This is a genomic window from Marinomonas sp. (genome assembly GCF_965225885.1).
GTDB lineage: Bacteria > Pseudomonadota > Gammaproteobacteria > Pseudomonadales > Marinomonadaceae > Marinomonas.
In genome coordinates, this window is the sequence record NZ_OZ245329.1 from 634,384 (window position 1) to 865,069 (window position 230,686).

The 230,686-nt window shown below is 43.7% G+C and carries 198 protein-coding genes, 3 CRISPR repeat arrays and 1 riboswitch (2 of these 202 running past the window's edge); of the genes, 91 read left to right on the top strand and 107 right to left on the bottom strand.

Going from position 1 to position 230,686, the window contains the following annotated elements:
- Positions 1 to 233 carry the 3' portion of a LysR family transcriptional regulator gene (locus ACO05V_RS02885; protein WP_421847314.1) on the top strand. Its footprint begins 703 nt before the window's first position, so 233 of the gene's 936 nt are visible here — the last part of the coding sequence; the start codon falls outside the window, past its left edge; its stop codon occupies positions 231 to 233.
- A 3-nt stretch (positions 234 to 236) separates the two neighbouring features.
- Here the strand turns inward: ACO05V_RS02885 and ACO05V_RS02890 are convergent, their stop codons facing one another.
- Positions 237 to 1,004 (bottom strand): FCD domain-containing protein, encoded by a 768-nt coding sequence (locus ACO05V_RS02890; protein ID WP_421847316.1) that lies wholly within the window; start codon positions 1,002 to 1,004, stop codon positions 237 to 239.
- Positions 1,005 to 1,176: 172 nt separating this feature from the next.
- On the opposite strand from ACO05V_RS02890, the gene manD reads away from it, so the two are divergent.
- From manD to ACO05V_RS02925, 7 genes are all read left to right on the top strand, one after another.
- A complete protein-coding gene (gene manD, locus ACO05V_RS02895; protein WP_421847318.1) occupies positions 1,177 to 2,388 on the top strand; it encodes a D-mannonate dehydratase ManD in 1,212 nt (403 codons plus the stop codon).
- Positions 2,389 to 2,394: 6 nt separating this feature from the next.
- Positions 2,395 to 3,417 carry a Zn-dependent oxidoreductase gene (locus ACO05V_RS02900; protein ID WP_421847320.1) on the top strand — a complete coding sequence of 341 codons (1,023 nt, stop codon included), beginning with the start codon at positions 2,395 to 2,397 and terminating at the stop codon, positions 3,415 to 3,417.
- Positions 3,418 to 3,514: 97 nt separating this feature from the next.
- Positions 3,515 to 4,504 carry a C4-dicarboxylate TRAP transporter substrate-binding protein gene (locus ACO05V_RS02905; RefSeq protein WP_421847322.1) on the top strand — a complete coding sequence of 330 codons (990 nt, stop codon included), beginning with the start codon at positions 3,515 to 3,517 and terminating at the stop codon, positions 4,502 to 4,504.
- A gap of 50 nt (positions 4,505 to 4,554) precedes the next feature.
- The gene (locus ACO05V_RS02910) at positions 4,555 to 5,055 is read left to right on the top strand and encodes a TRAP transporter small permease (protein ID WP_421847324.1); all 501 of its coding nucleotides are present in this window, start codon (positions 4,555 to 4,557) and stop codon (positions 5,053 to 5,055) included.
- Position 5,056: 1 nt separating this feature from the next.
- The gene (locus ACO05V_RS02915; protein ID WP_421847326.1) at positions 5,057 to 6,337 is read left to right on the top strand and encodes a TRAP transporter large permease; all 1,281 of its coding nucleotides are present in this window, start codon (positions 5,057 to 5,059) and stop codon (positions 6,335 to 6,337) included.
- Positions 6,338 to 6,340: 3 nt separating this feature from the next.
- Positions 6,341 to 7,390 (top strand): Ldh family oxidoreductase, encoded by a 1,050-nt coding sequence (locus ACO05V_RS02920; RefSeq protein WP_421847328.1) that lies wholly within the window; start codon positions 6,341 to 6,343, stop codon positions 7,388 to 7,390.
- Positions 7,391 to 7,533: 143 nt separating this feature from the next.
- The gene (locus ACO05V_RS02925; protein ID WP_421847330.1) at positions 7,534 to 8,982 is read left to right on the top strand and encodes a mannitol dehydrogenase family protein; all 1,449 of its coding nucleotides are present in this window, start codon (positions 7,534 to 7,536) and stop codon (positions 8,980 to 8,982) included.
- Between the two features lie 52 nt (positions 8,983 to 9,034).
- Here the strand turns inward: ACO05V_RS02925 and ACO05V_RS02930 are convergent, their stop codons facing one another.
- Positions 9,035 to 9,985 carry a LysR substrate-binding domain-containing protein gene (locus ACO05V_RS02930; protein WP_421847332.1) on the bottom strand — a complete coding sequence of 317 codons (951 nt, stop codon included), beginning with the start codon at positions 9,983 to 9,985 and terminating at the stop codon, positions 9,035 to 9,037.
- A 106-nt stretch (positions 9,986 to 10,091) separates the two neighbouring features.
- Here ACO05V_RS02930 and ACO05V_RS02935 point away from each other — a divergent pair, with 106 nt between their 5' ends.
- On the top strand, positions 10,092 to 10,295 hold the full coding sequence (locus ACO05V_RS02935; protein WP_212917111.1) for a hypothetical protein: 204 nt from the start codon (positions 10,092 to 10,094) through the stop codon (positions 10,293 to 10,295).
- Positions 10,296 to 10,474: 179 nt separating this feature from the next.
- Here the strand turns inward: ACO05V_RS02935 and gabT are convergent, their stop codons facing one another.
- Positions 10,475 to 11,752, bottom strand: a complete 1,278-nt coding sequence (gene gabT / locus ACO05V_RS02940) for a 4-aminobutyrate--2-oxoglutarate transaminase (RefSeq protein WP_421847334.1) — start codon at positions 11,750 to 11,752, stop codon at positions 10,475 to 10,477.
- A gap of 95 nt (positions 11,753 to 11,847) precedes the next feature.
- The gene (locus ACO05V_RS02945; protein WP_421847336.1) at positions 11,848 to 13,314 is read right to left on the bottom strand and encodes an NAD-dependent succinate-semialdehyde dehydrogenase; all 1,467 of its coding nucleotides are present in this window, start codon (positions 13,312 to 13,314) and stop codon (positions 11,848 to 11,850) included.
- Positions 13,315 to 13,600: 286 nt separating this feature from the next.
- On the opposite strand from ACO05V_RS02945, the gene ACO05V_RS02950 reads away from it, so the two are divergent.
- From ACO05V_RS02950 to ACO05V_RS02975, 6 genes are all read left to right on the top strand, one after another.
- Positions 13,601 to 14,497, top strand: a complete 897-nt coding sequence (locus ACO05V_RS02950; RefSeq protein WP_421847338.1) for a Fe(3+) dicitrate ABC transporter substrate-binding protein — start codon at positions 13,601 to 13,603, stop codon at positions 14,495 to 14,497.
- Between the two features lie 255 nt (positions 14,498 to 14,752).
- Positions 14,753 to 16,012, top strand: coding sequence for a TonB-dependent receptor (locus ACO05V_RS02955; RefSeq protein WP_421847340.1), 1,260 nt, complete (start codon positions 14,753 to 14,755; stop codon positions 16,010 to 16,012).
- A complete protein-coding gene (locus ACO05V_RS02960) occupies positions 16,000 to 16,797 on the top strand; it encodes a TonB-dependent receptor (RefSeq protein WP_421856852.1) in 798 nt (265 codons plus the stop codon). The genes ACO05V_RS02955 and ACO05V_RS02960 overlap by 13 nt, the downstream gene beginning before the upstream one ends.
- A 43-nt stretch (positions 16,798 to 16,840) precedes the next feature.
- A complete protein-coding gene (locus tag ACO05V_RS02965; RefSeq protein ID WP_421847342.1) occupies positions 16,841 to 17,545 on the top strand; it encodes a TonB-dependent receptor plug domain-containing protein in 705 nt (234 codons plus the stop codon).
- Between the two features lie 24 nt (positions 17,546 to 17,569).
- Positions 17,570 to 18,964: a TonB-dependent receptor family protein gene (locus ACO05V_RS02970; protein WP_421847344.1), complete on the top strand. Its 1,395-nt coding sequence runs from the start codon at positions 17,570 to 17,572 to the stop codon at positions 18,962 to 18,964.
- 157 nt (positions 18,965 to 19,121) lie between these two features.
- On the top strand, positions 19,122 to 19,790 hold the full coding sequence (locus tag ACO05V_RS02975; RefSeq protein ID WP_421847346.1) for a GntR family transcriptional regulator: 669 nt from the start codon (positions 19,122 to 19,124) through the stop codon (positions 19,788 to 19,790).
- A gap of 137 nt (positions 19,791 to 19,927) precedes the next feature.
- Here the strand turns inward: ACO05V_RS02975 and ACO05V_RS02980 are convergent, their stop codons facing one another.
- Genes ACO05V_RS02980 through ACO05V_RS02990 form a run of 3 tightly spaced genes read right to left on the bottom strand, consistent with a single transcriptional unit; the run spans position 19,928 to position 23,126 of the window.
- Positions 19,928 to 21,223, bottom strand: a complete 1,296-nt coding sequence (locus ACO05V_RS02980; protein WP_421847348.1) for an NAD(P)/FAD-dependent oxidoreductase — start codon at positions 21,221 to 21,223, stop codon at positions 19,928 to 19,930.
- A 2-nt stretch (positions 21,224 to 21,225) separates the two neighbouring features.
- On the bottom strand, positions 21,226 to 22,161 hold the full coding sequence (locus ACO05V_RS02985) for a proline racemase family protein (RefSeq protein WP_421847350.1): 936 nt from the start codon (positions 22,159 to 22,161) through the stop codon (positions 21,226 to 21,228).
- A complete protein-coding gene (locus ACO05V_RS02990; RefSeq protein ID WP_421847352.1) occupies positions 22,149 to 23,126 on the bottom strand; it encodes a dihydrodipicolinate synthase family protein in 978 nt (325 codons plus the stop codon). The genes ACO05V_RS02985 and ACO05V_RS02990 overlap by 13 nt, the downstream gene beginning before the upstream one ends.
- 216 nt (positions 23,127 to 23,342) lie before the next feature.
- On the opposite strand from ACO05V_RS02990, the gene ACO05V_RS02995 reads away from it, so the two are divergent.
- On the top strand, positions 23,343 to 23,696 hold the full coding sequence (locus tag ACO05V_RS02995) for a hypothetical protein (protein WP_421847354.1): 354 nt from the start codon (positions 23,343 to 23,345) through the stop codon (positions 23,694 to 23,696).
- A 59-nt stretch (positions 23,697 to 23,755) separates the two neighbouring features.
- Here ACO05V_RS02995 and ACO05V_RS03000 read toward each other — a convergent pair whose 3' ends face one another.
- The 3 genes from ACO05V_RS03000 to lpdA form a co-directional block, all read right to left on the bottom strand.
- Complete coding sequence (locus tag ACO05V_RS03000) at positions 23,756 to 24,136, bottom strand: helix-turn-helix domain-containing protein (RefSeq protein WP_421847356.1); 381 nt, start codon at positions 24,134 to 24,136, stop codon at positions 23,756 to 23,758.
- Between the two features lie 11 nt (positions 24,137 to 24,147).
- A complete protein-coding gene (locus tag ACO05V_RS03005) occupies positions 24,148 to 24,447 on the bottom strand; it encodes a type II toxin-antitoxin system HigB family toxin (protein WP_421847358.1) in 300 nt (99 codons plus the stop codon).
- A 130-nt stretch (positions 24,448 to 24,577) separates the two neighbouring features.
- Positions 24,578 to 25,987 carry a dihydrolipoyl dehydrogenase gene (gene lpdA / locus ACO05V_RS03010; protein WP_421847360.1) on the bottom strand — a complete coding sequence of 470 codons (1,410 nt, stop codon included), beginning with the start codon at positions 25,985 to 25,987 and terminating at the stop codon, positions 24,578 to 24,580.
- Positions 25,988 to 26,125: 138 nt separating this feature from the next.
- Between lpdA and ACO05V_RS03015 the strand changes: the two genes are divergently transcribed.
- From ACO05V_RS03015 to ACO05V_RS03035, 5 genes are all read left to right on the top strand, one after another.
- Entirely contained in the window at positions 26,126 to 26,689 is a 564-nt protein-coding gene (locus ACO05V_RS03015) for a TetR/AcrR family transcriptional regulator (protein WP_421847362.1), read from the top strand.
- Positions 26,690 to 26,791: 102 nt separating this feature from the next.
- The gene (gene lpxM / locus ACO05V_RS03020; protein WP_421847364.1) at positions 26,792 to 27,730 is read left to right on the top strand and encodes a lauroyl-Kdo(2)-lipid IV(A) myristoyltransferase; all 939 of its coding nucleotides are present in this window, start codon (positions 26,792 to 26,794) and stop codon (positions 27,728 to 27,730) included.
- A 127-nt stretch (positions 27,731 to 27,857) separates the two neighbouring features.
- Complete coding sequence (gene hemF, locus ACO05V_RS03025) at positions 27,858 to 28,802, top strand: oxygen-dependent coproporphyrinogen oxidase (RefSeq protein WP_421847366.1); 945 nt, start codon at positions 27,858 to 27,860, stop codon at positions 28,800 to 28,802.
- A 27-nt stretch (positions 28,803 to 28,829) separates the two neighbouring features.
- Positions 28,830 to 29,639: a shikimate dehydrogenase gene (gene aroE / locus ACO05V_RS03030; protein ID WP_421847368.1), complete on the top strand. Its 810-nt coding sequence runs from the start codon at positions 28,830 to 28,832 to the stop codon at positions 29,637 to 29,639.
- A 14-nt stretch (positions 29,640 to 29,653) separates the two neighbouring features.
- Positions 29,654 to 30,814 (top strand): GNAT family N-acetyltransferase, encoded by a 1,161-nt coding sequence (locus ACO05V_RS03035; protein WP_421847370.1) that lies wholly within the window; start codon positions 29,654 to 29,656, stop codon positions 30,812 to 30,814.
- Positions 30,815 to 30,839: 25 nt separating this feature from the next.
- Here ACO05V_RS03035 and tenpIN read toward each other — a convergent pair whose 3' ends face one another.
- Both tenpIN and ACO05V_RS03045 read right to left on the bottom strand, forming a co-directional pair.
- The gene (tenpIN, locus tag ACO05V_RS03040) at positions 30,840 to 31,313 is read right to left on the bottom strand and encodes a type III toxin-antitoxin system TenpIN family toxin (RefSeq protein ID WP_421847372.1); all 474 of its coding nucleotides are present in this window, start codon (positions 31,311 to 31,313) and stop codon (positions 30,840 to 30,842) included.
- A gap of 313 nt (positions 31,314 to 31,626) precedes the next feature.
- A complete protein-coding gene (locus ACO05V_RS03045) occupies positions 31,627 to 32,586 on the bottom strand; it encodes a helix-turn-helix transcriptional regulator (RefSeq protein WP_421847374.1) in 960 nt (319 codons plus the stop codon).
- 180 nt (positions 32,587 to 32,766) lie between these two features.
- On the opposite strand from ACO05V_RS03045, the gene ACO05V_RS03050 reads away from it, so the two are divergent.
- On the top strand, positions 32,767 to 33,408 hold the full coding sequence (locus ACO05V_RS03050) for a glutathione S-transferase family protein (RefSeq protein WP_421847376.1): 642 nt from the start codon (positions 32,767 to 32,769) through the stop codon (positions 33,406 to 33,408).
- 79 nt (positions 33,409 to 33,487) lie between these two features.
- Here ACO05V_RS03050 and hmpA read toward each other — a convergent pair whose 3' ends face one another.
- A complete protein-coding gene (gene hmpA, locus ACO05V_RS03055) occupies positions 33,488 to 34,678 on the bottom strand; it encodes an NO-inducible flavohemoprotein (RefSeq protein WP_421847378.1) in 1,191 nt (396 codons plus the stop codon).
- 151 nt (positions 34,679 to 34,829) lie between these two features.
- Between hmpA and norR the strand changes: the two genes are divergently transcribed.
- Positions 34,830 to 36,452, top strand: a complete 1,623-nt coding sequence (norR, locus tag ACO05V_RS03060) for a nitric oxide reductase transcriptional regulator NorR (protein ID WP_421847380.1) — start codon at positions 34,830 to 34,832, stop codon at positions 36,450 to 36,452.
- Between the two features lie 108 nt (positions 36,453 to 36,560).
- Here norR and ACO05V_RS03065 read toward each other — a convergent pair whose 3' ends face one another.
- Together ACO05V_RS03065 and ACO05V_RS03070 are read right to left on the bottom strand one after the other, a co-directional pair.
- Positions 36,561 to 36,986 carry a group II truncated hemoglobin gene (locus ACO05V_RS03065; protein WP_421847382.1) on the bottom strand — a complete coding sequence of 142 codons (426 nt, stop codon included), beginning with the start codon at positions 36,984 to 36,986 and terminating at the stop codon, positions 36,561 to 36,563.
- 1 nt (position 36,987) lies between these two features.
- Entirely contained in the window at positions 36,988 to 37,191 is a 204-nt protein-coding gene (locus ACO05V_RS03070) for a hypothetical protein (RefSeq protein WP_421847384.1), read from the bottom strand.
- 406 nt (positions 37,192 to 37,597) lie between these two features.
- Between ACO05V_RS03070 and ACO05V_RS03075 the strand changes: the two genes are divergently transcribed.
- Together ACO05V_RS03075 and aroE (ACO05V_RS03080) are read left to right on the top strand one after the other, a co-directional pair.
- Positions 37,598 to 38,887, top strand: a complete 1,290-nt coding sequence (locus tag ACO05V_RS03075; RefSeq protein ID WP_421856855.1) for an MATE family efflux transporter — start codon at positions 37,598 to 37,600, stop codon at positions 38,885 to 38,887.
- Between the two features lie 128 nt (positions 38,888 to 39,015).
- A complete protein-coding gene (gene aroE, locus ACO05V_RS03080) occupies positions 39,016 to 39,876 on the top strand; it encodes a shikimate dehydrogenase (RefSeq protein ID WP_421847386.1) in 861 nt (286 codons plus the stop codon).
- A gap of 26 nt (positions 39,877 to 39,902) precedes the next feature.
- On the opposite strand, the gene ACO05V_RS03085 is transcribed toward aroE (ACO05V_RS03080), so the two are convergent.
- Positions 39,903 to 40,679, bottom strand: a complete 777-nt coding sequence (locus tag ACO05V_RS03085) for an FCD domain-containing protein (protein ID WP_421847388.1) — start codon at positions 40,677 to 40,679, stop codon at positions 39,903 to 39,905.
- A 254-nt stretch (positions 40,680 to 40,933) separates the two neighbouring features.
- Between ACO05V_RS03085 and ACO05V_RS03090 the strand changes: the two genes are divergently transcribed.
- Positions 40,934 to 43,798: an FAD-binding and (Fe-S)-binding domain-containing protein gene (locus ACO05V_RS03090; protein WP_421847390.1), complete on the top strand. Its 2,865-nt coding sequence runs from the start codon at positions 40,934 to 40,936 to the stop codon at positions 43,796 to 43,798.
- A 111-nt stretch (positions 43,799 to 43,909) separates the two neighbouring features.
- On the opposite strand, the gene ACO05V_RS03095 is transcribed toward ACO05V_RS03090, so the two are convergent.
- The 3 genes from ACO05V_RS03095 to ACO05V_RS03105 all read right to left on the bottom strand — a co-directional run bounded on the left by ACO05V_RS03095 (position 43,910) and on the right by ACO05V_RS03105 (position 47,323).
- Positions 43,910 to 45,364 (bottom strand): KAP family P-loop NTPase fold protein, encoded by a 1,455-nt coding sequence (locus ACO05V_RS03095; RefSeq protein ID WP_421847392.1) that lies wholly within the window; start codon positions 45,362 to 45,364, stop codon positions 43,910 to 43,912.
- Between the two features lie 177 nt (positions 45,365 to 45,541).
- Positions 45,542 to 46,348: a TSUP family transporter gene (locus ACO05V_RS03100; RefSeq protein WP_421856858.1), complete on the bottom strand. Its 807-nt coding sequence runs from the start codon at positions 46,346 to 46,348 to the stop codon at positions 45,542 to 45,544.
- Between the two features lie 78 nt (positions 46,349 to 46,426).
- Entirely contained in the window at positions 46,427 to 47,323 is an 897-nt protein-coding gene (locus tag ACO05V_RS03105) for a LysR family transcriptional regulator (protein ID WP_421847394.1), read from the bottom strand.
- A gap of 149 nt (positions 47,324 to 47,472) precedes the next feature.
- Here ACO05V_RS03105 and ACO05V_RS03110 point away from each other — a divergent pair, with 149 nt between their 5' ends.
- On the top strand, positions 47,473 to 47,688 hold the full coding sequence (locus tag ACO05V_RS03110; RefSeq protein WP_421847395.1) for a DUF2798 domain-containing protein: 216 nt from the start codon (positions 47,473 to 47,475) through the stop codon (positions 47,686 to 47,688).
- Positions 47,689 to 47,815: 127 nt separating this feature from the next.
- Here ACO05V_RS03110 and ACO05V_RS03115 read toward each other — a convergent pair whose 3' ends face one another.
- The 3 genes from ACO05V_RS03115 to ACO05V_RS03125 all read right to left on the bottom strand — a co-directional run bounded on the left by ACO05V_RS03115 (position 47,816) and on the right by ACO05V_RS03125 (position 51,464).
- Positions 47,816 to 49,222, bottom strand: a complete 1,407-nt coding sequence (locus ACO05V_RS03115) for an alanine/glycine:cation symporter family protein (protein ID WP_421847397.1) — start codon at positions 49,220 to 49,222, stop codon at positions 47,816 to 47,818.
- Positions 49,223 to 49,445: 223 nt separating this feature from the next.
- Positions 49,446 to 50,567 carry a hypothetical protein gene (locus tag ACO05V_RS03120; protein WP_421847399.1) on the bottom strand — a complete coding sequence of 374 codons (1,122 nt, stop codon included), beginning with the start codon at positions 50,565 to 50,567 and terminating at the stop codon, positions 49,446 to 49,448.
- 246 nt (positions 50,568 to 50,813) lie between these two features.
- Positions 50,814 to 51,464: a pyridoxamine 5'-phosphate oxidase family protein gene (locus ACO05V_RS03125; RefSeq protein ID WP_421847401.1), complete on the bottom strand. Its 651-nt coding sequence runs from the start codon at positions 51,462 to 51,464 to the stop codon at positions 50,814 to 50,816.
- 106 nt (positions 51,465 to 51,570) lie between these two features.
- Here ACO05V_RS03125 and ACO05V_RS03130 point away from each other — a divergent pair, with 106 nt between their 5' ends.
- From ACO05V_RS03130 to ACO05V_RS03160, 7 genes are all read left to right on the top strand, one after another.
- Positions 51,571 to 53,067, top strand: coding sequence for a PLP-dependent aminotransferase family protein (locus tag ACO05V_RS03130; RefSeq protein ID WP_421847403.1), 1,497 nt, complete (start codon positions 51,571 to 51,573; stop codon positions 53,065 to 53,067).
- 767 nt (positions 53,068 to 53,834) lie between these two features.
- The gene (gene cyoA, locus ACO05V_RS03135; protein WP_421847405.1) at positions 53,835 to 54,896 is read left to right on the top strand and encodes a ubiquinol oxidase subunit II; all 1,062 of its coding nucleotides are present in this window, start codon (positions 53,835 to 53,837) and stop codon (positions 54,894 to 54,896) included.
- Complete coding sequence (gene cyoB, locus ACO05V_RS03140) at positions 54,896 to 56,875, top strand: cytochrome o ubiquinol oxidase subunit I (protein WP_421847407.1); 1,980 nt, start codon at positions 54,896 to 54,898, stop codon at positions 56,873 to 56,875. Before cyoA ends, cyoB begins: the two co-directional genes overlap by 1 nt.
- 2 nt (positions 56,876 to 56,877) lie before the next feature.
- The gene (gene cyoC, locus ACO05V_RS03145; protein ID WP_421847409.1) at positions 56,878 to 57,498 is read left to right on the top strand and encodes a cytochrome o ubiquinol oxidase subunit III; all 621 of its coding nucleotides are present in this window, start codon (positions 56,878 to 56,880) and stop codon (positions 57,496 to 57,498) included.
- Positions 57,498 to 57,821: a cytochrome o ubiquinol oxidase subunit IV gene (gene cyoD / locus ACO05V_RS03150; protein WP_421847411.1), complete on the top strand. Its 324-nt coding sequence runs from the start codon at positions 57,498 to 57,500 to the stop codon at positions 57,819 to 57,821. Before cyoC ends, cyoD begins: the two co-directional genes overlap by 1 nt.
- A gap of 86 nt (positions 57,822 to 57,907) precedes the next feature.
- A complete protein-coding gene (gene cyoE / locus ACO05V_RS03155; RefSeq protein ID WP_100636171.1) occupies positions 57,908 to 58,798 on the top strand; it encodes a heme o synthase in 891 nt (296 codons plus the stop codon).
- A 161-nt stretch (positions 58,799 to 58,959) separates the two neighbouring features.
- Complete coding sequence (locus ACO05V_RS03160) at positions 58,960 to 60,624, top strand: tannase/feruloyl esterase family alpha/beta hydrolase (protein ID WP_421847414.1); 1,665 nt, start codon at positions 58,960 to 58,962, stop codon at positions 60,622 to 60,624.
- Between the two features lie 12 nt (positions 60,625 to 60,636).
- On the opposite strand, the gene ACO05V_RS03165 is transcribed toward ACO05V_RS03160, so the two are convergent.
- Positions 60,637 to 61,386 (bottom strand): SDR family oxidoreductase, encoded by a 750-nt coding sequence (locus ACO05V_RS03165; RefSeq protein WP_421847416.1) that lies wholly within the window; start codon positions 61,384 to 61,386, stop codon positions 60,637 to 60,639.
- 196 nt (positions 61,387 to 61,582) lie between these two features.
- On the opposite strand from ACO05V_RS03165, the gene ACO05V_RS03170 reads away from it, so the two are divergent.
- From ACO05V_RS03170 to ACO05V_RS03190, 5 genes are all read left to right on the top strand, one after another.
- Entirely contained in the window at positions 61,583 to 62,008 is a 426-nt protein-coding gene (locus tag ACO05V_RS03170) for a MarR family winged helix-turn-helix transcriptional regulator (RefSeq protein ID WP_421847418.1), read from the top strand.
- Positions 62,009 to 62,032: 24 nt separating this feature from the next.
- Complete coding sequence (locus tag ACO05V_RS03175) at positions 62,033 to 63,097, top strand: HlyD family secretion protein (RefSeq protein ID WP_421847421.1); 1,065 nt, start codon at positions 62,033 to 62,035, stop codon at positions 63,095 to 63,097.
- 10 nt (positions 63,098 to 63,107) lie between these two features.
- Complete coding sequence (locus ACO05V_RS03180; protein ID WP_421847423.1) at positions 63,108 to 64,634, top strand: DHA2 family efflux MFS transporter permease subunit; 1,527 nt, start codon at positions 63,108 to 63,110, stop codon at positions 64,632 to 64,634.
- A 189-nt stretch (positions 64,635 to 64,823) separates the two neighbouring features.
- On the top strand, positions 64,824 to 65,432 hold the full coding sequence (locus tag ACO05V_RS03185; protein WP_421847425.1) for a gamma-glutamylcyclotransferase family protein: 609 nt from the start codon (positions 64,824 to 64,826) through the stop codon (positions 65,430 to 65,432).
- The gene (locus tag ACO05V_RS03190) at positions 65,422 to 66,483 is read left to right on the top strand and encodes a methyltransferase (RefSeq protein ID WP_421847427.1); all 1,062 of its coding nucleotides are present in this window, start codon (positions 65,422 to 65,424) and stop codon (positions 66,481 to 66,483) included. The genes ACO05V_RS03185 and ACO05V_RS03190 overlap by 11 nt, the downstream gene beginning before the upstream one ends.
- Positions 66,484 to 66,577: 94 nt before the next feature.
- Here ACO05V_RS03190 and ACO05V_RS03195 read toward each other — a convergent pair whose 3' ends face one another.
- Together ACO05V_RS03195 and ACO05V_RS03200 are read right to left on the bottom strand one after the other, a co-directional pair.
- On the bottom strand, positions 66,578 to 67,603 hold the full coding sequence (locus ACO05V_RS03195; protein WP_421847429.1) for an AraC family transcriptional regulator ligand-binding domain-containing protein: 1,026 nt from the start codon (positions 67,601 to 67,603) through the stop codon (positions 66,578 to 66,580).
- Between the two features lie 9 nt (positions 67,604 to 67,612).
- The gene (locus ACO05V_RS03200) at positions 67,613 to 68,572 is read right to left on the bottom strand and encodes a GGDEF domain-containing protein (RefSeq protein WP_421847431.1); all 960 of its coding nucleotides are present in this window, start codon (positions 68,570 to 68,572) and stop codon (positions 67,613 to 67,615) included.
- Positions 68,573 to 68,920: 348 nt separating this feature from the next.
- Between ACO05V_RS03200 and ACO05V_RS03205 the strand changes: the two genes are divergently transcribed.
- Positions 68,921 to 70,966 (top strand): phytase, encoded by a 2,046-nt coding sequence (locus tag ACO05V_RS03205; protein ID WP_421847433.1) that lies wholly within the window; start codon positions 68,921 to 68,923, stop codon positions 70,964 to 70,966.
- Between the two features lie 82 nt (positions 70,967 to 71,048).
- On the opposite strand, the gene ACO05V_RS03210 is transcribed toward ACO05V_RS03205, so the two are convergent.
- The 3 genes from ACO05V_RS03210 to ACO05V_RS03220 all read right to left on the bottom strand — a co-directional run bounded on the left by ACO05V_RS03210 (position 71,049) and on the right by ACO05V_RS03220 (position 74,838).
- Positions 71,049 to 72,632, bottom strand: coding sequence for a methyl-accepting chemotaxis protein (locus ACO05V_RS03210; RefSeq protein WP_421847435.1), 1,584 nt, complete (start codon positions 72,630 to 72,632; stop codon positions 71,049 to 71,051).
- A gap of 340 nt (positions 72,633 to 72,972) precedes the next feature.
- A complete protein-coding gene (locus tag ACO05V_RS03215; RefSeq protein WP_421847437.1) occupies positions 72,973 to 73,590 on the bottom strand; it encodes a LysE family translocator in 618 nt (205 codons plus the stop codon).
- Positions 73,591 to 73,704: 114 nt separating this feature from the next.
- A complete protein-coding gene (locus ACO05V_RS03220) occupies positions 73,705 to 74,838 on the bottom strand; it encodes an acyltransferase family protein (RefSeq protein WP_421847439.1) in 1,134 nt (377 codons plus the stop codon).
- 215 nt (positions 74,839 to 75,053) lie between these two features.
- Here ACO05V_RS03220 and ACO05V_RS03225 point away from each other — a divergent pair, with 215 nt between their 5' ends.
- Both ACO05V_RS03225 and ACO05V_RS03230 read left to right on the top strand, forming a co-directional pair.
- Positions 75,054 to 75,512 carry a DUF1456 family protein gene (locus tag ACO05V_RS03225; RefSeq protein WP_421847441.1) on the top strand — a complete coding sequence of 153 codons (459 nt, stop codon included), beginning with the start codon at positions 75,054 to 75,056 and terminating at the stop codon, positions 75,510 to 75,512.
- A gap of 49 nt (positions 75,513 to 75,561) precedes the next feature.
- Positions 75,562 to 75,876 carry an antibiotic biosynthesis monooxygenase gene (locus ACO05V_RS03230; RefSeq protein ID WP_072838653.1) on the top strand — a complete coding sequence of 105 codons (315 nt, stop codon included), beginning with the start codon at positions 75,562 to 75,564 and terminating at the stop codon, positions 75,874 to 75,876.
- 46 nt (positions 75,877 to 75,922) lie between these two features.
- Here the strand turns inward: ACO05V_RS03230 and pbpC are convergent, their stop codons facing one another.
- From pbpC to hmgA, 5 genes are all read right to left on the bottom strand, one after another.
- Positions 75,923 to 78,211: a penicillin-binding protein 1C gene (pbpC, locus tag ACO05V_RS03235; RefSeq protein ID WP_421847443.1), complete on the bottom strand. Its 2,289-nt coding sequence runs from the start codon at positions 78,209 to 78,211 to the stop codon at positions 75,923 to 75,925.
- On the bottom strand, positions 78,211 to 83,115 hold the full coding sequence (locus ACO05V_RS03240) for an alpha-2-macroglobulin family protein (RefSeq protein ID WP_421847445.1): 4,905 nt from the start codon (positions 83,113 to 83,115) through the stop codon (positions 78,211 to 78,213). Before ACO05V_RS03240 ends, pbpC begins: the two co-directional genes overlap by 1 nt.
- A 160-nt stretch (positions 83,116 to 83,275) precedes the next feature.
- On the bottom strand, positions 83,276 to 83,914 hold the full coding sequence (gene maiA, locus ACO05V_RS03245) for a maleylacetoacetate isomerase (protein WP_421847447.1): 639 nt from the start codon (positions 83,912 to 83,914) through the stop codon (positions 83,276 to 83,278).
- Complete coding sequence (locus tag ACO05V_RS03250) at positions 83,907 to 84,920, bottom strand: fumarylacetoacetate hydrolase family protein (protein WP_421847449.1); 1,014 nt, start codon at positions 84,918 to 84,920, stop codon at positions 83,907 to 83,909. The genes maiA and ACO05V_RS03250 overlap by 8 nt, the downstream gene beginning before the upstream one ends.
- Positions 84,921 to 84,957: 37 nt before the next feature.
- Positions 84,958 to 86,277: a homogentisate 1,2-dioxygenase gene (gene hmgA / locus ACO05V_RS03255; protein ID WP_421847451.1), complete on the bottom strand. Its 1,320-nt coding sequence runs from the start codon at positions 86,275 to 86,277 to the stop codon at positions 84,958 to 84,960.
- Between the two features lie 379 nt (positions 86,278 to 86,656).
- On the opposite strand from hmgA, the gene ACO05V_RS03260 reads away from it, so the two are divergent.
- From ACO05V_RS03260 to ACO05V_RS03270, 3 genes are read left to right on the top strand one after another with little or no spacing between them, the layout of a single operon-like run.
- Positions 86,657 to 87,667, top strand: coding sequence for a TRAP transporter substrate-binding protein (locus ACO05V_RS03260; protein ID WP_421847453.1), 1,011 nt, complete (start codon positions 86,657 to 86,659; stop codon positions 87,665 to 87,667).
- Positions 87,668 to 87,721: 54 nt separating this feature from the next.
- Entirely contained in the window at positions 87,722 to 88,213 is a 492-nt protein-coding gene (locus tag ACO05V_RS03265) for a TRAP transporter small permease (protein ID WP_421847455.1), read from the top strand.
- Positions 88,206 to 89,516: a TRAP transporter large permease gene (locus ACO05V_RS03270; RefSeq protein ID WP_421847457.1), complete on the top strand. Its 1,311-nt coding sequence runs from the start codon at positions 88,206 to 88,208 to the stop codon at positions 89,514 to 89,516. Before ACO05V_RS03265 ends, ACO05V_RS03270 begins: the two co-directional genes overlap by 8 nt.
- A gap of 78 nt (positions 89,517 to 89,594) precedes the next feature.
- Here ACO05V_RS03270 and ACO05V_RS03275 read toward each other — a convergent pair whose 3' ends face one another.
- The 8 genes from ACO05V_RS03275 to ACO05V_RS03310 all read right to left on the bottom strand — a co-directional run bounded on the left by ACO05V_RS03275 (position 89,595) and on the right by ACO05V_RS03310 (position 98,889).
- Entirely contained in the window at positions 89,595 to 90,374 is a 780-nt protein-coding gene (locus tag ACO05V_RS03275) for an IclR family transcriptional regulator (protein ID WP_421847459.1), read from the bottom strand.
- A gap of 388 nt (positions 90,375 to 90,762) precedes the next feature.
- Positions 90,763 to 91,803 (bottom strand): peptide ABC transporter ATP-binding protein, encoded by a 1,041-nt coding sequence (locus tag ACO05V_RS03280; RefSeq protein ID WP_421847461.1) that lies wholly within the window; start codon positions 91,801 to 91,803, stop codon positions 90,763 to 90,765.
- Positions 91,800 to 92,768: a dipeptide ABC transporter ATP-binding protein gene (gene dppD, locus ACO05V_RS03285; protein WP_421847463.1), complete on the bottom strand. Its 969-nt coding sequence runs from the start codon at positions 92,766 to 92,768 to the stop codon at positions 91,800 to 91,802. Before dppD ends, ACO05V_RS03280 begins: the two co-directional genes overlap by 4 nt.
- 11 nt (positions 92,769 to 92,779) lie before the next feature.
- Entirely contained in the window at positions 92,780 to 93,694 is a 915-nt protein-coding gene (dppC, locus tag ACO05V_RS03290) for a dipeptide ABC transporter permease DppC (RefSeq protein ID WP_421847465.1), read from the bottom strand.
- A gap of 10 nt (positions 93,695 to 93,704) precedes the next feature.
- Positions 93,705 to 94,715: an ABC transporter permease subunit gene (locus tag ACO05V_RS03295; RefSeq protein WP_421847467.1), complete on the bottom strand. Its 1,011-nt coding sequence runs from the start codon at positions 94,713 to 94,715 to the stop codon at positions 93,705 to 93,707.
- Positions 94,716 to 94,830: 115 nt separating this feature from the next.
- Positions 94,831 to 96,423: an ABC transporter substrate-binding protein gene (locus tag ACO05V_RS03300; RefSeq protein ID WP_421847469.1), complete on the bottom strand. Its 1,593-nt coding sequence runs from the start codon at positions 96,421 to 96,423 to the stop codon at positions 94,831 to 94,833.
- Positions 96,424 to 96,943: 520 nt separating this feature from the next.
- Complete coding sequence (locus tag ACO05V_RS03305; RefSeq protein ID WP_421847471.1) at positions 96,944 to 97,813, bottom strand: NAD(P)-dependent oxidoreductase; 870 nt, start codon at positions 97,811 to 97,813, stop codon at positions 96,944 to 96,946.
- A 455-nt stretch (positions 97,814 to 98,268) separates the two neighbouring features.
- Positions 98,269 to 98,889: an SGNH/GDSL hydrolase family protein gene (locus ACO05V_RS03310; protein ID WP_421847473.1), complete on the bottom strand. Its 621-nt coding sequence runs from the start codon at positions 98,887 to 98,889 to the stop codon at positions 98,269 to 98,271.
- A 95-nt stretch (positions 98,890 to 98,984) separates the two neighbouring features.
- On the opposite strand from ACO05V_RS03310, the gene ACO05V_RS03315 reads away from it, so the two are divergent.
- Together ACO05V_RS03315 and ACO05V_RS03320 are read left to right on the top strand one after the other, a co-directional pair.
- Complete coding sequence (locus ACO05V_RS03315) at positions 98,985 to 99,797, top strand: aldehyde dehydrogenase family protein (protein ID WP_421847475.1); 813 nt, start codon at positions 98,985 to 98,987, stop codon at positions 99,795 to 99,797.
- Entirely contained in the window at positions 99,746 to 100,414 is a 669-nt protein-coding gene (locus ACO05V_RS03320) for an aldehyde dehydrogenase family protein (protein ID WP_421847477.1), read from the top strand. The genes ACO05V_RS03315 and ACO05V_RS03320 overlap by 52 nt, the downstream gene beginning before the upstream one ends.
- A gap of 65 nt (positions 100,415 to 100,479) precedes the next feature.
- On the opposite strand, the gene ACO05V_RS03325 is transcribed toward ACO05V_RS03320, so the two are convergent.
- The gene (locus tag ACO05V_RS03325; RefSeq protein WP_421847479.1) at positions 100,480 to 102,465 is read right to left on the bottom strand and encodes a methyl-accepting chemotaxis protein; all 1,986 of its coding nucleotides are present in this window, start codon (positions 102,463 to 102,465) and stop codon (positions 100,480 to 100,482) included.
- A gap of 159 nt (positions 102,466 to 102,624) precedes the next feature.
- Complete coding sequence (locus ACO05V_RS03330) at positions 102,625 to 103,374, bottom strand: DeoR/GlpR family DNA-binding transcription regulator (protein WP_421847481.1); 750 nt, start codon at positions 103,372 to 103,374, stop codon at positions 102,625 to 102,627.
- 141 nt (positions 103,375 to 103,515) lie between these two features.
- Between ACO05V_RS03330 and ACO05V_RS03335 the strand changes: the two genes are divergently transcribed.
- From ACO05V_RS03335 to ACO05V_RS03370, 8 genes are all read left to right on the top strand, one after another.
- A complete protein-coding gene (locus ACO05V_RS03335) occupies positions 103,516 to 104,493 on the top strand; it encodes an ABC transporter substrate-binding protein (protein ID WP_421847483.1) in 978 nt (325 codons plus the stop codon).
- Positions 104,494 to 104,543: 50 nt separating this feature from the next.
- Positions 104,544 to 106,226, top strand: a complete 1,683-nt coding sequence (locus tag ACO05V_RS03340) for an ABC transporter permease (protein ID WP_421847485.1) — start codon at positions 104,544 to 104,546, stop codon at positions 106,224 to 106,226.
- Positions 106,214 to 107,257, top strand: coding sequence for an ABC transporter ATP-binding protein (locus tag ACO05V_RS03345; protein WP_421847487.1), 1,044 nt, complete (start codon positions 106,214 to 106,216; stop codon positions 107,255 to 107,257). The genes ACO05V_RS03340 and ACO05V_RS03345 overlap by 13 nt, the downstream gene beginning before the upstream one ends.
- Positions 107,254 to 108,369, top strand: a complete 1,116-nt coding sequence (locus ACO05V_RS03350) for an MBL fold metallo-hydrolase (RefSeq protein ID WP_421847489.1) — start codon at positions 107,254 to 107,256, stop codon at positions 108,367 to 108,369. Before ACO05V_RS03345 ends, ACO05V_RS03350 begins: the two co-directional genes overlap by 4 nt.
- Complete coding sequence (locus ACO05V_RS03355; protein ID WP_421847491.1) at positions 108,353 to 108,907, top strand: histidine phosphatase family protein; 555 nt, start codon at positions 108,353 to 108,355, stop codon at positions 108,905 to 108,907. Before ACO05V_RS03350 ends, ACO05V_RS03355 begins: the two co-directional genes overlap by 17 nt.
- Positions 108,904 to 109,356, top strand: coding sequence for an HAD family acid phosphatase (locus tag ACO05V_RS03360; RefSeq protein ID WP_421847493.1), 453 nt, complete (start codon positions 108,904 to 108,906; stop codon positions 109,354 to 109,356). The genes ACO05V_RS03355 and ACO05V_RS03360 overlap by 4 nt, the downstream gene beginning before the upstream one ends.
- Positions 109,357 to 109,429: 73 nt before the next feature.
- Positions 109,430 to 109,627: a hypothetical protein gene (locus ACO05V_RS03365; RefSeq protein ID WP_421847495.1), complete on the top strand. Its 198-nt coding sequence runs from the start codon at positions 109,430 to 109,432 to the stop codon at positions 109,625 to 109,627.
- 75 nt (positions 109,628 to 109,702) lie between these two features.
- Entirely contained in the window at positions 109,703 to 110,878 is a 1,176-nt protein-coding gene (locus ACO05V_RS03370; protein ID WP_421847497.1) for an aldose 1-epimerase family protein, read from the top strand.
- On the opposite strand, the gene ACO05V_RS03375 is transcribed toward ACO05V_RS03370, so the two are convergent.
- The 4 genes from ACO05V_RS03375 to ACO05V_RS03390 form a co-directional block, all read right to left on the bottom strand.
- Complete coding sequence (locus tag ACO05V_RS03375; RefSeq protein ID WP_421847499.1) at positions 110,847 to 111,257, bottom strand: gamma-glutamylcyclotransferase family protein; 411 nt, start codon at positions 111,255 to 111,257, stop codon at positions 110,847 to 110,849. The genes ACO05V_RS03370 and ACO05V_RS03375 overlap by 32 nt on opposite strands.
- Before the next feature lie 134 nt (positions 111,258 to 111,391).
- Complete coding sequence (locus ACO05V_RS03380) at positions 111,392 to 112,501, bottom strand: bifunctional transcriptional activator/DNA repair enzyme AdaA (protein ID WP_421847501.1); 1,110 nt, start codon at positions 112,499 to 112,501, stop codon at positions 111,392 to 111,394.
- A 195-nt stretch (positions 112,502 to 112,696) separates the two neighbouring features.
- Positions 112,697 to 113,806 (bottom strand): methyl-accepting chemotaxis protein, encoded by a 1,110-nt coding sequence (locus ACO05V_RS03385; protein WP_421856861.1) that lies wholly within the window; start codon positions 113,804 to 113,806, stop codon positions 112,697 to 112,699.
- 15 nt (positions 113,807 to 113,821) lie between these two features.
- Positions 113,822 to 114,649: a cache domain-containing protein gene (locus ACO05V_RS03390; RefSeq protein ID WP_421847503.1), complete on the bottom strand. Its 828-nt coding sequence runs from the start codon at positions 114,647 to 114,649 to the stop codon at positions 113,822 to 113,824.
- 440 nt (positions 114,650 to 115,089) lie between these two features.
- On the opposite strand from ACO05V_RS03390, the gene ACO05V_RS03395 reads away from it, so the two are divergent.
- From ACO05V_RS03395 to ACO05V_RS03410, 4 genes are all read left to right on the top strand, one after another.
- Positions 115,090 to 115,851 (top strand): sulfite exporter TauE/SafE family protein, encoded by a 762-nt coding sequence (locus ACO05V_RS03395; RefSeq protein WP_421847505.1) that lies wholly within the window; start codon positions 115,090 to 115,092, stop codon positions 115,849 to 115,851.
- A 246-nt stretch (positions 115,852 to 116,097) separates the two neighbouring features.
- Entirely contained in the window at positions 116,098 to 117,591 is a 1,494-nt protein-coding gene (locus ACO05V_RS03400; RefSeq protein WP_421847507.1) for a pectate lyase family protein, read from the top strand.
- Between the two features lie 298 nt (positions 117,592 to 117,889).
- Positions 117,890 to 118,924: a GGDEF domain-containing protein gene (locus tag ACO05V_RS03405; protein ID WP_421847509.1), complete on the top strand. Its 1,035-nt coding sequence runs from the start codon at positions 117,890 to 117,892 to the stop codon at positions 118,922 to 118,924.
- 22 nt (positions 118,925 to 118,946) lie between these two features.
- A complete protein-coding gene (locus tag ACO05V_RS03410) occupies positions 118,947 to 119,564 on the top strand; it encodes an FMN-binding negative transcriptional regulator (RefSeq protein ID WP_421847511.1) in 618 nt (205 codons plus the stop codon).
- Between the two features lie 81 nt (positions 119,565 to 119,645).
- Here ACO05V_RS03410 and ACO05V_RS03415 read toward each other — a convergent pair whose 3' ends face one another.
- Together ACO05V_RS03415 and ACO05V_RS03420 are read right to left on the bottom strand one after the other, a co-directional pair.
- Complete coding sequence (locus ACO05V_RS03415) at positions 119,646 to 121,811, bottom strand: methyl-accepting chemotaxis protein (RefSeq protein ID WP_421847513.1); 2,166 nt, start codon at positions 121,809 to 121,811, stop codon at positions 119,646 to 119,648.
- Between the two features lie 596 nt (positions 121,812 to 122,407).
- Positions 122,408 to 123,583 (bottom strand): MFS transporter, encoded by a 1,176-nt coding sequence (locus ACO05V_RS03420; RefSeq protein WP_421847515.1) that lies wholly within the window; start codon positions 123,581 to 123,583, stop codon positions 122,408 to 122,410.
- Positions 123,584 to 123,683: 100 nt separating this feature from the next.
- On the opposite strand from ACO05V_RS03420, the gene ACO05V_RS03425 reads away from it, so the two are divergent.
- Positions 123,684 to 124,592, top strand: coding sequence for a LysR family transcriptional regulator (locus ACO05V_RS03425; protein ID WP_421847517.1), 909 nt, complete (start codon positions 123,684 to 123,686; stop codon positions 124,590 to 124,592).
- Between the two features lie 145 nt (positions 124,593 to 124,737).
- The gene (locus ACO05V_RS03430) at positions 124,738 to 126,111 is read left to right on the top strand and encodes a DNA cytosine methyltransferase (protein WP_421847519.1); all 1,374 of its coding nucleotides are present in this window, start codon (positions 124,738 to 124,740) and stop codon (positions 126,109 to 126,111) included.
- Positions 126,112 to 126,268: 157 nt separating this feature from the next.
- Here ACO05V_RS03430 and ACO05V_RS03435 read toward each other — a convergent pair whose 3' ends face one another.
- Positions 126,269 to 127,231 (bottom strand): IS5 family transposase, encoded by a 963-nt coding sequence (locus tag ACO05V_RS03435; RefSeq protein WP_421847521.1) that lies wholly within the window; start codon positions 127,229 to 127,231, stop codon positions 126,269 to 126,271.
- A gap of 85 nt (positions 127,232 to 127,316) precedes the next feature.
- Between ACO05V_RS03435 and ACO05V_RS03440 the strand changes: the two genes are divergently transcribed.
- Positions 127,317 to 128,075 carry a hypothetical protein gene (locus ACO05V_RS03440; protein WP_421847523.1) on the top strand — a complete coding sequence of 253 codons (759 nt, stop codon included), beginning with the start codon at positions 127,317 to 127,319 and terminating at the stop codon, positions 128,073 to 128,075.
- Positions 128,076 to 128,400: 325 nt separating this feature from the next.
- Here the strand turns inward: ACO05V_RS03440 and ACO05V_RS03445 are convergent, their stop codons facing one another.
- The 6 genes from ACO05V_RS03445 to ACO05V_RS03470 form a co-directional block, all read right to left on the bottom strand.
- The gene (locus ACO05V_RS03445) at positions 128,401 to 129,519 is read right to left on the bottom strand and encodes an ABC transporter ATP-binding protein (protein ID WP_421847525.1); all 1,119 of its coding nucleotides are present in this window, start codon (positions 129,517 to 129,519) and stop codon (positions 128,401 to 128,403) included.
- An 11-nt stretch (positions 129,520 to 129,530) separates the two neighbouring features.
- Positions 129,531 to 130,493 (bottom strand): carbohydrate ABC transporter permease, encoded by a 963-nt coding sequence (locus ACO05V_RS03450; protein WP_421847527.1) that lies wholly within the window; start codon positions 130,491 to 130,493, stop codon positions 129,531 to 129,533.
- Positions 130,494 to 130,502: 9 nt separating this feature from the next.
- Complete coding sequence (locus ACO05V_RS03455; protein ID WP_421847529.1) at positions 130,503 to 131,369, bottom strand: carbohydrate ABC transporter permease; 867 nt, start codon at positions 131,367 to 131,369, stop codon at positions 130,503 to 130,505.
- 32 nt (positions 131,370 to 131,401) lie between these two features.
- Positions 131,402 to 132,757 carry an ABC transporter substrate-binding protein gene (locus tag ACO05V_RS03460; RefSeq protein WP_421847531.1) on the bottom strand — a complete coding sequence of 452 codons (1,356 nt, stop codon included), beginning with the start codon at positions 132,755 to 132,757 and terminating at the stop codon, positions 131,402 to 131,404.
- 67 nt (positions 132,758 to 132,824) lie between these two features.
- Entirely contained in the window at positions 132,825 to 133,835 is a 1,011-nt protein-coding gene (locus ACO05V_RS03465) for a LacI family DNA-binding transcriptional regulator (protein ID WP_421847533.1), read from the bottom strand.
- 130 nt (positions 133,836 to 133,965) lie between these two features.
- Positions 133,966 to 134,166: a hypothetical protein gene (locus ACO05V_RS03470; RefSeq protein WP_421847535.1), complete on the bottom strand. Its 201-nt coding sequence runs from the start codon at positions 134,164 to 134,166 to the stop codon at positions 133,966 to 133,968.
- 76 nt (positions 134,167 to 134,242) lie between these two features.
- Between ACO05V_RS03470 and ACO05V_RS03475 the strand changes: the two genes are divergently transcribed.
- Both ACO05V_RS03475 and ACO05V_RS03480 read left to right on the top strand, forming a co-directional pair.
- Positions 134,243 to 134,758 (top strand): hypothetical protein, encoded by a 516-nt coding sequence (locus ACO05V_RS03475; protein WP_421847537.1) that lies wholly within the window; start codon positions 134,243 to 134,245, stop codon positions 134,756 to 134,758.
- A gap of 198 nt (positions 134,759 to 134,956) precedes the next feature.
- A complete protein-coding gene (locus ACO05V_RS03480) occupies positions 134,957 to 135,943 on the top strand; it encodes a type IV toxin-antitoxin system AbiEi family antitoxin (RefSeq protein ID WP_421847539.1) in 987 nt (328 codons plus the stop codon).
- 64 nt (positions 135,944 to 136,007) lie between these two features.
- On the opposite strand, the gene ACO05V_RS03485 is transcribed toward ACO05V_RS03480, so the two are convergent.
- Positions 136,008 to 140,438: a hypothetical protein gene (locus ACO05V_RS03485; protein ID WP_421847541.1), complete on the bottom strand. Its 4,431-nt coding sequence runs from the start codon at positions 140,436 to 140,438 to the stop codon at positions 136,008 to 136,010.
- 409 nt (positions 140,439 to 140,847) lie between these two features.
- Here ACO05V_RS03485 and ACO05V_RS03490 point away from each other — a divergent pair, with 409 nt between their 5' ends.
- A complete protein-coding gene (locus ACO05V_RS03490; protein ID WP_421847543.1) occupies positions 140,848 to 141,147 on the top strand; it encodes an addiction module antidote protein in 300 nt (99 codons plus the stop codon).
- 166 nt (positions 141,148 to 141,313) lie between these two features.
- On the opposite strand, the gene ACO05V_RS03495 is transcribed toward ACO05V_RS03490, so the two are convergent.
- The 4 genes from ACO05V_RS03495 to ACO05V_RS03510 all read right to left on the bottom strand — a co-directional run bounded on the left by ACO05V_RS03495 (position 141,314) and on the right by ACO05V_RS03510 (position 145,938).
- A complete protein-coding gene (locus ACO05V_RS03495) occupies positions 141,314 to 143,038 on the bottom strand; it encodes a hypothetical protein (protein ID WP_421847545.1) in 1,725 nt (574 codons plus the stop codon).
- Between the two features lie 170 nt (positions 143,039 to 143,208).
- Positions 143,209 to 143,802 (bottom strand): DNA-3-methyladenine glycosylase I, encoded by a 594-nt coding sequence (locus ACO05V_RS03500; protein WP_421847547.1) that lies wholly within the window; start codon positions 143,800 to 143,802, stop codon positions 143,209 to 143,211.
- The gene (locus tag ACO05V_RS03505) at positions 143,795 to 144,718 is read right to left on the bottom strand and encodes a LysR family transcriptional regulator (RefSeq protein WP_421847549.1); all 924 of its coding nucleotides are present in this window, start codon (positions 144,716 to 144,718) and stop codon (positions 143,795 to 143,797) included. The genes ACO05V_RS03500 and ACO05V_RS03505 overlap by 8 nt, the downstream gene beginning before the upstream one ends.
- Before the next feature lie 242 nt (positions 144,719 to 144,960).
- Positions 144,961 to 145,938 carry an IS110 family transposase gene (locus ACO05V_RS03510; protein ID WP_421847551.1) on the bottom strand — a complete coding sequence of 326 codons (978 nt, stop codon included), beginning with the start codon at positions 145,936 to 145,938 and terminating at the stop codon, positions 144,961 to 144,963.
- A 245-nt stretch (positions 145,939 to 146,183) separates the two neighbouring features.
- On the opposite strand from ACO05V_RS03510, the gene ACO05V_RS03515 reads away from it, so the two are divergent.
- From ACO05V_RS03515 to ACO05V_RS03535, 5 genes are all read left to right on the top strand, one after another.
- A complete protein-coding gene (locus ACO05V_RS03515) occupies positions 146,184 to 147,215 on the top strand; it encodes an amino acid ABC transporter substrate-binding protein (protein ID WP_421847553.1) in 1,032 nt (343 codons plus the stop codon).
- Between the two features lie 96 nt (positions 147,216 to 147,311).
- The gene (locus ACO05V_RS03520) at positions 147,312 to 148,499 is read left to right on the top strand and encodes an amino acid ABC transporter permease (RefSeq protein WP_421847555.1); all 1,188 of its coding nucleotides are present in this window, start codon (positions 147,312 to 147,314) and stop codon (positions 148,497 to 148,499) included.
- A complete protein-coding gene (locus ACO05V_RS03525) occupies positions 148,500 to 149,870 on the top strand; it encodes an amino acid ABC transporter permease (protein WP_421847557.1) in 1,371 nt (456 codons plus the stop codon). It abuts the gene before it with no gap.
- Positions 149,870 to 150,640, top strand: a complete 771-nt coding sequence (locus ACO05V_RS03530; RefSeq protein ID WP_421847559.1) for an amino acid ABC transporter ATP-binding protein — start codon at positions 149,870 to 149,872, stop codon at positions 150,638 to 150,640. The genes ACO05V_RS03525 and ACO05V_RS03530 overlap by 1 nt, the downstream gene beginning before the upstream one ends.
- Positions 150,641 to 150,785: 145 nt before the next feature.
- A complete protein-coding gene (locus tag ACO05V_RS03535) occupies positions 150,786 to 152,096 on the top strand; it encodes an NAD(P)/FAD-dependent oxidoreductase (RefSeq protein WP_421847561.1) in 1,311 nt (436 codons plus the stop codon).
- A gap of 45 nt (positions 152,097 to 152,141) precedes the next feature.
- Here the strand turns inward: ACO05V_RS03535 and ACO05V_RS03540 are convergent, their stop codons facing one another.
- The 4 genes from ACO05V_RS03540 to dgt are packed head-to-tail and all read right to left on the bottom strand — an operon-like array spanning position 152,142 to position 155,200.
- The gene (locus ACO05V_RS03540) at positions 152,142 to 152,543 is read right to left on the bottom strand and encodes a GFA family protein (protein WP_421847563.1); all 402 of its coding nucleotides are present in this window, start codon (positions 152,541 to 152,543) and stop codon (positions 152,142 to 152,144) included.
- A gap of 5 nt (positions 152,544 to 152,548) precedes the next feature.
- Complete coding sequence (locus ACO05V_RS03545) at positions 152,549 to 153,004, bottom strand: GNAT family N-acetyltransferase (RefSeq protein ID WP_421847565.1); 456 nt, start codon at positions 153,002 to 153,004, stop codon at positions 152,549 to 152,551.
- A gap of 29 nt (positions 153,005 to 153,033) precedes the next feature.
- Positions 153,034 to 153,672: a Vat family streptogramin A O-acetyltransferase gene (locus tag ACO05V_RS03550; RefSeq protein WP_421847567.1), complete on the bottom strand. Its 639-nt coding sequence runs from the start codon at positions 153,670 to 153,672 to the stop codon at positions 153,034 to 153,036.
- Positions 153,673 to 153,685: 13 nt separating this feature from the next.
- Positions 153,686 to 155,200 (bottom strand): dGTPase, encoded by a 1,515-nt coding sequence (gene dgt / locus ACO05V_RS03555; protein ID WP_421847569.1) that lies wholly within the window; start codon positions 155,198 to 155,200, stop codon positions 153,686 to 153,688.
- 205 nt (positions 155,201 to 155,405) lie between these two features.
- Between dgt and ACO05V_RS03560 the strand changes: the two genes are divergently transcribed.
- The 6 genes from ACO05V_RS03560 to ACO05V_RS03585 all read left to right on the top strand — a co-directional run bounded on the left by ACO05V_RS03560 (position 155,406) and on the right by ACO05V_RS03585 (position 161,684).
- Complete coding sequence (locus ACO05V_RS03560; protein ID WP_421847571.1) at positions 155,406 to 157,109, top strand: phosphotransferase; 1,704 nt, start codon at positions 155,406 to 155,408, stop codon at positions 157,107 to 157,109.
- A complete protein-coding gene (locus ACO05V_RS03565; RefSeq protein WP_421847573.1) occupies positions 157,102 to 158,037 on the top strand; it encodes a GAK system ATP-grasp enzyme in 936 nt (311 codons plus the stop codon). The genes ACO05V_RS03560 and ACO05V_RS03565 overlap by 8 nt, the downstream gene beginning before the upstream one ends.
- Complete coding sequence (locus ACO05V_RS03570) at positions 158,034 to 159,155, top strand: HprK-related kinase B (RefSeq protein WP_421847575.1); 1,122 nt, start codon at positions 158,034 to 158,036, stop codon at positions 159,153 to 159,155. The genes ACO05V_RS03565 and ACO05V_RS03570 overlap by 4 nt, the downstream gene beginning before the upstream one ends.
- Positions 159,156 to 159,325: 170 nt before the next feature.
- Positions 159,326 to 160,651, top strand: coding sequence for a metallophosphoesterase family protein (locus ACO05V_RS03575; protein ID WP_421847577.1), 1,326 nt, complete (start codon positions 159,326 to 159,328; stop codon positions 160,649 to 160,651).
- A gap of 5 nt (positions 160,652 to 160,656) precedes the next feature.
- Positions 160,657 to 160,926, top strand: coding sequence for an amphi-Trp domain-containing protein (locus tag ACO05V_RS03580; RefSeq protein WP_421847579.1), 270 nt, complete (start codon positions 160,657 to 160,659; stop codon positions 160,924 to 160,926).
- Positions 160,927 to 161,213: 287 nt separating this feature from the next.
- Positions 161,214 to 161,684 carry a hypothetical protein gene (locus ACO05V_RS03585; RefSeq protein ID WP_421847581.1) on the top strand — a complete coding sequence of 157 codons (471 nt, stop codon included), beginning with the start codon at positions 161,214 to 161,216 and terminating at the stop codon, positions 161,682 to 161,684.
- Positions 161,685 to 161,779: 95 nt separating this feature from the next.
- On the opposite strand, the gene ACO05V_RS03590 is transcribed toward ACO05V_RS03585, so the two are convergent.
- The 4 genes from ACO05V_RS03590 to rarD all read right to left on the bottom strand — a co-directional run bounded on the left by ACO05V_RS03590 (position 161,780) and on the right by rarD (position 167,312).
- A complete protein-coding gene (locus tag ACO05V_RS03590) occupies positions 161,780 to 163,159 on the bottom strand; it encodes a histidine-type phosphatase (RefSeq protein ID WP_421847583.1) in 1,380 nt (459 codons plus the stop codon).
- A 158-nt stretch (positions 163,160 to 163,317) separates the two neighbouring features.
- On the bottom strand, positions 163,318 to 164,124 hold the full coding sequence (locus ACO05V_RS03595) for an ATP-grasp domain-containing protein (RefSeq protein ID WP_421847585.1): 807 nt from the start codon (positions 164,122 to 164,124) through the stop codon (positions 163,318 to 163,320).
- Between the two features lie 130 nt (positions 164,125 to 164,254).
- A complete protein-coding gene (locus tag ACO05V_RS03600) occupies positions 164,255 to 166,276 on the bottom strand; it encodes a phosphatase PAP2 family protein (RefSeq protein WP_421847587.1) in 2,022 nt (673 codons plus the stop codon).
- 112 nt (positions 166,277 to 166,388) lie between these two features.
- Positions 166,389 to 167,312: an EamA family transporter RarD gene (gene rarD / locus ACO05V_RS03605; protein WP_421847589.1), complete on the bottom strand. Its 924-nt coding sequence runs from the start codon at positions 167,310 to 167,312 to the stop codon at positions 166,389 to 166,391.
- Positions 167,313 to 167,484: 172 nt separating this feature from the next.
- Positions 167,485 to 167,683: riboswitch (FMN riboswitch) on the top strand.
- 117 nt (positions 167,684 to 167,800) lie between these two features.
- Here rarD and ACO05V_RS03610 point away from each other — a divergent pair.
- Entirely contained in the window at positions 167,801 to 168,730 is a 930-nt protein-coding gene (locus ACO05V_RS03610; protein ID WP_421847591.1) for a DMT family transporter, read from the top strand.
- A 116-nt stretch (positions 168,731 to 168,846) separates the two neighbouring features.
- Positions 168,847 to 169,443: direct repeats of the CRISPR family, unit length 35 nt; unit sequence GTCTCAACGGCCTAAGCGGCCAGTAACTCTGAGGG.
- Positions 169,444 to 169,836: 393 nt separating this feature from the next.
- A CRISPR array of direct repeats spans positions 169,837 to 170,997; the repeat unit is 35 nt; unit sequence GTCTCAACGGCCTAAGCGGCCAGTAACTCTGAGGG.
- Positions 170,998 to 171,225: 228 nt separating this feature from the next.
- On the opposite strand, the gene cas2 is transcribed toward ACO05V_RS03610, so the two are convergent.
- The 15 genes from cas2 to ACO05V_RS03685 all read right to left on the bottom strand — a co-directional run bounded on the left by cas2 (position 171,226) and on the right by ACO05V_RS03685 (position 188,594).
- Positions 171,226 to 171,504 (bottom strand): CRISPR-associated endonuclease Cas2, encoded by a 279-nt coding sequence (gene cas2 / locus ACO05V_RS03615; RefSeq protein WP_421847594.1) that lies wholly within the window; start codon positions 171,502 to 171,504, stop codon positions 171,226 to 171,228.
- Positions 171,501 to 174,380, bottom strand: a complete 2,880-nt coding sequence (gene cas1, locus ACO05V_RS03620) for a CRISPR-associated endonuclease Cas1 (protein ID WP_421847596.1) — start codon at positions 174,378 to 174,380, stop codon at positions 171,501 to 171,503. Before cas1 ends, cas2 begins: the two co-directional genes overlap by 4 nt.
- 6 nt (positions 174,381 to 174,386) lie before the next feature.
- Positions 174,387 to 176,696, bottom strand: coding sequence for a TIGR03986 family type III CRISPR-associated RAMP protein (locus ACO05V_RS03625; protein ID WP_421847598.1), 2,310 nt, complete (start codon positions 176,694 to 176,696; stop codon positions 174,387 to 174,389).
- Positions 176,693 to 177,205: a hypothetical protein gene (locus tag ACO05V_RS03630; protein WP_421847600.1), complete on the bottom strand. Its 513-nt coding sequence runs from the start codon at positions 177,203 to 177,205 to the stop codon at positions 176,693 to 176,695. The genes ACO05V_RS03625 and ACO05V_RS03630 overlap by 4 nt, the downstream gene beginning before the upstream one ends.
- Positions 177,205 to 178,629: an RAMP superfamily CRISPR-associated protein gene (locus ACO05V_RS03635; RefSeq protein ID WP_421847602.1), complete on the bottom strand. Its 1,425-nt coding sequence runs from the start codon at positions 178,627 to 178,629 to the stop codon at positions 177,205 to 177,207. Before ACO05V_RS03635 ends, ACO05V_RS03630 begins: the two co-directional genes overlap by 1 nt.
- 1 nt (position 178,630) lies before the next feature.
- A complete protein-coding gene (locus ACO05V_RS03640; protein WP_421847604.1) occupies positions 178,631 to 180,271 on the bottom strand; it encodes a hypothetical protein in 1,641 nt (546 codons plus the stop codon).
- Positions 180,271 to 180,912: an RAMP superfamily CRISPR-associated protein gene (locus tag ACO05V_RS03645; protein WP_421847606.1), complete on the bottom strand. Its 642-nt coding sequence runs from the start codon at positions 180,910 to 180,912 to the stop codon at positions 180,271 to 180,273. Before ACO05V_RS03645 ends, ACO05V_RS03640 begins: the two co-directional genes overlap by 1 nt.
- Positions 180,913 to 182,547: a Cas10/Cmr2 second palm domain-containing protein gene (locus ACO05V_RS03650; RefSeq protein ID WP_421847608.1), complete on the bottom strand. Its 1,635-nt coding sequence runs from the start codon at positions 182,545 to 182,547 to the stop codon at positions 180,913 to 180,915.
- A gap of 69 nt (positions 182,548 to 182,616) precedes the next feature.
- The gene (locus tag ACO05V_RS03655) at positions 182,617 to 183,522 is read right to left on the bottom strand and encodes a hypothetical protein (RefSeq protein ID WP_421847610.1); all 906 of its coding nucleotides are present in this window, start codon (positions 183,520 to 183,522) and stop codon (positions 182,617 to 182,619) included.
- On the bottom strand, positions 183,519 to 183,839 hold the full coding sequence (gene csx16, locus ACO05V_RS03660; protein WP_421847612.1) for a CRISPR-associated protein Csx16: 321 nt from the start codon (positions 183,837 to 183,839) through the stop codon (positions 183,519 to 183,521). The genes ACO05V_RS03655 and csx16 overlap by 4 nt, the downstream gene beginning before the upstream one ends.
- Positions 183,836 to 184,960 (bottom strand): Card1-like endonuclease domain-containing protein, encoded by a 1,125-nt coding sequence (locus ACO05V_RS03665; protein WP_421847614.1) that lies wholly within the window; start codon positions 184,958 to 184,960, stop codon positions 183,836 to 183,838. The genes csx16 and ACO05V_RS03665 overlap by 4 nt, the downstream gene beginning before the upstream one ends.
- 106 nt (positions 184,961 to 185,066) lie before the next feature.
- Positions 185,067 to 185,855, bottom strand: a complete 789-nt coding sequence (locus ACO05V_RS03670) for a hypothetical protein (RefSeq protein ID WP_421847616.1) — start codon at positions 185,853 to 185,855, stop codon at positions 185,067 to 185,069.
- 27 nt (positions 185,856 to 185,882) lie between these two features.
- Positions 185,883 to 186,755 carry a hypothetical protein gene (locus ACO05V_RS03675; RefSeq protein ID WP_421847618.1) on the bottom strand — a complete coding sequence of 291 codons (873 nt, stop codon included), beginning with the start codon at positions 186,753 to 186,755 and terminating at the stop codon, positions 185,883 to 185,885.
- Between the two features lie 78 nt (positions 186,756 to 186,833).
- A complete protein-coding gene (locus ACO05V_RS03680; protein ID WP_421847620.1) occupies positions 186,834 to 187,964 on the bottom strand; it encodes a helix-turn-helix transcriptional regulator in 1,131 nt (376 codons plus the stop codon).
- 48 nt (positions 187,965 to 188,012) lie between these two features.
- Positions 188,013 to 188,594, bottom strand: coding sequence for a GNAT family N-acetyltransferase (locus ACO05V_RS03685; RefSeq protein WP_421847622.1), 582 nt, complete (start codon positions 188,592 to 188,594; stop codon positions 188,013 to 188,015).
- A gap of 210 nt (positions 188,595 to 188,804) precedes the next feature.
- Here ACO05V_RS03685 and ACO05V_RS03690 point away from each other — a divergent pair, with 210 nt between their 5' ends.
- Complete coding sequence (locus ACO05V_RS03690) at positions 188,805 to 189,839, top strand: hypothetical protein (RefSeq protein WP_421847624.1); 1,035 nt, start codon at positions 188,805 to 188,807, stop codon at positions 189,837 to 189,839.
- A 305-nt stretch (positions 189,840 to 190,144) separates the two neighbouring features.
- Here the strand turns inward: ACO05V_RS03690 and ACO05V_RS03695 are convergent, their stop codons facing one another.
- On the bottom strand, positions 190,145 to 191,056 hold the full coding sequence (locus ACO05V_RS03695; RefSeq protein ID WP_421847626.1) for a hypothetical protein: 912 nt from the start codon (positions 191,054 to 191,056) through the stop codon (positions 190,145 to 190,147).
- 155 nt (positions 191,057 to 191,211) lie between these two features.
- Positions 191,212 to 192,441: a CRISPR direct-repeat array (repeat unit 35 nt; unit sequence GTCTCAACGGCCTAAGCGGCCAGTAACTCTGAGGG).
- Between the two features lie 616 nt (positions 192,442 to 193,057).
- On the opposite strand from ACO05V_RS03695, the gene ACO05V_RS03700 reads away from it, so the two are divergent.
- From ACO05V_RS03700 to ACO05V_RS03715, 4 genes are all read left to right on the top strand, one after another.
- Positions 193,058 to 193,960: an EamA family transporter gene (locus tag ACO05V_RS03700; protein ID WP_421847628.1), complete on the top strand. Its 903-nt coding sequence runs from the start codon at positions 193,058 to 193,060 to the stop codon at positions 193,958 to 193,960.
- 3 nt (positions 193,961 to 193,963) lie between these two features.
- Positions 193,964 to 194,947, top strand: coding sequence for a GlxA family transcriptional regulator (locus ACO05V_RS03705; protein WP_421847630.1), 984 nt, complete (start codon positions 193,964 to 193,966; stop codon positions 194,945 to 194,947).
- Positions 194,948 to 195,089: 142 nt separating this feature from the next.
- Positions 195,090 to 196,304 carry an MFS transporter gene (locus tag ACO05V_RS03710; protein WP_421847632.1) on the top strand — a complete coding sequence of 405 codons (1,215 nt, stop codon included), beginning with the start codon at positions 195,090 to 195,092 and terminating at the stop codon, positions 196,302 to 196,304.
- Positions 196,305 to 196,491: 187 nt separating this feature from the next.
- Positions 196,492 to 198,642, top strand: a complete 2,151-nt coding sequence (locus ACO05V_RS03715; RefSeq protein WP_421847634.1) for an FAD-dependent oxidoreductase — start codon at positions 196,492 to 196,494, stop codon at positions 198,640 to 198,642.
- Here the strand turns inward: ACO05V_RS03715 and ACO05V_RS03720 are convergent.
- Positions 198,639 to 199,553, bottom strand: a complete 915-nt coding sequence (locus ACO05V_RS03720; protein WP_421847636.1) for a LysR family transcriptional regulator — start codon at positions 199,551 to 199,553, stop codon at positions 198,639 to 198,641. The two genes, ACO05V_RS03715 and ACO05V_RS03720, sit on opposite strands and share 4 nt — an antisense overlap.
- A 172-nt stretch (positions 199,554 to 199,725) precedes the next feature.
- On the opposite strand from ACO05V_RS03720, the gene ACO05V_RS03725 reads away from it, so the two are divergent.
- Positions 199,726 to 200,448, top strand: coding sequence for a sulfite exporter TauE/SafE family protein (locus tag ACO05V_RS03725; protein WP_421847638.1), 723 nt, complete (start codon positions 199,726 to 199,728; stop codon positions 200,446 to 200,448).
- A 5-nt stretch (positions 200,449 to 200,453) separates the two neighbouring features.
- Here the strand turns inward: ACO05V_RS03725 and ACO05V_RS03730 are convergent, their stop codons facing one another.
- The 4 genes from ACO05V_RS03730 to ACO05V_RS03745 all read right to left on the bottom strand — a co-directional run bounded on the left by ACO05V_RS03730 (position 200,454) and on the right by ACO05V_RS03745 (position 204,501).
- Entirely contained in the window at positions 200,454 to 201,305 is an 852-nt protein-coding gene (locus tag ACO05V_RS03730; RefSeq protein ID WP_421847640.1) for an ABC transporter permease, read from the bottom strand.
- Positions 201,305 to 202,153 carry an ABC transporter permease gene (locus ACO05V_RS03735; RefSeq protein WP_421847642.1) on the bottom strand — a complete coding sequence of 283 codons (849 nt, stop codon included), beginning with the start codon at positions 202,151 to 202,153 and terminating at the stop codon, positions 201,305 to 201,307. Before ACO05V_RS03735 ends, ACO05V_RS03730 begins: the two co-directional genes overlap by 1 nt.
- 112 nt (positions 202,154 to 202,265) lie before the next feature.
- A complete protein-coding gene (locus tag ACO05V_RS03740; protein WP_421847644.1) occupies positions 202,266 to 203,414 on the bottom strand; it encodes an extracellular solute-binding protein in 1,149 nt (382 codons plus the stop codon).
- A gap of 16 nt (positions 203,415 to 203,430) precedes the next feature.
- The gene (locus ACO05V_RS03745) at positions 203,431 to 204,501 is read right to left on the bottom strand and encodes an ABC transporter ATP-binding protein (protein WP_421847646.1); all 1,071 of its coding nucleotides are present in this window, start codon (positions 204,499 to 204,501) and stop codon (positions 203,431 to 203,433) included.
- A gap of 197 nt (positions 204,502 to 204,698) precedes the next feature.
- Between ACO05V_RS03745 and ACO05V_RS03750 the strand changes: the two genes are divergently transcribed.
- The 4 genes from ACO05V_RS03750 (at position 204,699) to ACO05V_RS03765 (ending at position 208,889) form a co-directional block, all read left to right on the top strand.
- On the top strand, positions 204,699 to 205,496 hold the full coding sequence (locus tag ACO05V_RS03750) for an MBL fold metallo-hydrolase (RefSeq protein WP_421847648.1): 798 nt from the start codon (positions 204,699 to 204,701) through the stop codon (positions 205,494 to 205,496).
- On the top strand, positions 205,493 to 206,542 hold the full coding sequence (locus ACO05V_RS03755) for a LacI family DNA-binding transcriptional regulator (RefSeq protein WP_421847650.1): 1,050 nt from the start codon (positions 205,493 to 205,495) through the stop codon (positions 206,540 to 206,542). The genes ACO05V_RS03750 and ACO05V_RS03755 overlap by 4 nt, the downstream gene beginning before the upstream one ends.
- A 1-nt stretch (position 206,543) precedes the next feature.
- Positions 206,544 to 207,317 carry an inositol monophosphatase family protein gene (locus ACO05V_RS03760; protein ID WP_421847652.1) on the top strand — a complete coding sequence of 258 codons (774 nt, stop codon included), beginning with the start codon at positions 206,544 to 206,546 and terminating at the stop codon, positions 207,315 to 207,317.
- Positions 207,318 to 207,476: 159 nt separating this feature from the next.
- The gene (locus ACO05V_RS03765; RefSeq protein WP_421847654.1) at positions 207,477 to 208,889 is read left to right on the top strand and encodes a bifunctional diguanylate cyclase/phosphodiesterase; all 1,413 of its coding nucleotides are present in this window, start codon (positions 207,477 to 207,479) and stop codon (positions 208,887 to 208,889) included.
- A 29-nt stretch (positions 208,890 to 208,918) separates the two neighbouring features.
- Here the strand turns inward: ACO05V_RS03765 and ACO05V_RS03770 are convergent, their stop codons facing one another.
- The 8 genes from ACO05V_RS03770 to dctP all read right to left on the bottom strand — a co-directional run bounded on the left by ACO05V_RS03770 (position 208,919) and on the right by dctP (position 215,856).
- Positions 208,919 to 209,842, bottom strand: a complete 924-nt coding sequence (locus tag ACO05V_RS03770; protein WP_421847656.1) for a LysR family transcriptional regulator — start codon at positions 209,840 to 209,842, stop codon at positions 208,919 to 208,921.
- 127 nt (positions 209,843 to 209,969) lie between these two features.
- Positions 209,970 to 210,770: an SDR family NAD(P)-dependent oxidoreductase gene (locus tag ACO05V_RS03775; RefSeq protein WP_421847658.1), complete on the bottom strand. Its 801-nt coding sequence runs from the start codon at positions 210,768 to 210,770 to the stop codon at positions 209,970 to 209,972.
- 17 nt (positions 210,771 to 210,787) lie between these two features.
- Positions 210,788 to 211,657, bottom strand: a complete 870-nt coding sequence (locus ACO05V_RS03780; protein WP_421847660.1) for an amidohydrolase family protein — start codon at positions 211,655 to 211,657, stop codon at positions 210,788 to 210,790.
- Positions 211,658 to 211,689: 32 nt separating this feature from the next.
- Entirely contained in the window at positions 211,690 to 212,238 is a 549-nt protein-coding gene (locus tag ACO05V_RS03785) for a carboxymuconolactone decarboxylase family protein (RefSeq protein WP_421847662.1), read from the bottom strand.
- Positions 212,239 to 212,241: 3 nt separating this feature from the next.
- Positions 212,242 to 212,874 (bottom strand): glutathione S-transferase N-terminal domain-containing protein, encoded by a 633-nt coding sequence (locus tag ACO05V_RS03790; protein WP_421847664.1) that lies wholly within the window; start codon positions 212,872 to 212,874, stop codon positions 212,242 to 212,244.
- A gap of 9 nt (positions 212,875 to 212,883) precedes the next feature.
- On the bottom strand, positions 212,884 to 214,194 hold the full coding sequence (locus ACO05V_RS03795) for a TRAP transporter large permease (RefSeq protein ID WP_421847666.1): 1,311 nt from the start codon (positions 214,192 to 214,194) through the stop codon (positions 212,884 to 212,886).
- Positions 214,191 to 214,733: a TRAP transporter small permease subunit gene (locus ACO05V_RS03800; protein WP_421847668.1), complete on the bottom strand. Its 543-nt coding sequence runs from the start codon at positions 214,731 to 214,733 to the stop codon at positions 214,191 to 214,193. The genes ACO05V_RS03795 and ACO05V_RS03800 overlap by 4 nt, the downstream gene beginning before the upstream one ends.
- A 91-nt stretch (positions 214,734 to 214,824) precedes the next feature.
- Positions 214,825 to 215,856 (bottom strand): TRAP transporter substrate-binding protein DctP, encoded by a 1,032-nt coding sequence (gene dctP, locus ACO05V_RS03805; RefSeq protein WP_421847670.1) that lies wholly within the window; start codon positions 215,854 to 215,856, stop codon positions 214,825 to 214,827.
- Between the two features lie 208 nt (positions 215,857 to 216,064).
- On the opposite strand from dctP, the gene ACO05V_RS03810 reads away from it, so the two are divergent.
- Positions 216,065 to 216,592 (top strand): YgjP-like metallopeptidase domain-containing protein, encoded by a 528-nt coding sequence (locus tag ACO05V_RS03810; RefSeq protein WP_421847672.1) that lies wholly within the window; start codon positions 216,065 to 216,067, stop codon positions 216,590 to 216,592.
- Between the two features lie 336 nt (positions 216,593 to 216,928).
- Positions 216,929 to 217,666: an oligogalacturonate-specific porin KdgM family protein gene (locus ACO05V_RS03815; protein ID WP_421847674.1), complete on the top strand. Its 738-nt coding sequence runs from the start codon at positions 216,929 to 216,931 to the stop codon at positions 217,664 to 217,666.
- A 149-nt stretch (positions 217,667 to 217,815) separates the two neighbouring features.
- On the opposite strand, the gene ACO05V_RS03820 is transcribed toward ACO05V_RS03815, so the two are convergent.
- The 3 genes from ACO05V_RS03820 to ACO05V_RS03830 form a co-directional block, all read right to left on the bottom strand.
- Positions 217,816 to 218,739, bottom strand: coding sequence for a SphA family protein (locus ACO05V_RS03820; protein ID WP_421847676.1), 924 nt, complete (start codon positions 218,737 to 218,739; stop codon positions 217,816 to 217,818).
- A 265-nt stretch (positions 218,740 to 219,004) separates the two neighbouring features.
- Positions 219,005 to 219,688, bottom strand: coding sequence for a 7-cyano-7-deazaguanine/7-aminomethyl-7-deazaguanine transporter (locus ACO05V_RS03825; protein ID WP_421847678.1), 684 nt, complete (start codon positions 219,686 to 219,688; stop codon positions 219,005 to 219,007).
- A gap of 194 nt (positions 219,689 to 219,882) precedes the next feature.
- Positions 219,883 to 220,380 (bottom strand): HPP family protein, encoded by a 498-nt coding sequence (locus tag ACO05V_RS03830; protein WP_421847680.1) that lies wholly within the window; start codon positions 220,378 to 220,380, stop codon positions 219,883 to 219,885.
- 122 nt (positions 220,381 to 220,502) lie between these two features.
- Between ACO05V_RS03830 and ACO05V_RS03835 the strand changes: the two genes are divergently transcribed.
- Positions 220,503 to 221,057, top strand: a complete 555-nt coding sequence (locus ACO05V_RS03835; protein ID WP_421847682.1) for a TetR/AcrR family transcriptional regulator — start codon at positions 220,503 to 220,505, stop codon at positions 221,055 to 221,057.
- A 44-nt stretch (positions 221,058 to 221,101) separates the two neighbouring features.
- Here ACO05V_RS03835 and ACO05V_RS03840 read toward each other — a convergent pair whose 3' ends face one another.
- From ACO05V_RS03840 to nhaC, 6 genes are all read right to left on the bottom strand, one after another.
- Entirely contained in the window at positions 221,102 to 221,959 is an 858-nt protein-coding gene (locus ACO05V_RS03840) for a PA4780 family RIO1-like protein kinase (RefSeq protein ID WP_421847684.1), read from the bottom strand.
- Positions 221,960 to 222,064: 105 nt separating this feature from the next.
- A complete protein-coding gene (locus tag ACO05V_RS03845) occupies positions 222,065 to 222,973 on the bottom strand; it encodes a hypothetical protein (protein ID WP_421847686.1) in 909 nt (302 codons plus the stop codon).
- Between the two features lie 469 nt (positions 222,974 to 223,442).
- Complete coding sequence (locus tag ACO05V_RS03850) at positions 223,443 to 224,513, bottom strand: GGDEF domain-containing protein (protein WP_421847688.1); 1,071 nt, start codon at positions 224,511 to 224,513, stop codon at positions 223,443 to 223,445.
- 106 nt (positions 224,514 to 224,619) lie between these two features.
- The gene (locus tag ACO05V_RS03855) at positions 224,620 to 226,248 is read right to left on the bottom strand and encodes a methyl-accepting chemotaxis protein (protein WP_421847690.1); all 1,629 of its coding nucleotides are present in this window, start codon (positions 226,246 to 226,248) and stop codon (positions 224,620 to 224,622) included.
- A gap of 109 nt (positions 226,249 to 226,357) precedes the next feature.
- On the bottom strand, positions 226,358 to 227,611 hold the full coding sequence (locus ACO05V_RS03860; protein WP_421847692.1) for a DEAD/DEAH box helicase: 1,254 nt from the start codon (positions 227,609 to 227,611) through the stop codon (positions 226,358 to 226,360).
- Between the two features lie 174 nt (positions 227,612 to 227,785).
- Positions 227,786 to 229,273 carry a Na+/H+ antiporter NhaC gene (gene nhaC / locus ACO05V_RS03865; RefSeq protein WP_421847694.1) on the bottom strand — a complete coding sequence of 496 codons (1,488 nt, stop codon included), beginning with the start codon at positions 229,271 to 229,273 and terminating at the stop codon, positions 227,786 to 227,788.
- 777 nt (positions 229,274 to 230,050) lie between these two features.
- Here nhaC and ACO05V_RS03870 point away from each other — a divergent pair.
- On the top strand, positions 230,051 to 230,686 hold the 5' portion of the coding sequence (locus tag ACO05V_RS03870; RefSeq protein ID WP_421847696.1) for a response regulator. It continues 105 nt past the right edge of the window; 636 of the gene's 741 nt are visible here — the first part of the coding sequence; it begins with the start codon at positions 230,051 to 230,053; its stop codon lies beyond the right edge, outside the window.

Here is a 230,686-nt window from a genome sequence, read left to right on the forward strand (position 1 = left end):
ATGACAGTCGCTTAGCGCTGATTCTTTCTGGTCGCTATATCGGCTTCTTGCCAGAATTGTACGCGGCTCCCTATGTCGAATCAGGAAAAATAGTGGCTGTTGCGCCAGAGAACCGTTCTTACACATTAGGTGTTGCGGTGATCTGCAAGAAGACGACTCAACCAAATAAGCCACGTGATTTGTTTCTTAAAGTGTTGCATCAAACCTCGGAAGAAATGACGACGCCTTATTGATGTCTAGCTGTTTGGCTGGGCAAATAGGTAACCATCAAAATCGGGTGCATCGGTATCGGAAAGCTTAAACAAGGTTTGTTTGACGTTTTCCAAATGCTGCCACATTGCTTGGCGAGCGCCTTCTGCATTCCGCTTACGCAGCTGAACCAATACCTTTTTATGATCGTCTAACCATTGATCATGATAAGACGTGTCTTGTATGCGGGCATGAAGCTTTTTCCACATCGGATTGCCATCACGCATATCCCATAAGCGCGTCGCAGTATCAAGCAGCACGGTGTTTTGCGTTGCTTGCGCAATGGACAGATGGAAGTCTCGGTCTGCGTCATTGGCTTTTTCAACCGTTTCTAATTCGGCGCTTTCAATGTCGAGAATGTCCTGCAGCTTTTGCAAATCTTGCTTGGTGATGACGGGAGCCGCACAAGCCGCGATAGAGCTTTCTATCTCTTGTCGTGCTTGTAATAGTTCAAATGGGCCCACATCCGACACTTTTTGCTTTGAATGCAACGCAGAATTGTTCTTCAAATAACTTCCAGAGCCCTTTCTTACTTCAATAAGCTCTTCTATTTCAAGCATGATAAAGGCTTCCCTGACCAATGTTCTGCTGACGCCAAATAGCTCGGCATAAACGCGTTCCGTTGGCAATTTATCACCAATTTTTAGAGATGATTTTGCTATTTCTTGTTTAATGCTTTCGCCAATTTCTCTGTAGAGTCGTTCTGCCATAGGAATGTTCTTAGTCGTTATATTGCCGATAATTTGGTATGCCATTTTCACGTAAAGCCCTTAAGAAGTCGATATTTTAATCAAAAGAAAGGCAAATATTTGAATATTGGTATGCCAATATGATGATTTATACTTGTTTATGACGATTTTTTCCGCTACTTTTGTCGGAAGCATAGATATTTGGCATACCAAAAAAAATAATTAGGTATCGTAGTTTATGAAAATTCGATCAGCGAAAGTAATAGTAACCTGTCCTGGGCGTAATTTGGTTACGCTAAAAATAGAAACAGACGAAGGCGTTTACGGTATTGGCGATGCGACGCTCAATGGCCGAGAAAAGTCTGTTGTCTCCTACCTTGAAGACCATGTTATCCCTGCCCTTATTGGCAAAGACCCTCAGAGAATAGAAGACATTTGGCAGTATTTGTACCGCGGTGCTTATTGGCGCCGAGGTCCTGTTGGTATGACGGCGATTGCCGCTGTTGATGTCGCTTTGTGGGATATCAAGGCAAAATTAGCTGGAATGCCTTTGTACCAATTGCTTGGTGGTAAAAGCCGTGAAAAAGTGATGGTTTATGGCCATGCAACGGGACTGGACATTGAGTCTTGTCTTGCTGAAGTTCGTAAACATGTTGAATTAGGCTATAAAGCGGTTCGAGTTCAATGTGGCATACCCGGTATTCCAACAACTTACGGTGTTTCCAAAGAAGCCGGTAAACCTTATGAACCTGCGGATTCTGCCTTACCTGCAGAGCATGTTTGGTCTACGGAAAAATACCTTAATCATGTACCTGAACTCTTTGCCGCGGTTCGCAAAGAGTTTGGTGAAGATTTGCATATCTTGCATGATGCTCATCACCGTCTAACGCCCATTCAAGCCGCGCGATTAGGCAAAGAAGTCGAGAAGTTTCACTTATTCTGGTTAGAAGATTGTACGCCTGTTGAAAACCAGTCTTCCTATGAATTAATTCGCAAACATACGACGACGCCGCTAGCGATTGGCGAAGTCTTTAATAGCTTATCTGATTGCCAAGAGTTGATTCAAAATCAGCTAATTGATTACATCCGTGCAACAATCACCCACGCTGGTGGCATTACCAATGTACGCCGCATCGCTGATTTTGCCGCTATCTTTCATGTCAAAACAGGCTTCCACGGTGCGACGGATCTTTCCCCTATTTGTATGGGCGCTGCACTGCATTTTGATACGTGGGTGCCTAACTTTGGCATTCAAGAACATATGCCGCATACCAAGGAAACCGATCTTGTCTTTCCTCATGCTTATGAATTCAACGATGGCTTCTTTACACCTGGTGATGTACCTGGTCATGGTGTGGATATCGATGAAGAACTTGCTGCGAAATATCCCTATAAACCTGCTTATCTTCCGGTTAACCGCTTAGAAGATGGCACCTTGTGGAATTGGTAGAAAATTATGAAAGCGTTTCAAGTAGCAAATGTAAATGACTATGCCTTGATCGATACCAAGCAGCCGGTTGCTGAAGCCGGTGAAGTATTGATTAAAACCGCCTTTGCGGGAATCTGTGGTTCAGATCTACATATTATTCACGGACAAAATCCGTTTGTTCAATTTCCTCGAATCACAGGTCATGAGTTTTCAGGGGTTGTCGCGGCGGTTGGCGAAGGCGTTACGCATGTTAATGTAGGTGATAAAGTTTGCGTCGATCCTGTTATTAGCTGTGGCAAATGTTATGCCTGCCGAGCTGGCCGCTTTAACGTCTGTGCGAATTTACAAGTTTTCGGCGTACATCGTAACGGCGGCTTTGGTGAGTATACGAGCGCACCTGCGAGCAATGTCTTGGTGCTTCCTGACAATGTCACGCTTGAGCAAGCGGCATTAGTTGAGCCTTATTCTATTGCCACCAATGTTTTGTCTCGAATGGAGCCAATTCCAGGCGATAGCTTGTTGGTTTACGGTGCCGGTGTCATTGGTTTGACCATAGTGCAAGTGGCTAAAGCCATGGGCATCGAGCGCATTATTGTCACTGACATTGTTGATGAGCGCCTTGAAACGGCCAAATCTCTTGGTGCGACGGACGTGATCAATAGTCGGGTAAACAAAGTAGAAGACTGTATCCAAGAATGGACAAATGGAGAAGGTGTACCTTTGATTGCTGATGCGGCATGTATTCCGGCGCTTTTACCCGAAATTCTACGAATCGCCTGCCCTGCTGGCCGTATTGGATTGCTTGGTTTCACCACGACACCAAGTGATTTAGCGCAAATTGAAGTAATTAAGAAAGAGCTGACATTAGTGGGTTCTCGCCTTAATAACCGCCGTTTTCCTCAAGTACTTGAAATGATTGCATCGGGTCGTTTGGATCCTTTGGCATTAATTAGCCATCGAATCGCTTTAAACGAGATTGGCGACGGTATTCAACTAATGGAAAATCACCCAGAACTGACTCGTAAAGTGCTTGTTGAGATGAGTGAGTGAAATTGTCATTAATATGATAAATAACGTTATAAGATAAGTTCTTATCAGGACCAATTGTCTTAATCAAATACAAAAATAAAAAATAATGGAGACGACTATGAACATCAAAAAAATATTATTAATTGCATCCGTATCATTTGTCAGCTTGTCAGCTTGTCAGCTTGTCAGCTTGTCGGCTAATGCTGAGTCGTACAAGTTAAATATGAGCACAGTACTTGCTCCAAATAACCCACTGACAAAAGGCCTATTTCATTTTAAAAAGGAAGTAGAATCTGCCACTGACGGCGATATTAAAGTCAACGTTTTCGCAAGTGGTTCACTTGGCGGAACGGGCGACCTGATTGAACAAGCGAGAGCTGGTTCTAATGTGAGTATGATGGCTGATCCATCACGTTTGCAAAACTATGTGAATGATTTCGGTGTTCTAGCTAGCCCCTATGTTTTTAACTCTTTAGAGCAGGCGCAGAAATACTATAAATCAGATGCATTCAAGGAATTAGAGGCTGAACTACAACAAAAAGGTGGTTTAGTTATTCTCTCTGCAAATTGGTTCCAAGGAACTAGAATGCTGATTACCAAAAAACCTGTATCGACACCAGCTGACGTAAAAGGCATGCGCATTAGGGCTGCTGGTTCAACTATCGGCGTGAAAACTGTTGAGATTTTAGGTGGTACAGCAACTCCAATGCCTTGGAATGAAGCCTATACAGCTTTACAGCAACAAGTTATTGATGGTGTAGAAGTTCACCCAGCTGCATTTTATGATTCAAAGCTCTATGAAGTAGCAAATTATATCCAACCGACAAATCATGCTTTTTTAATGACTTATCTTGTAGTGGGAGAGCAGTGGCTTAAATCTCTACCAGAAGGTTATCAAGCATTGTTAAAAGAAAAAGCCTCCAATTCAGGAGATTTTGTAACCAAGACTATTCTTGAAAATGAACAAAAGTATATCGATGAATCTATAAAGCATGGCATGAAGCTTAATAAAGTTGATATTAAAAAGTTTCAAGAAAATAGCAAAGGCTTATTCGACTCTATAGGTCTATCGAGTGAATATAAAAAAGTAGAAGCAAGTTTAAAATAACATACCAAAATAAGGTAGCCCATTGTTAAATTTAGCTTTAAGGACTTTTTATGTTTAATAAAATCAGTCGCTCTATATATCATATAGAAGTGATTTTATCTCAAATTATTTTGTCATTAATCGTTATACTCGTGTTTTCCGCTGCGGTAGCACGAAGCATGGGTTACCCGATAATTTGGTCTGTTGAAATTGCTAAAATACTTTTTATGGTTGTTTGTTTTGTGTGTGTTGATATAACACTAAAGAAACACAAACATATAGGCATCACATACTTTGTTGAAAAATTAAATGAAAAGACTAAAAACATATTTCAGTTATTTGTTCTGATACTTATGTTGGGTTTTACCATTTTTTCTATCACCAAAGGCGTAGAATTAATTCATGTTTATAAATTTAGAATGTTCAATGCGACCGGTATTCCATATCGATATATTATGCCGGTCATTCCTCTATCTATGTTCCTAATGTCTATTACAATTATCGCTCACATGGAAACCTGTATAATAAAATTAGGATACTATAAATCAAAAAAAGAAAAGGTAGAGGTATAGAATGTTAACATTAACTATAGTGTTCTTTATCTTGATTTTTATAGGCATGCCTGTATCTTTTTCAATTTTAATATCGTCAGCAATATATTTTCATTTTATTGGTGAGTTACCATTTACTATTTTTTATCAAAAAATAGCATCGCCAACACAGAATTTTGCCTTACTTGCTGTGCCTTTATTTATTCTCGTTGGGAACATTATGAATGAAACAGGTATTGCTGCTCGCTTGTTTCATTTCACTAAATATATTGTTGGTTGGATGGCTGGTGGCTTAGCGCAGATATCTATTTTTATGAGCGCAATTCTTGGTGGTGTTTCTGGTTCCGCTGTGGCTGATGCATCCATGCAAAGTCGATTGATTGGCCCCGAGATGGAGCGTAAAGGCTACCCGGTTCCTTATTCTGCCAATGTGATTGCATACAGCTCTTTGATAACTGGGTTATTTCCCCCCAGCATCAGTTTGATATTGTTTGGGTTTGTAGGAAACGTATCAATAGGCAAGTTATTTTTAGCCGGTATCGTGCCCGGTTTACTGCTCACTGTTATGCAGATGCTATTAAGTTGGTGGATAGCAAAACACTATAAAATACAGCCTGAACTACCTGGATTACCTAAGTTTAAAGAAGTATCTCACAGTGCAAGGATAAATATTTGGGCGCTTCTGTTTCCTGTTTTTTTGCTATTTGTTATTCGACTTGGCCTCTTCACACCTAGTGAAGCGGGCGCTTTTGTTGTCGTTTATGCATTAATTGTAGGACGATGGATTTACAAAGAATTATCTTTTAATGGCTTGAAGAAAGCGTTAAAAAACTCTGCTGTAGACTTAGGTATGGTGATGTTTTTGATAATGGCTGCTGGAGCACTAGGGTACGCCATAATATTAGAGCAGCTACCTGTAGAGGCTGGTGATTTCATCTCAAGTGTTACGGATAATCAATATTTGATTCTCATTCTTTGTTTACTGCTTGTATTGATTTTCGGAATGATCTTAGATGGATCTGTATGTATTCTGCTATTAACTCCGATCATTTTACCTGTATTAACCTCAATTGGTTATGATCCGGTACACATTGGAATAGTGATGACGACAACCATTCTAATTGGGGCAAATACGCCGCCAGTTGGAATTTGTATGTTTACCGTTTGTAGTCTACTGAACTGTAAAACAGAAGATTTTTTTAAGTCATCAATACCATTTATTTTAACCTTCGTATTATTTTTAATCTTATTAATTATATTTCCAGATATTTCTCTGATACTACCTTCTACTTTAATGGAGTAAAAAATGAAATTTACTTATTATAACCGTGACGAATTAAAATCATTAGGAACCAAATTATTAAGTCAATATGGAATGCCTGATGATAGGGCAAGTATCACTGCAGAGTTATTAATTCAAAGTGATGAGTTAGGTTTTACTACGCATGGTTTGTCTTTAATTCCGTACTATATTCCGGAGTTACAAGCAGGAAAAATGCAAGAGGCAGATGATGTTGTAATCGTTAATGATACCGGGTCGACATTTGTATGGAATGCACAGTATCTTCCAGGAATCTGGATGATGAATAAGGCTATGGATGAGGCGTTTTCACGAGTAAAAGAACATGGCGTCGTCACAGCATCCATTAATCGAGCACATCATATAGGCTGCCTATCTACTTACGTTAAATTAGCCACTGATAAGAACTTAATTTGTATTGTTTCTACATCTGATCCAGCAGGTAAACTTGTCGCTCCGTTTGGGGGGATTGATCCAGTTTTGACCCCTAACCCTTGGGCCATTGGTTATCCAACCAATGGCGACCCTGTGATCATTGATACTGTCACTTCTATTTGTACCTTCTCGAAAGTCAGAGAGCATTTAAATACTGGCTTACCGATGCCATACCCAATGCTGCAAGATAAGAATGGGAATGAAACAACGGATGCCACAGTCATTAATGATGGTGGCGCAATCCTTCCTATTGGTGGCACTGATTATGGTCATAGAGGTTACTGCTTTAGCATGATGGTCGAAATGCTCACGCAAGGACTGTCTGGCCATGGCCGAGCAGATGATGTTTCGAGATGGGGCGGTAATGTTTATATTCAATTGATTGATCCAGAAGCTTTTGCAGGCTTAGAAGCCTTTAAAGAGCAAATGGATAAATTGACTGAGCTATGTTTAGCTTCTCGTCCAAAAGAAGAAGGCAAACCTGTTCGAGTACCAGGAGAATTTGGGCTTTCTTGTGCTAAGCAGTCAAAAACTCAAGGCATCCGATTAAATGATGAAACGTTAGACCGTCTCAAGCAATCAGCCGAAGCTGCAGGAATTGAGTTCCCTAAATCGATCTAAAAATCCCCTGCGATATTAATTTAGCAACACCCTTGATGACGCCTGTTTGCTTTATGCTGCAGGCCGTTGTGAATTACCAGTAACAAAAAAAGCAGTAACGGCAATATAGCTTTTATATCAATAGGCTAGTTTGGGATGGAATTATGATAAAAATTCAACGTATAGATAGCCAAATTGAATCAAGTCAGCATGATGTAGGCATAGTTCACATTGGTCTAGGTGCTTTTCATCGAGCTCATCAAGCAGTGTATTTAGAGCAGACTCTTGCAAAGCATGGCGGTGATTGGATGATTGCCAGTGCGAATATCCGTTCTAATTACAAACTGGTTGAACAGATGCAAGCTGCAAAGCATCGTTATCATGTGGTGGAATATGCGGATACGAGCAACGCTAATCTAAGAGAAATTAAAGCGATTAAGAATACGTTTTTCTGTGGCTCCGATGCAGGAAGAGCTGCGCTACTCAAGCAAATGAGCGCTCCAGCGACCAAGATAGTCACTCTAACAATTACGGAAAAAGGCTATTACTTAGCGCCGTCTTCCGGAGAGCTATTACTGGAAGCTCCTGAAATTGGGCATGATATAGCGCATCCATCTCAACCTAAAACAGCGTTAGGTCTGATTGTTGAAGCACTGAAACACCGACGTGCGACAGGCATAGCTGCCTTCACTGTTTTGTCTTGTGACAATATGCCTCATAACGGTATTCGAGCGAAAGGCGCGGTTGTAGCGTTAGCCAAATCACAGGATGATGAGTTCGCCCAATGGATTGAGCAAAACGTTGCGTTTCCTAATTCCATGGTAGATCGCATCGTTCCTGCTGTGTCTGAGCAAGACCTTGCTATGATCAAAATGGACACTGGTATCAGTGAGCCTACCGTGGTGAAGTGCGAGCAATTTAGCCAATGGGTAGTAGAAGATAATTTCCCTGCAGGGCGCCCGCAGTGGGAGTCTTCTGGTGTTCAGATGGTGGATGACGTATCCAGTTACGAAATGATGAAGCTGCGAATGCTCAATGGTAGTCATTCACTATTGGCTTACTTGGGACCCATTGCTGGCTTTAAAACAGTCGCAGACGCCATGCAAGACAAGGATATTCGTGCTTTTCTTGAGTGCTATATGATGCGAGAAGTGGCTCCGACATTACCGAGTTTTAGCCAAACAGAATTAGCCACATATTGCCAAAAGCTGTTAGCGCGCTTTGAAAACGACAGCTTACAACATCAGCTTAAACAAATTGCGATGGATGGCAGTCAAAAATTACCACAACGTTGGTTGAGTGTTTTGACTGAGTTGCAGGAAAAGTCTCTTGCCGCTCCCGCTATCGAACTTGGTATTGCTGGCTGGATAGCCTTTCTTTGTGATGCTGAGCAGAATCAACAAAGTATCAATGATCCACTTGAAGCTGTGTTATTTGCATTAGTTTGCCGTTATCGAGATAACACTAGGAACTTAATTGTTGCCCTACTTCAAAGGGACGATATTTTTCCTGCCTCACTTTGTGATAACGAAGGATTAATTGCTCGGATTGTGGCTATAGTCGATCATTTATTTGCAGGCCAAAAGGTACAGAATTTTATGGATGTTCAATAAAAGACATAGTTTAACTTTATAAGGCGTTTCTGGTCCTCTGGAAACGCCTTTTTTAAGGCCAAGGCAGTGGCTGATGAGGCTCTATTTTCGTTAGTTGGTTATTCTGTCCGAGACTTTCTTCTTTCATCCAATCCACAAAGGCTTCAATCCGAGCCCTTCTTGGGGAGTTTTTGGCGTAATAAGCGTAAAATTCGATCTTTTCATTTAATGCTTTTGAGTAGGCTTGGACGAGTGTTCCCTTATCAAGTTCTTCTTGAACCATGAATTTTGGACATAAAAAGACGCCATGTCCGGCCTTTACCGCGCTGATTCCCATATACCAAGAGTTTACTTCTGCCCACAGAATACTTTTGCTGCGAATGGGGCAAATCGCCTGCTCTTCAAACCACTTTTTCCATTGATAGGAAGAATCGTCTATCTGAATCATCCAACATTTTAATAAATCAGTCGGTTGAAATAAGCCAATTCTTGAGGCTAATGATGGCGAGCAAACGGGAATGATGTCAGATGATATGAGTGTTCGTTTAACCGTATCTGCTCTATCTACCGTTAGATGCTGATTATCATCGATACCGACATCTATTTTGCCTGCATGTATGTCTCTGCTCTCGTCTGATGAGAAGAGTTTTACGGTGATGTCCTTTTGACGGTCTGAGAAACGCCATAAGCGTGGCATTAGCCATAAAGACACAAAGCTTTGTAAGCCAGAGACGAGCAGCGTTCCGCCAACGGGTTCGAGTTTGACACTTTCTAAGCCTTTTCCTATCTGCTCAAACGCTTGTTCCAGGTGTTCCGCGAGGACTTGCCCTTGGCTAGTTAGGCGCATATCGCGACCAGAACGATAAAACAGCGGCACACCTAGGTATTCTTCTAATAAACGAATCTGCTGGCTCACCGCCGCCTGTGATACATGCAGTTGCTTTGCGGCTTTGGTGTAACTCAAGGTTTGGCTCGCCACCGAAAAGTAATGGGCGGCTTTGAGGTGAGTAACGCGATTGCTCATAAAACATCATCCATAAGATTTTCTAATCTAACCTGTAAGAATATAGCATTCGTTTTTACCTCTTTTTGACGACACAATAAAGCTCTTATCAACAGGAGGTGTGAGTATGTGGACGTTATTGTTGTGGTTGAATCAGAAAATAGTCGCAAGCTATGAGATGCTAAAGAATAGGTATCAAATACAAAAAGCCAGACGTGTCGTCAGAAAGCAAATGGCAATTACTCGTCATTTACCTGCTTACTTACGCCGTGATATGGGGCTTCCACCTTACACGGAACGCGAAGAGACACGATCCAAAGATTCTCAGTAACTTCTCAGATTATCTAATGAATACTGTTGTTTTCAACTGCAGCATTCAGCGCTGCAAATAAAAATGTCCGCATAAAAAAGCCACTGTGTCACCACAGTGGCTTGCAGCAAGATCATTCTTGCAAGCGGAAGCTTTGTTTACCAAAAAAGCGACTCAACAAAGCCGCTCAAATAAGAAGCTTATACAAGCTCTTTAAAGCAGCGTTTGAAGATTTCCATGCCTTCGTCAATGATGTCCATTTCGATGGTCAAAGCAGGTAGGAAACGAATAACGTTGCCGCGGATACCGCAAGAAAGTAGCACTAGGCCGTTTTCGCCAGCTTTGGCAGACAGTTTTTTCGCAAGCTCTGGGTAAGGCTTATTCACATCGCCGTCGTGGACGAATTCTACTGCGATCATCGCGCCAGCATTACGAATATCGCCGATGATTTGTGGATACTGCGCTTCCATCTCTTTAAGGTGTTTAACAAAGTGAGCACCCACTTCGACCGCTCGGTCGCATAGTTTCTCTTCTTCAATGGCTTCGAAAACCGCAAGCCCTGCTGCACAGCCAACAGGAGAGCCACCATAAGTGCCGCCTAGGCCGCCAGGAATTGGCGCGTCCATGATGTCCGCTTTACCGACAACCGCCGCAAGTGGCAAGCCACCGGCAATGCCTTTCGCTGCTGTCATCAAATCGGCTTCAATGCCTGCTTGTTCGTGGCAAAACATCGTGCCTGTACGAGCAAAACCAGATTGAATTTCATCAAGAATCAAGAGCATGCCGTGATCGTCACAAAGTTTACGAAGCTTTTGTAGGAAGCTTGCTGATGCTTGGTAGAAACCACCCTCACCTTGTACTGGTTCAATGATGATAGCTGCGACACGAGATGGCTCAATGTCACAAGTGAAGCGCATTTGAAGGTCAGCAAGTGCTTGCTCCTCAGTAATGCCTAAATATTCATTTGGAAAAGGCACGTGGAAAATATCGCTTGGAAAAGGACCAAAGCCAATTTTGTAAGGGTTTACTTTGCCTGTTAGACCCATGGTCATATTTGTACGGCCGTGGAAACCACCATTGAAGGCGATAATGCCCGGACGGCCCGTGTATGCACGAGCGATTTTTACGCAGTTTTCTACGGCTTCGGCACCAGTTGTGACGAAGATAGATTTTTTCGGCGTATTACCTGGTGCCGCAGCGTTTAGCTTTTCTGCCAAGGCAACCGCAGATTCGTATGGGCTTACCATCACACAAGTGTGAGTGAAGCGTTCTACTTGTGCTAAAACGGCGGCTTTTACTTTCGGGTGATTGTGACCCGTGTTTACCACAGCGATGCCCGCACCGAAGTCGATATGACGCTTTCCTTCAACGTCCCAGATCTCAGCGTTTATAGCTCGGTCGACATACAATGGCGCCATGTTGCCTTGGCCACGAGCGATAGCACTTTCTTTGCGTTTTTGTAGATCAGCGTTTTTCATTTTGTCTTTCACCTTTAGAGCATGCTCTATGTACATGAAGCGGCGCGTTGCTCCGCTTGTTAATTTAGCTAAGAGAGGTTGAGTAAGGCGAAACCTTACGCCAAGCCGCCCATGCACAAGTATTTGATTTCAACGTATTCGTCGATGCCGTACTGAGAACCTTCACGGCCGCTGCCGGATTCCTTCACACCACCGAATGGCGCCACTTCACTGGAAATAATACCTTCGTTAATGCCCACCATGCCGTATTCCAAAGCTTCAGAAACACGCCAGATACGTGCAATATTTTGGGAATAGAAATAAGATGCCAAACCAAATGGGGTATTGTTTGCCATGGCTACGGCTTCTTCTTCCGTTTTAAATTTGAACAATGGCGCAACAGGGCCAAAGATCTCGTTAGAGAAAATATCCATGTCTTCGGTGACGCCAGTTAAAATCGTTGGCTCGAAGAATTGCGCGCCAGCAGCAGACGCTTTTGATCCACCGATGAGGGCTTTCGCGCCTTTTGCCATAGCGTCGCCAACAAGTTGTTCCACTTTGCTGATCGCCGCTGGATTGATTAGCGGTCCAATGTTGACGCCTTCTGAAAAGCCATCGCCTGTTTTAAAGGTCGAAACGCGCTTAGCCAGTTTCTCTGCAAATTCATCGTACACGCCTTCTTGCACTAAAATTCGGTTTGCACAAACACAAGTTTGACCCGCATTGCGGTATTTAGACGCAATTGCACCTTCTACAGCGGCATCTAGGTCGGCGTCGTCAAACACGATAAAAGGCGCATTGCCGCCCAATTCCATTGAAGTCCGTTTAACTGTTTGTGCACACTGGGAAAGCAATAATTTGCCTACTGGCGTAGAACCGGTAAAAGACAATTTACGTACTGTTGGATGACCGGTTAATACGCCACCAATCGCTTTCGCGTCTTTACCTACAACCACGTTCAATACGCCAGCTGGAATGCCTGCTTGATGCGCAAGTTCAGCCAAAGCCAAAGCACACAAAGGCGTTTCGTCAGAAGGCTTGATCACAATCGCACAACCTGCGGCCAATGCAGGGCCTGCTTTACGGGTGATCATAGCAATCGGGAAGTTCCAAGGCGTAATGGCTGCCACGACGCCAATTGGCTGTTTAATAGTTAATACGCGCTTGTCTTTGGCGAAAGTAGGAATCACATCGCCGTTCAAACGACGCGCTTCATCGGCAAACCAATCAATAAAAGACGCGCCATAAGCCACTTCGCCTTTTGCCTCAGCAAACGGTTTGCCTTGCTCCAAGGTCATCAATGTCGCTAAGTCATCTTGGCTGTCTAGAATAAGCTGATTCCAACGACGCAATAAGATGGCGCGCTCTTTCGCCGTGCGGCCTTGCCATTCTTTCTGTGCTTTTTCAGCCACTTCAACGGCAAGCGTTGTTTCTTCTGCGCCTAAATCCGCAACATCGATAATGTGCTCGCCATTTGCCGGATTAGTAATAGCGAAAGTCTTGCCAGATTTGGCTTCTACCCATTCGCCACCAATGTATGAGTGGCTTTTAAGTAGAGAAGGCTGAGATAGTATTGCTGTCATAAAACACTCCAGACTAGATTGCGGAGAACGGTTGGTAAGTGCGATTCAAGGCGTTGCACTTTCAATATCAATCGATAGTAGGCAATGGCCACAGTTTGAAAAATGAGAAGCTATCAATCCAATGTTTGATGAGATTCAAACATTCGTGATTGACCGGCAGTAAACGACCAAGAGAAAAGAGAGAAGATGCTTTTAAGGCATTAGATTAAAGAACAGTTTAGAAATGAAATTGATAGTTATTCTCTTTTAAAATATGATGCACGCATTCGTAAAAAGAGTGGTTATTATGTTGTTTCGTAGTTTGTTGATCTGCGCCTTCTCCCTTTTATTGTCAGTGTCAGCCTGGGCTTACCCAAGCATTCAAGATGAGCGGGGTATTTTCACCCTATCTGCAGAGCCTAAACGCATTGTCGTTTTAGAGCTGTCCTTTGTCGATGCGCTGGCGGTGGTCGGTATTTCACCTGTTGGGATCGCTGATGATAATGATCCCAATATTTTGCTCCCTGACGTGAAGGCACGATTAAACCCTTGGACCTCTTTGGGAATGCGCTCGCAGCCAAGTATGGAAAATATTGCCGATTTACACCCAGATTTGATTATTGCGGATTTTGAACGCCACGCTGCGGCGTACGACAGTCTGGCTCGAATTGCGCCAACGCTTTTATTAAAAAGTCGTGGCGAAACCTATAAAGAAAATCTAGAAGCCGCTGCCAAAATCGGCGTAATTGTAAATAAAAACGCTGAAATGCAGCAAAGGATTAAGCAACATAGAGCCATCATGGCGGCTTATCGTCAGTCGTTCGCTGAAAAGAAAGACCTTGGCAGCGTCCAGTTCGCGATTGCCAGCGCGCGTGGCATGTGGCTGCATGGGCCGAATTCTTACGCAGGAAGTGTCTTAACGGAACTGGGTTTTATCAGCCCGATTAAAGAACAATTAGACACGCCGTATATTCCAGCGAGCTTAGAGCTTTTATTGCAGGTTAATCCTGACTGGCTTTTGATGGGCGTTTATGGTGATAAGACGGTATTAGATGATTGGCGAAGTGTGCCTTTGTTTCAGTTGCTAACGGCGGTGAGAAAGCAGCAAGAGATTAAAGTATCGCCGGAGTTATGGTCGTTAAATCGAGGCATGATGGCGGCAGAAGGGATTGCTCAAGACCTTGATAGGATTCTGTCCCCCTAAATTTAATTTGTCATTAATCTATTACCTTATAGACGAGCCTTGCCAACGAACCTTATCAAGAATATAGAACCTACCAAACACACGCCTGAAGTGGCGTCTATCGTGATCGTCTTTACTTATTAGCTGTTTTATTTTGGCTTGTTGCATAATTTGCAACGAGCCATTTTTGTTTGTAAATATAAATGATATGTGTTCTCATTATCATAAATAACATTTCAACATCTTTACTCCAACGCAGTTAGTGGAATTTTAAGCATGATAAGCAAATCCTTCATCCTGACACCTTTGGCGCTTGCCGTGTCTTTGGCGTCTTTTTCTTCTTTTGCCGAAGTGGCAGCAACGAATAACGTGTCAAATCCTGACAAAGTGATCTCTTTAACCGTTCAAGGCTACAAGGGCTATGCCCAAGAGCTACCAACCTCTGGTAGTAAATCTGATGCTGAATGGTTAGATGTTCCGCAATCTGTATCTGTTGTGACAGACACGGAGATCAAAGACCGTGGTGCGGTGAAGCTGGTGGATGCGCTGGATGGCGTCGCAGGTGTCAACAATACCTTGGGCGAAGGCAGCCGAGATCAATTCGTTATTCGTGGCTTTGATTCCCTACAAGATATTTACCGCGACGGTTTACGTGACGATGGTAATTTGCAGTCTTACCGCAGTCTGGCAAACCTAGAGCGTGTTGAAGTGGTTAAAGGCCCTGCTGGCGCACTTTATGGTCGAGGTTCTTCTGGCGGTATTATCAATATGGTGACCAAACGTGCCGATGGTGATGAGTTCACACGCTTCAATATTGGTTATGGAAGCCATGACAAAATGGTGGGTTCGGTGGACAGCTCTGCCCAGTTAACCGATAAAATCAACGGCCGTATTAACTTGGAAGTTCGCCGTTCAGACTCGTTCGTAGATCGTGTGGATATGGAGGATTACTTCATTGCTCCTACCATTCAATTTAATCCTTCTGATGATCACAAACTTAATGTCGACCTAGAAATCGCCCATCAAAATTTAGTGCCTTACCGTGGTGTGCCGTCACGAAATGGTAAGCCAGTTGATGTGCCACGCAGCACTTTTTTCGGTAGCGCCAATGATTACCAAAAATCAGACAGCGTAAGAATTGCCATAGACGATGAACTGAAGCTTGGTTCTGATGTGACATGGAACAATCGAGCTTCCTATAACCGCGTTACCCTAAAGCAACAAGGAACGAGACAAAAAACCACACCCGTTACCTCGACGGTTCAGCAAACCTTGAATAACTTTGGCTACGATCCGCGCACCACAACAACGCTTCAATCTGAATTGAAATGGCATGTTGGCAATCAAGAGTTCTTGTTCGGTGCGGATTACAATCAAATCGATATGAACTACAACGCACCACAATCGGCTGGGACGTTGCCAGATAAATCTATTAACAATCCAATCGCCGCAAACGTTTCCGACTTAGGCTTTCCTAAAATCGCGAAAATACCACAAAATCATTCGGCGTATACGTTCAGGATATTGTCACGCTAGGCGATTGGTCGTTTACTGGTAATGTTCGTCAAGATCATATGGACTTAGATCAGACCAAAATTGTTAACGGTCAAACGGCCAGTAATAGCGATGATAAAACCAGCTATCGCTTTGGCGCGGTGTATCGAATCAACGATAACGTTTCGACTTACGCAACCTTAGCCAAGTCTTGGCAGCTGCCGTACGGCGGTATTTTTATTAATCCAAAACTTTCTGAATTCTATTCCACAAAACTTAAAGAAGTTGGTGCGAAAGCTTACTTGCTTGATGATGCTCTAATGCTAAATGCGTCGATTTTCCAAATTGATCAAGAGCAACCTCAAACCAATAACAGTGGCTTCATTACGAGCAAAATTGAAGCTCGTCATAAGGGCTTAGAGCTAGAAATGCGCGGTCAGATCACTAAGCAACTAAGCGCTACGGCAAGCTACACCTACCTTGATGCGAAAGACCGTAAAACGGGCAAGAAGCCAAATGACGTTTCGGATCAGCTTGTTTCCCTTGGCACGACTTATCAATTTAGCGATGCATGGCGCTTTGGCGGCAGCGTGAAATATGTGGGAGATCGTTACGCCGGTAATAACGAAGCGGTTGATCTAGGTGACTACACCACAGTTAACGCCATGGCGTCTTATCAAACCGGTAAGCATAAAGTGCAATTTAATCTCTACAACCTCTTCGATGAAAAGTACTACCTCGGTTCTACCGATGGCGCGACAGGCATTAACTCCATTGGTTACGGCGCACCAGCAGAATTCATGGTCAGTTACAGCTACGAACTTTGATCACTCAGTCTTATTATTTTGTTGTTAAGGAAGAATTTGTTCTATGTCTATTCAAGAAAATCGTTCAATAAGCACTACAGTATTTCGTTATTCTTTACTGGCTTACTCCATGGCTTTTGGCGTCTCTGTGCAAGCCGCCAACGATGCCAATCAATTGAAAGCGCTAACCGTAAATGCCAGTGTTATCGGCGAATCAAAAGAATCGGATGTTAAAGAATATGGCGGTAGTCGGACTGTTATTTCTGCTGAGCAGATGACCAAAACCGCTGCTAAATCCATTGATGATGCGCTACAACAAGTTCCAGGGGTGAAAGTTCAAGACGAAACCGGAACTGGTGTCCTTCCTAACGTCTCTGTTCGTGGTTTAAGTGCTAGTCGCAGTGGGCAAGCGCAATATCTAATGGATGGCGTGCCATTAACGCTAGCGCCTTATGGCCACACAGGACAATCTGTTTTTCCTGCGACCTTGTCATCATTAGAACGTATCGATGTGGTTCGTGGTGGTGCTGCTGTGCAATATGGTCCAAATAACGTCGGCGGCGTAATTAACCTTGTGACTAAACCCATCCCTAAGGATTGGGAATCACAAATCAGTAACCGGATAACTGGCTTTGAGCACAGCAGTAATACATTGAATAACTTGTATTTACGCACGGGTGGCTGGGTCAACGATGATTTTGCCATACAGCTTGAAGCGAATACTCAAAATGGTGACAGTGCCCGAGACCACTCAGATACCGATATCTAGAACTTCCAAATCAAAACCGATTGGTTGATCAGTGATACTCAAGAGTTGCAAACTTTTATACAAAGATATGAAGCCGATACTCAAATGCCGGGAGCATTAACAACACAAGGATACAGAGAAGATCGTACACAATCTCAACGTTTACTGGATAATTATGAAGCCACGGCATCACGCTGGCATTTAAAGTACATGCAGGATTTGGATTGGGGGAATGCTGCTCAGTTTGAAGTGCTGACCTTTGGTCATCACGATACCCGTAACTTTATTTGGGGTTATTTTAACGATGGTCAAAATCCAAATGTTATTCACTGGGCTGATCCTCGTTTTACCTCGACGGATATTAGGAACTCACCTCGTGAGTTTACCGTTTATGGCGTGGAACCTAAATTGTCTGTGGCGCTAGGATCACCAGAAAGCGTGACGCAAAACCTGATCGTTGGCATGCGTTACGTGAACGAAGACATGAGCTATAAATTATACCAACGAAACATTGCGTCGGGTGCCGTAAAACTGCCTCGCGACTGGCATTTAGAAACCAATGCTGTTGCTGGTTATGTGAGCGATGAAATTGGCTTTATGGATAATCGTCTGAAAATTACGCCGGGAATGCGTTTTGAGTCGGTTCATATGAACTACAAAGACATAGGAAAAAAGGTTCAACAAAGTAATCAGATTAACGAAGCTTTGCCGGGTTTAACGATTGCATACAGCTTAACGGATGACTGGGTCTCTTATGTTAATGCGCAAAAATCCTTGCGCGCTCCGCAAATTGATAAATTGCGCAATGCCGGTAAAAAGGAAGGCGAATTATCCTGGAATTATGAGCTAGGTGCGCGCTATTCATACGGACGAAATACCTTTAATGCGGCGCTGTATCGTATTGACTACAAGGATCAGTTGCAGTGGAACAGTGGACAACAAATCTTCGAAAACGTGGGTAAAACCCTTCACCAAGGCGTTGAGTTATCCGGTCGTTATGGGCCAGAATCTTTACCCGATTTAAGTTTGGGTCTGGCTTACACTTACCTGGATGCAACTTATGAAGAAGACGGGGCTAACAAAGGTAATGAGCTTGTTGATGCTTCTAAACACCAGATTTCTTGGGATGCGAGCTATAACCTTGCGGGTTACCAATCTACGGTATCTGGGTACTACTACAGTGATGCTTTCTCGGATTCGGCTAATACCACAGAGGAAAACGTGAGTGGTTCAAAAGGAAAAAATCCGTCTTATACCGTGTGGAATCTAAACGTCAGCAAAGAGCTGTATCAATCCGGTAAAACGACATTGACGGTTGATGCCGCGATTAATAACTTGTTCGACAAGGAATACTACTTCCGTGGTGTGGATACCAGCCCTGTTGGTCGTTACCCTGCCTTGGGCCGTACTTATAGCTTGACGGGTAACCTAACTTTTTAAGCGGTTGATCTGCCAAGTATCACTTGATAAGCGAGCGACAAAAAAAGCGCCGTTAACCTCACGTTAACGGCGCTTTTGCGTATAATAGGCCAATCTTTCACACTTAAGGTTGTGAAGGTTTAGATCTCGAAAACTTAGCTCATGAAGGAGTAATAGATTGGCGCAGAAAAGAGCAGTGGTTCGTCAGAGTTTACCCGATGTTATTGCAGCGGATTTACGTCAGCGCATTTTGTGCGGTGATCTCGCTGAAGGTGAGCTTATTCGCCAAGAATTATTGGCGGAAGAATACGATGTCTCGCGCATGCCAATCCGTGAAGCGCTAAAACGCCTTGATGCCGAAGGGCTGGTGGTGTTCACCAATAATCGTGGCGCGACGGTTACCAAACATACCTTAGAAGAAATCGCCGAAATCTTTGACGTGCGAATGATGTTGGAGGTGGATCTTTTCACCCGAGCGATTCCACTCATGCAAGAAGCACATTTTGAGCAATGCGAACGCATTTTAAAAGAAATGGAATTGTCCTATCAGAGTGGCGATGTTGCAGCGTGGGGACCATTAAACGCTGAGTTTCATGGTGCGTTGTATGCCGCAGCCGATAGAAAGCTAACAACGAATTTATTGGAGCGCGCTAGCTTACAATCCAATCGTTATGTCAGCATACACATCGACCAACTGAAAAACTCTACCAGAGCACAACAAGACCACAGCGAATTATTAGCTCTTGCCCGCCAGCGCAACGTAACTGCCGCTGCCGACAAGCTCCGCTCCCATATTGAAAACACCAAGTTCCAAGTGCTGGAATGGATCGCCGCTGCTCGCCGCTAATTTTCATTCAGATTCGCTTCCTCTAAAGTCGCCAGCATTGTCGTTCGTAGATTAAATAGAGTGGCGTTTTTATGAGGTAGGCGGCAGTTTCGAAGAAAAATGCCACTCATTTAATCTATTATGACTTTAGGTAAAGATTAAAATCTATCCGATGAAAACGGTGTAAGATCAATGTCCGGAGTGCCGTTATTGATCAGCGCCGCGACAAGCTCAGCGGTTCCTGCGGATTGAGTCAGCCCTAAATGGCCATGCCCAAACGCGTAAATCACTCGTTTAGAACGGCTGGCATAGCTTATTACGGGCAAGCTGTCAGGCATGGAAGGACGAAACCCCATCCATTGCTTTCCGCCTTCGATTTTCAGACCGGGTAAGAAGTCGGCTGCTTTATTGAGCAACACATCTGCTCGCTTGTAATTGGGTTTTAGGTGTAATCCGCCTAGCTCAACGGCACCTCCAACACGAACACCCTCGCCTATTTTGGTTACCACAAAACCATGATTACTAAACGTCAGGTGAGTCTTCAAATCGAATGCACCCGCTTGTAAGGTTGTGTTGTACCCTCGTTCTGTATCTAATGGCAAATTGTCACCAATAGATTGCGCTAAAGTTTTTGACCAAGCACCAGCTGCAATTATCACTTGGTTGGTTTCATAATCGGCCGAATCACTTTTTAAGTTTACAGAATTGTCTTTTAAATCAATGGAATGAATCGACGCGATGGCTATTTTACCGCCACGTTTTTCAAACTCGTTGGCCAAGTGCTGAGTCCATTCAGCAGGATCACAGACGTTTTTCCATTCTGGCGTATAAGCCGCATGGGTAAACCTAGGGTCAATGCCAGGCTGAATTTCAGCAATTGCCTCTGGCGTGATTAAAAACTCATAGACTACGCCATGCTCTTGGCGAGTTTGCCAGCCAGCAAGGCTGGCATTGAATTCGGCTTGGCCTTCGTAAAGCTGCAACTGTCCTTCTCGACGAATCATGGCTTCGCCATTCACCGCATCGATTTGGCGCTCAAGAGCGGCTTTCGACAAATCCATCAAACTGGCTTGTGCGGCCAAGGCGGCTTGATATTTGTCTTGCCAGCTGGCGCGCCAGAAACGCAACATCCAAGGAATAATCTTCAACACATAAGCAGGGCGTAACGACAAAGGGCCGAGGGGATCGACCAACCATTTTGGCGCTTTTCGCATAATGCCTGGAGTGGCGAGAGGAATGACATCAGCAAAGGCAAAGGCGCCAGCATTGCCGGACGAGGTTTCTGCCGCGACCCCTTTGCTGTCCAGCACCAATACTTGTCGGCCTTCCGATTGCAGTTTTAACGCAATGCTGATGCCGATAATGCCAGCACCAATAACAATCACATCGTGTTTTATCATGTCCATTTTGGGTTCACCAATCATTTCTAACCAATAGTTTGAGTTTGATTCCATCGCTAAGACAATGTAATGCCATTTCTCAACGGGTCGTTGGGGTTAATCATTAAAGTGGCCTCTTTAGTGACAAACGCCTGCCCAGTTATATTGGGAATAATGGTATCGGCAGTCGAAGGCTGATAGCTCAAATGATAACTGCTGCCAATAGTGCTTTCTTGAATGATTTCTTCACCCGGAGCAAGACGCTTATCCGCCGCGAGACAAGCCAAGCGAGCTGAGCTGCCTGTGCCGCAAGGTGAGCGGTCGTAGGCATTGTCAGGACACAGAACAAAATTACGGCTGTGGCCATTTTCGCTTAGCGCTGGCCCATAAAGAACAACATGATCAATGATGCCGCCATCTGTACCTGTTAACTGCTTCGCTTCAATGGCGTCACGAATTTTGATCGATACTTCGGTCAGATTACGAATGTTGTTTGGAACCACAGGTACAGGGCTTTTATCGACAATAAAGAACCAATTTCCGCCATAAGCAATATCGCCAGAGACTGTACCTACTCCTTCGATTTCTAAGCTTACATCTTTGTGCAAACGATGGCTGGCCACGTTTTTCACCGTCACTGTATTGGCATCAGACAAGGTCACCTCAACCACACCAACGGGCGTTTCGATTTTATGAGTACCGATACCAATTTTACCCATGTGAGCCAAGGTTGCAGCCACGCCAATGGTGCCGTGACCACACATGCCGATGACTGCCGCGGCATCGAAATAAATCACCCCTGCCATGCATTCAGGATCAACCGGTTCAACCAGCATCACGCCGACCATGGCTTCTTGTCCGTAGGGTTCTGATACTACAGATCGATAAAAATCCTTATGTTCCGTGGCTAAAATCTTGGCGCGTTCAGCCAACGAGCCAGAACCTAAATCCGGTCCACCAGACACAATAACTCGGGTTGGCTCACCTTCCGTATGACTGTCTATGACTTGCATGTATTTATTACTCCACCTTGTTTCGCCCAATCTGCAAACCAGTCTTTGAAGAGCGCATATTGATCTTCACAGTAACGACGTTGCGCAGCGTTCAGCTCGTCCGTTTCGTTGAAGTGTAATCGATACTCTTCTTCACCGTTTAAAACAAGCAAATATTTGAAGAACAACACCAACTCAGGGCCTTCGTCGAAACTGGCTAAGACAGAAAACGCTTCTTCTAATTCTTGGGCGCGAACGCGGGCTTCCGCGTTACCTTTTGCTGCTAACTTACATAAGTTGGCGAGTAACAGCACTTCATTCGGTAGCGCCGTACCAATACCAGTAATCGCACCAACCGCGCCACATTTGACAAAGCCATGATAGACCGCCGTATCCACACCGACCATCAGCAAAACGTCATCGTCTTGGGAGGTGATGTTTTCCGCCGCATAACGCAAGGCTTCTTTGCTGCCAAATTCTTTGAAGCCAACCAGATTCTTATGCTCAGCACGTAGCGCGAAAAACAAATCCGCACGGGTTTCAAAGCCATACACAGGGCTGTTGTAGATAATCGCTGGAATGGACGGCGCCGCGTCTAAAATCGCCTTAAAATGATGCTTCTGTGCAGCAATTACCGAGCCACGAGATAGCACACGAGGAATTACCATCAACCCTGCCGCACCGACTTTCTCTGCATGTGCAGCCAAAGCCACAGCGGATTTGGTATTAATCGCCCCAGTTCCAACCACCACAGGAATGCCAGCGTTAACCAAACGCTCCACGCCTTCCATGCGCTCCGCATCCGTCAACAAAGGCCAATCGCCCATGGAACCGCAATACACCACGGCAGACATACCTGCCGCGATCATTTCCTTACCCTTCTTCACCAAATTATCAAAATCCGGCGTGCGATCCGCCTTACAAGGCGTCATCAACGCCGGCATGATGCCGTTGAAAACACTAACGTCTAAAATTGCATTGCTCATAATTTGATACCTGTTCTAAGAAATTGGAGGAATTTGCTAACCATTTTTTAAAATGGATTTTGTATCCAAAATATACCTGGAGCAAAAAGTAGTCAACAAATTATCTTTTGAGATGCGATTTCTAAATAGGTTTATTGCAGATGTGCTTGCTGGCTTTTGATGAAATGTGTTCTATATGTCTTTTCGAAACGTTTAATTAAGTTAAAAGGGTTTTGTTTGTCTTATTTTGATCAGTTTATGCAGCAGTGGAAAACGTATTTAAAACAACAGTTTTCCCATTGTGGACTTAGCTATGTAGCCACAGATGCTGGCGATAGTGTTGATATCAAAGCGAATTCATTGGCTTATTTCAGTTGGCTAAGGACAGCTTCTAGAGCGGGTAATAATTTCGATGAATCAAGGGATGGTATTGCTTGGGTAATGCTGGAAAAGCAATTAAAAGCGCTTTCGGAAAAAGCCGAAAAAGGCACATGTGATCTGGTTTCTAAGCTGCATCTCGAAGAAAGCCAAATTCAGATTGTTCTCAATTTTAGTTATGATGACGAGCAACATATCGTTTATGTGAGTTGATAAGTATTTCGCACTAGCCCCTATATTCCATGACAAATACAAGTCGAAAAGCCGTTTGATCAAACGGCTTTTTCATTGTCTAAGCTATAGTCTTTAATCAAGCATTCTAAAGGAATATGTAGGCCTTTATTCAAGCTGCGGATCATGGTTAGACTTAAGCGCCTTTTCTTGTTTAGCACTTCACTGACTCGGCTGCGTTGACCTAGATACTCGATTAAATCGGTATCTTTTAAGTTCATTTGTTCCATGCGAAATTTGATGGCTTCTATTGGGTCGGGTGGATCGATAGCGTGATGCTTTTCTTCGTAGGCTTCAGCTAGCGCCGCTAGAATTTCCATTTCATCGCCTTCTGGCGTATTGGGCTTAGCTCCACGAAGGCTACGCATGCGTAAAACAGCTGCGTCTAGATCATCATCATTTTTAATAGGTTTAATGTTCATCTTGTTACCTCTTAAAGTGAATCAATATCCACTTTGTCATATTGCTTGTGAGTGCCTACGAACAGTACATAACAGTGAGAGCACTCATAATCTATCTCAATAACTAAGCGGTATTTATTACCGTGGATATTGAAGATTACCTTGTTGTTTTTTACTACACTCGCATTACGATATTGTTTTTTTATGTCGTGTGGCGTCTTCCACACTGCATGTTTTGCTTCATCGTGCCATGCTTTTAGTGGCTGTTCAGAATCCTGAAATTCTTTTTGCTCCCAAAATTCTCTTAGTGTTTTTTTGGTGAATATTCTCATTTGACTACTCTTCCATGTAAGTCTATTTCCCATTATGGGAAATGGACTTGCATATGGCAAGACTTTTCCCGTTTTGGGAAGAATGAAATAAAGTAATTTATGGAGATAGACTAGATAAAGTCTGAAAGTATTATTTAACCATCTTCGCTTTCTTGTTTGGCAAGTCTGTAATCGTCCCGGCGCCAAGTTCTGCTGCCAAGCCGACGGTTTCGTGTAGGCTTGGGTGGGCGTGGATGGTTAAGGCTATGTCTTCCAGTGTCGCGCCAAATTCGATGGCGAGTGTTAGTTCACCGAGTAATTCCCCTGCATGAGAACCAACGATACCAGCGCCTAAGACGCGTTCTGTTGCTTCGTCATAAATGAGTTTGGTTTTGCCTTGGGTGACGCCGGAGGCAATGGCGCGTCCGCTGGCTGTCCATGGAAAAACGGCGGTTTTAACATTGATGTTTTGCTTCTTCGCTTCGGTTTCGGTTAAGCCAACCCAAGCCACTTCTGGAAAAGTGTAAGCGATGGATGGAATAGCGAGCGGTTGGAAATCTACCTTGTGGCCAGCAATGACTTCGGCGGCGGTGTGGCCTTGATGTGATGCCTTGTGCGCCAGCATTGGGCCATGGGTTACATCGCCAATAGCATAAATATTGGGTACAGATGTTTGGCACTTTTCATTGGTCAATACAAAACCACGTTCGTCTAGTTTTACGCCAATGTCTGAAATACCCGCGGTTTTGCCATTCGGCGAGCGACCCACAGCAACCAGTACCGCGTCTACGGTGAGCTGGCGTTCACCGTCTTTGTCTTGCAAGGTGACGTTCAAGGCTTCTGGCGTCGCTTCTATGTTAGTCACTTGTGTTTTGGTTAAGAAGCTCATGCGGTCTTTGTTTACTTGTTCGAAAACCTTCACCAAATCTTTATCTGCGCCGGTCATGATTTGCTCGCCAAGTTCCGCGACGGTTATTTTTGCGCCAAGGGATTGATAAACCGTGGCCATCTCTAAGCCGATGATGCCGCCGCCGAGAACCAATAAGTGTTCTGGAATACGTTCGAGTTGCAGCGCGCTGGTGGAGTCTAAAATTCTAGGATCGTCGTAAGGCACAAAAGATAATTTTATCGCACGAGAGCCGACGGCGATGACGGCGTTTTTAAAATCGACTTGTTGTGTCTGTCCGTCTTTGGTGACGGTGATTGAGCTGGTTGAATCAATCGTCCCTTCCCCATGAATGACAGTAACCTTTCTGCCTTTGGCCATCATTGTAAGACCGCCAGTTAAAGTGTCGACGGTAGATTGTCTGTGGTGGCGAATGTCCTCCAAGTTGATGGTTGGTTTAGCAAATTGCACGCCATGGGCGGGGGCTTCAGCCATGAGAATTTTTCCCGCCACATGCAATAAGGCTTTGGAGGGAATGCAGCCCACGTTTAGGCAAACGCCGCCTAATGCATCATGGCGTTCTATCATAGCCACGTTCAAGCCCAAATCCGCTGCTCGAAACGCCGCCGCATAACCGCCAGGACCGCTTCCCAAAACCACTAAATCGTATGTCATATCTCTCTCCAGAATATTTTCTTGCAAAGCGAATAGTTTTCTACCTATCACTAGATAGATGCAATATAGCTTGAGTATTTAGGTTTGGTCAATAAAATACCTATCACTAGATAGATAATATTACGATGAGACAGATTCATGACCGTTGAGAGAAACGATACTAAGACCAAAATTCTGGACGCCGCCGAAGGCTTCATTGTGCAAGGCGGTTACAACGCGTTCAGTTTTCGCGACATCGCCGAAGCGGTAGGAATTAAGAGTGCAAGCGTTCACTATCACTATCCGACTAAGGCTGACTTGGTTTCTTCGGTCATGGTTCGTTATACCGCTGATTTTTCGTCACAGCTGCCAAACCCTAATAGTGAAAAGATTGCGGCTAACGTTTTGTTAAATGGCTTTATCAATGGCTTCAAAACAAAGATTGTTGAACAGCGCAATATGAGCTTGTGTACCATGCTGACATCGAATAAATCCGTCTTGCCAGAATCCGTTTGTGTCGAATTAGCCGCCTTTTATCAGCTTATTTTAGACTGGCTTACTCAAGTGTTTGTACGTTTGGATAAGATCGATAAGGAAGAAGCGTTTATGCAAGCCAGTCAGTTATTAGCCTGTTTACATGGCGCTTCGATTTTAGTGCAAGGCACGAATCAGCCTGATTTTTTTGACCGAGCTTTGTCCGGTTGGAAGGCTCGTGCCGTTTAATGTGGCGTGTTTTTTCTAATATAAGAAGGGGATATAACAATTTAAGGGACAGATTGATTAATGTATCATTGCATCTTCACACATTATGCGAACACTTTCTGAATGAGCAATGGCGATAAGCATCTTTACAGTCCTACTTTTGAGTGGCGCTTTCTTCATCCCCGCTTTTGGCTGACTTGGTTTGGCGTTTTAATTACTTTGTTGATTGCTTTTTTGCCTTTTCGATTGCGTGATAAAGTAGCAAGTTGGATTGCTGACAGGCTGATTAATACCAAAAGTGCTGCCTTAAAAAGAGCTCGAATTAATTTAGAACAATGCTTCCCTGACAAATCGTTAGAAGAACGTGAAGATATCCTGAAAAGTAGCTTCCGAACGGCTGCCCAGTATTTTCTAGCGTATGGCGAATTGATTGCTCGTAGTCAGCGTCATTGTGAAAAGCGCACGGTGATTTTTGGCGAGGAACATTTATTTCCTTTGCTCGAAAGTGATCAAAATGTCATTGCCTTGGTTCCGCATTGTTGGGCAATCGATTACGCCGGTGTGATGTTGACGGCAAAAGGTCACAATACAGCGGCTATTATCAGAGCGCAGAGAAATCCTATTTTTAATTGGTTAATTCATCTTCAGCGTGTGCGCTACGGCGCTCGTGTTTATCTTCGTAGTGCAGGTATAAAGCCTTTCCTCAAGTCGATTAAAGAAGGTTATTTGGGGTATTACTTACCGGATGAAGATTTGGGTGCTCAGCATTCTGTGTTTACGCCTTTCTTTGCGGCGAATAAAGCGACGATGAAAGGTCTGGGTAAATTAGCCAAATTATCCAATGCGACAGTGGTTCCCATGTTGCCGGCGTACAATGCGGAGTCAGGAAAATATGAGCTTTTTATCTCGCCTCCCTTAGAAAATTTCCCCAGCGGTGATGAGGCAACGGATGCTCTTATTATGAATCAAGCTCTTGAAGCGATGATATCTAAGCATTCTGAGCAATATATGTGGATTCTAAACTTGTTACGAACCCGTCCTGATGGTTCGGATCTTTATTAATGGCTCCCTTCTATTAATAAGTTCCTTCGCGACAAATGTTCTTTCAGTGTTATAAACTACGGCCTTAATGATTAGGCCGTTTTTATTTATTTTATTTTTTTAAAGCCATGACCAGATGGAGCATTTCATGTCAGCAAGCTCACCCGCTACGGTTACCAAGCTCGATGTTCAAGCCGTTAAAGACTATCTCCTGTCTCTTCAAGACCATATTTGCTCTACATTAGAAAGCGTCGAACCGACAGCGCGTTTTAAAGAAGACGCTTGGAATCGCCCAAATGGTGGTGGCGGACGTACTCGTGTTATCGCCGGTGGCGATGTGATTGAAAAGGGCGGCGTGAACTTCTCTCATGTCATGGGTGACAACTTACCGCCTTCTGCGACGGTAGATCGTCCCGAGTTGGCTGGTGGCCGTTTTGAAGCCATGGGGGTCTCTTTGGTTATTCATCCGAATAATCCAATGGCGCCGACGTCCCATGCTAATGTGCGTTTGTTTATCGTTTATAAAGACGATATGGCGCCCGTTTGGTGGTTTGGTGGCGGTTTTGATCTGACACCTTATTATGGTTTTGATGAAGATTGTATCCATTGGCACCAAGCGTCTTATGATGCAGTCGAACCCTTTGGCGAAGGTTATTATTTGCGCTTTAAAAAATGGTGTGATGAATATTTCTACTTGAAACACCGTGGCGAGCCGCGAGGTGTCGGCGGTTTGTTTTATGATGATTTTAACGAAGGCAGCTTTGAACATTGCTTTGGCATGATGCAATCGGTAGGAAATACCTTTACTAAAGCCTATTTGCCGATACTCGAACGCCGTAAAGATTTGCCATTCACTGAACAACAGCGAGATTTCCAACTGCATCGTCGTGGACGTTATGTTGAGTTTAACTTGGTGTTTGACCGTGGTACGCATTTTGGTCTGCAAAGCGGATTGGGGCGTACCGAATCCATTCTGATGTCATTGCCGCCAGAAGTTCGCTGGACCTACGAGTATCAAATCGAACCAAACAGTGAAGAAGCGAAATTAACCGATTATTACTTAACCTCAAAAGATTGGCTGGTTGCTCGCTAATTTAAAGCATAAATAAGAGGATACATTTTGGATAATTATGCAGTTGTTGGAAATCCGATTGCTCACAGTAAATCACCGAGTATTCATGCGTACTTTGCGACGCTTACGAATCAAGAATTAGTGTATTCGACCTTGCTTGGTGACGAAGTGGAATTTGAAAACCAAGTCAGAGAGTTTTTTGAGAAAGACGGCAAAGGCTTAAATGTTACTGTGCCGTTTAAAGAGCGCGCTTATGCTATGTGCGATATTTTAAGCCAAAGAGCAAAACTCGCCGGAGCGGTGAATACTTTACTAATGGGTAAAAATGGCGACCTGTTCGGCGACAATACCGACGGGATTGGCATGGTTCGTGACATTATTAAAAATCACGGACAGAGCTTAACCGACAAGCGTATTCTTATTTTAGGCGCAGGTGGCGCGGTTCGTGGTGTGCTTGAACCTCTTTTGGCTGAGAATCCAGAATCTGTCACCATTGCCAACCGTACACTTGAGAAAGCGCAATTATTGGCTGATCAATTTGATTGTCTGGCGTCGTCTTTCGAAGCGCTAGAAGGCCCCTTTGATATCATTATCAATGGTACTTCGGCGAGTTTGTCTGGCAGTTTACCACCATTAAAAGATGAGTTAATAAACGCTGAGACATGGTGTTACGACATGATGTACGGCAAAGCGCGTACGGTGTTTTTACAATGGGCGCACGAGCGTGGTGCCGAGGGTGCCGATGGTCTAGGTATGCTGGTGGGTCAAGCCGCTGAAGCGTTTTATCTGTGGCGACAAGTCCGACCTGAAACCGCCAGCTTGGTTGATTCGATGCGTAAGCAGATGGAAGCCAGCTAAATAAGGAAAGTAGTATGAAAGCGCAGTGGTTCAATTCGGTCGACCAAATAGGTGAAGCCAAATGGCAAGAGGCTATTGGAGAAACTCGTTATCCCTTTGCGCAATTCGCCTTTCATCAAGCATTAGAGCAAAGCAAAAGCATAGGCGACGGAACCGGCTGGTATCCTGAATATTTGCTAGTGATGGATGATGACGACAGTCCACTTGCTATTGCCCCAACTTATTTGAAAACCCACTCCCAAGGTGAATTTGTCTTCGATTGGTCTTGGGCGGATGCCTACCAGCGTCACGGCATGCGTTACTTTCCTAAACGTATCTGGGCGATTCCTTTTTCCCCTGTGACTGGCTTGCGGATCTTCTCTCACCTTGATCCAAAAGGCGATGATGTACAGTTTTCTCATCTGTATCCAGCGCTCGCCAAACTAATGACACAAGCCAACCAAGAACGAGAGTTTTCAAGTTGGCATCTGTTATTTACCAAGCCAGAACACGCGGCTCAATTCGCACCAAATAAAGACCTATTGCACCGAATTTCCTGTCAGTTCCATTGGTTCAATCGTGACTATAAAGACATGGAAGATTACTTGTCACACTTTTCCAGTCGTAAACGCAAAACGGCACGTAAAGAGCGAGAAAAAGTCGCTAAAGAAGGCATCACGCTGACTCGCACCATCGGCAAAGATTTAACCACAGCAGACATCGATTTCTTTTACCTGTGCTATCAATCCACTTACGCTAAGCGTGGGCAACAAGGCTATTTAACTCGAGAGTTCTTTGGTCAACTAGCTGGTGATATGGGCGATCAAATCCTCTTGGTACAAGCTTTCAGAGGCGACGAAGCCATTGCCGCGTCTTGGTGTTTCTTCGACGATCATTCGTTATATGGCCGTTACTGGGGCTGTATGGAAGAAGTAGATTGCCTGCATTTTGAAGCCTGTTACTACCAAGGCATTGAGTTTTGTCTGGAAAAAGGGTTACAGCATTTTGATCCTGGCACTCAAGGGGAACACAAAATCGCCCGAGGTTTTGAACCTGTCTTCAGCCACAGTATTCACTACATTGCCCACGAAGGCTTTCGCGAAGCGATCGGCAACTTCTGTGAGGAAGAAGCCCAAGCCGTGCGTGAGTACCATCAAGATACCCACGGATTGTTGCCGTTTAAGCAGGAACCCTAGTGATTCCTTTCAATCTAATTCGTAGTTAGACTTCAATACCAAGTTCGATGTGATAATTTTGCAAGGCGGTGTAGCGATACTCGTTTGAAGTCAGCACATTGCTATCAGCCTTTCGAATTGCTTGAACGTATTTTGTGACGTACTTTTCAAACGATTTGGAGACAAAGATAGCCTTATCTTTTAAAAGCTCATGCTGTCGAGTGTCGATTTTGAAAGGCATTGAGCTAATGTAATCTGGTTTCGTAAGAAGCAAGGCTTTGGAGTAATCTAATCCTTTACCAAGTATGCCAGGCTGGCTACTTCGCTCTGTAATATAAGACGCTTTGTGCCTAATATGCGACCGAACAGGAACCCCAAAGGTAAGCTCGTTTAACTCTATCAAAACGATGCCATATCCCCGTGTTTTACCTTTAATCCAAACTCCATCCTTAAGGTCTAACGCTTCTTTTAGATGAGTATTTTCATCATAAAAAGATTGATCAAGCTTCTTTAGCAGCACAAAATATCCTTAATTTGTGTATACGAAAAAAGCCCCATAAAGGGGCTTTTAAAGGCAGTAAATTCTGTTTGGATGCTTCTGTTTTTAACGTGGAGTGATCCTACTGCCACAACATTCTGTTTGAGTGCTTCTGTTTTTAACGTGGGGTGACTCTACCGCCACAACTGCCAAATAAATATAGGTTAAGTTTGCTTAATTGTCAAACAGCGTAACCTGTAGAGGTATGAACAGAAATCCCGATTTTTCGACTAGAAATGAGGGACGTAGGAATATAAGAATGCTAATTTCAATGCTAGGTGTTCTTTGCTAAATTTCAGTGGTAAAGCATCGCCAAGGACGATACCAACTTCTCCATTTCTGCGCGCAGTTGTGGTGGGCCAATCACTTCCAGTTCGGCCCCAAAGCGCAATAGTTCGGTACAACCGTATGATGATTCGCCCACTGGAAACTTGGCTCGATGCCAACCTGAGTCATCTATTGGTTCAATCTTTGCCTGATTTAGCGCGTAGGAAGAGCAAACGTGTTGCATGATCTTCACGCCTAATGGCGTTAAACGCACCTCGGCGATAATCGGAAATTGAATCGTTTCCATACGGCGTAAACTGTCTTGCCAAAATGCGGCTAAATTGAAGTCTTTAGGGCGCTCAAATGTCTCATCCAGTAACGTTAGGGACTCAATACGGGAAACGCGATATGTCCGAACATCATTATCTACCTTGGCCAGCAAATACCACTGCCCTCCTTTTAAAACGATGCCCAGTGGTTGGGTCTGGCGCTTTATTTGGCCTTTCCAGCTTTGATATTGCATGACGATACATTGTTGTTCCAACACAGCCGTCATTAAATCTGGTAAGTAGGTGACTTTTTCATCGTCGGAAAACCAATTCGGCGCATCCAGCAAAAAACGGCTCTGTAAACGGTCCGCCTCTAGTCTCATGTTTTCTGGTAAGGCTGCTTTTAATTTCAATTGCGCGTCAGCTAGGGTCGCTTGCAATCCCATCTTTTGAGCTGGGCCAGATAAACCAGTCAGAAACAAGGTTTCTGCTTCCTTAGCGGAAAGCCCGTTCAGACGGGTACGATATCCTTGCAACAACCGATAGCCACCTTGCACGCCTTGCTCACTGTAAACGGGCACTCCAATGGCACTAAGTGTGTCTATATCCCGATAAACCGTACGAATAGAGGTTTCACAGGCATCAGCTAACGCACCAGCGGTGACCTTGTCATAGGTCTGCAGCATCATCAGCACTTTGAGTATGCGACCTGCTCGCATGAGGTTCTCCTTTCGTTATACTAAGTCGCCGCGCTACGTCATTTTGCTAAGAGATAGCACCAAGCGAATGTTATTTTCGCCAGTATAAAGCAAATACCTGACATTAGATGTCAGGTTTAATCTCTAACATAGCTCATGTAACAACCAATATTTACTCAACAAATTATTGAGGTAATGAATATGAGCAACATCCAACGCAATAACGACACCATCACCCTATACCACGCCCCACAAACCCGAGGCACTGGTATTTGGGTATTGCTGGAAGAGTTGGGGATTCCCTATGACATGAAAGTGCTGAATCTCAAAGCCGGTGAAAACCAACAGCCAGAATTTCTCGCTATCAATCCTTTGGGGAAATTTCCAACCATTGTTCATAACGGCACCGTGGTGACAGAGCAAGTTGCCTGTTATACGTATTTAGCTGATCTGTTTCCTGAAAAGGTTTTGGCGCCTGCCTTTAACGACCCAAAACGTGGTGAGTATTTGCGCTGGATGGCTTATCAAGGCAGCAGTTTTGAGCCCGCTGTGATCGACCAAGCTTTTCATCGAACTGCCGTTGATGCGCTCCATTTATCCTATGGTAATTTTGATAAAATGCTGGAAACCTTATTTGACCAAATAGCCAAAGGCCCTTATTTATTAGGAGAGGAATTTTACGCTCTAGACATTCTTTGGGGCATGAGTTTGAAATGGTGTCGTATGTTTGGGCTAATTACGACGAACCCTGTGGTCGATGCCTACATTGACCGTGTCACCTCACGTCCTTCCTTCACAAGAGTGGAGGAAAAAGAGCAAGCGTTGTTGCTTGCCCAGTCCTAATCAAATCTCTAAAAAAACAAAGCATGAGTATCATCGGTTACTCATGCTTTGTTTTTCAACTTAGTGTATTACTTGTAGATCACACCTCTTGATGCGGGCCGAACAATTCGTAATGAATGCGGTCTGCTTCTACCCCAAGTGTTAACAATTGCTGTTTGACAATCATCATGAAGCCCACTGGCCCGCACAAATAAAACTCGCCATTTGTCAGCGGTAAGCTGTCTTTGATGGCACCAAGTTGCATCATGCCGTTTAACACGCCTTCTTCTTCATTGTCAGCTTGCTCGTACCAAGTATGAACAGACAGATTTAAGTGGCCTTTCAGGCTGTTTACATGCTCTTTGAAGGAATGCTGGCCTTTGTGAGCACAAGCATGCAAATAGCTCACAGGATGGCCGTATTGCTGTTTGGCAAGCGTATTTAGCATGGCTTGCATTGGTGTTAAGCCAACACCACCAGAAATCAGCACTACGGGCGTTTGCTTGTCTTTGAATACGAAATCGCCAGCAGGTGGCATGGCTTCGATTTCATCTCCTACGTTTAAATGATCATGAAGGTAATTCGACATAACTCCCTTGATATCGCCAGTCCCTTCGCGTTTTACGCTGATGCGATAGTTTTTGCCATTTGGTGTGGTGGATAGAGAGTATTGACGTATCTCATCGAACTCATTGCCTTTTGGATGTAACTTAACGCCCAAGTATTGTCCTGGCTGATAGTCTATTACTGCGCCGCCATCGACAGGTTCAAATACAAAGCTGGTTACTAGATCAGATTCTGGCGTTTTAGACGCCACGCGAAAACGGCGGAAATCTTTCCAGCCACCACGTTGCGCAGCTCGCTCTTTATAAAGATCGCCTTCGACTTGGATAAAGATTCCAGCTAATTGCATGTAAGCCGCTACCCATGCTTCTTCCACGTCTTGGGTAAAAGCGTCTGGAGCAAGCTCTCGTAAAGTTTCAATAAGGTGATGGCCGACGATCTCGTATTGATTCGGCTGGATATTAAAACTGGTGTGCTTATGAGCTATACGCATCACTGTGCTGGTCAGCACTTCGAGATTATCGATATGCGTCGCGTACGCGGCGATGGCATTGAACAAAGCCGCAGGTTGACCACCAGTTCTTTGATGGGTCATGTTGAACACATCCTTTAGTTCTGGGTTATGAGAAAACATGCGTTGATAGAAATGCTCAGTAATCGCGGTTCCTGCAGAAGCAAGAAGTGGGATAGTGGCTTTCACAGTGTCGATATGATGTTGAGTTAACATGTTATTTCCTTTTCTAAGAGTACGAAGAAATGCTGTCTTAACTCTTCTATAGCGAAGCTCGTGCCAACTTAAAATGGTAAATAAAATCAACGGTTTATATTTTTTTAAAATTTATAATGAGTCAATTTGACTCGCAAAATGAAAAGTCTTTATGATACCTTTGAGTCAAAATGACATAGTCGCTAATTCGCCTTTTGAGCCGATAATTATGAATCAGGTTTCTAATAACGCCTTACTTAGCTTTGCCCTCGATCTTGCTAGTGCGGTGACGCAGCCTAATCGCTTCGAGCAATTGGTTTATGCAGTGCGGGCAACGATTAATTGTGATGCCGTCGTTTTATTGGCGAACAACAATGGTGTGCTGACGCCGCTTGCCCAGAGAGGCTTATCGGATGATCTGATGGGACGTCGATTTATTATTGAAGAGCACCCTCGTTTGAAAGCGATCTGTAGCGGTCATTATCCAGTACGTTTTCCCACAGACTCGCCGCTTCCCGATCCCTACGATGGCATGGTGTTAGGCCACGATGAGAATTTACCTGTGCACTCTTGTATGGGCGTTCCGCTTTATTTAGAGGGTAAATTAATTGGTGTGGTGACCCTAGACAGCATCATGCCGGGTGTTTTTGATGATATTGATGCTCGTGCGTTGGAGATTATCGGCACCATGGCGGCCATGACGCTGAATACCGCGATCTTGATGGAGCAATTAGAGAACCAATCACAACATGCTCAGAACGTATTGAAAGTAATGGGCGAGCAAAGCCATGAAATGATCGGCCAAAGCAAGGCGATGCAAGATCTCAAACAGTCAATTAATCTGGTCGCACCGTCTGATTTTTCCATCTTGATCGAAGGCGAAACGGGTGTAGGCAAAGAGTTGGTTGCCAGAGCATTACATGAGCAATCTGCTCGCTCTGAAGCGCCAATGGTTTATGTGAACTGCGCTGCGATTCCTCATCATCTTATCGAAAGTGAGTTGTTTGGGCATGTAAAAGGGGCGTTTACCGGCGCGGATCGAGATCGAGACGGTAAATTTCTATTGGCGGACGGCGGAACCTTGTTGCTTGATGAAATCGGTGAATTACCGTTGGAAGTGCAAGGTACTTTGTTGCGAGCCATTCAAAATCAAGAAATCCAAGCGGTTGGCAAAGATCAAATCCGCAAAGTAAACGTGCGTATTATTGCTGCGACTAACCGACATTTAGAAACAGAAGTAGCAGAACATCGCTTTCGAGCGGATTTATTCCATCGTCTTAGCGTTTTCCCTATTCATGTCCCAGCATTACGCGACAGGCAAGGCGATATTGCTTTATTGGCCGGCTTCTTTGCCGAGCGCTTCCGCCGTAAATTGGGTCTGCAACAACTCACTTTGTCTGCGTCGGCAATCGATTTATTAGACGCTTATTATTGGCCTGGAAATGTGCGTGAGCTAGAGCATGTCATCTCCCGCGCTGCGCTTTTCGCCAAAGCGGATAATCCAACGGGCATTACCGTTATCACTTCTGCTCATTTAACTGGGTTACAAATCGATAATAGTGTTCGAGAAAAGATACAGAATGAAGGAACATCACAGCCAAGCTTAGATAAGCAAAAACCTATCGATTTGCGTTTAGAAACAGAAGCTTATCAACGTGACCTGATCCGTAGAGCATTGGAAACCAATGAAGGGAACTGGACTAAAGCCGCTCAACAGCTGTCCATGGATCGCGCCAACCTAGCCCGCTTGGCGAAACGCTTGGGAATCGTCGTTGCCAAAGAAGTACGCATTTAAAAACACCTAAAGGAAAGTATTCCAAGCAAAATGACATTCAAACGAGGTAGGCGATAGTTTCGAGGAAGAATGTCATTTGCTTTGATTACAAGTAGCGCTGAGAATAATTTACTGGTGTCTTGCTGCATTTACCTGTCGAATCCGTTCCGCAGGAAATTCGAGTTTGGGCAGTAAGTAAGCCTTTAATTCTTCTGAATAACCTAGTTCGTCCAGCGCAGCCGCCATGCAGTTTAACCACATGGCTTTTTCTTTCTCGGTGACGATTAAGTGCGCGTGGGCTTGAGGCAAGCTGATTGGGCCATATTTTTGCGAGAACAACTTCTCGCCCCCCATCCAACCGGATAAAAAAGACACTAATTTATCGATGGTTAACTCAATATTACTAGGATGCATATCAAACAGTGGTCGAAACTCTGGTGTGTTTTCCATGATGCGATAGAAGGTTTCGACTAATTTTTGCAAGCCAGTTAATCCCCCCACGGCTTGTAACGTTGCATCGCCTTCACCATAAACAGGTGGGTTAGACGCTGTCATGTTATTCGGTGTCTTTTGGCTGGTTTTGTGTTTTTTTCGCTTCTTTCTCTTTGTCCATTTTGATTGAGTTGCGGTAACCACCCAAGGCTGCCAAAGCCCCGATAATGAAACTCATATAAAGTGGAATTTGAAACAACATAGTGATACTGATGAAGACACACCCGACGGCTAAACCTTCGATAAAGGGCTTGAGTTTCTTGGGCATAACAGTTCTCCGAACGATAAAAAATAAACGCGAGTCTAGCAAATTTCCGCGACGATGTGAGCAGGATTGTGGAAAAAAGCATCACTTATCCAATATTAGAAAAATTGAATTTTAGTGAAAGTATCCGGCTTCTTTTTGTGGGTAAGTAAGTTATAAACGAGAACCATACCTGATAACCGCCCATTCTTGACCAATTATTGCACAAAGTTATTAAAAACTGCCCCGGATTGTGAATAACTGCTATTATTTTCCACAGATCAGCATGATCCTGTTTTCCGTTTTTGATTGATTTTTATCCACAGAATTTGAAATACCCACAAGTGAGACCCGTGTGTCAAAGTTATCCCCTAATTCTATTTTTTGCTCGTATCGTGCAAATGCTGTATTGAATCAAAAAATTTGGCGCATGGCGTGGCCACCGATGGTTTCGAACATCACTACTCCCTTGCTTGGTTTAGTCGATACGGCTGTAGTTGGACACTTGGGAACGGCGACACATCTTGCTGCTGTAGCAATTGGCGCGAGCATTTTTAGCTTTCTGTTTTGGGCGTTTGGTTTTTTGCGCATGGGTTCAACCGGATTGACAGCGCAAGCCCTTGGACAAGGTGACGAAAGACGGGTTCGTGAACTGCTTTTGCAATCGATTTTGATGGGCGTGTTTATTGGCTTAATGCTGATTCTGTTTCGAGCGCCCTTGATTGATTTGGCGCTTTCCTTGATGGAACCCAGTGCTGAAGTAGAACCCTGGGCGCGTTTGTATTGTGAAGCGCGGATTTTCAGTGCGCCAGCTGTGTTAGCGGGTTATGCCTTAATGGGTTGGTTCTTCGGCGTGCAATATTCCAAAGGGCCGTTGTGGATGCTGTTGGTGATCAATGTCGCCAATATGATTCTCGATTATTTCGCCGTTTATGGATTGGGCATGGCGAGTGACGGCGTAGCCTGGGCGACCGTGTTCGCGCATTATATTGGTGTGACTGTCGCGGGTGTTTTGGCTTGGCATAAGCTGAAAGGCTTTTCCGGTCATGTGCCGTTAAGCATCTTGGCAAAATGGCATGAATACATGGCTTTGGTGAAAGTGAATCGTTATCTGTTTGTACGCACGATTCTCTTACTGCTGGTGATGTTGTTTTTTACTGCTCAAGGCGCGCGCCAAGGGGATTCGATTCTAGCCGCGAACGCTGTCTTGCTGACTTTCTTGATGATTATTTCCAATGCTTTGGATGGTTTTGCGTTTTCGGTAGAAGCCTTGTGTGGCGAATACTATGGCCGCAAAGACAAAGCCAATTTTAAAAAGGTGATTCAGCTTTCGACTTATTGGGCGCTGTTTGCCGCGGTAATTTTGATGCTGATATTTTGGCTTTTTGGCAATCAAATCATAGCGTTACTGACCAGTGTGCAAAGTGTTCGAGACGATGCTGCTCTGTACCTACCTTGGCTCATCTTCTTCCCTCTGTTGGGTATTTGGTCTTTTATGTTGGATGGTGTTTTCATTGGTACAACCAGTGTAAAACAAATGCAAAACACCATGATCATTTGCGTGGTCGGCGTGTTCTTCCCTGTTTGGTTCATGACTCAAGATCTTGGCAACCATGGTTTATGGTTTAGCCAAGCCATGCTGTTTATCGCCAGAGCCATTACCCTTTATTGGTGTTATCTGCAAAACATGAAAAAAGGTATTTGGTTTGCAAATCCTTAAAGCCTATTACTTCCTGTAAAGGACTCTGTTAATAATTGAAATTGTTCTGGCGGCTGCGCTTGTTACCATCAAATAGAGCGTGAATTTCAACTGCCTATTTTAAGTAGCTAGAAGGGAGATATTTCAGCATGTCGAAGAATTTCTTAAGCGAGTTAACCGGTTCTTTCGCCACACCAGCGTTAGAAAATCCTACTGGCGTGATGATGGAAGCGGCCTATCGAGATTTAGGTCTGGATTGGCGTTACATCAATTGCGAAATCCAGCCAAATGATCTTAAAGACGCCGTATTGGGTGCGAAAGTCATGAACTGGCGCGGGTTTAACTGCTCAATTCCTCATAAAGTGTCCGTTATTTCTCACCTTGATGACTTAGGTGAGTCGGCTCGCATCATTGGCGCGGTCAATACCGTGGTGAATCGTGATGGCAAGTTGATTGGTGAAAATACCGATGGTCGTGGTTTTGTCGAATCCGTTAAATCCAGTTTAGAGCTGACTAATAAACGTGTCGTGTTGTTTGGTGCGGGTGGCGCAGCAAGAGCCGTTGCGGTTGAACTGGCCTTGGCTGGCGTGTCGCACATAATTATTGTGAACCGTAATCAAGAGCGTGGCGAAGAGCTTGCCCAACTGGTTGCCGATAATACGTCGGCTGGCGCGGAATACTATGCTTGGACAAAGCAATATCAGATTCCTGCCGAGACAGATTTAGTGATCAACGTAACGTCGATTGGCTTATATCCCAATGTGGATGCAGAGCTAGATATAGACACAGATTCAATAAAATCTAATATGGTAGTTGCAGATGGAATTTTCAATCCACCTGAAACGCGATTGATTCAAACCGCGAAATCCAAGGGCTGCACGACAGTAAATGGCTTGGGCATGCTCGTTCAGCAAGGCGCGATTGCCTTCGAATACTGGACAGGAAAAGCCCCTTCTGTTTCTGTAATGAAAGCGGCATTGAGTGATGCTTTAGACATTACAGAAAAATAATAATCACTGGAATACCCAAAAATTGTTCAAAGCGGATTCTGGTGCTCGTTTCTACGTAGCGAGCGCTGTATCCGTGTTTCCTCTTGGCGCATTTTCAATAAGTTGTCTTCCACAAAAACCAAGTGTGTATGCGCCGCCGTGCGAGCGTCTTCGGCATTGCCATCCATTATCGCTTGATAAAGATTCGTGTGTTGCTCCATTACGCGCTGTCGGGCGGCTTGTTTCTCAAATAGATTTCTAAGATTGCTCGAAATGCTTTTTGCCAACATGGCGTGCAGGCTGCGAAGTGTGTGCAGCAGCACCACATTGTGCGCGGCTTCCGCGATGATCATATGAAATTCCACATCGAGCTTGGCTTCGAAGGCGAAGGCTTTGTTTTGATTGGCTTCAACTAATTGATTAAAGCATTGCGTAAGTTTGGTTTTATCGGCGTCGGTACTGCGCAACGCGGCGTAATAAGCGGCAAGACTTTCTAACGCATCGCGAAATTCCAATTGGTCGTATAAGAACTCATCGTGAGAGCTAAGTAGATCTTGTAGCGGATCTGCAAAGGAGCTGCCGAGTTGCTCCGATACATAGGTGCCGCCGCCATGACGACTGAATAACACACCACGGGCGATTAGCTTTTGAATGGCTTCCCGCAACGATGGTCGAGACACCTCAAAACGCGCTGCCAATTCCCTTTCTGGGGGTAATTTTTGCCCTGCGGTGAAGCTGCCTTCTAAAATCATGCTTTCGAGTTCTTTCATGATGATGTCGGAGATTTTCGGTTGTTTAACTCGACCAAAGTGATTGGATTCCATGACTTTTCCTAAAAAATGTATTCTTTAAAGATAGCTATCGACGTTGCTGTGTATAAGTTAAAAAGTGGTAAAACCAATTAATATTGCTGATAAAATTCACGAAATATCGACTAAACTATCAGTTGACAAAGTTTCTTTGAATTCTTACTGTGCCTTATATTTAAAAGGTAAATTGGTATTACCAATTTGTCTATCATTAATTTTCAATACTTATACTCTTTAACAATAAAAAGGCTACCGCCGTGGAAGCTTCTATGAACACTGACTCAATTGCTCATAAAACCGCCCAATATCGCGATCTATATTTTGCTTTGAAAGACGCGAAAACTGGCGCGATTGATGAGACTCGATTAATCCGTGATCCATTACGTACCTTGGCATATGGCACGGATGCGAGTTTTTATCGGCTGATTCCGCAATTGGTGGTACGAGTCGATAACGAAGCAGAAGTGCAATTGGTGCTTAAAGAAGCTCGAAAGCGCAATTTATCGGTGACATTTCGCGCGGCGGGTACGAGTTTGTCTGGGCAGGCAGTAACCGATTCCATCTTGATGCAATTGTCTGATAACTGGAAAGGCCATCGGATCCACGAACACGGCCATCACATTTCACTTCAACCAGGTATTATCGGTGCGCGCGCGAACCAACTACTGGCGCCTTTTCAGCGTAAAATTGGTCCAGATCCCGCGTCTATTAATGCTTGTATGATTGGCGGTATTGCTGCGAACAACGCCAGCGGTATGTGCTGCGGCACGGCACAAAACAGCTATCACACCATTCAAAGTGCACGTCTGATTTTTGCCGATGGTTCTTTATTGGATACCGCTGATGAAGCCAGCCGATTGGCGTTTGGTAATCGTCATGCTGACTTGCTCGATACACTTGTTCGTTTATCGAAAAGCGTGCAAGCCAATAGCGAATTAGCCGAAAGAATTAGACACAAATATCGCTTAAAAAATACCACAGGGTACAGTTTAAATAGCCTAACGGATTACCAAGATCCATTTGATATCTTGTTGCATTTGATGATTGGCTCCGAAGGAACTTTGGGTTTTATCAGCGAAGTTACCTACGAAACCGTGGTTGATCACCCCATTAAAGCCGCAGCGATGATCTTCTTTGATGATATGGAAGTCACCTGTCGAGCGGTTACCTCCCTAAAAAGCTCGCCTGTTTCTGCAGTGGAATTGATTGATCGAGCTGGCTTGCGTGCGGTGGAAGGCAAACCGGGCATGCCGGAAATATTGTCGTCCCTTGGCTCACAAGCGGCGGGTTTATTGGTGGATGTACGCGCTGCCAATGCTGAAGAATTAGAAGCCAATTTAGCTTTGGTGAAACAAGCGTTAAGCGGCCAAGCCACACTGAACCCGATTGAATTTACTCAAGACAAAATCATCTACGATTCCTATTGGAAAATTCGCAAGGGCTTGTTCCCCGCTGTTGGTGCGGTTCGTCCTGTTGGCACCACGGTCATCATCGAAGACGTTGCCTTCCCTGTCGAACAACTCGCGGAAGGTGTTTTAGAACTGCAAAGCGTGTTTCAAAAACATGGCTACCGCGAAGCGATTTTGTTTGGTCACGCTTTAGAAGGCAATTTGCATTTTGTCTTTACGCAAGGCTTTGACGACCCGAAAGAAGTGAAACGCTACGAGCAACTGATGGACGAAGTGGCGCAATTAGTGGCGGTGAAATACAAAGGCTCGTTGAAAGCGGAACACGGCACAGGCCGTAACATGGCGCCTTATGTGGAATTGGAATGGGGCAAAGAAGCTTACGACATTATGTGGCAAATCAAACGCGCGTTTGACCCGCAAAGCTTGCTGAATCCAGATGTGATCTTGTCGCACAATGCCAACTTGCATGTGCAGAATCTCAAGCCTTTGCCAAAAGCCAATGACAAGGTCGATACCTGTATCGAATGCGGTTTTTGTGAATCCTCTTGCCCGTCAAAATCCATTACATTAACGCCTCGCCAACGCATAGTGATTTGGCGCGAGATTCAGCGGTTGACCGCAATGGGTACAGATCCGCTGCGTCTTACTGAACTGAAAAAAGATTATGACTATCAAGGCGTTGATACGTGCGCTGGTTGTGGCTTGTGCTCGATGCAATGTCCAGTCGGCATCAATACGGGCGATTTAACCCGCGAAATTCGCCATGATCGTCACCCAAACAGTAAAGTCGGATATTGGATTGCTGATCATTTTGAAGGTGTTACCAAAACGGCGAAAGTCGGACTCAGCCTTGCCAGCGGCGCGCGTCGTATTATTGGTGATTCAGGCATGACAACGGTCACTTCTGTTATGAACAAAGTCTCCCATGGCGCAGTGCCAAAATGGCATAAACACATGCCTAGCGCAGCGTCCTCTTTGAAGTCTATTCCTGTCATTCAATGTAATGAGATGCAAGCGGATGACAGGCAGAAAGAAGTGATTTACTTCCCCAGCTGCGCGACTCGTGTCATGGGCGCGGGGCCAAATGTAGAAGATAAACGCTCCGTCATGGAAGTGATGTTCTCTGTATTGCAAAAAGCAGGCTATAAAGTCACTGTACCCAAAAACATCGATAGCCAATGTTGTGGCATGGCGTTCCAATCCAAAGGTCAGTTCGAAGCCGCCAACCAAAAATCTAACGATCTCAATAGTTTACTACTCGAAGCCAGCGATAATGGCCGCATCCCCATTGTCTGCGATGTCAGTCCTTGCCTGTTACGAATGCAAGAAAGCCTTGATCCTTGTTTACAGCTTCATGAGCAAGTGGGCTTTGTCTCCACCCACGTGATGCCAAATCTAACAGTGAAAGAAAAGCTCGGCAAAATAGCGCTGCATGTGACTTGCAGTACAACCCGTATGGGACTCGCCGACAGCTTTGTGCAACTGGCTCATCAACTCGCCGATGAAGTGGTGATTCCGCCAGATATTACCTGCTGTGGCTTTGCTGGCGACAAAGGCTTCTCCACACCCGAACTCAACGCCAGCGCCTTGAAAACCCTCGCCAAAGCCGTAGAAGGCTGCGAAGCGGGCTACTCCAACAGCCGCACCTGCGAGATAGGCTTATCGGAATACAGCGGCATCGAATATCAATCCATCGTCTATCTGGTTGATCAATTATCGCAATAGCGACATGGTAAACGTCGAGTTGAATTGGCAGCACCGCAAAAAAGACCAACGCCTCGTTACGGCGCTAAAGCGAGAACATCCACTCGGCGTTGGTCTTTGTTGCTTGCTGGATTAGAGTTCAATATCTATTCGAATGCTATTAATGATATTCAGAATTTCTTGGGGGTTAACTATGTAAGCGCAAGTAGTGCTTTTTTTCTCTAAAGCCCTTAGTTCTGAATTTAATGAGTAATTTTTCAAATCAAAAAAATTCATTGAGTCGTCGCTAAATATTTGAGTATTGAATTTGTATGGTTCTGATTTTGCGATTTTTGCTAAACCACCAGAAAGTTGTTTTATTGTTTCTATTACTTTTTCCTTTCCAATCACAAAATCAATTACTTTCGATTTTTCCCCATTGTCTTTATAAGCCATCATTGCTCTTGATATAGGAGTTTTAGGTTCTATGAGCCCTCCATACAAAGTGTCACCAAATACAATTCCAACCAAATCAAATATCGGAAAAATAGCCTCTTTAAAGTCGGCTGAGGTGAGTACAACTTCAAGTTGGATGCAAATTTGTTTTAGACGTCTAAGTGATAGATGATCTTTATTAAGTCTACCGATTACATTCACAACTTCACGAAACTCCTCCACACCATGGATAGACGGAAAGGTGTTTAACTCATTTATTCTGACGGTGCTAAACATATTATTTGCAGTAAGAAATTCAAGGAAGTTTGGTTCAGGAAGCGTTAAGCGTTGTTCAAAAAATCGACTGAGATACTCATGAGAGTCAAAGTCATGGCCGTAGACGGCTTTGATGGAATGTTGTAATTGATTAGTGTCGGTGGATAATACAAAGATGAAGTCTGGAATATCAAATAAGTGTTTTACCGTTTCTAGCATTTCAATGGCGTAGGTTGGGCGGCAACGATCCAGCTCATCAATGAAAATGAAGACTTGTTTGTTAGGGTTGCCTTCAAGTGCAAAATCAACAAGCTCACGTGCTTGTTCTTTGAAGTCTTGGGTGAATTGCTTATGTCGTTTGTGTTGACTGGCAACTTCCAATCCTAAGTTGCCTATATTCAGGTCGTCTTTTACCGCTTTATGATTGGTAACGGAACCTGTGGCGGCTGCAATTAGGTCGAGTATTTCGTTTGTTGCCGCTTCCCCGAAAAGGTGCTTACCTACAATTTTTGACCCAATTGGAAGAATGCTTTTGCCCATATTAAATATGGCGCTGGCGACGTTTCTTTCTGCATTACGAAATCTTGCATCGTGGTTCTTGATGTTTGATTTGATCTGTTCAAGTAGCTCGGCAATGATAATGGCAAGAGGATCATTTAGATAATCTGATTCCCAAGCATCTATCTTGATGGCGATGTGACCTTGCTTTTCGACAAGTTTTTTCCACTCGGTAACAAAGTAAGTTTTCCCTGTTCCCCACGCACCGTTTAGGTTTACGACATAAGCATTGTCTTTTGTGTCGCGGCTTTTTAGGTATTGAGTAAAACGCTCTGCGAGTTCTTTTCGCTTATTCCCTGTCGCACACTTGGTAAAGGCTTCTGTATCAGTATCACTCATAGGGCATTCCTTTGTTAAATCAATCTAACAGTAGTCTATATCACAAAACCAACACTTAGCTGTTTCCAGATCAACATCTCGCGGATGTTTGCGCTTTAGCGCCGGAGCGAGAGTTGATCTGGTAACAGCGTTACTGCGGACTACTGCTGCACGAGGGTCGAGCGCAAGTCATGCGGACTAAAGCATGAACGTCGAGTACAAGCCAAATCCGCAGACGATGAGTAGCGCCCAGCCGACGAATTGGAAGAAGACGGGTGTTTCAGCTTTTTGAATGCGGTTGTGGAGTTTTTGTCCAAAGACGTGTCCCAGCAAAGCGCAAGGCAGTAACCAAAGTTGGTGAATAAGCTGTAGGTCGATGCCAGCGATGAGGAATGACGTCATTTTGATCATCACCAGAATGAACCAGAGTACGAACAAGGTATCGCGCAGTTGATGACGCGGCACTTTGGTAGCGAAGACGGAGACGATGAGTGGTGCGCCGATTAAGGATGTGCCGCTGACGTAGCCGCCAAGCATAAGAAAGATGGTATCAAGGAATTTGTTGTTGGTGTAAAACGGTTTATTCAGGATGTAAGACACCGCGAAGACGGCGACGATGACGAAAATAACGCCAGTGACTATGTTGCCCGGTAAGGTTAATAAGCCAAATACGCCGATCAGTTTTGGCACTATCATGATGCCGAGTGCTTTTTTTAAATAACCCCAGGCAATATTGCCCTGGGCTTCTTGTGGTGCTTCGCCCCGCTCTGCTGCGAGTATGGCTTGTTGTTTGGTGGCTCTCGATCCTTGCCATGCAATCCAGCTGGAAAACACCAAAAGATGAATGGAAATAATCGGCAAAAATAACAACGGATCGTTTTTTACTAATAATAGGAAAGGTAAAGCCAGTACCGCGCCGCCAAAGCCTAGTCCACTGCGGACAAAGCCGCTCCATATAAAAATGGCGCCGATTAAGGCGTATTGCCACCAGAGTAAGTGTTCCATGGTTGTCCTTGTATTTAAAAAGCGATTATTGAGCGCTAGTGTAACCAAAGTTTCCCTTTTAGACTCTTGCTTTTGAGGTTAAGGGCTTGGGTGAAACCAGTGTTGTTGGTGAAGGAATGTAGTCAGTTCCTCTTTGAATAGTTTGGCTCTGGCCGATAAGCTACGGCGGTAAGGCCAGACTAAGAATATCTCTCTATTTTGACCGCGCCATTCGGGTAATACTTGAATTAGCTCGCCAGTCTCAAGGGCGCCATGCACCAGACTCATGGGCATTAGCGCCAGGCCTGCACCGGCTTTTACCAGATTAAGAGTGATGGTCATATCGTTACTAAGGTGTTGGTGCTCTTTGTTTAGTGGATGAAGGTCACTTCCGTTATTAGTCAGCAACCATTCAGAATAAATATGCGATGAAATGCTTGGCGCTTGCGGCAAGTCTTCTATCGTTTTAGGCAATATGAAGGAGGCCTTTGGTGAAGCGACTAAAATTGGAACAATGTGACCGAGTTTCTTCTGAATCAATGACGAGCTGGGTTGATTCCCCGAGCTCAAGCGCAAGGCGATGTCGGCCCTTGTGTCTCTGATGTCTTGAAGGTAATTGCTAAGCTCGATATTTAATTCGATATCTGGATGTCGCTGAACAAATTCTTGCCAAAATGCATCCAAAGGCCCACTGCCCAAATTTACCGGTGCCAATACCTTTAAGTCGCCTTTTAGACTGTTGAGTGTTTGATCTAAATTAGAAATACGCTGGTCTAATGCATCGATAAGCTCTACGCATTCCTCATAGTAACTTTCTCCCACCGGCGTGAGCTTGAGCCCTTTGGTAGAACGATGTAGTAACTCGCAGTCAAGTTTTTGCTCAAGGGCGCTGATACGGCGAGATACGGTGGCTATGGTCATATTCAAGTGCTGAGCAGCGGCGGTCAGACTGTTCTTATTCGCTGCAGTAATAAAGATCTTCAGGTCATCAAGCATTTTGCATTTCCGTAAATTTGTTTTTAACAAATGAGTATATTTACAGTTTAAGGTGTTTGCTAGTATGTGCTGGCACGTTTGAGTCGTTTACTTACTTTCGTCTGGGACACTCTATTTAGAGAAGGCGATAAGTTAATCAGGAGAGAAAAATGAAACACAGAATTATTTTTGCCATATTAATGTCGTTTACCTTGTCGTTGTTTATGTCCGCGTGGATTACGTATCTGAATATTGGGTTACATCCAAATTTCGTCTCTTTCTGGATGGGCGCTTGGGTGTTAGCTTGGCCTGCTGCGGGGGTTATCTCTTTTATCGCTGGGCCATTTTTACACGGCTTGGCGCATAAATTGGCGGCGAAAATTTAGTGTTGTAAAAAATACTCTTTGGAATATACATACCAGAAACGAAAAACCCGCTTTGCAGCGGGTTTTTGTTTTTAAAAGAAGGCTAAACCAATTTTAAAACAGTAAGAACGAAATCTGTAAGAGCGACTTATTTGCTTGGTTTTTCGTCCCAAACACTTAGGTCAATGTCGTCACGAACTTCTGGGTAATCGTCTGAATTGAACACTGGCGTGTGGGTTTTCAATTGAGTGAAATAGTCTGTGGTTAATTTCACTACCAAGCCAGATAACATCATGATCGCAATCAGGTTAATGGTTGCCATTAGACCCATTGCGGCATCCGCTGCATTGAATACCATTTGCACACTTTCGTAAGCACCCCAAGGGATCATGCCAAGCGCCAAGATGCGTAGAATGAAAATCCCTGGCTTGTTCGCCCATTTTAGGTAAGTCAGCGCGTTCTCTGCGTAGCTGTAGTTACCAATGATAGAAGTGAATGCGAAGAAGAAAATGGCGATAGCAACAAAGTAATGTCCCGCACTACCGATGTGAGTCGTAAGTGCTGTTTGGGTTAAGACAATGTCTGTTTGACCATTTCCCAAGGCACCAGATAATAGAATCATCAAGGCGGTAGCGGTACAAATCAGCAGCGTATCAATGAACACACCGAGTGATTGAACCATGCCTTGGGATGCTGGGTGATGAGGATTTGGTGTGGCAACCGCTGCAATGTTTGGCGCAGAACCCATACCCGCTTCGTTGGAAAACAAGCCACGTTTTACACCGTTTAGCATGGCGCCCAAAACGCCGCCTGCTGCTTGCTCGATACCAAATGCGCTCTTAAAGATTAATGCGAATGCGGCTGGTACTTCAGAAATATTAGTAAAGATCACATACAAGGCTAACAGTAGATATAAAACCGCCATGAATGGCACAACGATTTCAGCAAAACGTGCGATTTTCTTGATGCCGCCGAAGATAACAATCGCCGCTAGTAGCATTATCACGATGCCAGTTACGCTGGTGTCTATACCAAATGCGCCTTCCATTGCACCAGCGATAGAATTTGCTTGAACCGCGTTGAACACCAAACCAAAGGCCAAGATAAGCGCCAGCGAAAATATTGCGCCAGCCCAAGGTGCTTTCAAGCCTTTGCTGATATAAAACGCTGGGCCGCCGCGTAATTGACCATTTTGATCGCGCATTTTGTAAAGCTGAGCCAAGGTGCTTTCCGCGTAGGCGGTTGCCATCCCAATAACGGCCACCACCCACATCCAAAAAATGGCCCCTGGGCCACCTGCATACAATGCGACAGCAACACCTGTCATGTTGCCAGTTCCGACGCGAGAAGCGAGGCTAGTACACAGAGCTTGAAAAGGAGAGATACCGCCACGGTCGGATTGTGGTGCTTTAAGAACAGTACGAATGAATTCAGGAAAACGACGGACCTGAATGAATCCTAAGCGTAAGGTGAAATAAACACCCACTGCCAGCAGTCCATAAATGAGGATATAACCCCAGAAAATATTGTTTAAAAAGTCGATGATAGCGGCCATGTAGGGCACTCCCTTTGTTCGATAGAATTATCGTTTTATTGTTCGTGGGTTGAATACTAGAAAGGCTTTTTTGGGTAAAAAAAGCTCCCTAAGAAACGCGCAGAGTCGTAAAAAAGTGTGCAAGGGTAGCGATTTTATGGAAAACCGCAAGAAAAAAACCACCTAGATGCACATAAAAAGTGCATCTAGGTGGTTTGGTTTTAAGATGATCTTGTCAGCCAGATTAACTAGCCAAGTAGTTATGTCCTTGATTCAACGACAAATAAATCTTGTTTCTCAGTTCGTTGGCAAGGCTGGTTGGGACGCTTTTGGTTGGATGCCGTAAACTTATTCGTAACAGTAAATTAACCTGCGATGAGGTCATTCCTAGTCTTTCAACGGCGGATTTTGGTAATTGCTGGTACTCCGTTCGAGACAGTAATTGCAGTTCTTCGAGCCAATGGGCTTGTTCTCCCAAAGTGACACGAACTTGATCGCCGATAATGTCCATATCGGTGTCTTGGTCCACCACAATTGAAATATCACGCTCGGCTTTGGGTTGTCGCGAGACGGGGCGCCAAGGGGATAAATCGAGCATTTGTTGTTGGATCCGGGGATCTGGGTCCCGAAGCAGTCGAATATCAGGAAGGCCTTTGCGCAGCATCAGCACTCTGTCTAAACCTAATCCGATGGCGACGCCTGTGTAGTCATTGCTTGACCAACCGTTCCTGTCTAATAAGTCTGGATCGATATTGCCGCACTCACCTACTTCAATAAGAGCTTGGCCTTCAATAGCATCCAATTGCACACCATTTATCGTATAAGGATGCGGCGATTTGGATTGTTGTACGACATGATGAGGTAATAGGGTCTTCATTAACGCCGCAATGGACTCGCTTAATATCTGTTTGTCTTCGGCTTGCGCTTTTGGCATGACGATCCAGATATCCAATTGATGTGGCTCCGCACAGTGCCAGCGATCAATGCAATCGCGACGATAAACCAAGCCATGAGTTATTAAACCAAGCGACGCCGGGCGCATACTTTGCCAGCTACTTAACCAAGTTGGCACCGCGCTGGACGTTTGCGTTCGGAGCATCAAGCTATCTGAAACATAGCGACTGTAACGAATGTCTCTTGATGCACCATCGGTAGGATAGCCAAGCGCGTCGTAGTTTTCATAGACAGGTACAATAGGATTAGCGTTGATGCGCTGTAGGTAACAGGGCCAAAGCGATGCGACAGCGGTTTCCGCGTCACTAATGAGTTGCTGCATTGCATGAATGCCGTGTTTTGGATTGGTTAGATCACGCAGGGAAAGTGCGCTAAGTAATTGTTCGTGGGTAAGATAATTGTGTTTAGACATTATAAAGCTCCATAAATCCAAGATAAAAAATCAGTGCCATCTGTTTGGATTCCTCCGAGTCAGGACTCGGAGAGAGCTTGTCTTTGAAAGGTTATTTCAGAAAGAACAAAGCCGCCGTGTCCAGTTTAGGGACTCGGAGGCTGATAAATCGATGTGATCGTGCGAGTAAGATGTTCATGATTTAGATCCTAGCAGGCTATCTCTTACGGAACAAGATCCGATTTACTTGACCTTGTTCCAACGTTATTACACTGCGTTCGGCGCCTTGGGTTCTGGATAGTCTTGACTCTGAATGGGGTCTTTTTGCAGTTCTCCCCAATGTCTTTCTAACGGCATGACGCCAGCCCACACTGGCCAGTCGTTATCGGCTGGGTCATCGACTGGAGGCTCGGCGCGCATTTTGACTGAGGCTTCGTCGATTTTGATCCGCACAACGCCAGTGGCTTTGATTTCTTGCTCATTGACTGGGCGTAACGTTTCCCAACGACCTGGGCTAACTTTTTCTAAGAAAAGTTTGAATTGACGAACTTTTTCTTCTTTGTCCTCAATGAGTTCTGGCACACCAAATAAGGTGACAGAACGATAGTTCACAGAATGATGCATGGCGGAACGCGCCAAAACTAAGCCATCCAATAGACTGATGTTAATGCAGACTTTTTCCGGTTCGTCGATTGGCCCTTTGACATTGCGGGCTTTCGAATGAGCGTGCCAATAGAAATAATCCCCTTCGCGCCAATGGCTGGTGGGGGTGACAAATACTTGGCCACCTTTGGTTTGCCCGACATGACACATTAGCGCCGCATCAATAATGTTTAACGCTAGGTCTTTGTCATAAGAAGCACGGTTTGGCCCGCGTTTTACTTTACTTAACGGGGTTTCTTCTAACGACTGGCTCATAAATTCGCTCCTTGTATCTCAATGGTTGATTGTCTATAACAAGACTGTAGTGAAAACTGGCTTCTATAAAAATAGCCAGAATGAAGATAAAAAAGCAGGCCAGATTATGAAGTGCGCGATAGCCAGTTTACGTTTCTCATTAGAGGACGGCACACCCTATTACCAACAGTTGATTGAACAAATCCAACAAGGCATTGTGTCAGGGGAATTATCGGTTGGTGACAAATTGCCCTCCTCACGTTTTTTGGCGGGTTCATTAGGTGTTTCTCGAAGCACCACGTCACGAGCTTATGATCAGTTAATCGCGGAAGGCATTTTAACCAGCGAAGAAAAACGCGGTGTTTTTGTTGCGGCTTTGCCTATGGTGAGTCACCGTACGACGACACAATCCAATTCTTCCTATTTACCTGTTAATAAAGCACCAGTGAAACGAGCGTTTGATGCGGGAGCTGATGTGTCTGTTTTTCCTACCAAGGAATGGGCGGCAAGCATGCGACGTAGCTGGCTCAACCCAGATTTGATGGTACTGGAAGGCGGATATAGCACTGGCTATCCGGATTTAAAAATGGCGATAGTCGACTATTTGTATCGTGTTCGTGGTCTTGAATGCTCAGCAGAGCAAATTATTGTGACGGCTGGCAATCGGGACTCGTTACTTTTATTACAACACGCGATTGCGTCGTTGGGGGATTCTGAAGATTTGCCAATGAAGTGGTGGTTAGAGGAGCCGACTTATCCACCAATTCGTCAGGCCATTCCTTCATATGCTAAAGCGGGTGCTCTTTTGATTGATGAAGATGGGCCTTGTTTGCCAGAGAGTGAACATGTTTCCAATGTGGCGATTGTGACGCCTAACCGCCAATATCCCCTTGGTGTGAGCATCAGTGCAGCGCGACGACAGCAATGGTTGCAAGCACTGCAAAATGATTCTCCAAGCTGGTGGTTGGTAGAAGATGATTACGATAATGAATTTGTCTATCAGGGGCGAAGTAATATGCCTTTTATGCAAACGGCGAGTGTTCATGAAAAGGCTAGAGATCGTGTTTTCTTTGTAGGAAGTTTTTCGAAAGTGCTGTTTCGTGGCTTACGGCTTGGCTTTATTGTCGCCCCGACGAAACATATCGCGGCTTTGCATAAAAGCCAGCGGGTGCTAGGTTCATCAGCGTCCTTGCCTATCCAGCCTGCGGTGGCGGACTTTATGCTTCAGGGACATTTTGATCGGCATGTGAATCGAATGCGTCGGCATTATCGACTTAAACGCGATCTTCTATTAGCACTCCTAGAGAGCCATTTAACACCTTGGTTTGATTGGAAGAAACCTCGTGGCGGAATGCATGTTCTAATTGAATTAAAGCCTAATTGTGCCCCTATGTTAAAAACTGAGATGGCGTTAGATCAGTTTATAGCCCAAGAGTTAGGCTTTGACGATGTGCTGCTTTCAGCTTTGTCTAAGCATTATGTTTATGAACAAAAAACATCTAATAGTGGGCGGCTTGGCTTTTTATTAGGTTTTAGTGGTCCAAAAGAGGAAGAAATGACGCATATAGTGAACATTCTTCAGAATTGGTTGCTTGCGCATTTGCTTGTAAAGAAGGCTGACTAATTGTAAGGAAATCGTCTTAGAAGGGTGCTAATCTCAGTGTCTTAGGGCTAAGTGGCTATAAATTGATCAGGGCAAGAATGTGAATTTTTATAAAAAGACAGTGAAGCAAAGGTGAACAAAGGCTAAACTAGACTTTGTATGGCTGTATAATTTTTGCTATATTTCGCACACTTAAATTCGTATGAAGCGAGTAAAAACGACATTTTCACTTTTGTTTTTATGAATCGGATGGATAAATTGAACAAATTTCAAGACATTCTGCATCATTATATGCGTTCGATATCCAGTATCTTGGTGGATTCTTTACGCCCTGTTATTGCTGTGTCTTGCTTGTTTTTATGTTTCTTTATACTTATTGCCACACCCTCCTCTGTTAATGACCAAAGCGTTATTAATATTGACCCTATTTTTAATGCGGGGCTATTTTATAGCCTCGTTTTTATAACTCTATTATTGGTTAGTTATTGGTTCGTTATGACCAATATCAACCCCGCTCGCCAGAAATTGGCCTTCTCTTTATTTCGTGTATTTGCTCCTAATGAGCAATTGAGTCGTGTTGAGGCACGATGCATGATGAGATGTGGAGCTCCCCTTTTCAGATTTAGGTGATCCAAAAAAGCCATTATCGCGTTAATGTTATTAACTAGGTACTGGTCTTTGTGCTGTTTTCAGTGTGGTGATCTTTACTGAAATACCCGGCTTTTGCCGGATTTTCGTTCTGTTGCTTGATGTTCAAGTGGCAGTTTTGTGAACCTCGGGGTTAGAGGATGATTCTCTTGTTAACTCGTATCCTTAGTAAAGTCGCTTTGGCGCTAATGGTGGGCTTGCTCGCCGGTTGTCAGGGTGGTGTGCTCGATCCTAAAGGGCAAGTAGGTATTGAAGAGAAGCAACTAATTATTGTTGCGACTTTGTTGATGCTGCTTGTTGTGATTCCTGTCATCTTCATGACACTTTATTTCGCTTGGAAATATCGTGAAGGTCGTGACGAAATCTACGAACCTAAATGGTCGCACTCCACAAAAATTGAAACCATTGTTTGGGCTATTCCAATTGTTATCGTGATCATTTTGTTCGTGATTACTTGGAAATCGACTCATGCACTCGATCCTTATAAGCCGTTGAAGTCGGATAAAGATCATATCAACGTTCAGGTCGTTTCGATGAACTGGAAGTGGTTATTTATCTATCCGGATCTTGGTATTGCGTCTGTGAACGAGCTGAGATTCCCAGCAAATGTTCCTGTTGCTTTCCAAATTTCTTCTGAAGGCACAATGAACTCGTTTTTCATCCCTCAATTGGGTAGCCAAATCTATTCAATGGCGGGCATGGTAACTAAGCTTCACTTGATCGCAAATGAACCTGGTACATTTAAAGGTATCTCTGCGAACTACAGTGGACCTGGTTTTACTGGTATGAAGTTCAATGCTATTGCTGAGCCTACGGAGGAAGATTTCTACAAATGGGTAGAAGGTGTGAAAGCTGGCTCTCATGACGTTATTAATAACGGCGTGTTGAATCAAATTTCCTATGACAAGCTTGCTGAATATGACGCAGATCCTCATCACAAGCATGAGGCAACGCCTGTTCAGTATTACAACTCAATTGAGCCAAGTATTTTCATGGATAACGTTATGAAATTCATGAAGGATCACGGCCAAGTTGAATTGCTTAAAGGCACTTCCTTTGAACCTAAAATGATTCACGGTGATTCTAACCATGGCGAGATGAAGCATGGCGAGATGAAGCATGGCGAGATGAATCATGGGGAAATGAACCACGAAGCATCTGAACACTCATCTCACGAGATGCATACGGGGGAAGACAAATAATGTCTATTCTAGGTAAATTATCTTTAGATGCGATTCCGTTTCATGAGCCAATCTTGATTGCGACTTTCAGTGTCGTTGCTCTTGGTGGATTGATCCTTGCATTCTTACTGATTAAGTACAATTTGCTTGGTACTTTGTGGAACAACTGGTTAACGTCAGTTGACCACAAACGCCTTGGCGTCATGTACATAGTGCTTGCTCTTGTCATGCTGCTCCGTGGTTTTGCGGATGCTGTTATGATGCGTTTGCAATTGGCTTTGTCTACTAATGGTGGGGAAGGTTACTTACCTCCTCATCACTATGACCAAGTCTTTACGGCTCACGGCGTTATCATGATCATCTTTATGGCGATGCCATTCATGATTGGTCTGATGAACATTATTTTGCCTTTGCAGATTGGTGCTCGTGACGTAGCGTTCCCATTCCTAAACAACCTTAGCTTCTGGCTAACGGCTGGTGGTGCGATTCTAGTTAACATTTCTCTATTCGTAGGTGAATTTGCTAAGACAGGTTGGGTGGCTTATCCACCTCTAGCTGGTTTGCAATTTAGTCCGGATGTGGGGGTTGATTACTACATATGGGCACTACAGATATCCGGGATAGGGACGACCTTAACCGCTGTTAACTTCTTGGCAACAGTGTTTAAAATGCGTGCTCCTGGCATGAAATTGATGGATATGCCGATCTTCACTTGGACCTGTACTTGGGCCAATATCTTGATTGCTGCATCATTCCCAATTTTGACAGTGACTCTTGCTCTACTTACTCTTGACCGTTACCTAGACTTCCACTTCTTTACGAATGATGGCGGTGGTAACTCAATGATGTATATCAACTTGTTCTGGGCATGGGGTCACCCTGAGGTGTACATCCTTGTACTTCCAGCATTTGGTATCTTCTCTGAAGTTGTGTCTACCTTTACAGGTAAGCGCTTGTTCGGTCACAAATCTATGATTTGGGCGAGTGGTGCGATTTCTGTACTTGGTTTCATTGTATGGCTTCACCATTTCTTTACCATGGGTTCCAGCGCTAACGTAAACGCCTTCTTCGGTATGGCGACTATGGTTATTGCGGTTCCAACGGGTGTGAAACTGTTTAACTGGTTGTTTACAATGTATCGTGGTCGCCTTCGTGTGACAGTACCGATTATGTGGACGCTTGGTTTCATGGTGACTTTCACTATCGGTGGTATGACTGGTGTACTTCTAGCATTGCCAGGCGCTGACTATGTGTTGCATAACAGCTTGTTTTTGATTGCCCATTTCCATAACACCATCATTGGCGGTGCGGTATTTGGTTATCTAGCTGGTTTTGTTTTCTGGTTCCCGAAAGTGATGGGCTTCACACTTAATGAAAAATTAGGTAAAGCGGCTTTCTGGTGTTGGTTGGTTGGTTTCTTCTTAGCCTTTATGCCTTTGTACGTTCTAGGCTTCTTGGGCATGACGCGCCGTCTAAACCATACAAATAATCCAGATTGGAACATTTGGTTGTACATCGCTTTGGTTGGTGCTTTTGTCATCATGGCCGGTATTATTTGCCAGTTGCTGCAATTGTACGTCAGCTTCCGCGATCGTAAAGACAACATGGACACGACTGGTGATCCATGGAATGCGCATACTCTAGAGTGGGCAACATCTTCTCCACCACAGTCTTATAACTTTGCGGTTATTCCAACTGTTTCTGATATCGATGCGTTTACCGATATGAAAGAGAAAGGTGAAGCTTATGTTCGTAAGGATAGCTATGCACCAATCCATATGCCTAAAAATACAACTGCAGGTATGTTGATTTCTGGTTGCGTAACGGTAATGGGCTTTGCATTGATCTGGCACATTTGGTGGTTAGCAGCGCTTGGTTTGTTCGGTAGCTTTGTATTCCTTGTTATCCGAGCTTACACCAAAGACGTTGATTACTACGTTCAACCAGATGAAATTGCTCGTACCGAAAATGCGTATCTAGATAGCGTGGCTAAGGGGTAATCATGAGCACGACACATATGAATACACACGACGCTCACGACGAGCATCACGAGCATCACGACCACGATCCAGCACCACATAATGTGTTTGGGTTCTGGCTATATCTAATGACGGACTGTTTGTTGTTCGCTACCATTTTTGCTACTTACGCTGTGCTCTTTATGAACACAGCGGGTGGTGTTTCTGGTAAAGATATTTTCGAGTTGGATTTCGTTCTTGTTGAAACTGCATTACTACTTGTTTCAAGTATTACTTACGGTTTTGCGATGATCCGCGCGCACAAAAAAGATAAAAAAGGCACCCTTTCTTGGTTGGCTATTACTTTTCTTTTGGGCGCTGGCTTTATCGGCATGGAGCTTTACGAATTCAATCATTTGATTGTTCACGGAAACGGTCCTCAAGCGAGCGCGTTCTTGTCTGCCTTCTTTGCCCTTGTGGGTACTCATGGCTTACACGTAACAGCAGGTTTGATCTGGATGGCTATCCTGATGATCGAATTGATTGTCTCTGGTTTTGGTAGCCGAACTGTCACTCGCTTAAGCTGCTTAAGCTTGTTCTGGCATTTCTTGGATGTTATCTGGATCTGTGTTTTCACCGTTGTTTATCTGATGGGAGCGATCTAATGAGCGATCATTCTTCTGAAGCGAATTCACACGGCAGCGTTAAGTCTTACGTAACCGGCTTTGTTTTATCTGTTATTTTGACAGGTATTCCATTCTGGATGGTAATGACAGAGGCGTTTGATAAAGGTCCAACTTACATAACAATTATTTTGTTAGCCATTGTTCAGATCTTTGTTCATTTGAAGTATTTCCTTCATTTAAACTTCTCTTCTGACCAAGGCAAGTTAGACGCTTATTCTTTCTTGTTTGCTTTAATGATTATTGTGATGGTTGTGGCGTTATCCGTATGGATTATCTACGCTTCCAACGCAATGATGATGTAAGCAGAGTCATTTGATGATTATGCGGACTTCTTTCATTAAAAGTTTTTCCATGATAAGGAATGTGTGTCCAATGGGAGCCTATAAAGATGTTTAAGCGTTATCTTCAGGTAACAAAGCCTGGCATCATTATGGGCAACCTCATCTCTGTTGCGGGGGGCTTCTTTTTAGCCTCTCGTGGCGAGATTGACTGGATTCTTATGCTAGCGACAGTGGTTGGTTTGTCGTTAGTGGTTGCTTCTGGCTGCGCCATTAACAACTATATTGATAGAGATATTGATGCAAAAATGCAGCGTACGCGTAACCGCGTGACGGTGAATGGTGAGATGTCAGGTAAAGCGGCGTTTTTCCACGGTATTGTGTTAGGTGTTATCGGTTTTGCTTTGCTGTCGTTTTTCACGAATTGGGTCGCGGTTGCTTTTGCCGTATTCGGTTATGTGGTTTACGTCGGTTTATACACTATGTATTTCAAGCGTAAGTCTGTATATGGGACTTTTGTGGGTAGTTTATCTGGTGCTGTTCCGCCGGTTGTGGGGTATTGCGCCGCAGCAGGTCAGTTCGACGCTGGTGCTGCTATCTTGCTTACTATGTTTTGTATTTGGCAAATGCCGCATTCCTATGCAATCGCTATTTTTCGCTACAAAGATTACGAAGCGGCAGGGATTCCTGTTTTGCCAGTGTCACAAGGTATTGCGAAAGCAAAACGCCATATAATTCTACATATTGCTGCCTTTGCGGTAGTTGCAGCGCTTTTGCCGCTGACTGGTTATGTTGGGATTGGCTTTATGGTTGTTGCTCTGGCTACCAGTCTTTGGTGGCTTGCTATGGCGTTACGAGGCTACCGTCCCGGTATTGATGTGAATGGGTGGGCGCGACAAGTGTTCTTCTTCTCCATTATCACGGTAACGGCGCTTAGTGTGACCATGGCATTGGATTTTAATGAAGTTTCTCCAAATTTATTGGTGTTTGCTGCCCATTAATCCAAGCTTTTCAAAACGGGCTTTTTAGCCCGTTTTTTATTTCCTTCCTGTTTGTCTCTATAACTTTCTATTTTTCCCATTATTCGTTATTTTGAAAGCTTGCCTGTTGAACTTTATGCCGATGAATATGTTTAGCATCAAAATCAAAAAGGATGATGAAAATGAAAGCGCTTTTAACCTATCTGGCTCCAGTGATTGCACTTTTTGTTTTAGGAAGTGGCAGTGTTTATGCTGAGCCATATCGTTGCCATGCTTTGCTAAAGAATTCCCCAGAAGGGGTTAAAATTACAACCTTAATGATGTCGCCTGATAAGGAAGTAAATAGCCCTTATTGCAAGGTGACGGGAGTAATGGCGCAAAGGATTGGAAGTGATGGTAAGTTTTATTCTATTCGGTTTGAATTGCGACTTCCCAATAATTGGCAGGGCAGGTTTGCTTATCAATTTAATGGAGGTGTTGATGGTGACGTTAAGCCTGCCTTAGGAAAAGTGACTGGGCTTGCGAATTCTGAATATGCGATTAATCAAGGCTTTGCCGTTGTTTCAAGTAATGGAGGTCACGATGCGCAAGCCAATCCAGAAGCGGGTCTGGCTGGCCCAGCGGTATTTGGTCATGACCCTGAAGCACGCCGTGACTATGGCTATGCTGCGGTGCAAAAGTTGAATCCCATTGCTCGTTACTTGACTGAAAGCTATTACGAATCACCCATTAAATATTCTTACGGTCTTGGTCAGTCTAATGGTGGCCGTATGGCGATGGTTGCAGCAACTCGTTTCCCTTATATGTTTGATGGTTTATTAGTGGGTTATCCCGGCTTTAATCTACCCAGAGCTGCTTTACAGCACGCTTGGGATATTCAGGCGTTGCATCGAGTAAACGACGATATTAGCCAATCGTTAACAAAACGAGATTTGAAAATCTTTGCAAAACGTATTCTTGATCAATGCGATGCCTTAGATGGTATTAGTGATGACATGGTGTTTGCGGCTGATGCTTGTCAAAAAGTTTTTGAGCCCAAATCTTTGGTTTGTAAGAGTAAGTTTGATCGTGATTGTCTATCGCTAAACAAAGTGGCAGCTTTAATTCGTATGCATACAGGACCTCACAACTCGCAAAATCAAGCTTTGTACACTGATTGGGCTTATGACACGGGAATTAACTCAAATAACTGGCGCATGTGGAAAGTTGAAAGCATGATCTCAGATTGGAGCAATAAGCCGATAAGTGTGGTGATGGGGGCTGCTTCATTAGCGCATATATTCACAACGCCTTATACGAATGTGGCGGGGAATATTTATTCATTAGAAAACTATTTGCTCAAGTTTGATTTTGATACAGACGCACCAAAAATTTACGCCACCAATAGCCAATTTAAAGAATCGGCGATGACTACGATGACAACACCTGAGGCGGCTAAACCAGAGCTGACAGCGTTCCGACAGCATGGTGGAAAAATGATAATCTTCCATGGTAACAGTGATCCTGTTTTCTCCGTGAAAGACACCACGCGTTGGTATGATTTTTTGGATTTCATGCTTGCAGGCCGAGCGCATGAATTTGTACGCTTATACCGTGTTCCGGGCATGCCTCATGGTCAAGGTGGGCCCTCGGCGGATCAATTCGATATGCTTCAACCCTTGATTTCATGGGTAGAAAAGAAACAAGCTCCTCAATCTATAGTGGCTGCCACACGAGCGAAAAACCCAGAAATTACTGCTCGTATGGCTGGTATGACGCGCCCTTTATGCCCTTACCCATCTTACGCAAAATACAACAAAGGTGACTTTCTTAAGGCGAGCTCTTTTCAGTGTGTTGTCGCTAAATAATCTGCTTTTAAGTTAACGACCGCCACCGACATCAATAAAACCACCAGTGGAATAGCTGGATTTATCACTGAGTAACCAGAGAATCGCCTCCGCGACTTCTTCTGGTTGCCCGCCGCGTTGCAATGGCAGATTGGGTCCGATACGATCCACTCGCCCTGCTTCGCCACCATCGGCGTGCATGTCGGTATAAATTAATCCCGGTCTGACCACGTTAACTCGAATGCCATCGCCTGCGACTTCCAAGGCAAAGCCTTTGGAAAAAGAGTCTACCGCTCCTTTGCTTGCCGCATAATCTACATACTCATTTGGCGAACCATAGACAGAGGCGAGAGAGGATACGTTGACGATAGCGCCGCCTTGACCGCCGCGGCTCAGCGCCATGTCTTGAAAGGCTTCTTGGCAACATTGCATAGTGCCAAAAACATTAGTTTGAAAGATACGTTGCCAGCGTTCTGGTTTGGTGTCCACAAAACGAGCTTGTTGGTCTAACACGCCAGCGCTATTAACCAATGCTTTAATCGGCCCCCATTCACGTCTAATCGTTGAAAACATCTCGGCAACTTGTTGAACGTCACTTATGTCAGCTTTTACACAATGAGCCAATCCATCAGAAGCCATAATATCTGAAACGACTTTTTCAGCAGAAGTCGCATCTTTTCGATAGTTAATAACGACTCGATAACCTTGCTGAGCAGCGACTTTCGCTGTTGCTGCGCCAATGCCTCTTCCGCCGCCTGTGATCAAAAGTATTGGTAATTCCAAGTTACTCTCCTTGTTGTTTTTTTATCATAGCTTGACACCATAACCTGCCATAACAAGCAAAACCAGTCGAATTATGATCAAAAATGATGCTTTTTAAGTACTTGATTAAGGAAGTATTAGGCATATTTATATCTTCATATTGAATATAGTAAGCAACATATATAATAATCATCAGATATTAAATTTGGTGATTTGAATGCAAACAAACAATATCGGTTTTCTCTTAACAGACATTATTCGTCTGATGCGTAGGGAATATCTAAAAAGCGAATTATGTATGACGCCCATGCAAGCTCGGGCGTTGGTATATGTCTCTCATTATGAAGGTATTCGTCAGGTGCAATTAGCTGAAATGCTCGACATTCAGCCAATCACACTCGCCCGTTTAATCGATCAATTGGCGGAAGATAATTTGGTCGAGCGTCGTCCCGACCCAAAGGATCGCCGTGCCTATGGATTGTATTTAATGGAGAAGTCGGCGCCATTGTTAGAAAAAATTGATATTGAAGTTAAGCGAGTTCGTGAAAAGGCGTTGCAGGGATTAACCGAAGATCAAATACATGCTCTTCAAGACGCGCTTTCTGTTATGCATACAAATTTATCAACTGATTCGTCCTTATAGAATTTACCTGGGGAAAAACCGGAAATGAGTGAACAAGAAACCAATCCATCCGTGCCAAAGCAAGTGGAAAAACGCACCACTCGTCGCGTTTTATTAGTGGCATTGCCTTTAGTGGTCGTTTTAGCTTCCGTGTTTGTTTACATGAAAGGCGGCCGCTATGTTGAAACAGACAACGCCTATGTCCAATCGGATATCACAACAATCAATGCCGAAGTGTCTGGTGCGATTCAAACGATAGCCGTCAAAGAAAACGAAAAAGTCTCCAAAGGTCAGTTGTTATTTAGTATCGATGCCACGCCATTTAAAGTAGCAGAAGCCAAAGCTCAAGCGCAACTTCAGCAAGCTCGATTGAATATCTTGGAGCAAAAAGCCGCTTACGAAGAGAAAAAAGCGGAAATAAATCAGGCTGAAAACCAATTTGCTTTTAACCAACGTGAAGAAAAGCGTCAGGCGAATTTGTTAAAGCAAAAGTTTATTTCTGACACTCAGTTTGACCAAGCCAAACAAGCTGCTGAAGTCAGTGAGTTAAGCGTTGCGACATTGAAGAAAGACTTGTTCCGTTTGAAAGAAGCGCTAGGCGGAGATCCAAGCGCGCCATTGGAAGACCATCCTAGTTATCAAGCCGCTCAAGCCGCATTGGATCAAGCACGTATTAATCTTGGTCATATTGAAGTGAGAGCACCAGCCTCAGGCGTGGTAGCAAAAGTTCCTAATAGTGGTGAATATGTCACGGCAGGGTCAACCACCATGGTTTTGGTGTCTGATGAGCAACAATGGATAGCCGCTAACTTTACTGAAAAAGACCTGACTTATGTTCAGCCAGGCCAAGACGTTGAGGTCGAAGTGGACGCTTATCCTGGTGTGTCATTACATGGCAAAGTGGAAAGTATTAGTCCTGCGACGGGTTCTGAATTCTCTGTTATCCCAGCAGAAAATGCGACAGGTAACTGGGTGAAAATTGCTCAACGCCTTTCGGTAAAAATTCTTGTCGATGCCGATCAAAATACGCCGGTATTGCGTACAGGTTTTAGCTCGAACGTGACAATAGATACAGAACATCAGCGCCGTTTATTCGGTTTAGCTTTGTGAGGCAATAGATATGGCTGTTACGCAAAGCCTAAAAACGGAGGACGCGGGCACCAATCGCATTATGATCACGATATCCGTGATGCTAGCGACTATCATGCAAGCATTAGACACGACTATTGCCAACGTGGCGTTGCCACATATGAAAGGCGCAATGGGAACCACCCAAGATCAGATTTCTTGGGTGTTGACGTCTTACATTGTGGCTGCAGCGATTTGTATGCCGCTAACGGGGATTTTGTCCGCGAAAATTGGCCGTAAGCGCTTATTTATGTGGTCAATTGTGGGCTTCACCGTGTCGTCTATTTTATGTGGTGCGGCGCAGTCGTTAGATCAAATCGTGTTGTTCCGTTTGCTGCAAGGTGTGTTTGGCGCGAGCTTGGTGCCTTTGTCTCAATCTGTCTTGCTGGATACTTACCCTAAAGAAAAACATGGTTCAGCAATGGCCATGTGGGGCGTTGGCGTTATGGTTGGGCCAATCTTAGGGCCTTATCTTGGTGGCTTGTTGACGGAATATTACAGCTGGCGTTGGGTGTTTTATATCAACGTGCCATTTGGCATTATTGCTTGGCTTGGTCTTGCTGGTTTCTTAGAAGAGTCAAAACTTGATAAGAAACGCAGCTTTGATATGTATGGCTTTGTACTGCTCGGTGTTGCCATTGGTAGCTTACAAATGATGTTAGACCGAGGCGAGTCGCAGAACTGGTTTGCGAGTTTGGAAGTCACCATAGAAGGCTTGTTAACCGTCGTTTGTGGTTCGATGTTTTTAGTGCATATTTTTACTCACAGCCATCCCTTTATCGATCCGAAAATGTTTCGTGATAGGAACTTCAGCGTCGGCATGGTGTTCATTTTCATTGTTGGCATTATTTTGCTGTCATCCATGGCATTGCTACCGCCGTTTATGAGTTCATTAATGGGGTATCCTGTTGTTGATATTGGCGCGATTTTGGCCCCGCGAGGCTTTGGCACCATGGCAGCGATGATTATAGTCGGCCGCTTTGCGAATAAAATTGATGCCCGATTGTTTATCACATTGGGCTTGGTGCTGATTACTTACTCTATGTGGGAAATGACCTTATTTACCACAGACGTCACGGCATGGGACATTATTCGAACGGGCTTGGTGCAGGGAACGGGTTTAGGCTTTATTTTTGTGCCTTTATCTACCATAAGCTTTGCGACACTAGATCCTAAATATCGTAACGAAGGCACGTCTATGTTTAGCTTATTAAGAAACATTGGCAGCAGTATCGGTATTTCAGTGGTGACAACCTATTTGGCACAACGAACGCAGATTAATCATGCGGCGTTTGCCGATTACATTAATCCCTTCAGCCTTGGATTACAGATCGCACAAGAACAGGGTGCTTATAATACGGCAACGACCGCAGGGCTTACGGCACTAAATCAAGTAGTTACTGGACAAGCGGCAACCTTGGCGTATTTACAAGATTTTCGTTTGATGATGTGGGTGACGGTTGCAGCATTGCCTTTGGTGTTTTTGTTAAAAGGTAAATCAAAACAAGCCACAGTATAGTAAGCGTTGATAATCCGATAAAAACAGCAAAAAGCTCTGATTTTTCAGAGCTTTTTCGTTTTGTTGAACTTCTTTGTCTACCTTCCTTCTTTCGATCAATGAAGACATAAGCTAGTACTGTCTAAAGCCACACGTTATCATGCGAGTTATCTGGGGATTTGATTTGGCACGTTTTGTTTGGGGGCAGCTATGAGCGCATTAGATCGACACTTTATTTTAGGCTATGGCAGCCTAATTAATGGTGAAAGCCGTGCGAAAACGGGCGAAACAGGCAAAGTCTGGCCTGTTAAGCTACATGGATTTGAGCGTCATTGGTCTGTGATGACAGATGAACATGGTATGAGCTCTGTTGCGGTTATTCACGCACCAGAAAAAGCCTGCAATGGTGTATTAGTCGAAGTGCCTTATGATCAATTTCCCTTATTTGATGAGCGCGAGAAAGGCTATCAAAGAGCCGTAATCGACGCCAAGCAATTAACAACCTATCAAGATCATTCTTTGCCAGAAGGCACTTATTGGGTTTATCACACGGATGTTGTCATTGAACCTCACCATGAGTGTCCTATCGCATTAAGTTATCTGGATGTCATTTTGTCTGGTTGCTTAGAACACGGTGATGATTTTGCACAAGATTTTCTAACATTAACCAAAGGCTGGGCATCGCCTTTGTTGAATGATCGAAAAGCACCGCGTTATCCGCGAGTGCAACCAGAACTTCCTACTGAGCGTTTGAATACTTTATTAGCGCCTGTAACCACCTTATCTATTAAAGAGCTATCTGTAACTTATGAATCTTAACTCGACGAGCCAATTATTGGTGCGCAACGAAGAAGAATTGGTCGGCAAAATTCTATTTGCTAACCCTGAAGACACCTATCCACTTGATCTAAGCAGAAAAGCGGATGTGTATGCTTGGTGCCAATCTAAAACCTTTTATGATGCTTTGTTGCGAATCGGCTTTGCGGATGAAAAACTGTTTTTGTCTGAGCAATGGGCGTTAGAGAATGGCAGCGATTTTGATCACATAGTAATCTATCAGCCTAAAGCCAAAGAGTTGTTGGATTATTTGCTTGCGGTGGTTTTGCCGCTTCTAAAAGACGGTGGTCAAATCTGGCTGGTGGGCGACAACAAAAGTGGCGTTAAATCATCTATGAAGCGCCTAGAAGCGGGATTGGATGAAATAGGCAAGCGTGATGGCGCTAAACATAGTTTGCTTTACACCGGCTACAAGCGTCGTCCTGCTAAACCATTTGTATTTGAAGATTGGATTGTGACTTGGACACAAGAAGTCGCAGGACAAACATTAACTTTGTGTAGTTTGCCGGGCGTTTTTGGTCACGGCAAATTAGATAAAGGCACGGATATTTTATTAAACCAGCTTAATCAGCATCGCTTTATGAGTGACGTTGCTAGTGCTCGATTACTCGACTTTGGTTGTGGTGATGGCATCATCGCTCTTTGGTTACATAACAAAACGGGCGCGCGCATTACAGCACTTGATGATAGCGTCTTGGCGTTAAAAGCCACAGAATTAACCTTCGCTGCGAATCAGGTTAGCGACGCGGTGACAGTGATCGCGTCCAATGGCTTAGAGGAAGTGAAAGGTCGCTTTAACTATGTTGTCACCAATCCACCATTCCACAGTGGCGTGAATACCGATTACAGCATTGCTGAAAGCTTCTTTATGACGGTTAAGCAACACCTTACCTTAAACGGTGAGTTGTTTGTCGTTGCTAACGACTTCTTACGTTACCCACCTATTCTAGACGCTGCGTTGGGCTCTCATACTCGTTTGTATCGAGACAAAGGCTTCGCGATTTATCACGGTCGTCAACCGAAGAAGAAATAACGATATCAATAAATTACTCTTGTGAACCTGTATTATGATTGTCGTTCGCAAGAGTAGTTTCTTTTCAATATTATTCTTTTTATCCTATTTTAGGTTAAGACAGCTGCCAGCGTTTGAACGAACGCCTAAAATTACTCACATCGTAAAAGTTTAGATATTCTGCCACTTGTGCTTCGTCGTATCCCAACTCATTGATTAAGTTAATCGAGACCTGTTGTCTTGTCTGGTCACATAGCTTTTGATAACTGGTGTTGTGGGCCTTTAGTTTGCGTTTTAAGGTAGCTGGACTGAGGTTGAGGATATCGGACATTTGTTCCAGACTAGGTAACGATTGAATCTGAGCATTCAGTTGGTTTTGTACCAGACTCAGTAAACTTTGTTGACCATCAAGCCTTGATAAGTTTTGTCTCGCGTCTTCTAAGGCAAGCTGAAAAAGTGTTGGCGAGGCCATTTTCCAAGGAAGGTCTAAATAGCGTTCTGGGATAGAAATTGTAGTGAACGCCTGAGAAAAATACCGTTTTTGACCAAGAAATACATCGTACTCAGATTGATTGTCCGGCGCAGGATAATCAAAGCAGAAAGACCAAGGTAAGGGGTGTTGTGATAACCAAGACGTCAACGAGGCAATGGCCGTGACCGTCATTTCCTTTAAAAAGAGAGCGAATTTTGTGTGTTTTTTACTTAGCAAGGTCGTTGAAAGCACTCCAAAAACATCGATAAAGCCGACATTAAGTTGCTCTTTATATGTTCTTAATTTGGGAGCTAATAGTGGAAAGAGTAAAATGGAAAACTCGTCCATGAAGGCCAGCGCATGACGCAAGCTTGGGGCATTCTGTAATCCACTGGACAGACTGCCGAAATGTCCCGGCAACATGCGTTGTCCAAATAAAAAGGCCAAATCATGGCTATTGGGTAATTGGCTGGCGTTATCGCAAAGTTGGGCAAATTGTTCTGGGCTAAAGTGCTTCGAGCCAGACGCAACATCCTCGTAAAAGAGTCCTGTTTTGCGTAAAAAGAAATCGGGCTTTATGTCTCGAGCAATCAGCAAATCCATCAAGATGACAGATTGCTGATGGGCTAAGAGGTAACGATCTTGTCTTTCTAACCAGAATCGAGTCATGGCTTAGGCTTACCCAAAGGTATTTGATTGCACGAGTTTGTGTTGGTTTGAGAGCGCTAGGATTGCTTGTTTTAATAAACTATCTGGTGCTTTCATCGAATTGTCTGCCATCACTAAAACCATCATGGCGTGTGCCGAAACGCCATGCTCTGAATCTTTAATGGAAAAATAAAATTGGTCGATGAAAGCTTTAAGTCGGTCTGCTTTCTGTTGAGCGAGAGTCTGGTCGACGTTTTTCATCACGATGGCAAATCTACCTCCGGCCAAATGACACAGCACATCTTCTTCACGCAATGCCAATAACATAAGTTCACTCATGACTACCAAAAAGCGATCTGCTTCTCGTCCACCATAGCGGTAACTAATTTCAGAAAACGGCGCGATGTCAATTAACACGAGCGCATGCTGTTGCCAGTTGGCTTTTTCTTTGGCAAACGCGTATTCCAGCTGAGCGTTTAAATGTGCAAATTTTGGTAAGCTGGTGGTGTGATCTAACGTGGTTGTGTTGTGATAAATAGCCTGACGCTTCAGCAAATAGCGATCTATTTGACCTTGTTCCTTGCGCCATAAGCAAAAAGCAATGGTCAGTGCAAGCAAGCCAATGGGCAAAGATTCGACCCAACTGTCCCACGTGTATGGGAGCGGTAAATGCACCCATTCATCAAGGAAGTCTTGAAAATTAGACGCGAAAATTCCAATAAATCCTGCTGCGAACCAATTGGTTACTTGCCCAGCGGGGCGCATTGATAGTACTAGAAGCAACCAAATCACCACGCATAATGACGACGCCCCTTCGCCAATAATATCGACCCAAGCCCAAGTGGATGGCGGCTTTAGTTCACCTTGTGAAAAATTCAGAGTCAGCAACAATAGAAATACAAAGACTAACAAGGTAAGCCAAATTTTGTGGCGCATTATTTTTTGAACGTTATCAATACAAGCGTAACGCCACCGATAAAACCAATCCATTATGGAATCTGCCTTTTTTTAATACAGTCGAGTTAGTATGTGACGTATTTATTACAGAATGAGGTCATAAAGTCCGATTAGCTCATAGCAAATGATGTTTATTCAGATAATTAGCGTTATGGCAGTAATTTTCCACCAAGAAACCGCGATTTAAGCCAGTTGGGCTTTCGTCCTTAAAGCTCATATATGGGCAGATCATCGTCAAATACACGCATAAATAGTGCTTTTAGCTTAGGCTGAAAAAAACTGTCATAAAGTCGACATGAAGACTTATTAGGGTGTCCTCAAATTGTTCTGTCTATTGAACTCGTTTATCTAATTTATTTATCACATTGAGGAAACATCATCATGCCTTTACGTCTGTCTTTGATGGCTTTGGCGATTACTAGTGCCATGGCTTCGTCGGCTTATGCGGCGACACCGAGTATTCCAACTGAGCTAAAAAGTGCAGCCAGTTTTGACGATATCGCTGACGCGGCTGTTTGGACGAGTCCTAATAGAGCACAGGATGATTTATTGATTACGACACTAGAAGGTGATGGTTTGGTTGTCTTTGATGATCAAGGCAAAGTAATCATGCGTGATGACAGCAAGGAAGTATTGGGTGCTGACGTTCGATATGGTCTAAAAGATGGCGATAAAAGCATGGATTTATTAGCGGTCGGATTACCTGATGACAAAGCCTTTGCTTTTTATCGGATCGATCGTTCAGCAGCGAAACCTTTGACTGAGGTGGGCCGGATTTCTACCAATATCGCAGCAGAAGCTGTGTGTCTTTATCAAAATGTGACCACAGGCGAAACCACAGTAACGGGCGTTTCTGATGGCGGCGACATCGTTCAATACAAGTTGCAATACAAGGATGATCAGGTACAAAGTGTGGTGAAAGACGCAGCAGGCAAGCCCGTCATGGTTCGCCATACCAATGTTGGTGGTGAATTGAGCGCTTGTGTTGTCGACGATCAAACTGGCACCTTGTATGTGGGTGAGCAGAATATTGGCATTTGGGCTTATGGTGCAGACGCAGAGAATATTAAAGATCGTCGTTTAGTCGATGCTGTAGCGCCATTAGGTCATTTAGAAGAAGTTGAAGGTTTGGATTTGGTATATCAAGCCAATGGCGAGGGTTATCTTTTGGTTGCCGATGAAGGCCAAGGTTTCCTTGTGTATGGCCGCAAGAAAGGCAACTACTTGACGCGCTTCAATGTGACTGGCGTCGAAGAAGCGAAAATTATAACGGCATCGACCAATGCCATCTGGGTTGGTAATACCGAAGCAGACCAGCCTGTGTATGAGAAGATTGCTCTGAAGCAATTAACCCAAGGTTTGCAACACGAAAAAGTGGTCTTCAATCATTTGCGTGATTACCGCGATTTAACGGTTCAAGGCGTAAAATTGGTTGCGGCCAGCGGCGAAACAGATGAAGTCAGCAAAAGCGGCGACGCGGCAGACGATCCTGCATTCTGGCTGAACCCTGAAGACGCCTCAAAAAGCTTGATCATAGCGACCAACAAAAAAGGTGGTTTGATGGCCTATGATCTTAACGGCAAAGAGCTGCAATTCCTAAAAGGCGGTAAGCCTAACAATGTCGACCTTCGCACAGTAAAAGATTGGGATGGTAAAAGCTTTGCCTTGGCGGCAGCGTCAAACCGTGAGTTAAACACCATTGCGCTTTATAAAATTGGCGGCAAAACGCCAATTGAGCCATTAAACGCCATCGGTAGCCATGTTCATCCCGAGCAAGCTGAACTGCTTTCAAACGTCGATGAAGTTTACGGGTTGTGTATGTATCAAGCCAAAGACGGCACACCGTATGTTTTCGTTAATGGTAAAAACGGTGTGACTGAACAATGGCGCATTACACCGACCCAAAAAGGCATGAAAGGCGACATGGTTCGTACGCTAAAAGTAGAGACTCAGCCGGAAGGTTGTGTGGCAGATGATGTGACAGGCATGCTTTATGTTGGAGAAGAAGACAAAGCGATTTGGAGCTTTCAAGCTGATGAGGAAGCAACAACGGAGCCGAGCTTATTTGCCGAAGTGGATGGCAAGCGATTAGTCGACGATATTGAAGGCATAACCTTGTATCAAAACGACGCAGTGAATTATCTGATTGCATCGAGCCAAGGTAATAACACTTACGCCATCTTTGACCTTGCAAATAAAAACCAGTATCTAGGTAGCTTTGCCATTATTGGTGACGATGAGAAAGGCGTTGATGGCAGCAGCGATACCGATGGGATTCATGCTGTCTCAGCGAATCTGGGCGCCGCTTATCCACAAGGTATTTTCATTGCTCAAGATTGGAATAACCTTGATGCGCAATATAAAGCACAAAAGCAAAACTTCAAGATTGTTAACTGGCAAGACATTGAAAAAGTGTTTAAACAATAAGTATTTTTTTAAACCCTGAAAATGATAACCCGCTAATATTGTTGGTATTAGCGGGTTTTTTAGTGCTCTAATTCCGTGGCGTTTATACCTTGAAATAGCTTATGCTGTCGTGAAGTTCCAGAGCCAGCTTGTCCAGATCGACCATGCTTTTTCGTGAGCTAGAAACCGCTTCGGCCGTTTCTTGTACCATGTTTGATATTTCCTCAACATGCTCCGCAAGGGTTTGTGTTGCCTTGTTTTGTTCCTCTGCAGAATGCGATACTTCACGAATTTTGGCCAGTGTTTCATCAGAACCTGATCGAATATTGGCAAGCATTTCTGTCACTAGGTCAGAGCTCTTAACGCTTTCTTCGACTTTTGGCAAAACCGCTTGCATGGTTTTGGCGACATTTTCTGTTTCGGCTTGAACCATGTTGATGGTCTCAGTAATTTCAGAGGTTGCTGTTGCGGTGCGAGAAGCAAGTGTTCGGACTTCATCGGCAACCACTGCAAAACCTCGTCCTTGTTCGCCAGCGCGAGCCGCTTCAATAGCCGCATTTAACGCTAATAAGTTGGTTTGATCTGCGATGTCTCTGATTACGTTGACAATATTACCAATCTGCAAAGAGCGTTCTTCTAAGTTGGCAATCTCTTCCGTAGAACGTGTAATTTGGTGCGAGATATCATTGATACTTATTGCGGACTGCTTCACCAAAGCTTCACCACGTAGTGACAGAGCCGAGGATTCTTCTGAATTTTTTTCGGTGTTGTGAGCGCCTCTTGATATTTCTTCTATGCAAGAGGATAACTCTTGAATGGCGGAGGCTGTTGAGTAAGACGCATCGGAGGATTTTTGCGATGCTGTGGCAATATTCTGCATTTGTTCATTAAGTGCTTTTGTTGATCCCGTTAAGAGTAATGAACCTTTATTGATGTTTCGAACCATCTCTTGCAAGGAGGCTTGCATACGCGCAATAGAACCAAGCAAGCTATCGGTAGAAAAATCACCAATAATGGTTTCATTTAAATGGCCATTCGCAATTCGAGTGGTCACTTCCATGGCGTACTGTGGTTCGCCGCCAATTTTGCTTAGAATGTTTCTGGCCAAATACACAGCCGCTGCAATGATCAGTGCAAGAATCACAAGGCCTGCAATAATGAAGTAGATAGCCGCGCGCCAGAAAGTAGATTGTAAATCGTCCATGTAGACGCCGTAGCCAATAACCCAGTTCCACTCAGGGATCTTGCTCATACCATTTACTTTGATGACTTTATAATCTGTCCCTGGTTTTTTGCTTGGGGCGACTTTAAAGACTATGTCTGTGTTTTTGAGTTGCTGAATTTGGCCTTGGTAAGACTTTTGGAATGTACCGAGTTCACTTTCTCGTATATGAACTCGTGCAATCGCCTTGTTATCGTTTGACCAAACGAACGATGCTCCTTCACGCATTGTGGATAAAGCATCTACAACTCTTTGTTCTGCTTCTGGGCGCGTGAGTTTTCCGGCTTTTTCTAATTCTACGAAATACGTGGCTTGATTCTTTGCGAGTGTCAGAATCTTTTCTATTTCATGTTTTCGGCTATCGATTAAATTTTCTCGAAGTGTGGTTAAGGCGAGCGCGCCTAAGATAATCAAACCTGCTGCTGAGAAAGCTATAAGAATTCCAAGTTGTCTTGATAGTTTCATATCTACCTTGTCTAGTTTAAACAGTTATGTTTGTGCTAATCACTGCCATACAAGGAGTCAAAAATATACTCGCAGGGAATCAATGTTATATGATTAGGTTATTAAAGAGAGCTGTTTATAACTTAAATGACTTTCTTTTCAAATAAGAATTGACTGTTTCTTCATCGGTTAAGTTAATTAAGTGAATTTATAGTAACAAAAGTTAACGAAATTAAGCGGCCAAATAAAAAAGCGCCCATTTTTTACAAAATGGGCGCTTCTTGTTTTCTATGATGTTATTTAATGCAATTGATCAGGCGTCACAAAGAGCCAAAACAGACCGTTTTTGGCTTAAGTTATATTAGCGGTCAGTTAATGCGAGCTTTACACCCAATAAAGCGAAGCTAGCCGAAAAGGTTCGCTGCAGATATTTAGCAATGTTAGAGGAGCCAATTAAATAGCGACGTGCTTTGCTGGCAAGCGCGCCATACAAAATGAAAACAACGAGAGTCATCGCCATAAATATGCCGCCAAGTAATAGCATTTGGCTGGTTGCTGAACTGACGTTTGAATGAATAAATTGCGGTAAAAATGCTAAGAAAAAGATAGTCAACTTTGGGTTTAAAACATTGATCAGGCAGCCTTTCAGAGCGACTTGGAATAAATTAATCTGCTTATTTTCTGTCTTTTCTAATGCTAATCCGCCCGTGTCACGCCACATGCCCCAAGCCAGATAAAGCAAATACGCCACACCGACAAATTTCACAACCTGAAAAGCCAGTGCGCTGGTGTTCAGAATAACCGCTAAGCCAAAAATACTGGCCAGCATCGAAGGAACGATGCCCAATGTACAACCTAGCGCTGCAGCGAATGAAGCACGAGTTCCTTGAAACAGCCCGGTTGAAATTGTGTAAATGACGCCAGTGCCAGGAATGAGCACTAAAATTAATGAAGTAATTAAAAACTCTATGCTAATCATAATGACTATCCTTCAATACGTTTCTTATAAAGCCAGCTTGTGAGATTTTAAGATACTCCTATAAAAAGCATAAAAACAGATCCGGCTACATAAAGGCTGAATGTTTTTTAATCATCAAGCGCCAATCAATAAGCGGCTTTTCGAACCAAACAGAGGTTTTAATTTTCCTATTAACCAGACGGTTCCATAAAATTGAAACATGAATAACACTATTGAAGAAAGAAGGCTGTACAACACTGTGTTATTCGGTTGGATATAATCCGCGTTAAGTAAAATGTATTTTGTATTTCCCCACATCATGCCCAGCAATGGGTGCAAAAAGAAAATCGCAAAGCTAATCGATGCGACCATCACTAAGTGTTTACCCAGAGTCGGCCCAACACAGTTGGTACAGAAACCGATAAACAAAATACACCAGCCCATTTTTTGAATGAATTGTAAATCAATGCCGCCCCATTCAAACGCAGCTTTGTGGAACCCGCCAATGTGGACGAAAACAGACGTTTGTAAATAAACCGTGGTGAGTACCGTGATAATTGCTACGACTAAAAAGGTTCGGTAGTGTTGTTTCATCCAATCCAAATATTGTGAGTAGAGCATGCCGAATAGGTAGAAAGGCGTAAAATACACTAAGGATTGCAACACATTGGCATTACCTTCAGGACGATGAATCACCAATGAGACGACGGAGAACATCACCAAGAGAGACAGCTTGGCAAACAGAGGTAGGTGTAAATAGCGTAAGTGCAAGCCAGCACACAAAAAGGTCGCCATGATAAAAGGAATATACCAATGCGGAAACAATACAAACCCCTGCAGTAATAACTCACCACATTGGGCAAGCGCTTCCCCAGCACTGGCGTCGCCCACAAACATAAAGACCAGCCACTTCACTACAATGGCAAAAAGGGAAACGGCAAAAAAGGGTATTAAGACGTTTTTGACCTTTTTTGATAGGAAGCGTCGGTAATCAAAACCCTCGGCAAACACATGATGAAAGAAAAAGCCAGAAATAAACACAAAAATGCCCGTGCCACCGCGGACGATGTTTTCCAGCCAAACGGGAAAACCATCATTGGTATTGGTGACTGAATGCCCAAGTACAATCAGCACGATGGCGAGTCCGCGTAAGTAATCAAACTCGATGACCCGATCCGTCTTCTTAGATGTCGCCAAGCTAGATTCGTCAACAGAAGGATTTTTGGAAGCCTCGATGTCTATCAGTGTGGGCTTTTGAGTAATATTCACTGGCTTACATCCATGAAAATAAGAGATACAAGCTATTAAGTCGCCAGTTTTGCTACTAATCAATATAGTCTGCAGACAGAATCTAAAATTTTACGTGAAGTATGCATTTTCGACGATATTCTGACGAATTTGGCGGCAAATATAGGTAAATGTCGGCCAATCTGCTAAAGTCGCGATCAACTATTATTTATGCCCCCTAACACTAGGAAATCATCTTGAACAACAACGATATTTTACGCCGCCTTCGCTATACCTTTGATCTAAAAGAACTAGAGATAGTCGATATCTTTGCAACCGCGGATGGCATTGCCACACAAGAGCAAGTCACCAGCTGGCTAAAGAAAGAAGACGACGCGGGTTATGTTGAAATGATTGATGTGGAAATGGCGACATTTCTAAATGGTTTCATCAATACCAAGCGTGGCAAACGTGAAGGCCCACAACCTGTGCCGGAAAAACGTTTAACCAACAACGCTATCTTCATGAAATTGCGTATCGCCTTGAACCTACAAGCTGAAGAAATTCTCGACATTATGTCTCTAGCGGAATTCAACTTAAGCAAACATGAACTAAGCTCTTTTTTCCGTAAACCAGATAACCGTCATTACTGCGAATGCAAAGACCAAATCTTGCGTAACTTCTTGATGGGATTGCAAAAGCAGTTTAAAGCTTGAAACAGTTTTTAATACAAAGATAAATATGGCGTAAATTGGAGTCATTAAGATGATCGCAAGAGAATGGAAAGCCCGTTGCCCAATGGCTAAAAAAGAAGGTTTCATTGCTTACTTATATGAAACAGGTGTGAAAGACACATCTGCTACCGAAGGTTTTAAAGGGGCTCAAATTTTTGGTCGAGAAGTGGACGAGTTAACGTTCGAGGTAACTCTGATTACTTATTGGCCGACTCGTGAGTCTATTATTGCTTTCGCCGGTCAGGATATTGAAGTTGCCAAACTTTACCCAGAAGATGATGAATATGAGCTAGATCCAGATACCTTTGTTCGTCATTACGATGTGATAGAAAATCATTGGGTTTAACTCTGATCATAATGCCCACCAAGAGCGAAGATATAGATCTCTATTTCTAATAGAGAAGAACCGAAAATTCGACTTGGTCTCTTGAGCCAGCTTGGTCTATTAACGTGAGTTGATAGTTGCCGGATTTTAGGTCTTTTAATGTGGTTTTTCTTTGCTGGTCGGGTAGCAACACGCCGTTTAAAAACCAGTAAAAAGGCGCTTCGCCTCCTTCCGCAGAAATGGTGATTTCTCGGTTTTGTTGCTTCGGTAGCTGGAACGCATCTTGATTTGCAAGCCCGTAGATACGCACGGCAGATTGACTGACTAGATTGCCTGTTGTTTCACATCTAGGATCCCAGCTCGGTATCCGAGATGATCGGCGTTGTTCCAAGCTTAGCCAATTATCCAAGGGCGCAGGCCAAACGGTTACCTTATGACGTTTGGCGTTAACCTGACAGCTTATATTGACTCGTAACTTGGAATCATCTGCTTGCCAGAATTGAAATTCAGATTGGTTGAATGGCTGCTGTAGTGCCGCAGTGTTATACCAAGTCTTAGGAATGGTGCCGTCAAGAATATAAGCACTGTGGCTCTCCTCACAAACCGTTTTAACTATGTCACCTTGTGGCCAGCATATGTCTACTTTAGACACGCTGTCGGGCATCAGAGGATCTGGGCGTCGATCATTGAGCCGTTGATAAATATTGTTTAATAACGGCACTGCGGTAACTTGACCGTAATGGCCGGGCATGGGAACACCATCGGGTCTGCCAATCCAAACGCCTAATGTATAATGTTGGCTCACCCCAATCGCCCACGCATCGCGGAATCCATAGCTTGTGCCGGTCTTAACCGCTAAGCCAGAAACAGAGTCTGGATTATCTAATAATATTTTGCGAATAATCCAAGCGGCGCCATTGCTCAACAGCGGTTGTTGTGATTGTTTATCCTCGGTACTAAAACGCAGATGCTGTGCTTGGCCTTTGTTTCCAAGGCTGGTGTAGGCATAGACAAGATCTTCTAAATCAGAGCCAACTCCACCGAGAGCCACTGCCAAATTAGGCTTTGCTCCGGTCGGGAGTTTCAACTCGATGCCTGCTTTTTTCATTTTTAAGAAAAAATAAATGGGCTTGAGCTGTTCCAATACTTGCACCGCTGGAATATTCAGGCTTTTTTGCAAGGCATGGGTGACGGATACTGGTCCACTGATGCCACCATTGAAGTTGTCGGGTTGATAGTCCCCGAACTTGAGTGGCACATCCATTAATAAACTTTCGCTATGAATTAAGCCTTCATCCAGTGCCATACCGTAAATAAAGGGTTTAAGTGTTGAACCTGGCGAGCGTGTGGCTTGCACCATATCCACATAAGCGAAACGGCTGCTGTCGTTGAAATCGGCTGATCCCGCGTAGACTTTCACCTTGCCTGTTTCGTTTTCGACAACCAATGCGGCTGCCGAAACTTTCTGACCAATACCATGGACATAATTTCTGAGCAAATTGCTGATCTGACCTTGCCATTGAGAGTGTATAAAAGTTTCTATCTGGGGCGACTTGTTGTGTGTCACTAACCTGCGAGCGAGCAAGGGTGCAGATTGATAGTCTTGTTTGGTTACAGCGGGAATATCTTCGATTAACGCATCGTTTAAGCGCTCGGTGGACCATTCTTTCAGTGTTACTAAGCGGCGCATTAATTTATCTCGCGCTTGTTGGGCGCGTTCGTTATGTCGGTCTGGTCGATAATAGCTAGGTGCTTGCGGTAAAACCGCCAAGAGAGCCGCTTGGGCGTCAGTGAGTTGTTTCACTTTATGACCAAAGTAACCCAAAGAAGCGGCTTGAACGCCTTCATAGGTGCCACCAAAAGGCGCATGGTTGAGGTAATAAGTAAGTATGTCGGTTTTACTAAAATGCCACTCTAATTGCAGAGCACGGACGATCTCTTTGAGCTTTCCCCATACGGTTCTGGGTTCTGGGTAACGAATGCGAGCCACTTGCATGGTTAACGTTGAGCCGCCAGAGACTATTTCTCCTGTGCTAATCCATTGCCAAGTGGCACGAATGAGAGCAAAAAAATTAACGCCGGGATGATGGTAAAAATATTGATCTTCGTAAGTGATGAGCGCTTCTAAGTAGTTTGGGGAAACATCGTCTAAGGTAACAGGAAAGCGCCACACGCCGTTTTCATCGGCAAAATTACGCAAAATCGAACCATCCTCAGCGAGAACCGTTTGACTCAGAGAGCGGGATTCTAAATCGACCGGAACAATCCAGTCGTATAATAAGAAAGACAAAAACAACAGTATTCCGGCGATAGGCAAATAAGCCCATAACCGGAATCGACCATTAAAACGAGCCATTAACGAGGCAGTATTTCCAAGATATTCATCGACGTACCAATGGCACGGTAATTAGGACGATACATATCTTCTACAAAGGGTGGCGCGACCTGATAAGTCCCCGGTGTGACTGCGCGAGCCAGATAGTAAAGCTTTTTCACCGAACGATTCGTAAGGCTTACGGAAGCCACAAATCGATCATCCCGGTATTCTTGATACAGCAGGTTATTTTCACGGAAGTAGCTACCAAGCGGCTTTTCGTCAATCATAATGCTATCCAAATCGACGCTGGCGTTGCTTAGGTTTTGGTTCTCTAATTCTAAACCCGCTGGTAAAAGGTCAACTACCAAGGCATCTGGAATACGTAAGTCATCATCAACTGTGGAAACATTTAATTCCACAATGACCAAATCGCCACTGGTTAATGTGGTTGGCGTCGTCGGTTTGCCGGTTAGGTCGTAATACTGTCGGCTAATGCGCAGCCCTTCGCTGTATGGCTTTGGGGTGTTTTTAGGTGCGCCTTGGTATTGCAGGCTGACATACAATTTTTGGTCGTGTGCGGTAATGCCTTTGAGCTGACGCAACTTGTCGGCATCAAATACAGAGTTGAATGCCTGTTCTTTTACTAGCGACTGTTCACTCGATGATAACTGGATAGTGGCGTACCATCTGCTGTTTTTATTCGCGTATTGACGAGCAACTTTCAATAAAGCAATGCGCTCTTGTGTACTGAACCAACGTTTGCTTTGTAGGCTATCAATCATCTTATCGGCTAGATCTCCGTCGTCCAGTCCGAGCTCCAATGCCACCGCAAGGCTAAGTGCTTGATCGCGCACAATAGAGCCGTAATCTCGATAATAAGCATATTGTTTGCGGTCAATCTTTAGGGCCTGCTCTAGTGCTTTTTGAGCTCTAGAGGTGTCATTTAACTGATGCAGAGCGCCCGCTAAGTGCATCCAAGCAAGACCAGATTCATCTAAAGAGGGTGTTGATTTACCTTGTCTGGAAGCAATTACGCCGTCGTTATTTGTCATTGCCTGATCATAGAGTCTACGAACGAAGCTCAAGCTAATAGCATCCGCTTTCGCTAAGACAAACGCGGCATAAGCGCGATAGGAGAACTGATAATAATCAGAGCTTTCGCTCCACATATCGCTTTCAGGATTATTATTGACAAAGAAGGTCAATCGTTTAATCGCACGGTTCAGCATATCGTCATCGATGACAATGCCTTGTTTACGCGCATCGATTAAAAACTCCGTGGCATAAACGGTGCCCCAGCGAAATTCCCAACTGCTCGAATCCCAGTAGCCGAAGCCACCGTAACTCAACTGTTTAGCTTTAAGCTTTTCAATCCCGTTCTGGATTTGTTTTAGGCGGAAGGTTTCGCTAAAAGGTTGTTTGAATTCTTGTTCAATACTGTCATCCAAATTGAGCTGACTGACCATGTCTTCGTTTAACAATAGCCAAGGATAGGTCGAGCTGGTGGTTTGTTCTAAACAGCCATAAGGATATTGTAATAGGTTTTCGAATTGACTTCTAAAGTTGATCGCAGGGCGATTGGAAATTGTTAACATCGCTTGAACACTGCTGTCTCGCAATGAACTGATATCAAAGCTCGGCTTCCATTGCTCACCCGGTTCTAGCGTCGCACGTAATTGGTTTGTTGACCAAGGATAAGGACTACGCACGCCAAGTCGCCACGTTCGCGTGATATTGATGTCGTCACCATTGGTGGCATTAAGTGTGATGACACCTTGGCCTTCCCTGTCCGCGCCTGTGATAGGAATAGAAAGCACGGTTTTTTCTTTATCGGCAAGCTCTAGGCTTTGCTGCAAACCTTTGCTAATGACAGCGCCATTTACTTCTACACTGACATCAAATGTCTGCTTAGCATCGGAAAGGTTGTGTAGATCAATGCTGATTTGGCTCTTATCACCCATCGCAAGGAAACGCGGCATGGCAATTTGCGAGACAAGCTTGTCAGCGACAATCATTTCTTTGTGCGTGCTGCCGTAACTGTGATCGCCATAGACCACGACCATCCATTCCAATTTGCCATTGAAGTTAGGCAGATCAAAACTGACATCGGCTTCGCCATTGACAAGAGCAACCGGCTCACTCAGGAAGGAGATAATTTGCACATCAGATTTTGGCTTTTTACCGCCTCGGCTGAGCTCGGCATCAGACTCATTAAACGCGTCGCCACCAAATTTCTGGCGGATCATGTCATAACCTAGGTTATTAATGATCTTGCCATAAATATCGAAATACGCCGACTCAAAGCGACGCGGAGCATAGAAATACTGCTCAGGTTGTGGCGACTTATAGCGTGTAATATTTAGCACACCTTTATCAACAAGGGCGACTGTTGCATAAAGCGGTTGATTCCCAAGTTTTGATACATTCGCTATCTTAATATGCGCGCTAACTACTTTGTTTGGCTGAACTTTTTCTTCGGTGGTCAGCTCTACGTCGGCAATGGCATCTGGGCGAATGATAGATAAATGGGTAATCCCTAAGGCGCGTTTTGGCGCCACTTCGGTGACTTGGTCCGCTGGCGTTAACACCATCGCCGTGACGTATAAGTCGTGTCGATTCCAATTTTGTTGTACATCGATGCTAACTTCATTTGTGCCTTTTTCGATGTTCTTATGCAGGCTGTATTGAACGCCGTTAGTGGATTCCACATTGATAATGCCATCGCCAGCCACTGGGCTGGTTAAACGCAAAGTTGCTTTATCACCGGGCTCGTAGTGATCTTTATCCAACGACATTTGCAACATGTCGGGTTTTAAATTGCTGCTGCTTTGGTTATCCCAACTCCATTCTGTCTCAAACTCAAAGGTGCTTTTCGCTCCCGTTTCAGAGGTGACTTCCAAAATATACGTGCCCCATTGCACAGGGAAATCAACGGTGACGGCGTCATCTTTGACGGCAATATTTTCGTTACCAACGGTATAAATATGGCTTTGATAATTCCAATACCAGCCTCGGGATTCGTTGTATTCCCAGAAGTACTCGCGGTAATTTCGAGACAGGCGAACACTGAGTTTGTCAGCAACCGGCTCCCCTTCTTGATCGACACTTAGTAGCTTAAATTGCAGCGTTTCATTAGACGCAGGTCGGCCTTTAAATAATGGTTGAATACCAACCAATTTTTTGAAGTCTGGTAACTGTATGATGTTCTGATTGCGAGTTATTGGGCGGCCGCCACTTTCGTAAACACTGGCGCTGACAAGGTAGCGCAATGGCACTGGCGTGTTGGCCCAATTATCGGGGATGGAAATCACCCCTTTGCCCTCTTTATCCAGCTTGATTGCATCGGTTTTCAGCGTGCGGCCATTGATTTTTTCTTTGGCATTGCCGAAGTAATAATCTTTTAGCGACGGAAACGGCGTGGTTGAAGGCGAGACAGTAACAACGGCATCGGCATTATTACCTGCGGCGGGAGCGCCATAAAGATAATCGCCTTGGATGGGAACATAAAATTTGCTATTGATGGGAGCATAGCGAGTTTGATTAGGAACATCATCGTAAAAGGAAAGCGTCAGGGTTTCCGGTAAAAAATCTTCGACCTGAAACCAGTAAGTATCAACATATTCATCGTTAATACTGACTTCAAGACGCCATTTTCCGGTTGGTGCGTTGTCGCCTAACTGGAAGCCCGTTTGATAAAGATTGGTGCTGTCGGGCTGCCAAGTGAACTGTTTTTTACGTTCGCCACGAGCATCATAAAGCTTGGCTTGCAGTGGTAAATTCGCGACTTTTTGGCCATCAAAATCGCGCAGTAATAAATTAATCGACACCTCTTCACCGGGACGATAAAGATCTCGTGGGCCGTACATAAACATCTGATAATTACGATGCAGGCTTGGTACATTTGGGTAGGCGGATAAGTCTAATTCGTCTCGGTCTAATTTTAAGAAGGTAATGCTGTCGCCATGGCGAGCAACCACGGATTGTGGCAAGTCATTGGTCGATAATTGATAGCTGCCGTCTTGTCCACTTGTGGCGGCTTGATCGTGCGCCGCTTGTTTATCTGTTTTTGGCCATAAAAAGCGTAAGTTCACACCAGACATCGGTTTCGCAGAAGCAATGGAATGACTGTAAACCACCAAAGAATCTTTGTATTTTCTGGCGTGTAAGCCGATGTCTGTGATGGTGAAAACCGCCGTATCGTAGGCGTAGTCATAATCTCCCGGCTTGCGGATGATCGCGACATAAATGCCCGGAGCATTTTTTTCTAAGACAGGATCTAGGTTTAAATTGTAGGTCTTACGTTGGTTGGCTTTTGCATCATTTTCATAGCGTGCAGAGTGAACTAGGTCGGCGTATTTTTTTAACCGATTGAGGCTGTAGTAATCATTCATTCCCTGGAAAGACGTTTCATCAAGAAAACGATCTAAAGCGTCATCACGAACCCGAAATACATCTAAGTCCACCGATTTTTGATTGATGACAGTAACTGGAATGCCATTTTGAATGTTGCCAACTAAGAAGCTTCCGTTACCTGAAAAATTGGCGCCGGGAATGATTTCACGGGTTTTAACTGTTCGTTCAAAGCTATGAAGATTGCCTTCACTGTCTTTCTCGGTCAGCACTTTTCCCGCAAGCGATTTTGGTTTGGCGTCGACTTTAATGGTGTATTCGGTGCTGGGTTCAACAAATGGCAGTACCCATTGGCGACCATTATTTTGCGGTATCCATATATTGCCAGTGGTGGGATTGGGTGTTACAGAAATGGATTTGCTTAGGTCGCTTTGAGGGTCAATCGAATCGGTAAAGCGAATAATCAATGCGGGCGCGTTGTCCTGAGTGGTCTCGCTGACATCAGAGATATAAAAATCCGCAGCATGTAGCGTGCTGGAAAGAATTAACAAACTCATCCAAATGAGGTGAAGACCTGATAGAGCTGACCGCATGACAAGCATCCCTTTTGCGTTTATGTATGACCGGATTCTATAAGAAGTGCTTACTTGGTTCAATTGATTAAGACTGTGATAGCCTTAATAGCTAGGATAGATGTTGTTAGCATGCAAAAATATCTACGTCCTTGTAGATTTTGTTAATTGAGTGCTTTCGTTAACCTATATGTACTTTCTCTGGTTTAGCATCAATAAAGGCATTTAAATGGTCGCAGGCTTTTGAAATGGCGATTATCTTATGGCAGTTAGAATAATCGACTTTCCATCTATCCGCGTTGTAAAGCTGTGGAATAAGGCAAATTTCAGCTAAACCTGGCTTATTACCTCCAATAAACGGAGATTGCTTTACATCGGATAAGAGCGCTTCAAAGGCAGTTAATCCGTTGGAAATAAAATGCTTCATCCAGTCTTCTCGTAAATGCTCTCTTTGTGGGGCAATATCTGTAAGTTGAGTAAGAACACCCAAGTTACAAATAGGGTGAACATCTACAGCCAGAACATGCGCAAGAGCGGTTATTTTGGCACGTTCAACCGCGTCGTCTGGATAAAGGAATAACCTACGAGTTACGCTCAAATAATCTAATATGGCTAGCGATTGTGTAAACTGCTGACCATCTATTTCGAGTACAGGGACTAGACCTTGTGGGTTTCTTTCTAGATGCTCGGTGGATTTTTGCTGTTGATCCAGTAAGTTCACCTCGACTGTCTTATAGCTTACTCCCAATAGATTAAGCGCAATTCTTAATCGATAACTAGAAGATGAACGCCAGTAATCGTAGAGAATGATATCACTCATATTTCTTTACAACTTGCTCAATGGCACCAAAAATAGACGCATTATTTTGGTCTTTCATTTCTATGCGAACGGTATCGCCAAACTTCATAAAACTTGTATTCGGTTTGCCTGAGTGAATGGTTTCAATCATACGAATTTCTGCAATACAGGAGTACCCGACGCCACCTTCTTTAATCGGTGTTCCTGGGCCATCATTGAGTTTGTTAGAGACAGTACCAGATCCAATAATAGCACCGGCGCTTAAAGATCTAGTTTTGGCAGCATGAGACACCAATGTTCCAAAATCAAATGTCATATCAATACCTGCATTAGCACGACCGAATGCTTCGTTGTTATAGTCAACGCATAGGGGTAGATGTACCTTCCCGTCTTTCCACGCACTGCCAAGTTCGTCTGGTGTTACAGCTACTGGAGAGAAAGCAGAAGAAGGTTTTGATTGAAAGAAACCAAAGCCTTTGCCCAGCTCTTGAGGAATCAAACCGCGTAATGAAACATCATTAACGAGCATAATAAGGCGAATAGCGTTGGCGGCTTCCTCTGCGGATGCGCCCATTGGTACATCATCAACAATGACTGCGACCTCTCCTTCCATATCTATGCCATAAGCTTCATCCGCAACAAAGATAGGGTCTCGTGGTGATAAGAATGCGTCTGAGCCACCTTGGTACATTAAAGGGTCTGTCCAGAAGCTGGCCGGCATTTCGGCATTGCGCGCTTTACGAACAAGTTCTACATGATTCACATAAGCCGAACCATCTGCCCATTGATAAGCACGTGGTAAAGGAGACATTGCATTGGTCTCAACAAAGGGAATAGCATCTTGGCTAGCGCCTGCGTTTAGCTGTTTGGCAATCTGTTCAAGCTCTGGTGCAACGCTTTGCCAATTATCCAAAGCGTATTGTAATGTTGGTGCGATATGTGCGGCACTGATGTAATGCGTTAAGTCGGTGGATACAATAACGAGCGCACCATCACGAGTGCCGTTTTTTAAAGTAGCTAATTTCATATGAGTAATATCCTCTTTGGCTTTTGAAAGGGCCTATTTATTTTGTTCCTGGCGTACCGTCGAATTTCTTTTCAATGGCATCCCAGCAGTTTTGATATGTACTTTGCAGTGGGGCTTCTAACGCTGAAAATGGTGTTAAGTGCTGAGGGAAACGAGTCTCAAACATAAAGGACATGGTGTTATCTAGTTTTTCGGCAATTAACTTGTCATTTGAGGCATGTTCAAAAGCCGGTGCATCTGGCCCATGGGGCAGCATCATGTTATGAAGGCTGATTCCACCAGGGATAAAACCATCTGGTTTAGCATCGTAGACACCATAAATATTGCCCATGAGCTCAGACATAATATTTTTGTGATACCAAGGTGGTCTGAAGGTGTTTTCGGCAACCATCCAGCGTTCACGAAACAGGACAAAATCTATATTTGCAGTCCCTTCGATTCCTGATGGAGCGGTAAGTACAGTGAATATAGATGGGTCAGGATGATCAAATAAAATAGAGCCAACAGGGCTAAATGTTCTTAGGTCGTATTTACATGGAGCATAGTTGCCATGCCACGCAACGACATCTAATGGAGAGTGATTAATCATGGTTTCATGAAACTGGCCACACCATTTCACCGTCACTTTGGAGGCTACATCTTTATCTTCAAAAGCCGCCACTGGCGTTTTAAAGTCTCGTGGATTTGCTAAACAATTTGCACCAATTGGGCCACGGTTAGGTAGGTCAAATTTTTGGCCATAGTTTTCACAGACAAAGCCACGAGCAGGGCCTTCTAACACCTCCACTCGGTAAACAAGTCCACGGGGTAAGATGGCAATCTCTTTGGGTTCTATGTCTATTATCCCCAGCTCTGTTGCAAAACGTAGACGACCCTCTTGAGGCACGACGAGAATTTCACTGTCGGCTGAGTAGAAATATTCGTTCACCATGCTTTTGGTAGCGATGTATATATGAGTCGCCATGCCGACTTGAGTATTAACATCCCCCGCTGTTGTGATGGTTCTCATGCCCGAAATAAAGTTGGTTTCGTGTTCTGAATATGGAATAGGGTCCCATCTATATTGACCAAGGCTAATAATGTCTTCGTCAATGCAAGGGGCCGATTTCCAATAGGGCATTCCAATCTTCTGGAATTTCCCTGTGTGTTTTACTGACGGCCGAATTCGGTAACACCACGAACGTTCGTTTTGCCCCCGAGGTGCCGTAAAAGCTGTGCCAGATAACTGTTCTGCATACAGTCCATACTCACATTTTTGTGGACTGTTCATGCCTTGCGGTAAAGCATTAGGAAGTGCTTCCGTTTCGAAATCATTACCAAATCCGGGCATATATTTCATAGTATGTGTCTCTGCCATATTGAACGACTAAATAAGAGGAGAGTATCAAGAGAGTCTATGGCTCTTAGTGCTAGCCTTTTATTAAAATTCGTTTAAACGCTGAATAAATGTTTATTTTTTGATGATGGACCTAAATCAGCAAACCCTTTTGATGCCGTTTTTCCTCTTAATTTCTTGCCTTAGATGAGTCTCATGTTGTGAGCTTCGACTATTTCTGATTAACGCTTGGTAGAGAATAGTCAGTTAATCTAGGCAAAAAATTAAGTTGGTAAAACGTGTAAAAAGTGATGTTTTTTTTGATCTAAATCATCTTTTCCTTGCCAACCAGACAAGGTTTAATTAATACTATACATAAAATAAACGCATTTACCAATAATAAATCAAAGAGGGTTTTGCAGTGAAATTTCAATCTTTTCTATGCGGTACAGCACTAGCTTTCACTATAATTCAGCCTGTTCAGGCTGCCGATATTAACTTAACAATGTCTCACTACTTGCCGCCTGTTCAGGGCTTACATACTGATTTTTTAGAGCCATGGGCGCGTGAGCTTGAAACCAAAACAGACGGTAAAGTAAAAGTAGATATTCAGTCTGGTGGTTCAGCTCTTGGTAGTATTAATAAGCAATGGGATCAAGTGCTGGACGGTGTCGTTGATATATCCTTTGGCTTACAAGGTATTCCCCGTGGACGCTTCCCATGTTCACAAGTTATGGAATTACCTTTCCTGACAAACAGTGGTGAACAAGCAAACACGATGCTTTGGACATTATATAAAGACTCTTTAAAGTCAGAATATGATGATGTGAAAGTATTGGCCTTAATGACTCATGATCCTGGCGTATTAGCAACTACAGGCGGTAAAAGAGTTGAAAGGCCTGAAGATATAAAAGGCCTTCGTATTCGAGTACCGTCTCCTTATGTTGCGGCCATGATTAAAGATCTGGGCGGTATTCCAGTTGGGATGCCGCCAGGTCAAGTGTATGAGAGCATGCAGACCGAATCATTAGACGGTGTTGTTTTGCCATGGGCTGGTCTACGAGAATTTCGTATTACGGAAGTGGCTACCAATGCGATTGAAATAGGTGCTTATACAACGCCTTTTTATTTCGTTATGAATAAAGACAAATTTGATAGTTTGCCAAAAAGCGTGCAAAAAACCATCGACTCCATCTCTGGAGACAAGCTTGTAGCGAAGTTTCCTGCTTGGTGGGCTAAATGGGGCAAGGGCGGACCTGCTCAGATTACTGAGGCGGGTGGTGAAGTAATTAAGCCGGATGCCGCTTTACGTAAAACTTGGATTGATGCGACGGCTGCCACAGTAAAACAGCTTGAATCAGATTTAAGTCAGCAGTGTTCTAATGGAAAAGAACTTATTGCAGAGGCTCGTCGGTTAAGTACTGTCGAGTAAAAAGCGATTATATGGGCTCGATGAGAGCCCATATAGCTTTTAAGAGGTAAGTTTATGAAGTTATTGAATATTTTGACCCGGCTTCCTATCTGGTTCGGCGGGATTTTGATAATTGGTGTTATTTTTCTAACGGTAATAGATGTTATTGCCAGAAAATTTTTTAATACCGGATATTTTGGCCTAGTTGATGTGACTCAATTAGCCGTCATTGGTTTTGCCTATCTTGCTATGCCTAGAGCTTTTCTAACTGGAGCGCATGTCGCGGTTGAGCTATATGATGATCGATTATCTCGCCGAGCAGATCTTATTTTGAAGATGTTTGCATTGCTGCTGAGTATTTTCGTTATCAGTATCCTTTTATGGTATGGCTGGATTCAAGCTTCCCGAGTGCAACGTTATGGTGACGTTTCGCAAAATGCCTCCATTCCGATGATTTATTATTGGGCTTTATTGTTGGGAGGCATGGCGCTGAGTTGGTTAGTGTGCGTTTTACAACTGGGGCTTAGTTTTTTTAGATGTATTAAAGGTGGGCCTTCTGATGTTTGAGACAGTCGCTATTGAAGCATGGGGAGGTGTTGGCTTTGCCTGTCTTCTTTTGCTTGTTTTTCTTCGTGTTCCTATTGCTATAGCAATGTCGACGGTTGGTTTGATCGGCGGTATTTTACTGACCGGTCTAAAACCTGTTGGTTTGACTTTCGCTGCGTCAGCATTTGACAGTGTATTTCCGTATAGTTTTTCGGTCATCCCTCTTTTTATCTTAATGGGGGTATTTGTAACCTACGCCGACTTATCCAAAAAGCTGTATGACGGCATGTATGCTTTAGTTGGGCATTGGCGTGGTGGAATGGCGCAGGCGACTATTGGGGCTTGTGCCATGTTTGGGGCTATTTGCGGTTCATCATTGGCGACGGCTGCAACGATGACACGTGTTGCCATGCCACAAATGCGTGCGCGTGGTTATGATGATGGTTTAGCTGCGGGTGCGATTGCCGCAGGTGGTACGCTTGGTATTCTTATTCCTCCTTCTATTATCTTATTGATTTACGGTATTTTAACCGGCACTTCGATAGGAAAGTTATTTATTGCCGGATTGATTCCAGGTTTCATTGGCATGCTGTTGTATCTTGGAGCCGTACGTTATGCTGTATGGCGTAATCCCAAAGCCGCTCCGGTTGAAAAAAAGGCGCCAATGGCCGTTCGAATGCGTCAGTTAGGCGCTGTTTGGCAGGTTATTTTGTTGTTCGGTGTGGTACTTGGTGGGATTTACACTGGTTGGTTCTCTACTATCGAAGCCGCTTCTGTCGGTGCTTTTGGCGGTCTACTCGCTGCGATTATACGTCATAGGTCTTTATCTTTTCTTCCTAGTGCGCTAGAAGAAGCGGCGAAAACGACGGCGATGATCTTTCTCATTATTGTTGGGACGGCCGCTTTTAATGCCTTCATTGAGCGAACGCATCTGCCCAATTTAATTGTTGGCTATGTCGCTGATATGGGGCTTTCATCAATGCTCGTACTGATCCTGCTGCTGCTGATGTACCTTATTCTTGGCTGTGTGATGGATGGACTATCGGTGATTTTTGTCACTATCCCAATAGTCTTTCCATTAATTCAGTCTCTGGGGATTGACCCTGTTTGGTTTGGTATTTTATTAGTATGTGCAACGGAAATTGGGCTCATAACGCCACCGGTGGGGATGAACCTCTTTATTATTAAAGGATTAACTGAAAATATAAATATTCGGGTGATATGGAAAGGCGTTACACCGTTTATTGTCGCGGATATCTTGCGGATCGTTGTGTTATTTACCTTCCCAATTTTAACCCTTTACTTGACCATGGATGTTCATTAAATAGTTTGGATATTCTACTAAACAGCGTTTCAGGCCGAGATATTGGCTTGAGCCTGAAGTGTTGTTTAGTCAATAGTATCAGCGAGTTTCTATTTGGTGTCCTAGTGCATTAGATAATTTTTTGCTGGTGTCACGTAATTTGTTGGCTAAAGAGCCATTTAGTGAGTCATCGAAGGTGTCAATCCAGCCTAATGTTGTAATTGAAAACGCGAGTTGTCCATCGCGGTCAAAGACGGGTGCACTTAAGGCTGAAATACGTGGTAACAAATCACCATGCACATGACCTAGTCCCGCTCTCTTAGTCGCTAATTTAACTTCTTCAAGGTCAAAGCCGCTGTTTGGAGTGATGAGATCTTTTGTTAATTTTTCATCTAGCCATGTTAGAAATACATGTCCTGTTGCAGATTCGATAAGAGGCATCGTGAAACCGGTTCGTACTTCAACCGAAACAGGATTGAAGCCGTCAAAATATCTAATGATCGTTGCCCCATGAGAGCCCCATAATGAAATGAATGTTGACTCGCCAGTGTTATCTCGGAATTCTCGTCCAGCTTCTACCGCCAATTCGACGGGTTCTAAACGACGAAGTGCACATAAGCCGAGATGCAGTGCAAATTCGCCCAGTTCGTAATGACCTCCAGACCTTTGTTGAATCACTCCGCTTCGAGTGAGTGATACCAAATAATGGTGTACCTGAGGCGAAGCCATACCAGTCACATGAGCAATGTCTTTAACGCTTAATGGGCGTTCAGAGTGCTGAAATACTTGGAGAATATCAAAAGCTCTATCGACTGATTGAACTCCTTTTCGAACATCAGTAATAGAGTCCGAAGTTTCAACGACTTTAGTATTTTCCATTGTTAACTATTACTCACTTTAGGCTAATTCGTAAGGCGTATACTGGCTACCCAGCAAGCTCGTTAAATAACATCGTCTTTAAATGGTATAATACTATTTGAGATGAAAGTTTAAAAAGAATTATCGTTCTTTTGCATGGAAAAAGAGAGCGTTAGGGCATGGTTTAAATTTGGAGATATTGTTCTCTAGGGTATGAGTTTATTGTTTGCATGAAAGCAATCTTCATATGTTATTCAAGAGTTATAGACTTAAGTAATGGAGAGTCGTAGCGGAAAAGTGCTACTTTTTGTGTAAGTATGATTTTTTAAAAGATAAGCATTAAGTACATTGTCGGCAGAGTCAAATAGCATTCCATCGATAATGTACTTAATGATTTATAGGACGGAGTTTACGCTGCTCCCACTTCAATCGCTTCAATACGGTTTTCTTCCACAGCATGACAAGCAATCATGTGGCCTTGTTCTTGCTCCGCTTGATCGTCTAATCGTAGCAATGGCGTTTCGGTTTTACAGCGGTCGTTGGCATAGCTGCAACGTCCGTGGAAAGCACAGCCAGAAGGTGGATTGAGCGGTGAAGGCAGTTCGCCTTGTAGTTTGATGCGAACTCGACGTTTATCTGGCGAAAGCTGCGGCGTACTAGACAGCAATGCTAAGGTATAAGGGTGTTTGGGATTCTCGAACAGCTGCTCGCGAGTCCCTTGTTCAACCACTTTACCTAGATACATCACCATGACGTCGTCGGCGATGTGTTCCACCACAGACAAATCATGAGAGATGAACACATAGCTCAAACCAAACTCTTCCTGCAAATCCATCATCAAGTTCAATACTTGCGCTTGAACCGACACATCCAATGCGGACACGGGTTCATCGGCAACGATGACATTTGGGTCGAGCATCAAGCCACGAGCGATGGCGATACGCTGACGTTGACCACCAGAAAACATGTGTGGATAACGGTCATAATGTTCGGTTTTTAAGCCGACTTTCGCCATGATCGTGAGAGCTTTTTCTTTGCGCTCTGCTTTGGAAAGCTTGGTATTAATCACCAATGGCTCTTCCAATATCGCGCCAATTTTCTTACGTGGATTCAGCGAGCCATAAGGATTCTGGAAAATGATCTGGATCTTCTGGCGCAACTTCGCCTGAGCGTCTGCGCTTAAGGTTAGTAAGTCTTCACTAAGGTGAGCAAGCTTGCCGCTGGTCGGTGTTTCAATCATGGTGAGCATGCGACCAAGCGTCGACTTACCACAGCCTGATTCACCAACTACAGCAAGGGTCTTACCTTTTTCAAGATCGAAGCTAATACCATCGACGGCTTTTACCACGGCGTCAGATTTAAATAAACCTTGCTTGACGTGATAATGCTGTTTTAGGTTTTCGGCTTTCAAAATTAATTGGCTATCGTATGAATGGTCAAGAGTATTCATGCGGCTGGTCTCCCTTCGCGGTCCAATGGCGTATGGCATTTCACTTGGCGATCAAGGTCGCCTTGGTTCGCAGGTTCAACCTTGCGGCAATGATCCGTCGCATAAGGACAGCGTGGGCTGAGCAAGCAACCCAATGGGCGATCATATTGACCTGGAACCACTCCTGGTAACGCTTCAAGGCGTGCTTTGCCGGAGGCAGACTCAGGCAAAGAAGCCAGTAAGGCTTGCGTGTAGGGATGTCTTGGGGTGCTAAAGACTTCCGACGCAGGGCCAGATTCAACGATTTGTCCTGCGTACATAACGATAACGCGATGAGCCACTTCGGCCACAAGAGCCAAATCGTGAGTGATCAACACCAAGCCCATTTGCTTCTTGCGTTGTAATTCGATCAATAGATCAATGATTTGTGCTTGAATGGTCACATCTAAGGCAGTTGTCGGCTCGTCTGCGATCAATAAGCGTGGATCACAGGCAATGGACATGGCAATCATCACACGCTGGCTCATGCCGCCTGATAGCTGATGAGGGTAATTGTCCAAACGCGATTCGGGTGCAGGAATACCCACTTGTGTTAATAATTCAATAGCGCGCGCTTTTAGCTCTTTCTTACTGCCACCTTGGTGCGTTTTTAACGCTTCAATGATCTGATATCCCACGGTGAAACATGGGTTAAGGCTGGTCATCGGATCTTGGAAGATCATCGCAATATCGGAGCCAGTTAGCTTACGACGTTGCTTTTCTGGCATGGCTTGCAGATCTTGACCGTCGAAGGTTAATTGGTCTGCGCTAACTTTACCTGGGAAATCGATCAAGCCCATGATGGACAATGAACTCACACTCTTACCTGAGCCAGATTCCCCAACGATGCCGAGAACTTCCCCTTCTTCGACCTTGTAACTGATGTTATCTACGGCGCGAAAATTGCCGAAGGTAACGCTTAAATTTTCCAATTGTAACAGTGACATAACAACCTCTCTTACTGTTTCAACTTGGGATCAAGGGCATCACGCAAGCCATCACCCATGAGGTTAAACGCCAGTACTGTGATCAAAATCATCAAACCGGGGAAAGTAACCACCCACCAAGCGCGCTGAACAAACTGCAACGCATCGGCTAACATAGAACCCCATTCAGGAGTCGGTGGTTGTGCGCCGAGGCCAAGAAAGCCAAGGGCTGCCATATCTAGGATGGCGCTGGAGAAGCCTAACGTTGCTTGTACAATCAATGGCGCTAAGCAGTTTGGCAAGATACAGATGAACATCAGGCGCAGTGGGCTAGCACCGATTACGCGTGAAGATGTCACATAATCTCGGGACATTTCGGCCATGGTCGCCGCACGGGTCAAACGCACATAATGCGGTAGCGAGACAATGGAAATCGCCAAGGCAGCATTCACTATGCTTGGCCCTAAGATGGCAACGATCGCAATCGCCAACAACAAGCTTGGCATTGCCAACATGATATCGACGATACGCATGATGGCTGTGTCTATTATGCCTCTGAAATAACCTGCTACTAGACCCAGTAAAATGCCCATGACCAAAGACGCAGTAACCGCGACAAGGCCAACGGCAATAGAAAGACGTGAACCATAAATCAAGCGAGACAAGATATCTCGACCCACATCGTCAGTACCCAAAACAAAAGACCAGTTACCACCGTCTAACCAAGCGGGTGGCAATAACAGCGCATCGCGATATTGGTCAGATGGGGAATGCGGCGCAACAAAGTTAGCAAAGACTGCCATAAAGCAAATAATCGCAATAACGACTAAACCGGCTACAGCGCCTTTGTTACTGCTGAAATAATGCCAAAACTCTTGTAGTGGCATCATTGGCACAGGTGCGGTCAATGGAATGTCTGTCGTGGACGTTTTAGTAGATGTTGTCATAAACGCCTCCTTATCGGCTGTGTCGAATTCGTGGGTTAACAATGCCGTAAGTGATATCTACCAAGAGATTCACGACAATGATGATACAAGCGACAATCAAAATACCGCCTTGCACAACGGGGTAATCACGGCGTCCGATAGACTCGATCAACCATTTACCAATGCCTGGCCAAGCAAATACGGTTTCGGTCAAAATTGCGCCAGATAACAAAATACCCACCTGTAAACCGATTACGGTAATAACGGGGATCAAGGCGTTACGTAGCGCATGAATCACGATGACTCGCCAAGGTGCAATACCTTTCGCGCGCGCCGTACGAATGTAATCTTCGCTTAAAACTTCCAACATAGAAGAGCGCGTCATACGAGCGATAACCGCCATAGGAATGGTGCCGAGAACAATACTTGGCAAAATTAGATGCGAAACGGCAGAAGAAAACGCCCCTTCCTCGCCTGATAATAATGAGTCAATCAACATGAAGCCGGTAACGTCGTCGATCCAATACACCACGTCGATCCGCCCGGATACCGGCGTCCAACCCAGATTAACGGAAAATACCAACATCAATAGTAGCGCCCACCAAAATATGGGCATGGAATAACCGGTCAGAGAAAACGTCATCACCGAATGATCAATGACAGTTCCCCGCTTAACGGCCGCAATGATACCTGCAGGCAAACCAATCAGAATCGCAAAAATAGCCGCACAAAATGCTAACTCAATGGTGGCTGGGAAAAGCGTGAGGAATTCTTTCATTACCGGCTCTCTGGTAATGAGGGAGTTGCCTAAATCACCTTGTAAAACTCCTGTGACATAGTGGTAGTACTGAACATATAACGGCTGATCAAAGCCTAGTTGAGCACTTAGTTCGGCGTGGCGTTCTGCGCTCACACCACGTTCACCGGCCATAACTTCAATTGGATCACCGGGGATTAAACGAATAAGGGTAAAAGTCAGCAAGGTGATTCCGAGAAAAGTCGGAATAACAAGGCTTAAGCGACGGAAAATAAATTGGAACATAAAGGACTGGCTCTCTTGAGATATTATGTGATCGAGCAAACTGCTCGGTCAGCAAAGAGTTTACCCACGTCCCAGTGAGTAAACTCTTTGTCATCGTCCGAGTAAGGACTTACTTCTATTTACTTACGTTGTAGAAGTAGTGACCGCCAAGTGGGTCGATTTTGTAGCCTTTCACTTCTTTACGGATTGGCTCGTAAACCACTGAGTGAGCGATGGTGATCCAAGGTGCTTCACGTTTGAAAACAACCTGAGCTTCTTCGTAATCTTTCGTACGTTCCGCTTTGTCAGAGGTTTGTTTTGCTTTTAGAAGTAAGTTGTTGAACTCTTCGTTACACCATTGTGCACGGTTAGAACCTCCAACGCCGTCACAACCTAGCAATACATATAGGAAGTTATCTGGGTCACCATTATCACCAGTCCAACCTAGCAACACGGTATCGTGCTCACCTTTCTTAGAACGGTTTAGGTATTCACCCCATTCGTAAGAAACGATTTCCGCTTTCACACCGATTTTAGACCAGTCTTCTTGCATAATTTCAGCCATACGACGTGCATTTGGGTTATATGGACGTTGTACTGGCATTGCCCAGATGTTGGTAGAGAAACCGTCTGGATAACCGGCTTCAGCAAGTAACTTTTTCGCTTTTACTGGATCGTATGGGTAATCCACAATGTTTTTGTTGTAAGACCACATAGTTGGTGGAATCGGGTTTTTAGCGACTTTACCTGCGCCTTGGAAAACCGCATCAATGATCGCACTCTTATCTGTTGCTAAGCTTAGCGCTTGGCGAACACGAGGGTCCGTGAAAGGTTTTTTCTGCGTGTTAAATGCTAAGTAACCAACGTTCAAACCTTCTTGACTCATTAGGTTGATGTTTGGATCTGCTTCCATTTGCTTAAGATCAGCTGGGTTTGGATACGGCATCACGTCACATTCGCCTGCTTTTAATTTTGCATAACGAACCGAAGCGTCTGGTGTGATAGAGAAAACAAGACGGTCGATTTTCGCTTTGCCTTTCCAGTAGTCTTTAAACGCTGTGTAGCGGATCAAAGAGTCTTTTTGATACTGAACTTTTTGGAAAGGTCCTGTGCCAACTGGATCAATGTCCAATTTTTCAGGCGTACCCGCTTTCATATAAGCATCGGCTTGTTCTTTAGAGAAGATTGACGCAAAGTCCATAGCAAGGTTGGCAATGAAAGGCGCTTCTGGTTTCGTCAAAACGAACTTAACCGTGTAGTCGTCGACTTTCACCATCTCTTTAATCAAGGTATCCATGCCCATGCCAGTGAAGTACTCGTAAGAGCCGCCGGACACTGTGTGGTAAGGATTTTCTTTGTTGCCTTGACGGTCAAAAGTGAAGATCACATCGTCGGCATTAAAATCACGTGTTGGCTTGAAGTCTTTAGAAGAATGGAACTTCACGCCTTTGCGTAAATGGAAAGTATATTCAAGACCATCGCTTGATACATCGTAGCTTTCTGCAAGGCCCGGCTCTGTTTCTGTCGTACCGAGTTTGAATTCAACTAGACGGTTGAACATGTTCTTAGATGTGGCATCAAAAGTTGTTCCAGCAGTATAAAATGCTGGGTTAAAGCCCTCAGGACTACCTTCTGAACAATAAACCAGAGTGGATGCAGCGTGAGCAGATGTGCTAATTGCTCCAGCGGCCATAAGTGCAAGTGTTAGTGTAGTTAACCCTTTTTTCATTGTAACTCTCCATTAGCATAATTATATTCGTGTCGAACACGTGGGAAGTCGAATCAAGGTATTCGTTACTTTTGTGAATATCGGTAGGTTAAGAGCCATCTTGGTCGTTCGAGTCTTTTTACTGTTTTAAAACAAACCCCATCCAAACTCCTAGTTCGAATGGGGTTGCTCTGCCTCGTCCCTGAGCCCCCTTTAGCCATAAATAATGATCCTGAATAAACAGAAGCATCAAAAACAGCGTCTCTGAAGATTACTCAAGCCAATTTAAATAACCAATCGAAATAACGATATGTCTTATGCGTGTAATGAATACAAAATCTCTATAAGGAAGGGAAAGCCTTGAGAGCAAAGGTTTTGCAGGGAGTTTCGTGAGTAAGGAATATGGAAAAAAAGAGATGTTTTTTTATAAAAAAGTTCAAATAAATGATTTGGAATGAGGTCTACAGCTACTTTTTCGCTCTTTTTGGCGGCGGTTTAATGCTCCCTCACAGAAACATTAAACCGCAGTTTGCATTTTAAATTAGGCTTTTTTATCAAGTGCTTTTATTAGGACAGAAGTGTCTTGACGACCACGGCCTTCTGCTATGAGTTCTTGGTAATCCTGATCAACGGCCTGAGTTAATGGGATTTTAATGCCCATTTTTTCGGCTTGAGCAAGACACAGACCTAAATCTTTATGCATCCATTCAATCGCAAAGCCAAAATCAAACTCGTTTTTCGCCATGGTTTCGCCACGGTTCTCTAACTGCCAAGAACCCGCCGCGCCATGCTTTAGCGTATCGACAAGTGTTGCAATGTCTAAGCCTGCTGTCTGGGCGAAACGAATACCTTCAGACAAACCAGACAATACACCGCCAATAAGAATCTGGTTGACCATTTTTGCGATCTGACCATTACCTACTGGACCCATTAAGCTGGTGGCTTTTGCATAGCAATCTAATACCGGCTGAGCTTTATCCAAGTCGCTTTGCGAACCACCTATCATCACGGTTAATACGCCATTTACTGCGCCTGCTTGGCCACCAGAAACGGGTGCATCCATAAAGTAGAAACCACGTTCTTGAGCAGCTTGATGAAGCTCTTTTGCGACTTCGGCAGAAGCTGTTGTGTGATCAATAAACAGTGTGCCGGCTTTTGCTTGTTGGAATGCGCCGTCTGGCCCTAAATATACGGCGCGTAGATCATCGTCGTTACCGACGCAGGTTAATACGATGTCGGCATCTTGCGCGGCAAGGGCCGGTGTTGTCGCGAAAGTGCCCGTGTATTCTTGACACCAATTTTGAGCTTTTTGTGTAGATCGATTAAATACCACAACAGAATGGCCCGCTTTGCTCACATGTCCTGCCATTGGGTAACCCATGGTTCCGAGTCCGATGAAGCTTACTTTCATTGCGTTTCCCCTTAACTGCTCTTGTTCAAGTGATGGATTTGATAGACAAATTTGATAAACAGATCATACGGATTTGTTTAGCAATTACGAGGTACAAAAAACAAGGAAATGAAGCATACAGAAGCAGATTAATGCTATTTGGGTGGTATTTTTGTCGTTGTTTTGATAAGGGCGCTCACCCATTATTCCTGTGGATAACTTTGTGCAAGAAAATCTGAGTGAGCGATTATTTCGTTAAAAAGCAAGTATGAGCAAATAATCGTGCATAATTTATACGATTTTCATTCATTCCTTTTGCGTTGCTAGATCTTCCCTTCATTGTCAATAGCTATAAGCGACAAAATCTAATTAAGGCATCTTAATAATCTTATCTAGTTGAGATTGGTTCGTTTCTATAGAAATAGTCTAATTCCCCAGAAATTATTAAAAAACAAATATAAAACAATATCTTAATGTTAGATTTCATCCTTTATTAAAGAATATATCGAGTTCGCTAATTGCTCATTTGCTTGTGTGTCCAAATGTACGCCATCTATCTCGCTTGGCTGTAAAACCCCAGCCGCATTGAGAAAAATACATTGGTTGCGAAAGGCAATATCTTGATAGTACTGGTGAAAATGTTGAGACTTTTCAATGGCACCGTCAAAACTTTCGGCCAAAGCGCCTGTTGGGGATAAAATATTTGGCGGAGCGATCACCACAAGGGTTGGGACTGGAAAATCATGAGCATTTGGCATTCTTGACTTTTCGATCAGTTTCTCCACACCTTTTGCTGCTTCATAGGCACCGACATTGAAGTGTCGCTTCAAATCATTGGTCCCTAACATTAAGATTAAAATATCAACTGGGCCAAAGGTTTCTAATGCCGCTTGGAGGTACAACAATCCGTTTCTACCTTCTAAAAAGGGGTCATTCCAAATAGTCGTTCTACCTGGCAAGCCAAAGTTAATCACTTGATGCCGCTGGCCCAATAACTCATTTAATATAGTTGGCCAGCGTAGATGTTTTGGATAACGTCCACCGTTAGGAATTCGCCCCCAAGTAAGCGAGTCCCCGTAACATAAAATAGTCGCCATGATTTGCTCCTTGCATTCGTTATGAATCATTAGATAGTGTAGCCAAAGATAGGGAGTTTGATCATAAAATAATAACGAGAGGCGAAGAGGCCATCATGAACACCACACCTTCTACTTTTTCTTCTAAGGACGACATCTACTCGGCATTATCGCACCTGAAAAATGTGGCTCAGCAAACGCCCTTTCCATCTGCCGAAAAGCGACGACAATGTCTCACTCGTTTACAAGCCGCGTTAATGGATCATGAAATCTCTTTATTAGACGCCTTACAAAAAGATTTCGGACAGCGCGCTCATGAAGAATCTAGGCTGCTTGAGCTTGTTCCTTTAATTGGAGAAATAAAGCATGCGAGACGTCATCTTGCGAAATGGATGAAACCATCAAAGCGTAACGTCCATATTAGCACCTTGCCAGCCAGCGCTCAGGTGTTTTATCAGCCAAAAGGTGTTGTTGGTGTCATTTCACCTTGGAACTATCCTGTGTTGCTGTCTCTGGGGCCTTTGGTGGGCGCATTAGCCGCTGGCAATAGAGTGATGATGAAGCTGTCGGAGTTTTGCCCTGAAACCAATCGGGTGATACGTGACATTGTGGATCAGGCCTTAGGTGAGGATTGGGTTGCCGTGGTCGAAGGTGAAGCCGACATCGCCAACGAGTTTAGTCTGCAGCCCTTTGATCATCTGTTGTTCACCGGTTCGACGTCCGTGGGCCATATTATTATGCGCAACGCCGCCGAGCATTTAACGCCTATTACCCTAGAGTTGGGCGGTAAATCTCCTTTATTGGTAGCGCCGTCGGCGGATTTGCGGGATACCGCTAAAAAATTGGTATTTGGAAAAATGCTCAACGCGGGGCAAACTTGCGTCGCGCCAGATTATGTCATGTGTCATGCCGAGCAAAAGCAGACCTAATCGATTATATAAAGCAGGAGCTCTCGGTTTATTACCCAAAGGGTGTGCTGAGTCCTGATTACACCAGTTTGATTAATGCCCGCCAATTGGATCGCTTAAAGAATTATTTAGAGCAAGCGAGAGCGGCAGGCGTTGAATGTGAAAACTTGATGCCGCAAGGCCCAGAGCAAAGCGATGGAAAGCTAGCGTTACATCTTCTGCATCAACCTGGCGATGAATTGGACGTGATGCAGGACGAGATCTTCGGGCCTTTGTTGCCGATTTTCACCTATGCTGATATGTCCGACGCTTTGTCTTACATTCAGCAAAAACCTCGGCCTTTATCAATGTACTTGTTTACGCAGCAAAGTGACGATCAACAGCGTTGCGAGGAAAGCATCGCCAGTGGCAGTTTGGTGATTAACCACACTTTGGTTCAGGTAGCGCAAGCGGATTTGCCGTTTGGTGGGATTGGTGAATCAGGAATGGGCGCTTATCACGCGGAAGAAGGCTTTCGCACCTTTTCCCATAGTAAATCGGTATTACGTAAACGTGGACCAAACCTCCTTGCTCTACTTCGCCCGCCATATCGACGCTCTATTCATCGGTTAGTCGCAAAATTTTGGACATTCCTGTAAACATAAAAAATCCCACACTAACTAATTAGTGTGGGATTTTTGAGTTACTGTGTATCTGAGCGTTTTTATTTCAATGCGTTGAGTCGCTTCGCAATGTCATCGATTTCTTGGCTCATACGGCTAAGTTGGCTAGAGTCGCTGGCGTTACTACCAGTCAGTTCCTGTAATCGAGAGACAAACTTGCTTAAGTCTTGAGACACTTTTTGCTGCTCTCCCGCTGCCACCGAGATTTGCGTTGCTTGATCGGTGATTTGAGAGAAAGCGCTAACAACTTGTTGCAAGTGGCTGGCTGTTGATTCAGCTGTTGCGACGGCGCGTTCTGTTTCACTGTGTCCAAGCTCCATTGAGCTAACAGATTCTTTCGACGCAACTTGCAGGCGTCCTAGAACTTGCTCAATTTCTACCGCCGAGCTTTCACTCTTCGCAGCAAGATTACGAACTTCATCGGCAACAACGGCAAAGCCTCGACCTGTTTCCCCTGCTCGAGCTGCCTCAATCGCCGCGTTTAATGCCAGCAAGTTGGTTTGTTCCGCAATGTCACGGATAACACCCAACATGCCGTTGGCACGACGACTGTCTTCGTCGAGCTTAAGAATGTTGGTTTGCGCTTGTGTCATGGCGCTGGTGAGAGAACGCATGGTTTCGATAACAGTATTCATTTCATCGCCACTGCTACGAATGTCTTTATGAATGCGTTCAACGGTTTCTCTGGTTTCGTTGGCGTACATCGCCACATCGTGAGAGGTCGCGCCCAGTTCTTCTGTCGCGGCGGCCAACGTAGTGTTTTCATCGCTTAGGCTGTTGGCTTTACTTAAAAAGTCGTTACTGAAAGTGCTCAAACGCCCAGCATCTTTTACAAGATTGGCGGATTCAATATGAATTTGTTCCAGCAATTTTTTCAGTTTATCGCCATAAGCATTAACCGCCTGACGTAAATCACCCAGCTCATTTAACTTGCCTACCGTTAGTGCCTGAGTGCTGCCACCATCAGCAAGTTCTTGAATTTGCGTAGTCGTTTGAGTGATTTGACCCAATAAGCTACGGAAGAAAGAAGCCGCAATAATACTCACGATGATCAACAAGGCGCCAATAACAATCATCAAGAACAAGCCCATGCTTTGAGCGATTTCTGTCATTCTTGCTTTCGGTACGACTAAACCAATGGTCCAGCCTGTTTGTGGATGTTTGATTAAATCCACATACGCTGCACCATCTAAAATGGCGTCGTGATCAATGGAGATAACTTGTTCTGCTCCGCTTATTTTTGTCAGAGCGGGTTTTAGCCAAGGTAGTTGATTGCCAAGTTCCGTGGCGGTTAGCATGCTGCCGTCGTTTTTCACTAAGTTGGCTTTGTCTTTCGGAAAGCTTAATACTTGGCCTGCCTGATCAATGGCGAAAACGTAGCCTTGGTTTTCTGTGCCGTATTGTTCAAGCGATTTAGTAACACCATCAAGCATCATATCGACTGTGCTTACACCGATAAATTTATTGTCTTCTTTCATCGGAATGGTACAAGTCACCATCGGAATCTTAGTGACAGGATCAATATAAGCTTCTGACCAAGCACATAACTTGGGCGAGGATGTTTTGCCGACTGTGTACCAAGCTTCATTGTGATAACCCGATCCAGCCGGATCATTATAGTCATCAAGGTAATTCATCTTGGAACCATCGCGACCCCAAAAAAAGCTGCGGCGCTCTGTTCCTTGTGTAAAGGCTGAAGGCTCTGGCCAAATACCGCCACCTGCAATACTTTTATCATCGTGGTTATTAATAATGCTGGGGAAAATTTTCTTGAAGAGCGCTTCTTCTTTAGGAAGTTGAGAGCCAGCTAAAGCGAGAGTACTGGTGAGGAGTTGAATCTTTTCTAATTTTGCACTGAGTAATTCGCTTAATCCCTTCTGATTTACTGATATTTGTCTTTGCCTTTCTGCGGTTAGATCGGGTTTAACTTTCGTTTCTATAACAAGAAAAATACTGGCAAGAGCGAGCAAAAGAATGACCAGTAAACCAATATTAATCTGCTGTCGAATTCTAATAGGTGATTTCATAGTAACCTCATTCTGTACAACACGGGGAAGGGTATATAAGACAATAGTCTTATATAAACAGTGAGGGCAAGAGTATTTTTTATACAATCCATATAAAGGCATTATCCTGTTTGAGTTTTTCAAATTGATTTTTTATTTTATATATTAGACTTACGATTGTTAATACAGTATTTCAACGTTTTGGTAACTTAATATACTTAATAAAGACGAAGAAGGTTTGTGGTCTGTAATAACGCAATCATAATCGCTCATTTTTCCCCATAAACAGCGAGATTCTTTATCAAACTTTGTACTATCGATAACCAGAATTCGATAATGGCAATGTTCGACAAGAGCTTCCCTTGCCATTACTTCATCGTCAGTGAAATCAAATAAGTGTCCTTGCTTGTTGGCGGTTGCGACAGAAAAAATGCCAATATCCGCTCGATAGCGCTGAAAGAAGCGCATGGCGTCTCCGCCTATGACATCTTGATCTCGCATTCTTACACGACCACCGGAAATAGTGAGCTCACAGTCGGGATGCTCACATAAATTACGTGCGGCATGAAGATTGGTCGTCATTACCTGCAAGCCCTGAAAGAGTGAAAGCTGATTGGCGACTTCAGCCACGGTTGAGCCGCTGCCAAGAAAAATTGATTGATAACCCGCCAGCTTGCTGACACAAAGGTCGGCAATGTGCTTTTTTCCGGCCGCATGGCGGATTCGTCTTTGATCAAAGCTAATGTTCTCTCGGTGAGGAAAAGGAATAACTTCGCCATGGCTGCGCAATACCAAGCCTTTTTCCGCTAATAATCGAATATCCGAACGAACGGTTTGTACTGAAACCGAAAATTCATCAGCAACGGCCTGTAGTGTCTGGCGTCCTTGTTTATTCACCCATTGCACAATGTCATAGTGTCGTTTATTCATAATCCTCCCTTTTATAGTGACGTTTTTTAATGACGATTTTCGAAACGAAAGTCGCTCTACATTAAACGAAAAATTTTCGTCACTATAATGTCAAATTATGTCGGTATTGTTGCAGCTCACTTATCAAAAAGAGAGTTTCCCATGACTGTTAAGAAGACCTTGTTGCTTTGTGCCGCGGCACTTGCTTTTCCTCTTTCCGTACAAGCTCAAGACGTTTTGACTCTGTACACAAGTCAACCAAACAAAGACGCACAAATGACGGTGGATGCGTTCGAAGCGGCTAATCCAGACATTAAAGTGGAATGGGTGCGTGACGGAACCACAAAATTGATGACGAAACTGCGTGCAGAATTGTCTTCTGGCGTGGTGAAACCGGACGTGTTGTTAATCGCAGACAGCGTCACCATGGAATCCATGGTGTCAGATGGTTATTTGTATCCTTACTTAAGCCCTAATCGCGATCAATACGAAGACACTTTGTACAGTGAAGAGGGTTATTACTATGGTACGAAACTGATTACGACTGGCATGGTTCGCCACAAAAAAGCGCCACAACATCCGACAGATTGGTCTGATTTGGTTAAGCCTGAATACAAAAACCAAGTCGCGATGCCGAGCCCTCTGTATTCTGGTGCCGCACTGATTCACCTTGCCACGCTAACAGACGATAAAACCTTAGGCTGGAATTACTATGAGCAATTACACGCCAACCAAGCGATGGTGCAAGGCGGTAATGGCGGTGTGCTTAAAGCGGTGGCATCAGGCACCAAACCTTACGGTGTGATTGTGGATTTCTTGGCAATACGTGAAGCGGCGAAAGGCTCACCGATTGAATTTATCTTTCCTAAAACGGGCGTGTCCATGGTCACTGAGCCAGTGGCGATCATGAAAGGTGCGAAAAACAAAGCTGCAGCGAAGCGTTTTGTAGACTTTCTCTTATCGAAAGAAGGTCAAGCTCTGGTATTAGAACAAGGCTATTTGCCAGCGCGCAGTGATATCGGCGTGCCAGAAGGTTTCCCTAAACGTGCAGACATTCGTTTGATGCCGTTCGATGCTGCAAAAACATTACGTGACAGTGATGCCAATAAAGCACGCTTTAGCAAGATCTTTGAAGGTTAAGCAAGATGACACCTTCGTTATTTAAAAGACGCTTTATGGATGGAGCTTCCATGGATAGCCAGCTGCGCTGGCTGTCTATTGGGCTTTTCGTCCTGATTGCAGCGTTAAGTGTATTGCCAAGCCTGCGGTTATTGGTAGAAGCCTTGAGTCATACGACCTTTTCAACATCGTCACCTATGGCAGAAGTGCTGCGCAGCGAACGTACTTGGATTGCCTTACGCAATAGCTTTTACACTTCAGGATTAGGAACGCTGATCGCGGTGATCTTGGGTTGTGGCTTTGGCTTTGTGGTGACGTTAACGAATATTCGTGGTCGCGCCATTTGGGTGTTTTGTTTTATGTTGCCGATGATGATTCCGCCACAAGTGACGGCGTTGAGTTGGTTGCAACTGTTTGGCCCAGCGAGCCCAATTTTAAATACGTTAGGCATCGAACCAGCGTTGGGCAGCCCACAACCTATGTATTCAGCGGAAGGCATTGCCTTGCTGTTAGGCATACAAAGTGCGCCCTTGGTGTTTCTCGCTTTGCGTACTCAGCTTATTTCATTGCCACAGGATTTATTAGAAGCCGCTCAACTATCTCGTGCTTCTCAGTTTCGAATTTGGGTCGATATCATTCTGCCTTTGTGTCGCAGTGCAATTATCGCTGGCGCCGCGTTAGCGTTTGTTTCGTCTCTGGGGAATTTTGGTATTCCGGCGATGTTAGGAATTCCTGCAGGCTACATCGTTTTACCCACCTTGATTTATCAGCAAATGGCAGGATTTGGTAACGATATGCTGAGCCAAGTGGCGGGCTTGTCGATGATTATTGCGTTGTTGGTGTTGGCGGGCATGTTGTTACAGCAATGGCTACAGCAACGCAGTCGTTATGCTTTATTGGGTCATACGGCGCAGTCTTTGTCTTTTCGTCTTAAACAATGGCGTTTGCCTCTCGAAATTCTGCTGGCTTTGGTGTTGTGTTTTATCTTGGTCGCGCCGCTGTTTGCTTTGATTGTCAGCTCATTGGTACCAGCGCTCGGCATGCCATTGAACGCGGATACCATTACCTTTGCCGCGTTTTACGAAATGATTGGGCGTCAAGGTGTTACGGCTAGAGCCTTTGAAAACAGCGCATTTTTGGCTTTTTTTAGTGCTTTAGTCTTGATGCTGGTGTCTTTGCCACTGGGTTATCTATTAATGCGTTTACCAATGCGAACCAGAGCTGTGATCGCCAGTTTGATCGAGGTGCCTTACGCCATTCCCGGCATCGTCTTAGCCATCGCTTTTATTCTGTTGTTCGCCAAGCCTTTGCCTTTTATCGAGGTCAGCTTGTACGGCACTTTGAGCATTATTTTCTTGGCGTATTTGTCTTGTTTTTTAAGTGTCTGCTTGAAGCCAGTATTAAGTGCCATGTCGCAGCTTGATCCTGCGTTAGAAGAAGCCGCTCAGCTGGCCGGCGCAAGACCAATACAGCGCTTGATTGATATCATCTTACCACTCACTGCACCGGCCTTTTTCGCTGGTGGATTATTAGTGTTTTTGATTTCCATTAACGAGCTTACGGTGTCCGCTTTGTTGTGGAGCGCAGGCAATGAAACCCTCGGTGTGTTGATTTTTAATCTCGATGAAAGTGGCGATAGTGTTTTGGCCTCGGCCATTGCTGTGCTGGTGGTTTTACTGGTCGCAGGGCTAATGAGTTTATTGAGTCTGTTTGCCCCTTGTCTGCCCAAAGGAGTGATTCCATGGCACGGTTAATATTGGATGGCGTTGAAAAATCTTTTCATGGCGCGCCAGTTGTAAAAGGTTTGAATTTAACCATTGAGCCGGGTGAGTTTGTCGCCTTACTTGGACCAAGCGGCTGTGGTAAATCGACCATTTTAAGGATGCTGGCAGGATTTGAGAACGTTTCAGGTGGTCAAATCATTCATGGCGATGACTGTCTTTCTAGTTCGACGCGTCATGTGCCAACAGAAGAAAGAAATTTCGGCATGGTGTTTCAATCCTATGCACTTTGGCCGCATATGACGGTGAAAGAAAATGTCGGCTATCCGCTTAAAGTACAGAAAACGCCGACGGCAGAACGCAACAAGCGAATTAAAGACGCTCTGGAAATTGTTCAGTTAGAAGAATACGCAGATCGTTTGCCAGCGCAATTAAGTGGCGGGCAGCGTCAGCGTGTGGCGCTGGCGCGCAGCTTGGTCACCGAGCCTGATGTGGTGTTGTTTGACGAACCGCTCGCCAACTTAGATAGACATTTGCGAGCGACGATGGAAGAAACCTTCCGCGCCTTTCACAAACGTACTGGCGCGACCATGGTTTATGTCACCCACGATCAATCCGAAGCCATGTCATTGGCCGATAAAATTGCTGTGTTGAATAAAGGGCAGTTGGTGCAATGGGGAACGCCGCAGGAATTGTATGCAAGGCCGAGAAATACTTGGCTAGCAAATTTCATCGGTCGAGGCTCTGTGTTGTCGGTGGCTGCGGTTGCGCCTTCGCAATACGTGAGTGGTACCAATTTGCACGAGTTGATTCGTCAGCATTCGCCGGACAAAGCGGCCAGTTCTGTGCTGGTGCGTCCACAAGATATTCATTTTGTCAGCGCGGACGATTCAGCACTGGCGGTTAGCGTTCACAGCTGTATTTTTCGTGGCGAGCGTTACGATATTGAATTGACGCTAAACGATGGCCAGCGCTTGCTGGCGTACAGCGATGTACCTATGACGTTAGAAAGCCAACATCAGGTTAGTCTTGGGCAAGCTTGGTCACTTGAGAGTGAGTCATGAAGGTTAGTATTGATATTCTAAGTGGTGCCGGAAGGAAAACCGCCGCCGCAATTTTAGTCACTTATAAAGCCGATTCTCAATCAAAACCGATTCGCTTTTTACTTGATGCGGGCGGCGCGTTAGAAGTTGACGAAGACAAAGGCTGGACGCAACCGGATCATTTAGACGCGATTTTTATTTCTCATGATCATCAAGATCATATGGGCGGTTTGATCGATATTGATAGCCAAGTTCCGGTTTACGCCACTTTGCCTGTGCAGCAGCAATTGCCAACGCATTTGAACCTCCAAACCTTGCCGATTTGTGGCACGACGAATGTGTCTGGGATTAAGGTGACAACGGGTTCGGCAGGTCATTCTTTCGGCGGCGTGTGGTTGCATCTTGATGTGGGCGATGGCGTATTTTACAGCGGCGATTTTAGCCTCGAATCTGGCTTGTATCCTTTCACCATGCCGCCAAAGGCGGATGTGGCTTTGCTCGATGCGTCTTACGGCTTGTACGACAATTCATTAGAGCAATGTAAAAACGCCTTGCTGCATTATCTGAAGGACGAGCGCGCCTTGCTGATGCCTGTTCCACAAACTGGACGAGCGTTAGAAATGGCCTGCTGGTTAACTTCACTAGGGTTTCATGATTGGACTCTAGGAGAAGATTGCATCGCGCCTGAAACGGTTTTGGCTGGGCCTAAAGACAGTGTGTGCGCCGACATTCGTCCTGTCTTGGAAAGCATGAAAAGCCAACCATTTAACCCCAACGCCAAAGTAGTTTTATGTGGTGATCCCGATGGATTGAGTGGCGAAGCCGCGGTGTTATTACAACAACCAGAGCGATATTTGCCCGTTTATACCGGACATTTGCCGGAACACGCTCGTCAGGCCGTGAGCGAAGACAGGGCGCATTTTGAGCGTTGGAATGTGCATCCGCGTAAGCAAGATCTAAAACGGCTGGTGGGTCATCTTGACTGCCGTATTTGTGTTCCCTTGTTTCACACCATGAAAGACCTAAATGAGTGGCGACAGGCCCTTGGCCCAAGCGTCACCGCAGATTCTTATATTGAGTTAGATTGTATCGAGTTAGAGTGTATAGAGTTAGATTATGACCTTAATACCTAAACCTTTTGTCTTTGCGCGTCATGCGCAGAGCGAGTTCAACGCGGCGTTTCGCATCGGCGGTTTTACCGACAGTCCGTTAAGCGCAACGGGAATTCAGCAAGCCAAAGACGCCGCGCCAATATTAAGTGTGATTGATTGGAGTGTGGTGGCAACTAGCACCTTACAACGTACCCAAGAAACCGCTTTTTACGCAGTGCCAAAGCAAACAACTGTTACTTATGAGCAACTCAAAGAACGCAATTGGGGCGACCTTGAAGGCAGCCCGATAGAACAACAACTGCCTTATGACGTGACGCCGCCTAATGGTGAATCTTGGCAAGACTTTGAAAAACGTGTACTCAGCGCATTGAATGAGATCCTCAGCGAGAATTCGTGGCCTCTAATTATCGCTCACTCTGGCGTTTATCGAGTGTTAAACAATGTCATCAACGGCACACCTTATTGCCCAAGAATTGGCAACGTTACTCCTATTTCTTTTATGCCTAGCCAAGATGAAAGTGGCTGGGAAATTACCCCTTTTAAAGGAAGCTTTACATGATACCAAATGCCGTAATTGTCGATTTAGATGGCACGCTTGCCGAATTCGATCACACCGAAGTCGCCCATTGGGTGCTCGGTGCAGAAAAACATTGGGATCCTTTTTTTGAGCATATGAAACATGCACCAGTGATCGAAAATGTGCTGCGCTTGGTGAATATTCTCAAGCAACAAGGCCAACATATTTTGATCTGCAGTGGCCGTCCGGAATCCCATAAACAGCATTCCCTTGAATGGATTCAAAAACACCAGATTCCCTGCGATGGTATTTATCTTCGTCCTGACAATGCTGATGAAGTACCAGATGAAGAGGTAAAGAAAGCCTTGTTGGAGAAAATCCACGCAGATGGTTTCACACCTTGGTTGGTATTGGATGACCGTGATGCGGTAGTACAAGGCTGGCGTAACCTAGGGCTGACTTGCCTACAGTGCGCGCCGGGGGATTTTTAATTATTTTTGTGTGATGAGCGGGAGATGCTAACCTTAAGCCTAGGTTGGACACTTAAGAGGTTAGGGTTCTACGATGAAATTTATCCTTTTGGTTTTTATTCTGTTTTCGGTAGTTGGCTGTAGTAAAAAAGCCTTATATAGCAATCTACAACAGAGTCATATTTCTGTTTGTGAGAAATTAAAGTCTAATCAATATGAAGATTGTATGAGTCAGTACAGTGACTCTTACGAAGACTACACCGCAAAACGCCAAGCAACATTGAATAAATAGCAGATTTTATCTTCGTGACTAGCCTTGTTATCTAGCTCGCGCTAGCATGAGGAAATTTTCTTTGGAGCTTGGCCAATGTTTCAACTTGTTCTTCTTAGTAATCAACAACATATCGATGTAGCGAATTTGTCACTGACTGCCGAATTAATGGGCTTACCGAAAGAGGTTCCTATTAGTGTGCAGCAGACGTGTCTGATGGGCGGCAAGCAAACAGGCTCGCGTTTGATCACTTTGACGGTAGGCGATTCTGTGATTCGTGTTGTGCCGACTCGTGGTATGACAGTGCTTGATGTTGTCAGAAAAGATAAGGCAGGGAAGGACATACGCTTTGGTTGGGATTCGCCAGTTAAAGAAGTGGTTCATCCTAGCTTTGTTAATCAAGAAGCGTCTGGTGGTTTAGGCTGGTTAGACGGTTTTAATGAGATGATCGTGCGTTGTGGTTACCAATGGGCAGGGCATCCCGGTCAGGACGGCGATGAGTTTTTGACCTTGCATGGTCGTATTCAGAACACGCCTGCCGACGAGGTGATTTTAGAAGTAGAGCAAGTGCCGCCTTATCGTGTCACTTTACGTGGCCGAGTCGATGAAAAGCGTTTTAAAGCCACCAACTTTGAACTGCAAACAGTCTTGTCATTAACGCCAGACAAGCCTTATTTATTGGTTGAAGATACCTTGACTAACAAAGGCAGTTATCCGCGTGAATACCAAGCCATTTATCACAATAACTTTGCTCAACCGATTCTTGAGGATGGCGCGCAACTGCATGTTCCTATGGCGGAATTGTCACCGTTTAATGACTACGCCGCTGGTGGTTTGAGCGATTGGAATCAGATGCCTGCACCAACTCAAGACTTTGACGAAATGGTGTTTAATATTCGCCCGCTGAGTGACGAGAATGGTTTTTCCCATGCGTTATTACATAATGCAGAGGCAAGCCGTGGGATTGAAGTGAGTTATCAAACCGATACCTTGCCAGTGCTTACCGTGTGGAAAAATACGGACACACTGGAACAAGGCTATGTGGTTGGAATCGAGCCGGGCACTAGCTTTGCCTATAACCGATCTTATCAGCGCGAGTTAGGCTTGGTGCCGACAATTGAGGCTGGCGAATCCAAGCACTTTGTGGTGCGTTTTGGTTTGTTAACGGATGAAGATCAAGTCAAAGCCAGTGTGGCGAATATTGCCCAATTACAAAGTACTCAAACGGCTCAAGTATTGTCTACGCCGATTGTGCGCCTTGGTGAGGCATAGAGGTTCGTGAGTATCGTTCCCAATCGCCTGCTTCCATATACGGCGCGTGGTCTAGGGATTTGTTGTACACGTAAATCCAGCCTCGACCGTAGGGCGAGAAAACGCGTTTTCTAATGTACAAAGAACTATCTGGCGTCTTTGGGTCATAACCTTCGAGTTGATCCAAAGATTCGAGTATTTCGTCTGATACGTCATACCATTCGACGCGTATCCGACCGCCGCTTTCATGAGTCGACACAATGGCAGGAAAGTCTCCTAAATTGTGCATGCGAAACCCAGTCAACCAACCTAAGCCGATGCGTTTGCAGTCGGCAAGAAGTTTGTGATTATTCAGCCCCTCACGAAGCGTTCCATATACAGCAACAATGTTTGTAGGCATGTTGAATTCCATCTAATGACAATCAAAGTGTAGAAGATGAACTTGCTTAACGGTCATTTCAAGCCTTGTAGCTGGAAATTACGTTGCCATGACACAACCTTGATGCATTCATGAAACTATTGGCATTTTAACGATTAATCGCTATTGCCTTGAAGATTATGGCAATGTGTTTTTTCATGATCAAGCAACCAGCGTTTTCGTTCTAATCCGCCAGCGTAACCGGTTAAACTGCCGTCTTTGCCAATTACTCGATGACAAGGAATAACAATGGCGATACGGTTCATGCCATTGGCTCTGGCGACGGCTCGAACAGCCTTTGGGTTATTTAGTCGCGTGGCTTGTTCTTGGTAGCTAGCCGTTTCCCCAAATGGAATCGTGCCAAGCATTTGCCAGACAGCATTTTGGAAGTCGGTTCCTGGTGTATGAAGTGGCACGCTGAAGTCGCTACGTTTACCTGAGAAATATTCTTCCAGCTCTAGTTTTAGTAGCTTGATATGCGCATTTTCTCCAGCAACAATCGGCGCTTTTAAACGGCGCTGTAAGTCTTCAAACTCGGTTTTCAGCATGCGTCGGTCGACAAATTCCAATAGGCAAATTCCTTTGTCAGTGGCGCAGACAAACATAGGGCCAATGGGTGTTGTCAGCCTATCGAATAAAATCACAGCATTCTCCAAATTTAGGGTCGGTGCATGACCGAGTAACTTTTTAAAAGTGTAACCGAAACCACTCAAAGAATCGTAGCCTGAATCTAACGCAGTATTGGTGGCGCTTTTGCCTGTCTTTAACTCTTGAAACGCATAATTGATACGATACATGCGCTGAAAGGTTTGAAACGTCATGCCGTAATGTTGATTAAACCAACGGCGTACAAAAATGGGCCGTATTCCTGCTTCGCGTAATTCTTGGTCGGTGATTTTTGCCTTAGTACAATCTCGTACAAGATTCATTGCCGCTTGTACTTCATAAGGCGCTTCATGAGCGTTTTCAGTGGGTCGACAGACTTTACAGGGACGAAAACCTGCGTCCATGGCGTCTTTAAAATGCGTGTAAAACTCTACGTTTTCACGCTTTGGTTTGCGGGCTCTGCATGTCGCAATGCAAAAAATAGAGGTGGTTTTGACAGCGACAAAAAACACACCGACATAGCTCGGCTCACGGTTGAGTAAGGCTTGATAATAACCATCGGCTTGTTTTTTATCTGTTATTAATATGCGTTTGTCCGTTTTTTGAATAATGACTGACATCTTTTGTATTTGATGTCGTATTTAGTTAGGTTAGCTTGATTCTCAATGAAGCAACAACCGAAAACTGGACGAGTATTTTTATTGTTTTTAATTGAGCTATCGATTATTTCTATTTATCAGCGTATCTCATAACGAAAAAAACCTAATGTCAGTTGTTCGACGTTAGGTTTTTTTAAGGTCTTTTAGAAAGAAGGATTAACTAGATTTGAATCGTTCTACCATGCCTTGCAATTCATCTGACAACTTATTCAATGTCGTGGCGGTTTGCGATACTTGATTCGCAAGGTCGTTGGATTTAATCGTGCCATCGTGAATGACAACAACATTGGTATTAATTTCTTCGGCAACCAAGTGTTGTTCTTCGGCGGAGGCGCTGATTTGAATCATCATGTCTTTTATTTCCAGAACCGAACTGAGTATTTTTCCGAACACTTCATGGGTTTGAGACGCTAAGACAACAGAATCTTTTGCGACGCTGACACTGTGGTTCATCTTTGTCGCGGCGAAGCCAGTTTGTTGCTGCAACTTGGTGAGCATTCTGTCGATTTCTTCTGTCGATTCTGCGGTGCGACCCGCCAAAGTACGAACTTCGTCGGCGACCACGGCAAACCCTCGGCCTTGCTCGCCTGCTCGTGCGGCTTCAATAGCGGCGTTCAAGGCGAGCAAGTTTGTTTGTTCTGCGATGGCTTTGATCGTATCTAGAATCCCGACAATACTTTCAGATTCTTTGGCGAGTTCGATCATGCTTTCATTAGAACTGTGAATTTCTTTTTCTAGTCCATGCAAAGAATCCATCGTTTGTTGAATGAGCTTATTGCCTTCTTTGACTTGTGTTTCGCTGTTTTCAGCGGCAGAAGCGGCGCTGCTACAATTCGAGGCCACTTCATTGGCGGTGGCAACCATTTCATTGAATGCCGTTGAAACATGGTCAACAGAGTTAACTTGATGAGAAACAACCTTGCTGAGTTCTGACGAAAGGCTTTGTGATTGGTGGGCAACTTGACTGATGTGACTAGAAGAGGATTTTGCGTGGCTGACAATACCGTCAATTGAAGAAACAAACTGATTAAATGCCAACGCCATTTGACCAGATTCGTTTTCTTCTTTTACATCAAGACGCTGCGTTAAATCACCTTCTCCATGGCTAATATTAGTCAGGCGATCCGCCATCACTTTGACAGGACGAACCACAACGCCGGCTAGGAATACCCCAATAAAAGCAAAGGCAATGATCATCACACCAGCAATGCCCGCAGTTTTCCAGATTAGGTTGTTTGCTTTTGCGTATATGACATCACTGGGCACCAAGCCGATGAATTTTCAGCCGAGTTTTGGCGAGGTGTAGACACTGGCAAACCAATTATCACCATTAAATTCGATATCTTGAAGCGAAGAGGCGTTTTCTAATTGGGCGTAAGGCAGGGACGCTTGGTCGAGCTTTTTAAAATTATTTTTAGGGTTTGAAGGGTCGGCTAGGATGGTTCCGGTATCTTCAACCATGACGACATAACCTTGCCCGCCGAACTTCACAGTTGCTAGCATGGCAGTCAATTTTTGTAGGCTAACGTCGACACCAAAGGCACCAAATTGGCCTTCTTTGCCATCAAAACGATGCACATAATCCACCAGAGGCGCATTGGTTGCAGCATCTCGGTAGGCGGGAATACGAATGGATTTGTTTTCATTGATCGAACGTTTGTACCAATCTCGCGATAAAGGGTCGTAGTTATCTGCATTTTTACCATTGGGCCATTGAAGGTAGCCTTTATCTTGTGTGCCTAACCAAATAAAAGCCAAATCAGGGTGTGTTTGGCCAAAATCATCCATTAACTCAAAGGCGTTTTTTTCCAGTGCGGAATTATTAAGAGGAGTCATTGTTTGAGAAGGTTTATTTACATAGCTTTCAATGCTGCCTGGCGTAAGTTGAGTAATCGCATTCGCACGTGCGAAAAAGGCCGCATTCTCGGAGAGGTTATTCAAGTACATAGAAAATAACGCATCAACATAACCAATTTCAGATTGGCTCTGTTGTTCGAACTGGGCTTTGGCATCGGCTCGGACTTGATTAATAACGACTACGGACACAATTAGAACAGGCAGAATAACGCCAGCCATTAGAAGTGCAATTATTTTTTTTCGAATAGTCATTTGTCGTATTTACCTTTATTAAATAAATATAAAATCATCCGGTTTTATTGTAAAAAAATCCGGTAGTTTTAAATATATAGCCTAATTTACCTAAGATAAAAATATAAACACAGATGCTTTATTTTGGCGATAAAAATTTCTTATGTTATCTGGATTTTGTTCTCAAATTCGCATTTAAAATACATTTTCTTCTTTCATAATATCTTATGAATATTACTCTTTAATGATGTTTTCTGATCATGATGAATAAGGCTATAAGTAAAAAATATCAGTGGCTAATGTGCTTAATCGTGTATTTTTACAGAGGTGATGTATCTGTCATACGGCGTTTTGGTGCAGGCTGTGGGTAACCTTTGTCAAATGACACAATTCTCCTTATTATTCGCTCCTCTTTTTTTATTCTCTCCTGACTCGTTCTAGAGTCATTTAAGGACGATATTATGGATTACAGTTTATTCACCGTTGCTCTTTTGATCGGTACAGGTTTCATTGCTGGCATTATTAATACGCTGGCTGGTGGGGGTTCTAACCTGACCTTGCCAGCGCTGATGGTCATGGGCATGCCTGCTGATATCGCCAATGCGACTAATCGTGTCGGGGTGTTTTTGCAGAATGTGGCAGCGACCTTTGGCTTTCGTAAAGCGAAAAAGCTGGATAACGCCGATATTTTGCCGGTGATGATTCCGTCTTTACTTGGTGGTGTGGTCGGTGCGTTTGCCGCCAGTTATGCGCCAGAAACTTGGCTCAAACCTTTATTGCTGAGCGCCATGATTGGCATGACGTTAATTATGATCGTTCGTCCAACTATGATTGCGCCCCCAGAAGGCACAATACCATTCAAAGTCTCGGAAAAACCAAGCGCTTGGATTGCCTTGTTTATCGCCGGTGTCTACGGTGGCTTTGTTCAAGCTGGCGTTGGCTTTATCCTAATTGCCGCCTTGGCTGGCACTTTGCGTTACGACCTTGTTCGCACCAATGCGTTAAAAATGGTCTGTACCATGGGCTTTACTACCTTGGCGCTTGGCGTTTTTATTTGGAACGATCAAATCCTTTGGATTCCCGGATTGATCCTTGCTTCTGGCACCATGTTAGGTTCGACTGTTGCGGTGAAAATGGCAATCAAAGCCAACCCGAAACATCTGAAATGGTTTCTTTTCATTATGACAGTTTGTGGAAGCACCGCAGCATTGTTGAATGATTAGCCTAAAAAGAACGGCAAAACTAAAAAATCAAAACATCGTTTTATTTATTTCTCTTTCCTGATAGTCTAGCGATTCATATAGAGTGTTTTTTATTCAATTTTCAGTCAGTGGACGGTCTTGAATGAAAATGAACGCCTTGCTTAGGAAGGCACTTTATATGCGTGCTAATAAAAATAATAATGCGATTTGAAAGTGCACATGACGAGCTCTTTAGCTTGTGAACTTTCAATATCTTAGGAGACTAAAATGAATAGAAATATTTTAGCGGCGTCCTGCCTCGCAGTGACCCTAATTGCAGGATGCTCAGGGGCTGGTGTGGATCGAGTTTCAGGAATATCAAGTGCTGATCTGACTCGTTCTGTTTTACCTTTAAACGATGGTTGGGCCGCGGCCGAAGGACAAGTCACCGGCGGAGCCAATGCAATTGATGCTCATATTTACACCGTGAGCAGTCGCAAAGCCTTAGTTGATGCTCTGAAAGAAGCTGGCAACGCACCGAAAATCATTCATATCAGCGGCACAATTAATTTGTCGTCCGATGATCAAGGTCGAGAGCTAACGGAAGCTGACTATCGGGTTGCCCCTTATAGTTTCGAAGAGTATAAAAATGCTTACGCGCCTTCGGTTTGGAATGTAAAACCGCTCATCAAAAAACGTCCTAATAGAAAACTGACAGGACCGCAGGAAGAAGCTCGCAAAGCCTCATCGAAGAATCAAAAAGACCAGATCGTGATTGATATTCCTTCCAACACCAGCATTATTGGCCTAGGTAAGAATGCCAAAATCATCAAAGGCATGTTGCAAATAAGTTCAGGTGTTGAAAATGTTATTATTCGTAATATTACCTTTGAAGATGCTTTTGACTACTTCCCAGAATGGGATCCGGGTGACAGTTTTAAAATCGACTCCAATTACCCAGGTTGCATGGATGAATACGCCGATGCTTCCCATGGGCCACAAATGTGTCCAGGCGGGCGTTGGAACTCTGAATATGACTTGATCTCTATCAATGGCGGTAAGCGTGTTTGGATCGATCACAGCACTTTCTCAGATGGCGATCGTCCCGATTCTAAGTTTCCACCAGTGTATCCGTTCCCACAGAATGAAATTACACAGAAAGTTCAGCATCATGATGGCTTGGTTGATATCACCAATCAGGCAGATCTCGTGACGATTTCTAACAGTTATTTCCATGATCATGATAAAGCCTTCCTGATTGGTAATAGCGATGGTAAAACCGCAGACAGAGGCTATTTGCGCGTCACGCTGCATGGTAACTACTTTGATAATGTTGGTCAGCGCATGCCACGGGTTCGTTATGGCAAAGTGCACAGTTACAACAATTACTTTGTCGGCAATGCAGAAGGTGATGGTGTCGGTGCAAATGCTTACGAGCGCCATTTGAGCTCATTAGATCATAAGCCAAAGCACAATATCGTTCGCCAGGCATTGGGAGCAGGAAAAGAATCTGCTATTTATTCCGAGGCCAATGTGTTTGAAATCAAAAATGGCGATCCTTCTCATGCTATCGGCAATATGAAAGGAAAAGTGGCTTACGATCAGGGCTCTATGTTCAATGGCAAAATGATTGATATCGTTGAAGAAGCGAACAAAGCAAGCGGCAAACCACTTTCTAAAGAGGTGGGCTGGACGCCAACTTTGTATGGTCCAACGCCTGTTTTGCCTGCCGCAGACGTGATTGACTACGTTAAACAAAACGCAGGAGCTGGCAAGCTATAGCAATGAAAAAATAGAGCGTGTTTTCACTTATGCCGATGTCATTTCAATCGAAATACATCGGTTTTTTTTTGGTCATCTTCTCGCAAAAAGACAGTTTTTTCTATCAAAAAATCCTGCGTTCAACAGCTAAACCATTATTTACATTATATTTATTCTTTTTCTTAATAAGTTCGTTTACTCTTCAATAAAGGAATGGTGTAGGCACATCTTTTGATGGCGTGATAATGAGTTATGCTAAAAATTAGCGCTCTACAATTACGTAAGGAATGACTTATTTTTAAAGACAGAGGTCTACTTTGTGATATCGCTTTTAGAGCAATGGTTTGGCACTCAACGTACGCATCCTGACTTTCGTTTCCGCGGATTTTTATTTTCAGCGCTGCTATTCATTTCTTCTAGTTTCGCTTTCTTCATTTATTATGATTCGGTCATAGACTATTTTCCGCCCATGTTAATAGCGAACTCTGTTTCGTTTTTCTTTAGTGTCATGGGGGGCTATTATCTGCTGGTAAAAAAACGGCCTCAGGTTGCCGCTATAATTTTACAACTAATTGTTTCTATTGATACTTTTATACTTATTTTAGTTGATGGTAATGAAGAGCTTGCTCTCGTTTTTGCATTTCTAACGCCGGTGATGGGGGTGTTTCTTTTAGGCTATCGCTATGGGTCGATATTGAGCCTTGTCTATTTTGCTGGTGTTTTCTATTTCTGTTTTACACAAATGGATACATGGAAGCCAGAGGCATTTCTACCTATCAGCTTGATACACTTTTCTTTTATTTATTTGTTGTTATTAATAGTGTCATTTTTTTATGACACGAGTCGTCGAAAAGCCTACCAAATGATGGAAGAAGCTAATAGTCAGTTACAAGAATTGGCCACCACGGATGTACTAACTAAACTGCGTAACCGGCGTTATATAGAAGATCAATTACTGAATGCCACCAGCAATCATTATATCGCCATGCTGGATGTGGATGATTTTAAAAAAGTGAATGACCAGTTTGGTCATGATCAGGGTGACAAAGTATTAATCGAGCTCGCTAATGTTTTAAAAAGTAATGTCGACTCCCAGGATATAGTAGGCCGTTGGGGCGGTGAAGAATTTATTATTATTTTTGCAGAACAAAGCCTTACTCGTTTAGAAAAAACACTACAACAACTGAATCACAATGTTGCAAATACGAATTTTTCCATTGAGCGACAGATTACGATTAGTATCGGGTTGGCGAGTCATAATGTCGATAGTCACAGAGACAGCTTAAGAGCGGTTGATCAAGCGTTATATAATGCTAAAGCTGACGGAAAAAACACCTATAGTATTGCTGCTTAACTCTATTTGAAGGGACGTTTACGTGTACACACCAAAACACTTTGCAATAACGGATCAAGCAGAACTTCTCGACTTTGTTAAAGCCTTTCCTTTCGCGACGCTAGTTTCGAATGGCGAAGACGGCCTAAACGCCGAGCATATTCCTATGTTGGTTCATGTCGATGCCGATAATAGAGTTTTCTTGCAAGCTCATATCGCCAAGACTAATAAGCTTTGGCAGAACCTAGCGAATCAGGCGGATGTATTGGTGATTTTTCAAGGTGAAAACGCCTACATCACACCGAACTGGTATCCTTCCAAAAAAGTCGACGGCAAAGCGGTGCCAACCTGGAACTATCGAGCTGTCCACATCAAAGACACAATCAACTTTATCCATGACGTTGAATGGAAACTATCGTTACTGGAAAAACTCACCAATACCCATGAGCAGAAACAACCTGCACCTTGGTCAATCTCCGATGCGCCCCAGGAATACATCGACAGACTGCAAGCGGCTGTCGTTGGTATTGAAATCGCTGTGACCGATATTCAAGGTAAATTTAAACTCAGCCAAAACCAAAGTGTCGAAAACAAAAAAGGTGTACAAAAGGGCTTAGCTCAAACGCAGCATCCTATGGCTGGTTTAATGAAAACGTCTTAGTAAAGGCTTCACTCTATTCGACAAAAAAATGGCCTCCGATATAGGAAGCCATTGTCTACTTGTCTTAGCTGATACTATCGGTTATTTGGTTTTAAACTGTTTAATCAATTCACTTAAGTCGTTAGATTGCTCGGTGAGCTCGGTTGCTGCCTGAGCACAAGCCTCTGAGTTGCGGCTGTTATGAATAGTCACTTCATCAATTTGACTTATGCCTTCAGAAACTTGCTCTGCCCCCATGGCTTGTTCGCCTGCGGCTTGTGCAATCTCCGCCATCAATGACGACACTCGGCTGATATTTTCCTCAATATTGGCCAATGCAACCGTTGTTTGGGAAGTCAAATCAATGCCACGCTGGGTTTTTATTGAGGATGCATTAATAAGCTTAGATGTTTCTTGAACGGCTTGTGCGCTTCTTGCCGCCAAGGTTCTTACTTCATCTGCTACCACGGCAAAACCTCGGCCATATTCTCCTGCTCTTGCTGCCTCTATCGCAGCATTTAATGCCAATAAATTGGTTTGATTCGCAATGTCTTCAATAGTGCTGATAATGCTGTTGATGTTATTTCCAGAGGTTTCTATCTCTATCATTGCGCTACTCAATTCATACATTAAGGCGTTGCCATTTTTCGTAAGATCATAGCTGGTTTGAGATAGGTTGCTTGCTTCTTTCGCGTGCCTTGCACTTTGCTGAATTTGTGCTGCGATTTGTGTCATTGTCGTACTAATTTGCGTGACAGAGGCAGAGGATTCTGTCGCACCGCTCGCTAAATCATGGCTTAAATCGGAAACAGATTGGGCATTATGTTCTATCACGCCACTTCTTTGAGAAATTTGTGACACGACATGGTTTAAATCGCCTACCATTTTTTCAAGTGATCTACCTAGTTGGTCTTGGTCCGAGGCGAGCAAAACTTTCACGGTTAAGTCTCCTGCCGCAATTTTCTCTGCGACGTTAACTTGTTTTTGCAAAGATTCAGCCATGTCATCTAATGCGGCCGCTAATTGGCCAACTTCATCCTCAGAGTGATAATTTAACCGGCTATCAAAGCGGCCTTTTGCTATGTCTTGAGCCATCTTGACGGACAGCATAATAGGTCGAGCTATCTTATTGGCAATCATCGTTAGCCCTAACATGGCTAAAATAGTGACGGCTACGCCAATGATTAATTGATACCAAATGGCGGTTGAATTATCAGACTCAAGTTGATCACTGAGTTGCATGACTTCTTGGAGAACAACGTTCTTATCGACCTCTAAAGTAATGCCCCATTTTATTCCCGAATCACCAAGGCTAATCGGCACTAAAACGGTATAGACATCGTTTTGTGTATTGTCTTCAGAATAGGATTTTCCTTTCTTGATCAAGGCAATCATATTCGCTGCGTTATCACCGTAAATCTTTGTTGCGCTTTGCCCAATGATTCCTGGGTTTAGACTGTCGGCAACGATAAGGCCTTTATCTGTTGTGATGGAGACATGTGATTTCCCACCATAGATTTGAGTAGAGACGTCCTTGGCGAGCTGCTGGACAAAATCTAGGTTAAAATCTGTCCCCATGACACCCAGAAACTTACCATCCACAATGACAGGTGCCGACATGGTTGCTAACCACACAGGCTGACCTTGAACAATATAAGGTAGCGGTGCCGTGACGGTTTCTTTGAGTGTGTTTTTGGGAACTTGGTACCAAGCCCCTTTCACGATGCCATTAGGATGTTGTTCAGTTGAATCGTATTCTACCAAGGGCTGAACACTGATATTGCCATTACTATTACGAGTCCAATAAGGCGTAAACCGCCCTGTTTCAGGATTATTACCACCTTCAGTATTTGCCATCCTAGCATCTTGTTGATCAAACGCATTGGGCGCCCAAGCGCTGTAAGTACCGTTTAACAGCTTATTGTTTTTTAATACAGCTACTAAAATATCGTTCAAAGAGGTACGAGTTAAATTGTTCTCATTATTGGCGGCGCCATAAGACTTCATTGCCGATACTGACGTAGCAAGGGTTCTAGCGAGTCCTAGGCCTTCATCGATTCTTTGACTAATTAACTGTGCTGACTTGGCAGAGGCTTCTTTTAATTCCCGCAATGAAACGTCAGCCACTAAAGTGGAAGTTTGTCGAGAAACGGATTGCTGAGAAGCTGAAGACGTATACACACTAAAACCCACAATTGCACCGGATGTGGCGATAAGACAAACCCCAGCAGCCAAGGCAATTTTTGTTCTGATCGATTTGATACTCATAGAGAACCTTCGTAATGGATGGCAAATAGCCGGAGAACGATCACGAATTCAAACAACCAAACATAAACGCAGGCAGCGCGACGAATGATGAAAGCGTGGATCCAAATAATCCCCATCAATGGGCTAAGGTCTTGAATCCATTCGTATTGATTTAAAGATAATAGAACTGTTATTTTGATATCGTTCGGCTTCACTAAGGTAAGATACGATAGGTAGGCATGGCATCAGCAACACATTTAATTTTGTTGGCTAATGTTAGAAAATCGATATTTTCAGTGAGAAAAAAGATACGAGCAAGATAACGAAAAAAAGATGAAAATCCTTTTCCGTTAGACGGTTTAACCATAGTAGTAAAAACACTAAATAACCGAGACTAAACGTTATTTAAGTCGCTTTAACTGAAAAACGTACGAAGGCATGATTCATGTCAGGAAAATAGACCATAAACATATTCCACCGCAAACGCGTCTCGCCTGATTTCTTTGGCATCAATGTTTATTGTTTAGAAGGCTTCAGCACCGAAGGTATTCCGGTGCGAGCAACGATGGGCGCGGGGATGCTTTGATTAATATCTTGAGCAGTCCCCGCTTGTTAGGTTAAGAAGATGTAACTTGTTCGTTACCTTGGTTTGAAGGGCTACGTTTTAATAGCAATACCATGAGCAAACCAAGTACTGCGGTTCCTGCCCCAGCTAAGGCTACGGAAGGCAATCCAAGCCCTGCACTTATTACTCCTCCACCTAATGCCGCTCCTAACGCATTGCCAAGATTAAACGCGCCAATGTTCATGGCCGAAGCAAGGTTCGGCGCTTCGCTGGCTTCATGTACCACCAAAGATTGCAATGGTGGAACCACAGCAAAGCTGGCTATTCCCCAGAGAAAGATAAGTGGCACAACGATAATTGAGGAAGACATAGTGACAGCAAAAATCACTAATAACAGAATCACCGCGATTAAAGAAACAATCAAAGTGCCGTACAGGGAACGATCTGCAAAGCGTCCACCAAGAATATTACCGACCGCAAGCCCAGCACCGTAAAGTACCAACATGGCTGTTACAAAAGTTGTTGAAGCATGGGTTTCTTGTTGTAGGATTGGTACGATGTAAGTGAATACCGTAAACATCGAACTGGCACCCACCACAGTTAATAGCAACGCCGCTAAAACCGGGCCTTTGCCCAGTACAGCCAATTCATTACGAATATTCGCCCTGTCTTTATTGACCAACGGCGGCAGGCTTAAACGCAGTGCCACCATTGTTACTAATCCAATAGCCGCAATACCAAAAAAGGCATTTCGCCAGCCGAATGTTGTCCCGATAAAACTGGCTAATGGCACACCGCCAATGGTTGCTATGGTGAGGCCCGAAAATATGGCAGCCACAGCCCCAGCACGTTTGTTCGGTTGCACTATGTTGGTCGCCACCACAGCACCAACACCGAAGAACACACCGTGATTAAACGAAGTCACAATACGTCCAATCATCAAGGCGCTGTAGCTGTCAGCCAAAGCACTGATTAAATTACCGACCGTAAAAATCCCCATAGACAACACCAGCAAACGACGGCGCGGCATGTTGGCAAACAGCAAGGTCATGATAGGTGCGCCAATCAAAACTCCAAAGGCATAAGCGCTAATAAGCATACCTGCCGTTGGGATCGATACGCCCAAATCGCCCGCAATCACCGGCAACATCCCCATGGGGGAAAATTCCGTCACACCAATTCCAAAAGCACCAATGGCCAACGCCATTAATGGAAAGTTGATCTTCATGTTTATCCCTCGTTTATTTATGACATGAAGGAATATAACGCGATAACAAACACCCGAATAGTGGGCAAAAAAGCGATTCTGTTTTGCATTGGATTCACAAATGAAGCAAATAAAAGTTGATAAAACCGCTGAGATGGAAACTTTCTTAACCGTCGCGACGACAGGCAGTTTGAGCGGTGCAGCAAGAACGTTGGGTCTCACGCCGTCGGCTGTAAGTCGAATGATGACAAGAATAGAAAAGCGTTTAGGTGTAAGACTGCTCGTCCGTTCTACCCGCAAACTTTACTTAACCAGTGAAGGCGAATCCTATGCGCTTGCGGCACGGCGTATTTTGAAAGACCTAGAAGAAACCGAACGTGCTATCGCCGATCGAGCGAGCCCAAGCGGATTGATTAAAGTCAGTACTCCAACGGCTTATAGCCGTTTGACTATGATTCCTTTATACAAAGAGTTTTTAGCGCGTTACCCCAAGATCAAAATAGAAGTCGAAGTGAGCGATAAGATAAGCAATGTGGCCGATGGTCATATTGATGTCGCGATACGTTTTGGCCCTTTACCTGATAGCAACCTAACTGCAAGACGTCTTGGTGAAACAGGCAGGACCATCGTCGCTTCGCCTAACTATTTAGCGCAAGCTGGTATCCCAAAAACGCCCGCTGATTTACAGCACTTTAACTGTCTGGATTTTAGCTTTCAGCGGGTTGAACCTGGCTGGCCATTTCGCGAGAACGGCGAAGACTACATTCTACCGATACAAGGCAGCATGACGTCCAACAATGGTGAAACGCTGGTGGAGCTGGTCATGGCGGACATTGGCATTACCCGAGTTGGCAACTTCCATATTCAACAAGCCCTCGCATCGGGGCAACTCGTGCCCTTATTAGAAGACTTCAACCCGCAGGACAAAGAAGTCATCCACGCGGTGTTTATTGGCGGACAACACATGCCAGCCAGAGTCCGAGTCTTTGTCGATTATCTAGTTGAGAAAATGGCTTCTCTGAAAGAGTAACAAATAAGCATTGGGTTCAAGTTCACCGAAAACACATCTAGCCAGACGTCTCAAATATCATCAGGGTTTATTGGCTGGCTTTAATTCTGAAGTTAGGTATGCCGGAGTTAGTCACCATTGGCTTAGGAGTTGGAGGCGACTTAGTATGATTTTGTCATTACGACAAAACCATCCAATTACGGTAGAATCTAGTTTTGTTTTTTTAAATTTATTGAGTGGCTTTATTTTGATCAAAAGACCCATAGCAGTTGACGTGTTCTCTGGCGTTGGAGGGCTGAGTTTAGGGCTGGAGCAAGCTGGTTTTGATGTGGTCGCTTCAGTAGAGATTGACCCTATTCACTCTTGCGTTCACCAGTATAATTTTCCAAATTGCGCTGTGCTTCCGAATTCTATTAATAACGTCAGCGGTCAAAATATTAGAGATGCGGCTTGCCTCAGTGACACGGTAAAAATTGACTTGGTTGCTGGAGGCGCTCCATGCCAAGGCTTCTCACTAATAGGAAAAAGAGCTTTAGATGATCCAAGGAACCAATTAGTAAAAGAATACATTCGCATAGTAAAAGAACTACAGCCTTCATATTTCCTATTCGAAAATGTGAAGGGACTAACTGTTGGCAAGCACAAGATGTTTCTGGAAGAAATTATAAAAGAGCTCGAATCTATAGGCTATCAAGTTTTGACTCCGTGGAAAGTACTAAATGCCAAAGATTATGGTGTCCCGCAAAGTAGAGAGCGTTTATTTTTAATTGGTGCAAAAAAAGGAGTGCCCTTACCAGAATATCCAGAACAAGGTAACGAAAAATCTGTGAGTTGCGAGCAAGCTTTAGGTGACCTCCCTAATGCAGAAGATTTCGAAGAGCTAATGAAAAGTGATGAAGTAGAGTTTAAATATACAAAAAAAGCTTCGGATTATTCGGCTTTAATGCGTTGTATTAACGATGATGGTTGGAGGTTGGGTTATAAAAGGGAATGGGATAAAAGCCGTTTAACAAGTAGCCTTAGAACAGAACATACTGAGATTTCACGAAGACGGTTTGCAGAAACATCCCCTGGTAAAATTGAAAAAATTTCAAGATTTTTTAAGTTATCTAAATATGGAGTTTGTAATACCCTCCGAGCAGGTACTGATTCATCAAGAGGTGCATTTACTAGCCCACGCCCAATACATTATGAATACCCTCGATGTATAACTGTAAGGGAAATGGCACGCTTACATGGTTTTCCCGACTGGTTCCGATTTCATGAGACAAAATGGCATGGGGCCAGACAAATAGGGAATGCCGTTCCGCCTCCACTTGCTTACGCGTTAGGTAGGCAATTGATGAATATAATTTCACCTAATCTAAAAAGGCCAAATGAAGTTTTGGTTTTGGGGGATGATAATTTATTAAGAATGGACATGTCTTCAGCTTCAAAATACTGGAGTATTGAAAACCCTATCGCCAAACGAGATAGAAAAAGTGGTAACAAAAAACGTAAACAGTCTGAAATTGAAGCGCTAAGGATAAGCAATGGCTAAACTAAGGAACCTCTGTACTGATTAGCACCTCTCCCTTGTGCATAACTTTTTACTCATTTTGGACCTCAAAGAAGCCTATTTTTCCAATAAACAGTCACACTTCGACTCTGTTTATTGCTCTGTGCCAATTTTCAGAGGAGGGGTCCTTCAAAGCGCATCACAATACCCTCCGTGCACGATATAAATTCGCTAAGGCGAAAAGCATGTTTAGCTGAACACTGTTTTTATGCAGTCCCTTATAGCGTGTTTTCGTGAAGCCAAATTGACGTTTGATAATACGAAAGGGGTGCTCTACTTTGGCTCGGATACTCGACAAGAGTTTGGCGGTTTTTTGTCCTACCTCTTTTTCCTTATCGCTCAGCTTATCGGACTGGTAACAGCTTGGGCGTGGAACCGTTTGCCATTGCGTTTCGCTGTACTTAAATTCGTCTCGTTTTTGGATGCCCTGATACCCTGAGTCTCCTATAGCAAACGCTTCCTCACCGTGCAATAAGTGTTCTGCCGCCACAATATCATGGACATTGGCGGCGGTGGTGTGGACACTGTGAACCAAACCATTACGAGCATCGACTCCGATATGCGCTTTCATACCAAAGTACCATTGATTGCCTTTTTTCGTTTGGTGCATTTCTGGATCCCTCGCTTTTTGCTTGTTTTTAGTCGAAAGGGGAGCATTAATAATCGTGGCATCCACGATGGTGCCTGTGCGTAGCATCAAACCTCTTTCGTTTAGATACTCAACAACATCAGACAAAATAGCCTGCGTCAGTTGATGTTTCTCAAGCAAATGACGGAAATGGAGAATCGTCGTTTCGTCTGGAATAGACCCTCTGCTAAGCGAAAGTTTGGCAAACTGACGCATCGAGTGGATCTCGTAAAGTGACTCTTCCATCCCAGGATCACTTAGGTTGTACCATTGCTGCAAACAGTAGATTCTCAGCATAGTATCAAGCTCATAGGGCTTACGTCCTTTTCCCTCCCACTTTGGGTAATGAGGCGAGATCAATTCTTCTAAGCGCTTCCAAGGAATCACCTTATCCATTTCTAAAAGAAAGCGTTCGCGTTTTGTTTGTTTACGCTTGCTGTTATGTTCGGCATCAGAAAAGCTGAGTTGATCCATGGTATTGTCCCAAGTCGAAAGAAATAAAGAGAATCATGCCATAAGTTCGTCTTTTTTCAGAGGTTCCCTAAAGAATCGATATCATATGTTGATTGAGAAGATCTTTTTTGATCATTATCAATCATTAAATGAAGAGCTATACTTTAAACGAGAAGATCTTGAACAGGCAGCTCTTGAGCTAGGGGGTGAGCCTATAAAAAACCTTGGCGATATTATTTATTCTATTCGTTATAGATTGGGGATGCCGGAAAAAATCATTAAGACTCAACCAAAGGGAATGGAGTGGATAATTGAAGGCGCAGGCCGAGCTAAATATGTTATTAAATTGGTAAAAGTAAACAGAATTCTTCCTAATCCTGAATTGATTACGATAAAAATACCAGACTCCACCCCCGAAATTGTAAGCCAATATGCTTTAGCTAAGGTGAGATATAACAGGTTAATCGATATATTTCTTGGACTTACAACCTATTCATTACAGAATCATTTGAGAACAACTGTGAAAAGTGTGGGACAAATAGAAATAGATGAAATCTATGTTGGTGTAGATCAGTGGGGCAGCCATTATGTCATTCCAGTTCAGGCAAAAGGTGGAAATGACCAGCTCTCGGTTGTTCAAACTAAGCAAGATATATTATGTTGTGCAGAAAAATATCCAAATTTGATTATCAGGGCTATTTCCACACAGTTTATGGAGGATGATCTAATTGCTATATTTGAACTTGTTGTTCAAGAAGATCAGGTTAAGTTAGTAAGGGAAAAACATTATAGATTGGTGCCTAGCTCAGATATTTCAGATGAGGACCTGAGACAGTATCGAGTTTCTTCCGGTTCAAGAATGTGATTATCATAGAGCGCTACACATACTTTTTTAGAGTTGACAATATATCTTAGAATTATAAATATTGAATGAATAATCACCTCATTAAAATTTCAAATGGCCATTTTTTTAAAGAGTTAAGTGGCCGTCAACCTCCAATTTTTGTGGTTGGGTCTAACTATACGAAAATATTAGCAGGTCTTATACGTGGTGAAACGGCGATACAAAAAGGCCGAGTTCTATCGAATAATGAAGCTAAAAAGCATATGTCGAAATGGTTGGGCTGATATAAATCCAAGCAGCCTTTTAGTCATCAAAAGGCTGCATTCCACCTATCTTCTCAAAACCCTCAAACCTCCCCTGCATTTAACAGCATGCCTTGCGGGCTGGTGTCGAATAACAAGACGCGATTTAGATCCACCGATAACGAAATATTCTCTTGGCGTTTAACGTGGGAGCGTAGGTCGAGTCGGGCTTTGGCGTCTTCGCCGCCGAGTTTGAACATGATCTCTTTGTCGAAGCCGAGGTTTTCTACCAATTCCACTTGTATGTCGTTGAATTCAAATAGGTTGTCACTAGGAGATCTCTTTAAAGACAAGGCGCTGTCTTCAAAGAAGTCAGGGCGAATGCCAACCAAAACTGTGTCGTGGGATTTGAAGTCCTGTAAATCTACATTGGCGATTTTCGCCGCTGGCAGTCGGTAATTGTCGAATACCAGATCTTCGCCTTCTATCTTGGCTTCAATCAAGTTCATCGCGGGTGAACCAATAAAGGTCGCGACAAAGGTGTTGGTCGGCTGTAGATAGATCTCCATCGGTGTGCCGACTTGTTCGACGATGCCATCGCGCATCACCACGACTCGGTCGCCTAAGGTCATGGCCTCGATCTGGTCGTGGGTAACGTAGATCGCCGTCATGTTGTATTGATGCTGAATACGGGCGATTTCCGTCCGCATGTGATGACGCAGTTTGGCATCTAGGTTCGATAATGGCTCATCAAACAAATACACATCCGCATCACGAGCAAGGGCTCGCCCCATGGCGACACGTTGGCGCTGGCCACCAGATAAATCGGCAGGTTTGCGATCCAAGTAATCGTCGAGCTTGAGCATTTCCGAGACATCAGCGAGTTTCTGTTTGATGGTTTCCGCGTCGGCACCGGATTTCTTCAAACCAAAGACGATGTTTTCTCGCACCGACATATGTGGATACAAGGCGTAGTTTTGAAACACCATGGCGATGTTGCGTTTGTGTGGTGGCAAATCATTAATGGCGCGGCTGCCAATCTGGATTTCTCCCTTGGTGATGTCTTCCAACCCTGCCACCATGCGCAGCGTGGTACTTTTACCGCAACCACTTGGGCCAACCAGCACGACAAACTCACCGTCTTTTACTTCTAAATTGAGGTTCTTTACTATCGGCAAGTTGCCATAGGACTTGTTTACGTTACGTAAGATTACTGAGCTCATAATTCTATTCCTTATCCTTTAACGCCGCCGTCGGTAAGTCCGCCTGATAAATGCTTATTCGCCAACATGAAACAAATCACCACTGACAATAGCGTCAACATGGACGCGGCCATGATGCGATCCCAAATGGCATTTTTCGAGGTGAATAGGGTTTGCAATGCCAACGGCAAGGTTTGGAAATCTTGGTATTGTTTGAGGAACACGGAAGCAAACAAATACTCGTTCCAAGCGATGACAAAACAATAGATAAACACGGTAAACAGCATGGGTTTTGACAAGGGCATGATGATGCGCCAGAAGGCTTCCACCCTTGAGCAACCGTCCATCATTGCCGCTTCTTCGAGTGAGAAGGGAATGGTACGAAAGTAATTTCCCAACATGTACATGGCGACTGGCAAGGTCTGAATCAGATAGATCAAAAACAGACTGAAAATCGTCCCTGTCGCGCTCGATGCCAAGCCGACGTTGACGCTCATTTGATAGAGCGGAACCATCAGCAAAACACCGCCAACCATGTAGACAAACAAAACACCGTTTGCCATCAAGGATTGCGCAGGGAAACGTAAGCGCGCAATGGCATAGGCAGCAAGAGACGCCAAGAAAGTCGAGCAAATCCCTGTCACGAAGGAAATCACAAAGGTATTGAGCATGTAGCGACCAAACGGAAACACATCGCCGCCAGAGCTAAATTTATCCAGTAGCATCTGCTTTTTCTCGGCCGACAGCGCTGGGTTATCAAGTAAGCGTTGCACACTAGCAGGCACATCCACTTCTTTTGCTGGCATCAAGCCAAGTAGCTCTTTGTATGCATCCAAGTGTAAAACACGCGGAATGAGTGACGGATTGCCCCAATCAATTGGGTGTTTTAACGAGGTCGCAAGAATCTGCAAAAACGGAAACACGCAAAAAATCACTAAGGCGAGTACCAAGGCATACAAGATCACAGATTGGGTGGTTGAGCGTTTATTCATCATATTCTTCCCCTACCACTTAAGGACTTTACGAACGTACAGCCAGATCAAGCCGACCAGAACGAGTAATTGAATCACCGAAATCGCCGCCGCGACGCCTTGATCGACGATGCCTGCGAACGCTTGGTAATAGGTGAAAATAGGCAAGGTTTCGACATTGGGTGCAAGCAAGTAAACATCTTCAAAGCGGTTTAAATTCCAGATAATTCGCAGCAACACCACGGTGCCAATGACGAATCTTAGTTCTGGCAATGTCACATGCCAGAAACGGCCCCACGCGTTTTGTCCGTCTATCGCGGCGGCTTCGTACAAGTCTTTCGGTACGCTTTGCAGCTTGGCGAGAAACAGCAAATAGGCGATCGGGAAATGCTTCCAGATATCGAATATGATCACCACAAACAAAGCAGAATCGGGGTTACCGATAAGATTTTCCCGAGTGTCGGTCAGATGCAAAACATCGACCACCACATGGTTGTAAATGCCGTTCACCGGATCGAAAATAAACTGCCAGCCAAACACCACACTGATAACAGGGGCAAAGTAAGGTAGGAGAATCAAACCGCGAGCCAGGTTGCGAAAGCGGAACTCTTGATTCATCAGAATTGACGCCGCTAACCCCAGCACCGTGGTGCCGACAACGGTTCCGATCAGATAAATAACCGATACGCCGATCGAATGGTAATAACGCGGATTACCGAGCAAATCCGTGTAATTTTCCATACCGACAAAGGTCTTGGTGCCATTGAGTTGAACATCAAAAAAGCTCAGGTAGATGTTGAACAAAATAGGGTAAATCACCAGCAAGCCAATGATTCCGACCGCGGGAGCGACCAGTTTTAGGCCGAGTCGAGCTTCGTTTTTTATTAAGACAGAAGACATATTTGCTTCCCTTTATTCATACCTTCGCTTGTTTATTCGCCCATAATGGCTTTCATTTCCGCTTCCGCGCTGTCTAGTGCAGCTTGCGGATCTTTGCCTTCAATGGTTACGTCGTAGATCATTCGAGGAATCACCGATTTAGCAAAGATGGCGCCAGACGCAGGGAAGGTTTTGCCTTTCACCACGGAGAAAGAACGAATGTCGTCAAAACCAGAGACGATTTGTTTCATCTTTTCTGGACCGTAAAGCTTAAATACACCGTTTGGATCTTCCAAATAGGCTGGATCTTCAGCGATGCCTTTTAGCATCGGGTTCATGCCGCCTGGTGCCATATGTAGGAAGGTGATGTAACTAGCTGGATCGTACATAAATTCGATGAAGTCTTTGGTGGCTTTAGTGTCTTCAGCGCTTTGGGTTTTCAGTGCGACAAGGCCAGACAAGGTTCCGTAAGACGCGGCGCTTTTATTGGTGATAATCGGTGCGAACGCGGTGTTTTTTACCAACTCAGGGTCAAAAGTGCCGCCGCTGAGTTCTTTGAAGTTCTCAGAAGATAGAGAACCTTTGGCGACTTCTGCTAAGGCGAGATCATCCATGATGTAAGAGGAATAAAAGAACATGCCCATCTTTCCTTGCAAGTAATAATCCCGAGCACGCCAGTTCTGTGGGCCAGGTGGATTGTACTTAGCTAGCTCTTTGTAATACTTAATAGTTTCTAGAGTGGCTGGGCTGTTGAATACGAGATCGCCCTTAGCATTAAATTCGGCGGCGTTATTGGACAGCGCTAGTTGAGTAAAGACTTGTTCTGTGTAGCTGTCTTGTTTGGTGCCGACCAATATGCCGTATTGATTATTGGCTTTATCGGTCAGTGCTTTGGCGGCGGTTTCAATGTTTTTCCAGGTATTTGGTGCAGCAAGACCTTTTTCATCAAACCAGTCTTTGCGGTACCAGATTCCTTGAATCCAACCATGGTAGGGCAAACCGTAATATTCGCCAGACGGTGAGGTTAGTGTGGTCAATGCGCCTTTGTGGAAGCGATTTTTGCCGATGTCTTTGATCACGCCTTGGTGTGTTTTGGTATCGACAATGCCTTCTTCACCCAGCGCCATGATGATTTCGGAGTTCACTTCAATCAGTTGCGGTGTGGTCCCAGCGGCAACGGCTGCTGCCATTTGTGTTGCCATTTCGTTTTCATCAACAGCGACGACTTTAACGGTCACCCCATCGTTTAAGGCTTCAAAGGTACTGGCCAGCAATTCAATATTTTGTAAGCGGTCAGTTTGGGTTTGCGCTGTCCAAAATTCTACCGTGGCGGCATTGGCGAGCGAGCTGATTAGGAGTCCGTTGGCCAGCACAGTGCCGGCGACGAATAGTGAAGTTCTATTGTTCATTATGGCTTCCTCTATTGTTTTTATTGGTACTATTGTTTTTATTGGTAATTGTCTGAACCTTTAGATTTTAGAATCCTATTGTCACAACGCCCGGTGCTAAAACGACCTGTAGGTCCTTCACCGGAGTTCCTTTGATGCGCGACACCATCATTCTGGCAAGTTGCTCACCTATTTGTGCTGGTGGCGCTTGTTGAATGCTGGTGATCCCCATACTGGCGGTCAGCTCATCAGCGGGTGTATCACAACCAATCACACACACTGGCTTTTCTCTTTCATTGAGCTGTGTGTTGTGTAATCGCATGGCCTCTAATGCCGCGGCTCGCGCGCTGGTGCTGGTTAGGCAAATCAACGCGGTGATATCTGGGTGCTGGAGCAGAAATTCGGCACAGGCGAGGTAACTTTTTTCCTCATCAAAGCCTACTTCTAGCCATTGTTCAGACGCAAGAGAAAGCCCAATTTGTTCGGCGGCGTCTTGAATACCGCGTCGTCTTTCCTGGGCGAAAAAATATCGCTCGCTTACCGATACCACGCCAATCTTGCGATGGCCTTGTTCGTGCAATCGGCTAAGGCTTAAATGACCGACTTGATAGTTGTCTAAATCCAGCCAAGCAAATTGCGCCGCGCGCTCGGTGCGTCCGTAACACACAAAAGGTACGTTAAGTTTCAGTAAACGATGGACTTTCGGGTCGTTAACCCGAGTGCGAAGGAGCAGAAAACCGTCTTGATCGCCCGCTTTTACTAGGCGTTCAAACTCACTTAATTCCTGTTTGCCCGTATCGATTGCCACCACTTGCAGTAAATAACCCTCTGCTTGCAGCGCATGTCGAGTCCCAGCCAACACCTTCGAAAGAATGGGGTCGAGATATTGTGTGTCTTGGCAAGGAATAATCGCCGTGATCACACGTTTTGCTTGCACCCAATGAGCCATTTCTGGCCCTTTCAATTGGTAGCCCTGTCGCGCTGCTTCTTTCAGCACACGCTTTTTCGTACTTGGGCTAATGTCTGGATAATCGTTCAGTGCTCGTGACACTGTCGATACCGACAACTCCAACTGGGTTGCTATCTCTTTAATTGACATAAATTAATTCACTGCACCATTCTTATTGTTACCACTGTCCATCATTCAAGCCTGATTTAAAAGACTTAATCGTGCATTTTGTGACCAGCAATAATTGACGTTAAGACCGAAAATGTTTCGATGCAATACTTTATTTTTGCACAATTTGAGTGCGTTTTGCCGCGGTGAGGTTTCTTTCGATTTCATTGAAAAGGCAGCATGATTTCTCGTAGATCTGATGGAGGACTCGCGGAATGAGTGACGGATTGCCCCAATCAATTGGGTGTTTTAACGAGGTCGTAATGGTTTCTAGTGTTGTGGGCTGTTGAAGACCAAACTGCCTAATGCGCATTTAATTTAACCTTATATTGAATTAAACTAATCTCTACTCTTTAAAGAACTGAAAAAGCGATAAGCTGTGGAAGATTATGGATCATTACATTGGTTATGCTATATCTGGTTTGCTTGTTCTTTCGGTTTTACTACTCAGTGCTCTGATCCCCGGAGGCCCCGTCGAGACGCGCAACTTTTCACATATATCGCCCTTCATTTTAGGCAGCTTTAACACCTTCCTAACCGTTCTCGGTATTGCCAGCTTTCCCTTAGCCTATTTTTGTATTGGCGGTGGACGTCTTGCTCTGATTGGCTCTTTACTCTGTGGTATTGGGTATTTTCTGGTCTATGCGCTGGATTTGGCGAAAATATTTCCTATCTCTAAGGATAAAATGCCAAAGGTCCTATTTATTATCGAAGTGTTAGGGCTCATTATATCGATTCCATTAACCCTGTTGTCCCTTATGTATATGTCCATGCCAAAAAATGGGGTCATGGAAGTCGAGATTTCATCTAGTATCATTCTTTATACACTGGCGTTTATGCTGATTGTCGGCATCGGTATTATTACCTTTGCGACCAGAGCAGCCATGGGAAAAACGAAAAAGTGAATGGGTAGAAAAAAGAGCCTCTTTAGGGGCGACGAAAGGCTTTTCTCGCTTGATCAATTTCCTCCCGCATAAAACAGTCTTCCGCATGGTCGTTGATGAGTCCCATGGATTGCATGAAGGGAAAGATATTTGTATTGTCTGAGGATCAAAGATATAGTTTGTTCATGATTCATGAACAAACTTGAAGAGTGAACATCAATGTCGACTAGGACAAGAAAAACTGCATTAGCTATGAATGTGCTGGCGTTGTTACCAGCTCACATTAAAGCCGACTTCGTCCAAAATGAGTGCGTTAACGGTGAGAATTTTACCGATGGTGAAGTGTGCTTAACCGTGAGTGGTGATGAATATCCTTTCTATGTTGCAGTGAAAAACATTCATCGCAAGGAAAGCTTAAGCTCATTATTCGCTGATGCAGCACCTAATACGTTGCTGATTTGTAATCGTCTTACGCCTTACTTAGCTGACATCTGCATGGAAAATAGGATTAACTTCATTGATAGCGCAGGGAATGTAAGAATTAACAACGCAGCTCTGCATATTTGGATTGAATCCCAACAAACGAGCCAATCGAAGAATAAATTAAATCTTGCAAACAAAAGCAACAAATTAGGTGAAGGCGCAGCAAAGTTGCTATTTGTTCTTTTATCTAAACCCGATGTGCTTAATTTGTCATACCGAGAGATTGCTGAATACGCCAATATTTCATTGGGCATGGTGAGCAAAGGTTTGGGGATTTTTGAGTCTGAGTCCCTGATTAGCCTTGGCGATACGAGACGAATACTGGACACAGAACGGATGCTAAGCCTTTGGGTCGAATCTTATCGTTTATCGATTAGACCAAAACTAGGCGGCATTCGTTTACAGTTCGAAAGGGAATGGCAAGATATTCCAATGGAAGAAAACGATTTTTGGGGCGGAGAAGCCGCAGCAGAAAAATTAACCCAATACCTTCATCCTCAAGAGTTACAGCTGTTTACCCGCCAGCCGTTACAAAAGAAACTAGCCCAACTTAAATGCCGCCCGAATCCAGAAGGGCTTTTATGGTTAGTTCCAGCCTTTTGGGGAGCCAAGTTAGCATGGTCAGAAACAAGCCAAGCGCTATTGGCCGTAGCCGAATTAGAAGCGAGCAAGGATAGCCGTAATATAGAAGTCGCAAGGATGATACATGAGCAGTATTTATAAACTACAGCCCCCGTTAACCCTGCTGAACCCAGCGTTTGAGCCGGTGTTTTTATCGTGGAAAACTCTATGGCTCGATCAACTTCTCTATGTCTTGAACGCCCTTATCAAGGAACCAATACTGAGCAGAAAGTACCCTATCAATAAACTCCTCATCATCGCTAAGATCTGCTTCTTGAAGAAGTGATTTCAAAGTAGAGAGTAATGGTTTTTTTTCATAAAAATGTACGGGCTCTGATTCATCACTAAATCGGTCTATAATTTTCTCTAGGGTATTCAAAATTTCATTTGGCATATGTAACACATTCTTTTCTAGCCAGAAAAATACACCATCTATTTCTCGGGATTTGTTAGATGTGGAGTATTCAATAAATAAATTTATTGTTTCTAAGTTAACGCTGTGTAAGATATTTTTGTTACTTAATGATCGCTCAAATTTTAAGCATATAGATTTGGAATCCTGACTCACAAAAAGCTTTTTCAGTCCTTCTAAGCACTTACTTGCATGATTTTTATTCGCATAGTTAGCTATTAGTACTTGTCCTATACCTTCTTTAGCCGCTTCATTTTGATGAGGCAAGTCATGCCAAAGATCTTCCTCAGAAATATAGTCTGACAAGTAACAAAGCGTCGCCAACCTGCCCCAAGCTTCAGCACTTTTTTTATCATTAATCAGCTTAAGTTTATTAAGGTATGGCTCTACTAAATTGAAGTTCTCATGATATTGGTAATACAAAATCTGTTCGAGGTGTTTTAACAACCTTGATGTACCATTTTTCGTAATAATATCAATGAGCTGCCAACCGAACTCTGAGTTCATACTTAGAAAGTAAGGAAAGCGTCTCAAAAATGTTGCTCTAACTACCATTGACGGATCTTTGGCAAAACGTATTAAAAGCTGCTTTAAATTGGAGGTGATATCTCTATTTTTCTCTAATCGATCATTACATATTACTAATACTGTTTCTGCTGCTATCCCTCTTGCCGAGTTAATTCCTTTTCCAACGAGAGATTTGGTTTCATTGTCTTCATCAGGATTAGGGATCGTGCTAGCGCTGAGTTGCCATAGCTGAAAACATAAGCGTTCAACTGATAGGTCGTCTTTTAAGACGTGGCTACATGCTTGGATTGCTCTAGCATGATAGGTGTTGCGGATATAATATTTACCATAGCGTTCAACAAGGTTTAATAATTCAAAAGCTAATGCTTGGCCATCTGGGAGAGGTTGAAGCTCTTTCCAATTGGGTGTTTGCAAGTTGCCAAATCGATGACTTAAGTGGGATGCTATTCCGTTAATAATTGATAGTATGCTACTGATTGGTGCATTTGATTGGTAGAGTAAATGTGCTATCGGAATAAACTTAAGAGGTACCTGAGTGGCTGCTGAAGTTAATGCACTCTCTACACTATCAAGGCCGCCAAGAAGATGGTCAGAGAAACCATTTTCATTAGTGTAATGTTTCAAAACATTCACAAGACCATCATTAGAGAAGTTTAAAATTTGATCTATTGATATGGGGGATCTAACAGTACCTGACCATCCAGTAATATTTGGCTGTCTGAAAAGGTTAGGCGTGCCATACTTTTTCTCACACAAGACAAAAGTGTCAAACAGCTCTGGTAGACGATATGAGGCAGGAACCCATATTAAGTCTCCATACATTCCCTTTAGGGTCCAGTAATCCTGACGTTCTTTATTCTCATAGTGATTAAATATATTTCGCTGATGCTCTTCGCGTGTTTTATTAGAGATATAAGGATAAGCAGCAAGAGCTAGAGTACCTAATTCAAACTCTAAGATACCGTATTTTAATAAGTTTTTATTTGTAAGGATCGCAGAAATACCTACGACATTTCCAATGATGTTTTCGTGGTAGGATTCAATCAGTAAATAAATTAGACCGAGATCATCGCATACTCTTAGTTTAGGTTCGAAACTCTTCCAACAACCATCGCTTTTATTACATCGTTTTTTCATAGCTTCTCCAACAGCATTTAAAAAATTGCTGGTAGAGCTACCAAAATATATATCACTATGAGTATGCCGTTTTTCATAAGATGTATTTTTTAAAAAATCTACATAAAAATCAGAATCATTACTTTGTGTAAAGCTAAGCAGGTAGCCCAAAGCACTATTAAATAGTTCATCAGAAACTTTAAGTCTTTCTTCAAAATAGTTTTCTGTTAGAAAGTCGTGAGAATTGCAGTAGAATTCTAGCTCGCTACTAGCATCAAGTTCACTAATCGGCTTAGTATTTAAAGTAATATACATCCATAATAGGTGATCACCTTTTCCTGTAGCATCTATATACCTACAAATGCTTTTGCCAAGGCTAGGGTGATCTTCCTCACTATGTTCTAATAGCTTTTTCAATAGACTATCTAAATCAAGATTGTTCCAGACTTTGTTTTTTTCTAATTCAGTTGATATTAACCAACTAAAATTTCTAATATTTAACCATTCGTCATCAATTGCTATATGCCATATTTTTATAATTTCTTTTTCATTTCCTTTAAAAAATTTTGATAGGAAATATATGATTACATAGGAATGATCATGTGGTTTTTTTACATCGATATTCGAAATTAGCTGATTATAAATAAGTAGAAACCAACTTTCACAGCTGGCTCTTTCTAACAGGCGGCGGAATAATTGAGGGTGCTGATTTGATAGTGTAATGACTAATGCAATATCGTGTCCGCTCGCTTCCATTTCAGCTAATGTCTCTACGGCGAGACGTTTTAAATGCATTGATACTTTATCTGATAATAAGAATTCGCGTAATTGTCTAATGCATTGCTTCGGGGATCTATTTTTCAATGTTTGAATTAATGATCTGACAGCAGGACGAATGAAAGGGAGTTGAGGCTGCGATGTAGAAAACGCTAATAGTGTTGTACCTTTCTGAAATGCTTGTCTGATTCGAAGCGCATCAGCTAATGTTTGATGGCTAAACATGAGCTGATTAGGTCCTACCTCCATAATAATCTGTTTGCTTAATAGGTATTGCAATTGATCAGGGGAAACATCTAATGATCTTTTTTGGAACTCATAACTACGTAGTTTTAATAAACCAAGAGACGTTTCCTGTAACGTATTCAGAACAACTTGCCCAAGATTGGCGTCTTTTTCAACAAGCTCTTGAAGGTATATGTCATAAAGGTCATGCTCTCCAATCTCATCTATCGTCATTCCTTTGTGTAATAGCTCATAAAAGAGCCTTAAGTTTTGAGGAATTACTAATACGTTTTTCAGTTTGGCGCTGAGTTGGCTAACGGTATAGCCCCATTTATTAAATAATGGAGCAATGCTGTCATTGAACGAAAGAGGCGAAATTGAAATAACTTCACCCCATTTCATTTCTCTTAATAAAGGGTCATATTTGGCATCAAAGGAACGGCTAGCAGCAACAACAGTAATGTTCGGGATTTTGGATAAGCTTGCAATCATACCTAAGAAACATCTAAGGCTATTGTGGCTTCTGCCCACGGCCAAAACATCAAGAGAATCTATTGCTATGACGATATGTCTTCTATCGGCCAAATAAGCGCATTGAGATATGAAGTCTTTAGGCAAGCCATATTGTTCTAAGTCTTTTAATGTATTGATTGAGGCAAAAATATCGCCTTTGATAAATAAAGAGACAGCTTCTTTTTGCTCATCCAGATCGTCCATGAGATCAAGCAGAAGGCATGTTTTTCCGCCACCCGCTATATCTTCTAATAGAATTGAGGGTACTTTTTGCTCGATTGCTTGTTTTAGTAAAGTAAGCTCTTCTCTGTGTATTTTTTCGCCACCAATGCTTCTTACCCATTGTCTACCTTGGACAGAAAAATCGCGAAATGACCGTATCAATTTTGTTTCATCAAAGGCTAAAGCTTGATGAATCCCATGTTCATGTAGCATATCTAGAATATCTTGCCGTTCTAAAACAATTTTACTATCGGCAAGGTGCAGGTGTTGATGATCTACATAGTTATAGATTAGTTCAAGCGCTGTATTTGCTCTTGGAAAGGTCGGCTTCAGTAACTCATGACTTAGATCTTGCCATTCGGATGAGCCGTTTTGAGGTCCAATTCGAATCCTTTTTATCAACGATAATGCTGTGGCTGCATCATTATCCCAAATTTTTGTGATGGCATCGAAAGTATCTATCTGTCCTTGAGGCGCATCTCTTAAAAAAGCTTCTAAGTCAGGATGTACTGAGCTTTCTTCGATGAGACGCTGAAAACCACCAAAAGGCGTACGAGAATAGAAATGAACTTCATAGTTTGGTTTTGAGAGTAACTGGCTTTTGCATGATTTAAGCTCTTTAATTAGTGTGGTATCTATTAGTTTCCACGGCTCGTGTTTGGCTTGATTGATTTTTGCTTGAATGAATGTTCTATCGCCATTTTTGTATAAAATAATTATATCGTCTTGGTACACTGGCTTTGGGTCGTCAGATGTGGATACCGCATCGACTTGAATTCCAGATATATTTTCATCTAGAAGCATCTTTATCGTCCAATAGAGAGCGACTGATCTTTGATATGCGTCTCCACGGTTGGATCGGATTCCTGCTAGACTCATTTTAGACTTCCCTTTTAATAATCAGATAAAGACATCAATCAAATGCAGCCTTTTAGTTTTAATTAACAATAATGGCTGTGATCGTTTATTTTGTATATACCAAAGAAAACCTATGCGTCGTTTTCTTACTGGTCTATTACTCTCCTTCCTCGCCCGATTAATTTCTTCCTGCATCAAACAGTGTTCCGCATGGTCGTTGATGATCCCCATGGATTGCATGAGCGGTGTAGAAAAATATTGAGATTAGGTTAAAAAACAACCATACTGTATTCAAATGGATACGGATTGTTTTATGTATAATAAAATAGCGAGCTACAAAACTGGATGAGACGACATGACTTCAATAAAAGAATTGACCAACTTTGATATGGCTGAGCAACTTCGTACAGACGAAGATATTGCTGCCTATTTATCTATGGTGCTTGAGGATGGTGATACCGACGAGCTGATTCATGCGCTTGGTCATATTGCTAAAGCACGAGGCATGACGCAGATAGCCAAAGACAGTGGGCTTGGACGTGAAAGCCTTTACAAAGCCCTCAGATCAGGTTCTCGGCCGCAATTTGATACGATAGTAAAAGTGCTTAAATCCCTTAATTTTGATTTGAAAACTGTGATTCATACGCAAAAATAAGCAAATTGACTTCGATTAGATGTGCTTTCATGGCCTCACAAACCCCTTCCTCGCTTTATCAATTTCCTCCCGCAGAAAACAGTCTTCCGCGTGGTCGTTGGGCCGACGAATTGCCAGCCCATTTTTGGGAATTTAAAATTTTTAGCTGTAATCTTATCTATATTTTTTAGTTACAGGATAACGTTTCTACGTCAGATAATACTGCGTAATAAGTTAAGCTAGATTTAATGTCATTTGGATTTTTAGTTTCAGTTTCAGTTGAATCAGGGATTGTAATGTCTTTATAATCGTCAAGGGTCACTGTTGGCGCTGTTAAATAGCCTTTTGAGGCGATACTGCTACTTTTATTGATGGTAGTCTGAATTTCTAACTTTAATTCCTTACCATCCTTATCTTTTAGTTTGGAGAGCATTTTTAGCTCTTTTGGAGTGAAAGAAAAGGCGGCATTCAAAGCAAAGTTCGTTTCCTCATTGGCATTGTAATAAAGCTCTTCTGCAGCCAATGTCGTAGTAACGATTTTTAAACGGTCGGCATCTGAGCGTTTTTTAAGCATAGTAAGCTCATTGCAAGACATTTGGTAGCGTTCTATTATGACACCATCAACGACAGTATAGCCGGAGGCTGTTTTGTTTGCTTTCATATTTGTAGAGTTGGATTCTGATTGAACGACGACGCCACTTTCCCATTTTGTATTTTTCGCCCAGTTATATACCACTCTGTTTGGTACAATCGCGAGAGCTTCGACTTTTAGTCTGGCTTTTTCTAACGCTACTAGGGCCTGTTTTTTGTCTTCTTCTGAGCAAGCATTCTGAATATTTTCTGGATTTTTTGCATTTTCTTCAGCTTCACTCAAATTTTCTTTAGCTTTTTCCTTTGCGGCTTCGTCGCTTTTAGCTTTAGCTAGATCAGCCTTCTTATCATCGATGATTTTATTTAGCTTTTTTTGTTCGTTTACAAGGCAGGATAAATGGTTTGTACTGGCTATTACAAAGTCTGCTGACCTAGTTTTTTCATTATTGACTGCATTAATAAATGCTAGCATTGACTTTGAATTGGGGAGTTTACTTATTGATTTATTCAGATCTGCTAAGGCTTTGTTTCGATTGTCTTCTAGATTTTGACATTGTTTTTCTAATATCTCTGATATCACTTTCTTTTCTTTAGTGAATTCTTCTTGAGTACTTGAGTTCAGCTTACTATAAGCTGTGTTTGTTGCGTCAATTTGGCATTGTAAGTATTCAGCATTCGCTGCTTCATAAGCAGATGATAATATGATTTGTTGATTGAAGTTCGTCAAATTTTTCGATGTATTAGAAGGGTAATATTCTCTGTATAGCTTGCCTTTACGCTCAACTTCTACATCAACTATGTTTGTTTTAATTGTATCAAGTATGGCGATGATTTTATTGTATAAATTATTAGCGCTATCTGGATTTTTACTATTGTTTCTTAGTATATTCAGCTCTTGTCTTAGTGTATTTTCATTTTCATTTAATAATATTGGCGCATCACTTAAGCTGTTAATTATCTTATTTAAAGCGGTTTTAGCTTTCTCTGTATTTAATTTATCTGACATTTCTTTTTTTGATTCTTTTAGTGCTTCCACTAAGCTTTCTGTTATCTCTGAATAAGCTAGTTCATTCTGACAGTTCGCAGAAAACGGAGAACGGTATCTACTGGTTATACAAACTTGTCCCACTCTGAATGCTAGTTGCCCATTTAAAGAAACGTAGGTGGTTTGTAGCGGATGGCTAGTTATCATCCATTTACTGGGGTGCATGGCAACGCCGTCGTTTTGTGCCGATGAGGTTAAACTATCTACCACATTGAGTTGAGTGTTCGAACAAGCGGTTAATAGCGCGATAGAGATTAGAAAGAATAAAAAACGCATAGTGGAAGTCCTTTTTCTTTACTGTTCTTTTACAAAATAGATCGTTTTTTGATCATTTGCAAGTGAATCATTCTTGCTCAAAGGACATAAGACTAAAACATGGCATAAATATGTGGATATATGGCATTGCTGTTCGTGATGAAATTGTTTGCTTGAAAGTGATGTTTTGTTTAACTCGGCCTAACAAGCCCCTTCCTCGTTTTATCAATTTCCTCCCGCATAAAACAGTGTTCCGCATGGTCGTTGATGAGTCCCATGGATTGCATGAAGGCGTACATTGTCGTTGGACCAACGAATTGCCAACCGCGTTTTTTGAGCTCTTTTGAAAGGGCGATGGATTCAGCGCAAGTGGTTTGGGTTTCTGGTGGAGGAAGGGTGTTTTCGTCGGGTTCGTAGCGCCAGATAAAAGCGGCTAATGAGCCTTCTTGTTCGATCATTTCTAGGGCGCGTTTGGCGTTGTTAATCACCGCGAGGATTTTGCGTTTATTCCGCACTATGCCTTGATTGTTAAGTAGTTCTGCTATTTCTTTCTCACCAAATAATGCCACTTTATGAAAATCGAATTGCTGGAAGGCGAGGCGAAAGTTTTCTCTCTTAGTCAAAATCGTTCGCCAGCTCAAGCCTGATTGAAAAGTCTCTAAGCAGAGTTTTTCAAACAAACGCTGGTCGTCATCAACCGGAAAGCCCCATTCGTTATCATGGTATTCAGGAAAGTCAGGTGCGGAACTGGCCCACGCGCAGCGGGTTTTATGGTCGTCAGGCATTGGTTGTATCCGATGTCAGTTGGGTTTGTATCTCTAATTTACGTATCAATGCGTCGTAAAAATCTTTGGCGAGGCCTGACAGTGGGCTCAAGTTGGAGGTGAGTACTTCGAGCGGTTCAACAACGCTGGGGTGGAAGGGTTTCAAAACGACGTTGGGTAATTGAAAGACTTTGTCAAAGTAACGGAAGTTCAGAATGTCGACTAAGGTAGCGCCCATTCCTAAGTTCACAAAAGAAAGACCATGAATGGTCGTATGGACTTCTAGGGTTCGATTCAATGGCAGCCCGACTTCCGTATAAATGCGTTTGAGCGCTTTTGTGGTGGCGTTTTCGGAATCTAAAGTGATCCAGCTAAGATCCAATAAGTCTTTAGGATGAATAACGTCTAACAAAGCGGCCGGATGATCTTTCGGTACCGCGCAATAACAAGGCAAGTCGAAGGCGACCGCATCGTGTTTTGAGGAACTTTGGGCTTTATCTACCAAGCCGATTTGATATTGTCCTGAAGCGATACCTTGTCTAATGGCCGAGCAACCAGAGAGATGCAGGCTCACATCCACACCGGGGTTATCCTTAATGTATTCAGCGATAAGCTCGGGCAAAAATTGATAAGACGGGCCGAAAATCGTGCAAATGCGTAATCGACCGGTTTTGCTGTTTTTCGCTCGTTTGATGCTGTCTTCTAGGTGGTTGACGCCTTGCAAGATGCCATAGACTTCTTCGTGCAAGTAGAGCGCTTCGTCGGTCGGAATAAGCTTGCCGTTGTTACGCACAAAGAGTTTATAGCCAATTTCTTCTTCAAAGTTCGCTAGCATTTTACTGGCCGCAGGTTGGCTAACATAGCTTCGCTCGGCGGCTCTAGTTATGTTGCCAGTAACAAATACCTCGTGAAATATACGCAACTTATTGATGTTCATCGGCATAACCTAAAGTTATCAGACTATTAAAAATATTCAGTGTGATTATAGAAAATCTTCACATAAGATCGTAACTGTTAGTTGTTTGATCTGCATCAAAAGATTTAATAAAAAGATGCGGTCACGGTATCACTTACCCCTCCCTAACCCTCCCCTTGAAAAAGAGGAGGGAATAAGAAATCTAGCTCCTCCCCCTGCTAAGGGGGAGATACCATCTTTCCAATCAAGCCTTTTTTAGTCATTTAGGCTATTTGAGGCTTGTATTCGCTTTGATGCTTTACAACACCAAAACAAATTTGTACAAGCTTTCTCATGGCTGCTCCGAGTGCTTGCATGTGAGTCTTACCACGGTTTTTTAGGCGTTCATAAAGTGCTTTCACATCAGGGTTATGTTGTTTTGCGACAACGGCGGCCATATAAATTTTGGCTCTAACATTAGGCGGTCCAACCTTTGATAACATTGATCGGCCTTTTAATGTTCCTGACTCTCTAATTCTTGGAATTAGCCCTAAGTAGGCCGATACGCTTCCTGCTTTTTCAAACGGATGTGAGGACAGAACCGACAACATAAGCCTTGATACAACAGAGCCAACACCAGGAATACTTTCGAGAAGGTGTCTTTTCTTTTTCAGTGTTGGGTGATTGTCAATATGCGTATCTAACTCTTCAATCAGCCTCTCTTTCTCTTTTACTAACACAGACACAATGTTGTCTATCGATTTAATAACAACAGAAGAGCCGTCTGCTATTTCAGCTTGTTCTTTCCGATTCAATTCGCGCTGTATGTCTTTCTCTATCGACTCTATACGTTTGATCAGAGCTTTCAGCTTACGTACCTCTGGTGCTTCTGGTGTCCAGCGTTTTGGATCCATTTGATAACCGAACTTAGCTAAAAGAAGGCTATCGGCTTTATCCGTTTTGTGAGTCACGCCAAGCGCCTTGGCAAACTCTTTAGGCCTTGCTGGGTTAACAACACAAACTTGAAAACCTAGATGAAACAAATGGGTAGCAATGCCTTCATGATAAATCCCTGTCGCTTCAAGAGTGACATGAATTTGTTCAGGTTGTGCTGATGTTACTTTAATGAGCCATTGAGCAATATTTTCAAAGTCTTCCTGATTGTTTTTAAAGACTTTTGTTTTGACTTTTTCTGATAGGACGTCTCTTAGCCAAAGACAATCCAGCTTATTTTTTCCAACATCAATACCTATATAAATCATTTATCCTTATTCCCCTTGTACATGCAGCATCACTGTAGAAACAGGCGCTTGGATACCATCCAATGTTGAAGGATTAGTCTGGCAGAATAATCTCCCCCACAGCATCGAAGCGCTTAGGCTAGGAACATACTTACCAGACTAAAGTGAATTACTAGCTAAGCAATTCACTTAGAAAGATACAAGGTTGGGAGGGGGTGCCGAATAAAAGAAATTACAAAATCAACAGCATATAAAAGGAACGAACAATGAAGAAATTTTCTATAGCGTTAGCAGCAACCACCACGCTTCTAGCGGCAAACACTTATGCAGCCGATACTATTTCTACCCTAGACGCAGTCAAAGAACGTGGCTATGTGAATTGTGTAATTGGTAACTCTTTCCCCGGTTTTTACAGCCTAAACAAGGCTGGCGAATGGCAAGGCATGGACATTGATATGTGTCGCAGTGTTGCTTCGGCGGTATTTGGTGATGCCACTAAAGTGAAATTCTTACCAGTACAGTGGGCGCAAAGTTTCACTTCTATTAAGAGTGGTAAAGGTGACATTTTATCAAAAGGCATGACGTGGACACTTTCCCGTGATGCTGCACAAGGTTTGGATTTCCTTGATACCTATTTTTACGATGGTCAAGGTTTCATGGTACGCAAAGACTTAGGCGTGAAATCCGTGAAAGAACTAAAGGGTGCGACGGTTTGTGTATTGACCGGAACCTCTAGTGAATTGAACATCGCAGATTACAGCCGTGCCAATAATTTGGACATCAAAACGGTCGTATTTGACGACTCCTCAGTCCGTAACACTGCCTTTTTTAACAACAACTGTGATGCGTTAACCAATGATAAATCGGGCTTAGCCGCGCAGCGTTCTGCAGCACAAAACCCAAATGATTACGTGATTTTGCCTGAAACGATTTCCAAAGAAGCCTTGTCATTCGCTGTAAAACAAAACGACAGTGAATGGGCGAATGTTGTGAAATGGAGCTTTGCAGCCATGATTGCAGCGGAAGAGTTTGGAGTAAATTCTCAAAACGTTGAGAAAATGCGCGCAGAAAGCCAAAGTCCAGTGATTCGTCGCTTACTTGGTGTTGAAGGTGACCTAAATACAGGACTAGGGCTTCCACAGGATTGGGCATATCAAATTATTAAAAACGTCGGTAACTACGGTGAAGTATACGAACGTAACGTAGGAACAAACAGTGTGTTGGGTCTAGATCGTGAAGGTACATTGAATGCATTGTGGACTAATGGCGGCATGATGTACGCGAAGTCTTTCCGCTAATTCTATTTACTAGTAGTGAAAGCAATAGGTAGGTTATGTTTCTAGGCCTATCTATTGCTGCAATTTTAGTTTTCCTCCTTCGTTCGGTATATAGATATGATTCAGTCCTCTACGAGCAAGCCATCAAAAAGTCTCTCTCTGCTTAATAATGATTCAAGCAGAGCCGTGATATTACAAGCGGTTGTCTTAATGCTGGTTTTGTTTGGCTTGTGGTTTTTATTTGCCAATGCCAGTGAAAATTTAAACCGTTTAGGCATGACATTTGGTTTTGATTTTCTGCAAGTAACCGCAGGGTTTAACATAAGCTGGAGCTTGATTCCTTACGACCCAAGCATGAGTTATTGGCGTGTGTTTCTCGTCGGTATTGTGAACACGCTGATTTTATCTTTCTGCGTAATTGTTGTCGGCACCATTATTGGCACTGTGGTGGGGATTTTAAGATTATCCGACAATCCTTTGGTGTCTCAACTTGCGCGCTGGTATGTGGAAATTGTGCGTAATGTGCCCTTGTTAATCCAAATCATCTTTTGGTTTACCGTGGTGTTTTCTACCTTGCCTGCGCCTCGACAAAGCTACCACCTTGGCGAATGGCTTTTCCTAAACAATCGTGGCCTTTATGTGATGACAATGGAAAGCACCTTGTCATGGAGATGGATTGCTTTGGCTGTGGTGGCTTTGATCGCTGCGCTGTACGCCTTATTCCGTTGGTCTAAATCTTATTACACCTTGTCAGGTTCTCGTTCCACAGGATTCTATATCGGCTTAGTTGTGTGGGCGTTGGCTGCTTGTTGGGCTATTTGGAGCTTTTCTAATTCGACGAGCTTGTCTGTTCCAACACTACAAGGCTTTAACTATAGCGGCGGTGCGTTTCTTCCGGCGTCATTCGGTGCGGCGTTTGTTGCCATGACGGTGTATCGATCTGCGGCTATTGCTGAAACGGTTCGAGCTGGCATGCAGTCTATCGACCGAGGACAACATGAAGCTGCGTTTACTATTGGTTTCTCACGCGTTCAGTCGTTGCGCTTGATTCTAATTCCTCAGGCGATTCGCTCTATTATTCCACCGATGACGAACTCTTGGTTGGCAGCAACAAAAGACTCGTCACTGGCGGTAGCAATTGGCTTCCCGGAATTGGTGTCTGTGTTCATGCAAACTTCCATGAACCAAACCGGACGCGCCATCGAAATCATCTTTATGGTTATGGTTTTCTATATCTTCATCAGTTTGCTGATCTCTTACTTGCTCAACAAGTACAACGACAGCGTGCAGTATAAGGTGCGATAAATGGACGATTTGAATGTGAAAAACCAACCTGTTTTAAAGCAATTTGTCCCGACGCCACCTCGTCCGCCACGTAAAAGCGAAAGAGGTATTCTCGGTACAATTCGCCATCGTTGTTTTAACAGTATTGGTAATAGCTTGCTGACCTTGTGTGTGGCGACTGTGCTGTTTTATTTAGTGAAGCATGTATTGGATTGGGCGGTATTTAACGCGGTATTTAACGCGGTTTTTATCGCGGATAATCGTCGTCAATGTATGGATATTAGCCCAGAAGGCGCGTGCTGGGCGGGCGTTATTAGTTGGTTTAATGGCTTAATTTACGGGCGCTTTCCGGTGGACGAGCAGTGGCGCGTCAATATCGGTGTCTTGCTCGGATTGGTTTGGTTATTGCCGCTGATGTCGAAGCGTATTCCTTTGCGTAACTTCATCTTGTTGTCTTGGATTGGCCTGTATCCTTTTGTGGGCGGTTATCTTTTCTTAGGCGGCCGTTTCGGCGAGGAATTGGGCTTGGTACATGGCGCGATGACCTGTCTTGCCTTGGCTTTTCTAATCATTATCTACGCTAACTGGATCTTGTCGGCGCTTGGCAAAAAAGGCCTAAACGAACTCTTTGTGCCGCTGGTATCTCGCTTGGTTGAGCGTCGTATTCATCTGTTGAGCTTTGTTGCTGTTTGGCTGCTTGTTGCATTGGTGATCGCTCTTGGGCTTAGCCAAGTGTCGTTGGAGCCTGTGCCAATTGAGCGTTGGGGCGGTTTGTTCCTCACTTTCATCATTGCTGGCTTTGCCATCACCATGGCGATTCCTGTGGGCGTGATTTTAGCGCTTGGTCGACGTTCCAAATTGCCAGTGATTCATTGGCTGTCGATGACAGTGATTGAGCTAGTTCGTTCTGTACCTTTGATCACTGTCTTGTTTATGGCGGTGACCTTGCTGCCGATCTTTTTGCCGGCGGATATGGAATTTAACAAGCTCACGCAAGTGTTGGTCGCTGTGTGTTTGTTTGCTGGTGCTTACATGGCGGAAAACATTCGCGGTGGCTTGCAGGCGATTCCCAAAGGTCAGTACGAAGCGGCCGCTACGCTTGGTTTAGGTTATTTGCACACCATGGTACTGATCATTCTGCCACAGGCGCTAAGAATGATGATTCCAAACATCATGACGTCGTTTATCAGTTTGCTAAAAGACACCACACTGGTTTCCATCATTGGCTTGTTCGACATCATGTTGATGGCGCGCAACATTGCCAACGACAAAGACTGGGTAGGAATGCATACCGAGCCTTTGGTAATGATTTCCGTGCTCTTCTTTATCTTGTGCTACAGCATGTCCCAATACAGTTTGAATCTTGAAAAACGTTTAAAGGTGGATCGCTAATGACGACGTCATCAGGAAATTTAGCCCAAAAAGCCGTGACTGAAACGGCGATTAAAATCGACAACCTGAACAAATGGTACGGAGATCATCACGTTCTTAAAGACGTTTCTCTAGATATTAGCGAAGGCGAAATTATGGTGGTTTGTGGGCCGTCTGGCTCAGGTAAATCGACGCTGATTCGTTCGTTGAACCATCTGGAAGAATACCAAGAAGGTGTTGTGTCGGTTTTTGATCAGCCACTTTCTCGGGATAGTCAGAGCCATAAAGTGATTCACCAAACCATGGGCATGGTGTTTCAGAATTTTAACCTATTCCCTCACCTTACCGTTTTACAAAACTGCGCCTTGGGATTGATGTGGTTGCGCAAAATGTCGGAAAGAGACGCTGAAAAAAAGGTAATGGTTCTATTAGATCGTGTTGGTATCGCCAATTTAGCGTCGCGTTATCCTGGACAGTTGTCGGGAGGTCAGCAACAGCGAGTGGCGATTTCTAGATCTCTAGCGATGGAGCCTAAAATCATGCTGTTTGATGAGCCGACTTCCGCTCTGGATCCTGAAATGGTCAAAGAGGTCTTGGATGTGATGGTCGATTTAGCCAAAACCGGTATGACCATGGTGTGTGTTACCCACGAGATGGAGTTTGCACGACAAGTTGCCAATCGAGTGGTGTTCATGACGGATGGTGAAATTGTTGAAGTTGGTCCGCCAGAACAGGTGTTAGTGAATCCCCAGTGGGATAGGACAAAAGAATTTTTACAACACGTACTCTAAAACCTTTTTACGACTGCTGTGCTCGCTAATACGTTGTTAAAAATAGACTCGTCTTGGCTTCGCTCGCGACATCGTAAATACGGTTTAAGTTAGTGGTTAAAAAAAACATACAAACTTACCCTTATTTTTATGGAATGAAATCGATATGTTGGCAAAAAATATATCGACGTATAGCAACATGCCTTATTGGCTGGCGGATACGTCTTTGGCGAGCAAAATTAACTCTAATGCTCGGTTTGAAATCCCACAAAAAGCCGATGCTGTTATTGTCGGTGGCGGCTTTACTGGCATCTCTGCAGCCATTACCTTGGCGCGAGCGGGACTCAAAGTGGTTCTACTGGAAGCTGGGCATTTAGGCGAAGGCGCGAGCTGCCGGAATGGTGGTTTGCTTGGGCCAAGCTTCAGCAAATTAGGTGTCGATGGACTCGAACGCCAGTATGGCCGTGACAATGTGCATTCGACCATTCGAGAAAGTTTGGTGGCCTTTAATTGGCTGGTGGACTTTATCAAGGAAGAGAAAATTGATTGTGATTTGTCCTTATGTGGCCGCTTCCGTGGCGCGAGTCATCCGAGCCATTACGCGGGCTTGATTGAGCAAGCGGAAGAGCTCGCGAAAGTCGTGGACTTTCCTGCTATCGCCGTGAGTCGTCAGGATCAGTTCGAAGAAGTAGGCTCTAATGCTTATCATGGCGGCGTGGTTTACCCGACCGATGGTACCTTACAGCCAGCCAAGCTACATCATGGACTTTGTAAAATTGCTCAGCAAGCAGGTGTGTTAATGCTTGAACACACCAAGGTGCGCGATGTCAGTAAACAGGGCGCTAGCTACAAGGTTCAGTACGATGGCGGCGTTATCGATGCAGATCAAGTAATTATCGCCACAAATGGTTACACGGGTGGTGAATTTGATAAATTCAAACGTCGCATCATTCCTATTCGTTCTGCGATGATTGCCACCGAAGAATTGCCTGAATCTATCATTCGTTCCGTGAGTCCGAAATTACGCGCCCATGGTGGCACCGAGCGTTTGGTTGCTTATTATCGACCTTCGCCAGATGGCAAACGCATCTTGTTTGGCGGACGAGCATTTGGCCGCGGCGACCAGCCACAGCTGTATTCGAAATACCTACAAGACTTCATGATTCGTACTTTTCCTCAGTTGGAAGAGGCAAAAATCGATTACGCTTGGTCGGGCTATGTTGCCTACACCTTTGACCATGTGCCACACATTGGCAAAATGGACGACATGCACTACGCCATGGGCTACTGCGGTTCAGGTGTTGGTCGCGCCAATTATTTTGGTCGTAAAATCGCTCAACAAGTGCTTAACCAAGTGGAAGGCAAAACCTCATTTGATGGCTTTCCTTTTAAAACGCGTCCCTTGTATACAGGAACGCCTTGGTTCTTGCCAGCGATCATGAGATGGCACGACTTCGCGGATCGCCGGGGTTGGTAATACCTGATATAGATAGGATCAAAACCTCGGCAATTCGCTGAGGTTTTATGGCTTACGATCAGCTGGATGATTCACGCCATCGTTTGTCACCACATCACCCAGATCATAAGGATTAACCTCTTCTAAGCAGCCAATGTTGTAGCCATACTCATTAGGGTTTGATCGACGTTGATGGTGAGTATAAATGCCACAGTTTGAACAGAAAAAATGCTTAGCTGTGTTGGTGTTGAATTGATAAAGCTTTAACGCATCATGCCCTTTGACGATTCGAAGGTTGTCGAGCGTGACAGAACCTACGATGGCACCTTTACGACGACAAATAGAGCAATCACAGCGCCTTGGATTTTCGATGCCGTTCGGTAGGGTTAATTCCAATTCAACTGCACCACAATGACAGCTGGCTTTGTGTTTGAGTTTTATCTCTGTTGGACCGACTTGTTTGATCATGATATTTATCCTTTTAACGGTTTTAGTAAGCACACCACGCGTTCTATTTCGTTAAAGCCAAGTTGTTTGTGAAGGTTGACGCTTTTCTCATTGGTGATCGGGGCGTCGCTTCCAAGCTCCTGAAAGCCTTGTTGTTTGGCCCATTCCTCGGCAGCGTGAATCAAGGCTTTGCCAATGCCTTGCCCTTGGCAATCCGGTGAAACAAACCAAGCTTCGATGTAAGGCGTGGTTTGCTGGCTACTGCCGGGAACATTGTCGCGAAGGTTCAGCTCGATAAATCCGATCATCTTTTGGGCATCATCAAGGGCAATCAACACCTCTTGTACATTTGGATAGTTTCCTTGAAAGAAGGCGTCGACTTCCGCTTGGCTGATGTCTTTGATTTCTGGCAGAAACTCGATTCTTAGAGCTGACCAGGCGACGGCGTCTGTTGTTTGGATAGTTCGGATGTTGATTGTCATCTCATTAATCTTCCTAGTGCTTGCCGTGGTTAGTCGTCTTTGGCGGCTTGTAACCGACTTAAATCGGCACCGGCAATGGCGTCTAAATGTAGGGTGATTTTTTCGGCGCTCCAATCCCACCAAGCAATGCCTTGTAATGTTTGAATGGTTTGCTCGTCAAATCGGTACTTGATGACCTTGGCCGGATTGCCACCGACCACGCTGTAAGCAGGTACATCAGATGTCACGACGGATTTACTAGCAATAATGGCACCGTTACCGATTTGTACGCCGGGCATGATGGTGGCGTCGTAGCCAATCCATACATCGCTACCTATATTCGTATCGCCTTTGTAGGGTAAGTCGCCCGCTTTGGGCGCGGCCTTTTCCCAACCATTGCCAAAGATGTAAAACGGATAGGTAGAGAACCCTGCGTTGGCATGGTTGGCGCCATTCATAATGAATGTTACGTCTTTTGCGATGGCGCAAAATTTGCCGATAATTAGCTTATCGCCAATAAAATCAAAGTGATAAAGCACGTTGCTTTCGAAGCGTTCTGGGCCTTCGGGGTCGTCGTAATAGGTGTAATCGCCAACGATTATATTGTCTCGGGTAATGAAGTTTTTAAGATAACCCACTTGCGGAAAGCCCTTCATCGGCTCTTTGTTATCTGGATTGGGTCCTTTCATATTGCCTCCTTTTCTAATCAATCACATGCAAGGCACGATATTCGTCGTAAGCGAATTGGTCTGTCATGCCGCTGATGTAGTCTTGAATAAGTCGACAGCGGAAGTAGAGTTCCCATGCGTTGTCGCTGATGGCTTCAAGTTCACTGCCTTTGAAGTGACTTTTAAAGTCATTGAGTGTTTTGTCTTCTAGCGCTGCTTGATAGGCGGCGAGGTGTTTGCCTGAGAGCTTATTGCATAAGCGGGTCTCATAAATGGGTGTTTTGTCTGCCTTGTTGAGAATGTCTGTAAAGGTGGCTTTATCCAAACTGAGTAACGGTTTGTAGATATCCAGCAAACCATTGATGATGCGATAGCCTTGCAGTTCTTGTTTCTGGACTTCTTTGGCGGAAAAAACGTAAGTGAAGGCGACGGATTTGAGGGTTTCTAGAATGGCATGACAACTGCTTTTGTCTTCCATTAATGCTTGATTGTAGTGGCCGTCGAATATAGCTTCGATATTGTCGACGAACTGTTTGCTGGCATGCTTGACCGAGTTTGTATTGATGGCGACACGGAACGGCACAAAGAAATCGCTGTCTAATTTGGTTGTGTTATAACGCCATAAGCTCTTATCAATAAGCTCGCTCATCAAGTTATGTTCATCTTTTGTTAACTTGTATTTATTGCTATCGACAATCTTTTTATATTCCTCTTTCAGTTTGTCCAACAGCTCATCAAATTTCAAAATGCCTTTCTCGACCGCGTCTTCAATGTCGGCAATGCAATAGGAAATATCGTCGGCAGCTTCCATCACATAGGCAAAAGGTGAACGACAGCCGTCATGTATTTCAAGCGTTTCGTTGATGTCTTTGATAATCGGCACTTCACTGAGATAAAAACCAACCTTTTTCTTTAAGTAGCTTTGAGGGTCATTTTCTTCTTCTTTGGGTTTATCCTGATCAGCTCGTCGCGTGTATTTGATGATGCCAGACATTTGGCTGTAGGTTAGGTTTAACGTGAGTAACGAATGCACGATGCGTAACGCTTGGGCGTTGCCTTCGAAACTGCCTATATCTTGTTTGAGCGGCGACAGAGTGTCTTTCAAGTCTTGAATATCATCACGCTTGAACAAAGCTTCGGTGTGATCGTGAAACCATTGTTTTATCGCCTCTTCACCAAAATGCCCGAACGACGGATTGCCCACGTCGTGCATCAAACAGGACATTTCGATGATGGATTCGAATTGGCGGTCTAACCCAGTTAATCCATAGGTTTGTATTTGTTCCGCTGTGAGCTGATTGAAGATTCTTTGGCTGATAAAGCGCCCAACCTGTTGTACTTCCATGGAATGAGTGAGACGACTGCGCACGGCCGCGTTTCGTTCCAAAGGGAAGACTTGGGTTTTCTGCTGCAAACGACGAATCGCGGCGGAGTTAATAATCCGGCCTCGGTCACTTTCGAAGACGGCAAGGTCTCGGCTTTCTGCCGTAAAGTGTTTTGAATTATAAGAACGATGAGGTCGAATTTTTTGTCTAAAATTAATCGTCATGTTTGGCGTCCATGGCTCGTAATGGATTGTTTTATGCTCTGATAGTAACGGTATTTTTAGGGTTAAGTCATGCTTCTGGTGTTGAAATTTTGAGCGATTACGCCAGATGGCTGTTGCGTTCGAGCTTGGTCTGTCATATTACTGTCATCTTGATGCTTTCTACTGTCTGTTATAGTCAAAGGTAAAAGTAGTAGGGAAAAATGTTATGCCTTCAGCCCCAGTTGTTGCGACGCTTCAAGAGCATGTGTCTTTTCTCTTGCATGAAGTCGAAACACACTGCCATCTCGTCGAGCTTTTTTTCACATCAGGTTCCGTTGAGTTATTGTCCAGTATTCGCAGTCGTCGCGGTTATGTTCAGTCACTGCGTGAAAAAGCCGATATTGAATGCGCTCGCTTATTAGAACGCCGTAAAGCCAATACCACCTTTCATGCTCAAGTCAGCGGCATGCATTCTTTAGTGATTGCTCTAGAGATGCTGACCAAGCATTGCTTCGATTGTGTCCGCGAGGGCACTTTAGAAGAAGCGTTTGAACATCCGACTGGCCAAGAGTGTCGTAAGTTAATGAAACGCATTAGGCGCGCTTTGCGATTGGTGAAAGTCGGGGTGAGCGACGACAACCGACGCCGCACTGGCATCAAGCTAGGTCGCCGCACACATAAACTGATAGCAAGTTACAACGAGCTGCAAGCGCTAACTTTGCAGGCGAAATTTAACTTGAATGATGACCAGCTTCGCGCAGCGATTTTGAGCAATGTCTGTTTGAAACGTTTGGTCGAACAGTTAGGCGTCGTGGCAGAAGCCTTGATTAAAGCGGATCTTGGGCAAGTTGCCACGTTGCAAAATTATCCTCACTTGTTAGACAGTGCAACGAACCTGAATTACGACCTACGTGATTTGAAAGTACGACGTTTGGCGTTAACTCGCTCTGGCAGCGCCATTGCGGCGATCACTCACAAAGATGAATCGGGCAAAGAGGTGTTGGCGGTTTATAAAGAAGGTGATCGTGCGAAGATTCAAGAAGAAGTCGATGGGGTGAATCAGTGGCGCAATATTGATCCTAGATTGGCCCCAAGCGTTCTTTCTCAATCAGGGACGTCTCAATCAGGGACGTCTCAATCAGCAACGTCTCAAACGGGGGGCAAGAACGATGGCAGCAGCGAGCAATCGTCTTTATTGATCGAGCATATTCCTGGCAAAACCTTGGAAGCCTTATTACTTGCTGGTGATCGTGATGGCACGCAAGCGGCGCTCAAAGCCTTGTTTAAAACCCTGAATCAAACGTGGAAAGTCACCTTGACGCCGGAGTCTTGTTCGGCCAACTTTATGAAGCAACTGCAAAAACGCATTGGAGACAGTCGCAAGGTTCATCCTGAATTTTTTAAAGACGAGGAGCGCATTTGCGGCTATGTCAGTGCCAGTTTTGACGATCTTGTGCGCACCGTGGCAGACAAGGAAGCCTTGTGGCGAGCACCTTTTTCAGTGTTAACCCATGGGGATTTTAACGTCGACAATTTGATTTATGACGACGCGGAAAAGCGTGTGTATTTTATCGATCTGCATCGTGCGTCTTACTTTGATTATGTACAAGATTTGTCCGTGTTGATGGTCTCTATTTATCGCTTACAAGTATTAAGTGGTGAGACTCGCATGCAAATGATGGAAAGTGCCAAAGAAGTGTATCGTTTTGGTAGACGATTTGCGGCCCGTCAACAAGACGCCACGTTTGAAGTGCGTTTGGCGGCAGGACTTGCTCGCTCATTTGCTACTTCTACACGTTTTATTTTTGATAAAAAACTGGCTTCCAGAATGCATTTGCGTGCTCGATATTTGCTGGAGCGCTTAGCAAAACTTTCACCAGAACAAGCCCAGACATTCACTTTACCGCTTAAGGAGCTTTACGTTGAATAAGCCGAAAATTGGGGTCATTGGCATCCCAGGAAAATGGTCCACAGAAGTATTGGCTGATCGCCTTGAAGAGCGTACCGGCTTTCGTGCCGTGATCGATATGAATCAAGTGGAATTGCGTTTAGATACCAATCAACTGATGTACCAAGATTTGGATTTGATGACCTTAGATGGTTTGATCATCAAGAAAATCAGTGAAGTCTATTCACCTGCGACGGAAGACCGCATTCATTTGTTGTCTTATGCAGAGCGTGCTGGCGTTAAACTGTTTAGCCCTACGGCAAGCGTCGGTAACTTGGTGAATCGTTTGAGCGGCACCTTGGCGTTGCAGCAGGGCAATATTCCCATGCCGAAAACGCGCATCACTGAAAATCCTGAACAAGCTTTTGCCACGGTGCGAGAATTTGGTTCGGCGATTTTAAAGCCGCTGTATTCCACCAAAGCGCGTGGCATGATCATGTTGACCAAAGACGACAGCGACGAATTTGTCCGTAACGCGTTAGAAGAGTATCTTCAGATTCAGTCGATTTATTATATTCAGCAAACCGTAAAACTAGATGGTCGAGATTTAGGCATGGTGTTTGTTGGCGGTGAATACCTTTGCACTTATGCGCGAGTGGGCAATAAAGATTCTTGGAACACCACGATCAACAGCGGTGGTAAATATGAGATGTTTGAGCCAGACGCCGAGCTGATTGAGTTAGGACGCCGAGCACAGTCTTGTTATGACCTAAGCTTTACCACGGTGGATATTGCCTTGACGGATCAAGGACCAGTGGTATTTGAAGTGTCCGCCTTTGGTGGTTTTAAAGGCGCGTTAGAAGGTTGTGATATCGATGCGGCCAGTGTTTACGCGGACTATGTTTTACAGATATGTGTTTCACAAGAAGGTGTTGCACAAGAATGCACTCTAAAGGAGGCGAGATCATGATTAAAACCTTATTAAATTTGCCCCATGTGAATGAAGCGTTAAGTCATTGCAACGAAACGGTTTGTCTTCATTTCGCCGATTTGTCTGTGACCGTGCATTCTAATGAAGCCATGTTGTTAGCTGGCATTGCTGATTATTACCGTTCTTATTTAAAAGCAGAGGCACACACGACAACCTCTTTAAATGTGTATGTCATGGAGCAAAATGCCGTTGGTGATGAATTGGATTGGTTAGACGTCCCACGTGAAGAAGGCAAGCAAGGTCGTAAAGAAGGTTTTATCGATGTGGCTGGTGGGCGTTGGATTAAAAAATTCAAAACCGGCATGGCATTTTTACAACGACCAGACCATTCGGTGGCAGCGGGTCCTTGTGCGTCTAATTTGGCGCAAATTGTTAACTTTATTAATAACCAGTTTCTCAATCATTATTTACGTGAAGGTTTCACCATGGGCCATGCGTCGGCGTTTTGTGTGAACGGTGAAGCGACGGCGATTGCCGCTGGGTCTGGCGGTGGTAAGTCCACCCTGATGCTACGTTGTTTGGAAAATCCAGAACGAGATTTTCTTACCAACGACCGACTGTTACTAAAAAATACAGGGCCGAAAAAAACAGAATTGAAGAAAGCTGAGCAAGGAAAAGGAACACAAACTATCGGCTTGGCGAAGTTGCCGCGAGTGAATCCCGGCACACTTTTGCATTCAGATCGTTTACGCCACATTCTGCCAGAGTCTCGTCAACAAGCATTACGCCAAATGCCGAAAAGTGAACTATGGTCATTAGAGGAGAAATACGATGTGCAGATCGAAGACGAATACGGTCCAGACCGTGTTGTTTTAGCAGCAAACCTATCTCGTCTTATTATGCTTGATTGGTCATTAGACAGTACTGAAGCGACACAGCTTGAGGCTGTTGACCTGTCGGTACAACCGGATGTGATCGAAGGCTTGCGTAAACGCCCAGGGCCTTTTTATCAGGACAACGATGGCGCATTTGCGGATTTAAACGCCATTGATTCGGTTGCCCATTATTGTGATGAGCTTGCCAATGTGGATGTTTATCGTTTAACCGGCAAGATCGATTTTGATCGAGCTTATGAATTGATCGGCTCTTTGAAGTAAGCACTTTATGTGAGTTTTATGACAGTTTTCATTTTACTGTCATAAAACTTTGACATAGTTAAAGGCTTAGTCTGTTTTTTGTGCTGCTCATCTTGTTTGAATTTTCTGACGGAGTGCTTTAGAACGTTATCTTTAAAGGTCTCAAACCATCAATTGAAAGGTAAAATCCCATGTCGAGCCCCATTCCTGCCATTAAAAATCGTCTGCATCATGCAGAAATTATTTCTCGTTTACCGACAGAATGGACGTCTTGGCCTCGAGATGATAGCTCAGTAAACAGTCACGTACTTGAGTCCAATGAAACCCCTTCACGTTTTCAAAAAAATAAGCTGCGCTGGCCAAAACGTTCAGTGGTGTTTATCTCCGACCCTCATGCGGACGCGGTAGCGTTTGAAGCTTCTCTGATCGCCGCTGGTGTGGCGGAACGTAAAAAAAGAGCGGGCACAGGACATCTAACCTTAACGAAAAAAGGGCGCAAGTCAGAGATCATCGTGGGTGGCGATTGTTTGGATAAAGGGCCGAGCAACCTTGAGTTGCTACGAAGCGTCAAACAGCTTTATAAGCTGAAAGCGCGGGTGACTTTATTGGCGGGCAACCACGATTTACGATTGCTAATGGGATTGCTGGCGTTGGCGCGTAAAAAGGACATTGGCAATCAGCATTTCTTTGTTCGCATGGGCAAAAAAGTCGTGCCTCTGTTCCGTGAAGTATTTGATGAGTACTTGGCAGATACCAAATGGGATAAAAAAATTCCTGATGAAGATACGTGCCGAGACCTGCTTTTCCCAGGAGACGATTGGTTTAAGGAATTTCCATTTCATGCGGCGGGTTTTTTAACTGCGGAAGGGATTGATCGTGAAGTACGCAAGATGGCATCAAAGAATCACAGCTTCGAGAAGCATTGCTTGTCGGCAGGATTGAGCTTGCGACAGGTTTACGCCACATCCTTGAAATGTCAGCAATTGTTCTTGCATAAAAAAGGCGAGTTCAATTGGTTTTTTCGCAAAATGGAGCTGGTTGCCAAGCGCGGTTCTTTCTTGTTTTTACATGCTGGTCTGGATGACAGCATGGGACAAATGCTGCTCAAAAGTGGCACCAGTTACGCAAACAAAGCCTTTCATCGTAATTTGAAACGCCGTGATTTGTTTAGTTTTTACTACAGCTCAATTGCCAATACTTTCCGAACAAAATACCGCGACGCGGATTTGCCGCTGACTCATCGCGGTGTGAACGCTATTCATAAGGCGGGTATTCATGTGGTTGTACAAGGACACATTAACCGTCAGCAAGGCCAGCGCATTGCTATCAAAAAAGGCTTAGTGCATGTGGAAGCGGACATCACATTGGATTCGCATTCTCGAAAAGCGGAAGGGCTTAAGAGTTATGGCATCGGCGCAACTTTGATTGGCAAAGACACTGGCGTTGTTGGGTTAAGTTGTGATTACCCAACGGTAAAAGTTATTACGGCGGAAGAATTACAAGGAATCTACGGGTAAGCATTATGAAATCGAAAACAGAGTTCAAATACGAAGCCTTATTGGACGCCGAGGATATTCAAGATGTATTGAAGGCGCTTTCTAAAGGCTTATCGAAAGGCAAACTGGAATTTAGCGAAGAAAAAGAAGGCTCATTAACCCTCGATCCAAAAGGGCTGATGCGGCTTAAAGTTCGCGCCTATGAAGATGAAGACAGCCAGCAATTTGAAGTCAAAGTACGCTGGGAAAAACGCCCCAAGCGTCTTAATAAAACGGCGCCGAGTATTTTGTCTTAACGGTAATCATGCTTTGTCCCTCACTAATATTTCAAATATTAGTGAGGTTCTTCATCTGATTCAACTGAACGAGTCTTTTCTGACTGCAACGCTAAATAACACCAGATTCCTATTTCAAACAACACACTACTTTTGTGGCTTAGCAGTTAGATTACAGAAGTATTGTTGATAATTACTGTGATAAGTTTTTGTTTAAACCAGCCTTAGTGTTATTTTATGTAAACGACATAGTTCTACTCGTTGAGCGTTTGATCGGTTTTATAAAAATAATAACAAGGAGAAGGTCTGTGAAAACGAAAAAACACCTCATGTTTGTCATCAGTTTACTTTGCTCACCTGCAATGTTTGCGGCGAGTCCTTCCATTAACGAACTTAATTCTTGTCTTGCTTTGGTGGAGTTCGTTGATACCAAATTGGACAATTTTGCCAATAACTATGCAGCCGAAGATATGGCGACCGTCCACAACGGTTTATCCGCATACAAAAACTTCCTTCAAGATGATGTTATCACGCCAAAATTATTAAGCATGTATGGCGGCAACGAATCCCAAGCTAAACTCATGCAACGGTTATTTGATCGCCAGAAAGCCACGTTTTATAAGCATCTTAGTGAGCGTTATTCAGAACGAAAACTTTTTACAGAATACGCCGCAGCCATCAATGATTGTACGGCAAATACTAGGATTAGACCGGAAGTCGCTAAACCTTTGAACACAGCGCTTGATAAAATGATCGTGATGGCAAGGCAAGTTCAGTAATTCATTACTTATTTCAATGTAAAAAAACAGCCATGTGCGGTTGAAGCATCGTGGCTGTTTTTTTATCTTATTTGGAATCTTTCAATACCAAATGATTATTTTCCGTAACAGCGGGTTAGTTCTGCGAATTGGTAGAAGTGACTTCCCGTTGCGATGGGTTTACAGCTGTCTTTGAAGGCAATTTCTTTTTCGTTATAAAGCATTTTTACCAACAAGCTGCCTGCTTGGTTGCGATAAACATCCCATTGGATATTGGCGCTGTAAGGTGCAACCCAGCCGCCACGCCAAGGACTTGTTTCCAGTGTGTAACCAGCTTCACGAGACACGCCTTTTTCACTGCCTTTTAGCTGCATTTGTGCGGCAAACGGAATGATGGTTTCAGCATGAGCAAAGCGAATTTTGGCCGCTTTGGTATTTGTGCCATCTTGTACGCCTTTGATCTCATTGAAGAAATCGTCTTCTAGAACTGACGCCATTTTGTAGGTGATGTTGGTGTCGGAGAAGCTTGGGTTTTTCTCATAGAAATCTTCCCCATCCAGCACATAAGACAACCATTGAGATTCTTTTGGTGTGACGAATTGAGTGAAGTTCCATGGCTGTGCGCCTGCTTCATCGGCTAAGCCGGGAGCAATTAGATATAGATTGAATAGCTGAATTGCCGCTTCCACATCGTTATAAACGGTCGGTTTTTTCTTGCCAACTTTTAGGAAAGACAACTTGCCTGCTTCAAGCTGATCAATAAAGGCTGGCGTGTAAACGCGTTCTAACATTTCTCTTGCCACTTGGTGTGATTTTGGCTGATCAAATAAATGCTCGACTGCTGCACGTAGCTGCGGGTTTTCATCAACGTAGTCTTGGTAATCTTTGTTATTGTCTTGCTTGTGAAAATAAAGCTGCGCTTTGTTCTTAACAGGCTCGCTGATCAGTGGTGCTAAATCTGGATAGACGTTTTCTAGGCCTTCAACAAACGCCAGACCGCTATCTTTCGCACGATCTTTACCTGAATATTCCAAGGCGATTTTTTGTTGCTTCTTCACGGCTTGATCGAACAAGGTTGCATCGCGTTTTGCCATACGCTCGGCGATCTTGATGTGCTCTTGCTTACCTAGTTCGGATAAATTTCCGTAGCCCATTTTTACGTTGGCTGCCATTAAACGCTCAATTTCAGCGCCCAAACGTTCGCCTAGAGGTGTTAATGCGTTTTGTTGTTTGGCGGCTTGCCAGATTTTTAAACTGATGTCGTCGTATTTCGGGCTAGAAAGCGCACGAGAGCCGTGACGAGCGACTAACTCTGTGTAAACCAGTGTGAAACTTGCTGGCACCGAACTGTAATTTTCCGCATTGTCTTGCGGAACATAAACGGATTTCGTTCCATAAACATAAGCGTCAGACGGTGTATTTGAGGTGGTACCAACAGAACTGCAGCCAGTTAATGCCAAGATGCCGATTACAGGAATAATTGCTCTAGTGTTCAAAGGAAAGTCCTTACGAGAAAGAATGATTTTTGTATCGGTGAATATTAGCTGTGTTATATGACGCAACGATGACGAAAAGCATAAACAAGTATTTTTTTGTGCGTTATTTCACACAGCACCTGAATTCATTTTTAGATGTTGTGTGAGTATAGGGTTGTTTAGAATCCGCTGGGCTGGTCGGTCAACATCGCGGTTGATAGTAAATGCTGTTCGTTGAGGTAATTAAGCAGTTCAGTATTCACATCCTGTTGAATGGTGGGTAGTCCTTGATTGCCAAAAATTCTATTTATTTCAATCACATAAGGCACAGATCCGACCATAGCGATATCAAACCCTGCGTGGTTGATGTCCAGCGACTCGGCCAAATAGGTTACTAAGTCTTGCGCTTCTTTTGGGATCAGAGCGACTTCCACTTGTCCGCCTTGGCTGATGTTATTGTGGAAACCATTGTCTGACTGTAGACGCCAATAGCCACTAACAATTTTATTACCGACCCAAATAACACGCATGTCTCTGTCTATTGGCAAGTATTCTTGCACGTATAAAACATCGGTTTGTGCGACATAATCGCGCCACTGGCCAATGGTTTCTATTAAGAACACGCCATTGCCCATGCTGCTTTTTGGGATTTTAGCTACAAAAGGTGATGGCATTTCATCCCAAATTTTCTCCGCTTCATAAGGTGTGTTGGCGGAAATAACCGTATAAGGATGTTGTTGTGGTGCAACAGTGCGAAATGTTCGAGTCATTTCGATTTTATCGTGGCCAATCATGTATGACGCAAGGCTTGGAAAAATACGTTTTTTCAGTCCGTGAACCAAAGCCGTAAGTTGCCAGTATTGTGGAAAAAGCAGCCAATCGGCTTCTTTGATTTCCTCCAAATGGTCGTACATAGACTCAGGTTTTATGTACTTAACCTGAGGTAAATGGAGGGTTCTTAGTGCGTCAAACGAGATGATTTTCATTATGTATAATCAATAGCCAAACATGCGGCGATTGTGAGGCTTGGAGGCTAAAAAAGAAACAAAAAAAAGCAAAGTTGAATGATGAACTTTGCTCTTTTTGTCTTTACCAAAGTCATTTTAACGCAGCAGATTATTTGACCAAAAGACTTAGTCCTGAGTCATCATACAGAACGGTCGCTTTAAAGCCTTCAGTGATGACTTTGTCAAATGTCCCTTCGAATTGATCTGCCAAAATTAGCTTGATGCGATCTCCTTCAACGGGTTTGCTATGCGTTTTAACCACAATATCGCCGCCAGTGATAACTACCTTGTTATTTACCTTTAATGGTTGTTCATTTGATAAGGTAAGAGTTCCGCCCTGTTGAGCGTAGTTATTGACTGCGAGTTTGGCATTCACGACTAGCGAGCCGCCTTCAACAAGCACATTGCCAGAGCCAAATGCGTCACTAGACTGAGCTTCTAGCGTGCCTTCTTTTAGTATAGTACCGCCTTCATAGCTGTTGTGACCTGTTAAGGTGAGCCAGCCCGTGCCTTGCTTGGTCAACAAACCTTTACCGCTGATGTCGTTACGCCACCAATCATGGGCATTGAAGCGACCGTTTGATGCGTCCATGGTGACAGTCACATCGCCTAGAAACGCGCCGTAACCATCGGAAGCGGTTACGTAGTCTAAGCGTCCCCAACCATTTGAGTTATCCAGTACAGGGTAACCAGAGTCAATGGATGTGGTGTAAAGCACTGCGCGACGTTGTTCCGCTGTTAGATATGGTTGGCGAGCTTCTAAAATCGTTTCTGCACCTTTAGGAACAATAGGCGCTTGTCCTGCTTTACTCTTGTCTTGAGTAAAACCATAAGTCATGCGGAAACGATACAGCGCTTTATTGTGGTCATGGTCTGCCCAGCGATCATTGTTATCGGTTTGGTGAGCCAGTTCGTAAAGCGACTGGCTGCCAGACAGTTTAGAAAAATACGCGCCAGTATTAGCATAAGCCGCTTGTTTGAGTTCTGTATTTTGGTTATTTGCCAACGCTGCTGCAGCGACGACTTGAGATTGGATGCGCCCGCCGATGACATCGAACGGTGAATGCATGCCCGCCAAGATACGGCTTTCACCTAGCTCGGAACCTCGTGTCACCATTTCTGCGAATCGTTCAGGGAAGGCGTATGCGTATGCCCAAGAGGCTAGGTATCCTGCGTTAGTATGACCACTTGGAAAAGCACCATCTTTGCGGCGGCCGTCTTGCGCTTTGCGGCGCTGATATTTTAGAGAAGGAACGATAGAAACGTTTGTTTCGTAAAGTTCAAATGTTTTATCGCCTAGGGTTTCTGTATCTGCAACGCCGTCGTTATTGGCATCTAAAGGAATGACTTGTCCTTTGTTATTCATGCGCCAAGGACGAGGAGAGGAGAAGGTATACTTTGATGGCGAGGTTGATGCTGAACTCTCACGCAGCAAATGCACAAAATCAACCACTTTGCCTAGCTCAGAAGAGGACAAACCTTTTGCGTTGTCATCATCACCGCCTTCGGAGAAGTCCAGTGTCGCGTTGGCGTCAAAATAAGCCGGATCGGACGATGCTCTAGTAACATCGCTAACAGTATGCAGGGGCACATTCGATTGCGCTTGAGCGCCTTTTATATAGGCGTTGGTCAGTGGCCCGAAGCCATCAATCACACTGAAGTTTTTGTCGCGGCGATCATCTAAATAGGCATCAAGCGTTTGTTGATAAGTGCGATTGTTGGTGACTTTTACCACATAAGCGATGTTTTCTTGCCAAGCGGTTTGATTGAGAATTTCGGCATGGCTAAAGTCAGCGGGTCCTTTGCTGTTTGCGCCACCGTTTGCCCATTGCTCGTCTCCTAGCGTCCATACCTTATTGAACCCAGAAAGCAACGCGAGGATTGGGTTGTAGGCAGGATTGTACTTATGCTCGTTGCCGTTGTTTTCAATATTGTCTACGGCAGGCAAAGGAAAAGACACGCTTGGTGCGGGAACGGTTTGCTGGTAACCCAGACCTATTGGAGTGCTTGAGTGAGCGCTTGTAGATGGCGTGTTTTGTTGGCTTGCACAGGCGCTCAATAGAGTGATTGCACTGATGGCAACAGCAAGAGGTTTAAGTGTTGATTGTACGTTTAAGAGCCTTGTTTTCATGATGTCGAATATCCATTCGTTTAGTAAATAAGCATCCTTGGAGCTTACATCATGGTTGTTAACAATTTATTGCGAGTACATGACGTGGTGTTAGCCATGTACTTGTGGTGAATTAAAGCGCTTTTTTATCAATGCTAGTGGCTTTGAGTGTCGCCGCTTTGGTTTTACGAATACGGCGAATGGAATCCACGATCAGCATGGCAAGCGCCGACCAAATTAGTACAAAAGTAGTCAGTTTTTCAGGGCTGAGCGGTTCGTCGTACAAAAATACCGCCAAAATAAACATGCCTGTTGGACCGATATATTGGAAGAATCCAAGCGTCACCAAACTCACACGATTGGCCGCCGCGGCAAAGCACATAAGCGGAACCATGGTGATTGGACCTGATGCAAATAGCAGCCAATTTACGCTGCTGGTGTTTTCAAATAGGTTCGTACTAGGCGAGTCACTGAAGGTTAAATACAACAAAGCAATTGGCAGTAAAATGGCGGTTTCTATCGCCATGCCGGTAAAACTATCGACGGCAACTTTTTTGCGTACCAATCCATAAAAGCCAAAAGTCACTGCAAGGGTCAGTGCGATCCAAGGCAGAGAGCCAAACTGAATCACTTCAAACGCCACGGCACAAAAACACAACACCACGGCGGCTTGTCGAACCTTGTCTAGTTTGTCTTTAAAGAAGATAACGCCCAATAAAATGCTAATCAGCGGGTTGATATAATAACCCAAACTTGCACTCAACATCATGTTATTTTGCACAGCCCAAATAAAGGTTCCCCAGTTAAAAGCAATTAACACGGTAGATGCCAGCATCGCCATTAACATTTTGGGGGAGCGAATGACGACCCTGAGCTTGTCGATATTTCGCAACAGAATGATCAATACAAACACAATTAGGAAAGACCAGATAATCCGATTGGCAAGGATTTCCTGCGCAGGAATAAAAGACATTTCTTTAAAATAAATCGGCGCGATGGCCCATAAAATAAACGCAGTTAGCGCGTAAAAAATGCCGCTTTTAGAGGAAGTTTGCACTGAAGTCATCCTTTTCAATGAAAATTGATTTGGCCTGTGAGTTTATATGAAACCTGAAGAAAAGGTCAGATTTTTGTTGAGTTAGAAATAGACTATTTCATTCCCATACCTATTGAACTTATTGCCTAAGCTGGGCGATGGGTTTAAAGTTAGGACGTAAATTTTTACATTAATCGAACTTCGGGGCGGGGCGAAATTCCCCACCGGCGGTGATTTTTTCTTGATTTAATAATCCAGTTAAACAGCCCGCGAGCGCCTTGTTGCTTACTTTAAGAAAAGCATCTTAAGAAATGCCTTTTAAGGAGCAAGGGTCAGCAGATCTGGTGAGACTCCAGAGCCGACGGTCATAGTCCGGATGATAGAAGATCGACCAAGCCTTTGTTGCGCCTGTTTTTCAGGGGCTTCTGAGCTGTGCTTTTTTGCGTACAGATCTTGGTAGTATTTGTTCTCATCACCCCTGTACATCTTGATATTTGGAGAAACCAAAGATGGCAGGCACTTTCTTTATCATGATCGCGTGCTTCACGTGGGCGCTTGATACCTTAATTCGTTACCCTCTGTTGGGTGCGGGTTATTCCACTCTGCAAATTGTTTTAATCGAACATCTCACCTTGGTGCTGTTTGTCAGCCCTATGTTGTGGCGCTATCGCCATGTTTATCGTCATATGTCGATAGGCGGCTTTTCGTGTTTGTTTTTTATTGGTGGCATCGGTTCTGCGATGGGCACCTTGGCGTTCACTGAAGCTTTTCATTACTTGAACCCAACTGTGGTTATCTTGCTGCAAAAACTGCAGCCAATCGTGGCGATTTTGCTGGCGTATTGGTTGCTAAAAGAACGCATTGAAGGGCATTTCGTTCAGTGGGCAGCGGTTATATTATTGGGCAGTTTTGTGATGATGTGGCCAGATTTACGTCAGTTAGGTGATGCGCAATGGCATTATTCAAGCGACACTACGAGCATCCTAAAAGGCTATGGTTATACCTTGATTGCGGTTATCGCATGGGGTGCTGCAACGGTTTGTGGCAAATATCTGTCTCATCAACACATGCCAGCGAACGCGATTATGTCAGGTCGGTTTGTGGCGGGTTTATTAGTCTTGTTACCAATGGCGCTAGCGCAGTCTGATACCTTGCTTGCCATGAAGCCTGTCGATTTAAGCCTTGCTATTGCCATGGCTTTGTTGAGCGGTTTTATCGGCATGTGGTTCTATTATCAAGGACTAAAAACCGTGCCGGCACAACTGGCTACCTTGGCCGAGCTGTCTTTCCCTGTCTTCGCCGCCGCCATCAACTGGCTATTCCTTGATATGGGCTTAACGGCTTATCAAATCATCGGCGGCTTGATGTTAATTCTGGGCAACATCGGCTTGCGGATGAAAGAGCTCAGAAAAACGGAATTAACGCCCGCCGTTCAATAATCACCATATTGTCTTTTTAAAAGGTCTGCTACTTAGGTGGCAGGCCTTTTTTTTACTTAAAAAAAGTGGTTAGCAGTTCTGCGGGATGCACCACAGCTCTTCGATACTAAAAAATTTTCTCAACGGCCTAAGCGGCCAGTAACTCTGAGGGTACTACAACTCGCATATTGAGACTGCTTTGAAAGGTCTCAACGGCCTAAGCGGCCAGTAACTCTGAGGGTAAAAACACTTGATTTTGAAAAATGGCAAGCTGATTGTCTCAACGGCCTAAGCGGCCAGTAACTCTGAGGGAATTTTTACTATGGTTTTTTTTCGTTGAAAGACGAAGTCTCAACGGCCTAAGCGGCCAGTAACTCTGAGGGAGTCGGTGAAATTATTCTAAAAACTTTTGCAGATGGTCTCAACGGCCTAAGCGGCCAGTAACTCTGAGGGTAAAACATTATGTGATGAAGTGGTCGCTTTTGCGCTGTCTCAACGGCCTAAGCGGCCAGTAACTCTGAGGGACTTAAGCACATACAAGAAAATCTTGAATCACACGTCTCAACGGCCTAAGCGGCCAGTAACTCTGAGGGTTCTGTTTTCTCTAATCGCCTAATTGGTAAAATTATGGTCTCAACGGCCTAAGCGGCCAGTAACTCTGAGGGGGAAGGTAAGGCAAAATGGAGATATCGATATGAGTCTCAACGGCCTAAGCGGCCAGTAACTCTGAGGGTGCAGTGCTTTTTATCATACAAAGACCTCTAATATGTCTCAACGGCCAGTAACTCTGAGGGAGTACCCTTTTTTTTCTCAACGATTTCAAGCAGTTAAAAGCCCGTTTCCCCCGCCCTCAAGTTATTCACAAGAGAGTCGTTTAAAAATAGCGAAAAAGACGCGATAAATCAAGCTAAGTTATTGATTTTTAATCTATTCGCGCCCTATTGATTAAAAAGTCACAAAGGGCTGTTTCTAAGGTTTTGTTGTTAAAGAGCATTCTTCGGTTATCCACAGCGAGGCAGTTTTTATAATACTAGGGCGGCGGGGAAGTACGCAATTTTTTACTTAGAAAAAAGCAGTTAGCAGTTCGAAGGGTCGTTGGGTTGGTTGTCGTGGACAACCGTTAATAAGTCTCAACGGCCTAAGCGGCCAGTCACTCTGAGGGTTAAAAATCAGTAGATGATGTTTTAACACAAGGCCGTCTCAACGGCCTAAGCGGCCAGTAACTCTGAGGGTGCCGCAGAACAAAAAAAATTAGATGAGGAGAACCCTGTCTCAACGGCCTAAGCGGCCAGTAACTCTGAGGGAATAACGGTCGAGTTTGCTCCACGCGTCAGAGAAGTCTCAACGGCCTAAGCGGCCAGTAACTCTGAGGGATTGCTTAAAAATAGTATCTTTAGCAGTTAATGTTAAGTCTCAACGGCCTAAGCGGCCAGTAACTCTGAGGGTGATGTTAGATTTATATTTAGGCAAAAGTTAAAGGGTCTCAACGGCCTAAGCGGCCAGTAACTCTGAGGGGGATGTATTCCCCGCTGGTTCTAGAGATCATTGGGTCTCAACGGCCTAAGCGGCCAGTAACTCTGAGGGAAGAAAAAAAGCCAACACCACCTGCTCCAGATTCTGGAGTCTCAACGGCCTAAGCGGCCAGTAACTCTGAGGGATACTTTAAAAAAAGCTAACAACTTAGAGTCTCATTTTGTCTCAACGGCCTAAGCGGCCAGTAACTCTGAGGGGTTATGTACAAGGAAATGGTCGTTTCGACGGCCAGCTGTCTCAACGGCCTAAGCGGCCAGTAACTCTGAGGGTTATGACATTTTCAAAAGCTTTAAATTTGCTTGTCTCAACGGCCTAAGCGGCCAGTAACTCTGAGGGAACCTGTATTTGAAAAAAATGAATTATTCAATGGTAGTCTCAACGGCCTAAGCGGCCAGTAACTCTGAGGGTTTTTGCTTAATTCTTTTTTGGATTGTTTTAAAGTGTCTCAACGGCCTAAGCGGCCAGTAACTCTGAGGGATTGGTAATTTCATCTGCAATAGTAGGTGCTGGTCAGTCTCAACGGCCTAAGCGGCCAGTAACTCTGAGGGTGGCGATGTGTTTCAGGCAAAAAATACAGAGAACAGTCTCAACGGCCTAAGCGGCCAGTAACTCTGAGGGGGGACGGAGCAATCCGTAACGAGGCAGGCCACATGTCTCAACGGCCTAAGCGGCCAGTAACTCTGAGGGATTTACTGCTTGGTTATCAGGTGTTGTCGGAAAGTCTCAACGGCCTAAGCGGCCAGTAACTCTGAGGGAGTACCCTCTTTTTTCTCAACGATTTCAAGCAGTTAAAAGCCCATTTCCCCCGCCCTCAAGTTATTCACAAGAGAGTCGTTTAAAAGTAGCGAAAAAGACGCGATAAATCAAGCTAACTTATTGATTTTTAATCTATTCGCGCCCTATTGATTAAAAAGTCTCAAAGGGCTGTTTCTAAGGTTTTGTTGTTAAAGAGCATTCTTCGGTTATCCACAGCGAGACGGTTTTTATAATACTAGGGCGGCGGGGAAGTACGCAATGGGTTCTCCCCACACATCGTGGCTCTGCTGCCGAGATTCTTTATTTAACCAGTAGAAGCGAACACTGTCATCTTGTTCCGCGTATCGAGTGCATTTTTGACGCAGGCGTTCTAGGTCGTCTTTGTCTTTGACGCTGATTTCGAATACCGAATATTGCACACGGTCGCCATAGGAGAGTAAGAGGTCGGATAATTTACGGCGGTTTTTATCGTCTTCAATATCAAAGCAAGCCAAATACACTCTCATTTTGTTGGGCTCCATGGGTCAAAGCGTTGCTGTGTTTTGCAGCTTAGGGCAAAACGGTATGACTGGTTGCGTATTTGGTTAAGTAGGTTGTCTTCTTGTTGTTTGGATGGGCGCGTTAGTTGTATGAGCAATTCATTGAGCAGGGTTTTGCGGGCGGCGCTGCTCATCTGGCAGCCGTTTTCGGTGTCGGCAAAGTCCTCTGGTTTTATTTGGCTGCGGCTGACTAAGGTCAGTACAACGCGTTCCACCAGATAACGCCAAGGCTCCATAAGATCCGATGCCAAGGTGTGATGATTGCCATGACGTTGATGCAGTGCCCCTTGCCAAGGGAATAAGCCGACGGTGCGGTTAATGCTGTCGATTAGGCTGTATAGGAAGCTGTAACCAAGTGACAGCATGGCGTTGATCGGGTCTTTGGGTGGTCGGCGGTTGCGCCCAGTGAAGCCCCATTCTTCGGCGAGGTAACGTTTGAAAAAAGACCAGAGCAATTTACTGGCTTGGCCTTCGTAACCACGTAGCTGGTCTAGATCGTTAGCCTGGTTGAGCTTTTCGGCAAAACGCTGAAGCTTGTTGAGTTCTGGGGCGGTTTTGTCTCTACGGTTGATGACGGCTTTGATGCCAGCGATACGCCCATGGATCAAGGCTTGGCTGATTTGCAGGGCGACGTCTTGTTGCTGTAGATATTGCGCTTGTAATAGCCAAAAATCGGCGCCTAAATGGCTAGGAGATAGCCCAGCGGATACGCCTTGATAGTGTCCAAAACCATTGGCAAAGTGTATGGCAACGCCTGCTTGCATGGCGGCTTTTAAAGCGGGTGTGGTGATGTGATGAGCGCCAACTAGCAAGACAGCGCTGATACTTTGCCAAGGGTAGCTGTGTGTTTGCTCGTACTGTTCGACGATGAGGCGCTGCTTTTGATGGCTGAGCATGGCGATATCCCCCGCGATAATGAGTATGGTGCCCATGTTGTCGCGCTCGCCGATGGTGTTGTCTGGCTTTGGTTGGGGCTTTTGCATCACAGCGGGTAGGGGGTGTTCTGTCGGTTGCTCTTTGATGATTTCGCGGTTTGATTCAATCGCATAGCCATCAATGAAAAAATACCCTAAGTAACGGAAGCCTTGTTTGGATTCGACAATGCGTGTTTTGTCTGGATTGATGGCAAGGCCATGTTCGCTAAGGGAGCGGTGTATGTCGTCTAATGCGGCGATGGCTTCTGACTGAGTTTTAAACAGTAGGACAAAGTCATCCGCGTAGCGAATGATGTTATGGCCTTTTTCTAGCATGTCTTGGTCAAGGTCGTCTAATAGCAAGTTGGCTAACAGTGGGCTGATCGGCGCGCCTTGGGGGAGCCCTTGATGGCGAGTTATTACTGTGTCGTCCGTGTCTTGTTTGGCGGCACAAACCCATTGCATGATTAATGGCACTAACGGTTCGTTGGGAAACAGCAGGGTTAAGCGTTGTTGTAGGTTTAGCCAGTTGACGCTGTCAAAGAAGCTGCTGATATCGCTCTCTAAAATCCAGTGATAGCCTTGTTGGATATAACGGTTAATTTGATCTCGTGCTTGCAGGCGAGAATGGCCTTTACGGTAGCCGTAGCTGTGTTTCATCCATAAGGATTCTAGGGTTTGACCTAGGCGTTCGGTAACGGTTTTTTGTAAGGTTCGGTCGTGCCAGCTGGGTACCGATAGTTGGCGTATTCCGCCATCGGGTTTGTCTATTTCTACGGGTTGTAACGGGCTGGGTTGATAGTTGCCTTGGAGAATTTTTTGTCGGCTGTTTTGCAGTTGTTGAAACAGTGAATCAATGGCGAGCTGATGTTCTTCGTCGGTTTCGTGTTGTTCGAAGTCTTCTCGACGTGGGTACATTTCCTGACAGGCAGCGAGTAGTTCGGCATCACTCATGCATTGTTGCATTAGGGTGTTTGCCGCTTGTGGGCGAGGGTAGCTGGCTATGCCGTAGGCGTCTTCCAGTTGGTATAAGCCCATGCCAAAGGCACGATTTTGTCCTATGCCGATATATTGGCCTAATACGATCAAGGCGAGTAAATCCGCAGGGAAGTCGTCAGGCAGTTCAACTTGTAACTGGGCGAGCATGCCGCTGGCGTCTTTTTTACCATGGCCTTTGTTATTTTGCTGTTGATTGCTTTGCTTTTCGCTACTTTGATAGTCATTGTTTAACCAAAAAACCAAGGCGCTATGTAGCGTGGCAGCAGGCCAGTCTTGCCGTTGTAGCCGCTCGCCGCTGTAGCGCTGGTAGAGGTTGATGAGCGTATCGGTCAGTCGTTGGGTGAGCAGCTCCCAACTAAGCTGATGTTTGTCCCGACAGTATCTTTGCTTGCCTTTGAGCTGTTCATTGTCTGACGGGTTGGTTTTGGCCGCTTTTAAGCGAGCTGGCGTGGTAAAGACGAATTTAAACACGGGCGTTCTTGCCCATAGGGCGGTTTCCAACGCGAGGTCGTTGGTATCGTAAGCACTCAGGTGTTCTACCTGAGTCACTTGCTGGTGATCAAAGCTGTCTTCTAATTTTTCTAGTATCAGATTATCGCCAAAGGGGCCGTTATTTCGGGCTTTTGCTGGCACGCTTTCTGGCAGCTTTTGTAAGGCGTCAAATAGGGTTTGTAATAGCGCTCCCCCGCCTTTGATCACAACGAGACGAAAACGATAGAGATCGTCCTTATGGTAATGGCTGTGACCATTTTCCAGCGGCTCGATAATAATACAATCGCTGAAATGCTCGGGGCTACCGGCTAAATTTCTTAGCCATGCATGCAAGCCAACATGGTGTAAAAAGCCCGGCTGGCTGTTGTACAGCCAGCGCAGGGTCACCACTACACTGCGCAGAGGCAGTATGGCTTGGGTCAAAGGAGAGTCGTGCATAAGAGGTTAACTGTCCTTGTCTTCGCTTTCATCAAACGCTTTTTTAAGACGCTTTAGGGTTGTTGGATCAGGCAATTCCAGTGTTCCGAGCAACGCCCAACATTGTTGTTTTTGAACCTCAGTGTATAAGTTGTCTTTTGCAAATTTGGTGATTTTTTGCAGTACTTTTGTGAGATCTTTTCTAGCTGTGTTATTACCCGTTTCAAGGTATCTTATAAGTTGTTTTTTAAGGTCAGTTAGCAGAAACTCTTCTTCTGATAACTGTTCTTTGAGGGCATCTCTCTCTGCTTTTGCTTTTGCGTCCTCAATGGCCTTTTGTTTCGCTGCTTCGATAGCTTCAAGGCGAGCTTTTTCCTCATCAATCGCTTTTTGCTTCTCGGCTTCGATGACTTCAATCGCTTTTTGCTTCTCAGCTTCGATAGTTTCAAGGTGTGCTTCATACCCTTCATCTGTTAGCAATTGGAGTTTGTTATTTACCGCAACTGTTTCTTTATTACTGATAGGCAATGGATCGTATGATGCGTTGGTATGAGATGGCAGCGTTTTCAATTGGGTTTTAGCGCTGGCAAATGCTGGCAATGGCATGTAAAACAAAATATTTGAGGAGTCTGGTGATGCCATTGCGATAAGTTCTTTTAATTGGGGAGAATCTAACCATTGATGATCTTGAGTAACAAAAGAGTACGCATCATTCATTAATTTACTAAAGCTATCCTGACATTTTTTTAATAAAAATGTGGAAGTATGCGGTTTTTCTTGCATGCTAATAAGCTGTGTTTCTTCTTCGATTAAAGCTAAAGATACGCGACCTAAACCATAGGGTTTACCCATACCTAAACCGTGGAAACTGTTTTCGGTGTTGCCAAATGTTAAGCTCCAAAGTAATGCGCCTAGCTCTACTTCACGTAAATTGTGAAAATGAATGTTGAATTGAAAACGTGTACCTGTTTTCACCGGAATGAGTTTTACCTTTACACTGGTATTTTCTTTTTTATCTTTTCCTAGGTCGTTTTGTGGTGTCTCAACGTTGGCTCTGTGTTTGACTGGGTAGCGTTTCCAACCAGCAAGCTCTGAATCGTTATCCATCATGGTTTGATAATCACCGCTGACAGAAAGTTTGTTATTAGACTGCGCTTTATGCTGACGCATGTAAGCTGGGTAAAAAGTGGGTTTAGGGCCATTTAAAATGGTTGGTGGTAAGTCTTTTTCATAGTCAACGTCACCTAATGCTTTAGCGGAACCAATATTCACTCGACCTTTTAACGAGCTTCCGTCTTCTTGAATGCGTCCAAAAAGTAGTTCAGGTAAGTCTGGTTCAGTGCCATTGATATGGCTCACTTGAGTGTGGCCAACAGCTTCATGGGTGCTATTTTTGTAGGCAAGGCGGTAAAGGCTTGAAAGTCCAAGCGAGGAAACCTTATTGCCCTCAGTCGAGTAAAAAACAGGAATACCAGTCTCTTTGTGGTAACTGGGTGTTTTTTGCCAAAAAGCCCAGTCATCGGATTCACTGTGTATAAATAAAAAGTCGTTCATCACCCTATTTGAAACTTCGATAGAACTTTCGGATGAATTGAAAAAAACAAACTCCCACTTTTTATTTTTGTCTGAATCATCCATTCTACCAGAGTTAAAAGCATTACCTGGTTGGCCTGTCGTTACGATATGACCGTTTAGGCTGCCGATACTTGAAGGAATTGCTATTTGCATCGATATTTTTTTACCGTTTTTCATGGTAATTGATCGTGTTGCTTCATTGAAGGTAATTGGAGGGATACCTTGTAGCAATTGGTAACGTTTATGAGCTTCGTTTTGTTTGACCCATGTACTTTCAGAAAGATTACAGTAATCAATTATCTGATTTTGTTTGATTCTCACTTTTTGACAGGGCGTAATTTCCCATCTTGTATTGTCATGACTGTATTTAAGCCAGCCTGCTTTGACTTGATCATTTTTAAAGTTATTTAAGTAAAAATTGGCACGAAGATCACGCACACTATAGCGCTTGTCGTCTAGGCGGTTAAAACGGGCGAAGCTGGCAATTTCCAGAACATTACTGATCATGCCTTTTAAACTACTGCTAGGTATAACAGGTTTTCCATTTGGGTCTTTGAAAAATTCAACTTGTCCTGGCGCCTCTTTGGTGGCGGGAGTTTGTGTGCCTCCAACTAGGGTTGGCGTGTGACAGGTGAGTTCTACGGTGAGTGTGCCGCTGATGCCATCACTAAAAGGCACGTCGTGAGAAACCTGATCTGCCCAATGTGGTAGGTAGATAAAGCGTGACAGTGGTACAAAGTTGTAAGGTGCGAAAACGCTCATAGTTCACCTCCTGCGAAGCCTGTAAAAATAGCGTCTGTGGTGACGACGCCTTGATTTTCATCCATTTGCCAAATACGTGCGTAGCATAGGCTTGCTTGTTCCTTTTCACGGGAGGCAAGTTGCACTTGTTCTGCTAATGCATTGGCTGCGGAAGCGTCTTGTTGTTCTTGAATGGTGATGGTTATTAGGTGCCAACGCTGGTCACGATAATTGATACGGATATATTGCTGGTCTGGTTGGTTTTGATTGACCGTGACCAGTTCGCCTTCGAGCGGTGGTGTCGATATATTGGCAGAAAATGGTTTCGGGTTATCTATGCGTTCTACGTTATCTGGCCATGTTATCCAACCTGTGACATCACCTAACAACTTTATGGCGTTTAGAATGTCGTCAGCACGGGCGAATGTTTGGTTTTGTTGATAGGTCAGTGTGACTGGCGTTAAGTTACCTAGCAGCTTATGGTCCGATGACAATGATGTGATGTGTTTAAAGAGAGTGTGGTAATCCATTATTGCTCACCTTTTGCTTGAGAGGTTGTGTGCTCTGGCCAGTGGTATTCCCCAGTGAAGCTCCCTAACCCACGGGAACCTGCAGCCCCGAGTGGCAAGCGACCATGACATAGGTCATTAAGGGTCGCTTTTAAGGCCTGTTGAGCGAGGTCAGAGAGAGAGTCCGCGTCTAATATAGTGAGATCGAATTCAATTTCCGGTTCAAATAGCACTTCTTCTGTGAACAGTGCGCCATCGATAACCCCGCCAGTGAAGCGGTCGATGCGGTTGTGCCACAATTGGGAGGTTGGTGCATTTTCTGCTAGATAGATGTCATCGATGAGTATTTTTCCAACACGACCTTCGTCACTATCGTTTTTGGCATAACCGAGTAAATCGGTTAATTCAGTATGATGTTCTCGTGTGGCGGCGGAGATGAAAAGCTCGTCAGTTAGTTGATCGGCGAATTGCCCTTTGAGGCGATTGCTGTGGTATAAGGTTCGGTGTGCTATTGCGCCCTTGATGCTGCTAGCGGGAATCAGCGGCTTGCGTTTGGAAAAGCGTCCTTGGTCGTTTGTCCATTGGATATAACTTTCGGATTGCATGCGCAAATCGGCAGGGTCGGATGCTTCATGCATGGGTACATCACCACCACCGATACGGACAAAACCGTCGGCTTTTAATGCTAAACGTATGCGTACGCTGTCTTGTGCCTGTTCGTTAGGTGATGGCGGTTGTGTGTTGGTGTTATTAATCGCAACAGAGCGATCTAATGCGCACCATTTAGCAACGTCTTCTGGATTTTTCAGATCAAAATGATGGGATTCAATTTGCTGGATGCTTAATGCACCAAATCCAGAACGAGTGCTGCTGCCGAGTCGAAAGTTCGGCTTTTGTAAGAGCGCCATTAATTCTTCCCAATGGGTGTCATTAGCGGAGTCACTCCAGTACTTTATTTCGAAGGTAAAACGAGCCCCTTTGGGGCAAGCGGTAATATCGAACTTGCCTCTGTTTTCGTCTTTTCCCGCTGCACAGCCTTTGTGATTTAAACGTACGCGTTCACGTTTTATCGGCTGAGATTGCGCTAATTGATCTAGGAAATCAGCGTCTTCACTTGGGTAGACTAAGCCTTCGACGGGGCGGTTGTGTTTATCATGTATTAATCCCCAGCTGATTTGGATACGCGATGTTTGGTCTTCAGGCTCCTTGGTGTTGGTTTGGGCGTAGCCAAACAGAATATGGGTTTGTGCTTCATCAAATTGCGCTTGAAACAGATGGCGAAGCACACCGCGAATGCTGGTGGCGGGCAATGTGGGTAAGCCGTTGGCATCGCGTATCAAACTGGTGTCGTAGCTCATTTCGGCCTGACCCGATTGAATGGATATTGGCGTTTGGGCTTCGACACACACGCGAGCCAGATAAAGGTGATTCCATTGTTTTAGCATGTTAATTGTCCTCCCCTGCTAAGCTGATTTTTTCTCCGCGCGGTGAGCGCATTTCGGCCGCCAGTAGTGCCACTTTGTCGCTCAGTGTATGGGAGATATGGCTCTCTTTTTGGCCTTTTGTATCAGGAGAACTTTTGCTGTCTGATTGTGTTTTAGCGTCGGAAGTCTCAGCCAGTTCAATGAGTTGATCCGCTAGCCAAGTGCTAAAGGTGTTTTCCGAGTCAATTTTTAGCCCCCATGTATGCTGACTGCCTTCTTTTTGCCGGCAAATAGCGTGTTTTGGGTCTAGAAAAAGTTGCTTAAGTAATTTTTCCGGATGGCGTCGATTATCACGGGCGGCTTGATACACAACGCCCCATTGGGAAACGCTTGGGCCGATTGGTTTGTCGGGTTCTAATGCATTGAGTTGTCGTGCTGTTTTGTAGATTTTTTGAATGTCTATCAGCATAGTATTTAGCCATGCTTGATGGTCCACTGCTTTTGTTTGCTGTTGCGCGTGTAACCATTTTATTAAAGGGCTATCTGTCCTTGAAGTACTGTTGGTAGTCTTTTCTTTGTTGATTGCTGTCAGTGTAAAGCTGTCTTGAATGGCCTCTTTGAGAGAAGGGCTCACACAGACTTTTGCTTGTATGGCGATATGACCTGCACCCGCTTCGCTATAGCTTCCGACGGGGCTTTCTAGGCGTTCAATTTGCTCAGCCGTTAATGGCGCAATCCCCTTAAAGGTTATGACGCTGCCTTGACTGATTACTTGTCGTTGGCTGTCAAAGGCGTTACGAAAGGCGTTATATGGGCTGTATGTTCGGTTGCGTAAGAAGCTATGTGAAAGGTTAAGCTCGCCCTGTGATAGGCCAAAATGTTCTGGTCTTGGTTTGAGGGTTGGTTGTCCTGTTATTGGATCGGTTAATGCCAGATCCGATAAACACCAGATGGTGAGGGCGGTATCACCGACTTTGGCCATATTGGTTGGCTGATAAGCATCGCTTTCTAAGAGTTCTATTGTTACTCGACCATACTGTGCGGATCGAGAGCGACCCATTCGAGCTTGGCCTGCTAAAGCGCTTTTTATTTTCGTGACGAGTTCTTCGGACACATCGCTGGCGATATGAATATGAGCGAGAAAGCGTTGTCCCGATTGTATCGCTTGGTAACCAAAGAGTTGAGATTCGGCGGCGCGACCATCTTCACTATTAATCGCGGTTTTCATGCTGGCGGTTCGTGTGACGTTTGCAAGGTGGCCTCTGCCGGTGATGTAGGCTTCCCGCAGCTGTTTGGGTTGTTTGCTATTATCGACATCGTCGATATTCGGACGAATGACATTTTGCTCAAACAGTGAGATGTTTTTGTCGTCCTCGCTTTTGGGTTCTTCGCCTTTAAAGTGATGCAGGCATAGGGGAGAGGGGTAACTTGGGCGATTGTCTTGGTGGACAATATAGCCATTCTGAAAGCACACTTGCCCTGAATGAAAAACCTGCCATTGTTCCGTTGGTGAACTGAGGCTTTTATACAATTTGGCGGCAACTGCACCTAGTAGTAGGCTGCCGGGGATATAGTCTAAAGAGGTGTGACCACCACTGGTGGCGGCGCTGGCGCTGATCACCAGATCGTCTTTTAGTGTAATAAGCAGAGGTATTCTTTTCATTATGCTTTCCCTCCTTGGTTTGATTGGCTTAATTCAGACAAGCTTATTTGTGCACGCCCTAAACCTCGGTTGCGCATGCCACCAACGTGATCAATGAGGTGGATGGCTTTGCTTAGGTATTGGAAAACCTGCTCAGCTTGCGAGTCGTTGCATTCAACCTCAGCGTATAAGCTCAGAGGTATCGTGACTTCGATGCCCCGTAAGGATTTTTCTTTTGCAATGCCTGAATGATGGTCGATGGCGGTTGAAAAAATGTGTCGATACAGCTCTGATCTAAGTTCTGGGGCGTTGGCTAATAGGTTACCGTCCGCTGATGGCAGTTGAGCGTTGCTGACGGCGATTATGCCCGGCACAGTATTGAAGCGTGTTTCGACATCGGAATCTGTGTTTGTAGGACGAGTGCCAAATAACCAATCAGGCAAGCTGCTTTGTCCATGTTCTAAGGATGGCAGGTCATCAAACCACCCCCATTCGTTGGCGCGGGTAATAGCGTCTCTGAGTAAACCTTTAAGATGGCGGCCGTTTAAAAAAGGTAGACCAGAAGCGTCTTTTTCTACCAAGCTATCCACATGGCTACCACTGGTTCGACCTGTGCCAGCATGCCAATAGCTGGTGATGTTTATAGTAAGCTGCTGATGCATTTAGACCTCCTTTTCAATGGATTGGCTAGATAGCGCCGTGATTGTGAGTAAATCAATTAATGGGCTTTTACGAGAGTGTTTGTCAAAGGGTAAAGCGTCGATTGCTTCTAACTCACACAGTGTAGCAAGGTGGTTATCGAAATCGGTTAAATTGGATGGAGATGATTTAGAGGCAATTTCTCGCCAGCGTTTGTAGCGTCTGTGGGCTTTAGACGGGCTGTCTTTTAAGAGACTGGCCACTTCACGTAAGCCATTACGGTTGAGTTTGTTTTCGCCAAATAGCTTTGCCATAGCCTGTAATGTGGCTAAGTTAGTTAGGCCGTCTTTAAAACCGTAACATCCCATCGAGAGTTCATAGCTCTCACCATTAATAGGAATTTTCCACTCATGTTCGCGAACGCTTTTTACGTCTTCTATCATGGTGGCGGCGACTTGATGGAAGCTGATAGAAGAAGGAATACACGTTAGAGCATCGTCGTTCGTTTGCCATTGTCTAGATTGTTTTTTGGCTTCTTTACACAAGGATTCGGCCAAATCGTGGGCTTGTAAAAAGGGTTGGTTGGATTTGATAAAACATACGCCTGCACAAGCGGTAAGCGTTTTTAGTCGTGTTAGCTTGAGGATTTTTCCTTCCACCGTCAGCTCGTCTTTACCGCCAAGTTTGCTTTTGACTGTATCGTAAAGGGGAGCGAGGTGTTGTTGTGTTTGTTCTTCAAAGGCAAGACAAAATGCTTGGGTAAAAGGGATCGCTAGGTCTGCACGTACGAGAATGGTTAAGTCATCACCGCCTAATACCAAAGGACGGGCAGGAATCATGTCGTCGTCTTTTTTCCTAGCATCCAGCAGTACTTTGGTTGCGTCTTGTGCTGCTTTTTGCATTGCCGTTTCTAGGCTTTTTGAAAAGGCTTGATAGAGTTCTATGTAAGCTTGCTCGTCTGCTGTTTTCTCTATAATAAGATGAACGGCGGTATTGAGCAGGCGAAGTAGTTCGCCTAAGCCATTGCCATCGGCATGAATAAGCGCGACAGAGCGGTCGTTTTTCAGGAAGGGAAAGTCACCGTTGTCTGTATCGAGATCTTTTGGCCAATGTTTGTCTGGGGCGTCGGAAAATTTTCTTGTTAAGCTAGATCGGTTGGGGATTTTTTGTTTGATTTGAGTGGCTTCGTCTATCCATTCCTTGCGGGACTCGCTCCATGCGACGGCAGGGTTGGCGGTTCTTGGTGAACGACGAACCAAAGGACCTGCGATGGGGAATTGAGTAGAAAGACGGTTGCGTTGTTCTGCGAGTCGCTCAAAGCCTGCTTTCATGGCAGCCATGATAGTGTCGGCTGTGCTGAGTACTTGTACAACCTCAACTCCCGGAAAGTGCTTTCGCACATAAAGGGACCAAAGTAGGCTGAGGTCTTTGGCTTGATCTGCTGAGTTTAATATGGCGTAAATCGAACCGCCTGCTCGGCGCGAAAACCAGATGTCTTTATTTTCTTCTAGTCCTAAATTGGTAAACACATCTTCCAATGGCTTATTGCACAAGGCATCGAGTTGATCACTGGCTGCGACCATGTCGCGCAGTTTGCCTCCTTCAAATAGGTACTTTTGTATTGAACGGGCTTCAAATAAATACGCGGTTTTTTGCATCTGGCACTCTCTTCCCTTTAAGTTAGTTGTTCGTCGCTGTCTAGCTCATGTTTGTATGTGACCGTTTTTTTAGCTTGCGCTGATATCCAGTTCATAAGATTGCAAGGAATGGGTGTCGGTATAGTGAAAGAAAATGCCGTGGCTGGCTGTCACCGCGGCAAGGACGGCTGACATGCCGGCTGTTCCTCCGGTGACTTCGACTGCAATCTTTTCCAACGCCTTATTTTGATCACCGTATTTAGTTGTTAGGTTATCAATGATTTCAAGGATGGTTTCGGCTAGTCCATGGAGATTTTCAGAGGCAATACCATTTTTATTGTCATCGATTAATTTTGGTTTTTTTATGTAGCCACAATTAAGCTGACTTTTTATACTTATTTCGCGCTTGGAGGGTTCCAAGTATTTTTGAACAAATGTTCTGAATGTTGATATATGCTCAAAAGACCCTCTTTCTCCAGCCGTTGTAATAACGATAATTTCGGATAAATTTTTGTAATGATCAATAGCTTGTAAAAGTGGCAGCCAATTACAATTAAAAGGCGTTTGTCTTAATTTTTCGACGGATTCACCTGTTGGCATTTCTGAAATTCGCTTAGAAAATTCAGAATATTCTAGATTCTTTTTCTCTCCATTCTCAATGATTCCCCACCCGTTATAACCCGACAGGGTCAGTATCAATACTTCACGTTGATCACGTTCCATATCGTCAGAATAAGCTTTATATTTATCTGAAAATGTGGTGGTTTTAGCTAAAAAAGCAAACAACGTTAGTGCTAATACACAGAAAATAAAAACCATTAAGTCAATGTTATTAAAGCCAAAAAACGGTGACTTTGGGGAAAATTGATGTATTAAAGACAGCAGGGAATCACTCATCCAACCAATTAATAGTAAAATAACGATTACCCAGCCTAGCTTGTCACCAAGCACATGGTATATCGCTTTATAACTGCTGTGACGTATTGTTTTTTTCATAAACCATCATCCTTTTTCGGCATAATTTGAAAGTAAGTAAGTGTGGGGTTACAAGCAGACATTTCTTCTAAAGAGAGTTCTTTTCCTCTTTGTTCACTCGGAATGGTTAATTCTAAATGGAGATACTTTCCCCCTCTGAGACATACCTGTACGGCAATATGGACGGGCAATGTGCCAATGACGGTATCTCCTGGTTGAATAAGATTACTGTCAAAATGGCCTATGACTTGATCAACCGGAGTTTGTTGTTTAATCCATGTGATGGCGGCAGCATGGCGACTAACCAAGTATCGAATAGGCATATTAGTTTTGGTCACTCCCCTTCAATCCATTGTTTTAAACGGCTGGAAAGGTGTCTTAGTTGAGAGCCACTGACCACTTCTAAGTCATATAATCCAGCACGGCGTTGAGCGACAATAGGAAGGTCAGATAAGGTAACTATCATGCCTTTTACTTCCTCTCCAAGGGCATTGGAAAGCGCCTCTAGTTTGTAAACCATTTGGTTAGCGGGGACAATTTTGTCAGCAAGATAGGAGGTTTTTACTTCGATAAGGTATAGCTGGTTATCGGCAAGAAACACCACATCTAATTCGTTCTTTATATCTTCTTTGTAGCTTACTTCTAGGCCTAAACGAACATCTTGGATCTGTGACATCTTGGTTTTTAATCTGCGAACTTGTTCATACACAAAGAATTCAAGCCAACCACCATTACAGAAAAACCGACAAGCTTCATTGGTGAAAGCAACCGTTTTATGGTCGCACTGTGCGAGGTTATGTTCTTGTAAGTCTAGTAGTAGAGGAAATAGTTGGTTCTCTCGCCAGTGATTGTCTAGTTTTGCATCATAGGCCGTGCTGTGGGTGAATTTGTCGTTGTTTATCGCTGAATTTGCTAGTCGATTGAGTGAACGAAAAAGAGGGTAAAGAGAAGGGGGCTGAATCCACATTTCAACCAACCTGCCCGGCTCTTTGGTTATCGGTATGCCTAAACCATGGCTCAGTAATTTGATTTGATGGACGCGAAAGTAGGCTTTTAAACTGGCTAAATCAGCAACGGCTTGGCTGGGTCTATCGTTAGGAATGAGCCATTGCTGATAGTCATTTTCATCGATGAGATAGCATTCTATATCTTTGAGTGCCGCCCACTGAAATAGTTGTAGTGCGGTAAGTCTAGAACCCGTGCTGAGGTTCAATAAAATGTTCTTTGCATTTATCTCTTTTAGGAAGTTTTCTAATCTTGAAAAATCGGCAGGCTGCGCATTTGTCGGCCACTCTAGAATGAATGGATGTTCATTTGCATTGGCTAAGCTACGCTTTATATCGGCCTCTTGGCTGATATCTCCTAATACGAGTAGCTGTGCTTTACTACTTTGAATAAGGAGGGGAGTGTAGTTTTTAAAATTATCTTCACCCCACAAACAAATGTGTAGCTCTATCATTGGCTATCCTTAAATTTTTCTATATTAGACAATCAGTTGACATAAATTAAATCTATATGAATGCTTTATGTATGCAAAGAAGTATTTTATGTATGAGGCAATATTTTTATCTTCCCAAAATAAGTATCTTTGAGTTTCTTACGGAGAATTCCCCCGCCGCTTCTTGGTTAGCTTGCCTTGCTATATCGACGGCTTTAGGCAGTATCAAAAAGTAGGTATAGGCATATTGATTGATCTTTTCACCACGGAATATATTGGTATTAAGTTTAAAAGCTTGTAGATCAATACTTAATACAAGGCTGCGTCTATCCGCTGCTTTTCCAAAAAATGTACCAAGTTCATGCACGCTACCAAAAGCGGATTTAAGGCTTTTTTCATCGGTACTTTTTAAGTAGGCGTAATAACTGACTCCGCTATTTTGATCGTCAATAACCGCTTCTATGCGGTTTGTAGTGAATTGCCCTGAGACGAATGGCATGGCTTCTTTTTGATTCGAAGAGCCATTTTGACAGCCTGTTGATTCCGGTAAATCGTGTCTGAACCTATATTCTGCGCAAGCAAATTGTCTAACGACATCACTTAACGCTTCAATAAAGCCTCGCGATGCTAGTTTCTCCTGAAAGTACAAATCACCATATGCTGATTTCGGAAAGAGATATTGCTTCATTCCTTTTATGCTGTTCGTATACTCAAGTGGAATCGTACTGGCTTTCTCTATTGCTCTGGATACATTGCTAGGCTTTGCAGAAACAGACTCCCCCGATGGCCATAAAATGGCATCGGAGAATCTTGGGTAGTTTCCGGGGTGATATGACTCAGCTCTCAATCCATGAGAGGCAAAGGCGAGCAGAACTCCTATTAGTGAAAATAAATATTTAATATTATTCGTTAACATATAAGAGTGCTTCCTTTTTTGAATGAATTATTTATTAAATTCTTTAGTAATCATATTGATAATGCTGGTTGGATAATCTTCATCAAAGTCAGAGCCGCCTTTTTCATTATAAAAATATTGATAATCAAATTTATAACTTAACTTAGACACTTTTTTATAAGGATATATCTGAAAATTGACTTTTTGATTTCCATTTGTTTTGAATTCACCTGATTTTTCAGAATCATTTTTGTTATTGGTGCTAAAAAAAGAATCAGAAAAATTCCTTTGAATATTTGCATAAGCAGTCACATCATCATTTTTTAGAGTAATTGTTCCTGTATATGTTTTCTGGGTTGGGAATTGCATTTTTATGTTTTTTATTTTGAATTGAACCAAGTCTAAAAACATTTCCTTTGACATTGAACTCTCATTATTTTCATCAGAAGATTCAAGTAAAAACTTAGAGTTTGAAATCTCTATCTTTTTAAGACTCTTTTCTTCGTTAGTTATATTTACATTTAAATTTATTGTCTTATAAAAACCATGTATTGAAGGGGATCCAGGTTCTCTAGAATCTTCAAATGATTTACCGTCATGGTAACTAATGGTTATTTGGTCATATTTATTAACTTCTGTTATCCATCCTTTTACAACGTAAACTTTAGTAGTTCCTGGATTATAAGAATTATTTGATGAAAAAGAACTTTTATATTCCCTTACATAGTTTGGACTTGTGCTATTAATACTATCAATTACAGAGTTTATGATTGAATTGTCGTCCACAGATGAATTGACTTTGTATTCGGCTGTATAGATAGTTACAGGTTCTAGTGGCTTTCGCTCTTTTAGAAGTGATGAGCACCCACCCAAGGTATATAGGATAGCAAAAATAACCCCGGCTTTTAGAAAGCTCTTCATTGTTTGTTTTCCTTCTTATTTGTGAATTGATTGCAAAAAATTGTCACTCAGTTAAAGAAGGAAAAATATAGTAACTAGTTACTGGTTTTCTGAGAAAACTTGATGTTTAGCAAAAATTTCCGCCCGATCCGTCACTTGTAACTTTTGTTTAGCACTTGTCCAATGGTTATGAGCAGTGCTTTTCGCTACTTCATATTTGTTTTGAAAGTCGACTACCCTTCCTCCCAGAGCAAGTACTTCTACTAGTTCTTTTTCACGAGGCGTTAAAGTGGGAGTTTCCCAGATAGGAAAAAGTTGTTGATTAAGGTTTATACTCGTTGAACTAATAGTAATAAGCCGAAGGGCGGTGTCTTCACCGACGATGTTTTGTGCTTCACTTAGTAAGGTGATGTTATATAGCCAATCATCTAACAACACCTCTGTCTGTGGAGGACATATAGGGTCGAATGGCGTGTCAGAGAGGCTGGAGATAGCTTTTTTAAAGTTGTGATAGTTTTCTTTATTTCTTATTAATAGCTGATCAGATTCTATCTTTAATGGGTGTTTAATGTTAAGGAATAGTTCTTCTGCCTTTTTATTTTTATGAATGATAATTAGGTTATTATTTATTAAAACGGAAGGGGTAATTTGTTGCTCAAGAAAATAAATCAGGTTCTCGGAAGTTGAGTTTGAAGCTCTAAATTGCAGGCCAAGGCTCCATATTTCATCGAAGTTTTTTTGGTATTTTTCTAACACATTTAATGAGCTTTCTTTAACTTTCTCATCACTACCATCAAAGAATAAATTAATAGAGACCCAGTGTGTTTTCGAGTTATGTATATCAACCACTACAGAATCACTGATCTTTTGAGGTTCTAGCCACTGCCAAAATTTTGTTTCTTTTAATTTTTGAATTTTCAGGTGTTCGGACATCGCATAAGGACTGATAGGGTGGTGATTTTTTTCAACTTCGGTCCATGGGTCGAATTGATAAAATTCTGTTATATATGCTTCAATTTCTTTGTTAGATAACCCATATATCATAGGGCTTTGTAACTCAACATGGAGGTTTTTGGGTATAAACAATTCAGCGCTTTCCCAGTCTCTGAGCATAATAATTCCTTTAGGCGTTCCAGTAATTTTACACAGATGTTCTAGAACGTGTTTCCAAGCGTCAATATTAGTAATTGTTTTGTAAAGAAGTTGAGTAAGTTCAAGCCTTTGTTTCATATTTTTTCACAGGCCACCATTAGTATCTTAATAATGGCCTGTTCCATGTTAAGTTTTAATTATTAGTGCGCCATAGTTTAGGCTATCTTGGCAAGGAAAATAGTTGTCTATTTCACATAGTACTTCAAAGCCATTTTTTTGATATAGCATGAGTTCAGGGTCAATAGAATAGCCGTCTTTTCTGCGACTTTGAATGTACTCTTTAATTCCTTGTTTATTTTTCGCTTGCCACTTCGCAAAGCCGGGTACTCGACTACCTAGTACCAGCATATAACAAACTCCAGACTCAATGAATGTTTTATAGACGTATTCGATGATTATTTCTGCCACACCAAAACTTGCACCAGCCATGCCAATTCCATAAAGAATATGGCCTTTGTCATTATGTGTTGATCTAGTATCTCCATTTCCTGTTTGTATATGCCAGTTATCACAACAGGCTCTACTTACTCTTTGCACGGCTGCATAACCAACAATTTCATTATTATCTACAGCTACTATGCTTCCTATAGGAAAAACTTCATGCCGGATACGAATCGTGTCGTAACTAGCTGCGCCATCGCCCCATACCTTTTGTTCTAATAGGGCAATTCTTTCGTAGTCATTTTTTGTCGCTGTTCGTACTTTCATTTTGTGACTCCACTTCGTTGATAAGGGAGTCAACAGTCCATTTTTTTCGAACAGTTTTCATTATATTAGGGGCGTAATCATGAGCATGTTACGTTGCATTACGATTGTTTTAAGTTCGTATTATAATTCTTTTACTATTTGATTATATTGGTTTTTTTTTTGATTTGTTCAGAATTTAAGCTTCCTTGATATGAATGGAAGGTTGAAAAAATGAATACAATTAATGGTTATCCTTGTGATCAAATAACTGATGTTAAATACGCGCCAACTTATGCTTCTCCCATTATACAGCAAACCATTTTGCTTCCCGGAGGAGGGTGTGCCTACTATCGAGCGAAGAAGGGAGATGCTTGTACCTTTTGTGCTTTTCCCGGATTCACTCGGGATGTAATTAAAGGACCAGGTTATGAAAATTCCTTTAAGAGTTGGAAGTTGGACTCCCAAATTTATCAAGCTATGTTTGATGAGCTAAGTCGTGACAACGAGCATGTAGATCGTATTGCTATTTTCAATGGAGGAAGCTTTTTCCCAGATTCAGAGTTACCTATTAGATTTCAAAATTATGTCTGTGAACAGGTTGCACGGCACCCTAAAGCTCGACAGTTATTTGTTGAAGCTTATCCGAGTTTTATTTCTCGTTCTAAGTTAGTGCAAACGTTAGCGGGTTTAGATGGAAAAGACCTAATGGTGGGTATTGGTTTTGAGAGTAAAGATGACAGAGTTCGAAATGGTTTGTTGAATAAAAGCATTGATCTTAGTTTGTTTGAAAGCAAAATTAAGATGATGCAAGAACTGGGTGTACAGACTTCTGTGTATGTCTTTTTAAAAGCACATGAGTTGACTGAGTGGCAGTCTTATGAGGACGTCATCAATACGCTTTCTTATCTTCACGATTTAGGGGTGAATGAAATGGCACTTTCTTGTGCCTTTGTCCCCGAAGGTACAAAGTTGGAAGTAGAGTATCAATCAGGAAACTTTCAGCCACCTTGGCTATGGACCATTATAGATGTGGTAAAAGAAGCCGAAAAAAAAGGCTGGCCATTGGTTGTAGGCGGATTTGATGATACACCACCGCCAATCGCTGGTCCGTCTAACTGTGAAGTATGCAACCCTGTTATTTTAGATTTGATCGATCAATCCCGTAAAACAGGGGGACTGTCATTTCAGCAACTTCCTAGTTGTTCTTGTCATGCTTTATGGGAAAAAGACATGGCAGACAAACGCCCCTATTCACGTATATTTTAATGATATGAAGTGGAATAGCTGAGATTTTTATCTCAGCTATTCCAAGTTATCGGGGTCATAAGAAAACTTGTCGGCCGTTATTTTTGTTATTTCATTATCATCTGGTTGTTTGATATACAGGGTAACGGATGTGTCTTTGAAGGCATTATAGTCTTGTTTTGGTGAGAAGCTTCTTAAATTAGGGCAAGTAAACCAAAAACTAAAAGGATTTAACTCCTCTGAAAAAGCAACGGCGTTCTGCATACTATCCGATTGACCTTGGCCAATATAGACCCTTTTATCAAATATACTTTCGTTGTTTACTTTTAACACAAGACGGCATTTTTTGGGAATTGCTGAATAAAGTGTTCGCCAGATTGATAATCAAGCTGAAAAATGAACTCACCATTGCCTTTTAAATCTATATAGCCTTTATAATGTAATCCTACATCTTTATCTGCAGTAGCAGAGGCTATATTTTTATCCACTACATGATCTACAAATGTAAAGTAGCCACCTTTATTAAAGGGTAGTGTTGCAACTTTAAAACCTTCTGGTGTTGATGGAAGGATCTTGTATTTGTCTTTTCGAAGGGAATAAACGTCTAATGAAAGTCCTTTCAATAATGTTTTGGTTTCAGAAGGAACATCATAATTGCTAGCTATAGAGTTAGTCTTGTTGTTAGAGGGGGATGAATCATAAATATCTGTTTCATTATTATCTGTAGCGATATTGTCAGTAACAGGAAGTGGTTTATCGGGCGTGATTTTATTAAAGTCCGATGAGAAAAGCCATATCATTAGACATAATGAAGAAATAATAGAAAATGCTTTAAAATATGATATTTTTTTATTGAATCTATATTTTTGTTTTTCTTTATCTATAGTATCTAATTCGTTGCCCGAATTATCCGCTTGCTTTTTTGGTTTTTTCTTTTCTCTTCGCTCTTGATCTATGTTAGCGAATGAATCTATCCATTGCTGTTTCACCGATTCACTACATATAGTATCAAACATATAAATAATAGTGTATTTTTTAGGATTGCTTGGAAAAGAATTTCTATAAAGGTAACTTTCAATATTAAATGAACTTATAGTTTCATAGCCTGAAGCATTTTTTGTTATGTTTTCATAATCATTTGGGGATAGGTTTGCTTGCTGTAAGAAATCATTCAATAGTTCTGCTAGGTTTTGAGCATTAGGTGATTGAGTAACTGTGGTACGTTTTGGGTTAGCCACAATAAAGTCCTTTATCCGAATCTAAAATTGTAAACATTATAAGTTGAAAAGAGTTCGCTGCGCATTAAGTAGGTCATGGTTCTAAGTTGCATATGATGCAATAAATCTTATCCATTTTGACTGCCTTGGTCATCTTTGTTTCCTCCCATTTTTTTGTCTCAACGGCCTAAGCGGCCAGTAACTCTGAGGGAACCCAAGCAGAAAAAGACGCGATCATTACGGAGGGGTGTCTCAACGGCCTATGCGGCCAGTATCTCTGAGGGACAAAACTAAACTAATTCAAGAGCTGGTTGGGCTGTCTCAACGGCCTAAGCGGCCAGTAACTCTGAGGGCAATATTATACCAGTTTATTGGGACAAGATAGAAAGTCTCAACGGCCTAAGCGGCCAGTAACTCTGAGGGTCTCAATCTTATTGACAATCCAGACTTCGAGTCTGGTCTCAACGGCCTAAGCGGCCAGTAACTCTGAGGGCGCTATGAGCGTGGCAGTACACACCGTTGAAGAACTTCTGTCTCAACGGCCTAAGCGGCCAGTAACTCTGAGGGATAAAAAAGCGTTAAGCACGCTTGGCATGATTGGAGTCTCAACGGCCTAAGCGGCCAGTAACTCTGAGGGATGTTGGCCTTGGTGATGAGCTTTGTAAGTGTTTCGTCTCAACGGCCTAAGCGGCCAGTAACTCTGAGGGCGGACTATTATTCTTTGGTAGTTGCACTACCAAAAGTCTCAACGGCCTAAGCGGCCAGTAACTCTGAGGGGCCGTTGGTTCTGCCAATGCTGCGCCTAAGGATAGTGGTCTCAACGGCCTAAGCGGCCAGTAACTCTGAGGGAAATCTTCAATCGGCCTCTCAGGGGGCCAACTTGTGTCTCAACGGCCTAAGCGGCCAGTAACTCTGAGGGCCTTTACATCAGAGGCTTCAATATACTTAATCTAGTCTCAACGGCCTAAGCGGCCAGTAACTCTGAGGGCCAAAACATAATTGATCTTATCCTTGCTATAAAGCGTCTCAACGGCCTAAGCGGCCAGTAACTCTGAGGGACTAAGAGCACAAAATAACTCAATGGTGTTGAGCTCTGTCTCAACGGCCTAAGCGGCCAGTAACTCTGAGGGATTCAGTGTTTAATTGTACTATAGGCGTAAAGTCTCAACGGCCTAAGCGGCCAGTAACTCTGAGGGAGTGCAGCAACGTTCGCAGCTTGGTGAAGTATCAGTCTCAACGGCCTAAGCGGCCAGTAACTCTGAGGGCGTTAAGGATAGGTCGTGGGTTTAAAGTATTAAAGGTCTCAACGGCCTAAGCGGCCAGTAACTCTGAGGGATACTGTCTCTTGGATGCAGATGGGAAATGCAAAGTGTCTCAACGGCCTAAGCGGCCAGTAACTCTGAGGGTAACTATTTACCGTTAACGCTGTACTAATAGACAAGGTCTCAACGGCCAGTAACTCTGAGGGCGCCAAAGCTGCACAGGAGTGGTGTGATGAGGATAAGTCTCAACGGCCTAAGCGGCCAGTAACTCTGAGGGAGTACCCTCTTTTTTCTCAACGATTTCAAACAGTTAAAAGCCCGTTTCCCCCGCCCTCAAGTTATTCACAAGAGAGTCGTTTAAAAATAGCGAAAAAGACGCGATAAATCAAGCTAACTTATTGATTTTTAATCTATTCGCGCCCTATCGATTCAAAACACCAGTGGGGTGAAAGCTAAGGTTTGTTGTTAAAGAGCATTTTTAGGTTATCCACAATTAGACGGTTTTTATAATACAAGGGCGCTATGAAGGTGCCTATTTAATCTTGTCATAGGTTGTCTTTATACATATTCCGAATATTATTCGAAAAGCCTAAATAATCAATATTTCAAATTGAAAATAGTCCATAGCAGATGATGTACTTCAATTAGCTAAGAATATGTAGAATTAATTTCATGTCCTTTTTGACCCTATGGTCTGTCCTCGTTTCGCTCAAATCGCCATTTTATAATGCTTCTATCAAATTTAATGGTGGAACGTATTATGACGTTTAAAGACAGTCTCTTGGCTCTGGTGATTATCCTCGCTTGGGGGTTAAACTTTGTGGTGATTTCTTTTGGCCTTGGTGAAGTGCCGCCATTGTTGTTGGGTGGGTTGCGTTTCTTAGCAGTGGCGGCGATTGGTTGTCTGTTGGTTAAACGGCCAAATATTCCACTCAGATGGTGGTGTATTTATGCGCTACCAATGGGATTTATGCAGTTCGCCTTTTTGTTTATGGCGATGGCAAATGGTATGCCTGCGGGACTGGCGTCTTTGGTATTGCAGTCTCAGGCGTTGTTTACCATGGTGTTTGCTTTGCTATTTTTGAAAGAAGGTGTGAAGTTTCATCAAGTGCTGGCGATTGTTTTGGCGGGCGGTGGTTTGCTTATGATTGCGGTCGTGTCTGGCGTGGGCGATATGACGTTGTTTGGCTTTATCCTGACTTTGTTCGCCGCAGCGAGTTGGGCAATGGGCAATATTAGTGCTCGTACAATGAGTCAGAAAGGTTACTCGGTAAATGTGAATTTGGTTATTTGGAGTGCTTGGGTGCCGCCATTGCCTTTCTTTGTGTCCTCTTGGTTGATGGAAGGGCCTGAGTTGATGCAATCGGCTCTACTTAGTATGAGTTGGGTTTCTATCGGTGCTTTGGTTTATCTTGCTTTAGTGGCGACCATTTTAGGTTATTCTTTGTGGGGATATTTGATGGGCCGTTATCCAGCGAGTCAGGTTGCGCCGTTGACCTTGGGGGTTCCTGTTGTGGGTTTGACCTTTGCGGCGATAATATTGGATGAAAGCTTGTTGCCATTACAATGGATCGGTGTGTGTTTTGTATTGCTCGGTTTGTTGGTTAATACCTTTGGTGCTCGGCTTTTCTCTCAGTTAAAAATAATCTTCAAAGAGGCATAAAGAGTGTCCGCGATAGCTAAGATTCAGGTGTATTTTCTCATGCTGCCAAACAGTGTTTTGCTGGATACGATAGGCCCAGCGGAGGCTTTCCAATATAGTAATCGGTTTGCAGTAGGAGCTGAATGTGAGAGGTTGAAAAAATTCGAGCTGCATTTTATTGGCCCTGAAGCAAAGGTTGAAAACACCTTGGGTTTGAATATTCAAGTCGAGCCTTTACCTGATGTTATAGCGGCTAACAGCTGGGTTGTTAGTACTGGATTGGCGGGTGATAGAATTGATTTAGAAACGCCTGCTATGGAAGCCGCTATCAATTGGTTGGGTCAAAGTGCGAACTGTATTGGCCGCTATATTAGTATTTGTGCAGGGACTTTGTTATTTGCCAAAGCTGGGCTTTTAGCAGGTCGCGCCTGTACCACCCATCATATGCATCTCGACGAACTACAAGAAACAGAGCCTAGTGCTAAGGTGCTTTCCAATCGATTGTTTGCCGTAGATGGTGATTTTTATAGCAGTGCTGGTGTGACGGCCGGTATTGATTTGGCTCTGTATCTTATACAGCAGGAATTTGGCGCAAATTGTGCGAGTCAGGTGGCGCGTCATATGGTGCTTTTTTCTCGCCGTGGTCCCAATGATCCTAGTCAATCTCCGTGGTTAGAAAACCGCAATCACTTTCATCAAAGCGTACACCGTGTGCAAGATGTGATTCAGGTAAATCCTGCACACAATTGGTCATTAGAAAGCTTAGCTGAGGTCGCCCAATGCAGTCCGCGTCATCTCGTGCGTCTGTTTAAAGAAAGCGCTGGTGTAACGACACGAGAGTACATCCATAAATTGCGACTCGCTTTAGCCATGCAATTTTTGCAAAGCACCTCTATGCCAATAGAAGAGGTCGCGGAGCGTTGTGGCTTCGATGACCCAAGGCAGTTTCGTCGACTTTGGGCCAGACAACACTCATTCCCTCCTTCTCATTATCGAGCGAAGCACTAAGCTTTTTTCTTTATCTATTAGAAATACCTGCCCATCTTTGGTGCTTTTTGCTTTAGAATAGCGTGCATAATTTGTCCGTAAGGTCAGTTTTCTTTTTCTTAATGTACGGACAGTTTCATGCAGACTGTTAAAAGGAATATTAATGTCCAGCTCTACCTCTACTGTTAATGTCTCAGTCCCTGAGCCGAAGACCCAATGGTTGGAAGTTATCTTGCTTTGGGTTGCTGGTATTTCTGCGGCGATGCAGTTCGCGAAGTTCTCAGTGTCTTTTGACGGTTTGCTAGATCATTATCAAATGGGAGCGACGTCAACGGGTGCAGCACTTTCTGCGGTTGGTATTGCTGGTTTGGTGTTCGGTGTGTCGGCGGGCATGATCGCCAGTCGCGTTGGTTATTTGAAGGTGTTGGTCGGCGCTTTGCTATTGGGTGGTGGTTTATCTTTGATTCAATCCACTCTGCCGCCTTTTAATCTGTTGTTCATAACACGCATGTTGGAAGGTTTCTCTCAGTTAGGCGTGGTGGTGGCTGCGCCAACCTTGATTGCAAAATTAAGCGCGCCGCAGCATAAGTCTTTGACCATGGGCATTTGGGGCACCTTTTTCGGTGTCGCGTTTGCGGTATGCGGTTGGGCTGGTAAGAGCATTTTAGATCAATATGGTTTGCAGGCGTTGTTTTTAAGCCATGGAGCTTTAATCACGACAATCGGTGTGGTGTTGTTCTTCAAACTAAGAAAGAATCCAGTACTGGACTTGGTTCCAGTGACGGAAATGCAAGATGGCTTCTTTAAGCAGATGATAAAGATTTATCGTAATCCGCGTGCGCTGTTACCAAGCTGTGTGTTTTTGTTTTACACCTGTACTTTAGTTTCTGTGTTGACCTATGTTCCTGGGTTGATTAACGATTCGTCATTGCAGAAGTGGATGTTGGTTGTGTTGCCTTTAATTAGTACCAGCGGCACTTTTTTGGCTGGCGCCATTGCGCAATATCTGATGCGGCCGCAGCGTGTTGCCTTGATGGCGTATTTTGGCGTGGCTACGAGTGTGGTTGTGTTGTCATTAATCAGTGGCTCGGCCGAACTCTTCTGTGTTGTGGTTGGTGTTATGGTGCTGTTTCTTGGCATGGTGCCGGGTTCTGCATTGGCGATGATTCCAACGCTTGCTCGTAATCCAAGTGAGCAAGCGCAAGGTTACGGTTTGCTTGCCCAGTTTGGTAATCTTGGTGCGACCGTTGGACCTCCGACTTTTGCCACAGCAATCGCGGTTTATGGTCTTTCTGGCTTAGTTGTGTTGGTGTTGTGCGTTTGCTGTTTTGGTGTGTTGTTTAGCCTTTGGGCTGGGCGAATTAAAACCGTTTTATAATCTATAACTCTTTTCTTCTTGCAGCGTTTGCTCGGCCAGACGTTGCGTCTCTTTTTTCTATTCTGTGTATTATAAAAAACAATCCATGTTGCTGTAATAATTCCAGCCTGTATTGTGTCTAACTACCATTAACGAAATGTTTGATTGTATTTTTCCTGAGTCGCAAGGCTCTTTCGGAGTTTGACGAATGAAAAAAATTGGATTGCTGGTATTGATTGCCGCATTGGCTGTGGGCTTTTTCTATTTTGATTTGCACCAGCTATTAACGCTAGATGGTCTGAAGTCTGGCCTTACGCAGTTTGATGCTTGGCGTGATGAAAGTCCGTTATTGGTTGGCGGTGCGTTTTTGCTGTTGTACGTTGTCGTTACCGCTTTGTCTTTGCCCGGTGCGGCGATCATGACTTTGGCGGCTGGTGCTTTGTTTGGTTTGGCTTGGGGCACGCTGATGGTGTCTTTTGCCAGTTCCATTGGTGCAACACTGGCGTTTCTGGTTTCTCGTTATCTACTTCAAGACACGGTACAAAAACGTTTCGGCGACCGTTTAAAAGCCTTTAACGAAGGCATTGGCAGAGACGGCGCCTTTTATTTATTCACCCTTCGTCTTGTGCCTATCTTCCCTTTTTTCTTGATTAACTTGCTGATGGGTTTGACGACCATCCGTGCTTTTACTTTTTACTGGGTCAGCCAAGTGGGTATGTTCGCGGGCACCTTGGTGTACGTTAACGCAGGGACTCAATTGGGGCAGCTAGAAAGTTTGTCGGGTATTTTATCGCCTTCGCTCTTATTGTCTTTTGTTTTGTTGGGCGTGTTTCCTCTTATCGCGAAGAAGATCGTCGACGTGGTCAAAGCGCGTCGTGTTTATGCTGAATTTACCAAGCCTAAATCCTTCGATCGGAACTTGATTGTTATTGGTGCAGGTGCTGGTGGCTTAGTAAGTGCTTACATAGCAGCCACAGTGAAAGCGAAAGTTACCTTGATTGAAGCTAACAAAATGGGTGGTGATTGCTTAAATTACGGCTGTATTCCGAGCAAGGCATTGATCAAAAGTGCGAAAGTCGCTCATCAAATGCGTCATGCTGAAAACTATGGTTTGCACAGTAGCGAGCCGACGTTTTCGTTCAAAAAAGTCATGCAACGTATTCACGATGTGATCGCAAAAATCGAACCTCACGACAGCGTTGAGCGTTACAGCAAAATGGGTGTCGATGTGGTGCAGGGTTACGCCAAGTTGATTGACCCTTGGACGGTAGAAATTCAACGACATGACGGCGACACGCAACGTTTGACGGCGCGCAGTATTGTGTTGGCAACCGGCGCTCGCCCTTTTGTGCCGAATCTGCCAGGTTTAGACGAGGTGGGTTATTACACCAGCGATACTATGTGGGAAGCCTTTGCTAAATTCGATGAGCCACCGAAGCGTCTTGTTGTGTTAGGCGGCGGCCCGATTGGTTGTGAATTGGCGCAGAGTTTTGCGCGTTTGGGCTCGACGGTGACGCAAGTGGAGCGCTCGGCTCGGATTATGGGCAGAGAAGACGAAGAAGTTTCTGCTCTGGCACAAGAAAGCCTAATCCAAGATGGGGTGATTATGCTGACCTCCCATAGCGCCGTGCGCTGTGAGAAGGAAGGTGAGGTGAAGCGCTTGATTGTTGAGCACGAAGGCCAAGAGTCGGTGGTGGAGTTTGACGCACTGATTTGTGCCGTCGGCCGCGAAGCGCGTCTGGAAGGTTATGGTCTAGAAAATCTGGGAATTGAACCCAAAGGCACCATTGTCACCAATGATTATTTGGAAACTCTTTACCCCAATATTTTTGCCGCGGGCGATGTGGCGGGCCCTTATCAGTTTACTCATGTTGCCGCTCACCAAGCTTGGTATGCCGCGGTAAATGCCTTGTTCGGATCACTGAAAAAATTCCGTGTCGATTATCGAGTGATTCCTTGGACGACGTTTGTTGATCCTGAAGTGGCGCGAGTGGGTTTGAGTGAGCAAGACGCGAAAGACCAAGGCATTGCCTATGAAATGGTGCGTTATGAGCTGGATGATCTGGATCGTGCCATCGCAGACAGTGCCGCAAAAGGTTTTGTCAAAGTACTGACTGTGCCGGGCAAGGATAAGATTCTAGGCGTGACTATTGTTGGCGAGCACGCTGGAGATTTGTTGGCCGAATTTGTGTTGGCGATGAAGCATGGTCTTGGTTTGAATAAAGTGCTCGGCACCATTCATACTTATCCAACATGGGCGGAAGCCAATAAATACGCCGCAGGGGAGTGGAAACGTGCCCACGCGCCACAGCGTATTTTGAATGGGCTGGAAAAATACCATACGTGGCGTCGAGGTTAATTCGATGAAAATGTTCCGGTAAGAGGAGAGATATTCTTCATCATCTCCCAAAAAAGATTCGCCTGATAACTCTGGGTTTGATGACGCAATCGAATCATAAAAATAGGCAGCTGATTCAGTGAGGTAAAGTTTTCCACTTCTATTGGCACCAGCTGATTATTATCTAACTCTGCCTGAATATAATGCTTTGGCATTCTCGCCCAACCAAGACCATGTATTAGCATGTTTTTTTTCACTTGAAAGTCATTCACATACCAACGCTTGCCCGTCGGTAGGACGTATTGATGTCCGTTCTCTGATGCGTTGGCGGCGGTATTCGTCACTAAGATTTGTGGGATTGAATACAATGACTGCTGCTTTATTTTTGTGTCGTTTGCATTGAGTGTGGCGAGTAATTCTGGACTGATCACCGCAATCATGGTGATTTTGTTTAGTTCAATAAAGGCATGTCGGTCGTCTAGGCCGTATCTTGGCGAAATGGCTATCTCACACTTATTTTTTGTGAGTTTTTCTTGAGTGCCATGAAGGTGATCCGTCGTGATGTCTAAGGGAATTTCAGGATATTGCTGTTGAAAGGCTTTGATGCGTGACATGCAGTTATCGTCTAGTGCCATTTGACTTAGACTGATGTGCAAGGGCGCTTCTGTGCCTTGAGCGAGATCGTGCCCCAGGTTTTCTAGCTGTAACACCTGAGACATCAGTTTTTTGCTTTGTTGGAAAAAAGCATGACCTTCGGCCGTTAAGGTTGGGCGATAGCTGTTTCGGTCAAAGAGCAAAATTCCGTATTGTTCCTCTAAGGCTTTGACGGCCGCACTGATGCCCGGTTGGGTCTTGTGAATAGAATCCGCCGCAGAGCGAAAACTCCCCGTTTCGACCACAGCAATAAAGGCTCTTAGCTGATCCAGTTTCATAATATCCACCACATGATTACTAAATCTGTTCATTTTAATAATAAAACGAGATTATTTATTGTTCATTATATGCCTTATTATGACAAATATTAAACAGAGACCTGCATATGACTACTGCGTTAATGGCAAAGTGCAAACGTCTCTGGCGGTATTTTTAGTGAGGAGGAATAAAGTGGATTCAACGATTGTTGTGTTGTTCTTGGCGGGTTTAATTACCGGTTTTTCTAAATTCTCTGTCGGCGGTATGGGCTTATTGGTCTTGCCAATTTTAATGATTGCCTACCCAGGGCCAGAAGCATTAGCGGTGCTGTTACCGCTTTATATCATTACCGATATCATGGCGGTGTGCAGTTATAAGTCGAAAATTGCGTGGTCGGTGTTAGCGCGCTTTTTGCCATTGTCTTTTTTAGGCATCATCGTAGCCAGTCAATTTCTCGCGAACATTGATGGCGATCAGTTTGTGACATTTTTGGGCTTTATGATTTTATCGATGATTGCGCTGGGCTTATATATGGATTTTCGTCCTACCTCTTTTATGCAAAAGCCATGGGCCGCTTATTCAATGGGTTTTTTGGGTGGCATAGTGACTATGATGGCCAACGCTGCGGGGCCTATTTTTAGTCTGTTTTTACTAGAGCAAAAACTCGATAAAAAAACCTATGTCAGCACCAGAGCATGGGCGTTCTTTATCATTAATGTGGTGAAGTTACCCTTTTACATCAGCCTTGGATTACTGTCTGTTGAAAGCACACAAGCCAGCTTATACGGCATTCCTGGGCTGATGGTCGGCTCCTTTATTGGTTATCACTTTTTGAAAAAAGTGAACCCTATTCAATTTAAATGGCTGGTTCGTATTATGTCGAGCATTGCCGCCGTGAAGTTGTTTCTTTTTTAGCGGCTTTATTTCCCCAGCTTAGATAGCATTTCTGGTCGCATAAATTTATTAATGATGACCATGAATAAGATGGAAGGCACGAGCAGAATCAAGGCGGTGATTGAAGCAATCTGATAGTTGCCCTCCATACTGGCAGTATAAAGTAAAAGAGGTAATGTACTGATGTTCGGCGAACCTACGAAGAAAGTGCCAGTAAATTCGTCTAACGACTCTAAAAAGACAAAAATGCAGCTGGCAATTAACCCCGGCGCAGCTTGTGGCAACACAATATGGAAAAAGGTATAAAAAGGCCCAGCGCCTAGATTTCGAGAAGCTCGCTCTAGCATAGGATCCGTCGAGGAAAATGCCGCCACACTGATCCAAATTGAAAACATTAAACCATGAACGCTGTGGACTAAGATTACGCCTAACAAGGTACCGTTTAAGCCGACGTCATAAAACAGCCGAGCGATGTTCATGTACACGGTTAGATTTGGAAACGCCTGAGGAATTAAAAACAGTAACATCCAAAAAACACGCCACGGCATACTGCGTTTTGACAAGGCATAACCCGCAGGTACTGAGACAATTAAACAAACCACAACGGTTAACACCGCAATCAACAAGCTGGTGAGTAACGATCCTGACACATCACTATAAGGATTAAACACTTGCTGCCAATATTTAAAACCCCATTGGCTTGGCAGGGCATGAGGAAAATACCAGCTTTCTGTCACGGTCCAAATCAGTAGGTTCATGATTGGACCGAATATCGCCAACGCGAGCAACAATATAAAAACACATTGCAGCCAGAAACTTATACGCAAAGAACGAATGTTTAATGTCTTTAGTAAGTTGCTCTTTAGTGAATAAATCATCAGTTCGCCCCTTTTTCTTTTAGATTTTGGCGAAGATAAAACCAAGCCAGTCCAGCGCAAATACAGTACGACACTAAACCTAGCGCGTTCGCGACGTGATAATCGCCATAAGAATTAATACGAAATGCCATGTCCGCAGTCATCATGGTTGGTGAACCTGTTCCTATCATTAGCGGAACAGATAATACCGACATCATGGTGACAATGGATAAAACCATAGCGACACCTAGCGTCGGTATGATTTGCGGCAAGATGATTTGAAATAGAATACGAAAGCGTGACGCGCCTAAATTACGGGCTGCACGGATTTGAGAATCGTCTAAGGCGGCCATCGCGCCGGATATTAATAAGGTTGAAAAAGCTAATTGCTTCCAGACGAACGTAATAATGATGCCGCTCCAACCAAGGAAAGACACGGTATCCATTGGAGTTAACAAGCCAGAAGCGACAAAGGCATTGTTCATTAAGCCATTTTTTGCCAAAAAGGTACGCATCATTTGCGCGGTGACAATAAAGGGAATGAATAAGGGTAAGCGATAAAGAAAGCCCAACGTTTTAGTCAAAGAACGAAAAGGCGATAAGGTAATGAGAGCGGCGATGCTGATGGATAATACCGTTAAGATGGCGACCGAGATCAACACAATGATGATAGTGAAGAGGATGTCATTTGAGTAAAGCTCGAAGGCTTTGTTCAAATGAGTAAGCGTAAATCCGCCGTCGTCTAATGTAATGGCCGAATAGAGCGAAAAGCACAAAGGGTATAAGAAAAAGATACCGACCATGAGCGCTGCTGGGGCGATTAGCCAAAGATGATTCTTTAATAGATTGCGTGATGTCGTTTGACGCATGTTTATTTCCAGTAACCAACACAAGAATAAATAGCCCTGAGCAGTTTTCTATGTATTCGTGCTCAGGGCTTATGTTGAGCGGATTCTTCGCTCATAGATCTAGTTCACTGATCTAGTTAGAAACGTTACGCTCGTAACCTTCTTTGATGTCATCAAAGTACGGCCCAATCGGGAAGCTCTTACCATATTTTGATAAATCGCTTGGTGTGATTTCCGCGAACAACTTCTCCCATGTCGCCTTATCAAGTTTGGCTTTTACATAGTTAGCGTCGATTCCTGGATACCAGTTGAATTGCTTCACAATACCGTCGGCTTGAACTTCTGGGCTAGTCGCCAATTCAATGAATTCTCGTGCCAGTTGTGGGTGCTCGGCTTTGGTTGGTGTCACGTAATACATTGGCTGTCCTGGCATACCTGGCGCAATCAAAGAAAGTTTTAGTGACGGTGGAATCTTGCCTTGCTCTTTCCAGCTGTAGAACATGTCCACCCAAACTGGTCCCATGAAGATTTCGCCACGGTTTAGCATGTCTAATGTGCCAGCGTTACCAGGTGTGAAGGTGATGTTTTTGTTGAACTCTTTAAGTTCGGCAAAAGCCTTGTCCCAAGAAGACTCAACGCTTTTGTCGTATGGCATAGAAGACAATTTGTTGGCCTCTGTGCCATAAGCGTAAATCCAGCCGGTCACGAAGCTCACCCCAGACATGCCATTTTTAATGCCGTTGTAACCAAAAGATTTAGGATGTTGTTGCGTCCATTTAACCAATTCGTCGTAGGACTTTGGTGGGTTTTCAACAAAGTCACTGTTGTAAGCAATAGCGGTTTGGCTATGGAACATTGGCATAACGTAACCGTTGACATCGATACCTAGAGCGTTTGTCGCGCTGTCTCGGGAAACCATTTTGCCTGTATTGATATCGCTGCGGTATTTTGAAAGCAGGCCATTTTTGACCAGTTCACCGCCAATTTGTTGATGCACAACAGCTACATCAATGTCCCATTTAGCAAGACCACTGTCATTTTGTGCAGATAGTTTTTCCATAATTTTGTGTGAGCCTGCATCACCAGGACCTGTTCCGACAACATTTACCTTAACACCTGGGTGTGTTGCCTCAAATTTTGGGGCAAGGTAAGTTTTCACGTAATCCACCATGTTTTGACTGCCTGCAGAAGCCACATTTAGCGTGGTTTCTGCGTGCGCAAGAGCGGAAAATTGAGTGAGGCCGATAGCGGCAAGTACGGCGATGTTAGTTTTAGCAAACATGTTTCATCCTCATTGATTAAACAGAAACGAAATGGGTTGTTTGATGGTCTGAATGTTCTTCTTTTTTAGCGAAAACATGCAAAGCATCGATGGGAACTCGTAAGGTCACGGGAGTGTGCTCAGACAGATTCTGATCATGATCTGCCTGAATGGTGTGCTTCCCGCAGCGCACACTAATTTGGTAGTTATTGCCAAAGAAAACGCTCTGTTCCACTTTGCCATTGATGATTAAGCCAGTATTGAAATCATCGGTTTGGGAAGTAGCTTGTGTTGATAAAACAACACTTTCGCTACGAAAATACATATCTAGCTGAGCCGCATGGTTACTGAGGTTTAGACTGAAAGCGTCGTCATGGGTTGGCCACTGGATATGATTTTCTGCGCCCATAAAGTCGGCGACAAAAGGTGTGCTTGGGTGATGATAAATTTCTTCAGGTGTGCCGATTTGCTCTATCTTGCCTTGGTTCAATACGGCAATTCGATCCGCCATGACTAAAGCTTCCTCTTGATCATGAGTCACAATTAGCGAGGTGAAGCCGAGTTGCTTTTGCAGGGCTTTGATTTCATGGCGGACGCTTAATCTAACTTTTGCATCGAGATTGGACAGTGGTTCATCTAACACCAACACATCAGGTCGGATCGCCAAGGCGCGAGCCAATGCCACTCGTTGACGCTGTCCGCCTGAAAGGGCGGTGACTTTTTCATGCTCTAAGCCATCTAGCTTTACGATGCGTAATAGTTCGGCGACTCGGGCATCGATATCTGCTCGTTTGGCTTTTTGAACTTTTAGTCCGTAGCCGATATTTTGCGCGACGGTCATGTGAGGCCATAGCGCGTAGCTTTGAAAGACCATGGTGATATTGCGCTTTTCGGCTGGCAACTGTGAAACAGCACGATTACCAGCGAAAATTTCGCCATGACTAACAGGAACAAAACCGCATAGCGCATTAAGAAGGGTGGTTTTTCCACATCCGGATGGGCCAAGTAGTGCAATCATTTCGCCTTGCTCAACGGTTAAATTGATGTTGTCTAATATCAACTTTTTACCGTAGCCTGCCTGTAAGTTTTTTATGTGTAAGTGCGCCATACCTTCTCTTTACTCCAAACCGATAAAAGGTCGATAAAATGAGTGTCGGTAGGCTTTTTTAAGTTTTTTTCAACAAATGAACACGTGTTCAGTGTTTTGTAAAAAAAATGCAATCTCTAACCGACATTATGGTGGCCTACTTTGTCGGATCTTTATGACAATTTAATTAAGCTAAAAAGACATCTTGGTGAGACAGTATGAAAATTGACGTGATTGGCAGTGGCAGTGCGTTTTCAAAACGCAATAATACTTCCTCGATTAGAATTATAGATTGTCAGCAAAACCAATGGCTTATCGACTGTGGGCCGACGGTTCCACGAGCTATTTGGCAACGCAATATCGATGTGAATGATATACAGGTAATTTATTTTACTCACATTCATCCTGACCACAGTTCCGGGCTAGCTGCGTTGATTAATCAATGGAAAAGTTTTAAACGTACCGAACCTTTGACCATTTTTTGCCAAGCAGAACAGCGTCAACCTCTTCAAGCGCTGGTGGATCTGGCTGTGTGGCCAGAAACTCATGTATGTTTTGATATTCATTGGCAGGATATTACTGATGAATTCGAATGGAAGCATTGGCAAATTCGTACCGCGAATACCCAACACGAAATGTCGAACAAAGCGATTCGTATCACTGTTGGTGAAAAAACTTTGTTTTACAGTGGCGACGGCCGTCCTACCGCCGCCAGCCAAGCCTTGATGAAAGGGGCTGATGTCGCCTTTCAGGAATGTGCGTCTTTTTCCGCATTACCAGATGACTCATCTCATGGCGATTTACCAGATTGTGAGCGATTGCTGGTCGAGACAGAAGTAAAAGCATTAGGCATCTATCATTGTTTTGATGAAGCGATACCGAGCTTGCTTAATGCGCTGGTGGATATTCCTGCCATGTTTTTGAGTCGCGATGGTTTGCAGCTGGATTTAAGTAATTTCGATCTCAGACAAGAGGTTTTTAATTCGTTTTCGCTAGGGCAAGGAGACAAGTTGTGACTCATTCCCAACGCGGTCGCTCTGCGTCAGCCGAAGATGTAGCGAAACTCGCTGGTGTGCCCCGGGCGTCGGTGTCTCGCGTGTTTAGTGATCAAGGCAATGTTGCGCGTGAGACCCGTGAGAAAATATTGCGAGCGGCGAATGAATTGGGCTATCAAGTCAATTTTTTAGCTCAGGGCTTAAATCGCAAGCGCAGTCAGTTAATTGGTGTGGTTGTAGCACGCTTAAGTGATCCTTTTCGCAGCAGTTTGCTTGAGGGCTTGTTGAGTGAAATTCAGCGTAAAGGCTATCAAGCACTCGTTACAGAAGTGCGTGACGCGGACGAATTGGAAATGACCATTCGGCGCTTTACGCAGTTTCGTGTTTCGGGCGTGGTTGTAACGTCTGGCCAGCCTCCTGCTGATTTGGTCAAAGAATGCGTTCAGCACAATATTCCCGTGGTGGGCATTAATCGTCATATGGATATTCCTGATGTGGACTTTGTTTGTTCCGACAATAAAATGGCGGCCTCATTAGTTGCGGAACAGTTTATGCGTTGTGGTTGCTCGTCTATTGGTTGGTTGAATTATAAGGAATCCACTTGGTCTGGTATCAACCGTGGCGAGATGTTTCGTCAGGTTATGGCTGATAAAGGCGTATGTGATGAAAGTGATTTGGTTCAGATTACAGCTGAGATGGATGGTTACGAAGGCGGCAGGCAAGCGGCTCATCGGTTTTGTACGCAAGGAAAAAGAGTCGACGGTGTGTTTTGCGCTAACGCTCAACTCGCCTGCGGCTTTTTAGATGGTATGCGAGAAAATGGTTTCGATGCCCCAGCTGATTTTCACATTATTGGCTTTGATAATACGCCGCAAACCGCGCAATACAGTTACCGCCTTACGACCATTCATCAAGACGTTACAGAAACAGCAAAGCGTGTTTTATCTTGTTTAGAAGCCAGAGGGCAAGATCCACATATTGATCAGTGTATAGAAGAAATTCCGGTCAAGTTGGTGATTAGAAATACATCTCCAAACTTTGAGTCGACCATCATAAGGACAAAATAACATGCAAGATGAATATCAGGTTTTAGAATCCGCGATTAAACAAGCCGGAAAACGTGCTCAAACTATTCGTCAGTCGGGGTTGTTAGTAACGTCGAAAGGCCGGCAAGATTTTGTTTCACAAGCTGATATCGCGGTTGAAGATGAGTTAAAAAAAGTGATTCGCTCCTTATTTCCAGACGATGGTTTTTTAGGTGAAGAGAGTGGCTTGATTCCCGGAGCTAATTCAACAGCAAGTGGTGTCTGGGTGATCGATCCCATTGATGGCACCACAAACTATGTTCAAGGTATGGATTATTGGTGTGTTTCGGTCGCTTATGTAAAAAACAACGAGATCCAGGTGGGCTTTGTTTATGCGCCGGATAGAGATGAATTTTTCACTGCTAAGAAAGGCCAAGGCGCCTATTTGAATGGTGCTCAGTTAACTATTGATGATCCTGAACAAGGCCAGGCTATTATTGGTTTGGGACGTTCTAATCGTCGTCCGGTACAAGAATACTGCGATCTTATCTTGATGTTAGATTCACAGAATGTCGAATATCGACGTTTTGGTGCTGGCGCTCTTATGCTTGCGCATGTGTCATCTGGACTTGTTCATGGCTATTTCGAATCTCATCTTAATAGCTGGGATGCTTTGGCGGGCCTTCTGTTAATCGAAGAAGCTGGAGGTCGAGTAACGAATTTCCTTACTAATAATGGATTGTTAAGTGGTAACGCTGTTTGGGCTGCGAGCCCGCAGTTGTGGGAAGATTTGAACAAGTTTCTATTTTTGGAATAAAAAAATAGAACCCGCATTCGTTGTTTTATTTCGTACAAAAAACATACAAAAAGGTCTGGTTACAGGCTTGTTATATGTCAGATTGTTCCGTATTACTGGGTGGTAGGCAGCAAGCTCTGTTAAATGCTGCGTTTAAGCATGCTACTTCACGGATATTGTATGAAAGACTGCCAGAACGATGATGTTCGATTAGAGGATATTCTTAATACCACACCCATTGCTGTTAGTTGGTCGAGTTTGTCCTCTGGTCGTATAGAATATATCAATAAAGCATTTAGTGAGCTTTTTGGATTTTTTCTGGACGATATTCTTAATATCGAGAGCTGGTTCTTACGTGTTTCTCCTCAACCTGAATATTACCAAAACGTCATTGCCCCTTGGATTTATGAATATCGTGGTAATGCCTCTGCTCATGATTTAAACGCTACACTGTTCTGCAAAGATAACTCTGTTAGACACATCAGAATACGTTTTTCCACGATAGGAGATAAGCAGCTCTGGTATTTTAATGACATAACAGACCATTGGGTGGCTGAGGAAAGATTACGAGCCCGCAGTGACATGTTGGAAATGGTGGCAAAAAGTTCTGCGTTAAAAGATATTCTTAATGTGATTGTGAAGCAGGTCCAGCAAGAAAGTCCGCTCTCGTTATGCAGTGTGTTGTTGTTTGATCAAAACGAGCAACGTTTAAGGTTGGGAGCGGCTCCGAGTCTTCCAGATTTTTATAACCAAGCCATCGATGGAGTAAAAATAGGTTTAAATGTTGGATCTTGTGGGACAGCCGCGTATTTAGGGCAACGAATCATTGTTGAAGATATTACTACTCATCCGTACTGGAAGGATTATGCTCAACTTGCCCGTCAAGCTGATGTAGCAGCATGTTGGTCTGATCCTATCATGTCGTCCAAAGGCGATTTATTAGGTACTTTTGCAATCTATAAACGTTTACCTTCAATCCCTTCTGAAAAAGATTTTGAGCTGATTAATTTTGCCAGTAATTTGGCAAGTATTGCGATTGAGAGTTTTTGCGCGCAAGAAGAACTGGAAAAAAGAGCTTATTACGATCATTTAACTGGATTAGCGAACAGAGGGTACTTTTTTCAGCAGTGTGAAGCTCTTCTTAATGAGTCGATAGAAGAGAGTTTCCCGCTCGTTATTTTGATGATGGATGTGGATCATTTTAAGCGAGTTAATGATGAATATGGCCATAAAACTGGGGACCTAGTACTGCAAAAACTTGCAAAAAAGAGTCTGTCTATTCTTAGGAAAGGCGATCTTATTGCTCGAATTGGTGGTGAAGAATTTGCGATTTTGCTGCCGTTTACTGAAAAAAATGAGGCTTTACGAATCGCAGAGCGTTTAAGAAAAACCATTGAATTGAGTATGGTGTTGGGCCCAGACCACCAAGAAGTATTTTTTACCGTATCGTTAGGTGTGGCTTGTCGACAAGGTGGTGACTGTATTGTCGATGACATATTGAATAAAGCGGATACCGCTTTGTATCAAGCTAAAGCCGCTGGACGAAATTGTGTGTTCTTGGCGGTTACTCAAAGTTGCTCTTTGTTTTTATGAGTAGTTGTTGGATTTAATGTGTGTTTACTTTATTTCCAGATTGATTTTGCGACTAAATTATTAACGATGGCATGAATGGCCTCACGAACAACAATAAATGCTTGTTTTCGACTTTGGTCTCGGCGCATAGCTGTGCCTAGAGTCCAGTTGATCTGTGGCGACTCTATAGGGGCCGCTTCTATGTTCCCCTGTTGAGCTTCAGAAATGATGGCTCCGTAGGTTAAGATGCTATAGCCGTGGCCTTCTTTAACCAGAGATTTTAGGTTCAGGACACCTTCAACATTTTGTACAATATTTAGCTGAAGTCCCTGCTTATCTGCATGATTATCGATCAATAATCGTAATCGGTTGGTTCGGCTAGGCATGATCAGTGGTAGAGCAGCCGCTTCGGCTAAAGTATAGCTTGATTGACGTATTGTTCCTGTTTTGCCAACAACCCAAAGTTTTTCGATGAGTAGTTCACTTGTAACAATATCTGCATTATCGAGGGGGTCGTGAACAACAGCGAGACCAATCTCATTGTTGTTAAGTCGCTGTTGTAACGTGCTACTCATTCCTTCAAAAAAATGCAGTTCTATATCAGGGTAGTTTTCCTTTACCCAAGAGAGTAGCGCGGGAGCGATAAATTGTCCTGGTGTTGGAGGCATTCCAATACTTACAACACCTCGCGGTTCGTCATTTTTTCCTTTTACATCATTTTGCGTTTGTTGGATTTGATTAAATATGATGTAGGTTCTTTCCAGTAATATTCTGCCAGCTTCTGTAAGCTCAACACCTCTGGCATTTCGTACAAATAATTCGACATTTAAATCTGATTCAAGACGTTGAATGGCTCGACTCACAGCCGGCTGGGCGATTCTTAATCTTTTAGCTGCATGCGTTAGGTTTTTTTCTTCTGCCACGCATGCGAAATAACGCAGAAAACGTAGATCAAGGTGCCATACATTTGCCATTAGACGACTCAAGTAGTTAACAATTGAAGGTTATTACGCTTTAGAAAATCGTATGGAACTGACTATATCATTGCACGTTGAGTTCGCGAACCCTCGATGGACGGGTTCAGTCCATCGAGGGAAGCTGTTAGTCGCAACGAGCAGACATTCCTCCATCGACAATAATTTCTGTGCCTGTTACAAATTGCGCCTCATCCGATGCCAAGAATAAGGCTGCGTTTGCAGTGTCTCGGCCATCGCCCATGAAGCCAAGAGGGATGCGAGCTAATCGTTGTTGTAGCAATGAATTGACATCGCCACCAGAACGTTGTCCTGCTAGCCTAGCTTCGACCATTGGTGTATGTAATTGTCCAGGAATGACTGTGTTAACTCGAATTCCATGTTTAGCATATTCAACCGCTGTGACTTTAGAAAACTGGATGATGGCAGCTTTGCTGGCTGCATAGGCGCATTGTGCTGATCCCGTCCAACGAATGCCGGAGGTAGAAGCGGTATTGACAATAGCCCCTTTTCCTTTTTCCACCATAATGGGCAGGACGTGTTTACAAGTCAAAAAGACGCTTGTCAGGTTAAAGTCGATTTGTTTTTGCCACGCTTCCTCACTAAGTTCGACAGCGCCACCTTTTGCTGAGCCGCCTACATTATTGACGAGTATGTCCACTGTGCCAAAGCGTTCTATACAGGCGTTCACCATGTCTTTTACTTGCTTTGTATCGGTGATATCACAGATATGACCTTCAATTTCGCCACCCACTTCTCGAGTCCTTTGAATGGTTTCTTCAAGAGTCTGTGGATTGATATCAACGGCAAATATTTTGGCCCCTTCTTCAGCAAAGCGAACGGCGGTGGCTCGTCCGTTACCCCAGCCAGGTCCAATGCAGCCTGCTCCGGTTACAATGGCAATACTGCCTTCTAATCGTTTACTCATCTGTTTATCTCCTATTATTATTCGAAGCCATATAGCTTTATCGGGTTATCAACCAATAGTGTTTTAAGTTGTTCTTGTGTTGGTGCAATCTCTGCGAGCAAGTTAACTAGCACGCCATCATCAGGTGGCTCAGCTCGAAAATTTGGATGTGGCCAATCTGTCCCCCAGACGACTCTGTCAGGAAACTTTTCGACCAGTTGTCTAGCAAAAGGCGTTGCATCGCTATAAGGGGCGTCTTGTCGCGAGCAACGTTCAGAGCCGCTAACTTTTACCCAAATATGGTCATTTTTCAGAAGTTCTTGTAGGGCTTCGAAAGGAGGTTGATGCATTCCTTGTGATGCATCAAAACGTCCCATATGATCCACGACTACTTTGACTGGTAGGCTAGCTAGGGTCGAGGTCATCGTTTCTATTAAGGAGCTATCCATATGGATTTGAAGATGCCAGTTTCGTTTGGCTAAGCGATCGGCAAATCGCTGTAAATCTGATGTTGATGCGCCGCCTTGCAAGTGGGCCATGTAATTAAAGCGCACTCCTCTAAATCCTTGGTTTTGTAACTTGCTAAGCTCATTGTCACTAACGTCAATAGGTAGCAAAGCGATGCCTAGATAGCGTCCAGGGCGTGCAGCCAATGTATCTGCCGTGACTGAGTTGTCATAGCCATGGCAGCCAGATTGGACGACAACACATCGTTCTATTCCGAGCATGTCATGCAGTTCAAATAACTTTTCTTTTGGCGCATCACCGGGGCGAAATTTAGCGTCTTTTGCGTATGGGAACGTCGCTTGAGGGCCAAAAACGTGGCAATGACAATCCGCTGCACCCGCAGGCAGTTTTACTATAGGTCTGCTTGGCGTTAGGTTGTAAGTAATATCAGAATGACTCATGAAGTCCTCCTTAATTTAATAGATATATTTGATCACGACATTTCAAGATTATTTGGGTCAATTGGGTCAACGTCGAACACATTGATTGTCATTGAGATCAAGCCGTAATAGCCGAGAAAACCCGTTAGATCGACAATGGCTTCTTTACCAAAACGCAATACAGCCTCATCAAATAGGGCTTTATCAACTTGACGGTCTCGTTGAGCGGATAGGGAAAATCTATAAACTAATTCTTCGTCTGGGTTACTAAACTCAGGTGTCTTATTAAGACGAATTGCTTCTACAACAGCAGGGCTTACACCTGCCGACAAGGCAATTCTTTTATGAGCTTGCCACTCAAATTCGGCATTCCAGACGCGAGCTGTTACTAGAATTGCGAGCTCAGATAGATTGGGTGGTAGTAACGTATCATAACGACAATAACGTCCTAAGGACTGAGCTAAATCTGCTAATTCTGGCCGGTTTAGCCATACGGCTAAAGGGCCTCGGACCACTCCTCTTGGAGAGGAAGCTATCGCGTCATAGACTTCACGTTGACGTGGATTTAATTTTTCGGGATCTAAAGGGGCTATGCGTGTCATCGTTTAATTACTCATACATTTGGTTGCTAGGAATGCAGGCTCATAGTCAGAATATCTAGCTAGCCAGTCGGCTAGTTGCGGATATAAGCTGCGCCATTCAATCGGGTGGCGCCAATCAAGGTAGCCTAATGCACAGGCTAAACTGATCGACACAATCGTTGTTTTATTGCTGGGCGGTAAGTGTTTTTCAATAATATTCAGGGCTCGAAGAATTTTTTCACTTTGGTGGTTTAGCCAGCGTTGTGATACTTGTTCTGGTTGACGAAAACGATGTTCATAAACCATTAGCAGTGCGGCTTCGGTAATGCCATCGCACAGCTTGACTGTTGTAAGCAGTTTCATGCGATCAAGACCTTGCTCTGGAAAGAAGAGAGGGTTACCACTTATTAATGTTAGGTATTCAATAATTACCCAGCTATCAAACAGTGCGGTTCCATCTTCGAGCAAGAGTGTCGGCATTTTCCCTAAAGGGTTATGTAACCTTAATGGATCATGATCGGCCAAAGTATCTGCTGGCTGAATTATGATTTGGTCGGCAATGCCTAGAACCGTTGCAGCCATCCTTACTTTTCTACCGAATGGTGAGGTTAGAGTAGTAAGCAGAACCAGTTCACGAAATGTTGTATCTCGCACCATCGTTGCGTCCTACTTCATTGTTTCAGGTAAAAAAAGTGCCATTTGTGGGAATATACAGAGTAAAACCAACATCAGAAATCCTGCTAAGACGTAAGGCACTAGTCCTTTGAATACATCTTCGAGTTGGATGCGACCATTAGATGCAGCTTGAACGACAAAGCAATTTATCCCGACAGGAGGAGTAACCGCGCCGATTTCGACTAGTAGCACGACAAACACACCAAACCAGATTGGATCAAAGCCTAGGTTCATCATGACTGGATGAGTTATTGGTAATGTGATGGCTAATAACGCAGGGGCATCCATCATCATTCCTAAGAGTAAATAGATACCTACAATAATGAGTACGACAACCCATCTGTTTACGTCTAGTGAAATTAAGTAGTCTCCCATTGCCCCTGTGACACCACTCAAAGCAAGAAACTTAGAGAAAATAAGTGCACAAATAATGACACCGAAAATCATGGCAGAAGTTCTGATCGTATCTAATAAAATGGTGTTTAGTTGTAGTTTTTTAAGACTGCGTTGACGAAATAGAGCCATGATTAGTGTCATGATAGCGCCTACTGCGGCGGCTTCAGTTGGCGTAAAAATGCCCACATAGAGACCTGCGATAATACAGCCAATTAACAAGACCATTGGGCCGGCTAGCCTTAGCGCATAAAATTTTTCACCCCATGATACTTTGGTGTAAGTTGACGGTGCTAATTCTGGTTTGCGCAATACCGTAATGTAAGTTGCGATACAAAGAAGGAGTGCGAAAATAAAACCGGGTATTAGCCCTGCAATTAAAAGGCCGCCGATACTTGAATCAGTAAGGATGCCGTAGACAATTACTAACGCACTAGGTGGAATCATAACGGCAAGGGTGCCGGCAATGGCGACAGAGGCTGATGCAAGGCTTTTATCGTAACCACGATCAAGCATTTCTGGGACGGCAAGCTTGGTAAAAACGGTTGCAGTACCAACACTTGAGCCAGAAGCCGCGCCAAAGGCTGCGGCACCTAAAGTCGATGAAATTGCTAATCCTCCTTTGAGGTTTCCTAACCATTTTGAGGTCGCCTCGAACATGTCTTCGCCTAAACCTGCTCTCATCGCGAAAAAGCCCATGAGTAGGAATAATGGAATAGCGCTGAAATGAAACGCATGGGCGGTATCAAAGAAAACCGTGCTTAATACGCTTGTGGCAGGCGTCATTCCAGCTATACCAGCAAGCCCTAAAGCGCCAACAACTCCTAGCGCGACCATGACGTTTACACCTGAAAGTATGCAGACGAATAACGAAATCATGCCGATAATACCGATGGTTAAAGCCGTCATATTGACTCCTCCAGAGTGGTTTTTGATGTATCTTCTTTTTCGTGTGGATCCAGCCCTAGAGCCGTTGATATGGCATCAAAAACAAATTGAATCGCTAGACTAAGTAATCCGATGAAAAGGACAAACTTAATTGGATAAAGGGTAAACCTGACCGAGCCCCACTGTTGTTCATTTATCATGAAAGACTTCATAGCATATTGCCAAGCCCCCCAACTACACCAACTGAAAAATGCAACGCCAAGTAATAGAGTCAATACCATTACTATACGGCGAGCAGAAGAGGGCAATTTCTTGGTCAGAAGAACTACCTGAATATGCCCTCCTTCGTATTGAGTGAGTGCGAGAGAGAGGAAAATTAACACGGTTAACATGCTTTCGGTGAATTCAAGTGTGCCAGGAATTGAATAATTAAATATGTAACGGGTAATAACATTGGACCCAACAAGTAGCATCATGGCTAATGTCATATAACCAGCAGTTAAACCGGACCAATGTAGGTACACGCCATACGTTTTCTGTAATCGTACGAAGGCTGACATTTCTTACCTCTGAGTAGTTTTGTTTCTTTTACATAGAGAAAAAATGATTTCAATAGAAAGACAGGAGAGTATCTCTCCTGTCTTAGAGGGACTAAGGTTCGAGCGCAGAAGTTATTTCCTCGGCAGGGATACCGAATTGAATTGCACGCTTTTTCCATTCATTTCTGACGGCCTGAACTTTATCGTTATTGATGATTTCGTTTAGCCCTTCTGAGGGGAAAGGCGTTACGTTAACAGCCAGTTCTCCTTTCCAGAGTTGGCGAACTTTTTGTACATCATCATTGAGCATTGCAGCGTAAGTAGAGGCGTATTCATGGCCTATGTCGTCAACGATTTTTTGGGTCTGACTATCCATGCTGTTATAAGTATCTAAGTTCATGGCGATGATATGGCCGAAAGAAGCACCGATAGGGAGCTCAATATAGTACTTAGCGACTTCATCATACTTCCATGCTCGGGCTAGAGCTGGCCCAATTGGAGTGCAATCAATAATGTTTCGTTCCATTGCTTCATAGGTTTCAGCGGTACTGATTGAGACCGGTGTTGCTCCAAGGGCTTCAACCATTGCAGGATAAGCGAATCCGTAGGTTCGAATTCGACGTCCCTTTAGATCTTCTAATGAATTAACTGGTTGGGTGCAGAGAAGGCCGTATTCTTCTAACGGGCGAAAGCCAATCGCTTTAAGGTTATTACGAGCAAGCTCTTGACTAAATTGTGGGTATTTTTCGTGCCACTGGGACATAAGATTGGCAATTTCTAACACGTTATTTGGTTGGGGGATGAAGAATCCCACAGCGTTATTAAGGACAAGGTTGTCAGGGAAGTAAGGCGTAACGATATCACCAAAGTCGCCGAGACCAGCCCCAAGTGCTTCGGGAACCTCGCGAGTTTTAGCGACACTACCACCCCAGAACATTTGGATCTTGTGCTTACCACCAGTGCGCTTAGCAAACTCATCTACCATCCACTCTGTAGAGCGAACCTGAGCATCACCTGCACTTTGAGGCTTGAATGTGATCCACTTGAACGTGTCTGCTTGAGCCGTTTGGGCACCGATTAATGCGCTTAACCCTAATAGGCTTATGGCCGTAGCTCTTAGGGTTGATTTAATGCCTGCTTTCATAGTGTTTTCCTCGCTTGGATTTATTATTTTGAGCGTTGAGGTAGGCAGTATGAAATTTACGTAGCTATATTTCCAATGCTATCGGTGTATTGTCTTCATGCTTTTAAGGTATTGGTCGGCGGAGTTAAGTATATTTTTCTGCACATGGTCTTTTAGCTCCAACTCTGCCAAAATATTCGGCCTTGTGAACCGTTTAGCGCCAGAATATATGAGTCAAAAAAGTCAGGTTAATGACATTAAAAACTATCTTGGCGCTTACAGCGCTCAAGTGCAGCAACAGGCGCAAAGTTTGTTGGAGACGGAAAAGTCGGGTGAATGGCTGCTAAAAAAATACCCAAATGTTCATGGTTTGAATGGAACTCGTGCCTTGTATGAATACGCAATGGATCTTAAAAATGCATTTATGCGCAGTTCCCCGCCAATCAGCAAAGTCATTTATGATGACAAAATACACATCATTAACAACGCTCTTGGTTTGCATACTTTTGTGTCTAGAATGCAGGGCAATAAGTTAAAAGCGAAAAACGAAATTCGTATCTCGTCATTGTTTCGACGGATTCCTGAACCTTTATTAAAGATGATTTTGGTACATGAACTGGCTCATCTTAAAGAGAAAGACCATAACAAAGCCTTTTATAAGCTGTGTTGTTATATGGAGCCTGATTACCATCAGTTAGAATTTGATTTACGTTTGTATTTAAGTCATCGAGACTGCTTTGGTGATCTCTGGTTCTAGGGAAGGTGCGAATAAGTCTACTAAGCCTCAGTCTTTCAGAGAAATCGTCAGATAAGGCGCGACTCTGAGTTGTTTTATAAGCAATATCTATTTATATGTTTAGATTAATCGCATTTTTGTATTGTCTTTTTCTCTTTTTCGATATCTCTTTTCAAGAATTTTTATCCATTAAATCCTGTTAACCTAATGATTTTAATTGAGTTATTTATTTTTATAGAATTTAAAGAAACGTCATTTTAATTTTTTTAATATTCAACACCAAAAAATACTTCCAAAATTTTGAAGAAGAGTATAAATTTAAAACTCATCCAAATAATAATAAAACGGTGTTTCAATATGAAATTAAAGATTGTATCTGCAGCAGTCCTAATTGGGCTCACTAGTGTTGCGGCTCATGCAACTAGCATTAATATTCGTCATGAGTACGTGCCTGAACACGATGGAAATCCTCAAGAAAACAAAGATCGTATCGAAGTTAGCCATCGTTTCGCTAATGGTATTGGTTTTGGTGTAGAAGCGAAATGGCGTAGTGAAAAAGGCTCTAGTGCATTTAAAAAGCTGGGGGGAAGCGGTCAGCAAAGTAATATTAGCTACCAATATAAATTGTCCGACACCCTTACTTTAACGCCACAATATAAGTGGGAATCTGGTCCAGATAAATTGGGACATCAGTTCAATTTGAGCCTTGGCTATAAACTAAATAGTGACTGGTCGGTCGGTTTCCGCCACCGTTATCACTATGACAGCGTAGTCGGAGGTGATAACTCTCATTATAATCGCTGGACTTTCTCTGCTGGCTATAAAGGCATTGAAGATTGGGCATTTGGTGCATCCACGGATTATACCTTCAATGAAGAAAAGTCAGGTCCTCGATGGAAAGGTAATCAGTCTGGGTTTTCCGATATTAACTTTAAAGGTGAATACAAAGGCCTCAATAATGGCTGGAGCCCTTTTGCTGAGTTAGGCTTTAAACCTTATAAATCAGGTGATAAGTATGAGTTTAATGGTTCTAAGAAGACATCTAATGATCAGTGGCGCCCAGTCTATCGCTTTGGTGCTAAATACTCTTACTAAGCTAATTTTATCTTAATTAATGCAATGTAAAGGTCTATTTTTACTCCCTTTTAGATAGACCTTTATTTGCTAATATCTCTGTATTGAATACATAACGACGGCAATAGAAAGGGGATAACTATCACCGTGTTATGATTCAAAATAGAATTTTAAAAACTTTGAGAAACTAACAGCGCAGCCGTATAACCTTGTGTACGGTTTTTTGCCTTGAACTCTTTGTAAGCATGGAACGAGACAAAAGGCAGGCCTGGGCGGAAGAAACTAAGTTCTGGCCCGATTGCTACCACTTCACCTTTGTTGCCATTTACAATATTACTGCTTGCTGGGGCTTTATCATCGGTTAGCTGTTTGTAATAAAAACCACCTAAGCCAACAGTCCAATCCGTAAAATGCTGACCAATAGCAAACTCATGTCTGTACTCAATACCGCTTGTGTAATCGGTATCTTTGTTTTCAGTATTGATGTCTAACTGGAAGCTAGAAGAAATTTCAATTTCACTGTCTGTCATGTAAGTGAAATTAAATGCAGGAGAAAAGGTCCAGTGATTCAGGCCAGTAGTGATGGTATCGTCTTTGCTGTAATGACCCGTTGGAATTTGTATTTGTAACTGCGTATTGGTTGCTAGACTTTCTGATGGGTGCCACTGCAAAATGTAAGGCACAATTTGAATATCTGCGATACCAGAATCTGATCCTGTCACTTTGGTACTTGAATTTGGCACTTTGCCGTCAATATCTAAATCCAGGATCGGGATAACGATACCGTAACCATAGTTGGCACCTTGAAACTGGGTATCTGTCATCTTGATGTAAGTGAGTGATAGCGCTTTCACCGTCTGTGAAAAATCACTTAGACTTTCATCGCCATTCCCATTTAGGTTTTTATTTGCCTTGTAGATCGATCCTCTCATGGAGAACGCACCAACGTCCGTTACCGGAGGCATGTAGCCAGCACTAAAACCATAAATACCTGGAGCTGTACTGGGCGCACCATTTTCAGTGGCGAGCACGGAACCGGATATTACAAGGCTTGCGCCGACACCAACGATTGAGCTTAATTTAAATTTATTCATACATTCCTCTTTTATTTTTATTGGTTGTAAGAGAGAAGCATGCCTAGTGTTCATTATTTATTCATATCCCATTTAGGATAGTTAGTTGTTTTAATTGTTTATGTTTGTAACTAATTAGAGTGGTTTGTCTATATGAAATGTTTATTTATGACTTATTAGAAGTGGCGGAACTTGAGGTGGAACAAGGAAAAAAGTTTGATAAACACAAAACGATGTCACGTTGGACTTAATCACATGCGCTTCATCGTTTTGTATCATTGTTTTTTTAAAGTGAACTATTTCCTTGAGCGTTAGGTATGCTGAAATCAGGTTTTATCTCTGTGATTTTCTTGGCTAGATAGTTTAGTAATACGCCATATAGAGGAATAAACAAACCAAGGCTAATGATGAGCTTAAAGCCAAAATCTGCTAATGCAATTTCTTGCCAATGTTGTGCCATAAATGGATCTGGACTTTGATAAAAGGCAATCCCAAAGAACGCCAAAGTATCTAAACCATTCCCAAATAGCGTAGATGCTGCTGGAGCAACCCACCATTGTTTAAGCTGACGTAGGCGATTAAAGACTTGAATATCAAGTACTTGACCAAGCAGATATGCCATCAAGCTAGCAATAGCAATTCGTCCGACAAATGTATTCATCGATGACAGAGCGCCGAAGCCTTGAAACTCACCTTGTGCAAAGACAACCGACAATACGTAAGACACGATTAAAGATGGAATCATGACTAAGAAGATGATTTTTCGTGCTAATACCGCGCCGAAGATTCTTACCGTGAGGTCTGTTGCCAAGAATATAAAAGGAAAAGTGAACGCCCCCCAAGTGGTGTGGAACCCTGATACCGTGAAGGGGATTTGTACTAGATAATTGCTAGACGCAATGATTAGTAGGTGGAACATCGCAAGGTAACACAGTGCCTTGCCTTTTTGCTCAGGTGTAAACGTACTCATATTGTGACCTTTTTCGTTTGATTGGGGTGAGGGAACCCAAATTTAAAATTTTATAACGCTTTGCTTAGACATCTGACCGGAAGGTCAAATGCGGAGCGGAATTATACATGAATCATTTGGTTAAAAAAGCATCAGATGAAAAAATAGCGATTAATGGTAGTGAAAATCTGTCTAAAAACATCATTAGTCCGCTTTTAACGTTTAGGCTTTAATGGGTAGCCAATGCGTGAAACCCAATTGTGATAAAACCAACCGAACAGAATAATAAGCAAGCATCCAGATAGAACCGGTGAGAGTAAAAACCCCCATGACACTTTCAGTGATAGTACTAAAAGAGGGTTCGCGCCTGCCGGAGGATGAAGTGTATTGGTTAACATCATCAAGGAAACGCCGACTCCAACACTTATTGCCATGGTTAATGGGGTTACATCCCAGAATTGTAATGCGATTAATCCTATTGTGGTTGTTAATAAATAACCGCCCAGAATATTTTTGGGTTGAGCTAAAGGGCTTTTAGGTAGGGCGAACAGGATAACCATAGTTGCGCCAAAAGGCGCCATCATACCAAGATACTCTGGTGCAAGCTGAGCGCCTTGGGCAATCATAAAAATACACAGTGTTGCTCCAATCCCCGCTAAGCAAATAGTAAAAAATCTCGATTGGTAAAGTGACGTGACAAAATTGGATAGCATAAATGGATTCCTCTGGAGTGCTGGCTATCATCGGTAAATAAAGGTAGACCGATTTGTCTCTACAATGGTAGACAAGTCTGTTCACTCGTGTCAATATTCTTTTTCGATGAGGGAGAATTGAAGTGACTAAACCTGACTTATTAATTCACACGGCGTTTAAGCTTTTTTACCAGCATGGCATTCATGCGGTGGGAATAAATCGGATATTGTCTGAAACTGGCGTGGCGAAAAAAACGCTTTATCATCACTTTAGTAGTAAAGACGCTTTGCTTGAGGCGGTGCTGATTTATCGAGACCAAATTTTTATGGATTGGTTAACATCGCGAATGATGGCGGCTGGAGACGGAAAAAAGGCTGTATTAGCCTTGTTTGATGCGCTTGATGATTGGTTTCATGACCGAGTCGAGGTATTGTCGCCATTCAGAGGCTGTTTTTTTGTAAAAGCCAATGGGGAATTCTCTGATCATGTTGTGAATGATTTGTGTCAACGTCATAAACAAAATATCACGTCTTTTATTCAAGCGAATCTTGTGGGATGCTCGCCAGAACTGGCAGCAGCTGATTTAGCGCAAAGTATTAGTGTGTTGAAAGAAGGAGCGATTGCTCAGGCGTATGTAGCGGGTGACCTAGATGCCGCTAAGAGAGCAAAAGCTATGGCTGTTGCTCTCTTAGGGTGATCTGAAAAATCTGTACCTATTGTGGCAAATCAGTCTTCGTCGTTTTAATCTTCATCATCGCTAGAGTTAATTCGTGCTAAACGATCTTGCTCTTCTTCAAAGGCTTCTTTTATTTCTTGTAACACGGAATCGACATCGGCTTCTTCTGTTGGCTCTTCAAATAAACCGGTCAGCTCGGTATGAGGCGTTAATTTACCTGCTTCAAAAAGTGCCCAAATTTCTTTGGCGTATTTGGTTTCAAGAAGATCTGGTGCGAACATGCCGTAGTAGTTACGCATGTTGTTTATGTCGCGCTCTAACATCCATTCGGCATTATTGTTTGCAGCGGCATCAACGGCTTGAGGCAAATCTATAATCACAGGGCCGTGAGAATCTACCAATACGTTAAATTCTGACAAGTCGCCATGAATCAAACCAGCACACAACATGCGGACAATATCTTTGATGATGGTGTCGTGATCGCGTTTGGCCTGTTCTTCTGTCAGTACTACATCGTTGAGACGTGGTGCGACTTCACCACTATCATCGGTAACCAGTTCCATTAACAAAACGCCATCAAAACAGCCGTAAGGTGTAGGCGCGCGAACGCCAGCGGCTGCTAGTCGATACAAAGCATCGACTTCAGCATTTTGCCAAAGGTTCTCTTGCTCATCGCGGCCAAACTTAGAGCCTTTTTCCATTGCTCTAGAGCGGCGACTATTGCGTACTTTTCTGCCTTCGCGATACTGCACAGCCTGTTTAAAGCTGCGTTTACCGGCTTCTTTATACACTTTTGCGCAACGGATCTCTGATCCGCAACGTACCACGTAGACAGTCGCTTCTTTTCCGCTCATTAATTGTCGAAGAACTTCGTCTACTAAGCCATCTTCGATGAGGGGTTGTATTCTTTTAGGGATTTTCATGTGGCTCGTTATACAGTGATTAGATGACAAATGAAACTACCAGAAATAGAAAATAGACCTTATCGCTGGTACAGCGGAATCATTTCTACCTTGCAATTAACAAGGTTATTCGTTGGAATCTCGCTTTTTATATTCATTCCTTACTAAATACTCAACCATCTCGTTGATTTTCATGTTTTTTTCTTCAGCTAACGCATTTAGCTTTTGCTTGGTGTTGAGCGTCATGCTGATGCTATAAGGTTTTCTACCACTTGATTTTTCACGAAACTTTTTCTGGCTCCAAGCTTTCTTCATTTTATCAATGATTAATGCTTTACGGTCTACGTTATCAGATAAATCAATAGTAGCAATAACCGCCGCTTTTTTTTCTGCTTCCGTGGTTGGTATCCAAGCCTGTTTTAATGGTCTTTGAGTAATATTTTGCAAATAAGACCAAGCCCAGCTCCATTGTGATGGATTATTTTCTTCAAGCCAATTAACTATTGTTTCATTAAAACGAATCTCTTGCCATTTCGCTTTCAGATCTTCAAGTAGGTCTTGTTGTTGTTGTGTATCTGCCTCGCCATTATAAAAAGCATCCAAGATATCCATGTGCCTGTCTGCAGCACTCGTTCTTTCTGTATTAAATGCTTTTGCTGAGAGTAATAAGAATGGATTTTCTGTCGTTGGGTTTTGTTCTGGGTCGGACCCTAAGTGTTTGGTGGTGCTTTTTAGGTAACACCACGCCCAATTACATAATCTCTCCTCTTTTTTATCTAACCAGCGAAAATAATTGGAAGAGAGTTGGCTTGCTTTAAAAGCGGTGCGCATTTGGAATGCAAAATTCTGCGGCGCTCGTTTTTTACTAATTAGGCTTTCTAATTCTTCGTTTAGTTTTTTTACGCGTTCGGTTAGCGAGTTACCTCGTAAGTTTTTTAGGGACGCGCTTCGAATATTTTTAAGTAAATAGTCAGTATAAAAAGCGCACTCTCTTTCGGACGAAGCGTCAAGAAACTCAGTGTTATCTCTAATCATACCTTTTATTCCTTTTTGATCTTTGCTTATTCCAGAAATACTTTAAATTACTGTGTAGAGTGTTATGTAAATCTTACGTGTATTTGTGTGACCTTACAATAATTTTACAGTATATTTGTTGATCTTTTTAGTTGTTCTAAGTTTATTCCCAGAGTGTTAATTCAAAGATTTATATGAAATAAAGGCAGATGTTATCTCTATGGAAAGGTATGTGCTTAGGTGGGGTGATGAATTCAGAGGTTTTGCTATCGAGTTCAATAAGAAAGTGCAAGGTAATGTTTTGGGGGGAAGTTACGAAGGAACAAGTCATCTCTAAGTATAAAAAATAACGTTATATATCAATGAGATTCTCTATGTGGTGTGATTTTTATGTTCTATGAAGAGGTAATGTTTTTGAGCGCAACTAACTTAGCAAATAGATGCTTTTAACTCGCTAGCATGTTTCTGTTTTAGCACAAGAAGCTAGGGACTAAGTGTTGCTAGCGTGAATGGTATTTCGACCGGACTGTTTGGCGATATAAAGGTGACTATCAGCGATTTTGAATACAGCCTCTTTTGAAGAGGCTTCATAAGAGTGTCCAATGCCAATACTGACCGTAATGTTGGATATATTGTCGATCACAAGATTACTAACTGCCGCTCTTAGGTTTTCGGCTAACGTTATTACTTGTTGTGGTGTTCTGTTCATAGTGAGTACGACAAATTCTTCTCCACCCCAGCGAGATAGAACATCGTTAGGGTGAACTGTTCGGCTAAGCTGGCCTGCTAAACTGCTGAGTACTTTGTCGCCAACGAGGTGACCGTGAATATCATTTACCTGCTTAAAATGATCAATGTCTATTATTAGTATTGCGTATTTTTTATTATTTTCTTTTGAGTCTAGGTCTAACTCGTTAAACACCTTCTCAATTCCACGTCGATTTAGTACTCGAGTGAGTAAATCGACGTAGGCATGATTTTCAAGTAAATCGGCCCGCTCCATTATTTGGTCAGTTTTAACTCTTAGCTTAATAACAGTCCATAACAAGAAGATATAGATAAGGTGTGCAATGGCAATATTTAAGACAACGCCAACTGTATCTGCTATTGAATGATATTGGATAATGGCGATGTAATGGCCAACAATGGTGACAATAAAAACGATGATGGTGGTGGGGGCGGCTTTTTTGACTTCGAGAAAGAGATAGGCAATGACGTAGTTTAATCCCAGCCACTGTGCTGCATTTGAAAATAAGCCGTTGGCGTCCATATGATGCCAAATACTTGAGCTAATGAGATAGCCTGCAACAATAAAGTAAACGAAAAAATGCAGGCTTTGATGATTGATTTTAGTGACAATGCTAAGGATGTAAACAAGGATAAAAGCACTGATGCATATCGGATAAGCGCTTGCATCAAACGGTGAAATAAGACCGCTCGAAAAGTCGATTCCCCAAATTGCGCTGAAACCTAAAATAGCCACAATAAGCATTTTTCGGAATAATTCGGCAGGCATTGCTGCCGTATTGAGTTGCCTATTTTGCACGCGTTGAAATTTCATTGAGTCATTAACCACTGCATAATACAGGCCTTAACGTGCTTTGTGTTTTATATAAAAAACGGCGTTAAAAAGACGAAGCGCTTTTTCTTTATTAACACCGCTTACATTAAACAACAAATCTATTTAATTCATTTTTTAACGATAAGCTTGACGCCTGAAGGCGATCCGCTGCGTCGGCAATTTCCCCTGTGCTATTACTGTTAAAAACAGCTTGTTTCTCCATGTTAGACATTAGTGACAGCATTTGGTGAATGTCTTTTAAAATATTGGTTACGTTACCGGAGGTGAGTTGCATTTTTTCACGGGTGTCAGACATAGTTGTTGAACTCTCTGAAATGCTATTAAGCGCCTGAGACGATTCATCTAGTAGCTGATTAAACTGGCCTTCGCTGCTTTTCATTTTGTCTGCAACATTGCTAATCGCTGAGATAATACTGCCAATTGCGGCTCCTGTATCGTTCAGGCTGCTTTGAGTGCGGATTGCTAATTGGCGAACTTCATCGGCAACAACGGCAAAGCCTCGACCTTCTTCACCTGCACGAGCTGCTTCTATCGCCGCATTTAGCGCTAATAAATTTGTTTGGTCAGCGATGCCGCTAATCGCTGACAGGATTTTATTAACCTCTTCTGCCTTATGTGACAGCGTGTTTAATTCATCGGAAAGCTGTGATTGAGACAAGGCGGTTTCATTAATGATTTTGGTTACTTTACCAAAGGCTTGTTGACCCTTTTCTAGTGAATGGGTTGCATTTTGGGTGTCTTCTACCGCCGCCGTTAAATCAGAGTCGGACGTTTCTAATAACTGACTAGTAGAGACGGCATGTTGACGGGCTTCGTCAACTGCGGATGCAATATTTTGTGCAGCAACGCGGATCTCTTTACTACTACCTTGGAGTTGAGAAGACACGGCCGAGTTTTCAATGGCTGAGTGAGTTGATGCAGAAAGCGTGGATTGCAATTCAGAGATTAAATTATTGAAGTCTTCCAATAATTTCCCAATTTCATCTGAACTTGTTTTAGCGCGTAAAGTAAGGTTTCGTGTTGTTGCTATTGTACGTATTAATACTTGTGCTTCGGCTAAAGGCTTTAGTATGCGGGAGACAAGCCAGTAAATAATCGGTGATGAAATAAGAAAGATTATTAGGCCAATAATACTCGATATGATTAACGTTTTTTGCAATTCGTTGTGAATGGTAGAGATCAGTATATCCGCGCCAGCGACAAATTTTCGGCCACTTTTAGTTGTATAAGGGATAAAGATTGATCGGAATGTTCCCCATTCATCGGTATATTCGTCGAATACAGGCTGTGTTCCATTTTGAGAAAATGCTTGTAGCAGTCTGTCGCTTGGATCTTCATAGGGAACTAAAGGTTCTGGTAGTTTATTGCTCTTGACTTCTTCTGGGTCCGGTGTATCTAGTACAAACAAAATATCATCTGAGGTTTTAACCATAGTGTAGATATATTCTACATTGGAAGATTTTAGGACATTGTAGGCTTTTAGCTGCAGTTTGTCTGACTCGCCCACCGAAAATTTGTTGCTTGCAACTTGGTCGTAAACGTCTGCATCGGTCATGGCTGCTGCTGTGTGTGCAGCAAAAACGAGATTACGGTCAATTTGATCATATAAGTCTGTTTTTCTAACGTCATAAAGGTAAACCGTATAACAAATACTGGCTAACGCGTTAAGAAGAAGAACGGTTATTAACAGACGAGATTTAATGGTGGTGAACATATTATTCCCTTTTGAATATGACGCCTACTTATTAGAGTAGTTTGTTTTTTTATGTGTCTATTCGTTTGTTTTTTGTATTGAGCAATAATCGGAATGATAACGAATTAATTTAATTAAAACGACGCTTTTTCTTTGACTTTTTATCTTTTGGTGAATGAAGGCCAAGCGCCTTTGCGCGTAATTCTTTTTTAGATGGTTCCCGCTTTTTTTGGGTATTCATTACTTTATTAAGATCAGGCTCAAACCCTTGTAGCCACTGGGGCACGAATTGTTCACCGACTAGCTTTTCAATATCGGTTAGTAGATAGCGTTCTTTTTCTGATACTAATGTTACGGCAAGGCCAGATGTGCCTGCACGACCTGTTCGTCCTATGCGATGAATATAGTCTTCGGCGTTGTAAGGTAATTCGTGATTCACAACATATTGCAATTGCTCAATGTCGATGCCTCTTGCGGCAACATCCGTTGCGACGAGTGCGCGTACTTTACCGGCTTTAAAGTCTGCTAATACGCGATCACGTGCGCCTTGTGATTTGTCGCCATGAATGGATTGAGTGGCAATACCATCTTTTTGCATTTCTTTCGCTAGCTCGTCAGCGCCTTGCTTAGTGCGAGTAAAAATGAGCACTTGTTGCCAGTTTTTAGACCCTATTAGGAAGGATAGCAAAGCACTTTTTTGGTCTTGATCTACAGCGTAAATAGTTTGTTCGACCTGAGTTGCCGTGGTGTTTCGACTGTCTACTTCGATTAATTGTGGATCTTTTAAGAGTGTTTTGCTTAGGGCAAAAATCTCATCATTGAAGGTGGCAGAAAAGAATAAGGTCTGTCGAGCCTCGGGAAGTTTCTTCAATATTCTCTGAATATCAATGATAAAGCCCATGTCGAGCATTCTGTCTGCTTCATCCAACACCAAGGCATGCAAGTGACTTAAATCAATCAGGTCTTTCATGATGAGTTCAAGTAAGCGGCCCGGCGTAGCAACCAATACGTCACAGCCTTTTCGCAAGGAATCAAGTTGCACGTTTATGCTCGCGCCGCCGTAAGCAACAACCGATTGAATTGGCAGCTTTTCGCTGTATTTAACGAAGCTAGCATGAACTTGTTGTGCTAACTCGCGAGTCGGTGTGAGCACGAGTACTTGAATGCCCTTATGGCCCAAGTCTTTAGTTTGTAGAATGTGGTGTAAAAGCGGTAAGGCAAACGCAGCGGTTTTTCCTGTTCCTGTTTGAGCGCCAGCCATAAGGTCTTTTTGCTCAAGAACCGCTGGAATAGCAGCAAGTTGGATTGGGGTTGGCGATGAATAGCCAAGAGTTTTCACTTGCTGAACAATGTCGGGATGAAGCCCTAAAGAGGCGAAGCTCATGGCGGTCTCACTTAATGCATAGATTTAGGCCGCTAGTGTAGCACTTTCGAGATAATTATAGAGTGAGTTTTTAGGGCGAAAGCCATTGCTTTGCCTAGAGAAAATAAAAAAGCAGAACTCATTATGAGTTCTGCTTTTTAGCGTTATCACTTACGAGAATGGCAAGCGACAATGTTATTTGGCTGGTTGACTGTAATCCATAATCAACTCGCCATCTTTTTCCCATTTAGCTTGTTCTTCTTCGCTGGCTTTAGGAGAGAATAATCCTAATTGAGCATAGATTAAACCAAGTACTGGAGAGACCCAACAAGCGAATGCTAGCGGGATGTAAAGTAGGTTTTCGAAGTTACCATCGCCAATACTCAAACCCAAAGCACCTATAACGAAAGCACCACCAGCGTTCCAAGGAACAAGAGGAGAAACCAAGGTTCCACCCTCTTCAATCGCGCGAGAAAGGTTAAGTGTTGAGTATTTCATGCCGCGATATACTGGCGCATACATACGACCAGGAAGTGCAATGGATAGGTAAGGGTCGCCGGCGACAAGGTTGGTTGCGACAGACGTTAGCGTTGCGGAAGTTTGCACACCACGGAAACCAGATACTTTCGTCATGATCGCGCTAATAATGGCTTCAAGACACCCTGTTCTTTCCAACGCGCCACCAAAGCCAAGCGCGATTAAGATCAAGGAAATGGTCCACATCATTGACTGGATACCACCACGGTTTAACAAACTATTAATAGCATCGGAGCTAGTGGTAATAGAGTAACCGCTGTTAGCGTAAGTCAGAATGTCATGGATGCCTGCGCCTTGTGTGAATACGGCCACTGCCGCACCAGCCAAAACACCAGCAAACAATGATGGAATAGGAGGCATACGTCTAACCGCAAGCACGATAACAACCAATGCTGGGGCAAGTAACCACGCTGAGATTTCAAAGTTGTTTTGTAGCGATGTGGTAATGGCTGTAATGCGTTCAAAAGAGCCGTTGTCATTGTCGATTAGCGTGAAGCCAGCAATCAGGTAAATAACCAGGGCCGTTAGCATGGCTGGAATGGTGGTCGGCATCATGTTTTTGATGTGTGAGAACACATCGGTGCCAGTTACTGCAGGTGCAAGGTTTGTTGTATCAGAAAGCGGTGAGACTTTATCACCAAAGAAAGCCCCAGAAACAACTGCACCAGCTGTCCAGTACATAGGGATTTCAAAGCCTGCGCCGATCCCCATCAAGGCAAGACCAACCGTACCAACAGTTCCCCATGATGTGCCCAAAGACAAAGAGACAACCGAACAAAGGATCATCGCTGCTGCTAAGAAAATTTGTGGTGAAAGCAGCGTTAGACCGTAATAAATCAAGGTAGGAACGGTACCACTGGCGATCCAAACACCAACTAACATACCGACAAGAATTAATACGGATACCGACGGCATGGAAACGTGGATTACGTGAAAGATACCTTCTTCAATTTGCTTCCATCTGAGGCCTTGTTTAATACCAACTAGCGAGGTAATGGCTAAGCCAACAGCAAGAGGAATGTGCGGTGTGAAATCACCAAAGTAGAAAATCTGTACGCCCAAAAGGGCTAGGGTCAGTATGACTGGGATAAGAGCAAGCCCTAAACTTGGCTTCTTCATCTCAGTGCTTGTTGTGTTTTCGGCCATAATCAGTTCCTTTTATCTTATTATGTAAAGTTGGAAAGCTAGGAGTTGGAAAACGAAAATGACATCGTGACATGTCGCGTTCAATTTTTCTTAGTTAATGTTTTAACAGGAAGAATGAGCGAATTCACAAACAAGTCGTAATACTTTGTATGAAGAATGTGAAAGGAAAAAGGCTGTATTTGCTGGTTATGGTGTATATAAAAGCCTTCAGTTGGCATTTTTCCTAGTTCTGAAGCGTAAAAAGTATCGGACGCTTTAATGGCAAAAGGTCCTCCGACCAGTTTGCCGTTGGAATGGCAGTGATCATGATAAAACGGTATTAGACAATGTCCTAACATGGCTTGATCCTAAGTAAAATAAGGTGATGAGCTGAATGTAAGTAATGAAGAAATACCAGAAAAAATGTTTATCGGAGGAGATTTTAGATAGAATTTTCCAGCCTCAACTGTCAGTATTTTTCTTTCTAATTGCAGTAAAGACTACAAATTGCTTTTATTTAATGATGAGGTGTATTTAGATATTAACAGCATGTTAAAAAAATACTTTTTTTATGCGCATTAAGTTGTTTTTTATTGATATGTGTTCTCTTATCTTTTCATGGCTTAATTGTTATAGTTTATTGAATCAGCTATTTAAAGACGCGTTAACTATTAAGAGGCCTTTGTACTAAGCTATTAAGTAAAGACCCTTTAAATAATGGCGCTTTAAGTCATGCTAATAACTCGATCAAGACATTCTTGATTTTCATTTTACCTTTTGCAGTACCTAGCTATGTTAATGTCAGACATGAAAATTCTCGTCGTTGATGATTCAAGCGTAATCAGAGAAACACTCGAAAGCTATTTCACGGAAGAGGGCTACACCGTTTCTGGGGCTGGTACGGCGGAAGAAGCTGAGTTGCTGCTCGCTGAGCAAGAATTTGATTTGGTTTTACTGGATATTCGTTTGCCAGGCAAGGATGGCCTCACTCTGACACGAGAGCTGAGAACTCGCTCTGAAGTCGGCATTATTTTAGTGACAGGCAAGCAAGATGATATAGACCGAATTATTGGCTTAGAATGCGGCGCAGATGAATATGTTTCCAAACCTTTCAATGCCCGAGAAGTGTTAGCACGCGGTAAAAACCTGATTCGCCGAGTCAGAAAACAGCGGGATTTAGCCAAGAATCAATCTGAAGAGCCCACTTTGCGTACCATCGGCACGTGGCAATTAGATACTTCGCGACGTATCCTGTTGAATTCGGATCGCAGTGTTAGTCAGTTAACCGAAGGTGAATTTCAGCTGTTGCTTGCATTAAAAGCCAATGAAGGTGAAGTGTTAACCCGTGATCAACTGATGGACCGAATTAAAAACCGCACTTGGAATGCGACGGATCGTACTATTGATGTGTTAATTGCTCGGATTCGCCGTAAG

Bases quoted from the DNA above. Each gene is read 5' to 3' on its own strand.
- ACO05V_RS03270 (WP_421847457.1), top strand. From the start codon at position 88,206: ATGTTTGAGACAGTCGCTATTGAAGCATGGGGAGGTGTTGGCTTTGCC.
- ACO05V_RS03130 (WP_421847403.1), top strand. From the start codon at position 51,571: ATGAAGTGCGCGATAGCCAGTTTACGTTTCTCATTAGAGGACGGCACA.
- dctP (WP_421847670.1), bottom strand. From the start codon at position 215,856: ATGAAAGCAGGCATTAAATCAACCCTAAGAGCTACGGCCATAAGCCTA.
- ACO05V_RS03095 (WP_421847392.1), bottom strand. From the start codon at position 45,364: ATGAGTGATACTGATACAGAAGCCTTTACCAAGTGTGCGACAGGGAAT.
- ACO05V_RS03415 (WP_421847513.1), bottom strand. From the start codon at position 121,811: ATGAGTATCAAATCGATCAGAACAAAAATTGCCTTGGCTGCTGGGGTT.
- cas1 (WP_421847596.1), bottom strand. From the start codon at position 174,380: ATGCACGACTCTCCTTTGACCCAAGCCATACTGCCTCTGCGCAGTGTA.
- ACO05V_RS02915 (WP_421847326.1), top strand. From the start codon at position 5,057: ATGTTAACATTAACTATAGTGTTCTTTATCTTGATTTTTATAGGCATG.
- ACO05V_RS03355 (WP_421847491.1), top strand. From the start codon at position 108,353: ATGACCTTAATACCTAAACCTTTTGTCTTTGCGCGTCATGCGCAGAGC.
- ACO05V_RS03680 (WP_421847620.1), bottom strand. From the start codon at position 187,964: ATGAAACAAAGGCTTGAACTTACTCAACTTCTTTACAAAACAATTACT.
- ACO05V_RS03400 (WP_421847507.1), top strand. From the start codon at position 116,098: ATGAATAGAAATATTTTAGCGGCGTCCTGCCTCGCAGTGACCCTAATT.
- ACO05V_RS03210 (WP_421847435.1), bottom strand. From the start codon at position 72,632: ATGAAACTATCAAGACAACTTGGAATTCTTATAGCTTTCTCAGCAGCA.
- ACO05V_RS03485 (WP_421847541.1), bottom strand. From the start codon at position 140,438: ATGCTTCTAGATGAAAATATATCTGGAATTCAAGTCGATGCGGTATCC.
- ACO05V_RS03730 (WP_421847640.1), bottom strand. From the start codon at position 201,305: ATGATTTATTCACTAAAGAGCAACTTACTAAAGACATTAAACATTCGT.
- ACO05V_RS03665 (WP_421847614.1), bottom strand. From the start codon at position 184,960: ATGATAGAGCTACACATTTGTTTGTGGGGTGAAGATAATTTTAAAAAC.
- ACO05V_RS03390 (WP_421847503.1), bottom strand. From the start codon at position 114,649: ATGACTATTCGAAAAAAAATAATTGCACTTCTAATGGCTGGCGTTATT.
- ACO05V_RS03545 (WP_421847565.1), bottom strand. From the start codon at position 153,004: ATGACAATCAACATCCGAACTATCCAAACAACAGACGCCGTCGCCTGG.
- ACO05V_RS03630 (WP_421847600.1), bottom strand. From the start codon at position 177,205: ATGGATTACCACACTCTCTTTAAACACATCACATCATTGTCATCGGAC.
- ACO05V_RS03050 (WP_421847376.1), top strand. From the start codon at position 32,767: ATGAGCAACATCCAACGCAATAACGACACCATCACCCTATACCACGCC.
- cas2 (WP_421847594.1), bottom strand. From the start codon at position 171,504: ATGAGAGTGTATTTGGCTTGCTTTGATATTGAAGACGATAAAAACCGC.
- ACO05V_RS03230 (WP_072838653.1), top strand. From the start codon at position 75,562: ATGATCGCAAGAGAATGGAAAGCCCGTTGCCCAATGGCTAAAAAAGAA.
- aroE (WP_421847386.1), top strand. From the start codon at position 39,016: ATGTCGAAGAATTTCTTAAGCGAGTTAACCGGTTCTTTCGCCACACCA.
- ACO05V_RS02990 (WP_421847352.1), bottom strand. From the start codon at position 23,126: ATGAGCAATGCAATTTTAGACGTTAGTGTTTTCAACGGCATCATGCCG.
- ACO05V_RS03275 (WP_421847459.1), bottom strand. From the start codon at position 90,374: ATGGAAAATACTAAAGTCGTTGAAACTTCGGACTCTATTACTGATGTT.
- ACO05V_RS03520 (WP_421847555.1), top strand. From the start codon at position 147,312: ATGATTCAGTCCTCTACGAGCAAGCCATCAAAAAGTCTCTCTCTGCTT.
- dppD (WP_421847463.1), bottom strand. From the start codon at position 92,768: ATGTCACTGTTACAATTGGAAAATTTAAGCGTTACCTTCGGCAATTTT.
- ACO05V_RS03655 (WP_421847610.1), bottom strand. From the start codon at position 183,522: ATGAAAAAAACAATACGTCACAGCAGTTATAAAGCGATATACCATGTG.
- ACO05V_RS03450 (WP_421847527.1), bottom strand. From the start codon at position 130,493: ATGATGAATAAACGCTCAACCACCCAATCTGTGATCTTGTATGCCTTG.
- gabT (WP_421847334.1), bottom strand. From the start codon at position 11,752: ATGAAAAACGCTGATCTACAAAAACGCAAAGAAAGTGCTATCGCTCGT.
- ACO05V_RS03470 (WP_421847535.1), bottom strand. From the start codon at position 134,166: ATGCGCATTAGGCAGTTTGGTCTTCAACAGCCCACAACACTAGAAACC.
- dppC (WP_421847465.1), bottom strand. From the start codon at position 93,694: ATGACAACATCTACTAAAACGTCCACGACAGACATTCCATTGACCGCA.
- ACO05V_RS03115 (WP_421847397.1), bottom strand. From the start codon at position 49,222: ATGGCCGCTATCATCGACTTTTTAAACAATATTTTCTGGGGTTATATC.
- ACO05V_RS03765 (WP_421847654.1), top strand. From the start codon at position 207,477: ATGAAAGACTGCCAGAACGATGATGTTCGATTAGAGGATATTCTTAAT.
- ACO05V_RS03595 (WP_421847585.1), bottom strand. From the start codon at position 164,124: ATGAAAATCATCTCGTTTGACGCACTAAGAACCCTCCATTTACCTCAG.
- ACO05V_RS03460 (WP_421847531.1), bottom strand. From the start codon at position 132,757: ATGAACAATAGAACTTCACTATTCGTCGCCGGCACTGTGCTGGCCAAC.
- ACO05V_RS02925 (WP_421847330.1), top strand. From the start codon at position 7,534: ATGATAAAAATTCAACGTATAGATAGCCAAATTGAATCAAGTCAGCAT.
- ACO05V_RS02920 (WP_421847328.1), top strand. From the start codon at position 6,341: ATGAAATTTACTTATTATAACCGTGACGAATTAAAATCATTAGGAACC.
- ACO05V_RS03300 (WP_421847469.1), bottom strand. From the start codon at position 96,423: ATGAAAAAAGGGTTAACTACACTAACACTTGCACTTATGGCCGCTGGA.
- ACO05V_RS03015 (WP_421847362.1), top strand. From the start codon at position 26,126: ATGACCGTTGAGAGAAACGATACTAAGACCAAAATTCTGGACGCCGCC.
- ACO05V_RS03445 (WP_421847525.1), bottom strand. From the start codon at position 129,519: ATGAGCTCAGTAATCTTACGTAACGTAAACAAGTCCTATGGCAACTTG.
- ACO05V_RS03035 (WP_421847370.1), top strand. From the start codon at position 29,654: ATGAAAGCGCAGTGGTTCAATTCGGTCGACCAAATAGGTGAAGCCAAA.
- ACO05V_RS03820 (WP_421847676.1), bottom strand. From the start codon at position 218,739: ATGAATAAATTTAAATTAAGCTCAATCGTTGGTGTCGGCGCAAGCCTT.
- ACO05V_RS03855 (WP_421847690.1), bottom strand. From the start codon at position 226,248: ATGTTCACCACCATTAAATCTCGTCTGTTAATAACCGTTCTTCTTCTT.
- norR (WP_421847380.1), top strand. From the start codon at position 34,830: ATGATACCTTTGAGTCAAAATGACATAGTCGCTAATTCGCCTTTTGAG.
- ACO05V_RS03810 (WP_421847672.1), top strand. From the start codon at position 216,065: ATGAGTCAAAAAAGTCAGGTTAATGACATTAAAAACTATCTTGGCGCT.
- ACO05V_RS03085 (WP_421847388.1), bottom strand. From the start codon at position 40,679: ATGGAATCCAATCACTTTGGTCGAGTTAAACAACCGAAAATCTCCGAC.
- ACO05V_RS03305 (WP_421847471.1), bottom strand. From the start codon at position 97,813: ATGAAAGTAAGCTTCATCGGACTCGGAACCATGGGTTACCCAATGGCA.
- ACO05V_RS03650 (WP_421847608.1), bottom strand. From the start codon at position 182,547: ATGCAAAAAACCGCGTATTTATTTGAAGCCCGTTCAATACAAAAGTAC.
- ACO05V_RS03645 (WP_421847606.1), bottom strand. From the start codon at position 180,912: ATGCATCAGCAGCTTACTATAAACATCACCAGCTATTGGCATGCTGGC.
- ACO05V_RS03360 (WP_421847493.1), top strand. From the start codon at position 108,904: ATGATACCAAATGCCGTAATTGTCGATTTAGATGGCACGCTTGCCGAA.
- ACO05V_RS03685 (WP_421847622.1), bottom strand. From the start codon at position 188,594: ATGAAAGTACGAACAGCGACAAAAAATGACTACGAAAGAATTGCCCTA.
- ACO05V_RS03540 (WP_421847563.1), bottom strand. From the start codon at position 152,543: ATGATCAAACAAGTCGGTCCAACAGAGATAAAACTCAAACACAAAGCC.
- ACO05V_RS02980 (WP_421847348.1), bottom strand. From the start codon at position 21,223: ATGGAATCAAACTCAAACTATTGGTTAGAAATGATTGGTGAACCCAAA.
- ACO05V_RS03065 (WP_421847382.1), bottom strand. From the start codon at position 36,986: ATGACAGCGTCTAACCCACCTGTTTATGGTGAAGGCGATGCAACGTTA.
- dgt (WP_421847569.1), bottom strand. From the start codon at position 155,200: ATGACGATTAATTTTAGACAAAAAATTCGACCTCATCGTTCTTATAAT.
- ACO05V_RS03420 (WP_421847515.1), bottom strand. From the start codon at position 123,583: ATGAAGATCAACTTTCCATTAATGGCGTTGGCCATTGGTGCTTTTGGA.
- ACO05V_RS02985 (WP_421847350.1), bottom strand. From the start codon at position 22,161: ATGCAAGTCATAGACAGTCATACGGAAGGTGAGCCAACCCGAGTTATT.
- ACO05V_RS03205 (WP_421847433.1), top strand. From the start codon at position 68,921: ATGCCTTTACGTCTGTCTTTGATGGCTTTGGCGATTACTAGTGCCATG.
- ACO05V_RS02900 (WP_421847320.1), top strand. From the start codon at position 2,395: ATGAAAGCGTTTCAAGTAGCAAATGTAAATGACTATGCCTTGATCGAT.
- manD (WP_421847318.1), top strand. From the start codon at position 1,177: ATGAAAATTCGATCAGCGAAAGTAATAGTAACCTGTCCTGGGCGTAAT.
- ACO05V_RS03610 (WP_421847591.1), top strand. From the start codon at position 167,801: ATGGCAGGCACTTTCTTTATCATGATCGCGTGCTTCACGTGGGCGCTT.
- hmgA (WP_421847451.1), bottom strand. From the start codon at position 86,277: ATGGCAGAGACACATACTATGAAATATATGCCCGGATTTGGTAATGAT.
- ACO05V_RS03670 (WP_421847616.1), bottom strand. From the start codon at position 185,855: ATGTTAACGAATAATATTAAATATTTATTTTCACTAATAGGAGTTCTG.
- ACO05V_RS03250 (WP_421847449.1), bottom strand. From the start codon at position 84,920: ATGAAATTAGCTACTTTAAAAAACGGCACTCGTGATGGTGCGCTCGTT.
- ACO05V_RS03160 (WP_421847414.1), top strand. From the start codon at position 58,960: ATGAAAGCGCTTTTAACCTATCTGGCTCCAGTGATTGCACTTTTTGTT.
- ACO05V_RS03175 (WP_421847421.1), top strand. From the start codon at position 62,033: ATGAGTGAACAAGAAACCAATCCATCCGTGCCAAAGCAAGTGGAAAAA.
- ACO05V_RS03045 (WP_421847374.1), bottom strand. From the start codon at position 32,586: ATGCGAGCAGGTCGCATACTCAAAGTGCTGATGATGCTGCAGACCTAT.
- cyoA (WP_421847405.1), top strand. From the start codon at position 53,835: ATGATTCTCTTGTTAACTCGTATCCTTAGTAAAGTCGCTTTGGCGCTA.
- ACO05V_RS03345 (WP_421847487.1), top strand. From the start codon at position 106,214: ATGGCACGGTTAATATTGGATGGCGTTGAAAAATCTTTTCATGGCGCG.
- ACO05V_RS03100 (WP_421856858.1), bottom strand. From the start codon at position 46,348: ATGGAACACTTACTCTGGTGGCAATACGCCTTAATCGGCGCCATTTTT.
- lpxM (WP_421847364.1), top strand. From the start codon at position 26,792: ATGAGCAATGGCGATAAGCATCTTTACAGTCCTACTTTTGAGTGGCGC.
- ACO05V_RS03375 (WP_421847499.1), bottom strand. From the start codon at position 111,257: ATGCCTACAAACATTGTTGCTGTATATGGAACGCTTCGTGAGGGGCTG.
- ACO05V_RS03435 (WP_421847521.1), bottom strand. From the start codon at position 127,231: ATGGATCAACTCAGCTTTTCTGATGCCGAACATAACAGCAAGCGTAAA.
- ACO05V_RS03475 (WP_421847537.1), top strand. From the start codon at position 134,243: ATGGATCATTACATTGGTTATGCTATATCTGGTTTGCTTGTTCTTTCG.
- ACO05V_RS03195 (WP_421847429.1), bottom strand. From the start codon at position 67,603: ATGACTCGATTCTGGTTAGAAAGACAAGATCGTTACCTCTTAGCCCAT.
- ACO05V_RS02910 (WP_421847324.1), top strand. From the start codon at position 4,555: ATGTTTAATAAAATCAGTCGCTCTATATATCATATAGAAGTGATTTTA.
- ACO05V_RS03490 (WP_421847543.1), top strand. From the start codon at position 140,848: ATGACTTCAATAAAAGAATTGACCAACTTTGATATGGCTGAGCAACTT.
- ACO05V_RS03550 (WP_421847567.1), bottom strand. From the start codon at position 153,672: ATGAAAGGACCCAATCCAGATAACAAAGAGCCGATGAAGGGCTTTCCG.
- ACO05V_RS03350 (WP_421847489.1), top strand. From the start codon at position 107,254: ATGAAGGTTAGTATTGATATTCTAAGTGGTGCCGGAAGGAAAACCGCC.
- ACO05V_RS03505 (WP_421847549.1), bottom strand. From the start codon at position 144,718: ATGAACATCAATAAGTTGCGTATATTTCACGAGGTATTTGTTACTGGC.
- ACO05V_RS03340 (WP_421847485.1), top strand. From the start codon at position 104,544: ATGGATAGCCAGCTGCGCTGGCTGTCTATTGGGCTTTTCGTCCTGATT.
- ACO05V_RS02955 (WP_421847340.1), top strand. From the start codon at position 14,753: ATGATAAGCAAATCCTTCATCCTGACACCTTTGGCGCTTGCCGTGTCT.
- hmpA (WP_421847378.1), bottom strand. From the start codon at position 34,678: ATGTTAACTCAACATCATATCGACACTGTGAAAGCCACTATCCCACTT.
- ACO05V_RS03465 (WP_421847533.1), bottom strand. From the start codon at position 133,835: ATGTCAATTAAAGAGATAGCAACCCAGTTGGAGTTGTCGGTATCGACA.
- ACO05V_RS03070 (WP_421847384.1), bottom strand. From the start codon at position 37,191: ATGCCCAAGAAACTCAAGCCCTTTATCGAAGGTTTAGCCGTCGGGTGT.
- cyoD (WP_421847411.1), top strand. From the start codon at position 57,498: ATGAGCGATCATTCTTCTGAAGCGAATTCACACGGCAGCGTTAAGTCT.
- cyoB (WP_421847407.1), top strand. From the start codon at position 54,896: ATGTCTATTCTAGGTAAATTATCTTTAGATGCGATTCCGTTTCATGAG.
- ACO05V_RS03850 (WP_421847688.1), bottom strand. From the start codon at position 224,513: ATGAAATTTCAACGCGTGCAAAATAGGCAACTCAATACGGCAGCAATG.
- ACO05V_RS03510 (WP_421847551.1), bottom strand. From the start codon at position 145,938: ATGATTTATATAGGTATTGATGTTGGAAAAAATAAGCTGGATTGTCTT.
- ACO05V_RS03180 (WP_421847423.1), top strand. From the start codon at position 63,108: ATGGCTGTTACGCAAAGCCTAAAAACGGAGGACGCGGGCACCAATCGC.
- ACO05V_RS03480 (WP_421847539.1), top strand. From the start codon at position 134,957: ATGTCGACTAGGACAAGAAAAACTGCATTAGCTATGAATGTGCTGGCG.
- ACO05V_RS03800 (WP_421847668.1), bottom strand. From the start codon at position 214,733: ATGTCAGCCTTCGTACGATTACAGAAAACGTATGGCGTGTACCTACAT.
- ACO05V_RS03315 (WP_421847475.1), top strand. From the start codon at position 98,985: ATGAACACCACACCTTCTACTTTTTCTTCTAAGGACGACATCTACTCG.
- ACO05V_RS03720 (WP_421847636.1), bottom strand. From the start codon at position 199,553: ATGAAACTGGATCAGCTAAGAGCCTTTATTGCTGTGGTCGAAACGGGG.
- ACO05V_RS03625 (WP_421847598.1), bottom strand. From the start codon at position 176,696: ATGAGCGTTTTCGCACCTTACAACTTTGTACCACTGTCACGCTTTATC.
- ACO05V_RS03365 (WP_421847495.1), top strand. From the start codon at position 109,430: ATGAAATTTATCCTTTTGGTTTTTATTCTGTTTTCGGTAGTTGGCTGT.
- ACO05V_RS03535 (WP_421847561.1), top strand. From the start codon at position 150,786: ATGTTGGCAAAAAATATATCGACGTATAGCAACATGCCTTATTGGCTG.
- ACO05V_RS03580 (WP_421847579.1), top strand. From the start codon at position 160,657: ATGAAATCGAAAACAGAGTTCAAATACGAAGCCTTATTGGACGCCGAG.
- ACO05V_RS03280 (WP_421847461.1), bottom strand. From the start codon at position 91,803: ATGAATACTCTTGACCATTCATACGATAGCCAATTAATTTTGAAAGCC.
- ACO05V_RS03430 (WP_421847519.1), top strand. From the start codon at position 124,738: ATGATTTTGTCATTACGACAAAACCATCCAATTACGGTAGAATCTAGT.
- ACO05V_RS03395 (WP_421847505.1), top strand. From the start codon at position 115,090: ATGGATTACAGTTTATTCACCGTTGCTCTTTTGATCGGTACAGGTTTC.
- ACO05V_RS03170 (WP_421847418.1), top strand. From the start codon at position 61,583: ATGCAAACAAACAATATCGGTTTTCTCTTAACAGACATTATTCGTCTG.
- ACO05V_RS03570 (WP_421847575.1), top strand. From the start codon at position 158,034: ATGATTAAAACCTTATTAAATTTGCCCCATGTGAATGAAGCGTTAAGT.
- ACO05V_RS02935 (WP_212917111.1), top strand. From the start codon at position 10,092: ATGTGGACGTTATTGTTGTGGTTGAATCAGAAAATAGTCGCAAGCTAT.
- ACO05V_RS03795 (WP_421847666.1), bottom strand. From the start codon at position 214,194: ATGACGGCTTTAACCATCGGTATTATCGGCATGATTTCGTTATTCGTC.
- ACO05V_RS03440 (WP_421847523.1), top strand. From the start codon at position 127,317: ATGTTGATTGAGAAGATCTTTTTTGATCATTATCAATCATTAAATGAA.
- ACO05V_RS03640 (WP_421847604.1), bottom strand. From the start codon at position 180,271: ATGAAAAGAATACCTCTGCTTATTACACTAAAAGACGATCTGGTGATC.
- ACO05V_RS03845 (WP_421847686.1), bottom strand. From the start codon at position 222,973: ATGATTAGAGATAACACTGAGTTTCTTGACGCTTCGTCCGAAAGAGAG.
- ACO05V_RS03215 (WP_421847437.1), bottom strand. From the start codon at position 73,590: ATGATTAGCATAGAGTTTTTAATTACTTCATTAATTTTAGTGCTCATT.
- ACO05V_RS03125 (WP_421847401.1), bottom strand. From the start codon at position 51,464: ATGAGCCAGTCGTTAGAAGAAACCCCGTTAAGTAAAGTAAAACGCGGG.
- ACO05V_RS02890 (WP_421847316.1), bottom strand. From the start codon at position 1,004: ATGGCATACCAAATTATCGGCAATATAACGACTAAGAACATTCCTATG.
- ACO05V_RS03815 (WP_421847674.1), top strand. From the start codon at position 216,929: ATGAAATTAAAGATTGTATCTGCAGCAGTCCTAATTGGGCTCACTAGT.
- ACO05V_RS03775 (WP_421847658.1), bottom strand. From the start codon at position 210,770: ATGAGTAAACGATTAGAAGGCAGTATTGCCATTGTAACCGGAGCAGGC.
- ACO05V_RS03860 (WP_421847692.1), bottom strand. From the start codon at position 227,611: ATGAGCTTCGCCTCTTTAGGGCTTCATCCCGACATTGTTCAGCAAGTG.
- ACO05V_RS03825 (WP_421847678.1), bottom strand. From the start codon at position 219,688: ATGAGTACGTTTACACCTGAGCAAAAAGGCAAGGCACTGTGTTACCTT.
- ACO05V_RS03700 (WP_421847628.1), top strand. From the start codon at position 193,058: ATGACGTTTAAAGACAGTCTCTTGGCTCTGGTGATTATCCTCGCTTGG.
- ACO05V_RS03455 (WP_421847529.1), bottom strand. From the start codon at position 131,369: ATGTCTTCTGTCTTAATAAAAAACGAAGCTCGACTCGGCCTAAAACTG.
- ACO05V_RS03715 (WP_421847634.1), top strand. From the start codon at position 196,492: ATGAAAAAAATTGGATTGCTGGTATTGATTGCCGCATTGGCTGTGGGC.
- ACO05V_RS03330 (WP_421847481.1), bottom strand. From the start codon at position 103,374: ATGAATAAACGACACTATGACATTGTGCAATGGGTGAATAAACAAGGA.
- ACO05V_RS03515 (WP_421847553.1), top strand. From the start codon at position 146,184: ATGAAGAAATTTTCTATAGCGTTAGCAGCAACCACCACGCTTCTAGCG.
- ACO05V_RS03745 (WP_421847646.1), bottom strand. From the start codon at position 204,501: ATGGCGCACTTACACATAAAAAACTTACAGGCAGGCTACGGTAAAAAG.
- ACO05V_RS03185 (WP_421847425.1), top strand. From the start codon at position 64,824: ATGAGCGCATTAGATCGACACTTTATTTTAGGCTATGGCAGCCTAATT.
- ACO05V_RS02930 (WP_421847332.1), bottom strand. From the start codon at position 9,985: ATGAGCAATCGCGTTACTCACCTCAAAGCCGCCCATTACTTTTCGGTG.
- ACO05V_RS03335 (WP_421847483.1), top strand. From the start codon at position 103,516: ATGACTGTTAAGAAGACCTTGTTGCTTTGTGCCGCGGCACTTGCTTTT.
- ACO05V_RS03110 (WP_421847395.1), top strand. From the start codon at position 47,473: ATGAAACACAGAATTATTTTTGCCATATTAATGTCGTTTACCTTGTCG.
- ACO05V_RS03105 (WP_421847394.1), bottom strand. From the start codon at position 47,323: ATGCTTGATGACCTGAAGATCTTTATTACTGCAGCGAATAAGAACAGT.
- pbpC (WP_421847443.1), bottom strand. From the start codon at position 78,211: ATGGCTCGTTTTAATGGTCGATTCCGGTTATGGGCTTATTTGCCTATC.
- cyoC (WP_421847409.1), top strand. From the start codon at position 56,878: ATGAGCACGACACATATGAATACACACGACGCTCACGACGAGCATCAC.
- ACO05V_RS03560 (WP_421847571.1), top strand. From the start codon at position 155,406: ATGCCTTCAGCCCCAGTTGTTGCGACGCTTCAAGAGCATGTGTCTTTT.
- maiA (WP_421847447.1), bottom strand. From the start codon at position 83,914: ATGAGTGATATCATTCTCTACGATTACTGGCGTTCATCTTCTAGTTAT.
- ACO05V_RS03675 (WP_421847618.1), bottom strand. From the start codon at position 186,755: ATGAAGAGCTTTCTAAAAGCCGGGGTTATTTTTGCTATCCTATATACC.
- ACO05V_RS03780 (WP_421847660.1), bottom strand. From the start codon at position 211,657: ATGAGTCATTCTGATATTACTTACAACCTAACGCCAAGCAGACCTATA.
- ACO05V_RS03325 (WP_421847479.1), bottom strand. From the start codon at position 102,465: ATGAAATCACCTATTAGAATTCGACAGCAGATTAATATTGGTTTACTG.
- ACO05V_RS03635 (WP_421847602.1), bottom strand. From the start codon at position 178,629: ATGCTAAAACAATGGAATCACCTTTATCTGGCTCGCGTGTGTGTCGAA.
- ACO05V_RS03190 (WP_421847427.1), top strand. From the start codon at position 65,422: ATGAATCTTAACTCGACGAGCCAATTATTGGTGCGCAACGAAGAAGAA.
- ACO05V_RS02965 (WP_421847342.1), top strand. From the start codon at position 16,841: ATGTCTATTCAAGAAAATCGTTCAATAAGCACTACAGTATTTCGTTAT.
- ACO05V_RS03425 (WP_421847517.1), top strand. From the start codon at position 123,684: ATGAAGCAAATAAAAGTTGATAAAACCGCTGAGATGGAAACTTTCTTA.
- ACO05V_RS03370 (WP_421847497.1), top strand. From the start codon at position 109,703: ATGTTTCAACTTGTTCTTCTTAGTAATCAACAACATATCGATGTAGCG.
- ACO05V_RS03770 (WP_421847656.1), bottom strand. From the start codon at position 209,842: ATGGCAAATGTATGGCACCTTGATCTACGTTTTCTGCGTTATTTCGCA.
- ACO05V_RS03310 (WP_421847473.1), bottom strand. From the start codon at position 98,889: ATGGCGACTATTTTATGTTACGGGGACTCGCTTACTTGGGGGCGAATT.
- ACO05V_RS03740 (WP_421847644.1), bottom strand. From the start codon at position 203,414: ATGTTTGCTAAAACTAACATCGCCGTACTTGCCGCTATCGGCCTCACT.
- ACO05V_RS03750 (WP_421847648.1), top strand. From the start codon at position 204,699: ATGAAAATTGACGTGATTGGCAGTGGCAGTGCGTTTTCAAAACGCAAT.
- ACO05V_RS03690 (WP_421847624.1), top strand. From the start codon at position 188,805: ATGAATACAATTAATGGTTATCCTTGTGATCAAATAACTGATGTTAAA.
- ACO05V_RS03090 (WP_421847390.1), top strand. From the start codon at position 40,934: ATGAACACTGACTCAATTGCTCATAAAACCGCCCAATATCGCGATCTA.
- lpdA (WP_421847360.1), bottom strand. From the start codon at position 25,987: ATGACATACGATTTAGTGGTTTTGGGAAGCGGTCCTGGCGGTTATGCG.
- nhaC (WP_421847694.1), bottom strand. From the start codon at position 229,273: ATGGCCGAAAACACAACAAGCACTGAGATGAAGAAGCCAAGTTTAGGG.
- ACO05V_RS03495 (WP_421847545.1), bottom strand. From the start codon at position 143,038: ATGCGTTTTTTATTCTTTCTAATCTCTATCGCGCTATTAACCGCTTGT.
- ACO05V_RS03005 (WP_421847358.1), bottom strand. From the start codon at position 24,447: ATGAGAATATTCACCAAAAAAACACTAAGAGAATTTTGGGAGCAAAAA.
- ACO05V_RS03295 (WP_421847467.1), bottom strand. From the start codon at position 94,715: ATGTTCCAATTTATTTTCCGTCGCTTAAGCCTTGTTATTCCGACTTTT.
- ACO05V_RS03600 (WP_421847587.1), bottom strand. From the start codon at position 166,276: ATGAAAACAAGGCTCTTAAACGTACAATCAACACTTAAACCTCTTGCT.
- ACO05V_RS03265 (WP_421847455.1), top strand. From the start codon at position 87,722: ATGAAGTTATTGAATATTTTGACCCGGCTTCCTATCTGGTTCGGCGGG.
- hemF (WP_421847366.1), top strand. From the start codon at position 27,858: ATGTCAGCAAGCTCACCCGCTACGGTTACCAAGCTCGATGTTCAAGCC.
- ACO05V_RS02945 (WP_421847336.1), bottom strand. From the start codon at position 13,314: ATGACAGCAATACTATCTCAGCCTTCTCTACTTAAAAGCCACTCATAC.
- ACO05V_RS02905 (WP_421847322.1), top strand. From the start codon at position 3,515: ATGAACATCAAAAAAATATTATTAATTGCATCCGTATCATTTGTCAGC.
- ACO05V_RS03120 (WP_421847399.1), bottom strand. From the start codon at position 50,567: ATGTCTAAACACAATTATCTTACCCACGAACAATTACTTAGCGCACTT.
- ACO05V_RS03240 (WP_421847445.1), bottom strand. From the start codon at position 83,115: ATGCGGTCAGCTCTATCAGGTCTTCACCTCATTTGGATGAGTTTGTTA.
- ACO05V_RS03710 (WP_421847632.1), top strand. From the start codon at position 195,090: ATGTCCAGCTCTACCTCTACTGTTAATGTCTCAGTCCCTGAGCCGAAG.
- ACO05V_RS03830 (WP_421847680.1), bottom strand. From the start codon at position 220,380: ATGCTATCCAATTTTGTCACGTCACTTTACCAATCGAGATTTTTTACT.
- ACO05V_RS03575 (WP_421847577.1), top strand. From the start codon at position 159,326: ATGTCGAGCCCCATTCCTGCCATTAAAAATCGTCTGCATCATGCAGAA.
- ACO05V_RS03785 (WP_421847662.1), bottom strand. From the start codon at position 212,238: ATGACACGCATAGCCCCTTTAGATCCCGAAAAATTAAATCCACGTCAA.
- ACO05V_RS03840 (WP_421847684.1), bottom strand. From the start codon at position 221,959: ATGAAAATCCCTAAAAGAATACAACCCCTCATCGAAGATGGCTTAGTA.
- ACO05V_RS02950 (WP_421847338.1), top strand. From the start codon at position 13,601: ATGTTGTTTCGTAGTTTGTTGATCTGCGCCTTCTCCCTTTTATTGTCA.
- ACO05V_RS03735 (WP_421847642.1), bottom strand. From the start codon at position 202,153: ATGCGTCAAACGACATCACGCAATCTATTAAAGAATCATCTTTGGCTA.
- ACO05V_RS03790 (WP_421847664.1), bottom strand. From the start codon at position 212,874: ATGGTGCGAGATACAACATTTCGTGAACTGGTTCTGCTTACTACTCTA.
- ACO05V_RS03380 (WP_421847501.1), bottom strand. From the start codon at position 112,501: ATGTCAGTCATTATTCAAAAAACGGACAAACGCATATTAATAACAGAT.
- ACO05V_RS03200 (WP_421847431.1), bottom strand. From the start codon at position 68,572: ATGGATTGGTTTTATCGGTGGCGTTACGCTTGTATTGATAACGTTCAA.
- ACO05V_RS03530 (WP_421847559.1), top strand. From the start codon at position 149,870: ATGACGACGTCATCAGGAAATTTAGCCCAAAAAGCCGTGACTGAAACG.
- ACO05V_RS03500 (WP_421847547.1), bottom strand. From the start codon at position 143,802: ATGCCTGACGACCATAAAACCCGCTGCGCGTGGGCCAGTTCCGCACCT.
- ACO05V_RS03760 (WP_421847652.1), top strand. From the start codon at position 206,544: ATGCAAGATGAATATCAGGTTTTAGAATCCGCGATTAAACAAGCCGGA.
- ACO05V_RS03075 (WP_421856855.1), top strand. From the start codon at position 37,598: ATGGCGTGGCCACCGATGGTTTCGAACATCACTACTCCCTTGCTTGGT.
- ACO05V_RS03000 (WP_421847356.1), bottom strand. From the start codon at position 24,136: ATGAACATTAAACCTATTAAAAATGATGATGATCTAGACGCAGCTGTT.
- ACO05V_RS03525 (WP_421847557.1), top strand. From the start codon at position 148,500: ATGGACGATTTGAATGTGAAAAACCAACCTGTTTTAAAGCAATTTGTC.
- cyoE (WP_100636171.1), top strand. From the start codon at position 57,908: ATGTTTAAGCGTTATCTTCAGGTAACAAAGCCTGGCATCATTATGGGC.